This is a genomic window from Methanothermobacter sp. KEPCO 2, assembly GCF_041228365.1.
Lineage (GTDB): Archaea > Methanobacteriota > Methanobacteria > Methanobacteriales > Methanothermobacteraceae > Methanothermobacter > Methanothermobacter marburgensis.
The window spans coordinates 1111062-1336380 of the sequence record NZ_CP166185.1 but is presented as its reverse complement, the minus strand read 5'-3'; the positions used below and the strand labels follow the sequence as shown (position 1 = coordinate 1336380).

245 protein-coding genes, 10 tRNA genes, 1 other RNA gene, 3 pseudogenes and 1 CRISPR repeat array (2 of these 260 only partly in view) are annotated in these 225319 nt (G+C 47.3%); of the genes and pseudogenes, 157 read left to right on the top strand and 102 right to left on the bottom strand.

The genetic code is table 11. The annotated features are described in order from the left end of the window. Both lysA and dapF read left to right on the top strand, forming a co-directional pair. On the top strand, positions 1 to 467 hold the 3' end of the coding sequence (lysA, locus tag AB9H23_RS07170; RefSeq protein WP_370004627.1) for a diaminopimelate decarboxylase. The gene continues 820 nt to the left of window position 1, outside the view; 467 of the gene's 1287 nt are visible here — the last part of the coding sequence; the start codon falls outside the window, past its left edge; its stop codon occupies positions 465 to 467. Positions 468 to 472: 5 nt separating this feature from the next. Further along, positions 473 to 1345, top strand: a complete 873-nt coding sequence (gene dapF / locus AB9H23_RS07165) for a diaminopimelate epimerase (protein ID WP_370004626.1) — start codon at positions 473 to 475, stop codon at positions 1343 to 1345. On the opposite strand, the gene AB9H23_RS07160 is transcribed toward dapF, so the two are convergent. The 9 genes and pseudogenes from AB9H23_RS07160 to AB9H23_RS07120 form a co-directional block, all read right to left on the bottom strand. Then, positions 1342 to 1935, bottom strand: a complete 594-nt coding sequence (locus AB9H23_RS07160) for a HemK2/MTQ2 family protein methyltransferase (protein ID WP_370004625.1) — start codon at positions 1933 to 1935, stop codon at positions 1342 to 1344. The genes dapF and AB9H23_RS07160 overlap by 4 nt on opposite strands. Before the next feature lies 1 nt (position 1936). Next, positions 1937 to 2139: pseudogene (locus tag AB9H23_RS07155) on the bottom strand (helix-turn-helix transcriptional regulator). After that, positions 2136 to 2573 carry a hypothetical protein gene (locus AB9H23_RS07150; RefSeq protein ID WP_370005979.1) on the bottom strand — a complete coding sequence of 146 codons (438 nt, stop codon included), beginning with the start codon at positions 2571 to 2573 and terminating at the stop codon, positions 2136 to 2138. Before AB9H23_RS07150 ends, AB9H23_RS07155 begins: the two are co-directional and overlap by 4 nt. 72 nt (positions 2574 to 2645) lie before the next feature. Then, a complete protein-coding gene (gene rsmA / locus AB9H23_RS07145) occupies positions 2646 to 3467 on the bottom strand; it encodes a 16S rRNA (adenine(1518)-N(6)/adenine(1519)-N(6))-dimethyltransferase RsmA (RefSeq protein WP_370004624.1) in 822 nt (273 codons plus the stop codon). A gap of 26 nt (positions 3468 to 3493) precedes the next feature. Then, complete coding sequence (locus AB9H23_RS07140) at positions 3494 to 4075, bottom strand: DUF655 domain-containing protein (RefSeq protein ID WP_147671364.1); 582 nt, start codon at positions 4073 to 4075, stop codon at positions 3494 to 3496. A 39-nt stretch (positions 4076 to 4114) separates the two neighbouring features. Beyond that, the gene (locus AB9H23_RS07135) at positions 4115 to 4456 is read right to left on the bottom strand and encodes an RNA polymerase Rpb4 family protein (RefSeq protein ID WP_300477675.1); all 342 of its coding nucleotides are present in this window, start codon (positions 4454 to 4456) and stop codon (positions 4115 to 4117) included. 5 nt (positions 4457 to 4461) lie between these two features. After that, positions 4462 to 4752, bottom strand: a complete 291-nt coding sequence (locus tag AB9H23_RS07130; RefSeq protein ID WP_013296488.1) for a 50S ribosomal protein L21e — start codon at positions 4750 to 4752, stop codon at positions 4462 to 4464. A gap of 188 nt (positions 4753 to 4940) precedes the next feature. Next, positions 4941 to 6149: a tRNA pseudouridine(54/55) synthase Pus10 gene (locus AB9H23_RS07125; RefSeq protein WP_370004623.1), complete on the bottom strand. Its 1209-nt coding sequence runs from the start codon at positions 6147 to 6149 to the stop codon at positions 4941 to 4943. 26 nt (positions 6150 to 6175) lie between these two features. Then, a complete protein-coding gene (locus tag AB9H23_RS07120; RefSeq protein WP_370004622.1) occupies positions 6176 to 7504 on the bottom strand; it encodes a signal recognition particle protein Srp54 in 1329 nt (442 codons plus the stop codon). Positions 7505 to 7656: 152 nt separating this feature from the next. Between AB9H23_RS07120 and hpt the strand changes: the two genes are divergently transcribed. The 16 genes from hpt (at position 7657) to AB9H23_RS07040 (ending at position 17261) form a co-directional block, all read left to right on the top strand. Next, positions 7657 to 8238, top strand: a complete 582-nt coding sequence (gene hpt / locus AB9H23_RS07115; protein ID WP_370004621.1) for a hypoxanthine/guanine phosphoribosyltransferase — start codon at positions 7657 to 7659, stop codon at positions 8236 to 8238. A gap of 8 nt (positions 8239 to 8246) precedes the next feature. Further along, the gene (dph2, locus tag AB9H23_RS07110) at positions 8247 to 9239 is read left to right on the top strand and encodes a diphthamide biosynthesis enzyme Dph2 (RefSeq protein ID WP_370004620.1); all 993 of its coding nucleotides are present in this window, start codon (positions 8247 to 8249) and stop codon (positions 9237 to 9239) included. A gap of 243 nt (positions 9240 to 9482) precedes the next feature. Beyond that, positions 9483 to 10052 (top strand): exosome complex RNA-binding protein Csl4, encoded by a 570-nt coding sequence (locus AB9H23_RS07105; protein WP_013296483.1) that lies wholly within the window; start codon positions 9483 to 9485, stop codon positions 10050 to 10052. 13 nt (positions 10053 to 10065) lie between these two features. Continuing rightward, positions 10066 to 10323, top strand: a complete 258-nt coding sequence (locus AB9H23_RS07100) for a DNA-directed RNA polymerase subunit L (RefSeq protein WP_370004619.1) — start codon at positions 10066 to 10068, stop codon at positions 10321 to 10323. A gap of 9 nt (positions 10324 to 10332) precedes the next feature. Beyond that, positions 10333 to 10932: a DUF99 family protein gene (locus AB9H23_RS07095; protein WP_370004618.1), complete on the top strand. Its 600-nt coding sequence runs from the start codon at positions 10333 to 10335 to the stop codon at positions 10930 to 10932. Between the two features lie 9 nt (positions 10933 to 10941). Next, the gene (locus AB9H23_RS07090) at positions 10942 to 11361 is read left to right on the top strand and encodes an NUDIX domain-containing protein (protein ID WP_370004617.1); all 420 of its coding nucleotides are present in this window, start codon (positions 10942 to 10944) and stop codon (positions 11359 to 11361) included. Between the two features lie 78 nt (positions 11362 to 11439). Further along, positions 11440 to 11754 carry a transcription factor S gene (locus tag AB9H23_RS07085; protein ID WP_013296479.1) on the top strand — a complete coding sequence of 105 codons (315 nt, stop codon included), beginning with the start codon at positions 11440 to 11442 and terminating at the stop codon, positions 11752 to 11754. Between the two features lie 54 nt (positions 11755 to 11808). Continuing rightward, positions 11809 to 12237 (top strand): hypothetical protein, encoded by a 429-nt coding sequence (locus AB9H23_RS07080; RefSeq protein WP_370004615.1) that lies wholly within the window; start codon positions 11809 to 11811, stop codon positions 12235 to 12237. A gap of 51 nt (positions 12238 to 12288) precedes the next feature. Continuing rightward, positions 12289 to 13023: a proliferating cell nuclear antigen (pcna) gene (gene pcn, locus AB9H23_RS07075; protein ID WP_147671369.1), complete on the top strand. Its 735-nt coding sequence runs from the start codon at positions 12289 to 12291 to the stop codon at positions 13021 to 13023. Between the two features lie 19 nt (positions 13024 to 13042). Then, positions 13043 to 13717: a hypothetical protein gene (locus AB9H23_RS07070; RefSeq protein WP_370004614.1), complete on the top strand. Its 675-nt coding sequence runs from the start codon at positions 13043 to 13045 to the stop codon at positions 13715 to 13717. A gap of 142 nt (positions 13718 to 13859) precedes the next feature. Beyond that, entirely contained in the window at positions 13860 to 14138 is a 279-nt protein-coding gene (locus AB9H23_RS07065; protein WP_013296475.1) for a 50S ribosomal protein L44e, read from the top strand. Positions 14139 to 14152: 14 nt separating this feature from the next. After that, on the top strand, positions 14153 to 14332 hold the full coding sequence (locus AB9H23_RS07060; protein ID WP_013296474.1) for a 30S ribosomal protein S27e: 180 nt from the start codon (positions 14153 to 14155) through the stop codon (positions 14330 to 14332). A 14-nt stretch (positions 14333 to 14346) separates the two neighbouring features. Further along, positions 14347 to 15126 carry a translation initiation factor IF-2 subunit alpha gene (locus AB9H23_RS07055; RefSeq protein WP_300477693.1) on the top strand — a complete coding sequence of 260 codons (780 nt, stop codon included), beginning with the start codon at positions 14347 to 14349 and terminating at the stop codon, positions 15124 to 15126. Then, a complete protein-coding gene (locus tag AB9H23_RS07050) occupies positions 15123 to 15287 on the top strand; it encodes an RNA-protein complex protein Nop10 (protein WP_147671371.1) in 165 nt (54 codons plus the stop codon). Before AB9H23_RS07055 ends, AB9H23_RS07050 begins: the two co-directional genes overlap by 4 nt. Positions 15288 to 15298: 11 nt before the next feature. Then, entirely contained in the window at positions 15299 to 16072 is a 774-nt protein-coding gene (locus AB9H23_RS07045; RefSeq protein ID WP_147671372.1) for a proteasome assembly chaperone family protein, read from the top strand. 28 nt (positions 16073 to 16100) lie between these two features. Further along, positions 16101 to 17261, top strand: a complete 1161-nt coding sequence (locus AB9H23_RS07040; protein WP_370004613.1) for a TIGR00375 family protein — start codon at positions 16101 to 16103, stop codon at positions 17259 to 17261. 85 nt (positions 17262 to 17346) lie between these two features. Here AB9H23_RS07040 and AB9H23_RS07035 read toward each other — a convergent pair. The 4 genes from AB9H23_RS07035 to AB9H23_RS07020 form a co-directional block, all read right to left on the bottom strand. Continuing rightward, positions 17347 to 17421 (bottom strand) — tRNA-Arg (locus AB9H23_RS07035). A gap of 22 nt (positions 17422 to 17443) precedes the next feature. Next, positions 17444 to 17518 (bottom strand) — tRNA-Arg (locus AB9H23_RS07030). A gap of 45 nt (positions 17519 to 17563) precedes the next feature. Further along, positions 17564 to 18277, bottom strand: a complete 714-nt coding sequence (locus AB9H23_RS07025; protein WP_321211220.1) for a proteasome assembly chaperone family protein — start codon at positions 18275 to 18277, stop codon at positions 17564 to 17566. Further along, entirely contained in the window at positions 18274 to 18714 is a 441-nt protein-coding gene (locus AB9H23_RS07020; protein ID WP_300477699.1) for a PepSY domain-containing protein, read from the bottom strand. Before AB9H23_RS07020 ends, AB9H23_RS07025 begins: the two co-directional genes overlap by 4 nt. A gap of 240 nt (positions 18715 to 18954) precedes the next feature. Between AB9H23_RS07020 and frhA the strand changes: the two genes are divergently transcribed. Genes frhA through frhB form a run of 4 tightly spaced genes read left to right on the top strand, consistent with a single transcriptional unit; the run spans position 18955 to position 22339 of the window. Continuing rightward, entirely contained in the window at positions 18955 to 20172 is a 1218-nt protein-coding gene (gene frhA / locus AB9H23_RS07015; protein ID WP_321211219.1) for a coenzyme F420 hydrogenase subunit alpha, read from the top strand. Between the two features lie 8 nt (positions 20173 to 20180). Beyond that, positions 20181 to 20657 carry a coenzyme F420-reducing hydrogenase, FrhD protein gene (gene frhD / locus AB9H23_RS07010; RefSeq protein WP_147671377.1) on the top strand — a complete coding sequence of 159 codons (477 nt, stop codon included), beginning with the start codon at positions 20181 to 20183 and terminating at the stop codon, positions 20655 to 20657. Continuing rightward, entirely contained in the window at positions 20654 to 21481 is an 828-nt protein-coding gene (gene frhG, locus AB9H23_RS07005) for a coenzyme F420 hydrogenase subunit gamma (protein ID WP_370004612.1), read from the top strand. Before frhD ends, frhG begins: the two co-directional genes overlap by 4 nt. Positions 21482 to 21493: 12 nt before the next feature. Then, positions 21494 to 22339 (top strand): coenzyme F420 hydrogenase subunit beta, encoded by an 846-nt coding sequence (gene frhB, locus AB9H23_RS07000; RefSeq protein ID WP_013296464.1) that lies wholly within the window; start codon positions 21494 to 21496, stop codon positions 22337 to 22339. 82 nt (positions 22340 to 22421) lie between these two features. Here the strand turns inward: frhB and map are convergent, their stop codons facing one another. Then, positions 22422 to 23312: a type II methionyl aminopeptidase gene (map, locus tag AB9H23_RS06995; protein WP_370004611.1), complete on the bottom strand. Its 891-nt coding sequence runs from the start codon at positions 23310 to 23312 to the stop codon at positions 22422 to 22424. 86 nt (positions 23313 to 23398) lie between these two features. Between map and AB9H23_RS06990 the strand changes: the two genes are divergently transcribed. The 4 genes from AB9H23_RS06990 (at position 23399) to rnpB (ending at position 24792) form a co-directional block, all read left to right on the top strand. Continuing rightward, positions 23399 to 23812, top strand: coding sequence for a membrane protein (locus AB9H23_RS06990; protein WP_013296462.1), 414 nt, complete (start codon positions 23399 to 23401; stop codon positions 23810 to 23812). A 15-nt stretch (positions 23813 to 23827) separates the two neighbouring features. Continuing rightward, positions 23828 to 24292, top strand: coding sequence for a hypothetical protein (locus tag AB9H23_RS06985; RefSeq protein ID WP_321211215.1), 465 nt, complete (start codon positions 23828 to 23830; stop codon positions 24290 to 24292). 94 nt (positions 24293 to 24386) lie between these two features. Next, positions 24387 to 24461: transfer RNA gene (locus AB9H23_RS06980), tRNA-Met, on the top strand. Positions 24462 to 24491: 30 nt separating this feature from the next. Continuing rightward, positions 24492 to 24792, top strand: an RNA gene (gene rnpB / locus AB9H23_RS06975) — RNase P RNA component. 102 nt (positions 24793 to 24894) lie between these two features. Here rnpB and AB9H23_RS06970 read toward each other — a convergent pair. The 4 genes from AB9H23_RS06970 to AB9H23_RS06955 all read right to left on the bottom strand — a co-directional run bounded on the left by AB9H23_RS06970 (position 24895) and on the right by AB9H23_RS06955 (position 29231). Continuing rightward, complete coding sequence (locus tag AB9H23_RS06970) at positions 24895 to 25383, bottom strand: hypothetical protein (protein ID WP_370004610.1); 489 nt, start codon at positions 25381 to 25383, stop codon at positions 24895 to 24897. Between the two features lie 256 nt (positions 25384 to 25639). Then, positions 25640 to 26770, bottom strand: a complete 1131-nt coding sequence (gene dnaJ / locus AB9H23_RS06965) for a molecular chaperone DnaJ (RefSeq protein ID WP_300477712.1) — start codon at positions 26768 to 26770, stop codon at positions 25640 to 25642. 80 nt (positions 26771 to 26850) lie between these two features. After that, entirely contained in the window at positions 26851 to 28692 is a 1842-nt protein-coding gene (dnaK, locus tag AB9H23_RS06960; RefSeq protein WP_370004609.1) for a molecular chaperone DnaK, read from the bottom strand. A gap of 14 nt (positions 28693 to 28706) precedes the next feature. Beyond that, positions 28707 to 29231 carry a nucleotide exchange factor GrpE gene (locus AB9H23_RS06955; RefSeq protein WP_321211210.1) on the bottom strand — a complete coding sequence of 175 codons (525 nt, stop codon included), beginning with the start codon at positions 29229 to 29231 and terminating at the stop codon, positions 28707 to 28709. A gap of 108 nt (positions 29232 to 29339) precedes the next feature. Between AB9H23_RS06955 and AB9H23_RS06950 the strand changes: the two genes are divergently transcribed. Then, on the top strand, positions 29340 to 29843 hold the full coding sequence (locus AB9H23_RS06950; RefSeq protein WP_321211209.1) for an ArsR family transcriptional regulator: 504 nt from the start codon (positions 29340 to 29342) through the stop codon (positions 29841 to 29843). Between the two features lie 93 nt (positions 29844 to 29936). Here AB9H23_RS06950 and hypF read toward each other — a convergent pair whose 3' ends face one another. Next, complete coding sequence (hypF, locus tag AB9H23_RS06945; protein ID WP_321211208.1) at positions 29937 to 32237, bottom strand: carbamoyltransferase HypF; 2301 nt, start codon at positions 32235 to 32237, stop codon at positions 29937 to 29939. 138 nt (positions 32238 to 32375) lie between these two features. On the opposite strand from hypF, the gene larB reads away from it, so the two are divergent. Beyond that, entirely contained in the window at positions 32376 to 33125 is a 750-nt protein-coding gene (gene larB / locus AB9H23_RS06940) for a nickel pincer cofactor biosynthesis protein LarB (protein ID WP_321212178.1), read from the top strand. On the opposite strand, the gene AB9H23_RS06935 is transcribed toward larB, so the two are convergent. Further along, complete coding sequence (locus tag AB9H23_RS06935; RefSeq protein ID WP_370004608.1) at positions 33126 to 33446, bottom strand: winged helix-turn-helix transcriptional regulator; 321 nt, start codon at positions 33444 to 33446, stop codon at positions 33126 to 33128. 323 nt (positions 33447 to 33769) lie between these two features. On the opposite strand from AB9H23_RS06935, the gene AB9H23_RS06930 reads away from it, so the two are divergent. Next, positions 33770 to 34339, top strand: coding sequence for a GNAT family N-acetyltransferase (locus AB9H23_RS06930; RefSeq protein WP_321211206.1), 570 nt, complete (start codon positions 33770 to 33772; stop codon positions 34337 to 34339). 68 nt (positions 34340 to 34407) lie between these two features. Here the strand turns inward: AB9H23_RS06930 and hisE are convergent, their stop codons facing one another. The 5 genes from hisE to AB9H23_RS06905 form a co-directional block, all read right to left on the bottom strand. Next, the gene (gene hisE, locus AB9H23_RS06925) at positions 34408 to 34698 is read right to left on the bottom strand and encodes a phosphoribosyl-ATP diphosphatase (protein ID WP_321211205.1); all 291 of its coding nucleotides are present in this window, start codon (positions 34696 to 34698) and stop codon (positions 34408 to 34410) included. Further along, positions 34688 to 35497 carry a CBS domain-containing protein gene (locus tag AB9H23_RS06920; protein ID WP_321211204.1) on the bottom strand — a complete coding sequence of 270 codons (810 nt, stop codon included), beginning with the start codon at positions 35495 to 35497 and terminating at the stop codon, positions 34688 to 34690. The genes hisE and AB9H23_RS06920 overlap by 11 nt, the downstream gene beginning before the upstream one ends. A gap of 1 nt (position 35498) precedes the next feature. Continuing rightward, complete coding sequence (locus AB9H23_RS06915) at positions 35499 to 35738, bottom strand: DUF504 domain-containing protein (protein ID WP_321211203.1); 240 nt, start codon at positions 35736 to 35738, stop codon at positions 35499 to 35501. A 5-nt stretch (positions 35739 to 35743) separates the two neighbouring features. Continuing rightward, positions 35744 to 37093 carry an Asp-tRNA(Asn)/Glu-tRNA(Gln) amidotransferase subunit GatB gene (gene gatB, locus AB9H23_RS06910; protein WP_321211202.1) on the bottom strand — a complete coding sequence of 450 codons (1350 nt, stop codon included), beginning with the start codon at positions 37091 to 37093 and terminating at the stop codon, positions 35744 to 35746. An 81-nt stretch (positions 37094 to 37174) separates the two neighbouring features. Beyond that, positions 37175 to 38176 carry a radical SAM protein gene (locus AB9H23_RS06905; protein ID WP_370004607.1) on the bottom strand — a complete coding sequence of 334 codons (1002 nt, stop codon included), beginning with the start codon at positions 38174 to 38176 and terminating at the stop codon, positions 37175 to 37177. Between the two features lie 78 nt (positions 38177 to 38254). Between AB9H23_RS06905 and AB9H23_RS06900 the strand changes: the two genes are divergently transcribed. The 11 genes from AB9H23_RS06900 (at position 38255) to AB9H23_RS06850 (ending at position 41290) form a co-directional block, all read left to right on the top strand. Next, a complete protein-coding gene (locus tag AB9H23_RS06900; RefSeq protein WP_370005977.1) occupies positions 38255 to 38653 on the top strand; it encodes a zinc-ribbon domain-containing protein in 399 nt (132 codons plus the stop codon). 141 nt (positions 38654 to 38794) lie between these two features. Further along, positions 38795 to 38867 (top strand) — tRNA-Asn (locus AB9H23_RS06895). A gap of 4 nt (positions 38868 to 38871) precedes the next feature. After that, positions 38872 to 38945 (top strand) — tRNA-Ile (locus tag AB9H23_RS06890). Positions 38946 to 38963: 18 nt separating this feature from the next. Next, positions 38964 to 39038, top strand: a tRNA-Glu gene (locus AB9H23_RS06885). A 44-nt stretch (positions 39039 to 39082) separates the two neighbouring features. Further along, positions 39083 to 39166: transfer RNA gene (locus AB9H23_RS06880), tRNA-Leu, on the top strand. 18 nt (positions 39167 to 39184) lie between these two features. Next, positions 39185 to 39260, top strand: a tRNA-His gene (locus AB9H23_RS06875). Positions 39261 to 39503: 243 nt separating this feature from the next. After that, a complete protein-coding gene (locus AB9H23_RS06870; protein WP_013296445.1) occupies positions 39504 to 39800 on the top strand; it encodes a hypothetical protein in 297 nt (98 codons plus the stop codon). Positions 39801 to 39954: 154 nt separating this feature from the next. Continuing rightward, positions 39955 to 40365 (top strand): Holliday junction resolvase Hjc, encoded by a 411-nt coding sequence (gene hjc, locus AB9H23_RS06865; protein ID WP_370004606.1) that lies wholly within the window; start codon positions 39955 to 39957, stop codon positions 40363 to 40365. A 46-nt stretch (positions 40366 to 40411) separates the two neighbouring features. Beyond that, positions 40412 to 40483, top strand: a tRNA-Cys gene (locus AB9H23_RS06860). Positions 40484 to 40501: 18 nt separating this feature from the next. Further along, positions 40502 to 40643: transfer RNA gene (locus AB9H23_RS06855), tRNA-Trp, on the top strand. Between the two features lie 26 nt (positions 40644 to 40669). Beyond that, positions 40670 to 41290 (top strand): MBL fold metallo-hydrolase, encoded by a 621-nt coding sequence (locus AB9H23_RS06850; protein ID WP_321211198.1) that lies wholly within the window; start codon positions 40670 to 40672, stop codon positions 41288 to 41290. Positions 41291 to 41307: 17 nt separating this feature from the next. Here AB9H23_RS06850 and AB9H23_RS06845 read toward each other — a convergent pair whose 3' ends face one another. The 4 genes from AB9H23_RS06845 to AB9H23_RS06830 form a co-directional block, all read right to left on the bottom strand. Further along, positions 41308 to 41790, bottom strand: coding sequence for a hypothetical protein (locus AB9H23_RS06845; RefSeq protein WP_370004605.1), 483 nt, complete (start codon positions 41788 to 41790; stop codon positions 41308 to 41310). A gap of 127 nt (positions 41791 to 41917) precedes the next feature. Then, positions 41918 to 42568 (bottom strand): TrkA family potassium uptake protein, encoded by a 651-nt coding sequence (locus tag AB9H23_RS06840; RefSeq protein WP_013296441.1) that lies wholly within the window; start codon positions 42566 to 42568, stop codon positions 41918 to 41920. Positions 42569 to 42689: 121 nt separating this feature from the next. Further along, positions 42690 to 44120, bottom strand: coding sequence for a TrkH family potassium uptake protein (locus AB9H23_RS06835; RefSeq protein WP_321211196.1), 1431 nt, complete (start codon positions 44118 to 44120; stop codon positions 42690 to 42692). A 215-nt stretch (positions 44121 to 44335) separates the two neighbouring features. Then, positions 44336 to 44557, bottom strand: a complete 222-nt coding sequence (locus AB9H23_RS06830; protein WP_013296439.1) for a TRAM domain-containing protein — start codon at positions 44555 to 44557, stop codon at positions 44336 to 44338. Between the two features lie 151 nt (positions 44558 to 44708). Between AB9H23_RS06830 and AB9H23_RS06825 the strand changes: the two genes are divergently transcribed. From AB9H23_RS06825 to fhcD, 4 genes are all read left to right on the top strand, one after another. After that, complete coding sequence (locus tag AB9H23_RS06825) at positions 44709 to 45200, top strand: metallophosphoesterase (RefSeq protein WP_370005975.1); 492 nt, start codon at positions 44709 to 44711, stop codon at positions 45198 to 45200. A 67-nt stretch (positions 45201 to 45267) separates the two neighbouring features. Further along, positions 45268 to 46284, top strand: a complete 1017-nt coding sequence (locus AB9H23_RS06820; RefSeq protein ID WP_321211194.1) for a UPF0104 family protein — start codon at positions 45268 to 45270, stop codon at positions 46282 to 46284. A 161-nt stretch (positions 46285 to 46445) separates the two neighbouring features. Next, complete coding sequence (locus AB9H23_RS06815) at positions 46446 to 47522, top strand: PAS domain S-box protein (RefSeq protein ID WP_321211193.1); 1077 nt, start codon at positions 46446 to 46448, stop codon at positions 47520 to 47522. A 283-nt stretch (positions 47523 to 47805) separates the two neighbouring features. Next, entirely contained in the window at positions 47806 to 48699 is an 894-nt protein-coding gene (gene fhcD, locus AB9H23_RS06810) for a formylmethanofuran--tetrahydromethanopterin N-formyltransferase (protein WP_370004604.1), read from the top strand. Between the two features lie 32 nt (positions 48700 to 48731). Here the strand turns inward: fhcD and AB9H23_RS06805 are convergent, their stop codons facing one another. Further along, the gene (locus tag AB9H23_RS06805; RefSeq protein WP_370004603.1) at positions 48732 to 50660 is read right to left on the bottom strand and encodes a 3H domain-containing protein; all 1929 of its coding nucleotides are present in this window, start codon (positions 50658 to 50660) and stop codon (positions 48732 to 48734) included. Between the two features lie 111 nt (positions 50661 to 50771). Here AB9H23_RS06805 and AB9H23_RS06800 point away from each other — a divergent pair, with 111 nt between their 5' ends. Further along, positions 50772 to 52274, top strand: a complete 1503-nt coding sequence (locus tag AB9H23_RS06800) for an NAD(P)H-hydrate dehydratase (RefSeq protein WP_370004602.1) — start codon at positions 50772 to 50774, stop codon at positions 52272 to 52274. 104 nt (positions 52275 to 52378) lie between these two features. Here the strand turns inward: AB9H23_RS06800 and AB9H23_RS06795 are convergent, their stop codons facing one another. Further along, positions 52379 to 52648 carry a pro-sigmaK processing inhibitor BofA family protein gene (locus tag AB9H23_RS06795; protein ID WP_370004601.1) on the bottom strand — a complete coding sequence of 90 codons (270 nt, stop codon included), beginning with the start codon at positions 52646 to 52648 and terminating at the stop codon, positions 52379 to 52381. Next, positions 52648 to 53832: an argininosuccinate synthase gene (locus AB9H23_RS06790; RefSeq protein WP_370004600.1), complete on the bottom strand. Its 1185-nt coding sequence runs from the start codon at positions 53830 to 53832 to the stop codon at positions 52648 to 52650. The genes AB9H23_RS06795 and AB9H23_RS06790 overlap by 1 nt, the downstream gene beginning before the upstream one ends. A gap of 208 nt (positions 53833 to 54040) precedes the next feature. Between AB9H23_RS06790 and AB9H23_RS06785 the strand changes: the two genes are divergently transcribed. The 19 genes from AB9H23_RS06785 to AB9H23_RS06695 all read left to right on the top strand — a co-directional run bounded on the left by AB9H23_RS06785 (position 54041) and on the right by AB9H23_RS06695 (position 65315). After that, entirely contained in the window at positions 54041 to 54772 is a 732-nt protein-coding gene (locus AB9H23_RS06785) for a succinylglutamate desuccinylase/aspartoacylase family protein (protein WP_370004599.1), read from the top strand. A 40-nt stretch (positions 54773 to 54812) separates the two neighbouring features. Further along, entirely contained in the window at positions 54813 to 55478 is a 666-nt protein-coding gene (locus AB9H23_RS06780; RefSeq protein ID WP_370004598.1) for a metal-dependent hydrolase, read from the top strand. 103 nt (positions 55479 to 55581) lie between these two features. Further along, positions 55582 to 55893: a monovalent cation/H+ antiporter subunit E gene (locus tag AB9H23_RS06775; protein ID WP_321211185.1), complete on the top strand. Its 312-nt coding sequence runs from the start codon at positions 55582 to 55584 to the stop codon at positions 55891 to 55893. A 10-nt stretch (positions 55894 to 55903) separates the two neighbouring features. After that, on the top strand, positions 55904 to 56161 hold the full coding sequence (locus AB9H23_RS06770; protein WP_370004596.1) for a monovalent cation/H+ antiporter complex subunit F: 258 nt from the start codon (positions 55904 to 55906) through the stop codon (positions 56159 to 56161). 14 nt (positions 56162 to 56175) lie between these two features. Further along, complete coding sequence (locus AB9H23_RS06765) at positions 56176 to 56430, top strand: DUF2109 family protein (protein WP_160323501.1); 255 nt, start codon at positions 56176 to 56178, stop codon at positions 56428 to 56430. After that, positions 56431 to 56667, top strand: coding sequence for a DUF4040 domain-containing protein (locus tag AB9H23_RS06760; RefSeq protein WP_013296425.1), 237 nt, complete (start codon positions 56431 to 56433; stop codon positions 56665 to 56667). Continuing rightward, a complete protein-coding gene (locus AB9H23_RS06755; protein WP_171770416.1) occupies positions 56667 to 57026 on the top strand; it encodes a cation:proton antiporter subunit C in 360 nt (119 codons plus the stop codon). The genes AB9H23_RS06760 and AB9H23_RS06755 overlap by 1 nt, the downstream gene beginning before the upstream one ends. Before the next feature lie 29 nt (positions 57027 to 57055). Then, entirely contained in the window at positions 57056 to 58552 is a 1497-nt protein-coding gene (gene ehbF / locus AB9H23_RS06750; RefSeq protein WP_370004594.1) for an energy conserving hydrogenase EhbF, read from the top strand. An 11-nt stretch (positions 58553 to 58563) separates the two neighbouring features. Further along, positions 58564 to 58899, top strand: coding sequence for a hypothetical protein (locus AB9H23_RS06745; RefSeq protein WP_013296422.1), 336 nt, complete (start codon positions 58564 to 58566; stop codon positions 58897 to 58899). Continuing rightward, the gene (locus tag AB9H23_RS06740) at positions 58892 to 59188 is read left to right on the top strand and encodes an energy-converting hydrogenase B, subunit H (protein ID WP_013296421.1); all 297 of its coding nucleotides are present in this window, start codon (positions 58892 to 58894) and stop codon (positions 59186 to 59188) included. Before AB9H23_RS06745 ends, AB9H23_RS06740 begins: the two co-directional genes overlap by 8 nt. Next, complete coding sequence (locus AB9H23_RS06735) at positions 59185 to 59646, top strand: MnhB domain-containing protein (protein WP_013296420.1); 462 nt, start codon at positions 59185 to 59187, stop codon at positions 59644 to 59646. Before AB9H23_RS06740 ends, AB9H23_RS06735 begins: the two co-directional genes overlap by 4 nt. A 13-nt stretch (positions 59647 to 59659) precedes the next feature. Continuing rightward, on the top strand, positions 59660 to 59887 hold the full coding sequence (locus AB9H23_RS06730) for an energy-converting hydrogenase B subunit J (RefSeq protein ID WP_321211178.1): 228 nt from the start codon (positions 59660 to 59662) through the stop codon (positions 59885 to 59887). Between the two features lie 21 nt (positions 59888 to 59908). Beyond that, positions 59909 to 61252, top strand: a complete 1344-nt coding sequence (locus AB9H23_RS06725) for a 4Fe-4S binding protein (protein ID WP_370004593.1) — start codon at positions 59909 to 59911, stop codon at positions 61250 to 61252. 15 nt (positions 61253 to 61267) lie between these two features. Beyond that, positions 61268 to 61777, top strand: a complete 510-nt coding sequence (locus tag AB9H23_RS06720) for a 4Fe-4S dicluster domain-containing protein (RefSeq protein WP_370004592.1) — start codon at positions 61268 to 61270, stop codon at positions 61775 to 61777. 10 nt (positions 61778 to 61787) lie between these two features. After that, positions 61788 to 62234, top strand: coding sequence for an NADH-quinone oxidoreductase subunit B family protein (locus tag AB9H23_RS06715; RefSeq protein WP_013296416.1), 447 nt, complete (start codon positions 61788 to 61790; stop codon positions 62232 to 62234). A gap of 18 nt (positions 62235 to 62252) precedes the next feature. Further along, positions 62253 to 63383 (top strand): nickel-dependent hydrogenase large subunit, encoded by a 1131-nt coding sequence (locus tag AB9H23_RS06710; protein WP_370004591.1) that lies wholly within the window; start codon positions 62253 to 62255, stop codon positions 63381 to 63383. A 5-nt stretch (positions 63384 to 63388) separates the two neighbouring features. Continuing rightward, on the top strand, positions 63389 to 64378 hold the full coding sequence (locus AB9H23_RS06705) for a respiratory chain complex I subunit 1 family protein (RefSeq protein ID WP_370004590.1): 990 nt from the start codon (positions 63389 to 63391) through the stop codon (positions 64376 to 64378). A 10-nt stretch (positions 64379 to 64388) separates the two neighbouring features. Further along, the gene (locus AB9H23_RS06700; protein ID WP_370004589.1) at positions 64389 to 64640 is read left to right on the top strand and encodes an energy-converting hydrogenase B subunit P; all 252 of its coding nucleotides are present in this window, start codon (positions 64389 to 64391) and stop codon (positions 64638 to 64640) included. Positions 64641 to 64658: 18 nt separating this feature from the next. Continuing rightward, entirely contained in the window at positions 64659 to 65315 is a 657-nt protein-coding gene (locus AB9H23_RS06695) for a DUF5612 domain-containing protein (RefSeq protein ID WP_370004588.1), read from the top strand. A 34-nt stretch (positions 65316 to 65349) separates the two neighbouring features. On the opposite strand, the gene AB9H23_RS06690 is transcribed toward AB9H23_RS06695, so the two are convergent. From AB9H23_RS06690 to AB9H23_RS06680, 3 genes are all read right to left on the bottom strand, one after another. Further along, positions 65350 to 65619: a hypothetical protein gene (locus AB9H23_RS06690; protein WP_013296411.1), complete on the bottom strand. Its 270-nt coding sequence runs from the start codon at positions 65617 to 65619 to the stop codon at positions 65350 to 65352. Between the two features lie 155 nt (positions 65620 to 65774). Continuing rightward, entirely contained in the window at positions 65775 to 66545 is a 771-nt protein-coding gene (locus tag AB9H23_RS06685; RefSeq protein WP_370004587.1) for a Dna2/Cas4 domain-containing protein, read from the bottom strand. Positions 66546 to 66684: 139 nt separating this feature from the next. Continuing rightward, a complete protein-coding gene (locus AB9H23_RS06680; protein ID WP_370004586.1) occupies positions 66685 to 67956 on the bottom strand; it encodes a homoserine dehydrogenase in 1272 nt (423 codons plus the stop codon). Between the two features lie 304 nt (positions 67957 to 68260). On the opposite strand from AB9H23_RS06680, the gene AB9H23_RS06675 reads away from it, so the two are divergent. Both AB9H23_RS06675 and AB9H23_RS06670 read left to right on the top strand, forming a co-directional pair. Then, positions 68261 to 68782, top strand: a complete 522-nt coding sequence (locus AB9H23_RS06675) for a nitrous oxide reductase family maturation protein NosD (protein WP_013296408.1) — start codon at positions 68261 to 68263, stop codon at positions 68780 to 68782. After that, positions 68779 to 70389 (top strand): Ig-like domain-containing protein, encoded by a 1611-nt coding sequence (locus AB9H23_RS06670; RefSeq protein ID WP_370005973.1) that lies wholly within the window; start codon positions 68779 to 68781, stop codon positions 70387 to 70389. Before AB9H23_RS06675 ends, AB9H23_RS06670 begins: the two co-directional genes overlap by 4 nt. 53 nt (positions 70390 to 70442) lie before the next feature. On the opposite strand, the gene AB9H23_RS06665 is transcribed toward AB9H23_RS06670, so the two are convergent. Beyond that, on the bottom strand, positions 70443 to 71462 hold the full coding sequence (locus AB9H23_RS06665) for a DNA polymerase subunit beta (protein WP_370004585.1): 1020 nt from the start codon (positions 71460 to 71462) through the stop codon (positions 70443 to 70445). 132 nt (positions 71463 to 71594) lie between these two features. Here AB9H23_RS06665 and AB9H23_RS06660 point away from each other — a divergent pair, with 132 nt between their 5' ends. From AB9H23_RS06660 to coaBC, 15 genes are all read left to right on the top strand, one after another. Continuing rightward, a complete protein-coding gene (locus tag AB9H23_RS06660; protein WP_160322918.1) occupies positions 71595 to 71960 on the top strand; it encodes a PPC domain-containing DNA-binding protein in 366 nt (121 codons plus the stop codon). Positions 71961 to 72081: 121 nt separating this feature from the next. Further along, entirely contained in the window at positions 72082 to 72648 is a 567-nt protein-coding gene (locus AB9H23_RS06655) for a DUF366 family protein (RefSeq protein WP_160322919.1), read from the top strand. Between the two features lie 37 nt (positions 72649 to 72685). Further along, a complete protein-coding gene (locus AB9H23_RS06650) occupies positions 72686 to 73162 on the top strand; it encodes a 6-carboxytetrahydropterin synthase (RefSeq protein ID WP_160322920.1) in 477 nt (158 codons plus the stop codon). Positions 73163 to 73167: 5 nt separating this feature from the next. After that, the gene (locus tag AB9H23_RS06645) at positions 73168 to 73902 is read left to right on the top strand and encodes a 7-carboxy-7-deazaguanine synthase QueE (RefSeq protein ID WP_160322921.1); all 735 of its coding nucleotides are present in this window, start codon (positions 73168 to 73170) and stop codon (positions 73900 to 73902) included. 11 nt (positions 73903 to 73913) lie between these two features. Further along, positions 73914 to 74477: a CBS domain-containing protein gene (locus tag AB9H23_RS06640; RefSeq protein ID WP_370004584.1), complete on the top strand. Its 564-nt coding sequence runs from the start codon at positions 73914 to 73916 to the stop codon at positions 74475 to 74477. Further along, positions 74470 to 75288: a CBS domain-containing protein gene (locus AB9H23_RS06635; RefSeq protein ID WP_370004583.1), complete on the top strand. Its 819-nt coding sequence runs from the start codon at positions 74470 to 74472 to the stop codon at positions 75286 to 75288. Before AB9H23_RS06640 ends, AB9H23_RS06635 begins: the two co-directional genes overlap by 8 nt. 121 nt (positions 75289 to 75409) lie before the next feature. Further along, entirely contained in the window at positions 75410 to 76351 is a 942-nt protein-coding gene (locus AB9H23_RS06630; protein WP_370004582.1) for a CBS domain-containing protein, read from the top strand. 8 nt (positions 76352 to 76359) lie between these two features. Then, entirely contained in the window at positions 76360 to 77196 is an 837-nt protein-coding gene (locus tag AB9H23_RS06625) for a CBS domain-containing protein (protein ID WP_370004581.1), read from the top strand. Positions 77197 to 77205: 9 nt separating this feature from the next. Beyond that, positions 77206 to 78024, top strand: coding sequence for a CBS domain-containing protein (locus AB9H23_RS06620; RefSeq protein WP_321211158.1), 819 nt, complete (start codon positions 77206 to 77208; stop codon positions 78022 to 78024). Between the two features lie 63 nt (positions 78025 to 78087). Then, complete coding sequence (locus tag AB9H23_RS06615; RefSeq protein WP_321211157.1) at positions 78088 to 79224, top strand: RNA ligase; 1137 nt, start codon at positions 78088 to 78090, stop codon at positions 79222 to 79224. Beyond that, positions 79224 to 80045: a prephenate dehydratase gene (gene pheA / locus AB9H23_RS06610; protein ID WP_321211156.1), complete on the top strand. Its 822-nt coding sequence runs from the start codon at positions 79224 to 79226 to the stop codon at positions 80043 to 80045. Before AB9H23_RS06615 ends, pheA begins: the two co-directional genes overlap by 1 nt. 170 nt (positions 80046 to 80215) lie before the next feature. Further along, on the top strand, positions 80216 to 80818 hold the full coding sequence (locus AB9H23_RS06605) for a hypothetical protein (protein WP_321211155.1): 603 nt from the start codon (positions 80216 to 80218) through the stop codon (positions 80816 to 80818). Positions 80819 to 80833: 15 nt separating this feature from the next. Continuing rightward, entirely contained in the window at positions 80834 to 81358 is a 525-nt protein-coding gene (locus AB9H23_RS06600; protein ID WP_321211154.1) for a PsbP-related protein, read from the top strand. Between the two features lie 218 nt (positions 81359 to 81576). Then, the gene (locus AB9H23_RS06595; protein WP_321212177.1) at positions 81577 to 82074 is read left to right on the top strand and encodes a transcription elongation factor NusA; all 498 of its coding nucleotides are present in this window, start codon (positions 81577 to 81579) and stop codon (positions 82072 to 82074) included. A gap of 10 nt (positions 82075 to 82084) precedes the next feature. After that, positions 82085 to 83242 carry a bifunctional phosphopantothenoylcysteine decarboxylase/phosphopantothenate--cysteine ligase CoaBC gene (coaBC, locus tag AB9H23_RS06590; RefSeq protein WP_321211153.1) on the top strand — a complete coding sequence of 386 codons (1158 nt, stop codon included), beginning with the start codon at positions 82085 to 82087 and terminating at the stop codon, positions 83240 to 83242. A gap of 199 nt (positions 83243 to 83441) precedes the next feature. On the opposite strand, the gene AB9H23_RS06585 is transcribed toward coaBC, so the two are convergent. Then, a complete protein-coding gene (locus AB9H23_RS06585; RefSeq protein WP_321211152.1) occupies positions 83442 to 84068 on the bottom strand; it encodes a phosphotransferase in 627 nt (208 codons plus the stop codon). Positions 84069 to 84238: 170 nt separating this feature from the next. Between AB9H23_RS06585 and AB9H23_RS06580 the strand changes: the two genes are divergently transcribed. From AB9H23_RS06580 to AB9H23_RS06565, 4 genes and pseudogenes are all read left to right on the top strand, one after another. Further along, complete coding sequence (locus AB9H23_RS06580) at positions 84239 to 86824, top strand: chitobiase/beta-hexosaminidase C-terminal domain-containing protein (protein WP_370004580.1); 2586 nt, start codon at positions 84239 to 84241, stop codon at positions 86822 to 86824. Between the two features lie 1639 nt (positions 86825 to 88463). Next, positions 88464 to 89107 (top strand): annotated as a pseudogene (gene xth, locus AB9H23_RS06575) (exodeoxyribonuclease III). Then, positions 89002 to 89235, top strand: a complete 234-nt coding sequence (locus tag AB9H23_RS06570) for an exodeoxyribonuclease III (protein WP_321212176.1) — start codon at positions 89002 to 89004, stop codon at positions 89233 to 89235. The pseudogene xth and the gene AB9H23_RS06570 overlap by 106 nt, the downstream one beginning before the upstream one ends. 48 nt (positions 89236 to 89283) lie before the next feature. Further along, a complete protein-coding gene (locus AB9H23_RS06565; RefSeq protein WP_321211148.1) occupies positions 89284 to 90015 on the top strand; it encodes a ZIP family zinc transporter in 732 nt (243 codons plus the stop codon). A gap of 154 nt (positions 90016 to 90169) precedes the next feature. On the opposite strand, the gene AB9H23_RS06560 is transcribed toward AB9H23_RS06565, so the two are convergent. Genes AB9H23_RS06560 through AB9H23_RS06550 form a run of 3 tightly spaced genes read right to left on the bottom strand, consistent with a single transcriptional unit; the run spans position 90170 to position 92898 of the window. Then, positions 90170 to 91177, bottom strand: coding sequence for an AI-2E family transporter (locus AB9H23_RS06560; RefSeq protein ID WP_370004579.1), 1008 nt, complete (start codon positions 91175 to 91177; stop codon positions 90170 to 90172). 12 nt (positions 91178 to 91189) lie between these two features. Beyond that, complete coding sequence (locus AB9H23_RS06555) at positions 91190 to 91984, bottom strand: dihydroorotate dehydrogenase electron transfer subunit (RefSeq protein WP_370004578.1); 795 nt, start codon at positions 91982 to 91984, stop codon at positions 91190 to 91192. Positions 91985 to 91989: 5 nt separating this feature from the next. After that, a complete protein-coding gene (locus AB9H23_RS06550; RefSeq protein WP_370004577.1) occupies positions 91990 to 92898 on the bottom strand; it encodes a dihydroorotate dehydrogenase in 909 nt (302 codons plus the stop codon). A gap of 51 nt (positions 92899 to 92949) precedes the next feature. Here AB9H23_RS06550 and AB9H23_RS06545 point away from each other — a divergent pair, with 51 nt between their 5' ends. Both AB9H23_RS06545 and AB9H23_RS06540 read left to right on the top strand, forming a co-directional pair. Further along, positions 92950 to 94059, top strand: coding sequence for an NOP5/NOP56 family protein (locus AB9H23_RS06545; RefSeq protein ID WP_321211144.1), 1110 nt, complete (start codon positions 92950 to 92952; stop codon positions 94057 to 94059). A gap of 54 nt (positions 94060 to 94113) precedes the next feature. Next, positions 94114 to 94743 carry a fibrillarin-like rRNA/tRNA 2'-O-methyltransferase gene (locus tag AB9H23_RS06540; RefSeq protein ID WP_321211143.1) on the top strand — a complete coding sequence of 210 codons (630 nt, stop codon included), beginning with the start codon at positions 94114 to 94116 and terminating at the stop codon, positions 94741 to 94743. A 482-nt stretch (positions 94744 to 95225) separates the two neighbouring features. Here AB9H23_RS06540 and AB9H23_RS06535 read toward each other — a convergent pair whose 3' ends face one another. Then, positions 95226 to 95465, bottom strand: coding sequence for an MTH865 family protein (locus tag AB9H23_RS06535; RefSeq protein ID WP_048060916.1), 240 nt, complete (start codon positions 95463 to 95465; stop codon positions 95226 to 95228). Positions 95466 to 95676: 211 nt separating this feature from the next. Here AB9H23_RS06535 and AB9H23_RS06530 point away from each other — a divergent pair, with 211 nt between their 5' ends. Then, complete coding sequence (locus AB9H23_RS06530; protein ID WP_370004576.1) at positions 95677 to 96381, top strand: winged helix-turn-helix domain-containing protein; 705 nt, start codon at positions 95677 to 95679, stop codon at positions 96379 to 96381. A gap of 339 nt (positions 96382 to 96720) precedes the next feature. Here AB9H23_RS06530 and AB9H23_RS06525 read toward each other — a convergent pair whose 3' ends face one another. Next, on the bottom strand, positions 96721 to 96960 hold the full coding sequence (locus AB9H23_RS06525) for an MTH865 family protein (protein ID WP_048060916.1): 240 nt from the start codon (positions 96958 to 96960) through the stop codon (positions 96721 to 96723). Positions 96961 to 97171: 211 nt separating this feature from the next. Here AB9H23_RS06525 and AB9H23_RS06520 point away from each other — a divergent pair, with 211 nt between their 5' ends. Continuing rightward, a complete protein-coding gene (locus AB9H23_RS06520; RefSeq protein WP_370004576.1) occupies positions 97172 to 97876 on the top strand; it encodes a winged helix-turn-helix domain-containing protein in 705 nt (234 codons plus the stop codon). A 339-nt stretch (positions 97877 to 98215) separates the two neighbouring features. Here AB9H23_RS06520 and AB9H23_RS06515 read toward each other — a convergent pair whose 3' ends face one another. Continuing rightward, complete coding sequence (locus AB9H23_RS06515) at positions 98216 to 98455, bottom strand: MTH865 family protein (RefSeq protein ID WP_048060916.1); 240 nt, start codon at positions 98453 to 98455, stop codon at positions 98216 to 98218. 211 nt (positions 98456 to 98666) lie between these two features. On the opposite strand from AB9H23_RS06515, the gene AB9H23_RS06510 reads away from it, so the two are divergent. Continuing rightward, complete coding sequence (locus AB9H23_RS06510) at positions 98667 to 99302, top strand: ArsR family transcriptional regulator (RefSeq protein ID WP_370004575.1); 636 nt, start codon at positions 98667 to 98669, stop codon at positions 99300 to 99302. Between the two features lie 1289 nt (positions 99303 to 100591). On the opposite strand, the gene AB9H23_RS06505 is transcribed toward AB9H23_RS06510, so the two are convergent. Together AB9H23_RS06505 and AB9H23_RS06500 are read right to left on the bottom strand one after the other, a co-directional pair. Next, positions 100592 to 100786, bottom strand: a complete 195-nt coding sequence (locus AB9H23_RS06505; RefSeq protein WP_321211142.1) for a HepT-like ribonuclease domain-containing protein — start codon at positions 100784 to 100786, stop codon at positions 100592 to 100594. Further along, positions 100783 to 100944: a hypothetical protein gene (locus tag AB9H23_RS06500; RefSeq protein WP_321211141.1), complete on the bottom strand. Its 162-nt coding sequence runs from the start codon at positions 100942 to 100944 to the stop codon at positions 100783 to 100785. The genes AB9H23_RS06505 and AB9H23_RS06500 overlap by 4 nt, the downstream gene beginning before the upstream one ends. 677 nt (positions 100945 to 101621) lie before the next feature. Here AB9H23_RS06500 and polB1 point away from each other — a divergent pair. Next, positions 101622 to 103391: a DNA polymerase PolB subunit 1 gene (gene polB1, locus AB9H23_RS06495; RefSeq protein WP_370004574.1), complete on the top strand. Its 1770-nt coding sequence runs from the start codon at positions 101622 to 101624 to the stop codon at positions 103389 to 103391. Here polB1 and comE read toward each other — a convergent pair. The 7 genes from comE to AB9H23_RS06460 form a co-directional block, all read right to left on the bottom strand. Then, positions 103388 to 103930: a sulfopyruvate decarboxylase subunit beta gene (gene comE, locus AB9H23_RS06490; protein ID WP_370004573.1), complete on the bottom strand. Its 543-nt coding sequence runs from the start codon at positions 103928 to 103930 to the stop codon at positions 103388 to 103390. The genes polB1 and comE overlap by 4 nt on opposite strands. A gap of 4 nt (positions 103931 to 103934) precedes the next feature. Next, the gene (gene comD, locus AB9H23_RS06485; protein ID WP_370004572.1) at positions 103935 to 104432 is read right to left on the bottom strand and encodes a sulfopyruvate decarboxylase subunit alpha; all 498 of its coding nucleotides are present in this window, start codon (positions 104430 to 104432) and stop codon (positions 103935 to 103937) included. After that, positions 104429 to 105454, bottom strand: coding sequence for an L-sulfolactate dehydrogenase (gene comC, locus AB9H23_RS06480; RefSeq protein WP_370004571.1), 1026 nt, complete (start codon positions 105452 to 105454; stop codon positions 104429 to 104431). The genes comD and comC overlap by 4 nt, the downstream gene beginning before the upstream one ends. A 10-nt stretch (positions 105455 to 105464) precedes the next feature. Continuing rightward, positions 105465 to 106481 (bottom strand): phosphoribosylformylglycinamidine cyclo-ligase, encoded by a 1017-nt coding sequence (gene purM, locus AB9H23_RS06475; protein ID WP_370004570.1) that lies wholly within the window; start codon positions 106479 to 106481, stop codon positions 105465 to 105467. 46 nt (positions 106482 to 106527) lie between these two features. Further along, positions 106528 to 108438 carry a beta-CASP ribonuclease aCPSF1 gene (locus tag AB9H23_RS06470; protein WP_013296370.1) on the bottom strand — a complete coding sequence of 637 codons (1911 nt, stop codon included), beginning with the start codon at positions 108436 to 108438 and terminating at the stop codon, positions 106528 to 106530. Between the two features lie 73 nt (positions 108439 to 108511). Continuing rightward, the gene (psmB, locus tag AB9H23_RS06465) at positions 108512 to 109144 is read right to left on the bottom strand and encodes an archaeal proteasome endopeptidase complex subunit beta (RefSeq protein ID WP_147671422.1); all 633 of its coding nucleotides are present in this window, start codon (positions 109142 to 109144) and stop codon (positions 108512 to 108514) included. A gap of 207 nt (positions 109145 to 109351) precedes the next feature. Then, positions 109352 to 110443: a formate--phosphoribosylaminoimidazolecarboxamide ligase gene (locus tag AB9H23_RS06460; RefSeq protein ID WP_370004569.1), complete on the bottom strand. Its 1092-nt coding sequence runs from the start codon at positions 110441 to 110443 to the stop codon at positions 109352 to 109354. Positions 110444 to 110586: 143 nt separating this feature from the next. Between AB9H23_RS06460 and AB9H23_RS06455 the strand changes: the two genes are divergently transcribed. Both AB9H23_RS06455 and AB9H23_RS06450 read left to right on the top strand, forming a co-directional pair. Further along, entirely contained in the window at positions 110587 to 111312 is a 726-nt protein-coding gene (locus AB9H23_RS06455) for a class I SAM-dependent methyltransferase family protein (RefSeq protein WP_321211134.1), read from the top strand. Between the two features lie 9 nt (positions 111313 to 111321). Continuing rightward, a complete protein-coding gene (locus tag AB9H23_RS06450; RefSeq protein ID WP_321211133.1) occupies positions 111322 to 111876 on the top strand; it encodes a DUF429 domain-containing protein in 555 nt (184 codons plus the stop codon). A 60-nt stretch (positions 111877 to 111936) separates the two neighbouring features. Here the strand turns inward: AB9H23_RS06450 and cofG are convergent, their stop codons facing one another. The 7 genes from cofG to AB9H23_RS06415 all read right to left on the bottom strand — a co-directional run bounded on the left by cofG (position 111937) and on the right by AB9H23_RS06415 (position 117775). Further along, a complete protein-coding gene (cofG, locus tag AB9H23_RS06445) occupies positions 111937 to 113010 on the bottom strand; it encodes a 7,8-didemethyl-8-hydroxy-5-deazariboflavin synthase subunit CofG (protein WP_370004568.1) in 1074 nt (357 codons plus the stop codon). A gap of 21 nt (positions 113011 to 113031) precedes the next feature. Then, the gene (locus AB9H23_RS06440) at positions 113032 to 113469 is read right to left on the bottom strand and encodes a DUF2120 family protein (RefSeq protein WP_370005971.1); all 438 of its coding nucleotides are present in this window, start codon (positions 113467 to 113469) and stop codon (positions 113032 to 113034) included. 8 nt (positions 113470 to 113477) lie between these two features. After that, positions 113478 to 114434, bottom strand: coding sequence for a GTP cyclohydrolase MptA (mptA, locus tag AB9H23_RS06435; RefSeq protein ID WP_370004567.1), 957 nt, complete (start codon positions 114432 to 114434; stop codon positions 113478 to 113480). A gap of 263 nt (positions 114435 to 114697) precedes the next feature. Continuing rightward, positions 114698 to 115366, bottom strand: a complete 669-nt coding sequence (locus AB9H23_RS06430) for a DUF2100 domain-containing protein (protein ID WP_370004566.1) — start codon at positions 115364 to 115366, stop codon at positions 114698 to 114700. A 12-nt stretch (positions 115367 to 115378) separates the two neighbouring features. Continuing rightward, complete coding sequence (locus tag AB9H23_RS06425) at positions 115379 to 116374, bottom strand: histone deacetylase family protein (RefSeq protein ID WP_370004565.1); 996 nt, start codon at positions 116372 to 116374, stop codon at positions 115379 to 115381. Positions 116375 to 116406: 32 nt separating this feature from the next. Further along, positions 116407 to 116880: an Lrp/AsnC family transcriptional regulator gene (locus AB9H23_RS06420; RefSeq protein WP_370004564.1), complete on the bottom strand. Its 474-nt coding sequence runs from the start codon at positions 116878 to 116880 to the stop codon at positions 116407 to 116409. A 220-nt stretch (positions 116881 to 117100) separates the two neighbouring features. Continuing rightward, positions 117101 to 117775 carry a DUF4013 domain-containing protein gene (locus AB9H23_RS06415; protein WP_370004563.1) on the bottom strand — a complete coding sequence of 225 codons (675 nt, stop codon included), beginning with the start codon at positions 117773 to 117775 and terminating at the stop codon, positions 117101 to 117103. 125 nt (positions 117776 to 117900) lie between these two features. Here AB9H23_RS06415 and AB9H23_RS06410 point away from each other — a divergent pair, with 125 nt between their 5' ends. Then, positions 117901 to 118587, top strand: coding sequence for a hypothetical protein (locus tag AB9H23_RS06410; RefSeq protein ID WP_013296357.1), 687 nt, complete (start codon positions 117901 to 117903; stop codon positions 118585 to 118587). Between the two features lie 38 nt (positions 118588 to 118625). Here the strand turns inward: AB9H23_RS06410 and AB9H23_RS06405 are convergent, their stop codons facing one another. After that, positions 118626 to 119771 (bottom strand): tRNA (guanine(10)-N(2))-dimethyltransferase, encoded by a 1146-nt coding sequence (locus AB9H23_RS06405; RefSeq protein ID WP_147671431.1) that lies wholly within the window; start codon positions 119769 to 119771, stop codon positions 118626 to 118628. A gap of 291 nt (positions 119772 to 120062) precedes the next feature. Here AB9H23_RS06405 and AB9H23_RS06400 point away from each other — a divergent pair, with 291 nt between their 5' ends. Beyond that, the gene (locus AB9H23_RS06400; protein WP_013296355.1) at positions 120063 to 120962 is read left to right on the top strand and encodes a CPBP family intramembrane glutamic endopeptidase; all 900 of its coding nucleotides are present in this window, start codon (positions 120063 to 120065) and stop codon (positions 120960 to 120962) included. Positions 120963 to 121093: 131 nt separating this feature from the next. Next, complete coding sequence (locus AB9H23_RS06395) at positions 121094 to 122182, top strand: DegT/DnrJ/EryC1/StrS family aminotransferase (protein WP_370004562.1); 1089 nt, start codon at positions 121094 to 121096, stop codon at positions 122180 to 122182. A 158-nt stretch (positions 122183 to 122340) separates the two neighbouring features. On the opposite strand, the gene AB9H23_RS06390 is transcribed toward AB9H23_RS06395, so the two are convergent. Then, positions 122341 to 122643, bottom strand: a complete 303-nt coding sequence (locus AB9H23_RS06390; protein ID WP_013296353.1) for an MTH1187 family thiamine-binding protein — start codon at positions 122641 to 122643, stop codon at positions 122341 to 122343. An 11-nt stretch (positions 122644 to 122654) separates the two neighbouring features. On the opposite strand from AB9H23_RS06390, the gene AB9H23_RS06385 reads away from it, so the two are divergent. Further along, on the top strand, positions 122655 to 123527 hold the full coding sequence (locus AB9H23_RS06385; protein WP_147671435.1) for a TIGR00269 family protein: 873 nt from the start codon (positions 122655 to 122657) through the stop codon (positions 123525 to 123527). 26 nt (positions 123528 to 123553) lie between these two features. Here AB9H23_RS06385 and AB9H23_RS06380 read toward each other — a convergent pair whose 3' ends face one another. The 5 genes and pseudogenes from AB9H23_RS06380 to comB form a co-directional block, all read right to left on the bottom strand. Beyond that, a complete protein-coding gene (locus tag AB9H23_RS06380) occupies positions 123554 to 125143 on the bottom strand; it encodes a GTPBP1 family GTP-binding protein (protein ID WP_370004561.1) in 1590 nt (529 codons plus the stop codon). Positions 125144 to 125151: 8 nt separating this feature from the next. Next, the gene (locus AB9H23_RS06375; protein WP_370004560.1) at positions 125152 to 125367 is read right to left on the bottom strand and encodes a DUF1922 domain-containing protein; all 216 of its coding nucleotides are present in this window, start codon (positions 125365 to 125367) and stop codon (positions 125152 to 125154) included. Positions 125368 to 125529: 162 nt separating this feature from the next. Continuing rightward, positions 125530 to 125724 (bottom strand): TraB/GumN family protein, encoded by a 195-nt coding sequence (locus AB9H23_RS06370; protein ID WP_370004558.1) that lies wholly within the window; start codon positions 125722 to 125724, stop codon positions 125530 to 125532. 128 nt (positions 125725 to 125852) lie between these two features. Further along, positions 125853 to 126221, bottom strand: a pseudogene (locus tag AB9H23_RS06365) (TraB/GumN family protein); the annotation flags it as partial. A gap of 15 nt (positions 126222 to 126236) precedes the next feature. Continuing rightward, on the bottom strand, positions 126237 to 126890 hold the full coding sequence (comB, locus tag AB9H23_RS06360; protein ID WP_370004557.1) for a 2-phosphosulfolactate phosphatase: 654 nt from the start codon (positions 126888 to 126890) through the stop codon (positions 126237 to 126239). Between the two features lie 69 nt (positions 126891 to 126959). Here comB and AB9H23_RS06355 point away from each other — a divergent pair, with 69 nt between their 5' ends. The 4 genes from AB9H23_RS06355 to AB9H23_RS06340 all read left to right on the top strand — a co-directional run bounded on the left by AB9H23_RS06355 (position 126960) and on the right by AB9H23_RS06340 (position 130139). Then, entirely contained in the window at positions 126960 to 127490 is a 531-nt protein-coding gene (locus tag AB9H23_RS06355; protein WP_370004556.1) for a hypothetical protein, read from the top strand. Continuing rightward, on the top strand, positions 127475 to 128389 hold the full coding sequence (locus AB9H23_RS06350) for a methanogenesis marker 7 protein (RefSeq protein ID WP_370004555.1): 915 nt from the start codon (positions 127475 to 127477) through the stop codon (positions 128387 to 128389). Before AB9H23_RS06355 ends, AB9H23_RS06350 begins: the two co-directional genes overlap by 16 nt. Before the next feature lie 4 nt (positions 128390 to 128393). Next, positions 128394 to 129440 carry a metallophosphoesterase gene (locus AB9H23_RS06345; protein WP_370004554.1) on the top strand — a complete coding sequence of 349 codons (1047 nt, stop codon included), beginning with the start codon at positions 128394 to 128396 and terminating at the stop codon, positions 129438 to 129440. Positions 129441 to 129569: 129 nt separating this feature from the next. Then, complete coding sequence (locus AB9H23_RS06340) at positions 129570 to 130139, top strand: DUF134 domain-containing protein (protein ID WP_370004553.1); 570 nt, start codon at positions 129570 to 129572, stop codon at positions 130137 to 130139. Between the two features lie 381 nt (positions 130140 to 130520). Here AB9H23_RS06340 and AB9H23_RS06335 read toward each other — a convergent pair whose 3' ends face one another. Continuing rightward, complete coding sequence (locus AB9H23_RS06335; RefSeq protein WP_370004552.1) at positions 130521 to 131813, bottom strand: methyl-coenzyme M reductase glutamine C-methyltransferase; 1293 nt, start codon at positions 131811 to 131813, stop codon at positions 130521 to 130523. Continuing rightward, positions 131810 to 133057: a methyl coenzyme M reductase-arginine methyltransferase Mmp10 gene (gene mmp10, locus AB9H23_RS06330; RefSeq protein WP_370004551.1), complete on the bottom strand. Its 1248-nt coding sequence runs from the start codon at positions 133055 to 133057 to the stop codon at positions 131810 to 131812. The genes AB9H23_RS06335 and mmp10 overlap by 4 nt, the downstream gene beginning before the upstream one ends. Positions 133058 to 133362: 305 nt before the next feature. On the opposite strand from mmp10, the gene mcrB (AB9H23_RS06325) reads away from it, so the two are divergent. The 18 genes from mcrB (AB9H23_RS06325) to AB9H23_RS06240 all read left to right on the top strand — a co-directional run bounded on the left by mcrB (AB9H23_RS06325) (position 133363) and on the right by AB9H23_RS06240 (position 147148). Then, complete coding sequence (gene mcrB, locus AB9H23_RS06325) at positions 133363 to 134694, top strand: coenzyme-B sulfoethylthiotransferase subunit beta (protein WP_370004550.1); 1332 nt, start codon at positions 133363 to 133365, stop codon at positions 134692 to 134694. Positions 134695 to 134725: 31 nt separating this feature from the next. After that, the gene (gene mcrD, locus AB9H23_RS06320) at positions 134726 to 135163 is read left to right on the top strand and encodes a methyl-coenzyme M reductase operon protein D (protein ID WP_370004548.1); all 438 of its coding nucleotides are present in this window, start codon (positions 134726 to 134728) and stop codon (positions 135161 to 135163) included. Then, on the top strand, positions 135164 to 135760 hold the full coding sequence (mcrC, locus tag AB9H23_RS06315) for a methyl-coenzyme M reductase I operon protein C (protein WP_370004547.1): 597 nt from the start codon (positions 135164 to 135166) through the stop codon (positions 135758 to 135760). Between the two features lies 1 nt (position 135761). After that, complete coding sequence (gene mcrG / locus AB9H23_RS06310; RefSeq protein ID WP_370004546.1) at positions 135762 to 136511, top strand: coenzyme-B sulfoethylthiotransferase subunit gamma; 750 nt, start codon at positions 135762 to 135764, stop codon at positions 136509 to 136511. A gap of 19 nt (positions 136512 to 136530) precedes the next feature. After that, a complete protein-coding gene (mcrA, locus tag AB9H23_RS06305; protein WP_370004545.1) occupies positions 136531 to 138183 on the top strand; it encodes a coenzyme-B sulfoethylthiotransferase subunit alpha in 1653 nt (550 codons plus the stop codon). 83 nt (positions 138184 to 138266) lie between these two features. Then, positions 138267 to 139154 carry a tetrahydromethanopterin S-methyltransferase subunit E gene (gene mtrE / locus AB9H23_RS06300; RefSeq protein ID WP_370004544.1) on the top strand — a complete coding sequence of 296 codons (888 nt, stop codon included), beginning with the start codon at positions 138267 to 138269 and terminating at the stop codon, positions 139152 to 139154. After that, entirely contained in the window at positions 139155 to 139856 is a 702-nt protein-coding gene (gene mtrD / locus AB9H23_RS06295; RefSeq protein ID WP_370004543.1) for a tetrahydromethanopterin S-methyltransferase subunit D, read from the top strand. After that, positions 139856 to 140659 carry a tetrahydromethanopterin S-methyltransferase subunit MtrC gene (gene mtrC / locus AB9H23_RS06290; protein ID WP_370004542.1) on the top strand — a complete coding sequence of 268 codons (804 nt, stop codon included), beginning with the start codon at positions 139856 to 139858 and terminating at the stop codon, positions 140657 to 140659. The genes mtrD and mtrC overlap by 1 nt, the downstream gene beginning before the upstream one ends. A 12-nt stretch (positions 140660 to 140671) precedes the next feature. Further along, the gene (locus AB9H23_RS06285) at positions 140672 to 140974 is read left to right on the top strand and encodes a tetrahydromethanopterin S-methyltransferase subunit B (RefSeq protein WP_147671450.1); all 303 of its coding nucleotides are present in this window, start codon (positions 140672 to 140674) and stop codon (positions 140972 to 140974) included. 12 nt (positions 140975 to 140986) lie between these two features. Continuing rightward, a complete protein-coding gene (gene mtrA / locus AB9H23_RS06280; protein WP_013296332.1) occupies positions 140987 to 141703 on the top strand; it encodes a tetrahydromethanopterin S-methyltransferase subunit A in 717 nt (238 codons plus the stop codon). Positions 141704 to 141715: 12 nt separating this feature from the next. Continuing rightward, entirely contained in the window at positions 141716 to 141922 is a 207-nt protein-coding gene (gene mtrF / locus AB9H23_RS06275; RefSeq protein ID WP_013296331.1) for a tetrahydromethanopterin S-methyltransferase subunit F, read from the top strand. Next, positions 141922 to 142182, top strand: coding sequence for a tetrahydromethanopterin S-methyltransferase subunit MtrG (gene mtrG / locus AB9H23_RS06270; RefSeq protein WP_370004541.1), 261 nt, complete (start codon positions 141922 to 141924; stop codon positions 142180 to 142182). The genes mtrF and mtrG overlap by 1 nt, the downstream gene beginning before the upstream one ends. A 15-nt stretch (positions 142183 to 142197) precedes the next feature. Next, entirely contained in the window at positions 142198 to 143130 is a 933-nt protein-coding gene (gene mtrH / locus AB9H23_RS06265) for a tetrahydromethanopterin S-methyltransferase subunit H (RefSeq protein WP_370004540.1), read from the top strand. 167 nt (positions 143131 to 143297) lie between these two features. After that, entirely contained in the window at positions 143298 to 144254 is a 957-nt protein-coding gene (locus AB9H23_RS06260; RefSeq protein ID WP_370004539.1) for a calcium/sodium antiporter, read from the top strand. A gap of 5 nt (positions 144255 to 144259) precedes the next feature. Continuing rightward, positions 144260 to 144691 (top strand): universal stress protein, encoded by a 432-nt coding sequence (locus AB9H23_RS06255; RefSeq protein WP_237779312.1) that lies wholly within the window; start codon positions 144260 to 144262, stop codon positions 144689 to 144691. A 124-nt stretch (positions 144692 to 144815) separates the two neighbouring features. Continuing rightward, positions 144816 to 146300 carry a methanogenesis marker 14 protein gene (locus AB9H23_RS06250; protein ID WP_370004538.1) on the top strand — a complete coding sequence of 495 codons (1485 nt, stop codon included), beginning with the start codon at positions 144816 to 144818 and terminating at the stop codon, positions 146298 to 146300. A 1-nt stretch (position 146301) separates the two neighbouring features. Then, a complete protein-coding gene (locus AB9H23_RS06245) occupies positions 146302 to 146928 on the top strand; it encodes a TIGR00454 family protein (protein WP_370004537.1) in 627 nt (208 codons plus the stop codon). After that, positions 146882 to 147148 carry a PRC-barrel domain-containing protein gene (locus AB9H23_RS06240; RefSeq protein WP_010876775.1) on the top strand — a complete coding sequence of 89 codons (267 nt, stop codon included), beginning with the start codon at positions 146882 to 146884 and terminating at the stop codon, positions 147146 to 147148. Before AB9H23_RS06245 ends, AB9H23_RS06240 begins: the two co-directional genes overlap by 47 nt. Before the next feature lie 128 nt (positions 147149 to 147276). Here the strand turns inward: AB9H23_RS06240 and AB9H23_RS06235 are convergent, their stop codons facing one another. The 9 genes from AB9H23_RS06235 to hmd all read right to left on the bottom strand — a co-directional run bounded on the left by AB9H23_RS06235 (position 147277) and on the right by hmd (position 154829). Then, on the bottom strand, positions 147277 to 148509 hold the full coding sequence (locus tag AB9H23_RS06235) for a SufD family Fe-S cluster assembly protein (protein ID WP_370004536.1): 1233 nt from the start codon (positions 148507 to 148509) through the stop codon (positions 147277 to 147279). Next, complete coding sequence (gene sufC / locus AB9H23_RS06230; RefSeq protein ID WP_370005970.1) at positions 148491 to 149246, bottom strand: Fe-S cluster assembly ATPase SufC; 756 nt, start codon at positions 149244 to 149246, stop codon at positions 148491 to 148493. Before sufC ends, AB9H23_RS06235 begins: the two co-directional genes overlap by 19 nt. A 66-nt stretch (positions 149247 to 149312) precedes the next feature. Next, on the bottom strand, positions 149313 to 149792 hold the full coding sequence (locus AB9H23_RS06225; RefSeq protein WP_370004535.1) for a FeGP cofactor biosynthesis protein HcgF family protein: 480 nt from the start codon (positions 149790 to 149792) through the stop codon (positions 149313 to 149315). Further along, positions 149789 to 150427, bottom strand: a complete 639-nt coding sequence (locus AB9H23_RS06220) for a ThiF family adenylyltransferase (protein WP_370004534.1) — start codon at positions 150425 to 150427, stop codon at positions 149789 to 149791. The genes AB9H23_RS06225 and AB9H23_RS06220 overlap by 4 nt, the downstream gene beginning before the upstream one ends. A 23-nt stretch (positions 150428 to 150450) precedes the next feature. Further along, positions 150451 to 151140, bottom strand: coding sequence for a Nif3-like dinuclear metal center hexameric protein (locus tag AB9H23_RS06215; RefSeq protein ID WP_370005968.1), 690 nt, complete (start codon positions 151138 to 151140; stop codon positions 150451 to 150453). 169 nt (positions 151141 to 151309) lie between these two features. Then, entirely contained in the window at positions 151310 to 152071 is a 762-nt protein-coding gene (locus AB9H23_RS06210; protein ID WP_370004533.1) for an SAM-dependent methyltransferase HcgC family protein, read from the bottom strand. 2 nt (positions 152072 to 152073) lie between these two features. Then, on the bottom strand, positions 152074 to 152547 hold the full coding sequence (locus tag AB9H23_RS06205; protein WP_370004532.1) for a DUF3236 domain-containing protein: 474 nt from the start codon (positions 152545 to 152547) through the stop codon (positions 152074 to 152076). Between the two features lie 118 nt (positions 152548 to 152665). Continuing rightward, entirely contained in the window at positions 152666 to 153694 is a 1029-nt protein-coding gene (gene hmdB, locus AB9H23_RS06200) for a 5,10-methenyltetrahydromethanopterin hydrogenase cofactor biosynthesis protein HmdB (RefSeq protein WP_370004531.1), read from the bottom strand. A 100-nt stretch (positions 153695 to 153794) separates the two neighbouring features. Then, positions 153795 to 154829 carry a 5,10-methenyltetrahydromethanopterin hydrogenase gene (gene hmd, locus AB9H23_RS06195; protein ID WP_370004530.1) on the bottom strand — a complete coding sequence of 345 codons (1035 nt, stop codon included), beginning with the start codon at positions 154827 to 154829 and terminating at the stop codon, positions 153795 to 153797. Between the two features lie 775 nt (positions 154830 to 155604). On the opposite strand from hmd, the gene AB9H23_RS06190 reads away from it, so the two are divergent. From AB9H23_RS06190 to mcrA (AB9H23_RS06130), 13 genes are all read left to right on the top strand, one after another. Next, entirely contained in the window at positions 155605 to 155964 is a 360-nt protein-coding gene (locus tag AB9H23_RS06190; RefSeq protein WP_370004529.1) for a hypothetical protein, read from the top strand. 4 nt (positions 155965 to 155968) lie between these two features. Then, positions 155969 to 157006: a formate dehydrogenase gene (locus AB9H23_RS06185; protein WP_370004528.1), complete on the top strand. Its 1038-nt coding sequence runs from the start codon at positions 155969 to 155971 to the stop codon at positions 157004 to 157006. Between the two features lie 2 nt (positions 157007 to 157008). Further along, the gene (locus AB9H23_RS06180; protein WP_370004527.1) at positions 157009 to 158151 is read left to right on the top strand and encodes a Coenzyme F420 hydrogenase/dehydrogenase, beta subunit C-terminal domain; all 1143 of its coding nucleotides are present in this window, start codon (positions 157009 to 157011) and stop codon (positions 158149 to 158151) included. A gap of 10 nt (positions 158152 to 158161) precedes the next feature. Continuing rightward, complete coding sequence (locus AB9H23_RS06175; RefSeq protein WP_370004526.1) at positions 158162 to 158572, top strand: hydrogenase iron-sulfur subunit; 411 nt, start codon at positions 158162 to 158164, stop codon at positions 158570 to 158572. Between the two features lie 117 nt (positions 158573 to 158689). After that, positions 158690 to 160207: a 5,10-methenyltetrahydromethanopterin hydrogenase cofactor biosynthesis protein HmdC gene (hmdC, locus tag AB9H23_RS06170; protein WP_370004525.1), complete on the top strand. Its 1518-nt coding sequence runs from the start codon at positions 158690 to 158692 to the stop codon at positions 160205 to 160207. A gap of 169 nt (positions 160208 to 160376) precedes the next feature. Beyond that, positions 160377 to 160802, top strand: coding sequence for a hydrogenase iron-sulfur subunit (locus AB9H23_RS06165; RefSeq protein WP_013296309.1), 426 nt, complete (start codon positions 160377 to 160379; stop codon positions 160800 to 160802). 12 nt (positions 160803 to 160814) lie between these two features. Continuing rightward, positions 160815 to 161741, top strand: coding sequence for a F420-non-reducing hydrogenase subunit MvhG (gene mvhG, locus AB9H23_RS06160; RefSeq protein WP_321211098.1), 927 nt, complete (start codon positions 160815 to 160817; stop codon positions 161739 to 161741). Further along, a complete protein-coding gene (gene mvhA, locus AB9H23_RS06155) occupies positions 161742 to 163160 on the top strand; it encodes a F420-non-reducing hydrogenase subunit MvhA (protein WP_370004524.1) in 1419 nt (472 codons plus the stop codon). Positions 163161 to 163184: 24 nt separating this feature from the next. Then, positions 163185 to 164423, top strand: coding sequence for a polyferredoxin protein MvhB (gene mvhB / locus AB9H23_RS06150; RefSeq protein ID WP_370004523.1), 1239 nt, complete (start codon positions 163185 to 163187; stop codon positions 164421 to 164423). Positions 164424 to 164875: 452 nt separating this feature from the next. After that, positions 164876 to 166207 carry a coenzyme-B sulfoethylthiotransferase subunit beta gene (mcrB, locus tag AB9H23_RS06145; RefSeq protein WP_370004522.1) on the top strand — a complete coding sequence of 444 codons (1332 nt, stop codon included), beginning with the start codon at positions 164876 to 164878 and terminating at the stop codon, positions 166205 to 166207. Positions 166208 to 166227: 20 nt separating this feature from the next. Continuing rightward, the gene (gene mcrD / locus AB9H23_RS06140) at positions 166228 to 166713 is read left to right on the top strand and encodes a methyl-coenzyme M reductase operon protein D (RefSeq protein WP_370004521.1); all 486 of its coding nucleotides are present in this window, start codon (positions 166228 to 166230) and stop codon (positions 166711 to 166713) included. Between the two features lie 15 nt (positions 166714 to 166728). Beyond that, complete coding sequence (mcrG, locus tag AB9H23_RS06135; protein WP_370004520.1) at positions 166729 to 167526, top strand: coenzyme-B sulfoethylthiotransferase subunit gamma; 798 nt, start codon at positions 166729 to 166731, stop codon at positions 167524 to 167526. Beyond that, complete coding sequence (gene mcrA / locus AB9H23_RS06130) at positions 167526 to 169187, top strand: coenzyme-B sulfoethylthiotransferase subunit alpha (RefSeq protein WP_370004519.1); 1662 nt, start codon at positions 167526 to 167528, stop codon at positions 169185 to 169187. The genes mcrG (AB9H23_RS06135) and mcrA (AB9H23_RS06130) overlap by 1 nt, the downstream gene beginning before the upstream one ends. Positions 169188 to 169326: 139 nt before the next feature. Here the strand turns inward: mcrA (AB9H23_RS06130) and AB9H23_RS06125 are convergent, their stop codons facing one another. Then, complete coding sequence (locus AB9H23_RS06125) at positions 169327 to 169506, bottom strand: CooT family nickel-binding protein (protein ID WP_370004518.1); 180 nt, start codon at positions 169504 to 169506, stop codon at positions 169327 to 169329. A gap of 66 nt (positions 169507 to 169572) precedes the next feature. Beyond that, on the bottom strand, positions 169573 to 170862 hold the full coding sequence (gene pyrC, locus AB9H23_RS06120; protein WP_370004517.1) for a dihydroorotase: 1290 nt from the start codon (positions 170860 to 170862) through the stop codon (positions 169573 to 169575). A 46-nt stretch (positions 170863 to 170908) separates the two neighbouring features. On the opposite strand from pyrC, the gene AB9H23_RS06115 reads away from it, so the two are divergent. From AB9H23_RS06115 to AB9H23_RS06100, 4 genes are all read left to right on the top strand, one after another. Further along, on the top strand, positions 170909 to 172006 hold the full coding sequence (locus AB9H23_RS06115) for a nucleotidyltransferase family protein (protein WP_370004516.1): 1098 nt from the start codon (positions 170909 to 170911) through the stop codon (positions 172004 to 172006). Then, complete coding sequence (locus AB9H23_RS06110; RefSeq protein ID WP_160322977.1) at positions 171997 to 172728, top strand: peptidylprolyl isomerase; 732 nt, start codon at positions 171997 to 171999, stop codon at positions 172726 to 172728. Before AB9H23_RS06115 ends, AB9H23_RS06110 begins: the two co-directional genes overlap by 10 nt. A 152-nt stretch (positions 172729 to 172880) precedes the next feature. Beyond that, positions 172881 to 173246 carry a hypothetical protein gene (locus tag AB9H23_RS06105; RefSeq protein ID WP_370004515.1) on the top strand — a complete coding sequence of 122 codons (366 nt, stop codon included), beginning with the start codon at positions 172881 to 172883 and terminating at the stop codon, positions 173244 to 173246. Positions 173247 to 173296: 50 nt separating this feature from the next. After that, positions 173297 to 174025, top strand: a complete 729-nt coding sequence (locus AB9H23_RS06100; RefSeq protein ID WP_370004514.1) for a sensor histidine kinase — start codon at positions 173297 to 173299, stop codon at positions 174023 to 174025. On the opposite strand, the gene AB9H23_RS06095 is transcribed toward AB9H23_RS06100, so the two are convergent. From AB9H23_RS06095 to AB9H23_RS06080, 4 genes are read right to left on the bottom strand one after another with little or no spacing between them, the layout of a single operon-like run. Then, positions 174022 to 174378, bottom strand: coding sequence for a hypothetical protein (locus AB9H23_RS06095; protein WP_160322980.1), 357 nt, complete (start codon positions 174376 to 174378; stop codon positions 174022 to 174024). The two genes, AB9H23_RS06100 and AB9H23_RS06095, sit on opposite strands and share 4 nt — an antisense overlap. Positions 174379 to 174392: 14 nt before the next feature. After that, entirely contained in the window at positions 174393 to 175934 is a 1542-nt protein-coding gene (serS, locus tag AB9H23_RS06090) for a serine--tRNA ligase (protein WP_370004513.1), read from the bottom strand. A 38-nt stretch (positions 175935 to 175972) separates the two neighbouring features. After that, positions 175973 to 176218, bottom strand: coding sequence for a KEOPS complex subunit Pcc1 (locus tag AB9H23_RS06085; RefSeq protein ID WP_160322982.1), 246 nt, complete (start codon positions 176216 to 176218; stop codon positions 175973 to 175975). Continuing rightward, positions 176215 to 177033: an AAA family ATPase gene (locus AB9H23_RS06080; protein ID WP_370004512.1), complete on the bottom strand. Its 819-nt coding sequence runs from the start codon at positions 177031 to 177033 to the stop codon at positions 176215 to 176217. The genes AB9H23_RS06085 and AB9H23_RS06080 overlap by 4 nt, the downstream gene beginning before the upstream one ends. A gap of 169 nt (positions 177034 to 177202) precedes the next feature. Here AB9H23_RS06080 and rplJ point away from each other — a divergent pair, with 169 nt between their 5' ends. From rplJ to AB9H23_RS06060, 4 genes are all read left to right on the top strand, one after another. Next, on the top strand, positions 177203 to 177685 hold the full coding sequence (gene rplJ, locus AB9H23_RS06075; protein ID WP_013296292.1) for a 50S ribosomal protein L16: 483 nt from the start codon (positions 177203 to 177205) through the stop codon (positions 177683 to 177685). Positions 177686 to 177740: 55 nt separating this feature from the next. Then, positions 177741 to 180011 (top strand): phosphoenolpyruvate synthase, encoded by a 2271-nt coding sequence (gene ppsA / locus AB9H23_RS06070; protein WP_370004511.1) that lies wholly within the window; start codon positions 177741 to 177743, stop codon positions 180009 to 180011. Positions 180012 to 180051: 40 nt separating this feature from the next. Continuing rightward, the gene (gene mfnA, locus AB9H23_RS06065) at positions 180052 to 181197 is read left to right on the top strand and encodes a tyrosine decarboxylase MfnA (RefSeq protein ID WP_370004510.1); all 1146 of its coding nucleotides are present in this window, start codon (positions 180052 to 180054) and stop codon (positions 181195 to 181197) included. Between the two features lie 107 nt (positions 181198 to 181304). Further along, complete coding sequence (locus tag AB9H23_RS06060) at positions 181305 to 181802, top strand: fumarate hydratase C-terminal domain-containing protein (RefSeq protein ID WP_370005966.1); 498 nt, start codon at positions 181305 to 181307, stop codon at positions 181800 to 181802. 86 nt (positions 181803 to 181888) lie between these two features. Here the strand turns inward: AB9H23_RS06060 and upp are convergent, their stop codons facing one another. Genes upp through cobZ form a run of 4 tightly spaced genes read right to left on the bottom strand, consistent with a single transcriptional unit; the run spans position 181889 to position 184684 of the window. Continuing rightward, positions 181889 to 182524, bottom strand: coding sequence for a uracil phosphoribosyltransferase (gene upp / locus AB9H23_RS06055; RefSeq protein ID WP_370004509.1), 636 nt, complete (start codon positions 182522 to 182524; stop codon positions 181889 to 181891). Then, positions 182499 to 183059, bottom strand: a complete 561-nt coding sequence (locus tag AB9H23_RS06050) for a tRNA (cytidine(56)-2'-O)-methyltransferase (RefSeq protein ID WP_321212169.1) — start codon at positions 183057 to 183059, stop codon at positions 182499 to 182501. Before AB9H23_RS06050 ends, upp begins: the two co-directional genes overlap by 26 nt. A gap of 26 nt (positions 183060 to 183085) precedes the next feature. Further along, entirely contained in the window at positions 183086 to 183829 is a 744-nt protein-coding gene (cobS, locus tag AB9H23_RS06045) for an adenosylcobinamide-GDP ribazoletransferase (RefSeq protein WP_321211086.1), read from the bottom strand. A 12-nt stretch (positions 183830 to 183841) separates the two neighbouring features. After that, on the bottom strand, positions 183842 to 184684 hold the full coding sequence (gene cobZ, locus AB9H23_RS06040) for an alpha-ribazole phosphatase CobZ (protein WP_370004508.1): 843 nt from the start codon (positions 184682 to 184684) through the stop codon (positions 183842 to 183844). A 117-nt stretch (positions 184685 to 184801) separates the two neighbouring features. Between cobZ and AB9H23_RS06035 the strand changes: the two genes are divergently transcribed. The 4 genes from AB9H23_RS06035 (at position 184802) to AB9H23_RS06020 (ending at position 187993) form a co-directional block, all read left to right on the top strand. After that, positions 184802 to 185134: an MJ1244 family protein gene (locus AB9H23_RS06035; RefSeq protein ID WP_321211084.1), complete on the top strand. Its 333-nt coding sequence runs from the start codon at positions 184802 to 184804 to the stop codon at positions 185132 to 185134. 16 nt (positions 185135 to 185150) lie between these two features. Continuing rightward, a complete protein-coding gene (gene larC, locus AB9H23_RS06030; protein WP_370004507.1) occupies positions 185151 to 186362 on the top strand; it encodes a nickel pincer cofactor biosynthesis protein LarC in 1212 nt (403 codons plus the stop codon). A gap of 121 nt (positions 186363 to 186483) precedes the next feature. Continuing rightward, on the top strand, positions 186484 to 187155 hold the full coding sequence (gene queC / locus AB9H23_RS06025) for a 7-cyano-7-deazaguanine synthase QueC (protein ID WP_321211082.1): 672 nt from the start codon (positions 186484 to 186486) through the stop codon (positions 187153 to 187155). 175 nt (positions 187156 to 187330) lie between these two features. Beyond that, positions 187331 to 187993, top strand: a complete 663-nt coding sequence (locus AB9H23_RS06020; RefSeq protein ID WP_321211081.1) for an energy-coupling factor ABC transporter permease — start codon at positions 187331 to 187333, stop codon at positions 187991 to 187993. Between the two features lie 184 nt (positions 187994 to 188177). On the opposite strand, the gene oadA is transcribed toward AB9H23_RS06020, so the two are convergent. Beyond that, the gene (oadA, locus tag AB9H23_RS06015) at positions 188178 to 189884 is read right to left on the bottom strand and encodes a sodium-extruding oxaloacetate decarboxylase subunit alpha (protein ID WP_370004506.1); all 1707 of its coding nucleotides are present in this window, start codon (positions 189882 to 189884) and stop codon (positions 188178 to 188180) included. Positions 189885 to 190057: 173 nt separating this feature from the next. Between oadA and AB9H23_RS06010 the strand changes: the two genes are divergently transcribed. Then, a complete protein-coding gene (locus AB9H23_RS06010) occupies positions 190058 to 190243 on the top strand; it encodes an ATP-binding protein (protein WP_013296279.1) in 186 nt (61 codons plus the stop codon). 92 nt (positions 190244 to 190335) lie between these two features. Here AB9H23_RS06010 and AB9H23_RS06005 read toward each other — a convergent pair whose 3' ends face one another. The 5 genes from AB9H23_RS06005 to AB9H23_RS05985 all read right to left on the bottom strand — a co-directional run bounded on the left by AB9H23_RS06005 (position 190336) and on the right by AB9H23_RS05985 (position 194429). Continuing rightward, positions 190336 to 191433 carry an inositol-3-phosphate synthase gene (locus tag AB9H23_RS06005; protein WP_370004505.1) on the bottom strand — a complete coding sequence of 366 codons (1098 nt, stop codon included), beginning with the start codon at positions 191431 to 191433 and terminating at the stop codon, positions 190336 to 190338. A 257-nt stretch (positions 191434 to 191690) separates the two neighbouring features. Then, a complete protein-coding gene (locus tag AB9H23_RS06000; RefSeq protein ID WP_370004504.1) occupies positions 191691 to 192413 on the bottom strand; it encodes a hypothetical protein in 723 nt (240 codons plus the stop codon). 36 nt (positions 192414 to 192449) lie between these two features. Further along, a complete protein-coding gene (locus AB9H23_RS05995; RefSeq protein ID WP_370004503.1) occupies positions 192450 to 193229 on the bottom strand; it encodes an MBL fold metallo-hydrolase in 780 nt (259 codons plus the stop codon). Beyond that, positions 193201 to 193851, bottom strand: a complete 651-nt coding sequence (locus AB9H23_RS05990) for a thymidylate kinase (RefSeq protein ID WP_370004502.1) — start codon at positions 193849 to 193851, stop codon at positions 193201 to 193203. Before AB9H23_RS05990 ends, AB9H23_RS05995 begins: the two co-directional genes overlap by 29 nt. Then, on the bottom strand, positions 193800 to 194429 hold the full coding sequence (locus tag AB9H23_RS05985; protein ID WP_370004501.1) for a diacylglycerol/polyprenol kinase family protein: 630 nt from the start codon (positions 194427 to 194429) through the stop codon (positions 193800 to 193802). Before AB9H23_RS05985 ends, AB9H23_RS05990 begins: the two co-directional genes overlap by 52 nt. 121 nt (positions 194430 to 194550) lie before the next feature. On the opposite strand from AB9H23_RS05985, the gene AB9H23_RS05980 reads away from it, so the two are divergent. Then, positions 194551 to 195429 (top strand): UbiA family prenyltransferase, encoded by an 879-nt coding sequence (locus AB9H23_RS05980; protein WP_370004500.1) that lies wholly within the window; start codon positions 194551 to 194553, stop codon positions 195427 to 195429. Between the two features lie 264 nt (positions 195430 to 195693). On the opposite strand, the gene AB9H23_RS05975 is transcribed toward AB9H23_RS05980, so the two are convergent. The 7 genes from AB9H23_RS05975 to AB9H23_RS05945 all read right to left on the bottom strand — a co-directional run bounded on the left by AB9H23_RS05975 (position 195694) and on the right by AB9H23_RS05945 (position 201735). After that, a complete protein-coding gene (locus AB9H23_RS05975; protein ID WP_147671484.1) occupies positions 195694 to 196170 on the bottom strand; it encodes a pyridoxamine 5'-phosphate oxidase family protein in 477 nt (158 codons plus the stop codon). A 3-nt stretch (positions 196171 to 196173) separates the two neighbouring features. Further along, entirely contained in the window at positions 196174 to 197520 is a 1347-nt protein-coding gene (locus AB9H23_RS05970; RefSeq protein WP_370004499.1) for a rhodanese-like domain-containing protein, read from the bottom strand. A gap of 149 nt (positions 197521 to 197669) precedes the next feature. Then, a complete protein-coding gene (locus AB9H23_RS05965) occupies positions 197670 to 198017 on the bottom strand; it encodes a hypothetical protein (RefSeq protein ID WP_370004498.1) in 348 nt (115 codons plus the stop codon). A gap of 31 nt (positions 198018 to 198048) precedes the next feature. Then, entirely contained in the window at positions 198049 to 200076 is a 2028-nt protein-coding gene (locus tag AB9H23_RS05960; protein ID WP_370004497.1) for an MEDS domain-containing protein, read from the bottom strand. Beyond that, entirely contained in the window at positions 200073 to 200330 is a 258-nt protein-coding gene (locus AB9H23_RS05955; RefSeq protein WP_370004496.1) for a circadian clock KaiB family protein, read from the bottom strand. Before AB9H23_RS05955 ends, AB9H23_RS05960 begins: the two co-directional genes overlap by 4 nt. After that, complete coding sequence (locus tag AB9H23_RS05950; protein ID WP_370005963.1) at positions 200327 to 200932, bottom strand: ATPase domain-containing protein; 606 nt, start codon at positions 200930 to 200932, stop codon at positions 200327 to 200329. Before AB9H23_RS05950 ends, AB9H23_RS05955 begins: the two co-directional genes overlap by 4 nt. After that, positions 200932 to 201735: an ATPase domain-containing protein gene (locus AB9H23_RS05945; protein WP_370004495.1), complete on the bottom strand. Its 804-nt coding sequence runs from the start codon at positions 201733 to 201735 to the stop codon at positions 200932 to 200934. The genes AB9H23_RS05950 and AB9H23_RS05945 overlap by 1 nt, the downstream gene beginning before the upstream one ends. A 138-nt stretch (positions 201736 to 201873) precedes the next feature. Here AB9H23_RS05945 and AB9H23_RS05940 point away from each other — a divergent pair, with 138 nt between their 5' ends. The 10 genes from AB9H23_RS05940 (at position 201874) to cas2 (ending at position 212066) form a co-directional block, all read left to right on the top strand. Beyond that, positions 201874 to 202812, top strand: coding sequence for an ATP-binding cassette domain-containing protein (locus tag AB9H23_RS05940; protein ID WP_370004494.1), 939 nt, complete (start codon positions 201874 to 201876; stop codon positions 202810 to 202812). Positions 202813 to 202851: 39 nt separating this feature from the next. After that, positions 202852 to 203616 (top strand): ABC transporter permease, encoded by a 765-nt coding sequence (locus tag AB9H23_RS05935; RefSeq protein WP_370005961.1) that lies wholly within the window; start codon positions 202852 to 202854, stop codon positions 203614 to 203616. 185 nt (positions 203617 to 203801) lie between these two features. Next, entirely contained in the window at positions 203802 to 204521 is a 720-nt protein-coding gene (cas6, locus tag AB9H23_RS05930; protein ID WP_370004492.1) for a CRISPR-associated endoribonuclease Cas6, read from the top strand. Then, positions 204514 to 206193, top strand: a complete 1680-nt coding sequence (locus AB9H23_RS05925; RefSeq protein ID WP_370004491.1) for a hypothetical protein — start codon at positions 204514 to 204516, stop codon at positions 206191 to 206193. Before cas6 ends, AB9H23_RS05925 begins: the two co-directional genes overlap by 8 nt. A gap of 1 nt (position 206194) precedes the next feature. Next, entirely contained in the window at positions 206195 to 207103 is a 909-nt protein-coding gene (gene cas7i, locus AB9H23_RS05920; RefSeq protein WP_160323505.1) for a type I-B CRISPR-associated protein Cas7/Cst2/DevR, read from the top strand. Between the two features lie 10 nt (positions 207104 to 207113). Further along, on the top strand, positions 207114 to 207809 hold the full coding sequence (gene cas5, locus AB9H23_RS05915; RefSeq protein ID WP_160323004.1) for a CRISPR-associated protein Cas5: 696 nt from the start codon (positions 207114 to 207116) through the stop codon (positions 207807 to 207809). A 28-nt stretch (positions 207810 to 207837) separates the two neighbouring features. Next, positions 207838 to 210240, top strand: coding sequence for a CRISPR-associated helicase Cas3' (gene cas3, locus AB9H23_RS05910; protein WP_160323005.1), 2403 nt, complete (start codon positions 207838 to 207840; stop codon positions 210238 to 210240). Positions 210241 to 210251: 11 nt separating this feature from the next. Next, the gene (gene cas4, locus AB9H23_RS05905; protein ID WP_160323006.1) at positions 210252 to 210740 is read left to right on the top strand and encodes a CRISPR-associated protein Cas4; all 489 of its coding nucleotides are present in this window, start codon (positions 210252 to 210254) and stop codon (positions 210738 to 210740) included. Positions 210741 to 210752: 12 nt separating this feature from the next. Next, positions 210753 to 211724 carry a type I-B CRISPR-associated endonuclease Cas1b gene (gene cas1b, locus AB9H23_RS05900; protein WP_160323007.1) on the top strand — a complete coding sequence of 324 codons (972 nt, stop codon included), beginning with the start codon at positions 210753 to 210755 and terminating at the stop codon, positions 211722 to 211724. Between the two features lie 78 nt (positions 211725 to 211802). Then, positions 211803 to 212066, top strand: a complete 264-nt coding sequence (gene cas2, locus AB9H23_RS05895) for a CRISPR-associated endonuclease Cas2 (RefSeq protein WP_160323008.1) — start codon at positions 211803 to 211805, stop codon at positions 212064 to 212066. A 105-nt stretch (positions 212067 to 212171) separates the two neighbouring features. Continuing rightward, a CRISPR array of direct repeats spans positions 212172 to 221949; the repeat unit is 30 nt; unit sequence GCTTTAAACTAGACGAAATCGTATGGAAAT. Between the two features lie 240 nt (positions 221950 to 222189). Here cas2 and AB9H23_RS05890 read toward each other — a convergent pair. Then, the gene (locus AB9H23_RS05890; protein ID WP_370004490.1) at positions 222190 to 222543 is read right to left on the bottom strand and encodes a hypothetical protein; all 354 of its coding nucleotides are present in this window, start codon (positions 222541 to 222543) and stop codon (positions 222190 to 222192) included. A gap of 33 nt (positions 222544 to 222576) precedes the next feature. Beyond that, complete coding sequence (locus tag AB9H23_RS05885; RefSeq protein WP_370004489.1) at positions 222577 to 223236, bottom strand: hypothetical protein; 660 nt, start codon at positions 223234 to 223236, stop codon at positions 222577 to 222579. Between the two features lie 229 nt (positions 223237 to 223465). On the opposite strand from AB9H23_RS05885, the gene AB9H23_RS05880 reads away from it, so the two are divergent. Further along, positions 223466 to 225319: the start of a DUF11 domain-containing protein gene (locus AB9H23_RS05880; RefSeq protein WP_370004488.1), read on the top strand. 4032 nt of this gene lie beyond the right edge of the window; 1854 of the gene's 5886 nt are visible here — the first part of the coding sequence; it begins with the start codon at positions 223466 to 223468; its stop codon lies off the right edge, out of view.

Genomic DNA, 225319 nt, shown 5'->3' with positions numbered 1-225319 from the left:
GAAAGCCTGTGATGTGCCTTGAGCCTGGAAGGTACATAGTTGGGGATGCATCATATCTCCTAACACGCGTTAACACAGTAAAGGAGAGCTACAGGAAATTCGCAGGGGTTGACGCAGGCTTCAACACACTGCTGAGGCCTGCCATGTATGGCTCCTACCACCACATCCTGGTTGCAGACAGGCCCCTTGCTGGGCCCTCAGGAAAGATAGACATAGCAGGGAATGTGTGTGAATCAGGGGACCTATTTGCAAGGGACAGGCCCATGCCTGAGGTCAATGAGGGTGACATCCTTGCCATCATGAATGCAGGTGCCTACTCCTTCTCAATGGCCTCCCAGTACAACTCCCGCCCACGACCAGCCGAGGTGCTTGTAAGGGATGGTGACGCCGAGGTTGTAAGGAGGAGGGAAACATTCGCTGATCTACTGGCAGGGCAGATTGTACCTGCAAGGCTCCTTAAGAGGTAGATAGAATGACGAGGATGGTAATGTTCTCCAAGATGCATGGACTTGGAAATGACTATGTGGTTATAGATGAGAGCACACAGGAATGCATACCAGAGGATAAAAAACCTGAATTCGTCAGGGAAGTCTGCACCAGGGGATTCTCTGTTGGGGCTGATGGCGCCATATTTGTCCAGCCAGCAGCTGGTGATGGGGATATAAGGTTCAGGATATTCAACGCCGATGGAAGCGAGGCAGAGATGTGCGGTAACGGGATAAGGTGCTTCTCAAAGTTTGTATACGACAATGCCATTGTGAGAAAGAGAAAACTTGATGTTGAAACCCTTGCAGGCATCAAAACCGTGGAGCTTGAGATTGGGGATGATGGTTCAGTGGTCTCCTCAAGGGTTGATATGGGCACAGCAACATTCAAGACAGACCAGATACCCATGGATGTGGGGGAATGCGAGTTCATAGACCGTTTCCTCCCGGTTGAGGGTGAGGATATCAAACTCACAGCCCTGAGCGTCGGGAACCCCCATGCGGTGATATTCGTGGATGATGCCGAATCGGTGGACCTGGAGCGGCTTGGCCCCGCAATAGAAAACCACCCCCTCTTTCCTGAGAGGATAAACGTGCACTTTGTTGAGGTGGTTGACCCATCTGAGATCATCATGGTGACATGGGAGAGGGGCGCCGGTCCAACCATGGCCTGTGGAACAGGGGCCACAGCCAGTGTGATTGCAGGGGTTAAACTTGAAAAACTGGATGACAGCGTCCTGGTGCATCTACCTGGAGGTGAACTTAAAATAGACGTCTATCAGGAGGGTACAGAGCTGGGGGCCTACATGGAGGGCGATTCTGTACTTGTCTTCGATGGGATACTGGTGAGGGATCCCTAGCCCCCACTCATAACAGCCCTTATGAGGACTATCTCCTCAAAGAAGTACCTCTCACTTGCAGTAACCTCAGCATCAAAACCCAGATTCCTGAGCCTTTCAAGCGTCCTCTCGGTGTCTGAGAGTGAGGATTGAACGATCTGGATTCTTCCACCGGGCTTGAGGTGTTCGGCCACATCATCCAGGAAGCGGTCTATAACCCTCCTCCCGTCGGGCCCCCCATTCCAGGCAAGGTCTATGGGGCCCTCTGTGATATCCTCCTCCCCCACAGGGAGGTAGGGGGTGTTGAAGAGTATAACATCGAATTTCTCACCCCTCACAGGATCAAAGAGGTCACCCTGGAGTAACCTTAACCTAGAGCCATTCAGGGCAGCGTTTTTCCTGGCACATTCAACTGCAGCGGGGTTTATATCTGTTGCAGTCACATCAGCCTTCTCTGAGGCCTTTATGGCAACCAGCCCAGTACCGGTGCCTATTTCAAGGACCATTTCGCCCTCTCCAACCTCAAGGTTATCTGCAAGAAGGAAGGTGTCCTCTGCAGGCTCATATACGTCCCTGCATGTTTCTATTTTCAGATCACCGTACCTTATCATTTCAACCATCCTCATCAAGGAGGAATATATCCTCGATGTGCTCCCCCCGAGGGCCCTTGTGATCCTGTGGGCGAGGATGAGGGAGGGGTTGTAGCGCCCCCTCTCAAGGGCTATTATGGTCTGCCTTGTAACCCCCACCATCTCTGCCAGTTCCTCCTGGGTCAATCCAAGTTTATTTCTGTATTCCCTTATCAGGGTTTTCAATTTTCCCTCTCCAGGCGATAGTTTGTCACTGATTTGGCGATAACCCCTGCAACCAGTGCAATCACCGGGACCGGATCCACGTAGGGGTCACCCTTAAGGGAACTTGAGATGAGCTGGATGAATATTCCCACAACAAGGACCGGCATCATGGCCCAGGCCGCGTTTCTCTCGGCTACTGCCTCGTGGATGTATTCCCTTTCATCCCTCCTGACCTTCCACATAACATCAAACATGTCAAGGAAGAGGAATACCAGCCATGCGGCCGTCACATATATTCTTGCCATGGTGCTGAGGGGCAGGAGCTGGACCGCTACAAGGATTAGAAGCACAGATGCCAGGTATGCAGCGCCCTGCCAGGTTTTAACTGAAACTCCCCAGCCACCATACTTTCTTCTGCCAAACCATTCGGGTCTTGCTATTATCAAAACAACCACCATGTAAAAAATAGTTTACATAATATTTATATTTTTCTATAGTGGACTGCACTTCAGAGGGGTCCCTGGTGCTCATGAGGACGCTGAGAGTTCCTCCATGCGTTCTGCTATTTCAAGTATCTCCTCTGGCTTCAGCTGAAAGACCCTCTTCTCAAGTATCTCAGATGGAAGAACATCCAGGACATCATTGAAGTCCAGATCGGCCTTTATCTCGTGGAACGACTCCCTGAGTGACTTGGAGGTTTTTTTCTTTCTGTGCTGAAAGAGGGCACGGCACACATCCTCAAAAGGGGCAGGGAGACTGAACCCCGTGGGCCTTACGGTCACGACTGCAGAGTCAACACGGGGCCTCGGGAAAAAACAGCCCGGTTTGAGGTGATCAACTATCTGGACCTCTGCAAGGAAGTGCAGCATTACAGAGAGCCTTGAGTAATCCCGTGTACCCGGCTCTGCAACCATCCTTGCAGCAAACTCCTTCTGGTACATGAGGACCCCTAACTCGAATTCATGCCTCAGAAGCCTGAAGGTTACAGGGGACGATATCTGGTAGGGTAGGTTGGATACCACCTTGTTGAATGCGGGAAAATCAACCTTAAGGGCGTCGCCAACAATGATATCCACATTGTCCCCTTTTATTCTATCGGCAAGGATCCCTGCGATGAAGGGGTCACTCTCGATTGCGGTGACATGACCTGCAAGTTCTGCCATGGGGAGTGTCAGTGTACCTATGCCGGCCCCTATCTCCAGGACATGATCATCGGGTCCCAGATTGGCATATCCCAGTATGCGCTGCCTCTTGCCGTCATCAACAAGGTAATTCTGCCCCAGACTCCTTCTGAGCCTGACACCGTACTTCCTCAGAACGTCCCTTGTCTCTCTGTAGAGTCCCGTCATAAAATAAATTGGTTATTGGGTTAAAATCAGTCCCTCTTCTTCTGGGGAGGTCTTGTGAATATTGTGTACTTCCTTTTTCCCCGCTTGGCGCCCTCAACATCCAGTTCCATGAGGACCCTCCTGACGATGAGTTTAACAGGGTCTGATAGCATCGGGACCCTGTTCTTTATGTCCTCAAAACTCTCAAAGGGCTTTTCCTCACGGGCCTTCAGGATATCCCACATATGCTTTTTACCGATTCCTGGAAGAAGTTCAAGCTGGTGAAGCCTGGTGCTTATGGGGCCCGCCTCATTGAAGAAACGCACGAACCTGTCCTCGTTGGACTTTATTATTTCCTCAATGACGTAGGGCAGTTCAACCCTGGCTGTGGCCGTGAGTTCATTGTGCCGGAGTCTCCTGTTGATCCTGGCTATCTTATCCCTTTTACCCTTACCTATGTAGACCTCCTCATGAATCTCAAGGTCAACATCTGGCCTGGGTGTTAACTCAAGGAGGGTGAACTCATCCTTTCCCAGAGCCTGGGCAACAGGCCTCTTCTTGAATGTACCGAAACCTTCACTCACGTAGCCAAGTGGAAGGTAATCCAGTATGATAGCGTACTCTTCCATGAAATCACATACTCTAATTTTTCAGGTCAGATATTATTTTTATTCGACCCGGTATTTATCTATTACCTCGAGTATGCCTGGCAGGTCCTCTGCCTTTATGGGGACCCTTTCCTTGGCAAAGATTAAACGGAGGTCAGATAGGTCCACAGGCATGATATCTGCGATCTTGACAGCATGCCTCCTCTTTATGTTGGGGATACCCATCAGTTCCTCAATGAGACTCCTGCTGGTTTCGGGGTCAAGCCTTGAAAAGCGGGTTACATGGTCAAGGACAAGGTTCTGCTCGTAGGTGAGCTCATGTTCTTCCCCGAATTTTTCGAGTATCTCCTTAACCTCTGCCATTGAAACAGGTTCACTTTCCAGAACCTTTTTCCCTATCATGGGAATCACTCTTGCATCTGAAGGTGCTCTGGCCTCACCACAAGCTGTTTCTCCTTGTTACCATCCCTTATGGACACCACATATGATCTGCCCATCATACCGGCAACACGGCCTGTTTTACCATGGAAGCGGGGGTGGGGCTGGCCCCGGTGGATGCTTGGATCTATTATTATGTGTACAAGGTCACCCTCACTGAAGCTCTGGATCTTCCTTGTTATCGGGTTTGATCTTCCAGGTCTTTTAACCTTCTGAAGCTTGTGTCTTGTTTTACTTCTGAAACCTCTTGATCTTCTCATTTTTTAACCTCCATAAAAAGCCTGTGATGGCTTGTAACAGTCATTAAAACCTTACAAGAATCAGACATCTAAACTTATAAGTTCTGTATTTAACATTTCCATAGATATATATTTTTCCTCAGGTCAGGGGATCTCTCAAGTTGAAGGGGAGACCATCATCAGGCTTGTCTTCCGGGTCAGATGAATCTTCATGTGGCCTCCCCTACCTCAAGGACATCAAGGCTGGCGCACCTTGCAGGGACACCCAGGATACTGCTCACACTGGGTTCTGTACGGCCCGAGTCCCCTGAGATCAGTTCCTTTATGTACAGTCCACCCTCAGCCTTTATTATGAGTTCCAGGTGATCGTCAAGGCGTTTCCAGGATATGTCAAGGACCCTGCGTTCCCTGATCCTGTCAGCCCTTCTGTGTGAAACCCTCAACGGGGTCCGCTGCCTTATCAGGTCAAGTTTCTCAAGTTTTACCAGGTCCTCATCAGACACGGCACCTTCGAGTTCAACAATGGCACGGTAGACCTTGTACTTTTTCCTTGATGACTCCTTGAGTTCCACCTTCCGGTTCCTTGAGGAGAACCTCAGATCAGCCACCTCAACCATGCCCCTGGCTCTTCTGTTTATCTCATCCTCCAGTGCCCCCAGATCTGGTGTGCGGATTGCCGGCTCCTTTATCTCCAGCACAAAGGGTCTTCCGGTTCCAAGCATCCGCACATCCACATCCTCCCTGCCGGAGCCATGGAACTTACTGTCACTTCCCCCTGTCGCCTCGAGGACAGGTTCTGATATGAGTTCCTCCACGGATGTGGGGTACATTTTACCGGTATAATCGCATCTGCTGCACCCCCTCCCACGGCAGCTCCTGCAGGGCCATTTTGTCTGGGGTATACCGCGGATAAGTTTACGGTATCGTCCCTCAATGAAGATGGGGTTTATCTGAACCTGGACCCTTATCTGCCCCCTCAGATCAACAGTTATTACAAGGTCAGGTGATTCAAAGTCCGCAGGGCATCGGAGGATGGAGGTGACCCTCTTGCCAAGTTCACGGTTCACCTCCCTTTTGATACCCTCCACCTGGATTCCAAGGCGTCTGTTTATCTCTTCATCAATTCTGAGCACATCATCAGGGAGCCTTGTACCCACAAGTACCGATGAGTACTCCAGGTTGGGGTCATCCACCTTCTCCCTGACCCTCAGGGCAGCCTCATCGAGCCTCTCAAACACATCGCCACATACCAGGCAGGGGCCTTCCAGATGGAGTGAAAATTCTTCAACAAGCCTTTCACCCCTCAGGCGGTTTCCAGGACCCTCCATGACGTCAGAAAAGCGTCTTCCAAGGCAGTGGGGACATATTTTAGAGTCTGTGATATCCAAGATGGCATCAAGTCTTTCCTGAACGTCCATTTTAATTCTCCTGGTTTAAATCAGATCTACCTCATGAACTGCCTCATCAGCTGACCCATTGGGCCACCCATCTTCCTTCTGCCAAGGCCCTTCATGGCCTTCCTGGTGACCCTGTAGTACTTTAAAAGTTCCTTGACGTCCTCGTTCCGGGTACCTGACCCCCTTGATATTCTTCGGATCCTGGATTGCTTGATTATGTCGGGTTTTTCCAGTTCCTCCTCTGTCATGGAGTCCATTATGATAAGGTACTTCCTTATGGTCTCCTCGGTCATCTTTGTGGCGTCCTTGGGGAGTTTCCCGACACCCGGGAGCATATTCATGACCTGCTGCAGGGGCCCCATCTTGCCCATCATCTCAAACTGGACCCTCATATCCTTCAGTGTGAACTTCCCGGATAGTATGGCGTCGAGGGATTCCTCAGCAAGTTCCTCATCTGAGACCTCCTCAACCTTTTCAAGGAGGCTCTTGAGGTCCCCCATTCCAAGAAGCCTTGATATGAACCTTTCAGGGTCGAATACCTCCAGGTCATCTATCCGCTCCCCGGTACCTATGAACCTGATGGGGGCACCAATCTCTGCAACCGCTGAAAGTGCACCTCCACCCTTGGCTGACCCATCAAGCTTTGTAACGATTATTGACCCGATATCTGTGGCCTCCCTGAATGCAAGGGCCTGTTCCCTTGCCTGCTGGCCAATTGTCCCATCGATTACGAGTATGGCCTCATGGGGTTTAATGACTGCCGAGAGTTCCTCCATCTCCCTGAGGAGGTCCTTCTCCTCCTTGTGCCTTCCTGCGGTGTCGAATATGATAACATCCTTTTTCTGAAACCTTTCAAGCCCCTTCTCTGCAATGTCAAGGGCGTCTTTGTTTTCAGGGTCCCCGTAGACACTGATATCCTGGCCCTCTGTGTACTGTTTCAGCTGTTCAAAGGCCGCGGGTCTCCAGGTGTCTGTACAGACCACACCCACGGTGAAACCCTTCTTACGAAGGTACCTTGCAAGTTTACCGATGGTTGTTGTTTTACCACTTCCCTGAAGCCCCAGAAAGAGTATCCTGTAGGGTTTCTCCTCTATCTTTAATTCATGGGACCTTTCACCAAGGAGCTTAACCATCTCCTCGTAGACTATGCTTATGATGTGCTCCTTGGGTGTTATCCCCTTTGGAGGCTCCTCGTTAAGAGCACGCTCCTCTATTGATTTTGAAAGGTTGAATACAAGTTTTATGTTAACATCAGACTGGATCAGGGCCCTCTGTATATCCTTAATGACTTCCTTCACGACCTCCTCATCAACTATGGTCATCCCCGCCAGTTTTTTCATAGTTTTACTGAGACTCCTGCCCAGATTTCCAAGCATAATTTCACCTGCAGTGATCAGTAATCATTAACTATTGTTGGGGCCAACTTATATATTAAGATCCTTTATAAAGCGTATCCTGTGACGCTTTTGATACGCTGAAACAGTCAGGTCATGATCACTGTTCACAGACCATAACGGGTGATTGAAAAATGCTTGATAAACTAAAGGAAAGCCTCAGAAATTCCCCTGTAATAAAGAAGGGGGAGTACGACTACTTTGTTAACCCTGTAACTGATGGGATACCACTCACAGAGCCTGAACTCCTTGAGGAAATTGCAGATGAAATAGTGAGAAGATTCAACCCAGATCCGGCCAGTGTGGATAAGATAGTGTGCATTGAGGCCATGGGCATACACCATGCCACGGTGCTCTCACTCAAAACCCGCATACCCTTTGTTGTCGTGAGAAAAAGGATGTACGGCCTCCCTGGGGAGGTTGCGGTCCACCAGATGACAGGTTACAGTGAGGGAGAACTTTACATAAACGGTGTTGATGGGGACGACCGTGTAATGGTAATAGATGACGTCGTGAGTACCGGCGGAACACTGCTGGCTGTCCTCGAGGCCCTCAGGGAGATGGAAGTGGAGGTTGTGGACGTTGTAACCGTCATAGATAAGGGTGAGGGCTCAAGGGTGGTGAAGGAGAGGACAGGGTTCACTGTAAGGAGCCTTGTGAAGGTGGATGTTGTTGACGGGCGGGTCACCGTTGAGGACATCCCTCATGGGGGCTGAATGATTAAATGTCACTCTATGATCTTGAAACAGAAAGGGTTATCAGGGAAATAAAACGCATCAAAGCAGATGTTGTTGGACTTCAATTTCCTGAGGGACTTAAAACAAGGGCTGTTGAACTTGCAGAGATTATAGAATCAGAAACTGATGCGACAACTGTTATATCTGCAGATCCATGCTTCGGAGCATGTGATGTTTCAGACAGGAAGATGAAGGGCATGGCTGATCTCATAATCCACTACGGGCACACACCGTTTCCCATTGACTATGAGGTGCCCGTCATATTCATCGAGGCCCGTTCAGGGGTTGATGTAAGGGGGGTCCTTGAGGATGCCTCCCGTCTCCTGGATGGTCACGAAAGGGTGGGCCTTGCAACAACCGCACAGCACCTCCACCTCCTTGATGAGGCAGCGTCTTTCCTTGAGGAGAGGGGCTTTGAGGTTGTTAAGGGCCCAGGGGTAAACACCGCCGAGGGCCAGGTACTCGGGTGTAACTTTTCAGCCATCAGAAATACCGATGCAGATGCATACCTCTTCATCGGAAGCGGAAACTTCCATCCACTGGGCATAAAACTTTTAACAGGAATGGATGTTGTGGTGGCTGACCCCTACCATGGTGAAGTAAGGAGACTGGATGAATTCGCAGATAGGGTCCTCAGGATCAGATTCGCAAGGATAAACAGGGCCTCCTCCGCCAGTAGGTGGGGGATAATAGTCTCATCAAAGGAGGGGCAGAGGAGATTCAAACTGGCCCTTGAGATAAAAAGGAAGCTGGAGTCTGCTGGAAGGGATGCATTCATCTTCCTGCTTGAAAACGTATCACCGGAGGCACTGCTGCCATTCAGGGAGATCGAGGCGTTCGTGGTTACAGCTTGCCCAAGGATTGCCATTGACGATTCGCAGATCTATGATAGGCCACTCCTTAACCCATCGGAACTTGATATCGCCCTTGGTGAAAGGGAATGGGAGGATTACGTCCTCGATGAGATAATATTCTCCTGAATATCTTCACTGATGGTTTAACTGGATCCTGCAGAAACCATGTTAACGATCTTACCTGGGATCGGTGGTTCACTGAGAAGCAGACGGATAATCCTGCAGAAACCATGTTAACATCTTACAGCCATACGCTGTGAGTAACGATCGATCCTCAACTTATCATACAAAAAGCATATATATAATCAGAAAGTAATCATAACCCACTGTAACTATGAGGTATTGTTTTTACCTTCAAGAGGTGAATGGATGAAAGTTAAATCTGGGGACATAGTTTTTCCCGGAGACTTTTTAGCTGTAAGTGAAGAGGTGCTCCCCTCAGAGGGGACCTACGACGACGATGGAGAAATAAAGTCCCTTGTTGTTGGAGAGGTTGCAAGGGATGATAGGAATAAGAGCATAAAGGTAATCTCAAAGTTCAGCACACCACCCGTCCTCAGGACAGGCTCAAGGGTTATTGGAGAGGTAATAGATGTGAGGGGCCAGAGGGCCCTTGTGAGGATACACAGCATCAAGGGTAACAGGAGGGCCCTTGCAACCTACTTTGTTGGGGGCGTCCATGTTTCACAGGCAAAGAAGGGCTACCTCTCGAAACTTACAGAGGCCTTCAGGATAGGGGATATAGTGGAGGCAAGGGTTACAAAGGTTATGGGCCTTGATGGTATAGACCTCCAGACATCATCCCGTGACCTGGGTGTCATAAAGGCCATGTGCACAAGGTGCAGGCACTTCATGGAGATGAACGGCAGGGACGAGGTTAGGTGTCCCAACTGTGAAAACAGGGAAAAAAGGAAATTATCAGCTAATTATGAAGGTTAAGGGGTAATGAAAAATGGAAGTCATTCTTAACAAGAGATATGAAATGGAGATAGTATTCGAGGGCGAAACACACACCCTCTGCAATGTACTGAGGAGCATACTGATGGAGGATGAAACCGTTAAGGCAGCGTCCTACTCCATCGACCACCCAATAGTGGGGGAACCACAGCTTTACATAAGGGCAAGGAGCCCCAAAAAGTCACTCATTAAGGCTGCCGGGACTCTCATTGAGAGATGCGATGAGTTCAGGTCACTCATAGAGTCAGCCTAACTATTTTTTATGGAGAACCGTAATTTCAGGCAGATAAAATCCGAGATAAGGATTCTCGGGATAGATGACGCCCCATTCACACCCAGAAGTGACGAGGACGTGCTTCTCGTGGGCACAGTCTTCAGGGGAGGGCACTGGCTTGACGGGGTCCTCACAACGAAGATAAGGGTGGATGGGGATGATGCCACTGAAAAGATAGTTGAAATGGTGAATGGCTCAAGGCACCTCAACCAGCTGAGGGTTATAATGCTGGACGGCCTCACCTTCGGCGGCTTCAACGTGGCGGATATAAATGGGATATCCTCAAGAACCGGACTCCCCGTCATAGTGGTTGTACGCAAATACCCCGACCTTGAGAGGATAAGGAGAGCCCTGAAGCACAGATTCCCTGACTGGAAGAAGAGGTGGCAGATGATAGAGGACGCAGGGGAGATCCACCGGGTAGAATCCACCGAGGCGGTCTACATACAGACTGCCGGTATAGACCCGGAGGATGCAGCTGAGATTGTGAGGCTCTCAACGACCAGAAGTTCCATTCCCGAGCCCCTCCGGGCGGCACATCTCATCGCATCAGGGGTTAAACTGGGCGAGTCAAGGGGCAGCGCATGAGGTATTGATATGAGGGCACCACTACTCACAGTGGATGTGATAATAAGGTTATCAGAGGACACCCTGGTACTTGTAAGAAGGGGAAAACCCCCATATGAGGGCTCATGGGCCATTCCAGGAGGATTCGTTGAATACGGGGAAACAGTGGAAGAAGCTGCAAGGAGGGAGGCCTTCGAGGAGACCGGACTTGAGGTGGAACTGGAGGGACTTCTTGGCGTATACTCGGACCCCTCAAGGGATCCCAGGGGGCACACCGTGAGCATATGCTTCATTGCAGCTGCTTCAGGAAGACCCGTTGGAGGATCCGATGCTGCCGAAGCCAGGGTGTTCCATATTGATGATATACCCTATGATAACCTTGCATTTGACCATTCACGGATACTTGATGACTTCATAAAATCCATTAGAAACCAGAATAGAGTAAATTAAATCAAAAAAATTATAAGTGTCATTGCAGAAAAATTTTAAAAATCAAAAAATTTAGTTTCTCTTATCAGGAGGAAGAAAATGGAGTTCTGTCCCAAGTGCGGAGCTGTAATGTTTCCTGCGAAGGGAAAATTCAGCTGTCAGTGTGGCTATGAAAAGGATATCACAGATAAACTCAAGGACAAATACAACTTTTCAGAGGAAGTTGAATCAAAGGACAACGTCATATTCACAGGAGATGATGTGAGCACACTACCAACAACAAGGGTGGAATGCCCAAAATGCGGTAACATGGAGGCCTTCTGGTGGCTGCAGCAGACAAGAAGGGCTGATGAATCTGAAACAAGGTTCTTCAGGTGCACCCGCTGCAAGTACACCTGGAGGGAATACGATTGAGGCATGAAGTGCTCGGCTCCAGAATTCCTGAAGATGGATTGAGGACGGTTCACGATGAGCACCGAAAAAACTGGAACCAAAGATTCCGGAACTGAAAGCAAAGAGAAATCAGAGGAACCCAGTTTTCTGAAGGGTTTCATATCAAGGATAAGGGAAGAAATCCAGAATGATGAATCTGATCATGGATTCCCGGTGACACTGATAATAAGGTACCGGGATGACATAGTCAGGTACTCAGCCATGGTCCTTGGAGCGGTCCTTATAATCGCAGGAATAATCGCAATTATTGGATCCTCAGAGAGGGTTGTGGATAACGTTGTCTCAGGTGAGAACACAGTCATTGCAGCATTCCTCATACTCACTGGTCTCCTGCTGCTTGGAGCCTCGATGGTACAGAGCATCGTAGGCAGGACCCCCCTTGAAAGGTTCTATAAACAGGTTAAGAGTGCTGAAACAGGGGAAGAGGAAAAAGAGGAGAAATAGTATATAAAGAATGACCCCAATATCTAGCTATATAGGATAAGGAGGACGAAAATGTTCAAGGCAGAATTGAATGATCCTAACATTTTAAGGACGAGTTTCGATGCCATATCATCCATCGTTGATGAGGTTCAGATACAGATCAGTGCCGAAGGCCTGCGTCTCGACGCCCTTGACAGGTCCCACATCACATACGTGCACCTTGAACTGAAATCTGAACTCTTCGATGAATATGTCTGCGATGAACCAGAGAAGATAAACGTGGATACAGAGGAACTCATGAAGGTCCTCAAGAGGGCCAAGGCAAACGACAGGGTTATACTCTCAACCGATGAGGGGAACCTTATAGTCCAGTTTGAGGGAGAGGCAGTAAGGACCTTCAAGATAAGGCTGATTGACATTGAATACGAAACCCCAAGTCCTCCTGAAATCCAGTATGAGAACGAATTTGAGGTGCCATTCCAGCTCCTCAAGGACTCAATAGCAGATATAGACATATTCTCAGATAAGATAACATTCCGTGTTGATGAGGATCGCTTCATGGCATCTGCTGAGGGAGAATTCGGAGACGCCGAGATAGAATATCTCCATGGTGAAAAGATAAGTAAACCTGCAAGGAGTGTTTACTCACTTGACAAGATAAAGGAGATGCTCAAGGCCGATAAGTTCAGTGAGACAGCAATCATCAACCTGGGAGATGACATGCCCCTTAAATTAACACTGAAGATGGCCAGCAATGAGGGAGAGCTGAGTTTCCTCCTTGCTCCAAGAATCGAGGCAGAGGAATAACTGCTGGTGAGGAATGGGGTTGGACGAATTCTTTCAGAAACTGAGGAGGATTCAGAAAAAGGAGAGAACTGAAAGCGGTCTTGCAAGGGTTGGTGATGACTTCTATGAGAGGGTCCACAGCTACCTGGAGGATCTCCTCGAGGCGGTTGGAAATGACCCCTTTGCAAAGGAACACTACCTTATAAGGGACACCCAGAGGATAGCCACCGAGATATGTGAGAGAAGGGAGCACAAGATAACAGACAGTGCAGTGATGAACGTCCAGAGGTCATACCACCTGTTCAACGGGAAACCCCAGTTTGACCTCCAGGATACAACTCCCCTCAACATGACCCCCGAGGAGGAGGAACTCTACTTTTCACTTATAGAGACCCTGAGGGAATTCAGGGAGAAAATAATTCCTTCGATAGAACTTGATAAGGAGAAAGAGAAACCACGTGCAGAACCTGAAGTTATCCAGAAGCCGAAGAAAAAAGATTCCCTATCCTCTGAAAATGAAATCAGGGGCAATGCACTGGATGATAGGGGAGGCATTGAGACGGTGCTGATATTTGAGGAGGTGCCTGCAAGGATAATGGGGGTCGATGAAAAAATTTACGGCCCATTCAGGCCACAGGACATTGTTACACTCCCATCTCTCAATGCAGATGTGTTTATAAATGCAAGGAAGGGAAGGAGGATAAGGTACTCATAAATACCATTCTCCCGGCACATTTCTGTCTGTCTGAAAGGTTCCATACAAAGGTATAAATAGAGATTTGAGATATACTAACCCAGTATAAAAAAAGTTCCAGTTATTTTAAAGGCTTACTTTTTCACTTAAGAGGTGATTAGATATGAAGATTCCCAAGGAAAGAAGAACTTACTGTCCAAACTGTAGAAAACACACAGTTCACGAGGTACTTGAATCAAAAAGAAGAAAGGCAAGTGAACTCAAATGGGGTCAGAGGCAGTTCAGACGTGTAACAGCCGGTTACAGGGGTTACCCACGTCCACTCCCCTCAGGTAACAAACCCGTCAAGAAGCTTGACCTCAGGCTCAAATGCAAGGAATGTGGAAAATCACACATCAAGAAAAGGTCCTTCAGGGCTGGAAGAGTTGAATTTGTAGCCTAGGGGTGATATGTGTGATGTTCTACAATACGAAAGGTAATTTTCTCCGGGTTAAATGTATGGACTGCGGTAACCAGCAGGTGGTCTTTGACAGGGCAGCATCATACGTCCAGTGCATAATCTGCGGTAAAACACTTGTTGAGCCAACAGGAGGAAAATCAAAGATCAAAGCCCAGATTCTAGAGGTCCTGGATTAATCTAGGTGTTTTTCATGGTAAGAAGAAAAAATGAATGGCCTGAAGAGGGTGAACTGGTGGTTGGGACCGTTCACAAGGTCCTCAACTACGGCGCCTTCGCAACCCTGGAGGAATATCCAGGGAAGGAGGCTTTCATTCACATATCCGAGGTATCCTCTGGATGGGTTAAGAATATAAGGGACTTCGTAAGGGAGAACCAGAAGATAGTTGCCAGGGTCCTCCGTGTGAACCCAAGGAAGGGGCACGTGGATGTTTCCATGAAAAGGATAAGGGAGGACCAGCGTACAAAGAAGATCCAGGCCTGGAAAATAGAACAGAAGGCTGAAAAGTTCCTTGAACTGGCAGCAAAGGATCTGGGAAAGGACCTTGACACGGCCTACGAGGAGGTCGGATACGAACTCATGGACATATTCGGCGACCTCTACGGCGCGTTTGAAACCGCTGCAGAGGAGGGTGAAAAGGCACTTCTGGAGGAGGGCGTCCCAGAGGACTGGGCCGCTGCCATAACAGAGGTGGCCAAACGTAACATAACACCCCCCGAGGTTCAGATCACTGGATATGTTGATATAAAGTCCTATGCACCCAACGGTGTTGAAATAATCAGGAAGGCCCTTAAATCTGCCCAGGATGAGGGCATAACCGTCCAGGCCGTCGGGGCCCCCAGGTACAGGCTTATAGTGAAATCAACAGATTACCTCAAGGCCGAGAAACAGCTCAAGGAAGCGGCCCAGAGGTGCATAGATATAGTGGAAAAAGAGGGTGGAGAGGGAGAATTCCTCCGTGAACTGACATGAAGATGAGAAGATGCCGTTCATGCATGGAGTACACCCTTAGGGATGTATGCCCCCGCTGCGGCGGATCAACAGGGGTTGTTTATCCCCCAAAATTTTCCCCTGAGGACAGGTATGGCGAATACCGGAGAAGACTCAAAAGAGAGGTTTTACTTGAGGAGTAGTGGTGAATAAAATGAGGGAAACAACCATAAATATTCTGGAGGATGTTGAACTTTCCAGCCCGGTTTTCATTGAGGCGCTTCCAGGGATAGGGCATGTCGGGAAACTCGCAGCTGACCATATAATAGATGAACTCCAGGCTGTCAGGTTCGCTGAACTCTACTCTCCATCATTCCCACCACAGGTTCTGGTAGATGAGAATGGCATAGTTGAACCCATGAAGAACGAGTTCTACTACCTCAGGGAGGCTGGTGAGGATAAAAGGGATTATATAATACTTGTTGGGAACACCCAGGGCCTTTCACCTGAGGGCCAGTATGAGATCTGCGGCATGATACTAGACTTTGTTGAGGGCTACGGGGTTGAGAGGATATACACCCTTGGAGGACTTGCAACCGGTCAGCCTGTTGATAAGGCAAGGGTTTACGGTGCAGCCACAGATATGGAGCTTGCTGAGAGCCTTAAAGAGCACGATGTTATCCTTCGCTCTGCAGATGGGGGTATAATAGGTGCCTCAGGACTCCTCCTTGGAATGGGAAGGATGAGGGGTATGCGTGGAGTTTGCCTCATGGGTGAAACACCAGGCTACTTCATAGATGCGGAGGCTGCCAGGGCGCTTCTGGAGGTGCTCCTTGAGATGACAAAACTACAGGTGGACCTTGAGAAACTCGAGGAGCGTGCAGAGGAGACACGGAAGATGATCTCCAGGGCCCAGCAGATGGAGCAGGAGATGATTGACAGGATGAATCTCAAGCCCGGCGAGGAGGACCTCCGTTACATAGGTTAACTCTCAATTATTTTTTCTGGCTGATTAAATGATTTTAAATGCCGATCTACATATACACAGCTGTTTTTCAAGGGCAACATCCCGCAACATGGTCATTGAGGCAATAGCGCCCCAGGCAAAACTCAAGGGCCTCCATATCGTGGGAACAGGGGACGCATTTCACCCTGGGTGGAGGAAAATCATTGAGGAATCCACGGAATACGCAGGGGATGGTGTGTATGTGCGGGATGAGTGCAGCTTCATAATAACCGCGGAGGTTGAGGACTCAAGGAGGATTCACCACCTCATAATACTCCCATCCCTGGAGGCTGCAGAGGAAATGGGGGAGAGGATGCCCTCAACCACCACCTCAGATGGAAGACCCAGAGTGCGGATGAACGGGGCCCAGATACTTGAAATGGTACATGAATACGATGGTATCGCGGGTCCGGCACATGCCTTCACCCCCTGGACCAGCATGTACAAATCATATGACAGCTACATGGACTGCTACGGGAAGCGACCGGATTTCCTTGAACTGGGACTCTCTGCAGACACTGAAATGGCCGATAAGATATCTGAACTTGCAGATATACCATTCCTAACAAATTCAGATGCCCACTCACCGTGGCCCCACAGGCTCGGGAGGGAGTTCAACCAGCTTGAAATGGATGACATATCCTTCACATCCCTCAAAAGGTCAATCAGGAAGTGCAGGATCAGGGCAAACTATGGCCTGGACCCCCGCCTTGGAAAGTACCATATGACCGCATGTACAAGGTGCTACAGGATTTACAGCCCTGAAGAGGCACTTCAGATGAAGATGAAATGCCCATGCGGAGGCAGGATCAAGAAGGGTGTTGACTACAGGATATATGAACTTTCAACCTGGGAGGAGCCACACCATCCCCCCCACAGGCCGCCGTATGTCCACATCATGCCCCTTGCAGAGATAATAGGGATGAAGTATGGTAAGGGTGTCACAACAAAGTTCGTGCAGGGCATCTGGGGGGGCCTTGTGGGGGAGTTCGGGACAGAGATCGATGTCCTTCTCAGCGCCCCCATTGAGGATATTGGAAGGATCGATGCAGGTGTTGCTGTTGCAGTTGAGGCCTTTCGGAAGGGCTCACTTACAGTGATACCTGGCGGCGGGGGTAAATACGGTGAGATAAGGTTCCCTGCCGAGACACTTGACGCATACTTCAGGTAGATTTATAATCAACGGAAAAAATGACTTTTTATTTAAAAGCTACCTTTATAAGTCAACCCTTAAAATCAGAATAGAAAAATGTGAGCGGACCCGCCGGGATTTGAACCCGGGACCTTCAGATTAGGAGTCTGATGCCCTATCCTGGCTAGGCTACGGGCCCCTCAGTACTCACCTGTTTTTAGCGGACCCGCCGGGATTTGAACCCGGGACCTTCGGATTAGAAGTCCGACGCCCTATCCTGGCTAGGCTACGGGCCCTACCAAAAGAGTAAAAAGATATTGGATCTCTTCATATATAAACTTTTACATGTAGATGGGTGTTTCTGCCTCCCCCTGAACGGTCTCTGCGAGCTTCTTGAGGCGTGACTCGATGGCCTGGGCCTCCTGTAGGAGTGGCTCGGGGTTAACATTTGTACCCAGCATCTCATTTAGAACCTCAACAACACTTGCAGCGGCCCTGGGATCTGGGTAGGGGTTTAGTATCTCTGCAAAGAGGCATGAGGCCGGTATATCCTTAACAGCGCACCTTGTAAGCAGTGTTCCTGAAATACCGTTGAGGTTACCGAAGGGGACTATGGGTATTCCGAGATCTGCGAGTCTCTGGATGACCTCCTGGCTGTTACCTGCACCTGCAACCGGCTGTGACTTTTCACGGACAACCATGCTGTTGAAGGTTATGAGTTCCCTGCTGCTGTTGCGGGTCATCCAGTCCACAATTGCATTTGTCATGTCATAGACCACCGCAGGTGGAAGGATGAAATCCGATAGGAAGAGCACTATCCCATCCCCCTCATATATCCTGAAGGGATGTATTGCGACCCCCTTGTAGAGAACCGCAAGTGGAGGGAAGTACTTGGAGTCAATGTACCCTATCTCCTTCATTTTGAGGTCCTCAACAAGGAGCCACCCCAGGATGTTGCCTATGAGCCCCACACCAGGGGAGCCCTCAAGGACAACGGCATCCTCAACATCCTCCGCATAAATTGTACAGCATTCGGTTTCTGTTTTGATCATCATGGCGCACCACCAGCCCCTCCAAGGTTTTCGCCTGTGATGGGGTCAATGTAGATCTCCCCAACGGCCTGGCCGTTAATCTCCACGGGCACAATGTAAACCCTTTTACCGTTTAACGTAACAAGCCTTGGGGTCCCTGCAGTGGCACCCTCCTGTTTTATGTACTTCTGCGCGATGCTCTTTGCCTCTGAAGATGAGATCTTCACATTCATATCTGAAGCCCCACCTGAACCTGAACCACTGCCACCCTGAGATGATGTGGTTGAGGGGGATTCACTGTGGACGCTTGACTCACCCTGCTGTGGCCCCTGGCTCTGACCGCCCTGGGGGTTGGTGAACTTCCACAGTGTTTCGGAATTCTGACTCACCTGATAACCTGCTGCAACAGCTCCAATTATCAGGACTATTGCCACTGATGCTAGGATCTTTGAGTTTATCATCAACTCACCTTCTCGCGTGTTTGACAACACATATGGACTATGTGGGTACATATATAAATAAATATTCAGTATTACTGAATAAAAAATTAATATTATAAAGTAGATTTTCTACTAATAATAATTCACTTACAACATAATATAAATAGTTTTCACTTTTTTTATAATTGAAAAACTTATAACATTTAAAAATAGTTATAATATTGAAGGTTTTTTGAACTTTAAAAACAAGAGGTGATACATTTGAGCGAAAGGATTGTTATATCGCCGACATCACGACAAGAAGGACATGCAGAACTTGTCATGGAAGTCGATGATGAAGGAATCGTGACAAAGGGGCGATACTTCAGTATTACTCCTGTCAGGGGCCTTGAGAAAATAGTGACAGGTAAAGCACCTGAAACAGCTCCAGTCATTGTCCAGAGGATATGCGGAGTGTGTCCCATACCCCACACACTGGCTTCCGTTGAGGCAATAGACGACTCCCTTGACATTGAGGTTCCAAAGGCCGGAAGACTCCTCAGGGAACTGACACTGGCCGCACACCACGTAAACAGCCATGCAATCCACCACTTCCTCATAGCACCTGACTTCGTGCCTGAAAACCTGATGGCCGATGCCATAAACTCAGTCTCTGAGATAAGGAAAAATGCACAGTACGTAGTTGACATGGTGGCAGGTGAGGGTATCCACCCATCAGACGTGAGGATAGGTGGAATGGCCGACAACATAACAGAACTTGCAAGAAAAAGGCTCTACGCAAGGCTCAAACAGCTCAAACCAAAGGTTGATGAACACGTTGAACTCATGATTGGCCTCATCGAGGACAAGGGCCTTCCAGAAGGTCTCGGTGTCCACAACCAGCCCACACTCGCAAGCCACCAGATATACGGTGACAGGACAAAATTCGACCTTGACAGGTTCACCGAGGTAATGCCAGAAAGCTGGTACGATGACCCTGAAATAGCCAAAAGGGCCTGCTCAACAATACCACTCTACGATGGAAGAAACGTGGAGGTCGGCCCAAGGGCAAGGATGGTTGAATTCCAGGGCTTCAAGGAAAGAGGTGTTGTGGCACAGCACGTTGCAAGGGCACTTGAGATGAAAACCGCACTCTCAAGGGCAATAGAAATACTGGATGAACTCGACACATCAGCACCTGTAAGGGCAGAATTCGATGAGAGAGGTACAGGTAAACTGGGTATAGGTGCAATAGAAGGTCCAAGGGGACTTGACGTGCACATGGCCAAGGTTGAGAACGGCAAGATCCAGTTCTACAGCGCACTTGTCCCAACAACCTGGAACATCCCAACAATGGGTCCAGCAACCGAAGGATTCCACCATGAATACGGACCACACGTTATACGTGCATACGACCCATGTCTCTCATGCGCAACACACGTGATGGTTGTTGATGATGAGGACAAATCAGTGATTAAAAACGAAATGGTCAGAATCTAGGGAATAACATGCCATACGACGCTGAGATTCTAGTGGTGGGCTGTGGAAACATCCTTTTCAAGGACGATGGATTCGGCCCAGAGGTTATCAAGGCCCTTGAAGAATATTTCAAGGATAAGGAAAAACCAGAAAATGTAATGTTCATAGACGCTGGAACTGGCGGTCCACACTTTGTCTTCTCACTGCCACATGAACAGTGGAAGAAGATGATAGTTGTGGACGTTGTTGAATTCAATGCAGAACCTGGAACCCTCAGAAAATTCGAGGTAACTGAGATTCCAAAGGGATCCTATGAGAATATGCACACATGGCCAGTGAGCCAGCCCCTCCATGAACTCAGTGAAAAAATTGACGTTGTGGTAATTGGGTGTAAACCCGAGGAGATATCAGCTCCCAATGTGGAAATGGGCCTCACACCCCCGGTAAAGAAGGCTATTCCCAGGGCCATTCAGATGATCTTAGAGGAGATTGGGGTTTCTAAATGAGTTTAATCGCCCGAATCAAAAGATTTTTAGGATTGGAGGCTGAAGCTAAGAGGGAAGAACCCGAAAAGGAAAAATCGGAACCTGTTGGAGCTTCAAAAGAGGAGGTTGAAAAAGTGGCTGAAGAAAATGCAAAACCAAGAATAGGTTACATTCACCTGAGTGGATGTACCGGAGACGCCATGTCGTTAACCGAAAATTACGACATTCTCGCAGAACTGCTCACCAGTATGGTGGACATAGTATATGGACAGACCCTGGTGGATCTCTGGGAGATGCCAGAGATGGACCTGGCCCTTGTGGAGGGTTCCGTCTGTCTGCAGGACGAACACAGCCTGCACGAACTCAAGGAACTCAGGGAGAAGGCTAAACTGGTCTGTGCATTCGGTTCATGCGCAGCAACAGGCTGCTTCACAAGGTACTCAAGGGGTGGCCAGCAGGCACAGCCATCACACGAGTCCTTTGTACCGATAGCAGACCTCATAGATGTGGACCTTGCACTGCCAGGGTGCCCACCATCACCTGAAATAATAGCAAAGACCGTTGTTGCACTTCTCAACAATGATATGGATTACCTGCAGCCAATGCTGGACCTTGCAGGCTACACCGAAGCATGCGGATGCGACCTTCAGACAAAGGTCGTGAACCAGGGTCTCTGCATTGGATGTGGAACATGTGCAATGGCCTGCCAGACAAGGGCCCTTGATATGACCAACGGAAGGCCAGAACTGAACAGTGACCGCTGCGTGAAATGTGGAATCTGCTACGTGCAGTGCCCAAGAAGCTGGTGGCCAGAAGAACAGATCAAAAAGGAGTTAGGGCTATAGGAGGCTGGAAAAATGGTTTTAGGTACTTACAAGGAAATTGTTTCCGCCAGATCAACTGACAGGGAGATTCAGAAACTAGCCCAGGACGGGGGAATAGTCACAGGTCTTCTAGCTTACGCCCTTGATGAGGGTATCATTGAGGGTGCAGTTGTTGCAGGTCCAGGTGAGGAGTTCTGGAAACCACAGCCAATGGTTGCCATGAGCTCAGATGAACTCAAGGCAGCAGCCGGTACCAAGTACACATTCTCACCCAACGTGATGATGCTCAAGAAGGCCGTCAGACAGTACGGTATAGAGAAACTCGGTACAGTTGCCATACCCTGCCAGACAATGGGTATAAGGAAAATGCAGACCTACCCATTCGGTGTCAGGTTCCTTGCAGATAAAATAAAGCTGCTGGTGGGTATATACTGCATGGAAAACTTCCCATACACATCACTCCAGACCTTCATCTGCGAGAAACTCGGAGTAAGCATGGAACTCGTTGAGAAGATGGATATAGGTAAAGGAAAGTTCTGGGTATACACCCAGGATGATGTCCTCACCCTCCCACTCAAGGAGACCCATGGATACGAGCAGGCAGGATGCAAGATCTGTAAGGACTACGTGGCTGAACTTGCAGACGTCTCAACCGGTTCAGTGGGTTCACCCGACGGATGGTCAACAGTCATAACCAGGACAGACGCAGGAGACTCAATATTCAAGCAGGCAGTTGAAGCAGGCCTATTTGAGACAAAACCAATAGAGGAAGTTAAACCTGGCCTGGGACTGCTTGAAAAACTTGCCGCACAGAAAAAGGAAAAAGCAGAGAAGAACATCGCCGCAAGGAAGGAGATGGGATTACCAACACCATTCTAATCCCATCAACTGTTTTTCTTTCATTTTGAGGAAGGAGATGGTTACCAGCACCATTCTGATCCCATCAAACTATTTATTATTTCTATTCTGTTATCACGGTGCACCCATCACTTTCCACGATGACCGTATGCTCCCACTGTGCCACGGTGGCACCGCTCTTCTCCCGAAGCACATGGTAGGGGTAGATGGCCCTTGACTGTATAAGGAGCCTCATGGAGGCGCTGAGCCTTTTTGGTTCAAAGTACTCCTCAAGCCATCTCTCTGCAAATGGAAGGGAATGGTACTCCTCCCTTATCTTACCGAGGACCCTCCTTGCATGGACAAGCCGGAGGGGTCTTTCACGGAGGAACCTGAATATGTGGGTCTGGGGCATGTCTGTAACAAGCCCCACACCATCGGTTGCGAAGGGCTCAATTGCAAGCACATCCCCCTCCTCGAGTTCATGGGGATTGTTTTCACTTATGTTTGGTATTGAAAGCCCTGAGTGGAGTATCCACCTGTCCATGCTGTGACCTGTAAGGTTTGACACTGGCTTCATATCATGGGACTCTATCGTCTCCTGGATAACACGGCCAACCTCACCAACCTCCACACCGGCCCTTATGGTGGAGATGGCATTCTCAAGGGCCTCCCTTGCAGCATCCATCATCCTGTAGCAAGTATCATCCACATCACCCACAGGGACTGTGATGGCTGTGTCGGCTATGAACCCATCCACATGGGCCCCGAGGTCAAGCTTAACAAGGTCGCCCTCGGATAATGTGCTCTCATCACCGGGAGGGGAGGTGTAGTGTGCGGTGACCTCATTGATGGAGACATTGCAGGGAAATGCCGGTTCACCACCCCTGCTTCTGATACCATCCTCAACGTAATTCACGAGTTCTATTACCGGTAAACCATCCCTTATGATCTTTGACGCCTCTTTTCGAACCTTTGATACAATTTTACCTGCCTTTAAGTATGATTCGATCATCGTTACCACTTAACTGAGTTCTGATACTTATTTAAATAAGGAGTTATATATTATTTCCAGCAGATAATACTTCAAGGGGGAGCTATATGGCGAGCACCGCAACAATACCTCAGAACATCCTGTGGCTTATAATATCCATCCTGGCTTTTGTGACAGTTATCATTGTGGCTATACAGTGGAGGAGGGTTAGGGAATCCCAGAACGACATCCAGCTTCTTGAAAAGCAGATCGAACTTAAAAAGATATCCCTCGTTGAGAACGACCTGCAGGCAAAGCGCCTGATGGAGACAACCATACCTCTCCCCAAGGACAAGCAGGAGAAACTGGCTGCCATAAGGAAGAACACATCTGAGATAATGCATGAGGTGGGTTATCTTCAGAGTGAGATAAGTGAGAGACTTGCACTCCTTGAGGCAAGAACAGAGTTCAGGAAACTGGAGAGGATGCTGAAGGATATTGAGAAGAAGGAAGCAGAACTCAATGCAAAACTTAAAAAATGATCTGGAGGTTTTAATGTGGGACCGGTGGAGCTTCTTGCAATCCTGATACTTGCAGGGGCCATAATTGTCCTGATATATTACTACCTGATGGAATCAGGGAACATGGCGCCGGTAACGAGGGTTTACGGTGCCTTTGAAAAACCAGGTGAAGGGAGGGAAGGTTATATGGCAGGTGTTGGAGAGAAGGTTTCAGATGTCAGTGACAGGATCATGGGCAAGGTAAGGGAGGTTCCCATAAGCACCGATGTCATCTCAAACAAGATAGACGCATTCCTTAATGAGAAGAGCGATGAACTCATAGAGGACTGGTCACTGGCCACCAAGGATGATATATCTGACCTTGAGAAGAGACTTGAACTGGTATCAAGGAACATAGATGAACTGGAGCACCGCTTCAACGAGTACAGGGGTTACACCAACAAGAAGCTTGAGTCCCTTGACAGGAGACTCAGGAAGCTTGAGGAGAAGGAGGAGGAATAACCAATCTCAAAACCATCATTATTTTAAAAGTTTGATGGAGTAAAACCAGACCTCACCACAACCTTTATATATTAAAATAACAAATCTAATGTTTAGCGGGGTGGGGTAGTCTGGTGATCCCGCGGGGCTCATAACCCCGAGATCCCTAGTTCAAATCTAGGCCCCGCTATCAGTTTTTATTCTCATGTTCATCTATCGGGCAAGCCGGAGGGCAGCTGACGGTCCATTTTCTGGGCTGAGGAAACTCCACCCATCATACAGAACCGCGGTGCCGTGAGGCATCAGCTGAGAGGCTGGACCCTGGAGCAGAAACGACACGTCTTCTGGTGGATGATAATGAAGCTTCACCCTTAAAGGAGCAGACTGACACCAGGAGGACCGGTGAAACGGCCATTCCGCGGGATGCAAGGACAAATACTGCCTGTGATTACTGTAGGAGGCAGAGGTAGTCCGCCGAGATGAATGCTGCCGAAACAGAAGGTGGGTTACTCCCGGCATGCCCTTTATCAACATTCAGCCCGGCAGGATAACCCGCAAGTGCGGTACCTGTTCTGCATTCACTGGAGCTACTGTGCGCAGAAGTTCGGTGAGTTTCACATCTTTTAGGGACCTTTAACTCTTATTCTCTCAATGTAGACGACCTTTATCATGGGAAGTTCTTTATTTTTGAGTTCAGGTGTGGTTGTGTCCTCTGCAGGGTAGAAGTATTCGCCGTAGGCCCTTATTCGGTCTCCAATTTTTATTGGGGTTGTTCCGGCGTAGCTTAGGAGTAGGTACTCTGGTGTGGTGTTGATCTTGAGGGCAATGAAGGTTTCCTGCGGCCTGATGCCGTATGATTCACCCTTTTTATACACCGTTCCCTCAACCCAGACCCTATGACCGTTGAGGGCATATGGATCCTCCCCTGAAGTGGAAAGGTCAAGTGCACTGCACTCCTCCTTATATTTCGTGGCTTCAGCGCCTTTTAGGGGTTGAGGGAGATCATCCCCACCGGATAGGAGGGGGACACCCTCTGTAAGAAGTTCACTCACACAGTAACCCACAACGAAACCAGCAAGAATGCCGAGAATTAGAAAATAACTCTTTTTCATTTGATCATCCCCTGAAATCTGCTGCTATTTTCCTTAAAATTAGAATACCTGCAGGATTTTTCATGCTTCACCTCAAAGTTTATAGTAACTTTAAGGAAAAAGATAATATAAATATTACGGTTAGTTCTTAATGTATTAAAAGGGGTATTCCATCGGCTGAGGTTCACCTGTGATCAGTAAAAGCTAAAAATATTGTAAAACAGGGGGTAGTGGATTATTGCATCTTTAACCTTTAGAATGAGGTGGGGGATGTAGGTTAGTGGATTATGGCATCCTTGACCTTGTCAAAGAATCCCTTATCCTCGTGGATCTCATCCCCACTGATACTTGCAAATTCCCTGAGGAGTTCCTTCTGCCTTGGACTCAGCTTTCTTGGTGTTACAACCTTGACCTTCACGTAGAGGTTTCCGTAGCCATTCCACTTCAGGTGGGGCATCCCGTGTCCCTTGACGCGGAAGGTTGTGCCACTCTGGGTTCCTGCAGGTATCTTCAACTGCACTGGCCTGTCAAGGGTTGGAACCTCCACGGTGTCACCCAGGGCGGCCTGCACGAAACTTATTGGTTTCTCTGTGTAGAGGTTTGCCCCCTCCCTCCTGAAGATGCTGTGGGGTTTGACCTTAATGACCACGTAGAGGTCCCCTGGTTCCCCTCCACGAAGACCCATCTCTCCTTCACCGGGGATCCTGAGTCTGGATCCGGTCTCAACACCTGGAGGAACCTTCACATGTATTGTGCTGGTTTTCCTGACAACTCCCTTACCGTTACAGTTGCTGCAGGGCTTTTCAACAATGGTTCCCTCCCCCTGACAGTCAGGACATGTCGTTATGTTCATCATCTGCCCGAGGAGGGTGTTACGCACCTGCCGAACCTGCCCGCTACCCCCACAGGTGGAGCAGGTCCTTGTACCGGTACCTGGCTCGGCCCTGCTCCCATGACATACGGGACACTTCTTTGTGTGTGGGACCCTTATATCTGTTTCAAGGCCACTGTAGGCATCCTCAAGGCTTATCTCAAGGGTGTAGGTGAGGTCAGCACCTCTCTGGGGGCCATGTCTCCTTCCCCCACCGAAACCGAACATGTCGAAGATGTTCCCTATATCAAATCCCAGGCCGCTGAATATGTCCTCAAAGTTTATGTTGTTGAATATATCCTCCTGACTGAAGCCCTCCATACCTGCATGGCCGAACTGGTCGTACCTTCTCCTCTTCTCATCATCAGAGAGGACCGCGTAGGCCTCACTTATCTCCTTGAACTTTTCGGCAGCATCAGGATCATCGCTGACGTCGGGGTGGTACTTCCTTGCAAGCCTCCGGTAGGCCTTCTTTATCTCCTTCTTATCGGCACCCCTATCCACACCGAGAACCTCATAGTAGTCACGCTTAGCCATCGATTTTCACCTGGTATAGAATCTGGAAGTGATCAGCTAAAAATAGTTGCACATCAGAGAATAAAAAGGTGGGGGAGGCCTCAGTTCTTGACCTCGAAGTCAGCATCTATGGTGTCGTCGCCCTGGTTTTCACCCTGTGATGCTGTGTTCTCTGCCTGCTGCTGGGCAGCCTGCTGGTATATAACCGCCCCGATTTCCTGCACAATCTTTGTGAGTTCCTCGGTCTTTGATTTGATGGCCTGGACATCGTCACCTGCTATGAGTTCCCTCAGTTCACTGACCTGTTTTTCAACCGCATCCTTCTTATCTGCTGGCACCTTATCTCCAAGTTCCTCGAGGGTCTTCTCGGCGGTGTAGATCATTGAATCGGCGTTGTTCCTTATCTCGATTTCCTCCTGTTTTCTCCTGTCCTCTTCGGCGTGTTTTCTGGCTTCCTCTATCTTCTGTTTTATCTCCTCCTCTGAGAGTTTGTTGGGTGCTGTTATTGTTATGGCCTGTTCCTTACCTGTTCCAAGGTCCTTTGCTGATACGTTCAGTATACCGTTTGCGTCTATATCGAAGGTCACCTCTATCTGGGGCACTCCACGTGGCGCGGGGGGTATTCCCACCAGCTGGAACCTTCCAAGGCTTGTGTTGTCTGCGGCCATGGGCCTCTCACCCTGAAGGACGTGTATGTCCACGGAGGTCTGGTTGTCTGCCGCTGTTGAGAATATCTGGCTCTTCTTGGTGGGTATAGTGGTGTTCCTCTCTATGAGCTTGGTGAAGACCCCTCCGAGGGTTTCTATACCCAGGGACAGTGGTGTCACGTCAAGCAGTACAAGGTCCTTTATCTCCCCTGCAAGGACACCGCCCTGTATGGCTGCACCCATGGCAACACACTCCATGGGGTCTATTCCCCTCTCCACGGGTTTTCCTATGAAGTCCTCAACGAATTTCTGGACTATGGGCATCCTTGTGGGTCCACCGACCAGTATTATTTTATCCACATCCTCCCGGGTCATCTTGGCGTCCTTCAGCGCCTGTTCCATTGGTCCCGCACATCTCTGAACGATAGGATCAACCAGTTCCTCCAGTTTTGCCCTTGTGATGGTCTTTATGAGGTGTTTTGGTCCGTCCTGGGCCACGGTGATGTAGGGGAGGTTCACCTCGGTTGTGAGGGTTGTTGAAAGTTCTATCTTGGCCTTCTCAGCAGCCTCCCTCAGTCTCTGAACTGCCTGGTCGTCCTCCATGAGGTCTATGCCGGTCTCCTTCTTGAATTCATCGGCGAGGTAGTTCATTATCGCGTTGTCCATGTCGGTTCCACCCAGCTGGGTGTCACCGCTGGTTGATCTAACCTCGAATACGCCCCCACCGAATTCCATGATTGTAACGTCCAGTGTACCTCCGCCCAGGTCGAAGACCATGATGACCATGTCCTCGTCTTCCTTGTCAAGGCCGTAGGCGAGGCTTGCTGCTGTTGGCTCGTTGACGAGTCTTACAACGTCGAGTCCTGCTATGGTACCTGCGTCCTTGGTGGCTGTCCTCTGGTTGTCGTCGAAGTAGGCGGGTACTGTGATGACTGCCTTCTTTATCTCCTCACCCAGGAAGGCCTCTGCGTCCTTCTTGATCTTCTGAAGGATGAATGCGGATATCTCCTGTGGTGTGTACTCCTTACCCTGGACCTTCACCTTTCTGTCTGTACCCATACTCCTTTTTATGGCTGTTATGGTGTTCTCAGGGTTTGTGACTGCCTGGCGCCTTGCAGGTTCACCCACAAGCATCTGGCCGTCCTCTGTGAATGCAACGCAGCTTGGGAAGGATTTACCGTACTGTGAAGCCCCCTCTGCACTGGGTATGATGGTTGGTTTTCCACCTATAAGTACTGCGGCTGCAGAGTTACTTGTTCCAAGGTCAATACCGAGAATTTTTTCTTTTTTTGCCACATGATCACCTCAAATCAGCTTTTCTTACATACCTTGACTATTGAATGTTTTATTATCCTGTCGTTGAGTCTGTAACCCCTTGATAACTCCTCTATTATGATTCCATCATCGTATTCATCATGGTTCTCAACCATAACTGCCTCGTGGAGGAATGGATCGAATTTCTCACCCTCGGCGGGTATCTCACTCAGACCCTCCTTCCTGAGGGTGTCCCTAAATTTCCTGTAGATGACCTCCAGGCCGTCACCATCATTCTCCCGGTTTTCAAGGGCCCTTTCAAGGTCCTCGTATACGTCTAGGAGGTTCAGTATGAGCTTCTCATTTGCATTTTTTATGAGTTCCAGCTCCTGTTTTTCCTTCTGTTTCTTGTAGTTTTCAAAGTCGGCCTGGAGTCTCTGGAGGTGTGATACGTATTCGCTGATTTCCTCTTCCTTAACCGCGAGTTCACTTTCAAGTTCTTTCAGTCGCTTTTTAAGTTCCTTTAATTCATCCTCACAGTTATTGGATGGCTTAGAATCAGTTTTTTTCTCTTCGCACATTGCTTCACCTTTCATTTTTTACAGAAATTAAAGTTACCAGAGGTTACCTATAACCTTATAGCTATTATACTTACAAAAGGTTATATAAACCTTTCGACATACCATACCATGATGAGAGAAAAATCCACCGAAGAGCGGAACATGGAAGTTATACTTGATGTTATGGGCTGCAAGACCCGGAGGGAGATCATAAACCTCCTCCGTGAGGAGCCCAGATTTGTCAGTGAAATATCAAAGGAACTGGATATCGGTCAGAAGGCCATAATAGAGCACCTCAGGGCGATGGAGGAGGCAGGGATTTTAAGCTCCTTCTTCAGGAAGATAGAGAGGGGAAGGCCCCGCAAATATTATGATATATCAAGGGACATCCACATCAGCATAACCATAAACAGGAACAACTTCAGGGTGGATGTGGTGGATGACCTCCTCCAGAGGAAACAGCTCCCCCCAGGTGACGAGTGGTCCAGACTGCTTAACCTTGAAAATAAGATAATGAACGGTCAGTGGGAGGCCATTGAGGAGTTAAAGAACCTCATAAGGCTCTACGACCACCTCAAGAAACGGGCTGAGGACCTCCTCCGCGAGGCAGAGATGAGAAGAAAGATGGATTAGTTTTCACCAAACCGGCTTTTTGCATTTATTGAGACCCGTAGAGCAGTTCCTGAGACACCAGATTCCATTTCCTGAGGACATCAGAGGACCTAGTTATTTCCTGTATTCAAGTGCAGCCGCAACCGCCTGCCCAAGGGAAACTGAACCATCACCTGCACATGAATTTCTGTGCTGAATGAAACTGTAACCCCTCTCTTTAACGTAATCCCTCACCGCAAGGCTTATGGCCTCATTGTAGAAAACACCGCCGGTTCCCCCTATAACCTCAACTCCCAGATCCTCAGCTGCAAGGACAGCCATCTCTGCAAGTCCCTCTGCAACGGCTCGCTGGGCTGCATGGGCTATCTCCACCCTCTTCTCACCGGATTCCAGAAGATCCATGACATCCATGAGTATGCCTGATGTATCAAGGATGTACCTACCATCCCTCTTCATGATTCTGAAGGGTATTTTGAGTTCTCCTTTAGCCCTGAAGGCAGTTGATTCAAGTTTCATGGCACATTCGCCCTCGTAAGTTCTCCTTCCGCATATTCTGAGGGCTGCTGAAATTGCGTCAAGGACTCTACCTGTGCTGCTACTCACGCCTGTGTTGAGCCCAGTTTCAATCTGCTTTAATATAACATCAATCTCCCTTTCACCGTGGGGGAAGTAATCCAGGTACCTTTCAATGAAGAGTTCACGGATGTCCCCATCGTAGCTGTCCAGGAGCATTGAGAGCAGCATCCTTGCAGGGTACCTTGTTGCAAGGTCACCCCCAGGCATCTTCTGTGGCATGAGACTCCCAACCCTTGAATATTCGGGGCCGTGGCAGTGGAGGATCTCACCACCCCATGACGTGCCATCTGCACCGTAGCCAACACCATCTGCGGCTATACACACGCACTCACCGACACCATTATCGAGCATGAGTGCCAGGGCATGGGCATGGTGGTGCTGGACCCTCAGGATGTCCGCAGAGAACCTTTCAGAGAGCTCCTCTGCATAGGATGTTGTCAGGAACTGGGGGTGTAGGTCACAGGCTATGACATCCACGGATTCTGTGCCTGTTATACCCATGAGGTAATTCACAGCGTCCTTGAGGAAGAGGAGGGTGTCATACCGTGATGTGTTGCCTATGTGCTGTGATACATAGCACTGGCCACCCTTGAGCACAGAGAAGGTCACATCAAGTTCCGGCCCAAGGCAGAGGGCTGACAGATTCTCTGATAGATGGGTGAGGTCATAGGGTTCAGGCGCGTACCCCCTGGACCTCCTTATGAAGGCCATCTCTCCACCCCTGAAGCGGACAACAGAGTCATCGCAGCGGTTTATGATTTTACGGTCATGGAGAAGGAAGTAATCGGCTATACCCTCAAGGCCCCTGGTTATCTCACTGTTCCTGATGAACATAGGATCACCGGGTTTATTGGCTGAGGTCATAACATAGGCTGGGGCCGCGGTGTACTTGAATAGGACATGGTGCATTCCAGAGTAGGGTAACATGACCCCTATGTTGTGGAGGCCCGGTGCAACTGATGGGGCCAGGGGGTAGTCACTGTTTTTATTCAGGACCACTATTGGCCTTCGCCTGGAGGTTAAGGCCTTCTCCTCTGCTTCAGATATGCATGCATAGACCTCCACTGAGGGAACATCAGGGGACATGCAGGCGAATGGCTGGCTGGGCCTTCCAAGCCTTGAGCGGAGTTTCATAACGGCATCCTCATCGTCAGCCCGGCAGACCAGGTGTGTGCCCCCTATACCCTTAACCGCGAGTATTTCACCCTCATCAAGAAACTCTGCAGCCATTTTCAGGGGGTTATCTGTTTCAATAACATCTCCACGCCACAGGAATGGCCTGGGACCGCATACCGGGCAGCATGTTGCCTCTGCATGATACCTCCTGTCAAGGGGGTTGAGGTATTCCTCCATGCAGGAGCTGCAGAGGGGGAATTCACGCATGCTGGTCCTCTCACGGTCATAGGGAATGGATTCAATCACTGTGAACCTGGGCCCGCAGTCTGTGCATGCGGTGAAGGGGTAGAGGTATCGTCTGTTATTCTCATCCATTATCTCCTCAAGGCACCTGCTGCAGGTTGCAACGTCTGCAGGTATCACGGATGTCCCTGATGACTCTGAGGAGCTCTCCTTTATACTGAAATCGCTGAATGATGGGCTGTCGATGGCGGTCATCTCATTATTTATCCTGGTTATCCTGGAAATGGGGGGTTTTTCTGCCTTGAGCCTCTCAATGAACTTTCTGATTGTATCCTCACTCCCCTCAAGGACAATTTCAACCAGGTTTCCCATGTTCCTGACGTATCCTGTAAGTCCAAGTTCATGTGCAAGCCTGTAGACGGCTGGCCTGAAGCCAACACCCTGCACTATTCCCTCAACAGTGAGCTGGGCACGGTACATTCTATCTCCTTTAAGGATTTTCACAGATGACAGTTTGGTACATCATTCTAGGATTAATTCATGAACTTATACAGATGACAGTTCAGTGCATCATGCTAAGATTATATTCATGAACTTATAAATTAGGTAGTGATGTCAGTGAGATCGATTTTGAGGGAACTCCTTAGGGGTGAAATCTCGGTTGAAGAGGCAGAAAGGGCGATTGAATCGGCCCAGCTTAAACTGGGCGATAGGGTCAGGTTTGATATACTGCGTGAGACAAGAACAGGTTTCCCTGAGGCGGTATTTGCACCTGGAAAGAGTGATGAGGATATAATTAACATTATAAGAACTGTTGGTGACGTTATTGTAACAAGGCTCCCGCCTGAAAGGGCTGAGATGATCATGGATGGCCTGGATCTTGGAGAAGATTACACCGCCGATTACCATGAAACGGCCAGGTTGCTTGCTGTGAGGTCATGGAAACCTGCAAAGCTGGGTAGGATCGGGGTACTTTCTGCGGGAACCTCAGATATACCCGTTGCAGAGGAGGCAAGGGTTGTCGCAGAGGAGGCGGGCTGTGAGGTCATCACGGCATATGATGTTGGTGTTGCCGGCATCCACCGGCTCCTGGAACCACTGCAGAACATGCTTGAATCAGATGTTAAGGTGCTCATCGTGGTGGCTGGCATGGAGGGGGCGCTTCCCTCTGTGGTGGCGGGCCTTGTTGATGTGCCGGTTATAGCGGTACCAACATCAGTTGGTTATGGAGTCGGTGAGGGCGGTTTTGTGGCACTCAACTCCATGCTACAGTCGTGCTCCCCTGGCATAGGGGTTGTAAATATAGATAACGGTTTTGGGGCCGCTGTACTTGCGGTTAAAATACTGAGGGCCTTTGCAGGTGATTGATCATTTTTCGTGTGTACCGTACCTCCTGCCCCATTCACAGAGCTCGTCAAGGATGGGGATGACTGATTTCCCCTTTTCAGTTAGGCAGTATTCAACCCTTGGGGGCACCTCAGGGTATACCACCCGGTTTACGAGGCCGTTTGCCTCAAGCTCACGGAGGGTCTTGGTGAGCATCCTCTGGGTTATTCGGGGTATTTTTCTGTTTATCTCACTGAAGCGGAGCTTACCATCCTTGAGGGAACAGAGGACAAGTGACTTCCATTTACCCCCTATTTCGTTAATGGCGGCCTCAACAGAGCATATGTACTCTTCATCACTCATGGTATCAACCATGTAATCCAGTATACTTTATGTGTGTATATGCAGTTTATGTAAGTACATCATTTAAATACTTTAAGTTACTTTATTATAGTAAAGAAGGTTGAGAGGTGAAATCATGCTTGTGAACTTTGATCTGCAGCACTTCTGCTGTGGCCCCAAGGGCTGCCAGATAGAGATTGAATACGGCGAAATGCTCGACGCAGAGCAGTAATTATTTTTTTAACTACCCCCCATTTTTTCACAGCACCCCCATCTTTTTATTATTTCTAATTATAAAGTACTCATGTCCAGGAAATCAATAACTATTCAATGAAGATGGTACTATGGATATTGTCCAGTTCGAACCCCGTTTCTCAGAGATTGTGGGTAGGCTCATCTATGAGACTGACCGGCAACTCTTTGACCTATTTTTCAAAAATCCTGAGGACATACTGGAAAAACTTCTAAGGAATGGTGTCTGCTGGGACCCTGAGAGAATAATCCTAGCGGCCAGTGAAGGAGATGTCCTCGGAGTACTGGCATATGACCTTGAAGGCAGTGAATCTGGGGTTCTTGATTTATTCAGAAAGCTGGGACCCATGGATGCCCTGAGGGTCATGATGATGGACCTCATTGACTCCCTGAGTACCCAGAAGGTTGAGGATGGTGACCTCTACATAGCATCCCTTGCAGTTGCGCCTGAGGCGAGGGGTCAGGGTGTTGGCTTCAGGCTCCTCCAGGAGGCCCAGATGATTGCAGAGGAGAGCGGTCTTGATAGGCTCACGCTGGATGTATCACCCACAAACACCCCTGCCCTGAACCTTTACAGTAAGTTTGGATTCAGATTCACAGGTAAAAAGGAGATAAGACTTTTAAAAAGAAGATTCCATCAGATGGAACTACCACTTCACTGAATTATCCTGCAGTTGTAATCAGTTATTAGATTAGAAGCACCACTTCACTGAGGTAACTGCATTGTTATTTATTTTCTTCTTGCAGCGAACTCCTCAAGCAGGCTCTCAAAGGGGATCTCCTTGTATACAAGGAGTAGAAGTGTGTGGAATATCAGGTCAGCAGACTCCTCTACGAGGCGCTCATTATTCTTTGAGGCTATGATCACCTCTGCTGCCTCCTCACCGATCTTCTCAAGTATCTTATCCTCAGCCCTTTTCTCATCATCTGTCATGAGTCTGGAGGTGTAGGAGTCCACCGGGTTATCGCGACGGTCCTCAAGTACAGCGTAGATTTCCCTTAAAATTCCCTCATCCACCATTCTTCTTACCTGCCATAGCCTTTCTCATGCTGGTTGTTATCGCAATCAGGGGGTGCTGGGCGTCGTCTATAACCTCAATGTCGTCCAGAGTATAAACGCCGTTGAGGTCCGCTGTCTTCTCCATACCCAGCTTCATGTCCTTCTTGATATCGATGACATATGAGTCTATCTCCTTGCAGCCCAGCCTGTAGGATGCCAGTGTCCTGTGGTGACCGTCGACAAGTACATACCTGTCACCTGTCTTCACAACTATCGTGGGCTCTGCAAGGCCCCTTTTAATTTCATAGGTTCTACCCTGGAGTTCATCGGCGTATACCTTGCTCTGGGTGGGCCGCAGCTTTTCGATGGGGACCTTCATCCGCTTGACCTCCGGCTTGACACCATAGAGCTGTTCCAGCGTCTTCTTGAAGTAGTTAACCTTCATGGGGGTGGAACGTTCAATATGGGATCTCACGATGTCGGTGTTTGTTATTATACCCACAAGTTTACCTTCCTTATCTATAACTGGCAGTCTTGAGATCCCCATCCTGAACATGACCCTCGCAGCGTCATTGAGGGACATATCCTGGTCTGCAACAACCACGTCCTTTGACATGATCTCTGATACTGTTTTGACCCATGGCTTTATGAGGAGGTCAAAGGCAGTCACCATCCCGATCACGGTACCGTTATCCTTGACCGGAAATCCATCGTGACCTGTTTCCTTCATGAGCTTGATGATCTCCGCGGTTGATGTGTCTGAGGAGACCGTTATAACGTCCCGGGTCATGTAATCCTTCACAAGTGCCTTATTGCTCATCCTATCCCTTCTTCTGTTTTTTCCAGATGAAACTGTTATCGCAGACTATTTTAACCACACGATGGTAGGGTATCGATGCACCGTTACTCAGCACAATGAAGCCCCTTTCGAGCCTTTCAATATCTGACCCCTGAACTGTTTTGAGGTTCCTCTGAGCCCCCCTGTGGATGTAACTTATCCTGCACCTTTTAATATCCCATTTAGGATGCCACATAAGAAGATCCAGGACGTTCTTGGCCATGCACCTCAGATCCTTTCCTTTATCAGTTCAACTGTCCGTTCAGGCTCTGCCTTTCCACGGGTAATTCTCATCACCTGCCCCACCAGGAAGTTTATGGCAGCCTCCTTGCCATCATGGTAATCCTGGACTGCCTGGGGGTTTTCCCTTATGGCCTGTTCAACCGCCTCTATAACCTGGGATTCATCTATGATTCCTATGAGCCCCATTTCGGCAGCTATCTCCCGGGGGCTCCTGGTGTTAAACGGCATCTCCTCTATGATCTTTTTGGCGGCCTTGGTGGTTACCTCCTTCTTCTGTATCATCTCAAGGAGTTCCACAATATTCTGGGGGGTTATACCGCTTTCTGCAAAGCTCACCTTGTTGTAGTAGAGCACCCTTTTGAGTTCGTCCCTCATCCAGAGAGCCGCGAACTCAGGGTCTATGGATGCCGCAACCTCCTCAAAGGCATCTGCAAGTTCCAGTTCTGAGGTCAGCACCCTTGCATCCTCCTCCCTTAAACCGTATTCCTCCATGAATCGTTTAACCTTGAGGTGGGGCGCCTCTGGTATTCCTTCCCTGACGCCATCCACCACTTCACTTCCAAAGTGCATTGGGGGGAGGTCGGGATCAGGTATGTATCTGTAGTCCTCTGCCTCCTCCTTGAGCCTCATGGAAACGGTTATCATCTGGGATTCAAGAAATGCACGTGTTTCCTGTTTGACCTCAACACCCCTCTTGAGGAGGTTCTTCTGCCTGACCATCTCAAACTTAAGGGCCTTGTAGGCACCCTTTATTGAGTTTATGTTCTTTATCTCAACCCTGCGGCCCCCCTCAAGGGATATGTTGACATCGGCCCTCATTGTGCCCTCACCACGGGCACAGCCACTGTATTCCAGCACCCTTATGAGTTCCCTGAGGAAGTTTCTGGCCTCCTCAGGTGACCTCATGTCTGGCTCTGTAACAATTTCAATGAGGGGGATGCCTGACCTGTTGAAGTCAACCACACCGTGGTCCGGTTTATACTGACCGGGGTCCTCCTCTATGTGCACCTCCCTGATCCTGACGCCGTTGAGCTCCCCCTCAAGTCCAACGGGTATGGATGTCCTCTGGTATCCTGATGGGAGGTCCGGGTAGTTGTAGTGCTTACGCATGAAGTATGTGATCTCAGGGTTTATTCTGCAGTCAAGCATGAGGGCGATTTTCAGAGCCCCCTCGAGGGCTCTTCTGTTTGGTGGATGTGGTTTGGCCCCTGGCTGGTTGAGGCACACCGGGCATATGTTTGTATTTGGGGGGGCGTCCTGGTAATCTGTCGGGCATCTGCAGAATAGCTTTGATCTGGTGTCAAGCTGAACATGAATTTCAAGACCACATTTCATCTTAATGGTTATTCCTCCTTTTCATGGTAACATGGTTCAACGTGATGGAAAGCATATCAGATTATATTTATTATCATCAACTTAAAGCAATTTAAGATTTTTCAGACATCCGTTAACATACCTCTCTATGAAGGGGTCAATTTCAGGGTAGGACCTCCCCCTTCTGAGCCTCTCCACATCTGTGAATGTACCCCTAAGCCTCCTCCCGGCCCACCTAACCTCCTCCTCAACACGCTTCCCATAGGAGGTCCCGAACATCTTGAAAAGGGGGAATTTGGTTATTCCGTTGGCCCCGCTGAGGGCTAGTGGACCTATGCTTCCCAGGTTATCCATCCAGGTCCCTGTGATGATCTCCAGTTCAGGGAACTCTATCCTTGTGGCGGCAACTGTTCCTGCATAATAGAGGGTGGCGGGCTGGGGTTGATTCTCAAATACCGTTCCCTCATGGGGGTTGAGGGCATAGAAGGTTACGCGGTCTATTTCAAGATCCCCTATAAATTCGAAGAGGTATCTGAGGTCATCTGGTGTCTCACCGAGTCCCAGTATTATGGTGATGCCCCTCCTGAATCCCAGGTCCCTGGCTGCCTCAAGCATCTCAGCTATGTCCTCTCTGGGTTTGCTGGGGCACAGTTTCCTCTGAAGGTCAGGGTTTGCAACCTCCAGCGCCCCTGTTATACCTGCCACCTCATCACCGTATATTTCAAGATCGGTGGTTATACCTGTGTTCAGCCAGACAGGGGATCCTGTGATATCCCTTATCCTCTCTGCGATCTCCTTTATCTCCTCAGGGGAGAATGAACCATAGCCTCCTGATAGGAACTCTATGTTCCACCCAAGTCTCCTGCATATTTCTGCCTCTGCCAGTATGGCGTTCACGTTTCTTCTGGCCTTTGATGGTTCCCTTATACGTGGCTTCTGTGTGCTCATATAGCAGAAGGCACAGTCCCCCCTTTCACACCACCATGAGAGAAAAACTGCCCTTTCCAGTGTTATGATATCCCCATGATGTTTGAGGGTGATTTCACTGGCCCTGTTCATCAATTTGAGTATATCCATTTCCTTCAGTGATTCTATAACATTCATATCTGACACTCTCTGCTCTGCAGAATACCTTTATAAACTTTCGTTGAGATAAGCTTTGATGTTGATACATTGAGGCTGATGGATATGGTTTACTGCCCCAGCTGTGGCGAAAGGAACAGGGAGGGCTCAAGGTTCTGCAGGAACTGCGGAACCCTCCTTGAGGAAAAACCACTCAAATCCAGGTTCATGTCTGGAGATTTCAGGGAAACCCCTGTTAAAAGGGAGCTCCAGAGGAAAGAGTTCAGTGATGCCAGAAAGGAGGGTTTCGAGTGGGATACCGCCCTGCGCGGCGCACTGGTGCTTGTGATCCTCATGGTGATCCTTGGCAGAATATTTGGATTCATGGGTGCTATAGCGGCCCTCATGGTATCTGTAATCTATGTGCTCTCCTCCTCCAGGAGAAAGTCCCAGTCACTGATGATTGCGTTTGTGGCCCTTGTCATGGCGGCTGCGGCGTCAGCATTATTCAGCATATGACCATCATCCTCCTGGGGTGTCTGCAGAACCACCGCTAAACCGAAAACTTTATATATGATGGGTATAAATCTAATTGTACGCCTTGGGATGTGCACCACAAACCACTGGTTTGTTGCAAGCAAGGACTTGTACTTGGCAGGTGCCGCCGTAGCTCAGTAGGTAGAGCGTTCGGCTGTTAACCGATTGGTCACAGGTTCGAGCCCTGTCGGCGGCGTCATGGGCCCATAGCTTAGCCAGGTAGAGCGCCCGGCTCATAACCGGGCGGCCATGGGTTCGAATCCCATTGGGCCCACTTAATCGGTAATCAGAGGCTCCGGTAGTGTAGTCCGGCCAATCATTTCGGCCTTTCGAGCCGAAGACTCGGGTTCAAATCCCGGCCGGAGCATTTCTTACCTTTTATGATTATTCTTCATATTGAGCATCATTGCTGCGGGGGTGCCCGAGCTGGCCAAAGGGGACAGGCTTAGGACCTGTTGGCGTAGGCCTACCAGGGTTCGAATCCCTGCCCCCGCACTGTGATAGAATTCAACTGCCGGGGTGGGGTAGGTGGTTATCCTTCGGGACTGTGGATCCCGCGACTCGGGTTCAAATCTCGGCCCCGGCCCCATTCTCATCAATCATTTTTTCATTGTCCTCAATCATCAAGTGCTGGAATAATATAAAATTCGGCACCCGGGGCACGGTTTATTGTCATCCATCTGATTATCCTTGATCCCAGGTGAAATCACTGATCTTTAGGAGGTTTTATTAATCATCCATGGAAAATTATTTATTGTGTCATGATGAAGATTTTCAGTACCGGCTACGGATTTCGTAGATCAGATTATCTCAGAACACCACGGCTGATTATATGATACGTATTGAAAGGACCTGCGCCTCCTTCAGGGCTACCGTGATCCAGGAGGGCGAGGAGATAGGAATCATGGAGGGCATATACCTGACACAGTGGTTCCTTAAAACAAGGTACCACTTTACAGGGACATTTATACGTTTCATACCCTCTGATGAGAGGTTCAACAGGTCCGGTTTGACAGTTGACATCCATCTCCATGACCAGAATGTCATTGTAAAGGATGCGCTCATTGACTGGCTCAGTGACAGTGGAAGGGGGACCTTCAGGGCGAGGAGAATAGAGAGTGTTGTTTAGTGTGTCCAGGTTGTTGTTTAATGTGTCTGGGGAGAGGAGAATAGAGAGTGTTGTTTAGTGTGTCCAGGTTGTTGTTTAATGTGTCTGGAGAGAGGATAGAGAGTGTTATTTCGTGTATCTGGGAAGGAAGAATTGAGGGTTTCAGGGTGTTTTCATGGTTAGGGATGGATCGCGGGGAGAGAGGGACCTTGTGAAACTCCTCTGGGAAAAGGATTTTGCGGCCATGAGGGCACCGGCCTCTGGTGGGGCCACAAAGAAGCCCCTACCTGACATCATTGCAGGGAACGGAGAGATATACCTTGCAATCGAGGTTAAGATGACATCCGGTGAGCGCATATACATTGATTCAGGAAAGATAAAGGGGCTTCTGGAGTTTTCAGAGATGTTCGGTGCAGAACCCTATATCGGGGTAAAATTCAGGTACAGGGACTGGATCTTCCTTTCACCGGCTGACCTTGAGATGACACCATCGGAAAATTACAGGCTTGACCTTGATATTGCCCTTGAGAGGGGCAGGGATATACATGAGATCACCGGTTGCGAAAGGCAGACCCGCCTCAGATGAGGGGACCGCAAACTTTAAATACTAATTCTGATATTAGTTACTCTATGCCAAGGTAGCTTAGTGGCGAAGCGGTGGACTGCAGATCCATTACACGTGAGTTCAAATCTCACCCTTGGCTTCAACATTTCTATCAAATGGGGTCATGGTGTAACCAGGCTATCATCTGGGACTCCAGTTGTCTTTGAAGAAAATGTGCGCTCTGACTACAGTATGATGACCGATTGGAGTACTGAGACAAGAGAAATCCTAGGATCTGGGTTCAAATCCCAGTGACCCCATCACTCCCTTTTTCTGAGGCGCTTTCATGATACAGAAATTTGATAATATAATAGCGATTGAAGGAACACTCTTTGATTCTAACATATACATCCTTGGAGACACGGTGGTTGATACAGGGACCGGAATGAACCCTGATAACCTCATGAGGAAGATAAGGGGGGCCGGTGTTGAGCCGGGCAGCATAAAACATATAGTGAACACCCACTGCCACTTTGACCATACCGGGGGAAACAGGCTCTTCGATGCAGATATAGCAATTCACAGTCTTGATGCAGAAGCACTCAGGGAGGGTGACGACGCGAAGACGGTTGCCTACATGTTCTCGGCATCCATGGAGCCAATGGAAGTGGCTGTTGAAATCGGGGATGGGGACTTCATAGGCGACTTTGAGGTTATCCACACACCCGGCCATACACCAGGATGCATATGTCTGTATGATGGTAGATCCCTCATCTCAGGGGACACGGTTTTTGCTGATGGGGGATTCGGTCGGGTTGATGTTGGCGGAGACATAAATGAACTTGCAGAGTCCATTAAAAAACTCATGAAACTCGACATCGAGTACCTGTTCCCTGGCCACGGCCCATGGGTTGATAACGGTTCAATGCATGTGGAACTGGCTGCGGCCTTCCTTGGAATAGGGTAAATGGTTGGTTCCGGGATTCAGGGTGATGTTATTTCCATTTTCTGCATGTAAACGGCCTTTATCCCCGGCAATTTTCTGTTCCTGAGTTCAGGTGTGATTTTATCCACCGCTGGATAGAAATACTCCCCGTAGACCCTCACATGGTCCCCGCTTTTCAGGGGACTTGCTGAACCATATTTAACAAGCACGTAACCGGGCCCTGGGGATACGCTGAGTACCATAAGGGTCACTGTTCTGTTGATACTTTCAAATTCATATTTCCTGAATATTATTCCATCAACCCACACCCTTTGCTTCTTTAGAAAGAATGGGTTCTCATCAACGTCTGATAGGTTGAGCTGAGAGCAGGTGTTTTTGTATGATATAATGGCCGTCCCATTTAACGGCTCAGGGTAATCTACACCTTCATCAAGGGGTGTCTGGGTGTCATCTGAAATCCAGCTCTCAAGGTAGGTACCAATCAGAATACCTGTGACCAGTCCAGTGATGAGGCCAGCCATGAAGTACCATTTAACCATAGTTTACCACGTATAATCACAACTATCCTTCTGGTTATGGCTTATACGGATCAGTTGATCTTTGAGGTTGATTCAGTAAAAGCAATCAAATTAAAAAGACTGGGGGTATTTAGCCTGTGAATTTCTTTGTAACCTCATTCACCGCCTCTGTCTTTACAAGTACGGATATCTTGGCTCCCCTCTCAAGGACCATGTCTGGCTGGGGTATGATGAGGTCACCGTTACTGTATATTGCCACGATGATGTACTTTTCAGTGGGGGATACATCCTTGACCTTCTTTCCAACAATTTTACTGCTCTTTATCTCCATATCAAGGATCTCGGCATCCCCATGCCCGAGGACGATGAGGTCAGCCACCTTTGGCCTTGTTATCAGTTTCTCAAGGTAACCTGCAGCGGTCCTCTCCGGGCTTATAACGTGATCTATGCCAACCTTCTTGAAGGCGTCCTCGTGGTCTGGGTTGCTGACCCTTGCTATGATCTTGGGTATGTTGTACTCCCTCACAAGTATGCAGCTTAGGAGGTTGGCCTCATCATTTCCTGTGGCCGCAACAAAGACATCTGCATTGTTTATGTTGGCTTCCTCAAGGGTTTTTATGTCTGTACCGTTACCGCAGATCACAAGGGCGTCCAGTTCAACTGCAGCATTTGCACAGAGTGTTTCATCATTTTCTATGAGAGTTACATCATTTCCATCTGATATAAGGAGGTTTGCGAGTGTTAAACCAACTCTTCCTCCACCCATTATAACAACATACATATCCACACCTTTCAGACTTCAGGCAGAATAAAGATAATCATTACTCGTGTTTACTTGTGTTAAACGTCATCATTAATAAGGTTTTTCAGTGAAGATAATGACCACGCGCTTATCTCGAGGTTCAGCTAACCTTGAAGGCCTCCACGAAACCACGTATTAATACAAGCACAGGGATTATCTCGAGTCTTCCAAGCCACATGCTAATTATGAGGGCCATTTTCGGTATCAGGGGGAGATTGAAACTGGTTATCCCCATACTGAGCCCAACATTTCCCTGGGCAGAGGCCGCCTCAAAGAGGGAGTTGAGGGGGTCATATCCATAGGTTACAAGAACCGACCACGTGAAAAACAGGAGGACAAAATAAAGGCTTATGTATGACCCGGCCTCCCTTATCTCAGCGTCACTCACAGACTTGCATGATATCTTTCTCGGTATAACCGAACCCTCAGGTGCCAGGATCCTCATGATGTCCCAGTAGACACCCTTAAGTACAGTTATGACACGGATTATCTTCACAGCCCCTGTGGTTGAACCTGCAGCCATACCTGTGAGCATGCATATTATTAGAACTATCTTGAAGTACCCTGACCAGGCAACCATCTGACTGGTTGAACTTATACTTGAACCGGTGCAGCTGAGGGCTGATATCACATGGTAGACGGATTCAAGGGGGGCCACGCCCCCAATGTAGATCGAAAGGACCGTGAAAAGGATTATAAAGGCAAAGGTTGCCTGCAGCTGTATATCCCTCAGAACATTTGAGAATCTACCCTTTATTGCCTGGTAGTGCACAAGGAAGCTTGTCCCCCCAAGTATCATGAGAAACATGGTTACAAGGTAGACGGCATCGCTACGGTAGTAGCCGATGTTGAGGTTCTTTATGGACATTCCCCCGGTTGAGAGGTTCGTGAGGGTGTTGTTGATGGCATCAAAGAGCGGCATCCCTGTCAGCCCATAGAGCACGATCCCGAGGACCGTGTAGGTGAGGTAGATCCACCAGATAGTCCTGACGGTGTTTGCTATGCTGGGTTTTATCCTTTCCTCCCTTGCTTCGGACTTGTATAAACGTGCAGCAGCTGTACCTGGCCTTATGAGGACACCTATAACAACTATAACAACTCCAAGCCCACCGATCCACTGTTCAAGGCTTCTTAAGAATAGAATTGATTTTGGGAGTGCTTCAACATTGGAGAAAACTGTGAGTCCACTGCCGGTCCAGGCAGACATGTTCTCAAAGAAGGCATTTGCAAAATCGATGTTAAGGGCTGACATCATTATGAGGCTACCTATGAATCCAGCCCAGAGCCAGGCAAGACATGCGACCATCATACCATGTTTCAGGCGTATGGAGCATTCCTCAGGGGAATATCTTTTGAGCACAGTTCCAATGCTGAGCGAGATAATTGAGGGCACAATAAAACTTAAAAAATTGCCTTCACCGTAGATCAGTGCAACAATGAGGGGTAATGCAACAACGAAGCCTATCCCCTGCATTATATTGCCAAGATACTTTCCAACGGTAAAAAGGTCCCTCTTTCCAACATATCTCATGTTACCATATAAAGAATGGGATTGTTCCAATATAAATTTTTAGAATAATGGATAAAGAGATGGTAATACTTCAATGGGGGAGTAGGCAAAAAATAGAAGTTCTAAATTTTTAGAATAATGGATAAAGAAGGGGGTAATACTTCAAGGGGGAAATGAGCAAAAAATAAAGTTCTTTGGGTAGAATAATCTACTCCGTATATAAAATTCAATCCAGCTTATTCTACAACTTCAGCGAAAGCAAACTTGCGCCTGGTTGCACTTATCCTTATTTTAACTTCGTCTCCGACACCTGCACCAGGTACAAAAACAACAAAACCTTCAACACGGGCTATTCCATCGCCATCTCTGCCGAGGTCTTCAATTTTAACTTCATACTCCTCACCAACATTTACTGGTGTGGAGTAGGTTTCCTTCCTGTAGTAGCTATCTCCAAACAATTCATCACATCCTTAAGTAGGGACGCACAAAATCATATAATTACTTCCAACCAGAAACAGTAAGAAATAATATAATGACCTCACCGCATCCCATACATAAACTTAAACATCATAGTATATAAATGTATGTAGATCACTGTATCTTTTGCGGGTGGTTTGTTTGATAGGACTGGTGGCTGATTCGCATGATAACCTTGATTCAATAAGGAAGGCGGTCAATTTATTCAACAGGGAATCTGTGGATCTTGTTATACATGCAGGGGATTTAATATCCCCATTCACTGCACAGGAATTTGGAAGGCTTGAGATGAGATTTGAGGCCATATTTGGAAACAATGATGGTGAAAGGGATGGGCTGCGTGCCGCGTACTCTGAACTCACAGAGCTATCTGACTTTAAGGAACTGGAATTTGATGGCCTGAAAATAGCGGTTATACATGGCCATAACAGGCAGATCCTTGACTGTGTTGCTGGATGTGGTAGATATGACCTTGTGGTAACCGGCCACACCCATGAGAAGAGCATTGTGAGCGCAGAAACCATAACGGTTAATCCTGGTGAACTCTGCGGTTACCTTTCAGGGGAGAGCACACTGGCGCTTTTTGACACAGACAGGCTTTCCTGTGAATTTGTAAGGCTTTGATTTACTCTCTGAAACAGAGAGGTCTTAATCATGATATAATATCTGAGAAAGGATCTCGATGGTTTAAATGAAACACAAAGGCGCAATTCTTATTGCAATAGGGGTACTGGCCCTTGCGGTTATGATATCTGTCATAGGGCCTGGAGAGATTGAGGAGGCCCTAAGGAAGGCGGACCCACTTTATGTGATCATGGCGGTTGCCCTGGAATTCATAATTCTTGGCCTCTTCACCGTGAGGTGGGCCATTACCACGGGGGCTGTTTCAATAAACATAAGAAAAAGGCACCTCTTTCCAATGCTACTTGTGGGAATGGCAATAAATAACCTCACACCGAGCGCAAGGGGTGGGGGTGAACCTGTAAGGGCATATATACTTGGAAAATACTCCAGGGCTTCAATGGAGGCTGCTTTTGCAACCGTGATAGCAGACAGGGGTCTTGACACATTCCCCTTTATTTTCCTCGCCATACTCACCATAGTCGCAATAGTCCTCTACTTTGAACTTTCACCATGGATAGTGGCCGCACTTATAGTTTCGGTTATAATAATAACCGCGGCCTTCTTCCTGGTCCTTTACATATCCATTGACAGGGAGTCCGGTGAGAGGATACTTGGCTGGATACTTGGCATTGTAAGGAGGTTCTACAGAAAGAACTATGAAAAACTTGAAAAAAGGTTAAGAAATGCGCTCAGAGAATTTCAGAGTACCATGAGGATAATGCTGGCTGATAGGAGAGTGCTGCTGTATGGAATACCACTTTCATTTCTCCTCTGGATCCTTGAGATCATAAGGGTATACCTTGTATTTGAGGCATTTGGCACAAGCGTCTCACTTATTGTGATAGCCGAGGTCTTCATTCTGGCAACACTCATTGGCATGATACCGCTCCTTCCAGGAGGCCTTGGTGCCGTTGATGGGGTTATGATAGTCTTCTATTCGGCAGCAGGCGTATCGCCGTCTGTCAGCGCAGCCGTAACTGTGGTTGAGAGACTCATATCTTTCTGGATGATCTCAGCAATGGGTGTGGCATCTCTACCCTACTTTGGGGCTTCTGTATCTGAGAAACTGATGGAGAAACTTTAGGGAGGTCAGCATAGTACTCATTTGACTACTCTGGTGAGTATCCGGGAAACTGATGTAAAACTTCAGGGTTATTGTGAAATCTGACACAACACTGGAAAAAGATTTATGGGTCAATAATCAGATCTATAGATTGACCGCTGCAGCAGGTTAGGGGGATAATCATGCTTGAAAGGGTTTTCTTAACCGATAAGTTACACGACGAAAAAATGTATGAGAACCTCGTGGAGGAAATACGTTCATCACCTGATTACCTCAACCTCCTCCTGGAATCTTCTGAACCCTGGATATTACAGGATATAAATGGTTTCATACTTGACCTGAGCAATTCCTTCGCTGATAAGCTGGGGTATGATCCTGATAATCTGCGGGGAAGGTACCTTCCAACATTGAGGGCGATTCCCCTCATTCAGAAGTCCAGGCTGAGGATAATACTCGACCGTCTGGCCGAGGAACCCCGCCCATGCACAACCATCATGGAGTTCATGGACTCAGATGGCCGGGATGTGCCCCTTGAACTGAGCTTCAGACCCCTGGAACTATCAGGCCAGGATTTTATCCTTGTAACTGCAAGAGACGCTTCAGAAAAGATTCATGAGGTGGCCGAGCTCCGTAAAACGATCTCTGAACTGAGGAATACAATAAATGGCCTCTACAGGCAGATCGACAGGAACCTTCAGCTTATCACAAGCATAGTTAATCTCCAGTTCCCATATATAAAGGATGGGGATGATTATGAGCTCCTCAGAGATACCCAGAATCGTCTAAGGTCAATAAGGAAAGCTTATGAGAAGTTTATCCATGAGGGATCCTTTGAGTCAATAAACTTTGCAGGGTATGCCAGGAGCATTGTTTCAGGGATTTTAAGCACATACTCCCCTGAACCGGGAAATGTGAGACTTGAGATGTACTTTGAGGATGCTGAAATGGGCCTTGACCTGGCGGTGCCCCTTGGGATGATACTCTCAGAGCTACTATCCAACAGCTTCCGACACGCCTTTGCCGAGGGACAGGATGGAAAGATAAGGGCTGTTTTCAGGAATAAGGATGATCACTACATGCTTGAGGTCAGGGACAATGGTCGTGGCTTCCCTGAGGACGTGGACTTTGAGAATGCAGATTCACTGGGTCTGCAGCTTGTAAGAAGCCTTCTGAATCAGATAGAGGCAAAGGTTGATTACAGGCTCTCCCCTGGAACCTGTTTCAGGATAAAGGTACTGAAACCCGCTGACGGTGAATGAAGCACATCTTGGATTAAACCTCCATGAGGATAATTCATGCAATTTCTTTACTCTGGTTTACTGATAGTTTTTCTCAAAGTCACTTTTAATTCTGTAAAACATCCTGTAGATTCATTTAAGGCAGTGGTTTAGTACTTTTAATTCTCCAGAAGATCATTTAGATTCATTTAAAGTGCTCTTGGGGTGCTGAGAAGATAACTGATTTTTGAAAGGGCCTTAATACCTAAACAAAATTAGAAAAATATATTAGCAGTTCTTCCACTAAATCAACTAGGTGATAATTATGGAGATAAATGGTGTTGAAATAGAGGATACATTTGCGGAGGCCTTCGGTATCAAGGTTTCAAGGGTTCTTGTAACTGCGGCAACCAAAAAACTTGCAAAGATAGCTGCAACCGAGGCAACAGGTTACGGTACATCTGTTATAGGGTGCCCTGCAGAGGCAGGTATAGACTGCTACGTTCCACCAGAGGAGACACCCGATGGAAGGCCTGGATACATAATAATGATCTGCAACCCATCAAAGAAGAACCTGGACCATGAACTCCTTGAAAGGATAGGGATGGGTATACTTACAGCACCAACAACAGCAGTGTTCGATGCTCTCGATGACGAGGACGAGAAGCTCAACGTGGGATTCAAACTCAAGTTCTTTGGGGATGGCTACGAGAAGGAACTTGAAATTGATGGAAGGAAAATCCACTCAATCCCGATAATGTCAGGCGACTTCCTCATTGAAAGCGAATTTGGAATAAAGGACGGAGTTGCAGGCGGAAACTTCTTCATCATGGGTGACAGTCAGGCATCAGCCCTCCTTGCGGCCCAGGCTGCAGTGGATGCAATAGCTGCGGTTGAAGGCACCATAACCCCATTCCCTGGTGGTGTGGTGGCTTCAGGCTCAAAGGTTGGATCAAACAAGTACAAGTTCCTCAATGCCTCAACCAACGAGAAGATGTGCGTGACCCTCAAGGATGAGGTTGAGGGCAGCGAGATACCTGAAAACGTCAACGGGGTATATGAGATAGTTATAGACGGTGTCAACGAAGAGGCTGTAAGGGAGGCAATGAAGGAGGGTATAAAGGCCGCATGTACCGTCCCAGGCATAATTAAGATAAGTGCAGGGAACTACGGTGGCAACCTTGGAGCATACCAGATCAAACTCCATGACCTCTTCTAAATTCTATTTTTTATTCTTAATTAGAACATTTTTTATTCTATGCAGAACTTCTCCATCATTTCACTTTCAACTATATCCCATATCTCATCTTCAGAGAGGTTAACACCAAGGAGCACACCACTCTTTTCAAGGTCCCTCTCAATCTTCTTTATAACCTTAACGTCACTTGCAGCGACGGTGTGTGAGTGTATATTCCTTGATATGCTGTACAGCGCCTTCAGGGATCTCCTGGCGTCTGGTTTTTCAAGTTCCTCCTGGCACCTCCGGAGGTCATCCATGTTCCTTATGTTGAGGTTCCTTGTGACCACCTGCCTCACCCCTGGAAGGTAGTGCTTTGAGTCAAGGATTCGGCCGCCCCTCTTTATAATTGTCTCCTTGTCGTCCATGTTACCCAGATCATGCTTCAGGAGCATCTCAACAACCCTTCCTGATTCCTGTATTATGGATTTGATCTCAGCGAGGTCCAGATTAACCCCTATAAGGAAACCCTCCTTCCTGAGTTCCGCCTCCACCCTATCAAGGCTCTTTGAGTCTGGGCCCGATATCCTGTGTGTATGTATACCCCCACCTGAGAGGGTGTAGAGTCTGTCAAGGGATTCCAGTTTACGGGAGTCACTCTGGAGGGTCTTTATGAAACGGTCGACGTCCTCCATTGAATCAACACCTACATTTCTTCTGAGGGGCTCTGAGAAACCTGGAAGGTAGTACTCTATGTCCTCGATTGTACAGCCATTCTTTATTATGATCTCTGCTTCCCTTCTTATGTCATCCACGCCGTGGTTTTCAACAATGCTCATCTCAGGTTTAATTATTATCTCAACAAGCCGCCCATGCTTCCTTGCAACTTCCTTTATCTCATTGTCATCGAGGTTAACGCCGAGAAGGATACCCTCCTCTCTGAGTTCATCTATGACCTTATCTATACTCTCCCGGTCTGGCCCGGATATCCAGTGGGAGTGTATTCCGCTCACAGACTCATAGATCCTTGTAAGGGAGCTCTTTCTGGCAGGGTCACCCTCGAGGGCATTCAAAAACCGTTCAAGTTCCTTTTTCTCGGATACTCCGATCTTCCTCACCAGGGGCTCCTTGAACTCAGGGAGGTGGTACTCTATATCCTCCAGTGTGCAGCCATATTTGAGTATTATCTCCGCCTCCCTTCCAATATCCTCAACGTCATGCTTAACTGTTATCTTCACCATGGTGGGCTCCATGGCTGCAAAGTAGATGTCCTCCCCCCCGCTGATCTCAGGGGAGATCACACGGTTGGCCCCTGCACGGTAGAGCCTCTTTATGTTTTCCCTCTTACTGGACCTTGTCACGATCCATATGTCTGGATTCAGCTCCCTGCAGGTGAGGGTTATGAAGAGGTTGTCAACATCATCCCCGGTTGTTATTATAACCCCACGGGCCCTCTTTATGCCGGCAGCCCTGAGTGTGTCCTCATCTGTGGCGCTTTCAGGTATTGCAAGTACGTTGGGATCCTCCCAGAGTTCCTTCTCCACTATTTCCCGGTCCTTCTCAATTATTATGGTCTTCTGATTCCTTTTCTGGAGTTCCTTAAAAACGGCGGATCCAACACGGCCAAAACCACAGAGAATGAAGTGGTTGTTCATTGACTGCATTAACCTCCGTATCCGGGCACCTGATATGGTCTCCTGCAGTGTCATCGTGATCACCGAAACGGTTAAGCTTAGAACATAGGCTATGAGTCCCACACCACCAAGGGCAAGGGTAACAGAGAATATCTTCTGGGATACCGTGACGGGTGTTATGTCCCCGTAACCCACAGTGGCGATGGTGATCACTGTGAAGTAGATGGCATTGTAGAGGTCAAGACCCATTATGTACATTGAGCCAAGTATACCATAAATTATGAGAGCCGCCAGAGCCGCGAGGGCATAGTATATGACTGATAGGGGAACGTATGGGATATTCTCCACCAGATTCCTTTTGGGTGGCATGGGAAACCTCACCTGTATGTTAAATATCTGTCAGTCAATAATATAAATTCAGACTATCTGGAGTGGGGGCTCTAGAATTAACCCTGAAATTCTAAGGATGGTGAAACAGTCATGAAGCCGATTGATGTGGCAGCAGCCGATATTAATGCGGAGTACCTTGGTATTCCAAGACTTTCCCTTATGGAGACTGCTGGAAGGGCAGTTGCAGAGGAGATAGGGAATTATGCGGATGGAGGAAGGGTCGTATTATTTTGCGGATCGGGGGGAAATGGTGGTGATGGGTTTGTTGCCGCACGGCATCTCCTTAACATGGGATTCGAGGTTGAGGTTCTCCTACTCACGCACCCCGAAAGGATACGGTCAGCGGAGGCACGGCGTAACTGGGATGTTCTCAGGGCCATGCAGCCGGAGCCAGGCATACTCGGTGTAAGGGCAGTCAGTGATTCATCTGAGCTTTTCCCTGTGGATGCAGATGTGGTTGTTGATGCAGTACTTGGCACGGGTGTCAGGGGGGTTATAAGGGAACCATCAAGGTCAGCAATTGAACTCATAAACCGTTCAGACGCATTTAAGGTTTCTGTGGATATACCGAGTGGACTCAACCCAGAGACTGGCACCGTGGATGATGTGGCTGTATCTGCAGATCTCACAGTGACTTTTCACAGGATGAAGGATGGACTTGAAAAGGCGGACCCTGCAATCACAGGGGAAATCGTGGTGAGGGAAATAGGGATACCAAGGGCAGCCGAGGTATTTGTGGGTCCGGGAGATCTTCTAAGGATACCCTCAAGGAGCCCTGAGAGTCATAAGGGGGAAAACGGGAGGGTCCTGGTTATCGGTGGAAGCCATCACTACTCAGGGGCCCCTGCACTCGCAGCCATCTCCGCACTGAGGGCAGGTGCAGACGTTGTAACCGTTGCAGCACCGGGCAGCGCAGCCAGCGCCATCAAATCCATCGCACCTGATCTAATAGTCAGGAAACTTGAGGGTAAATATATAGGGCCAGGGTCCCTGGGGGAGCTTCTGGAACTTGCAGAAAATGCCGATTCTGTTCTTGTGGGCTGTGGGGCTGGTAGACACCAATCAACATCAGAAACTTTCAGAGAACTTATTGGAGCACTCCAGGAGATGGGAAAACCTCTGGTACTCGATGCCGATGCACTCAGGCTGATTGATTACTCCCATGTCAATGACTACAGGGATCTAACTGTCACTCCACATATGGGTGAATTCAGGGAGTTCTTTAAACTCAGATCCGAGATATACGCCGATTTCAGTGAACGGGTGGCTGCCTTCAGCTCTGTTTCCTCAAGGATAAGGGGAACGGTACTTCTGAAGGGCCATGTGGACATGATATTCCAGGGTGACAGATTCCGCCTCAACAGGACGGGCTGCCCGGGGATGACTGTGGGCGGTACAGGGGATTGCCTTGCTGGTTTAACTGCGGGTCTACGTGCAATGGGGCTTTCATCATTTGATTCCGCCTCACTTGCAGCATTCATAAATGGTAAGGCAGGGGAACTGGCAATGGAGAAATATGGAACAGGATTTTTAGCATCAGATATCCATGATTTTATTCCAGAGGCAATGGATATGCGGACCTATGGCTTCTGAGCCATCAAAAAGTAATAGTTGAATTAATAGCTTAAGGGGAGGCTGAAAGGGGCCTCCTTTACACTGCGCCGTCAAAATAATAATTCGAATATAGGGGGGCATTCTCAGACCAGCCCTAGGATGTTTCCAATGAGGAGTATCCCGACTCCTGTCACCCCACCAAAACCAGCCACAAGGACTGTGAGAAGGTTGATGGGGATGTTTACGAATGGCAGCATATTAATACTAAAAAGAAGAAAAATACCAAGCACTATGTTTCCTGCAAGTGCCAGTATCTTCCTTCCAACACCAAAAAGTATTCTGAGGGACGCAAGACCCCCTGCAATTATGAATGTGGCAACCACAATGAGAACAAGGAATGAGAACCCTTCCATCAGTTCTCCTTCCTGCACACCCTGTTGTATATCCCTGCCTGGAGGGCGTAGTTCTTGACCATTCCTGCCATCTCCCTCTGGTCAAGGGTCTTGTCCTCAAAGGATACTATCTCCTCACTGTAGAGGCTGTAGGGTGACTTTCTGCCTATGACCCGCATACTGCCCCGGTGTAGCTTGACCCTCACCATTCCGGTTACACGCCTCTGCATGTGGTTTATTGCCATGTCAAGGTCCTCACGGAGGGGGTCATGCCAGAGTCCACTGTAGACGAGTTCAGCATAGGTGCTGCTGATTATATCCGCAAATCTAAGTTCGCTCCTTGTAAGTGTTAGCTGTTCAAGGGCCCGGTGGGCCTCCAGGAGGAGGAAGGCTGCGGGTGTTTCATAGACCTCCCGGCTCTTCATACCTATGATACGGTCCTCCATGATGTCAACCCTTCCAATTCCATGTTTACCAGCGATTTCATTTGCAAGGCCTATTAGTTCAAGGGGCTTTATCTCATCACCATTCAGTGCAACGGGTACCCCCTTTCTGAATTCAATCTCGACCACCTCTGGTTCTTCAGGGGTTTTATCGATGGGCCTTGTCCACTGGAATGCGTCCTCAGGTGGTTCCACCATGGGGTCCTCCAGGATGTCGCCCTCTATTGCACGCCCCCACAGGTTTTCGTCTATACTGTAGAGCTTATCGGAGGGCAGGGGTATGCCGCAGGATCTGGCGTATTCCATTTCCTCTGTCCTTGTGAGGTTCAGGTCCCTTATGGGTGCGATGACCTCAAGGTCCGTCCTTGACCTTATAACCGCCTCAAAACGGAACTGGTCGTTCCCCTTACCTGTGCATCCATGGGCTATTGCAGATGCGCCCTCGGATTCGGCCACCTCAACTATCTTTTCTGCTATTAGGGGTCTTGCAAGGGCCGTGCTGAGGGGGTAGCCCTCGTATACTGCATTTGCCTTTATGGCGGGGAATATGTAGTTCTCTGCAAACTCCTCCCTTGCATCCACTGTGTGGTGTTTATAGTTTCCGAGTTCCTCTGCAACCCTTGCTGGTCTTTCAACCTCCTCCCGCGGCTGACCAACATCCACACAGGCTGTTATGACTTCCATACCATATTTTTCCTCAAGGAGCTTGATACATACAGATGTGTCAAGACCTCCACTGAAAGCAAGAACCACCTTATCCATAACAATCACCTTATAAGAATCAAATGCTCATGTTTTTATTACCGGCATTATAGATATAATGGCTAGGTGTTATTAAGTCTGTCCCCGGTGTAGCCGGAGACCATATGGATGGGTCAAGGTGCTATCACCACTTCGGGTTAACTGAGAGATCTGCACTGGGGATCCCTGATACTCTATTAGGTTTATGGTTCTGTGCGTGGTGACCTTGATGTTTGTGAGGGAGGATTCGATCAAAATTTCAACTGTACATGAGGGCTCGGGGGGTGATGTTACTCTCAATGATGCTCTACGGCCACATTTAAGCTCAGAACTTTCCCTTGAACTGGCAGAGCACTCCAGGAAGGGTACAGTGATGCTCACCCTTGGAGGGGGGAGGCCAGTGGTGATGATAGTGGCTGGGGTCCATGGCAATGAGATACCCCCACAGGTAGCGGCTGTAAGGATTTCAGAACAGCTTTTATCCATGGATATCAGGGGTACCGTTCATGTGATACCATTTGCAGCCCCATGGGCAACGATGAAGAACAGCAGGTGGTTCAGGGGCCATGATCTGAACCGCTCAGCCAGCGTTGAGGGGTCTGTTACAAATTCCATATTCAGGAGGGCATGTGTGATGGGGGTGGATGCCCTTGCAGATTTCCACTCCACGGCACCTGGAAGCAAACCTGGTGTTGAGGGTGTTTTCTGTTCAGAGGAACCTGAACATGAAAGCATGGAGATAGCCCGTTACATAACTTCAAGGACTTCATCAAAACTTCTATGCTATGAGAGGGCGTCTTCCCATTACAGGGGGGCCCTTGAGGATGAATGCAATCTTGCTGGCATTCCCTCTGTAACCTGTGAGGTTTTATCTGAGAATGGAGTTGTCAGGGATGGCAGTGACGGGAGGTCGCTCCTGCAGATGAGGCTTTTCCTCAAGTACATGGGTATTCTATCATGAGGTGTTTGGATGTGTTCCTTCAGTAGAGCGGGGTGGGTCAGTGTCTTCATATAAGAAACATGCCGCCTTTTCAATCATAATGGCGTCCCCAATTTTCCAGGCGGTTTTCCCGGTTGCACTGGCACTTCTGGGGGCTATGATTCCTGATATGGACCATGAGGTTAAATCAGAGAATGTGTCAACGGTGTTTCTTTTTGGACTTGTGATATTCCTTGTATTTTATATCCTGGGTCTTCCCTACCTTGCGGGGATTGCCCTTATGGATCTTGCCCTCATATTCTACCTTTCAAGGCACAGGGGATTCACACATTCAATTCTGGGGGCTCTCATAATCTCTGCCTGCCTGACGGTATTTGTTCTATCTATGTTCTTCCTTCTGTGGTCACTGGGCCTTGATAGGAAGGCATCAATAGTGGTCATACTCATGGTTCTGGGGTTCATGTTCCTTAACAGGGTGATGATATTACCATTCGTACTTCTGACTCTTCTTGGGGTTTTCCTCACGGATTTTCCCACCATGAATCTCTACACAATAATGGGGCCCCTCCTCATTGGCTTCATCAGCCATGATGTCCTTGATTCCTTCACACCATCAGGGGTCAGGTTCATGAGGCCCTTCTCAGGGAGAACCTTCAGAAGGGGCTTTGGGATCATTATGCTGATTTTCTGGGCCCTTGTGGTACTCTACGTGCTCCTCCTGCCGTAATCAACGACTATCACATTTTTATTACGATTTATATAGAAAACTTTATATTATCATAAATAATCATGTTAATTAGAACTGGTACTAAAGAGAAGGGAGCTATAAGATGTTTATCACAAGGATTCTGTACGGTATCGCCTATTTCCTGGTCCTGATATATGAGATACTTAAGGCAACAGCTGACGTGGCAGTAAGAACACTGAATGGAAACATTGAGCCTGTAATAGTGGAAATAGAGACTGAACTCACAAGGCCGGTGTCCCAGACGATACTTGCAAACAGCATAACCCTTACACCAGGAACACTTTCGGTTGACCTTGATTCTGAGAACAGAATCCTGAAGGTCGCTGCAATATATCCCCGCAGCAGGGAGGACATAATACCATTCGAGCCCTACATAAGGGGGATGCTTGAATAGGGGGTTTTTCATGGATCTGCTGATAATATCAGAATATATTCTCCTGGCTTCACTGGCAGTATTCTCCATTGCAGCGGTGAGGATCGCAACAAGAAAGAGCATAGGGATGGGCCTTGTTGGTATATCGGCGCTCAGCCTGGCCACCGCAACGATACTCATACTTATAAACAGGATCTATGGGGTTGGCTTCTGCCGTGATATAGCCTACGCCCTTGTTCTTCTGGGGCCAGTTGGCACCATAGCATTTGCGAGGGTTCTGAGGGGTTGATAGAAGTGTACATCATGATTTTAAGGTCCGCTATCCTGATCATTTCATCCATACTCGTGATACTGGCAGCCATAGGTATACTCAGATTCAGGGACGATATAGAGAGGGTCCTGTATGCAAGGATCCACGTCCTCGGCATTGCCGATGTTGCATGCATACTGGCACTCCTTGCCCTTGGAGAACCACTCCTGGCCGCAACATACTTCATACTGGCACCATTCGTCTCACATGCAATAGCAAACGCCCACTACCATGGGGAGGGGGATTAGATGATAGAATACGTGATAATGATCATAGCCATACTTGGAGCGGTGCTTGCACTGGTCCAGAGGGACCTCCTGAAGGCAGCAATACTCACAGGGGTCCCCGGGGCTGCGATAGCCGCCCTTTACCAGCTGCTACTTGCACCTGATGTTGCACTTACACAGGCGATAGTTGGATCCGCAATTATACCTGTCTTCTTTGCACTTGCTGCTTACAGGACAATGAGAATGGAGGAAGAATGATGATCTCTTTACAGCTGGCATCCCTACTGACAGCAGGAAGTCTCATGGTCATAGGCGCTGTGGCCGTGATATTCATAGACAACCTCATAAAGAAGGTTATAGCCCTTTCATTCATAGCCGACGGCGTTAACCTCTTCCTTGTGACACTGGGCTACAGGCCGGGGGGCATAGTCTACATTTACCTCCCAGGAATGTCAGGGACATGGTTTGCACAGAACGCATCCTACCCGCTGCCCTTTGCACTTGTACTCACAAGCATAGTTATAGGGGCCAGCACCCTTGCTGTGATGCTAGGCATAATAATAATCCTTTACCATAAGCACGGCACCATAAGCGCGTCCAAGGTGCTGGAAGAGTGAAAAATCAGGAGTTTAACAGGTGAGAAATTATGAATCCACTTATACCGGTCATGGTGGTTTTACCGATTCTGTGTGCACTTCTACTTAACCTCCTTCATGGAAGGGACAGAACCGTGAAGGCACTGGCTGTTGCAGTGGCAATCGTGCTTCCAATCATACCCCTCCTTGCAGGGTACGGTGCACATTACTTTGGGGGCTACGCCCCACTATCAGAGAATCCTGCCATTGCATCGGGACTGCCCGACTCCGTAAAGTCATCGTACCTCTACTCGTTTCACCCAGGGATAACATACCTCTTTGGAAGTGCCCAGAGGATATTCCTGCTCATACTATCAATCGTGGCGTTTCTGGCGGTTTTAACATCCCTCAATGAGGTCAGGAAACCTTCAGGCGTCTACGCATTCCTCATGTTTATGGGGACAGCAGCTGTTACAGCCATAGTCCTCACAGATGACATATTCAACCTCTATGTCTTCTTTGAGATAGCGGCACTTGCACAGGTTGGTGTGATACTCTGCTCGGGGGTGGAGCGCAGCTATGAAACCGCACTCAAATACATGATGATAGGTGGAGTGGCAGCCCCAATGCTCCTCCTGGGGGTGGCCATACTCCTTGCACTGACAGGTAACGTTAACATATCAGATATAGTGTTTTCAATGAGAAACGGCCTTGTTAACCCTGGCAGCCCCCTGTTCCTGCTTGCATCATCACTCATACTCTTCGGGTGGCTCTATGGAACTGGGCTCCCACCATTCCACACCATCAAATCAGCGGTCTACAGCAGGGCATTGCCCCATGGGGCGGCACTTCTTCAGGCCTTCTCTGTCTTCACCTTCACAGCCCTTGCACTGGTCATACTGAGAATGTTCTACCATATGCCGCTTGTGAGATGGGCCATGGTGTTCTTCTCACTGGCAGGGATGGTTCTTGGTATAATCATGGCCCTCATGCAGACAGATCTAAGGAGGATGATAGGTTTCCTTGCGGTGGGTGAACTGGGGTACATTGGAATAGGCCTTGGCCTTGGAACCGCAGCCAGCATATCGGCAGGTCTCTTTCAGGCTGTCAACGAGGCCCTCATAACAGCATGCATATTCCTGGGCTTCGGGACAATCTTCTACATGACTGGAAGATCTGACCCTGAGAGGATAGGGGGCCTCATAGCATATAAACCCGGCCTTGCAGGTCTCGTGATGCTTTCAGGATTCATAATGGCGGGTGTACCACCATTCAATGTATTCCAGAGTAAACTGATGCTCATACAGGCATCCATCCAGGCGGGATTCCCTGAGCTGGGTGTTGTGATGATACTCCTCAGCATAGTCACCTTCATGACCTTCCTCAGGGCATTCTATTCGGTTTACCTCAGACCCGAACCTGAGGGAATGGAACTGGAATCAGAATCGGTCCCCAGGTCAACGGTATTCTCACTTGTGGTGCTGATTCTCATATGCACGGCACTGGGACTGGCGCCCTGGATTGCAACATCCCAGTTCACATCACTGATACAGGGTCTTATAATATGAGAGGGGATGAGATGAGCTTCTATGATACGGTAATAGACAGGATAAGGGAATTAACAGAAAAAGATGGTGAGAAGGGAGTAAGCAACATTTCGGCCTCAGCAGCACTCACAGCAGAGATAACCGTAACTGCAGCTGTCCTGATAGCTGCGGTGATGCTGAGGAAGATAAATTTCATCCTCATGGTGTTCACGGTTCTCCTGCTGGCAGTATTCCTCCTGACCTCGTTCCCGCTCTCTGTGAGACTCAGAAGGGAACAGGGGGATGAGTTCAGCAGAATGATATTCTATGCGCTCATGACTCTCGGAATACTGGTTTCAATATTCTACTGGGGTGGTTCAGGTGTCTGAATCCATCAGGGGGCTCATGGCAACGGTGGCCCTTGGACTCTTCGGGGTAACACTCTTTGATGCCATCATTGACCTTAGCAAGGTTATAAACCCCGGGATAAGCATTATCTACAATTACCTCGGAACAAAGATAGCCCCCAACATGGTGACGGTTGTCGTGTTTGACTGGAGGGCCTACGATACACTTGGAGAGGCCCTTATACTTGTCACGGCTGTACTTGTAACCCTTCTGGTATTTGGAAGGGGTAAGGTCCAGATAGGGAGAGATGATGGAGGGAAAGAGAGATGAGTACAATACTTAAGATATTCGCATTCCCAGCAGCAATATTCATAATGTGCCTGGGGATCCTGACAGTGCTCGGGGGCCACATAACCCCTGGAGGAGGCTTTCAGGGGGGTGCGATGGTTGCAGCCGGGTTCATATTCTGTGCAGTCGTATACGGAATCGAAAAGAGCCCCTTCCAGTTTTCACATGAATTCATGTCTGCAATGGAAAGCATAGGGGCGCTTGGATACGTTGCACTGGGACTCTGCGGCCTGTTATTCTCAGGTTTCTTCCTTTACAACCTGGGAGTTGACCTTTATGGCATATCACAGAGTGTCAGCGGCTTCTTCAACTACCCGGACCCGACGCATGCAGGTATAATACCCTACCTAAACATAGTTGTGGGCCTCAAGGTCCTCGTGGGGCTCAGTGCAATTGTAATAACCTTCATGGAGTTCAGGGGTGAAGAGGTCACAGAATAGTGGGGAATCAGGAATGTTTACAGGTCCAATAATCTTCGGGTTTCTACTTGGATTCATACTTGGAAGCAGAATAAGGGATGATGAGTTTCCTGCATCCACCTACATTGTGCTGCTCCTGGTCCTCATCCTGGTGGCATGGAACATCGGCCCATTCCCGTACTACACCGATATCCCCATCGCCACAGGGTTTGCAGCGGCAGCAGCAGGTATAGTGGCGGGTAAACTCTTACTTGGGCGCTGATAATATCATGGGGTTAGTATCATGTTCATATCAACAGGAAAATGTGAGGGACTTGGAGAATGCATCAGGGCATGCCCAACTGAAGCAATAAGGATGATTGATGGGAGGGCCTTCAGCTGCATAACCTGCGGTGCATGCATGGAGGCCTGTCCAAACAAGGCAATACGCAGGAACAGATACGGGGGATACGTGGTTGACAGGGCAAAATGCAACGCCTGCGGTGTCTGTGAGATGACGTGCCCCGTAAACAGCATAAGGATAGAGGACGGTGTCGTTAAGGGCATATGTGCAAGGTGTGGTCTATGTGCGGATAAATGCCCGCTGGGTGCCAGGGTGGATGCATTTGACCTCATAGAGGACAGACAGCTTCGCTTCCTGGAATCGCTAAACCTGGCGGTGAAACCACCGGTGAGAAGAACACCACAGAGCCATGAGGCCACCAGGATAAATGTGATCACAGACCCTGAGAAATGCACCCTCTGCAGGAGATGCCAGTACTACTGTCCAACAGGGGCGATAATCGTTGATACAGATGAGGGAGTATGCACAGAGTGCCGTGTCTGCGAGGATGTCTGTCCTGTGGGGGCAATAGAGGACCTTGAGATAGACCCTGAGAAGTGCACACTCTGCCTCAAATGCCTCAGGGAATGCCCGAGCAGAGCAATATACGTGGATGACTTTGAGGTGAAGATAAGGAGGCCAGAAACAGAGCGCGAGGGCAGCATAGTATCCTGCCTCAACTGCGGGCTCTGCGCCGGAGCCTGTGAAAGGGGCGCCCTGAAAATGGTTGACGGCAAGCTGAGATACGACCCATCCCTCTGCAGGGACTGCGATGAAACCCCCTGCATAGACGCATGTCCTGTCGGAACCCTGAGGATGGTTGACGGGGAACTGAGGGGCTACTGCGTATCCTGTGGCCGCTGCGTCAGGGCGTGTGATGTGAGCAGGGCCCGTGACTTCAAGACGGTGAGATGGGACGGCTCGGTTTCAGAGGACTGCATATCCTGTGGTGTTTGCTCAGAGATATGTCCTGTTGATGCCATAACCCTTAAGAGGGGCTCCATAGAGGTGGACACCGATAAATGCATACTCTGTGAGAAGTGCGGAATCCACTGCCCCGCAGACGCCATACCAAAAACTACCATGAAGAAGAGAAGGATAACAGGCGGTTTCACACTCATAGACCCCCGCCTATGCATCGGATGCGGCCTCTGCCTGGATATATGCCCCGAGGATGCAATATCAAGGGATGAAAGCGGTCTCATGATGGTGAATGAGGATAAATGCATACACTGCGGCGCATGTTCAAACATATGCCCTGCAAGGGCGGTTCTCTTTGAGAGGGAGTTCGGTTTATCAGATTAATGGATGGTGGCTCAGGTGAAGAACATATTAAGGATAATGCTGGAGGGTTCCTACACAAACCTCAAGAGGATACTCTTTGCAGCAGACAGGGTAACGGACATGGAACTGAGAAAAAGGATCCTTGAGGGCACAGTGGAACCAGAACCAAAGGTTGCGGAGGTATCATGTATAGGATGTGCTGGATGCTCAAATGCATGCCCAACAGGGGCCATTGAGATGAAGGACCTTGATGAACCGGTTGAGATAATAGAGGGCCTCATAAAGAAACAGATACCGGTCCTCAACAGTGAAAAGTGTGTTCACTGCTATTACTGCCATGACTTCTGCCCACTCTACGCCCTCTTCGGGGAACCAGGGACCATCCACCCCAATGATGTGGGTGAGGCGGAATTTGACGCCGGAGCCGTACTTCAGAAACCCATCAAGATAAGTGAGGACAAACTGAAGTTCATATCACAGTTCCTGGCGGATAAAAGCGTTATAAAGAGGACCGACACCCTTGCAGAGGCTGCAAGGAAGATGTAGGTGATGGATTATGGGTCTCAAATCATTTTCAAGGGCAAGAGCTGTACATGCAATGCTCGTATACACCGGGGGATGCAACGGCTGCGACATAGAGATAGTGAACGCAGTTCTCTCACCAAAATATGACGCCGAACAGTACAAGATCTTCCTGACATGGAACCCCAGGGAGGCTGATGTACTAATAGTAACCGGTCCGGTCACAAAACAGAACGAGGGGCCACTTAAGGAGATATACAATGCAATACCAGAACCCAAGGCTGTTATAGCTGCAGGGGCCTGCGCTCTGATGGGCGGGGTCTACAAGAATATACATGGGGACATCCCCTCAGAGGAGATCTGCGGCCCAGTGGATAAGGTCATACCTGTGGATGCAAAGGTCCCTGGATGCGCGGTAAGACCTGAAGATGTCCTTGCAGGGGCAGTTGCGGCACTGCCAAAACTTCTGGAGGCAGATTGATAAATCAGGGTGCTTACAATGGATGGAAAAAGGGAGATAATTGAGACAGAAATAACAATGGGTACCGTGCACTCGGCAGCCATAGAACCCTACCGTGTGAGGCTGTTTGTTGAGGATGAAATAGTCAGAGATGCGGAGATAACCGTCGGGGTCAACCACCGGGGAATTGAAAGGATAATGGAGGGTCTTCCTGTGGAGAAGGCCAACAGCCTGACAGAGAAGGTATGCGGGATCTGCTCAGGCGTCCACCTCTGGAATTCAGTCCTGGTGGCTGAGAAGGGCCTCGGCGTGGAGATACCCGAAAGGGCATCCTACATAAGGATAATAGTTGGGGAACTTGAAAGAATCCACAGCCACCTTCTCTATCTGGCCCATGGAAATGAGGTCCTTGGCCATGAAACATTCTCCATGAGGCTATTCTACATAAGGGAGACTGTCATGGAACTTCTGAGGCTCATAGGGGGTAACAGGGTACAGTACGGTGTACCCATCATTGGTGGTATAAGACCGAGGGCAGACCTTGATGAGATGAAGATCCAGAGGATAAGTGAGGGAATGGACTTCATAGAGGAGAAGGTTGAGGCCTTTGCAGAGAGGTTCACCGCCGATCCAATGGTGATGTCCCGTATAACAGGGGTCTGCCCCATAAGCAGGAAGGAAGCACTCAGATTACATGTAACAGGCCCAACACTCAGGGCAACAGGTGTTGAATTAGACATAAGGACTGAAATGCCATGCTATGACCCATTCGAATTTGAGGTCATAACCCGGGATGGTGGAGATGTCAGGGCAAACCTCCTCATGAGGGTCCTCGAGATATTTGAATCCATAAAGATAATAAGACAGGCCCTGAGGGACCTCCCGGATGGAAGGGTTGTTGACAGGAACTGGGAGATGCAGGATACAGGGATAGTGAAGAGTTATGTTGAGGCCCCAAGGGGGAGACTCTACCACTCCTATGCAATAGAGGATGGGAGGGTGAGGGGTTCAATAATAAGGACACCCTCAATGTCAAACATTGGTGCCATGCAGTATGCCTGCATAGGCCATCACATCACCGATGCACAGCTCGGTATAGTGCAGTGCGACCCCTGCTTCACATGCACAGACAGGGCAATTGAAATAATAGACCTCAATGCTGAAAGGTGATCAAAGTGGACGCATCGTATTCAATCATATCTGTCACTGGAACAGTCCTACTCGGATTGATTGTAAGCCTCTGGCTGCCAGGTATTGAGAGGAAATTTGTCCATGCAAGGATACAGCAGCGCATAGGCCCCCCTGTTTCAAGCCCGGGACTCATGGCTGCACTTAAGTTCTTCTACAAGAAGACCATTGAGCCATGCTCACCACTCCCACGCCTCTACAACTCGCTCCCCATTGTAGGGTTCATATCAGCACTCCTCATACTTCTCTTCCTCATACCCCCCATGTACACCTTCGGGGCCCTCGCAAGCCTCGTGGCGGTTGTAGGATTCCTCAAGATAGAGGAGGTGATCTACGTCTTCATGGGTTCACTCTCAAGGTCAGTAATGTCCCTCAGAATGCCATTCCCTGACCTTGCAAAGGGGGCCAAACACCCCAATGTCCAGAGGTACTTCCTTGAGGATCTAAGTGCAATGAGGGCTTTCAGGCTGATTGCATTCGGCTCATTCCCCATATACATCGCACTCTTCGTACCTGCGGTTATGGCTGGAAGCATATCCATTAGGGACATCGTGGCATACCAGGCAGCCAATGGCCCGGTACTCTTCACCCTTGCAGGGGTTATAGGTACCGTGGCATTCTTCATCGGCTACATGATACTCCTCAACGAGTACCCCTTCGCCATACTCAAGACCAAGGCCGATGTTATAGAGGGGCCATACATGGAGTACGCTTCAAAGTACAGGGCATTCGTCTACATAACCAGGGGATTCCTCATGTTCACACTGGGGTGTCTGTTCTCCGTACTTTTCATCGGGGTACCCCCAAACATACTCAGCTGGGGCATACTCGTCAACCTGGCAGCTGCAGTCATATTCCCCATAATCATGGCAGTCTTCAGTGCATTTGCACCGGTATTCACTTTCAAGCAGTTCTACCCGGTAACAGCAGCGGCATCGGTGATAGGGGTCCTGGCACTGGTGGTGGCATTTGTATGAAGGTGATAGCATGAAGATGGTTATAAGACCGCATCACATGATAAGCCTCGGTGGATACATAGTGGAACTGGAGTTCCCCTACAGGAACATCATAGTCGTGAATCCAACCGACGAGCACATCAAGATAGAGGTCCCTGTGTTTGATGAGGACTGGATAGAAGAACACAGGGAACTGGGCCTCAGAATAATACCTGTAAGGGATGAGGATAACTACCTGAGCCTCTGGAGGAGGGAGAAGGCTCTCCTGGAGGCTTCAGATTAAATTTTTTTCGTGGTTTAAATGAGTTCAGCGGCTCTCAGTATAAAGACGGTTGAGAGGCCAGGGGTTCTCAGTGAGATAACCGGCATGATAGCCTCAAGGAACATAAACATCACCTACGCCCACCTTTACGTTGAAAGGGATGGCCATGGCTCCATATACATGGAACTTGAGGATGTGGAGGACATGGAGTCCCTCCTGGATGAAATCAGAGCCTCGGAAACCGTGGTTGATGTCAGGGTGCACAGGTCACTCGAGGAGATCTATGGTAAGAGGATAATCATAATAGGGGGCGGGGCCCAGGTATCCCAGGTTGCCATGGGTGCCATCAGCGAGGCCGACAGGCACAACATAAGGGGCGAGCGCATAAGCATCGACACCATACCTCTCGTGGGTGAGGCTGAACTTGCAGAGGCTGTCAGCGCCGTTGGGAGGCTCCCAAGGGTGGCCGCCCTGGTACTTGCCGGTTCACTAATGGGTGGGGAGATCACAAGGGCCGTTGAGAGGGTTAAAGGTGAACATGACATTATCGTTATAAGCCTCAACATGCCAGGGAGCGTCACAGATGTTGCGGATCTTGTGGTGACAGACCCCATACAGGCGGGGGTTATGAGTGTAATGGCGGTTGCAGACACAGCAGTTTTTAACATCGAAAAGGTAAGGGGTGAAAAATTCTAGCCACCCGAATAAAGGGTAAAAAAGAGTTAGGGCTTCAGCTCATCTCGATAGCCCTTATAAGTTTACTGGCCGCGTTTTTGAGTTCAGGATCCTTTATATCACCACTTTCCCTTATTTTAAGGGCCAGTTCAAGGACCTTTGATACATCTGATGGCTTGAGGTTCTCTGCCATTTCAAGGTATGTCTGGTCCTCTTCGGGTATTTCATCCTTCTTCTTGGCAGCCAGTTCCAGGAGAACACGGCAACTGCTCATCACATCCGGGCTGTCAATATCCTCACACTTTTTAAGAAGCTCCTCCTTCATATCATCACCTTGAATTATTATGTTTTAACGGTTATTTAATTCTAATCATTTTAGGGGCAGTAATGTCGGGGTCTTTTTTACATTCTGATGATTATTGTACAGCGGATTGTGATCTCATGTGGATTTATTGGTGTGCGGGTGACGCTATAATACAGTCATTTTAGCGGAACCTCCCGTGAGCAGGTCTCTGCAAGACCGCAGCTGGCACATTTAGAGGGTTTCACCTGAACTTCAGGCACCTCACCGTCATCCTTTATCCTCCTTATATCATCCAGGATATCGAAGAGGTACTCCCTTCTCCTGTAATCTGCCAGGACGGGTCTTCTCTCACCGGGAAGTATGTATTCTATGAATGAAACCATGGTCTCTGTCTCAAATTCCCTCTCAACCAGGATCGCATGTGCTGTGAGTTCAAGGCTGTCGGCTGGCCAGACACCCCTGAAGGGAGGTTTGGAGGTCTTGATCTTCAGGGGGTAGTAGGAGCCATCAACCAGCTCCATGGTTACACGTCCATGGATCTCAAGGGAGGGATCGTTTATCGGGTAATCCCTGATCAATGGGGGAAACAGCACATGGGCCACCATGTCCCCTGAAAGCCCAAGGGTGCTCATAGCCCTGATTATCCTGTTTGCAATGGCTTCAACCTCAAAGAGCATGAGGTCCATTGTCTTATCCCTTTCAGTTTCATCAAGGCCCCTTATTATCCCCTCGAGGTCCTCCCTGAGGATGGATTCCAGTTCATCCATCCTGATATCCTCGTCAATCTTTCGGGCTCTGCTCTCAGCAGCTGCCCTGAAATCGAGGTAAGTATCCCTTAACCTTATTGCAAACCTGTTACCCGGCTCACTGATCCCCAGGAGTTCACGGAGATATACCTTCATGGGACAGAACATGAATTCAGATATCATGGAAACCGCAATGGACATAGGATTCACCACCATATTATTATTAATTTATTAATAAGTATTAAGTATGGTGGTGGAAACCCCATGGATGAAGGAACTCATGGCATGGGGTTTACGTGATATATAAGCCTGAAAAATAAAAAGAGGAGATTTAAAATAATTAGAGTATTTTAAGGCGGACAGGTTCACCTGTAACCCACTGGATTTCAGATATCTCCCTGATGGCGCTCTGAATGTCACCCTCTGCCGCCTCATGGGTTACTATGTATATGGGTACAGATTTGCCCTCAAGTGCACCCTTCTGTGTAACCGATTCAATGCTTATTTCATGCCTGCTGAAGGCCCCGGCTATCTCATGGAGGACCCCTGGCCTGTCAACTGCATCGAGCCTGATATAGTACCTTGATCTGGTTTCTCGGAACTCCCTTATGGATTCAACCATCCTGACACCGGGTCCTGGCTGCAGCGGACTTTCAGGGTTCAGGGCGATGTCCATACAGTCTGCAACAACTGCACTTGCAGTGGCCCTCCTCCCGGCCCCCTTACCATAGAACATCACAGGGCCGGTGAAGTCACCTGTGATGTATATGCCGTTGAACACGCCATTTACAGATGAAAGCAGGTGTTCATGGGGTACAAGGAAGGGCATGACACCCATTTCCAGCTCACCATCATCCAGAGAGGCCGTTGCAAGAAGTTTAACACTGCACCCAAGCTCATTATTCGCGTATTCAATGTCATCACGCCTTATTTTGCTTATACCCTCCACGTGGAGGTCCTCTTCAGGCACATAAACACCAAAACCCAGTAGAGCCAGTATTATTAGCTTCTGGGCGGTGTCATGACCCTCAATATCGAATGTGGGATCTCTCTCAGCATAACCGAGCCTCTGGGCCTCCCTGAGGGCATCATCAAATTCCATGCCCTCAGAGGCCATCCTTGTGAGGATATAGTTGGCTGTGCCGTTTATTATACCATAAATGGATTTTATCCGGTTGGCTGCAAGGGACTCGTTGAGGGCCCTCAGCACGGGTATGCCCCCACCCACACTGGCCTCGAATGCGATCCTCACACCATTCTCCCTTGCAGCGGCCATTATCTCATCCCAGTACCTGGCTAGGAGTGCCTTGTTGGCTGTTACAACGTGCTTACCATTTTCCAGCGCCCTCAGTATGAAGCTCCTGGCTGGTTCATAGCCCCCTATGAGCTCTATCACGATATCGATTTCCGGGTCATTGAGGATATCATCAGCGTCTGTTGAGAGTATCTCAGGGTCTATTTCAACGCCACGGTCAGTTTCTATGTCAAGGTCCACCACCCTCTTGAGTTTCAGGTCCTTTCCAGTTTTTTCTCTTATGAGGTCATGGTTGGTGTTGAATATCTCCACAACCCCGGCCCCGATTGTTCCAAATCCTATGAGTCCAACATTCACATGAAAACCTCCAATTTAATGAACAGTATAACTTCATCTACTGGTGTTCCTCCACCATCCACCTTTGATGATTTATCGCATTTCAGTTTAATAATAGTTCAGCTTCCCAATAAAATCAGGACTTTTCATAGGTTTTTCTGTTCCTGATGAAAGGGCTAGATGTGGCACCATTCGAAAAGGCTAGATGTGGCACCATTCGAAAAACATGCTCATTTAACCAATATTTTAGGTTTATTTAATAAGGCGGAAAATTATATATTGTTTTTTGTTCAAAATATATCTGAATAAAGTTGGGGGGAGGTGTATGTATAGAAAGGTATTTATTTTGTTATTGGCTGCTTTTTTTGTGGCTGCCCTTTCCGGCACAGCCTCGGGGGCTGTTTACAATGAGAGGAAGGGAGAGGTTTATGACACAATTCAGGGGGCACTGGATGATTGCGGACCTGGCGATAGTATAAGGGTGGATGATGGAACCTACACCGAAAATATCCAGATAGACAAGGAAAATGTGTTTCTCACATCAATAAATAGGGGAGCTGTTGTTATAAATCCAGTTGATCCCAATCGGCCCGTAATCAGCGTAAAGGCAGCAGGTGTTGGTATACGTGGATTCAATATAACCGGTGGCAATGACTATGGAATAGTTGTGAATGCCAGCAACTGCACAGTATCAAGAAACTACATCACCACAGCTGGAGGTATTAAACTTAACGGTTCCTCCAACAGTACAATCATATACAACACTATAACCAGTGGCGGAGACGCAATAGATCTCATAAATTCTTCAGGTAACCTGATCTCACGAAACATTATAACTCTCAGATAGGAGTATACCTTCAGGATTCCTCATACAACACCATATCCCAGAATACATTTGAAGATAACACGTATTCAATTTCCATGAACGGGGCCGCCTTCAACAGCATAATTGATAATAACATGACCGACAATAATTTCGGAATCTACAATTACGGTGTTAACAACACCATAACAGCTAACAGGATAGCTAATTCGATCTGCTCCAATATTTATCTAACCGGTAGCGATAATAGCATCTACGGAAACTATCTCATAAACGGTTTGTATTCCTTCGTAGCAGGTAACCGCCTTAACAACACAGAGATAGGTAACTACTGGTCATATTACTCAGGGAATGACACCAATGGGGATGGACTGGGTGATGTACCAACAACCCATGGAGACCAGAGGCCCCTCATTGTTGACCTTGCGGTGATTGATGCCACAGTAACACCCACAAACATTCAGGTGATTCTAAGGAACAACGGCAGGGCCAACCTCACACGCATAGACCCCACAGGACAGTTCATGGTTAAGATAAACTGTGATGGCAATGAAACGGTGCACTACATAAACGCACTCAATTACGGCGAGACACAGACCATAACAAGGCCAGTGGGCCTTGGGCCAGGTATCCATGTTGTCAACATAACAATCCCCTACAATGGCACAACCCAGCTTCTGGAGGGCAAAAATATAAGGGATGCCTGTATAAGCAACAACAATCGCACAGTGAACAGGGAGCTGATACAAGCCACTATAACCTACGGTAACCTCGCTGTAACACCTTTGAAGGGAATTGAACCATTAAATGTTACTGTAACGGTTGAGATCACAAATATCGGTGATTTTTCAAAGGATGAGATTGTATTGCTGGTTGTGGATGGCGCTATAGTTGATCAGGAGACTGTTGAGGTTGCTGGACAGTCAACGGTTACGGTGACATTTAGTGTCCTTCTTCAGAATGGAACCCACAGTGTGACTGTAAATAACATGACACCGCTTAATGTTACAGTCTTCAAACCATTACGTGTCCTCTCAGTTGACCCGGCCAACGGCACCCTTTCAGTTTCACCAACCAAGAAGATTGTTATAACCTTCAGTGAGAATATCCTCAACGGTACTGCCTATGATAAAATAACTGTCAAAACATCCAGCGGTGTCTCCAAGAAGATTTACAAGACCATAACTGGTAACAGGCTCTACATTACCCCTGTTGGGGGATGGAGCGCCGGTGTCAGGTACATAATTACGGTGCCCAGGAACTCAGTTAAAACTGTCAATGGGGTTACCCTCACCTCGGATTTCAGTTCTTCCTTCACATCCGCAATTGCTGTGACCTACATTGACCCGAAATATGGTGCGACAAGGGTTTCAAGGACCAAGATTATTGTTATAACCTTCAGTAACAGTATAATTGCGGGGCCGGCCTACAGTAGGATAGCGGTTAGAACATCCACTGGAGGGATGAAGTCCATCAGTAAGAGAATAAGCGGTAACAGGCTCTACATAAAACCTGTTGGCAGCTGGCGTGCACGTACAAAATACATCATTACTGTTCCAAGGACTGCAGTTAAGACCAGCACAGGTAACATGATGGCAGCGGACTTCAGATCAGCATTCACCACGGTTTAATAAACCCACTTTCTTTTTTACTTTAAGTATATTGGGTCTTTCACATGTTTATTTTATAATCGGAGTTCCTTTAGCTTTATGAACTCGTTCTCGGCCTCCCTTGTTGTCCCCACAACAACCCGGTACCCGTTTTCCCTTCCACTGAACCTTTCAAGCTTACCCCTTGCGATTATCCTTTCACCCTCCCTGGCCTGCCCCGCGTAGGTATGGGTGAAGGACACAACCTCAGTGATTTCAGCTTCAGACCCCTCAAGTACACTGACATCCTCCACAAGGTACCTTGCAGGATTGTCAAAGGCCTCGATGGCATCAGATACTGTGCACTCGACGGTCACCCTGCCGCAGTCCTCATAGGTTGTATCGGCCCATGAGCCCTGGATTTCACTCCAGTCCCTTGCAGCGAGGATATCGAATAGGGTTCCATCGATTATTCCCCTGTTGTTCTTTCTCATCTCATACCAGCAGAACTCCCTGAATGAGAGCGTGTCATCGGTGATCCTTTTCCTGTAGACCTTCATGAGCTGTTCCTCATCCAGTCCATTCAGAGGACTCTCAGGGTCCCCCTTTAGTTCACCGAAGGCTTCCATGGCCCTCCGGTGGTTCCTCAACCCGTAAACCACAAAGTCGATATCAGAGTTCAGGGGGTCATACAATCCGGGAAGCACTGAACCTGAGACCCCCATGGAACTGTAGGGAATCCCTGCGGCATCATGCAACGCTTCGGCAACCATCACAACCCTGGTGAGCAGCTGATCGGTGGGGGATTCCATTATATCCAGAAGGCGCTCCTCTGGCCTCAGTATACTATCCACCCTTTCAGGGGGAACACCCATCATGAGTACACCGAGTTCCTCATAGTGGTGGAGGTAGATGGGGTGGTTCTCCTCAAGGAAGGCGTATGCCAGCTCAGAATTCACCTTTGAATATCTTGCAGAATTCAGGGACCTTTCACCTTCACTGTCGGGTATGTAGCGTAAAAAGGATAGTATCCTGTCTTCTGGATGAACGTATGATGTAACAGCAAAGAATAGATCATCAGAGGTGTATATGAAGTCACGGATTCGGGCTTTCATAGGTAAATTAAATGCATGATGAAACTATAAACCTTTTCATATTCTGCTGGAGGTATCATGGGAGGCCGTATCTTTGGTTATCTGGATTCCCATGCATAATTTAAATGAGGGCGGATCTGCAAATCATTTAATATGATTCTCCTAAGACTTGAGCCTGGAATGGATCTCATGGCTGAGATGGAGGCACTTGAAGTTGAGGGTGCCGTTGTATCGGGTATAGGTAGCCTCAATGGCGTGATGATAAGGACCGCGAATGAGAGCATCCTTACGGTTGAGGGCCCCCTTGAGATAATATCCCTTCAGGGGACAATTACAGGCGATGGTGTCCACATCCACATTGCAGTGGCTGATTCCTCTGGAAGGGTGCTTGGCGGACACCTCAAGGGCTATTGCAGGGTAAGGACAACCGTCGAACTTGCCGTGATACCCTATCATGGTAAACTGAGAAGGGTGATGGATGATAGAACCGGTTACAGGGAGCTACTGGTTCTTGACTGATTTCAAGCACATGGGGAGCTCAAACATGGAATCACTTCCCCAGCGGGGTCTCTGTTATGGCTTTTCACGTGACTCAAATCCTACTTATAGGACCACCTCCAAATATTTAGATGGTGATTGAATGATATATGAGCACCTTGAGGACCCTATCCTTTATGATGGAAGCCAGATAGAACCTGCATGGGCCCTCAGTGAACTTGGAATAAAGGGTTCGAGCATAATAACCTGGATAGGCCCAATGGATGTGAAGAACATCGTGGATTACGAGGATGTTGACCTTGAGATAAAGTCTGAGAATGTCCTCCACTTCATTGTTGAACACTTTGATGAACAGCCATCAAGTCTGCGTTTATCCTATCACAGGCAGAGGATTCTGGTCATGCTCCTCATGGAGGAACTTCGGGGTCATGGGTTTGAGATCCGGAGGGAGGGTGATGACCTCTACGTAGGTTCATCCAAGTTAACTGTTTCCATAGCAACTGCCTCGGTATCCAGCATGAAGATACACCTCGGTGTGAACATCCATGAGAAGGGCACACCAGATGATGTGGATACCGTGGGGCTCCTGGATGAGAGGCCTGAACTTGGAATGGAGGGCGTTGTCCAGATAGCAGAGAACGTTGCCATGGCATACATACATGAGATTGACTCCATCGAGGAGGACATATGCAAGACCAGGATCTTCTGAAGAGGCAGGGACACTTCTGATAGTAGATGTGGTTAAAATGAAAATAGTTATCAACGGGATACATGCCAATTTGAGGTTTTCAGCGGCACACATGATACCTGAACACGAGTCATGTGGATGCATACATGGACATTCATACATAGTTGACGTTAAGGTGGAGGGAAAAAGGAGTGGCAGGCACGGATTCGTGGCTGACTTCAAGGACGTTAAGGCAGTGGTGAGAGAACTATGCAGCAGATTTGATCATAAACTCCTCATACCCCTCAGAAGCCCCCTCATAAATTTCTCATCAACAAGTGGAAACATCAAATTTGAGATCGGTGGTAAGGAGTACAGCATACCCGAGGAGGACTGCTGCCTCCTTGACCTGGAATCCAGTTCTGCAGAGGAACTTTCACGTTACTTTGCATCCACCCTCTTTAAGGAGCTTGGCAGAAGGTACGACATATCCTCGGTTGAGGTCTGTGTAAATGAGGGAATAGGACAGGGGGCCATCTACACCATATCCCGGTGATCCATATGAGGGCACCCATTATGGAGGTTTTCAGCAGCATTCAGGGTGAGGGCCTACTTGTAGGGAAAAGGCAGATTTTCATACGGTTCGCCGGCTGCAACCTTAACTGCAGCTACTGCGACACCCCAGAGAGCAGGGACACATCATGTGGAGAGGAACTCTCAGCAGACCAGCTTCAGGGGATGGTTGAAAATCTCGTGACCCCTGATTTTCATTCACTGAGCATCACGGGGGGTGAACCGCTTCTTTACCCTGATTTTATCAGGGAATTCCTTGAGGATTCCCCCTGGAGTGCTCTTCTTGAAACCAACGGCTCTCTCCCGGCCAGTGCCCGGAGGATATCCCACCTCTTTGATTACGCATCGGTGGATATTAAAACATCTGAACATTTTTCAGGGGATTTCAACCAGAATATTACAGAATCCGATATATCCGGGCCGGATGACCTCATTGATCGGGAGGTTCAAGTCATAAACATATTAATATCAAAAGGTGTAAATACATATTGTAAGGTGGTTGTGATGCCCACAACGGGGGCTGAATACATCGGGGCCCTGGCCATGCGGCTCCGTGAAGGCGTTGATGACCCTGAAAAACTTTCAATGGTTATACAGCCCTGCAGTCCCCCTGAACAGTGGGCTCTGTACACTCCTCGCCTGCTGGAAATGTCTCAGGAAGCCGGAAAGTATATGGATGTTTACGTTATACCACAGATGCATAGGGCCCTTGGCCTTAGGTAGGAGGTTGTCAGATGGAAATGGAAACAAAGGTTACAGTCCATGATGCCATGACATCGAATGTTATAACAGCAGACCCTGGCATCAGCGTTGCAGAAGCAGCATCGATAATGACAGAAAAGAAGGTCGGAAGCATCATTGTGAAGAGCAACTCCGAACCTGAAGGACTCATCACAGAGAGTGACATCATAAGGAAGGTGGTTTCCAAGGACCTGACTGCCAGCAAGGTTACAATTGGCGAGGTAATGAGCCGCAACCTCATAAGCATAGAACCTGAAAGGGAACTCAGTGACGCCGCAAGGCTGATGGCAAAGAACAGTATAAGGAGACTCCCTGTGGTTAAGGACGGTGCACTGGTGGGGATACTTACATCCTCTGATGTCATGATGGTCGCCCCTGAACTCACCGAAATCCTTGTTGAGAATGCAAGGATTGAGGAGAACAGGGCACTGACACCTGAGAATGAGCGCTCTGTCCCAGGGGTGTGCGAGGTCTGCGGTAACTATGAGGAGTACCTTGAGGAGTATGATGGTAGATACATATGCGAGGAGTGTAAAGAGGACCTAGAGGGTGAATGATTTGTTTGTAAGAGACGTAATGACCTTAAATCCCGTCTCAGTCTCACTTGAAACTGCCGCCACGAGAGTAAGATCCATTCTAAGGGATGAGGATTTCAGATGCGTCCCTGTGGTTGAGGGAGAGAAACTGAGGGGTCTTATAACAAGGGGTGATGTGCTCAACATCACAGCAACCAAGTCAAATCTTGAGGCAAGGGGAATAATGGAGAAACCAAAGGTTATCCTGACCCCTGAGATGGATGTGATGAGGGCAGCGTCTGACCTTTTAAAGGCCGGTGAGATACAGGCCCCTGTTGTTGAGTCAACCGACAGCATGAAACTTGTGGGGATACTGAGCGTCATAGACCTCATATCAGGCTTCCTTGAAAACGGCTATGAGCCTGTCAGAAGCCCTGTAAGTGAGATAATGTCCCCAGTGCCTGTTACATGTGAACACAGCGACCAGCTTTCAGCTGTATGGGATCTTATGGATGAATCAGGGTTTTCAGGTCTTCCTGTGATGAAGAATGGTAAAATGATAGGTATCATAACCAGGAAGGACCTTCTGAGGTACGGCCATGCAAGGATACACAGGGAATCAGGTGAAGTGAAATCCGTGGCGGTTGAGAAGATAATGAAGACACCCCCTGTTGCCATAACACCGGATACTCCTTCTGAAAAGGCTGCCTCTCTCATGCTGGAGAAGGATATTGGAAGGATCCCCGTGGTTGAGAACCCGGTATTTGTGAAGAGGGACCCCAGCATGGTGAAGGAGGCAGATCTTCTGGGTATAGTGTCCAGGGAGGACGTCCTGGAAGCATATATCAAGTGAAATGGTGGCTTGATGAAACCTGAAAGTCCCATCAACGAGAAATTAATTTTTATTAAAAATATTAGTTTGGGTAATAACGATACTTACTTCATGTAAGTATATCTCCCAGAGAGGTGTGTAAATGAGAAAAAAAGACACCATAAACCTGGTAAAGTCTAGGGACCGTGGTCCCATTGAATTCGAGAGCAGAAACTTCGACCATGAAGGCGATGTCATGACAATCGCCGGGAAGGACGTAATTTCCATACCACAGACAGCCACCATCAAGGAAGCAGCGGAGATAATGGTTAAGAACAAATTCAGGAGGCTTCCCATAACAAACCCCGGAACAGGGAAGCTCCAGGGGATAGTAACGGCCATGGACATCCTGGACTTTTTAGGAGGGGGAGATAAATTCAAGATCCTGGATAAAAAGTATGATGATAACTTCCTCGCAGCAGTCAACGAACCGGTTAAAAGTATAATGACACGCGATGTCATTCACATAACCACCAGGGACTCCATATCAGATGCGGTTACCATGATGCTGGAAAACAGTGTCGGCGCCCTGCCGGTTGTGGATGATGAGGGGAGAATAGCAGGTATAGTATCCGAGAGGGACTTCGTGCTCCTCATGGCAGGTGTATTCATCGATGAGGTCACGGAGGATCACATGACGGTCGATGTCATAACGACAACACCTGGAACACCGATAGAGGGGGCCTCCAAGATAATGGTAAGAAACAGGCTCAGGAGGATACCTGTTGTTGGTGAGGAGCGAAGAACACCCCACCCAGAGGATGAAAAACTTGTTGGAATTGTTACCTCCACCGATATACTCGAGTTCCTTGGAAGGAACCAGGCATTCAACTCAATGAAGACCAACAGTGCCGAGGAGGTTCTCGCCACACCTGTAACTGAAATCATGGAAAGGGAGGTCTGCACCGTCACATCATCAACCACCCTTGGAGAGGTCTGTGAGATCATGGAGAAACATGGAATTGGCGGTCTGCCAGTGGTGGACTATGGAAACCTCAGGGGAATCATAACAGAGAGCGACCTTCTGAGGGCAATAACAGGTTAGGTGGTCCCATGAACGTTGGTAGTATAATGACAGATGAAGTCTTTGTCATGGAAGACACACAGCAGGTTGCATACGCCAGGAACCTCATGTTAAGGCATGGGATAAGCAGGGTAGTCGTAGTGGACTCCGAGGGGAAACCAGTAGGCATTGTCACAGAGACAGACATAACAAGGAAGCTGAGAATTGATGGACCAGCATGGAAGAGGAGGCCCATAGATAAGATATCAATAAGAAGGGTCATGAACGAGAACCCCATCAGCGTGGATATCAACGCCACTCCAAGGGAAGCCGCCGACCTGATGCTCAAGAAGAAAATAGGCTCACTCCTTGTGATGGATGGAGAGGAACTTGCGGGCATCATAACCAAGAGGGATCTTCTCAGATTCTTCAAGGACAGGTGCGCCGGCAGATGGAGGGTTGAGGATTTAATGACCCGGGACGTTAAAACTGTGACAGCCAACCACACACTGGCCCATGTTATAGATGTCATGGAGGAGAACGACATATCAAGGGTTGTTGTAACCGGGAACGGGGCTGTTGAGGGAATAATAACCTCCGAGAACCTCTCATTTGCAACGTTCGAGGACCCTGAGAGGGGCATACCTGTTGAAAGGGTCTACTTCATAAGCCGCGCATCCGAGGAGAAGAGGAGGGCCAGGACAATCGCAATGTTAACTGCCGGCGATATAATGACTGAGGACGTCATAACAGTCGAACCCTCAGCCGACGCATCAGAGGCGGCTTCAGTGATGCTTGATAATGGAATAAGCGGACTGCCCGTTGTTGAGGATGAGGAACTGGTGGGAATAATAACCAAAACAGATATAATAAGCGGGATACAGTAGGTGAAGAGTATGATAATTAAAAATATCATGTCAGAGGATCCTGTCTGCATCGATAAGGACCAGAACGTCTGCGACGCCCTTCGATTAATGGGAAAGAAAAACGTATCAAGGCTCCTTGTGATCAACACAAACAGCGAACATGAGAGGGAACTTGTGGGGATAGTCACCGAGAAGGATATAGCCATAAAACTGGGATCATCAAGGTACGGGAACATGGCACCATCCCACTTCCATGTCTCAACGGTCATGACATCTGAACTCATAACTGCAGATCCAGACATGGATGCAGGAAACGCAGCAAGTCTCATGCTTGAGAACAACATAGGAAGTCTGCCTGTTATCCTTGATGATGAGATACTGGGAATCGTGACCAAATCAGACCTCCTTGATATATGCAGGGGAAGGGCCTATGAGAGTTACACAGCGGCCGATGTCATGAGCACAGAGATGATAACAGTATCCCCCCAGGAGAGGGCTGTCCATGCAAGGAGGATGATGATTGATGCAGGCATAGGACGGCTTCTGATCATGGATGGAGGGGAACTTGCCGGTATCCTCACCGCAAAGGACATGACACGTGCAGTTATAAACTTCAGGAAGGTGGTCCCGGATAAGCACAAATCATCAAGGATAAGAAACCTTCTGGTTGAGGATATAATGAAACAGAATGTCAGGACCGTTGAGGCAGACACGCCGGTAACTGATCTTGCATCAATGATGATGGAGACAGGTTACGGCGGGTTCCCTGTTGTGGACGGCGAACTTGAGGGTATAGTGACAAAGACGGACATCCTTGATCTCATAGTTGAGATAGAGGGTGTCTTCTAATCCTTTATTTTTTTGAATAAGCTGAATACACATGTTTATAATTGAATGATCAGCGTGAATCTGATGAATACAGACATTCCTTTCCATGAGATCACAGAGAAAACAGGGATTCCATCTAAAAGACTGGAGGCGGGGCTGGCCAGGGGTGCCATCAGGGTCACTGAAGAGGGTGGCATGAATGCACTAATTTTCAAAAAGTCCCTCATGGACCTTGAGGCAGGCACGGTGATCTACACTGGAGATGAGGTTGAGGTTATCCGGGGATTTCCGAAGATCAGAAGAACACTTCTACTAGCCCCCACCCTGATGGAACACTTCAGGGACAGCGTTGCAGTAGAGGAGAAGATGAACGGTTACAATGTCCGCATAACACGCCTTTCATCTGGTGATACGGTTGCACTCACACGAGGAGGCCATGTATGCCCCTTCACAACCCGGAAGGCGCTGGAACTCATGGACCTTGACGGGTTCTTCTCTGACCACGGGGACCTTGTTGTATGCGGTGAGATGGTTGGAAGGGACAATCCCTATGTTTCACAGGACTACCCTGAGGTGGGGTCCCTGGGTTTCAGGGTCTTTGACCTGAGGGAGAAGAACACCAACAAGCCCCTCCCAATAAAAGAGAAGAGGGACCTTCTTGAGTCCTATGATCTTCCACCCGTCCGTTTATTCGGGATTTACCCTGTTGAAGATGCTGCAGAGGAGGTTGCAGATATAATAAGGGCCCTGGGGAAGGAGGGAAGAGAGGGGGTTGTCATGAAGGACCCCTCAATGGATTTACCACCCCTGAAGTACACATCATCCCAGGCACATGCACGGGAACTTGCATATGCCTTCAGCTACCCCTTTGACTTTGGGAGACCCTTCTTCTTCAGCAGGGTTATAAGGGAGGGTTTCCAGGCCTATGAACTGGATGAGTCAGATGAGGAAACCCTTGAGAGGGCTCACCGCCTGGGAGAGGCAATAATATACCCCATGCTTGAGAGGATAAAGGCCATAGCAGATGGTGAGGCCGCCTACGAGGACACTATCATCGATGTGGAGGACAGGGAGACCGCCGAGGAGTTCATAAGGCACCTTGTACATCTCGGTGTCTCAGCGACCCTCGCAGACTACAGGGACGGTAAGGCCACGGTGAGGCGATTCTACCAGGCAACAACAGACAGGATAAACAACTACCTGGAGGGGGGCCTCTACTGATGGCAGAAGAATCCATAGCCTACCTCGGGCCTGAGGGGACATTCACCGAGGAGGCTGCGCTCCATATTGGTGATGAACTTCTGGCATTTGACTCCATACTTGAGGTTCTGGGGGCTGTGGCATCAGGTAAGGCTTCAAAGGGGGTTGTTCCCATTGAGAACTCAATTGAAGGGCCGGTTGGGGTAACACTCGACCTTCTGGCATGGGAATATGATCTTTGCATAGAGAGGGAGATAATACTTAGGGTAAGGCACAACCTCCTTGTCAACAGGGGGGTCTCCCTGGGGGAGGTGAGGGAGGTTTACTCACACCCCCAGTCCCTTGCCCAGTGCCGGAGGTTCCTGGAGGAGCTGGGTGTCACAACACATTCAGCACCCAGCACAGCAGCAGCGGCCAGGACGATAGTGGGGAGACAGGAACTTGCGGCGATAGGGACCCTGAGAGCCGCGGATATCTATGGCCTTGAGGTGATCGCAGAGGACATACAGGACTTTGACCCCAACTTCACAAGGTTCATAGTCCTCTCGGAAAAGGATCATGAGCCAACAGGAAGGGACAAGACCTCCATAGTCTTTTCACTGGCAGAGGACAGACCAGGGGGGCTTTATGAGGTTCTGGGATTCTTTGCAGAGCATGGAGTGAACCTCACAAAGATAGAATCCAGACCCTCAAAGAGGGGGCTTGGCAAGTACATATTCTTCATAGATTTTGAGGGACACCGGAAGGACGCCGTCATAATGGGTGTGCTTGATTGTATAGCTGATAGAACACCTTTCTTTAAAATTCTGGGATCCTATCCAGAGGAAACTGTTTATGAATAGCCCTTTTGATTTTTCAGGAACTCACCTGAGCACCCGGGTACCTAGGTATAAAGCTACTTTGCCTGTTAACGGAGCATCAGGGGTTTAGGTGTTCCATCCCATATAAATTATATATACCCGGCTGTTCAATATAGATCCAGTTGATATCATCGATTTATCAGGAGATGATTATGATTGGTCAGGATAAGAAAATCATCCTGAGACAGCTCAAGAAACTTGAAAGGGACCTGGAAGAGGGTAATATTTCAAGGAAGGAATACAGTGAACTGAAGGAACAGTACACGAAGGAACTTGAAACAATTGAGGCAGTTGAAAATATAAGGCGCCTTCAGGGGCAGAAAACCCCGGAAAAAACCCTCGACCACTGGGTGGAGGAATCACGGAAAAAGAAGGATGAAAAGGAGAAGGAGGAACTTGTCAGGAAGTACGTCAGGACAGATGAGGTTAAGGGAAAGAGGGGTCCGAATCTGTCGCTCATAGGTGCCATAATAATTGTGGCGGCATTCTTCTTTGGAACGGGTTTTGGACTGTACTTCATGAACGTGAAGGATGAAACCCCCGTTACAGGGACAGTTACCGTGAATGAAACAGCATTCCCATCCTTCAACAACACCGTTAAGAATGTGACAGTAACCCACCCCACAAACAGGAACCCCACCAACACAACACCCACGGCACCCACCACTCCAGAAAAGCCTTCAACACCCACCACTCCAACAGCACCCGATAATCAGGGGACCGGTGGCGGTCAGAATCCACCATCATCACCATGAGAGTGAGGAAATTGCATGAGGAAGCACTGGTTCATCCTTTTCATAATAATGGTCGTTGCGGTGTCAGGATGCACCTCACCTGACAGCAACTCAGAGAACCAGACCAAAAGGTTCTCCGGAAACAACATTTCATTTGAGTACCCATCCAACTGGGTGACGGCCAATTCACTGGCAAACGAAACCATTGCAGCAGTTGGGGACCCGACATCAGTTGATTCATCTGGACTTGCACAGGTATCGGTTGTTATCCAGTCAAGGGAGCTTAAGGGTAACATCTATGATATGTACAGGGACAACTATGATGCACTGTTCACTAACTCCAGTTACAGGAGGGTCTCAGAGACAAACACAACCATAGGTGGTTACCAGGCAATAGAAAATGTCTATATTGTCCTTGATGGAGTCCAGAAGAAGCATAGGGCCATCTGGATACAGAACAACAGAAGGGTCTATGTGATACTCTGCACAGCCCCGGCTGACAGGTTCGATGCTGAAGGAAAGAACTTCGACCTCATCGTAAACAGCTTCAGGTTTATTTAACTCCACCTTCCTTTCTTTAGGGATAGGCCAAAACTATAAATTTATATTTATCAAAATATTATTAAATTATAAGGGTCACTGCAGTGATAACTAAATGGGCTCTTTTTATTTTATCTCCAGAGGTTTAAAGACTGTACTGGGTTTTTAAACCGGGATTTATAGGTGTGGCCTTGTTTGCGATAACCACGGTAACCACTAAAGAAAAGGAGGAAGAAGGAATGGTATTGCCAATATGCGATGTCTGTCTTAAAAGCGGAATTTTATGTCAGGGCTGTGAAAATAAACTTAAAACAGGGGAGGTAACCGAGACTGAACTGGAGATATCAAAGGTTCTATACAGGATTGGAGAGGGAAAACTAGGATTTAAAAGGGCCATAGACCTTGATGGAATAGTTATAATCATAACGGAGTCTGATGAGGTCGGAAAACTGATAGGTAAGGGCGGTAAAATCGTAAGGGCAATATCAAGGGCCCTGGGTAAAAAGGTGAGGGTGGTTGGTGAGAACTCTGACCTCAAATCAGTTGCAGAGGATGTCCTTGCACCTGCAAGGATTTCAGGGATCAACATAGTATTCGGGAAGGACGGTGAGGAACGCTTCAAGATCAGGGTTATGCGGGAGGATGCAAGGAGAGTGCCAGGCAAACTTGAAACCCTCAACGAGATAATAGAAATGCTGACAGGAGAGAAAACGGTTGTTGTTATAGATGACACATGATGGGGATGGAATGGAGATTGTACTTTGCGTTACAGGAAGCGTTGCCGCCATTGAGGCAGTTAAACTCGCGAGGGAACTGGGAAGGCAGGGTGCCAGCGTCAGATGTTTCATGAGTGAGGACGCCTGCAGAATAATACACCCCCATGCAATGGAGTTTGCCACAGGAAGTAAACCCATCCTTGAACTTACAGGGGAGATCGAGCACGTTAAGTACGCCGACGCAGACCTCATCCTGGTGGCCCCTGCAACGGCTAACATCATAGGTAAGCTTGCCTTTAAGCTGGCCGACAACCCCATATCATCCCTTCTCCTCACGGCATCCGGGATGGGGACACCCATAGTTATGGTTCCATCAATGCATGAGGCCATGTATGCCGCCGCAGAGGGGAACATAAGGAGGCTGAGGGAGGAGGGCGTTGTCTTTGTTGAACCCCGCATGGATGAGGGTAAGGCCAAGTTCCCGGACATCAACACCATAGTACTTGAGGCCATGAGGCAGACCTCAAAGCAGAGGTTGAGGGGTAAAAGGGTTCTCATAAGCCTCGGCGGAACATATGAGCCAATCGATCCAGTGAGGGGCATTACAAATAGAAGTTCAGGTAAGATGGGTCTTGCGGTTGCACGAAGGGCATACATTGAGGGTGCAGATGTTACACTCCTGGCGGGTATCGTCTCAGTGGATATTCCCCAGCAGTTCACTGTTAAAGAGGCTGAGACAGCGGATTCCATGGCAGCCGCAGTCAGGGAACTTATAGGGGAACATGATGTATTCGTATCGGCTGCAGCCGTCGCTGACTTCAAACCCACCTGCACTGAGAGGAAGATATCCTCAGATGGAGAGCTCACACTCACACTGAAACCAAACCCCAAGATCATAAAAATTGCAAGAGAACTTAACCCTGATGCACTTATTGTTGGATTCAAGGCTGAGTACGATGTCCCCAGGGAGGAACTTATCGGATCTGCAGAGAAGCAGATGCGGGAGGCTGGTGTGGATATCGTTGTTGCAAATGATGTTTCAGTTGAGGGTTTCGGCTCAGACAGTAACATGGCCATCATGGTCTCAGATAGGACCCTGGAACTTCCTGTAATGAGCAAGGATGACCTTGCATCCCTCATAGTTGATGAAATTGCAGCAAAACTTGAAGAAAAGGAACGAAGTTCTTGATGAAGTTTAATGGAAAATAATGGCTTTTTATTTTTATTTCATCAGGAATCAGAAAAATGGAGTTATTCACTCCAGGTTATTGTGTTGCAACAATAACCCGGAGGTGAAATTATGGCCTTCAGTTGGGATTAAAATTATGTAACTAACCCAATATATACCTTTTTTACTAAAAATCTGATTAAAAAAATAAAAGGATATTTTATGATCCAATATAGGGTCTATCTTTTTTTGATCTTCTTTTTTGTGCTTTTTCTTTTGCTATTTTCATAGCCTTTTTTAGTTTTTTGGTATCTATACTTTTTTTGGAGTGTTTTTGGTAGTTTTGGATGAATTTTTTAATTATTTTTTCCTTGGTTTTTCTTTTTAGGGTTGAAGTGCTGTCGATTATGAAGAAGCATATCTCTCCCAGGTCATGGATGGGGTCTCCATAAAATGTATTTTCGAAGTCGATCCCGTATACTCCCTTTTTTGTGAATATGAAATTTTTCAGGTTGCAATCTCCTTTTAAGATAGTGGTTTCATCGTGTTTTATGTTATGGAGCTTTGCTAGCCATTTTGCAAGGTCTTCAACCCAATCTGCACTTGTATGGATTGCTTCTCCTATTGTTTTGCCGTCTATAAATTCTGTTATTAAGATGTTCTTATGGGAGTTGACTACTTTGGGCACGTTTAATCCGTGTTTGTTTAATCTTTTAAGAGTTTTTTCTTCCATGACTCTGGAGTCTTTATTCTTGTATATTTTCACTATGAACTGCTTATTTTTGTATTTTATAGCGTAGACGTCATTTCTTTTGCTTTCAAGCTTTTTTAAAACGGGGCGTATCAAAGTATTTTTTCTCCTTCAAGGTTTTTTGTGTCAATGTTAAGTTTTTAGAGACCGCCATCCTTTATATATAAATTTTTCGTTTGAGGGTTGTTTCGTTAATTTTATTAGTTGCTTCACTTCATATATACGAAGTGCATTTTGTTGCATTTCGACTAAGGACGACTAAGGAGGTGAAAGAAATTAAAGAAAAAATAATACACTTTCTAATAATATCAGTAATAGTCATCGTACTCAGTGGACATGCCTCAGCATCCGACCTTACAAACATTACAAAAAATATGGCAACAGACGCACAAAACACACTAAACTTACAAAATCCACACAACACATTATTAATAACCACGGCAGGACCCGCGAAATATGAAAATTCAACAACAGAAGACGCTCTACAAACCGTAAAAGACGAAATCCCCTTACAATATTCAAACATACTCCAACTAAACAAACCCAACGATCCAGTGACATTCACATTCGTCAAAAAAGAAAACAACAACGCTTATGCAATAAAATACACAATCCTCGAATCAGGATGGGAAAAAACACAAAAAATTAACATAGGACCGCAGATGACAGGAACACAATTCACAACCGCCAGCAAAGAACTAGGATATGACATTTTAGCTATTGCAAGCGCTTGGACAGCAGGAGCACCATTAGACATGCTAAAGATAGCAGCATGGACTGGAACAATCAACGACGGCCTTATAACCGCCTATGCAGCATCTAAACAATTCATACAAAATTATCCTCTCGAATCAAATACAAACTCATACCATGTAATAACATCTGTAGGCGGCGGTGACGACGATGTCCCCATGTTCTTCATGGATTCCACACCACTCAAATGGAACGGCAACTACTACAACTTCAGATCAACATATGCAAAGGATCCGAACGAAAACATCTACATATGGTGGGACGCAAACTCAAAAACGGGTAAACTGCTTTATTGGACAATAAACGATAATGTAAAATACAGTGGTCCTACAGGAACGCTCACAGAACTAAAACATGACCTAGAATTGCTCACACTACTTTCAACAAACCCAGCATCTCTCTACAAAACCCTGAAACTAGCCACAATCAATGATGAACAATTCTCACACCTATGGGCCACAGGAATAGACAAAGAATATATAAACAGTTTGCCACAACCCCAAGAAACTATGAACACAGACATTCCAGTTTTACCAATAAACAATTACAATAGCCTTTACGAAAACGGTAAAAAAGCAGTGGATGCAGCAAACCAAGCATTCAAAGAAGCTGGACTACCAACACTTACCAAGGAAGATCTTCTCATAACATCAGCCGGCTACTCACAAACCCTCGGACTAACCTATGCAGCCATCGATGGTGTGATAGATTCCACAGGGATGCTGTTAAAGAACATTTATTCCCTTAAAAGAGGCACCCAAACACCACTCTGGTACGTCTTCGTGAAAAAACCGACGATTGCAGACGGACCTTTATATGCAGTTTTCATCGATTCTGAAGGGAAAATAAAACCAGTACTCTACAATGGTGTAAGCTATAATGTCTTCGATATCAGCGCAAAAAACCTTGAAGGAAACAAGGGGACAGAAGGTTATACAAAATCTCTCGCAGTCTATGGAACATACACGTATGATATACCAGCATATGCTCAGCAAGATTATTATATAGTTAGCCTTGCAAACCAATGGGCAGTCGGAATGCCATACGACTTCATGTTAGCGGCCATTGGAGGCGGCTGTCCAGGTTCAGGACTGACACAGGGATATGTAATAGCAGATCTCATAAAATCATGGCTACCATTAACAGGAACACAATATTATGTATACATTGGAGTACCAGCCCATTGTAAAGAACAAGTTATAATGCAAGTTCTCGGACTTTCAGCTTCTAAAGGAACATACTACACCACAGGGGTTAGAAATACACAAGCCTTATCCTCATCACAGGGTATAGCGATAAGATGGGATCCGTCAAAAAATACAGGTAAAGCAATCCTCATAGACTATGACAAGAAAATTCTAACTAGTATACAACCTGATAACAACAATTACTACAGGACAATGTACTGGGCCCTCTGGTACATTACAAGCGCATTCCCAGGAAAAGAGCTTTATAGCCAATTACAGGAAGCATACAGCATCAAAAAGGAAGTTACACTCACAAAAACGGAATATTATCAGCTATTGGCGGCTGGAGACCCTGTTGAATACCTATTAAACTTCCAGGATGTCACGCCACCAGAAATTACGGCAACAGTAAAAGATTCAACAGTTTACATGGACATCAACGAAGAAGGTACCATATATTATTCAACAGACGGTTCAACATGGCAACAATACACAAATCCAATAAAACTTGAAAAAACAGCTACAATATACTATTATGGCGTTGATGCCAATGGAAACAAAGCAGAAGCTCAAGAGATAACAGTACCAGTTAAAACTGAGGAAACTCAACCAACAACTCCAGTCACTCCAACGCCGGGAGCGCAGTCAAATGTGATAGTATTGCCTAGAATTTCAAGCATTTCAATGGCAGAGGGGCAGGCAAGTGTAAGTCATTATGCAATGCCAGCTCCTACAACGCCTCAACCAGTCAAGAAGGCTTCATATCTAAGCCCACATAAAACCGTCGCAGGAACTTCATACCCAGCTTTAGCTTTGATCGCAATACTCATAATAGCAGCGCTAGGTTACATCAAAAGAGGCAGCATTCTCCATACAATCAACAATGTTAAAAGCACGCCAAAAGGCAAATAATTTTTTCCTTTTTAACTTTTTTTGAAAACTGATTTTTTGAGACACCTAAATTTTCATCGAGATCTATAAACTCAATTTAGTCTTCATTTTAGATGAGAATTTACTTAAAAGTGGGATGGTACTAGAAAATCATTTATGGTATTACAAATAGGGTAAGGTGATATTATGGTAAGTGTTACAAGAAAGTATCAAGTAACAATCCCTAGGGAAAGTGCGTGAAGACCTTAAAATCCAAGCAAAAGACAAAGTAGTCTTCATAAAAGACAAAGAAGGGGGGAATGGAAGCTCATGAAACTTGAACAACTAGCAGAGAAGATAATAGAATCATAAGATATAAAGGAAACAGTAAAAGAATCAAGAGAAGGTTTTAAGAGGTATAAGGAACCTCAAATCCCTAAGATAGTATAGGTGATCATGGTAATCTTAGATACTAATGTTTTTAACGATAAAATATTTTTGTAAGTGGGCTTTTGAACTCAAAACAAAAATATTTGCCATCAATTGCTTACATGGAATTTCTATACCATCAAATGAACAAAGGAATACGGAGTCCATGGTAAACACCTTCCTAAAAGAAGCAAATATTAAATTGTGCCATTCAGAGAAAAAGAAGCAAAAAAGCCGTTGCAAGCGCCTCGACAATTGGGATTTCAGCGAAAATGCTAGAGATTATGCCATAGGCGGCACAGCACTCTCATTAAATGCAAAATTAATCACAAACAACAAAAAACATTTTAAATGGATGAATGCTATAACACCCAAAGAATCCCTCAACCAACAAAATAAAGGTCTCAAAATTTGGTTAACAGACAAACCCATCTCCTCTAATTGTTCCCCCATGATCATGGGTTCTAAAGTTTGTAAAGAGTAGAGGGGTTAGACACCCAAAAAAACTTCACAATACACCGAACAAAAAAACAGAGAGGAAAGAAAACCCAACCTACTATATATCCAAAGAATAATAACTTTCCTAGTGAAAAAAATTCCCCTTTACCATAATCCTTGGCAAACTTCTGAAAAACAATAAGCTTCCCACGCTAAAATTAAACCTCCTAGCAGAATGTTAATGAGATCCAAACTCCAACATAATGTGCTATGATTATAACCACCAACGCTATAACCACATGCTCCACACTATCCTCCAAGGATCCCTCTTCTGTTCCCGGGCGATCTGAAAACTGAAAATTCCCAAAAGAAACAAACCCCAAAAGATATTCACCACAATTGCAATTGATAAACTCAACAATAAAAGTGGGATGACAAAAGTTAAAGCAAAAACAAACTTAGACAAGAAAGTGGCCAAGTCGCCTACCATATCTCCCTTGTAGTATGCCCATCCTCAGCTTCTTCAGAAACATGGATACCCAGCGCATCAGAAAGAGCGTCAGCAACCGCTATCGTTAATATACCACCAATAACCACAAACTTCGAATGTGTCCCGGAATTCAAACCCACCATCAAACCTAGGGTTGTGATTACCGCGGAAGTCAAACCAAAACTAAACCCGGTCTTAAATGAATGCCTCATCATAACAAAGAAAACATATCTCAGTCCAAGTTTATAAAACATTTGACTACAAAAATCTCAAGATAAATGGATACTAACTATTATTTTATCCAGAGAATTATTAGGTGTTGGTATGTCCACTGTTAAGATAATTTCATGGAATGTTAATGGCCTGAGGGCTGTTTATCGTAAAGGTTTCCTGGACTGGTTCCTCACAGAAAAACCTGACATATTATGTCTACAGGAGATAAAAGCAAACCACAGACAAATCCCAAGAAAATTAAGGCACGTTGAAGGTTACAGCACATTCTTCACACCAGCCCAGAGAAAAGGCTACAGTGGAGTTGCCATGTACACCAAAATCAAACCAAAAAGCCTGAGAGAAGGATTCGGAATAAAAAAATTCGACATCGAAGGCCGAATCCAATAGCAGATTTCAATGATTTCCTACTCTACAACATATACTTTCCCAATGGTAAAATGTCCGAAGAACGCCCCAAATACAAACTAGACTTCTATGATGCATTCCTCAAGGATGTGAACCGCGAAAGAGATTCAGGACATAACATAATAGTCTGCGGCGATTTCAACACCGCCCATAAAGAAATAGACCTCGCAAGGCCAAGGGAAAACAGTAACATCTCAGGGTTCTTCCGGTTGAGAGGACATGGATTGACACTTTCATCGAAAACGGTTACATCGACACATTCAGGGCATTCAACAAGGAACCAGGACAATACACATGGTGGAGTTACAGGACAAGAGCCCGTGAAATGAATGTTGGATGGAGACTAGATTACTTCTTCGTTAACAAGGAATTTATGGGTAATGTTAAAAAATCATGGATATTATCAGATGTTATGGGATCAGACCACTGCCCCATAGGACTCGAAATCAAAATATAAACTTTACAATCTAGAGAAACATATTTTAAGGTTTACAAAATATTAGTTATGTTGGTGTTGTTAGCGGGACTTTGGGGATTCTTCGCTGGTTCAGCCCTTCTAATCGGCGCCATAATCGGATACTTTTTCAGGATGCCCAAGCGTCTTGTTGCTTCTATCATGGCATTCGGGGCTGGTGTGCTCATATCAGCCATAGCATTCGAACTAATGGATGAAGCCTATAAACTTGGAGGCTTTCTACATGCTACCATTGGCTTTATAAGTGGAGCTGTCATCTTCACTGGAGTGAATGTTTATTTGGCGCGTAAAGGGGGTAAGCATCGTAAACGTTCCGGTGACTATATGCTGGAATGTGATAGTCTAGCCATTGCAGTAGGCTCGATCTTGGATGGTATACCAGAATCTGTTGCGATAGGCCTTACTATGATAAAAGGTGGTGTTGTGAGCATGGCTACTGTAATCGCCATATTTTTGTCCAATATACCAGAGGGTCTTTCAAGTTCTGTGGGGATGAAAAAATCGGGCTGGAAGGCTATTTCAATTTTTGGTTTATGGCTTTTCGTAGCATTTTGCACTGCAATGGCATCACTTGCAGGTTACACGCTCTTCAATAATCTACCTAATGGTTTGATCGCGACTAACATGGCCCTTGCAGCTGGCGCCATCCTGGCCATGCTCGTCGATACGATGATACCAGAAGCTTTCTCAGAGACTCATGAGCTCGCGGGGCTTATAACAGTTCTAGGTTTTATAGTTTCATTCATTTTATCAAAAATTTAACATTGGACTAAGAACCTTTATAGTGCAATTTTAGGGCCTATTAGTTTGTTTGTTACGATGCCCTTCTTCCAGTTTTATTAGTTTTTTGCTGTTTTTGGATTGTCTATCATCCACGTACTTTAGTATTATGAAATAACCATATGACACTCCAGGTTCACTGGTTCTCCCCAGTATCTGGTTCTCCAGTCCGGTAGGCCTCAAGGGCTGCGTAGGCAAGCCCCAGGACCAGCGGCCCCACTATGAACCCTGCCACACCCCATACAACCGGGCCCCCAAGGAAGCCCACAAGGAATATCATGGGGTGTATATCAGCATACTTACCTGAAAGCTTTGGCCGAATGTATATGTCGATTGTGCTGAGGAATATCCCGAAGATCAGGACCAGAGCCCCCCTGAGGATATTCCCGGTCACGAAGTCATAGATGGCAAGGGGGGTGTAGGCCGCCCATGGACCTATAACCGGTATGAGCTGAAATATCCCTGTTATTATACCGAGTAGTATCGCGTAGGGGTAGCCCAGGAGGTGAAAGCCGGCGCCCGCCATGATGCCTATGAGGAGCGCTGTGAGGAAGTGGCCATAGAATATGCTCATGAGTACACGTTCTGTCTCAGAGGCCATCCTCCTCATGAAGGGCCTGGCTTCAGAGGGTATGAGACTCCTTATATATGAAATGAGCCTTTCACCATCCCTTGCAAAGTAGAATGTTGATGAGAAGAATATAAAGAGCTGCAGGGCTATCATGGGGACTGACTGTATCACATCGATCACATAGTTCAGGGATCCGCTAAGTATGTCGGTTAGAATACCCCTAAAGGTCCCCAGGGTGCTCCCGGAATTCTGGAGCTGTCCCGGAAGGTGGGGGATATCAAAGCCCTTTGCAAGGTTTATGAGTGAAGGGGTGGAGTTTATGAGGGAATCAACGGTGAAAACCACTATACCAACAAGGGGCATTATAACAAAGACCATTGCGATGATTATGGAGACCGAGAGGTATGGTATCCTCTCATTTATCCTTAAAGCCACTGGCCTTACAATGTAGGCGAATACCGCCCCCAGGAAGAGCATGGTCCAGAGGGGATATATTACAATGGCCGATAGAAGTATCAGTGAAAGTACAAGGAATGAAGTGGATGTGATGGTGCCTCTGAGCCTCTCTATCATGAAACCACCACATTACCAGCTGATTCTCCGGCCGGCAGCGTCCCTTCTGTACCTGCCAAATTCACCCACACACCTTAATTCATGGTCCCAGAAAACAGGGCCCTCGGCACAGACCCTCCACCCTGTCCCATCAACGCAGCACTGGCCGCAGATACCCACGGCACACTTCATGTACCTCTCAAGGGAAAACTGGGCCGGTATTCCCCTCTCATCAAGCACCTCCTTCACATGGAACATCATGGGTTCCGGACCGCACACAGCAGCCATGTCATATTCTCCATCCACCTCAGAAAGGCGTTCATGTGCAAATCCCTGAAACCCGCAGGTTCCATCATCTGTACATGTATGGATATTAACACCTGCGCCCTCAAGTCTCTCGGTGAAGAGAAGCTCATCTGATGTCCTTGCAGCCACAACCGCATCCACATTCATGCCCCGTGCCACAGCCTCCTCTGCAAGGGCTGTGAGGGGGGCCATGCCTATCCCTCCACCCACAAGGATCAGATTTCTTCCTATGAGTTCAAAACCCCTTCCGTAGGGTCCCCTGACTCCCAGGAGATCTCCCTCGCCCAGTTCATGGACCGCTGACGTGAATTCACCAACCCTCCTTATGGATATGCCGATCTCAGACCTTTTATGATCAATGAGCGAGACTGACATGGGTTTCTCGTCGCTGAAATTCCAGACCATGACGAACTGTCCGGGCAATATTTCGCTCGTGAAGTCCCAGTCAAATATGAAGGTCTTCACGGTCTCAGATTCCTCAACTATCCCCTTAATTTCAAGAATCTCCGGAACATTTCCCATGGAACTCACACCCCCTCATGGGCCAGTCCAACCATCTCATCAACCGATGAGAAGCCCTCCTCAATCATGAACCTCTCAAGGCCCCTGCATATCCTCATGAAGATCCCGGGACCATCATACATTATGGCTGTACCAACCTGAACGGCCCCTGCACCTGCAAACAGGAATTCAACCGCATCCCTGAAGTCCCTGACACCACCAGCACCAATTAGGGGGATCTCAACACTGCGGTAAACATCATAGACGCACCTTACAGCCACCGGTTTTATGGCGGGACCGGACATTCCCCCAAAGGCATTGGAGAGTACAGGTTTTGCTGTTTTTATATCGATCTTCATCCCGGGGCCAAGGGAGTTTATGAGGGTCAGTGCATCTGAACCCGCTTCCTCCGCACTTTTTGCTATCTCAACAATATCTGTAACGTTTGGTGTGAGCTTGGTGGATACCGGCACCCCAACGGCGTCCTTTACAGCTGACACCACCCTGAATGTCAGCCCGGCATCCTGCCCTATGGAAGCCCCGCAGCCCGCCATGGCATGGGGACAGGACACATTGAGTTCAATCATGTCAACATATTCCTCCACAGAAGCAGCGGCCCTGGCAAATTCCTCCGGTGAAGACCCATAGATGGATGCTATGAGGGACACATCATCATCCACCCCCCTGAGCTCCTCTTTAAATGCCTCAACCCCTGGATTTGATAGGCCTATGGCATTTATGATCCCGCCGGTAACCTCGACTGTGGTGGGATTTTTATAGCCCTCATTGGGTTCCAGTGAAAATGATTTGGTTACAACGGCCCCTGCACCCGCACGGTAGACCCTGTTGAGGGATGATGCCATGCTCCCCATAACTCCCGCGGCAAGCATGGTCGGATTCCTGAGCTCAATATTACATATCCTGGTCCTCAGCATGAAAAACACCTTCTAAATATATTTATAGTCACCACCTATAGATGTACCCCTATGAAGTGTTATCTTACAGGCTGCGTTGCTGGTTTTGTTGCCTTCAGTGAAGATCTGAAAGTCATAGATTATGAAACTTTCCCGCTGGATGAGGTGGCCGGCAGGCTCAAAGAATCACAGATGGGAGGAATCACACCTGAGGAGAGGAGTATACTTGAAAGGCTAATTGCTGAATACGATGAAGTTATTGTTGAGGCCGAACCCTCACCTGCATACTCTGAATTCGGTAAAATCAGGTTCGAAATGCCATCAGGCGCCGGAGTCCATCTGAGGGAAAACCTCGATGAGATACTGGAATCCATCACTGATATACCCCCCTCCAGATTAATACACGACGCCCTCATCTCGGCAGCCCGGGAAAAACTGAGGGAGTCCCTCAGAGAATCCGACAGGTTCCTCATACAGGCCATAAATGCCCTTGATGAACTGGACGAGGAGATCGGGAAACTGATAGAAAGGCTGAGGGAGTGGTATTCCCTTCACTTCCCGGAACTGGATGGTGTGAGGAGCCATGAGCAGTACGTTGAGCTGGTTGCCAGGTACGGTGACAGGGAGAGGATACTTGAAAATTTCAGGATGGATGTTGAGGAAAGTATAGGCTCAGATATCAGCAGCGAGGACCTTCATATCTTCATGGACCTTGCAGAGAATATCAGGAGACTTCAGAGGCTGAGGCAGGACACCGAGAGGTATATTGACCTCAAAATGGAGAAACTCGCCCCCAACCTCAGGGCACTTGCAGGTGCTAATGTTGGGGCAAGGCTTATTGCACATGCAGGTGGCCTGAGAGAACTTGCCATGCTCCCCTCATCCACTGTACAGGTCCTTGGGGCTGAAAAGGCCCTGTTCAGGCACCTCAAATCAAATGCCAGACCACCAAAGCATGGTGTGATCTTTCAGCACCCATCCATACGGTCATCGCCCTGGTGGATAAGGGGCAAGGTTGCAAGGCTTCTTGCTGGCAAAACAGTGATTGCGGTGAGAAAGGATGTTTTCAGCGGTGAATTCGATCCAGAGATCATTGAAAGTTTCAATGAGAGATTAGAATTGATTAAAAAGAAAAATAAAAAACCTCCCGTCAAAAAGAAGAGGTTCAATAGGAAAAGATAATCGGAGTGGAGGGTGTGTCCAGTGAAACGTGTTAAGGGTCTTGATGGTGTTTTTATGATGAATGACTCTCTCCTCACAGTAAACCTCAACCCCGGTGTCAGGGTCTACGGGGAGAAGCTCATGGAGTGGGGTGGCCGGGAGTACCGGGTCTGGGATCCCAGGCGATCCAAACTTGCCGCTGCCATTCACAACGGCCTCAGAGGCTTCAGCCTCAAATCCGGTTGCCATGTGCTGTATCTTGGGGCTTCGGCCGGAACAACAGCCTCGCACATCTCGGACATCGTGACAGACGGCAGGGTATACTGCGTTGAATTTTCACCCAGAATGATGAGGGAGCTTCTGGAGGTGTGCAGTGCCCGTATGAACATGTTGCCGCTTCTCGAGGACGCCTCAAGACCCAGAGATTACCTTAGGATGGTTGAGGCCGCTGACCTTGTCTACTGTGACATTGCACAGCCAGATCAGACCCGGCTGTTCACCGAGAATATGGAATATTTTCTGAGGGATGATGGCTACGGTCTCATAATGATAAAGGCCAGGAGCATAGATGTTACAAGGAGCCCCCGTAAGATCTTCCGTGAGGAGGTCAGGAAACTCAGGGACTCAGATTTCCAGGTGATCGATCAGGTGGGTCTCAATCCCTACGAGAAGGACCATATGGCTGTCCTTGTTAAAAATGATTGAAGTTCATGTGATTTTTTTAACAAAAATTACTTGAAAGTGACTTGATATTGCAGCGTCATGAACGTGGAGATTATATGATTACTGAAAAAGGATATAATCTACTCATAATGCTCAGTAATTTTAAAAAATATTTGAAAAAATAATCGTTTCAGAACTATTATCCCCTCCGGTTGAACTATTGAAAACTGGAGGGGGGGCATTCTTAAAATCAATTGAAAATTATTGATTGTTTAATATTTAATCTGTAGTGAAAGCAGTAGGACTTAATATTACTGCAAATTATTCTATTTTTCCAGCAAAATAATCTAACCAAACGCACATACATTCATTATATGACGGACATTCAGTACAACGGGACTTATGCTTATTTTCTTTACTATTGGGCTTATCCATTTTAATTTCTCCATTAAAACCTATTATAAGATAATAATTAATTATCCTTAAAAAAGAAAAGAAAGAAAAAGTAGGAAGTCGATTTTGGCTTATAATCCTGCTTTGTTCACTATAGTATCTGCAACTTCTTCAGCACTTTTAAATGGAAAATCATCAGCAGTAAGTACTTGTCCAGCATCAGATGCTTTTAATTCTACATCTCCAGATTTACAAGTAGTATCTGGACCGTTTGGAAGCGCTGCCATTAGTTCTTCTGGTGAATTTATTGGGAAATCGGCTCCTGCTAATGCTCCTATAATTTGTCCACGAATATCTTCTTTAACTCCCATTTTCACATCTCCATTAAGTTTTTAATTTCAAATATAACTATTGTTTATTAGAAATATATACTAAACCGTCATTAAAATGTACTAAGTACAGTTTTATACACAAATATGACTTAAAAGGTCAAGAAAGAAACCTTTAATACTATCTAAATCAATAAAATAATTTATGGAAAATCTAAATAAAATGGATAATCCTGAATTCTATGATGCCCGAATGAAATTAGAAGCTATACATCAGGATATCAAGCGTTTGATGGAAAAATCTAATCAAGAATACCTTGATTTAATGCTAAGCAACTTAAAAAAGGATATTTTGAATTCAGTATCTGTTTATATTTCTGATGATATTGAAAATGATTTAGAACAAAATATGGTTAATCCCTGTAAGATGCGGGAAACCTGTAAAGAGAAATTTAACGGATTTCTACAAAATAATTCTAAACTTATAAAACAGGAACATGTTTCCAAAGAAATTATAGAAGAGAAAAGAGAGGAATTAGATGAAATAAGGAAAAGTGCTCCTTTTGATAAATGTGATATTTGTTTTAAGGAAGTAGACTCACTATTTGATAAGCAAATAAATCTAATTGGCTCTCTACAAATATATGACAATAATAAAGAGGATAAAACTGAGATATCTTCTATTCCTGAAGAAATTATGGTTAAGAGTGTTCTTGAACCTATTTCTAATAAACAGAGACTTCAAATTCTTAAATCTATGGCCTCTGAAACCATGACATTCACTGCTCTTTCAGAACTTACAGGGCTTCGTGGTGGTAATTTACTTTTCCACATACAAAAATTACTTGAAAGTGACTTGATATTGCAGCGTCATGAACGTGGAGATTATATGATTACTGAAAAAGGATATAATCTACTCATAATGCTCAGTAATTTTAAAAAATATTTGAAAAAATAATCGTTTCAGAACTATTATCCCCTCCGGTTGAACTATTGAAAACTGGAGGGGGGGCATTCTTAAAATCAATTGAAAATTATTGATTGTTTAATATTTAATCTGTAGTGAAAGCAGTAGGACTTAATATTACTGCAAATTATTCTATTTTTCCAGCAAAATAATCTAACCAAACGCACATACATTCATTATATGACGGACATTCAGTACAACGGGACTTATGCTTATTTTCTTTACTATTGGGCTTATCCATTTTAATTTCTCCATTAAAACCTATTATAAGATAATAATTAATTATCCTTAAAAAAGAAAAGAAAGAAAAAGTAGGAAGTCGATTTTGGCTTATAATCCTGCTTTGTTCACTATAGTATCTGCAACTTCTTCAGCACTTTTAAATGGAAAATCATCAGCAGTAAGTACTTGTCCAGCATCAGATGCTTTTAATTCTACATCTCCAGATTTACAAGTAGTATCTGGACCGTTTGGAAGCGCTGCCATTAGTTCTTCTGGTGAATTTATTGGGAAATCGGCTCCTGCTAATGCTCCTATAATTTGTCCACGAATATCTTCTTTAACTCCCATTTTCACATCTCCATTAAGTTTTTAATTTCAAATATAACTATTGTTTATTAGAAATATATACTAAACCGTCATTAAAATGTACTAAGTACAGTTTTATACACAAATATGACTTAAAAGGTCAAGAAAGAAACCTTTAATACTATCTAAATCAATAAAATAATTTATGGAAAATCTAAATAAAATGGATAATCCTGAATTCTATGATGCCCGAATGAAATTAGAAGCTATACATCAGGATATCAAGCGTTTGATGGAAAAATCTAATCAAGAATACCTTGATTTAATGCTAAGCAACTTAAAAAAGGATATTTTGAATTCAGTATCTGTTTATATTTCTGATGATATTGAAAATGATTTAGAACAAAATATGGTTAATCCCTGTAAGATGCGGGAAACCTGTAAAGAGAAATTTAACGGATTTCTACAAAATAATTCTAAACTTATAAAACAGGAACATGTTTCCAAAGAAATTATAGAAGAGAAAAGAGAGGAATTAGATGAAATAAGGAAAAGTGCTCCTTTTGATAAATGTGATATTTGTTTTAAGGAAGTAGACTCACTATTTGATAAGCAAATAAATCTAATTGGCTCTCTACAAATATATGACAATAATAAAGAGGATAAAACTGAGATATCTTCTATTCCTGAAGAAATTATGGTTAAGAGTGTTCTTGAACCTATTTCTAATAAACAGAGACTTCAAATTCTTAAATCTATGGCCTCTGAAACCATGACATTCACTGCTCTTTCAGAACTTACAGGGCTTCGTGGTGGTAATTTACTTTTCCACATACAAAAATTACTTGAAAGTGACTTGATATTGCAGCGTCATGAACGTGGAGATTATATGATTACTGAAAAAGGATATAATCTACTCATAATGCTCAGTAATTTTAAAAAATATTTGAAAAAATAATCGTTTCAGAACTATTATCCCCTCCGGTTGAACTATTGAAAACTGGAGGGGGGGCATTCTTAAAATCAATTGAAAATTATTGATTGTTTAATATTTAATCTGTAGTGAAAGCAGTAGGACTTAATATTACTGCAAATTATTCTATTTTTCCAGCAAAATAATCTAACCAAACGCACATACATTCATTATATGACGGACATTCAGTACAACGGGACTTATGCTTATTTTCTTTACTATTGGGCTTATCCATTTTAATTTCTCCATTAAAACCTATTATAAGATAATAATTAATTATCCTTAAAAAAGAAAAGAAAGAAAAAGTAGGAAGTCGATTTTGGCTTATAATCCTGCTTTGTTCACTATAGTATCTGCAACTTCTTCAGCACTTTTAAATGGAAAATCATCAGCAGTAAGTACTTGTCCAGCATCAGATGCTTTTAATTCTACATCTCCAGATTTACAAGTAGTATCTGGACCGTTTGGAAGCGCTGCCATTAGTTCTTCTGGTGAATTTATTGGGAAATCGGCTCCTGCTAATGCTCCTATAATTTGTCCACGAATATCTTCTTTAACTCCCATTTTCACATCTCCATTAAGTTTTTAATTTCAAATATAACTATTGTTTATTAGAAATATATACTAAACCGTCATTAAAATGTACTAAGTACAGTTTTATACACAAATATGACTTAAAAGGTCAAGAAAGAAACCTTTAATACTATCTAAATCAATAAAATAATTTATGGAAAATCTAAATAAAATGGATAATCCTGAATTCTATGATGCCCGAATGAAATTAGAAGCTATACATCAGGATATCAAGCGTTTGATGGAAAAATCTAATCAAGAATACCTTGATTTAATGCTAAGCAACTTAAAAAAGGATATTTTGAATTCAGTATCTGTTTATATTTCTGATGATATTGAAAATGATTTAGAACAAAATATGGTTAATCCCTGTAAGATGCGGGAAACCTGTAAAGAGAAATTTAACGGATTTCTACAAAATAATTCTAAACTTATAAAACAGGAACATGTTTCCAAAGAAATTATAGAAGAGAAAAGAGAGGAATTAGATGAAATAAGGAAAAGTGCTCCTTTTGATAAATGTGATATTTGTTTTAAGGAAGTAGACTCACTATTTGATAAGCAAATAAATCTAATTGGCTCTCTACAAATATATGACAATAATAAAGAGGATAAAACTGAGATATCTTCTATTCCTGAAGAAATTATGGTTAAGAGTGTTCTTGAACCTATTTCTAATAAACAGAGACTTCAAATTCTTAAATCTATGGCCTCTGAAACCATGACATTCACTGCTCTTTCAGAACTTACAGGGCTTCGTGGTGGTAATTTACTTTTCCACATACAGGTTTTTACAGAAATTATGGGCCTTTTCATCATCTCTAACAATACAATTTAGTATCACCAAATATTTCTCTAAGCACATCAACCATTTTCTGAACCTCACCTTCTGTAATTAGATTTACAATAATATTCTCATTCTATGACAGACATAAAATTTACCTAGATTTCAAAATATTCTGTATCCATTAAATTACGTTGATTTATAATAAGTTTATGGATGAAATCATCTAAAAAAGACTTATTAGCTTTGCACCTTGTTTTGATCTTCATGTTAAGCATAACGGCTAGTTAAAATGCAAAGGTTAAAGCAACAAGCCCCGTAAAAGTGTTGCTGAGATGAAAGTGCCCCCTAAAATAGGCATTACTAAATAGGTTAAAGTGTGTAGGAAACAAAAAAAGCTTAACTAAAAGAGGAAATTACAATGGGGGGGTGAAAATCCAAATTTTTAAGATCGAGGTGAACCACCCCACCGACAGACGAAACTTCTCCCGTTCTGCCTTGATATGTCAAAGAGCTTCATTTTGGGAGTTCCGGGAGACGGCTCCCTCATCCCAAACAACAAAGATAAAATCTTTCATTTCCCTAGAACCATTCCATATTACCACAAAAAACCAGATACAATGACCCTCTCCAAATATGGAGACTACAAACTATGTTAAATGTAACCTTCACAGATTATATGAGAGCCATATTCTCCTCTAACCTCTTGTTTTATCATGAAGAGTTTTTAAATGCTAGAAAGGTTTTCAAGAATTGGTTAAAGGCCATACTATTCAGATTTGGCGTCTCGAACAGATTCCTAGGGGAGCTCAGCAATGGAGAAAAAGTAGAAATAGAAAATCTATGGGACTATTATCGTATCTTATTCTCACATGCTACAGGATGCTAAGATTTGGGGTTCCATCATAAAATTCAAATTCAAAAACCGAAACCTTAGATTCTATTCAAGTAAAAGAGTGCTACTAGACGCCCTCAAAGTGTTAAACGAGATCTTTGGCATGGAAGTCTACAAACAATTAAACGTTAAAGGGAAAATTGTGGTTGATATAGGCTCATATCGGAGATTCACCAATATACTTCATACTAAAGGGGGCGGGGCAAGTATATGCCTTCGAACCCTATCCAAGCTCATATTCATTGCTCCTAAAAAACATTAAAGTTAATAGCTTAGACAAGAAAACAATAGCATTCAACGAGGGGGCCTCAGCAAGAACATGGAAAAAATAAGGATAAAAGAAGATTATGAAGGCCTGGCCACTTCACAATTAAAGGATTTCCACCAGGAAAGCAAGTAAAATTAACAACCTTAGAAGGGATTGTGAAAAGATTCAATTTAAAGGAAGCTATCCTGAAAATGTATTGAAGGCTATTTTATCATCGATTTTTCCATAACGATGAGCCAAGATGTTCCTAAAGGCTTTCATGGCCCTGAGTTTTTCACCCATCTTCTCGTTTATGATGTTCTCCCGCATCAGGTTTTCGAACACGTCTTCATCTTCACCTGGAACTCCAAGTTTTAGATCAGAAGCATATGTCAAATATTCTCCATGGAAAATCCCAATCTTTTATAGATCCCGTCCTTTACAAGTCCTAGCCTGGAAAATTCCTTGAAGGTCGTGGGAGTATTCTCTTTCACCGACTTTATGCTTTCTTCTATTTCCCTAAGTTTCGTTCTTATAGTAGTCTTCCTTACCATCCTCACTCCCTTATCCTATTGACTTTTCTCCAATATAATCATAGAACCTATGTTTAAAGGTGTCGAATTCTTTTATAGTTTCCCATGCAACATCATGCAAGAATGTTTCATCCTCACAGTAGATTAATTTTCCCTTCAACCTCTATTCTAATGTACAATGGGAGAAGTGGAAAATCTCAACATCAAATATTTCCGGAAGCTTTGATAAGAGCCTGAATCTGAAATCCCCAGCCTCTTCCTTGTCCCCATCATAATAGATCCAAAGGTCTATATCGGAGCTACTGTGCTCTACCATGGGCTGCTGATCCATACAATATTATGAACTTCACCCTCTCAAAGCCTTTAGTTGCCTTTATCTATTAAGAGCATTACTTATCATTTCCATAAGATTCATGATACCATATTTTATCTTCTCCACGATTAATTAAACCAGTACGTTAACAATTTGTGTGATGGATATTCAAGAACTTTTTTCTTTCTTTTTTGCGCTGATAGGCTAGGGCCCTCTAGGAAGACAACTCTCGTAAATATTCTCATTTGCTAGTTTAAGAAGAGTTATATATTATATGATTGTGAAGAGGAGCTGATATGAAATTTTCTGCATTCCAGGTAAAACGAATGACCCCTTCATTTTTCACTGGAACATTTTATTAGTCCCCCAAAACAGAGTAAATTTTATGGACAGATACAGTATGGTGCTCCTTGACATCGACTACCTAACTGTCGATGAGATGCCGGTCATCAGACTATTTGGTAAGGACAGGTCAGGGAATGAGCCAATCATCGCATATGACAGTTCATTCAGGCCCTACATCTATGCAATCCCCACTGATACAGATAGGTGCATGGATGACCTCGCTGAACTTGGACTGGAAAAGCTTGAGGTCACAGAGCGAAGGGACCTTGGAAGACCAGTGGAGGTTATAAGGATAGAATTCAGGCACCCCCAGGAGGTTCCGAAGTTAAGGGAGAGGATAAGGAACCTTGAATCCGTGGCGGATATAAGGGAACATGACATCCCATTCTACAGGAGGTACCTCATTGACAGGTCAATCGTGCCAATGTCAGGGATAGAATTCAGTGGGGTGGAGGTGGACTCGGCACCATCCGTCAAATCAGATGATGTGAGAATCATTGAGATAAGAGATGAAATAGAAACATCTGATTCTGGCTTCCCTCAACTGGACATCCTCAGCTTTGACATTGAGGTTAGAAACCCCCATGGGATGCCTGACCCTGAGAATGATGAGATAGTGATGGTTGGTATTGCCGGCAACATGGGTGTTGAATCGGTGATATCAACAAGGGGCGAGCACCTGGAATTCGTTGAAATGGTTGAGGATGAGGCTGAAATCCTTGATAGGTTCGCTGAAATCGTCAGGGAGAAAAAACCCGACATCCTCGTGGGCTACAACTCCGACAACTTCGACTTCCCCTACCTATCAAGGAGGGCCGAGATTCTTGGAGTGGAACTTGACCTTGGATGGGATGGCTCAAGGATAAAGACCATGAGGAGGGGATTTGCAAACGCAACAGCCATAAAGGGAACGGTGCACGTGGACCTCTACCCTGTGATGAGGAGGTACATGAACCTTGACCGCTACACACTTGAGAGGGTCTACCAGGAACTCTTCGGGGAGGAGAAGCTGGACCTTCCCGGCGATAAGCTCTGGGAGTACTGGGACCGGGAGGAGCTGAGGGATGAACTCTTCAGGTACTCCCTTGATGACGTCGTTGCAACCTACCGGATCGCAGAGAAGATCCTCCCCCTCAACATGGAGCTCACCCGTATAGTTGGCCAGCCCCTCTTTGACATATCCCGCATGGCAACAGGACAGCAGGCCGAATGGTTCCTTGTAAGGAAGGCATACCAGTACGGCGAACTCGTACCAAACAAACCATCACACTCAGAGTTCTCAAAGAGAAGGGGTCGCAGGGCCGTTGGAGGGTATGTTAAGGAACCTGAGAGGGGCCTCCATGAGAACATAGTCCAGTTCGACTTCCGCAGCCTATACCCCAGCATAATAATCTCAAAGAACATATCCCCGGACACACTCACCGATGAGAAAGATTGTGACTGCCACGTTGCACCAGAATACGGTTACAGGTTCCGTAAGGAGCCAGCAGGTTTTGTACCCTCGGTTATAGGTGAGATACTCTCTGAGAGGGTCAGAATCAAGGGGGAGATGAAGCGCTCAGATGACCCCATGGAGCGAAAGATACTCAATGTACAGCAGGAGGCCCTCAAGAGGCTTGCAAACACCATGTACGGGGTCTACGGTTACTCAAGGTTCAGGTGGTATTCAATGGAGTGTGCAGAGGCCATAACCGCATGGGGAAGGGACTACATAAAGAGGACAATAAAAATAGCCGAGGAATTCGGTTTCCATACGGTTTACGCAGACACAGATGGTTTCTATGCCACATACACAGGGAGGATGTCCTAGGACCTCACCTCATCCATGAACCTCTCTATTATCTCCTCAGGGCTTAAATCTATGACAGGGACATCCGCGTTACCAGGTTTTACAGGCACATGGGCAAAAACTGGCCCATCCTCCTCAAGGGCCCTTTTAAAGTCAGGTTCCTCGTGGAATCTGATAACATTGAATCCCATTGACCCGGCAACATCCCCCAGGTCTATGAGATCTGCGTAGGTGCACTGGGAACCAGTGCTTCCGTAGCACCGGTTGTCCAGGAGGACTATGACGAGGTTTCCGGGTGCCTGGGCAGCGGCTGTTACCAGTCCCCCCAGGTTCATGAGGATGGATCCATCACCATCAAGTACCACAACCCTCCTATCCTGTGAGAGGGCAAGGCCAAGTCCAATGGAGGATGCCATACCCATGGATCCAAGCATGTAGAAATGTCTTGACGAATCCTTGATACTGTAGAGCTCCCTCGATGGGAAACCTAGGTTGCATACCACGATTTCATCATCAAGGACCTCCACGATCCTTTCTATGGCTTCAATTCTTGTGAGCATGTTATCACCAGTAGGCAACCTCAAGGAGCACAGCCACAGGGTGCCTCTTTTTGAGTGAGAGCGCTGTGAGTTCCACTATGGATTCCCTTGCCTCTGAGGGCGTTTCAGGGGTACTGTAGGGTATTTTGAGGACATCCAGTATCTCGGTCGTGGCCCGCCCCATGGGGACCTGGGCCTCCATGAACTCACCCCTTGTCCCCCTGTGGCTTACAATCATTGTTATGGGGATATGGTAGAGGCTGTAGAGTGATGCGAGGACATTCACGGAGTTACCGAGACCTGAGTTCTGCATCAGCATGGATGTGGTCTTCCCGGCCATGTAGGCGCCGGCTGCAACACCGAAGCCCTCCTCCTCACGTGTAACAGGCACGTGTCTGATTCCGGGGTCAGTGTCCACCATTTCAAGGACGAACCTGAGGTTCACACAGGGGACGCTGACTGCGAAGTCTATCCCCGCCTCCTTCATACCCTCGTAAACAGCCCTGCTGCTATCCAACTTCATAACCCCTTAATTTTGAGGTTCAGGCCGAGTTCATCTGATATTTGATTCAGCCTTTCAAGGAGCTTTTCATCCACATCTATTCCCTCTTCACGCCCCCTCTTTATATTCATGGCCTCAATGTCACCTGGTATGAGGACGTCACCGGATGATTTAACCTCCTCGATGAATTCATCCACTCTGGATTTGAATTCCTGGGGGTCGACCATCTTTGAGGGGTCTATGGCCATCATGAGGTCACCCTTGGTGCACATCTCCCGGGGGTTTGCGGTTCCCTTCACCGCAGCCCCAAAGGCAGCCCCCACAAGGGGACCTGCCATGATCTCTATCATGAACGAAAGCGCATAACCCTTATGCCCACCGAAGGGGAGTATGGACCCCTTAAGGGCAAGTTCAGGGTCGGTTGTGGGGTTTCCATCGGCGTCCAGTGCTATGTTTTCAGGTATCCTCTCACCCTTCCTGGCTGCCTCCAGGAGTTTGCCCCTGGCGGATGCTGAGGTTGCCATGTCAACCGAGACATAGTGCCTGTTTGATGGTATCCCTATGGCCACGGGGTTTGTTCCCAGGATGGGTGTTTTGCCACCTATGGGTGCCACGGCAGGCTCTGTATTTGCTATCACAACTCCTATCATGTCGTTCATGACCGCCATGTCCGAGTAGTATCCGGCAACACCAAAGTGGTTTGAGTCATGGACACCAACAAGCCCGACGCCGGTATCCCTGGCCTTTTCAATTGCAAGTTCCATGGCCCTGCAGGCAACAAAGTGTCCGAACATGTGGTTACCGTTTATGAGGGCCGTTGAGGGGGTTTCCCTTTCAATGGTTATATCACCGTGGGGCTTTATTGTTCCACAGCGCAGCCCCTCAACGTACTGGGGGAAACGGCCTATTCCATGTGAACTGAAACCCTTCAGGTCAGCGTCCAGGGTAACATCAGCCACTATCTCTGAAACCTCCTCTGGAACCTCCATGGCGGTGAGTATTTCCTTTATGATTCTAACTTCCTCTTCAGCACTTATCCTCATAAGAGTCCTCCTAAAGTTTTATTGATTCACCAGTGTAAGTTTTAAGGGCAACCTCCGCTTTCCTGGGTGTTACGTTACCGATATGGTGGGCGCCGTCACCAAGGACATCAAGGGCGTCGTCAAGGTCATCCTGGCTGACGACAGCACAGAAGCCAACACCCATATTGAAAACCCTGTACATCTCTGTTATATCGACCCCTGATTCGTGGATGGTCCTGAATATCTCCTGTGGTTCTGGCAGGGAATCAAGATGGTATCCGGCGTCCCTGTTGAGTCTCTTGAGGTTCCCGAAGCCCCCTCCTGTTATGTGGGCAAGGCCATGGACACTCACCCCTGACTCAAGGAGTCTCATTACGGGATCCACGTAGATCCTTGTGGGTTCAAGGAGTTCCTCGCCCACTGTTTTAGTGGAGCCTGGCATTTCATCGTCCACTGAGAGTTTCAGCTCATCAAAGAACACCTTACGGGCAAGGCTCAGGCCGTTACTGTGTATGCCGCTGCTTTCAAGGCCTATAACAGCGTCACCCTCCCCAACATTCTCACCGGTTATTATGCGGTCCACATCCACAAAACCGATCCCGGTGGCTGCAAGGTCAAGGTTTCTGATTATACCTGGTAGTGAGGCTGTCTCACCACCTATTATGGCCACCTGTGCGATTTCAGCACCCCTTGCAAGGCCCTTACCTATCTCATCAGCAACATCAGGGTCTGGTTCTTCAACGGCGAGGTAGTCAACGAGTGCCGCCGGCCTTGCGCCCACACAGAGTATATCGTTTACCACCATTGCGATGCAGTCAATCCCCACGGTGTCGTACCGGTTCATCATCTCAGCGACCAGTATCTTGCTACCGACACCGTCGGTGCTCATGGCTATGGCCACATCACCCATCCTGACCAGGGCTGCGAAGTGGCCGGCCCCGCTTATAACGTCGCAGTATCTGAGTGTGTCCTTAAGCCGGGAGGTTAAGCGTGATACGGTCAGCTCCTCCAGGTCTATATCCACGCCGGATTCTGAATAGGTTACCATTCAATCACCACTAAAGAATAGTTTAAGGTCATCTAAATAGTTAGCCTCACTGTATACGTACTGTTTCAAGGTTCAGCGGTGTTTTTGTTTCGATGCGGTACGTCCTGTAGATGCTGGATGCAAGGTCAAGGGTCTTGTAGTTATCACCGTGACAGAGCAGTATCTTCTCAGGTTTGGGTGAGATTCTCTTCACGTATTCCATGAGCTGTCTTCTATCTGAGTGACCGCTGAAACCCTCAATGGTCTTTATGTTCATCTTCACATTGTAGACCCGCATCTTGTCCTCCTCATCCTTGAGGGGGATCTCCTTCCACCCCTTCTGGATCCTCCTACCAAGGGAGCCCTCGGCCTGGTAACCCACAAATACCAGTGAATTCTTGGGGTCCTCGCAGAGCCACTTGAAGTACTCCAGGGAGTTTCCGCCTGTCAGCATACCCGATGTTGACAGGATTATTGAGGGTTCTCCCTCAACGATCTCCCTGCGCTCATCCATACCATTGACCTTATGGAAGATCTCTGAGATGAAGGGGTTGTGGCCCATGTGGAATATCTGGTCCCTGAGGTCCTTGCTGAGGTACTCGGGTCTTGCCGTGTGGATGGCGTTGGCTTCCCAGATCATACCGTCTATGTATACCGGGACCTCATCGATTATACCTGTCCTTATGTACTCCTCAAGGACTATCATGAGTTCCTGGGCCCTTCCAACCGCGAATACCGGTATGAGTATCTTACCGCCCCTTTTAAGGGTGGAGTAGATTGTTTTCACAAGTTCCTTCTCTGCCCGTGTCCTTGGTGGCTGCACGTCCTCGTGTCCACCGTAGGTACTCTCCATCACCAGGGTTTCAATTCGCGGGAACCTGCTGGCTGCTGGTTCAAGGAGCCGGCTCTGCTCATACTTGAAGTCCCCTGTGTAGACCATGTTGTGCTGGCCGTCGCCTATGTGGAGGTGGGCCATTGCCGATCCCAGGATGTGGCCTGCATTGTGGAGTGTCAGCCGTATATCCGGTGCTATGTCGGTCACCTCGCCGTAATCCAGGGTTATGGTGTGTTTGACGCTCTTCTTCACGTGTTTAACGTTGAATGGAAGTGGTTCGTCCTCCCTGTGGGCTATGTCTATGTGGTCAAGCTGCAGGAGCGTCATGAGGTCCCTGGTTGGGGCTGTGCAGTAGACGGGCCCATCGTATCCGTAGTGGTAGAGGTAGGGCAGGAAACCTGAATGGTCAAGGTGGGCGTGGGTTATTATTACCGCGTCCAGGCTGTCCAGTGTGAATTCAGGGACATTGAGGTAGGGGTAGGAGTTCCTGTCATCCCCACCGGCAACGTTCACCCCACAGTCAAGGAGGACCCTGCTGTTGGGGGTCTGGAGGTAGAGGCAGGATCTCCCCACTTCCCTGAAGCCACCCATGGCTGTAAGCCGTGCCCAGTCATTCTCATATTTTGGTTTCTGGTGTATTCTATTTCCAAGCTGCTGCAGAATCTTCTTCCTTTCCTTACTGTTCTTCCTGAGGGTTCTGCGTATCCTCTCTATTATTTCAGAGGATATTGGAGGTGTTCTCAGTATCTTGGGGGCCCATCCAGTGTTCTTGACTATCTCCCTGGATGTTGAGCCGTACTTACCTATTACGAGCCCTGGTTTTCTTGCCTCGATGATGACCTCGCAGGTGACATCGTCAAAGGATATGTTGGTTATCTTCGCCTCCTCAGGTACTATCTCATGGATCCTCCTTATGGTCTCCTCAGGGTCCATGAGTACCGAACGGTCGGACCTTATTATTATCCTCTTGCGTATGTCCTTTGCAATGTCCCTTATGAGGTTACCGTTCTCGGTTATTATCTCGGGGTTCTTGGTGTAAATGACGACCTCGGGTCCCTCAAATTCCACCTTTGCAACCTGGACCCTCTCAGGAAGTCTCTGCATTATTGTCCTTTTGATTTCTTCAAGCATCTCTGAAACCATAAGATCACTTCTAAAAAACAGGGGATCAACAGTAAACGGGACGTTTACTGCAGATTAAAAAAACAGGAAAAAATCAGTTGAGGTCTTCAAGCCTTTTCTGGATTTCTTCTGGGCTGAGCATCCTGAAGCCTTCCTCCTCTGTGACAGTCGCCACAAGGATGCCGTTGCCTGAATAGGTGTCCCTCTCCATGGCTGACTTTATGGCCCTTATGGCGATGTCAATCGCATCATCAACATAAAGTTCATCGGTGTACCTGTCCTCAAGCACACCGTAGGCCACAGGCGAACCTGAACCTGTGGATACAAACCTGTCAGGTATCATACCCCCTGATGGGTCAAGGGAGTATATCTTTGCACCTGTTTCATCAACACCACCGAGGAGTGTCTGTACAATGAATGGGTAGAAACGTGATGAGTGAAGTATGTTGGCTGCAAGTGCAGCTGCAGCTTCTATGCTTATCCTTTCTGAGTTTCTCATGCGGTAAAGGGCAGCCTCTGCCTTGAGGTATTTCATGAGGCTCTGGGCATCTGCAACTGAGCCCGCTATTGTGGCTGCTATGTGTTCATCTATTTTAAAGATCTTGTCTGTGGCCTTGTGGGCTATGAGGTTGCCCATGCTGGCCCTTCTCTCTGTGGCAAAAACAACTCCATCCTTGCATGTTATGCCAACAGTTGTGGTGCCTTTCAGCGTTTTTTCATCTTTCATAAATACACCTCAATAAAAATAATAAAAAACCAGCTCCAGTTCTTAATTGTGTTTTATGATGTAAGTGGCTGTCCATGAGGACATAAAAGTTCTGTACCTTATATAAATTGGAGGTCCTTATTAAACTTTGCGATTTTTTTATAATAAAATAAGGTTAAGGGGGTTATCATTTCAGGATTTTCCGGATCCAGAATGAAAGTGGGGGTGCTATGTTATGATTTCAGGCAGGCGGTCTGTCTCTGAGGCCACCTTTATCTCCCTTGCAACACGCCGCCCCATGCTCATCCCCTCCCCATGGAGGAGGTAACTGTAGGTGGATCCATGCATGAAGGTATTTGTTCCCCCATCTGTACGGGCACTCATCTCGAATGTAACGATCTCGAGGTTATCTGTGCACATGGTCTGAAGGCAGAATGGGCCGTTCATACCGGGGGGCACGATTTTACTGGCTGCCTCAACCATACGGTCGCCCATGTCAAATGCCTGGGGAAGCAGTGATTCCCTCATTGCAACAGGGTGGTTACCTGTTATAACATATGATGGGTCCAGGTTTATCTCAAGCTGGTCCCTTGCAGGGATCCTCACAAGGCCGTCGATGTTTGACTCAAAGCGGCTGTCCATACCCATGAGCTCCACTTCATCGTTCATTATTGAGTAGAAGTAGTGGATACAGAAGTTCGTACCGGATACATACTCTTCAATGTGGGCATCATCAACATCGTCCTCGGTTATCCAGCCCCTCTCAATCATTGAATCGATTTTATCGTTGAATTCCTCTGTACTGGAAGCCACAAAGTATCCCCGGCCACCCCTGGCCCCCGGGAACTTGACCATCACTGGTCTGTCTATTTCTTCGGGGTCAGTGTACTTGAGGGGTATCCTTATACCAGCCTCCTTCATGAGTTTCCTCTCAAGGTCGCGTTCGGATTCCCATCTCAGTATGTCCCTGTTACCGAACATGGGGACATAGAAGTCGTTTTCGATATGGTCAAGGCCTGCGTAGGCCACAAATGATCCGTGGGGAACTATTATACTGTTCATGGACCTTAATTTGTCCTGAACATCATCATTTACAATGTCACTGAACTTATCAACAATTATGAATTCATCTGCAACCCTGAACCGCTGGTATGGTACCTCCCGGCCCTTTTCACATACCACAGCGGTTCTGAAGCCCTCCTGTTTTGCACCATTGAGTATGTGAAGTGATGTGTGGCTGCCAAGGGTTGCAACTGTTATGTCTTCCCTGCTGTATCCATCAAGGATGCTGAGTATCTCATCACGGTTTACCTTACTCATAAAAAAACCCCTCAAATTTATATATAAAGGGTTGGATTTCATGCTAGTTATCTTTTTTGCCTTCAACAGAAGCCATTAAATACTTTGATGAAGAAGAACATTTATGGATTTATTTTTCAGAAAGCCCTCCTAGCAGTGAAAACATGAAATGGGTGAGGATAGGGGACATTATAGTTCTAAACAGGGATGTTGAGGACCCTGAAAGATTCCTTGAAATGCCCGGTGTGAGGGGTGTTCTCCTTGTTGAGGGGATACGTGGACCCCTGAGGAAGCCCAGGGTCAGGGTCCTTGCAGGTGAATGCACCGGGACAATCCACAGGGAAAACGGCTGCCTTTTCAGGATAGACCTTTCCAGGGTAATGTGGTCAAGGGGCAACATAAATGAGAGGGCCAGAATACCCGGACTTGTGGAGGACGGCGAAACCGTTGTTGACATGTTTGCGGGTATAGGCTACTTTTCGATACCGGTGGCGGTCCACTCAAATCCTAGGAGGGTTCACTCCATAGAGATAAACCCTGACTCATTTGAATTCCTTAAATCCAATATAGAACTCAACAGGGTTGAGGGGGTCGTGAAACCACACCTGGGCGACTGCCGTTCCATCGCCCCTGAACTGGACGCTGACCGGGTTATAATGGGTTATGTTGGAACCACCCACCACTTCCTTGAAGCTGCGCTGGAATGCGTCAATGAGGGGGGCGTTTTACACTACCATGAAACTGTCCCTGAGAGTATAATGTTCTCAAGGCCCCTTAAGAGGATTGAAAGGGCAGCACACCCAAGGAGGGTGTCTGTTCTTGACAGGCATGTTATAAAGAAGTACTCGCCGGGTGTCTGGCATGTTGTCCTGGATGTAAGGGTCCACTGAGGGGTAGCGGTGTCTGTTGCAGGCGTTGATCTGGCTGCATCTCATGAAAACGAGACAGGCGTGGCCATAATAGATGGTGGGAAGGTGAAGGTGTTCAGTGTCTTCTCATTTGATGAGATAATCCATTCAGTGAAATCCGCAGATACAGTGGCGGTTGACGCGCCACTCTCACTTCCCAGAGGGCGCTGCTGCCTCAGGAGTGACTGCAGCTGCAGCAGGCATGGCCACTTCAGAAGGGCTGACCTTGAGATCAGAAGGTATGGCAGTGTTCTACCATTGACCTGGAGGGGGATGAGGGAGCTCACCATGAGGGGTATCAGGATAAGGGAGGCACTTGAATCCCGTGGGGTGGAGGTTATTGAGACACACCCCAGGACAGCAGAGGGGATGCTGGAAAATGCAGGGCTGCAGCTGGAACTCTGTGATACCTCCACCATGAGCATACACCAGAGGGACGCCCTCACGGCTGCACTGGTCGCCCTCCTCTATTCAGAGGGAAATTTCATGGAATTAGGGGATCCCTCCGAGGGAACCATAATACTCCCAAAGGTTGAGGAATCATAATCTAAAAAACAGTTGGATAAACCAACCCCTTAGGGACCCATAAATTCTCAAAGAAGGGTTTCATACAAGGAATTCAGGGTAAAGCTTTTCTATTGTCTCCATGACCTTTGGACTTAAAAAATCACGGTTGATGAACTTCCTGTAAACCGGTAACCTCTCCTTTAACGTGAAACCAGCAGACTCTGTGAGCCTTCGAAGTTCATCTATCTCTGGCCAGGGGGCCTCCGGGTTCACGTAGTCCCTGCTCAGCGGTGAAACACCACCCCAGTCATCTGCACCTGCAAGCAGGAAGACCTCACCTGTTTCCCTGTTGAGGTTTGGGGGCACCTGTATGCTCACATCGGGAAAGAGGAGCTTGGCCACAGCAACCATCCTCACCATTTCAAGGAGTGAGGGCTCTGGGTGGCGCTCCATGGGTATCCCTGGCTTTGCCCGGAAGTTCTGGATTATTATCTCCTGCAGGTGACCGTACCTGTCCTGGATACGCCTGAGTTCAAGGAGTGATTCAGCCCGCTCCTCCACTGTCTCACCTATACCCACGAGTATCCCTGTGGTGAATGGTATTTTAAGGCGCCCAGCGTCTTCTATCATCTTTATCCTTAAGGCAGGATCTTTACCCGGGCTTTCACGGTGTGCCTCTTCCTTCATCAGCCGGGGACTTGCAGACTCAAGCATGAGGCCCATGGACGCGTTCACCTCCCTGAGCCTCCTGAGATCCCTGTAGCCAAGGACACCCATATTTGTGTGTGGCAGAAGACCATGATCCAGTGTGGCGCTGCAGAGGTGATAGGCATAGTCAACCATATCACGGAATCCGAGTTCTTCGAGTTTCTCCATCACGTCAGGGAACTCATGTGCATTCTCACCGAAGGTGAAGAGGGCCTCTGTGCACCCCATATCCCTGGCCATCCTGACATCCCTGAGGACGTCCCCTGGGGGAATGAGCGGGGGGTCAGGGGAGTCTGACCTGAAGGTGCAGTAGCCGCAGCGGTTGCGGCAGGCCCTTGTGAGGGGTATGAAGACATTCCTTGAGTAGGTCACCTCGCCTGGCTCACAGACACGCTTCATGAGGTCCAGTAGTTCAGGGCCGTCAACAAAGAGAAGTTCCAGGATTTCTTCCTTTCCAAGAACCATGGAAGCACCGCTAAAATAAGTTTAATCTGAAATATCAGAGACAACAACCTCAACAAAGCAGGGTCCCACACCACTCCTGTCCCTGTAGAGAACAACAAAGAGCCCTGTATCCTCTGTCATGCAGAGCCTGTAATTCACGCTGAAGTTCATATCCTCAAGGGCCTCCTTGAGCCTGTGGATACCCCCGATATCGGTTTCTGTCCCTACCTCAACACAGGACCTTATCTGCTCATCCATCACACCAATGAGGGCTGTGCCCTCCTCGGATATGAGCTCCAGTTCCTCTGCACCCAGTTTCTCTATAAGGCCATCAAGTTCCCTGCCCATGTCCTCAATGTTCATCCTCTTTCTTGACATTCCCCTTACTATGAGTATCTCCTTTGAGTCAAGGGCAGGTCTTGAGCCCTCAAACGCTTCAAAGTAACCCATGATCTCCCCGGCTATCCTGTGCAGTTTCATCAAGGTTATCACTCCTCTGATCCGTTAAGTTCCTCTATCTCGTATCTAAGTTCCCCCATCGTTGCAACCTTCTCAGCAAAGGCATTGTGTCTGTGTATGCTCTCCTCGTTTATCTGCCTTACGGTGACTATTGTATCGTCGGGGAGGTGGGGATACTCGCTGACTATCCTGTGAACCATGTTACGGACGCAGTCCTCAACGAACATGGGGTTCTCATGGGCACTCACAACAACGGCATTTTCGTCAGGCCTCTTGAGGAGTTCATAGACAGGTGAACTCATGGAGCTTTCTATGATGTTTATGAGGTTCTCGGCCCTTATCGTCTGGTCCTCAGGGACCTCTATCATTATCATGCCGCGCCCCCTCTGGTTGTGGGAGGCGAAGGATACACAGTCAAGAACCCTTTCAACTGTTTCAGGGTCAAGGAATTCCAGGAGATTCTGACGGGATGTTTCCTTAACCGATTCCTGTGCACAGGGGCACACGGTCATCCCCACCACCTCTGCCCCTATCATCTTGCGTATCACTATACCGTCATCGTCCCTGTACCCGATGGCGTCTGCCATGATTTTTGTCATCTCCTGGCTCTTCTTAGCGGTGACAGGGGATTTCTTCATGAACATGAAGTCGCTCTTCATGCTCACCTCTGCTCTGCGGGCGTACCTGTGCTTTTTGAGGAGTTCATTGACTATCTCCGCGCAGAGGGATTCCAGTTCAAGGGCACTGTTTTCAACAACCTCCTCGAGGACGTCACTTATGGCCTCGGGGTTCCTTGACATGTGGATCCCCCTCTGCCTGCTCGGGAGGTCCACGAATGCATCGAATGTTGGAAGAAGTATTATGGGTCTTCTACCATCCCTTTCTATCTTCAGAAGCTTCTTAACACCTGTAACACCCACCCTTGTAAGGTGAACGGGGATGCTAGGAATCTTGTCCTGTGTATCTGGAAAACAAACTAAACCCAAATTTTACACCCCATAACAGTAATGGTTACCTAGGTTTTAAGTATAGTATGAAAACTTTGCTTATATACTTGTCCGGTGATTATGAGTTCTCTGTGAAAGGATATTACACCGATGCTGGTTTATTCGCCGGGCTTCAGTCTGGCCTTCTGAATGGATACAATCACGGAGGGTAGGCTACATGGACCCGATCATGTATGGAACTGCAGGTATCATTGCCACCAGAACCAACCATGGGAGATATCCTCAGACACGGTCTTCCGGTTCTATGAGAGGAGCTTCAGTATCTCCTCAGGGCTGAGGTCCCTGATATTCTCATCCAGCCTCACACCGGCACCATACAGTTCCTCCGCCCTTGATGCAAGGAGGCTTGTGCTTTTATCGGGCTCCCCAATAACAAGGATTTCCCCAAGGTCTTCAAGCTTCCTTTCAATGTCATTCTTAAGGTGCTCTATCTTCTTCTCTATGCCCTTAAGGGCAGCATCAGGGATTCTGGGGTTTATCTTCTTCATGTCATCCACTGAGAGAGGTGCACCTGCAACCAGGATATTTCCAGGTTCAACGCCGACCTTAACAAGGAGCTTTTTAACTGAGGAATTGTTCACAATTATAAGTTTACCCTTCGAAGCTTTCTTTATCCTTTCAGATGGGTCTTCACGTTCAATGACACCGAAATCTGCAAGCATGCCGTCAATGGCCTCCCTCGCAGCCATGAGCCTCCTGCAGAAATCGTATACATCTTCCCCGGTGAGCTCATGTGATGGAAGGCTGGCGTATATATGGTCCTCGGCTTCAATGAGTTCCATCAGGGCCTCCTGAAATTTTCTGGTGTCTATGACGCCATCATGGGGGTCCCTGAACCTGGATTCCCTCCGGATATTCGCGCATGATTTTCTTATAAGCTCCTCTGCCTGTTTAACTCTGATTTTTTCCATCTTCTGACCCTCTCAGAAATTGAAGAATGGTGAAAACACATCGCTAATCTCATTGAAGATTTCAGCCACCGCCGGTGACCTCTCATATTCCACCTTAACACTGGAACCCTCAAGGCCCCCCATGAATGAGACATTCGAGTTTCCAAGGGCCTGCAGGTCATAGCCCCCCTCAAGCACAGCTGCGCATGGCATCCCTGTTTCATGGATGAACCATCCCATCCATGAGAAGAACTCCTCATCCACCCTTATATCTGCCAGTGGATCCATCCTGTGGGCATCGAACCCTGCAGATACGAATAACATATCTGCTCTGAATTCACTGAGTACCTGTGGGAGCACCTCTGAGAGTATCCAGATATAGTCGCTGTTCCCTGAACCCCGGGGCATGGGGATGTTGAGGTTGAAGCCCTCACCCTCCCTGTCTCCTATCTCCCCAATGAAGCCGGTCCCGGGGAAGAGTGTCCTGGGGTCCTGATGGACCGAGACATACATGACTTCCGGGTCGGTGTAGAATATGCTGGATGTTCCGTTCCCGTGGTGAACGTCAAAGTCAATCACAGCCGCCCTTGAAATCCCGAGGTTCCTGCGGCTGTGCTCAATGGCTATGGCGATGTTGTTGAATATGCAGAAACCCATGGACCTGTCATAGGTGGCATGGTGACCAGGGGGCCTCGCAACGGAGTATCCCCATCCACCCTTCAGCGCCTCCTCAGCCGCGACCATGGCACCACCTGCGGCGAGCCTCGCCACACTGAAGCTCTCGGGTGTCATGTAGGTGTCATAGTCCAGCCATCCACCGCCCCTCCCTGAGAACACCTCCAGGTACTCCACATGGACGCTGCTGTGGACCATGAGGATATCATGGATCCCCGCCATCCTTGGTTCCATGAACTTCAGCTGAAGCCCCGAAGACTTCAGGGCATCAATGATTGCACCTGTCCTTTCCTTGTTCTCAACATGGCCCTCATTGTTGTGGAGGTCATAGGTGCTGGAGTGTATAATGGCCATGGTTGAATTTTTTGGTGCAAGGGAATAAATAATTAATCGCCTATCATCCTGGTGGAGGTCATGTCCTCCTTCACTATGTTGAGGACTGTCTGGGTGTAGGTCCTCTGAACGTCACCCTCACTCAGCAAACCCTTGATGAAGCCATCCAGTTCCCCGGTATCCTTGAATTTCCCTATGAGTATGGCATCGAATTCTCCTGTGACGTCGTAGACTGCAAGGACGTTTTTGTGGTAGGCTGTCCGTGTCTCCCAGTTCCTCAGGACCCCACCCTTGACCTTCACACCTATTATGGCTGTGAGTTTGTATCCAAGTTTTGAGTGGTCTATTACTGGCACGAATTTCTTTATAACACCCTTCTTGACCAGCTTCTCAACACGGTTGTGCACAGTACCCACCGAGACATCGAGTATCCTTGAGATGTTCCTGTAGGACATGCGTCCGTCCTCATTCAGGAGGTCTATTATTTTCCTGTCAATATCATCGATTTTGACTAGATCATCATCCATTGGAATCACCACTAAACAATGTATACCTATGGAAGTTATATTATAAACTATTTTAAATTACAGTGCTTTAGAAGAAGTTATTAACTTTTATAGATAGGAGGTATTCCCTTATAAATGTTTAGCTGAAACCCATCTGCCTGCAAATAAACTTGTGCCTGATATGAATGGTATTCCCTTATAAATGTTTAGCTGAAACAGGAAAAAGTAAAAAAGGGTTAATCTATTCGTAGGCGTACCTGAGTGCAAGTGCCCTGTTCCAGAAGAGCTGGATGTAGGGGTATATTATGAGCACTGCTATTATGGTACCGATGATGGGTATTGCGTTCAGAAGGCCCGCAACGAATGCAATAACAGCTGCGATGAGACCGACAACGATGTACCAGATGATGTAGTCGAGCCATCCGATCTGGGAGATCACATCCAGTATTTCACTGAACCTGAATGCCGCTCCAAGTTCACTGTCATTGTAGGCCATGTGTGCTATTGCGATGGCCTCTATGAGTCCAAGGATTATTGCAAGTATCACACCGATTATCACGGTACCCCCAAGACCTGTGAAGGCTGTGGGGTTTGTAATAACACCGGTATCCGGTGAAACCATTGTTAGGGATCCGAAAGTACCTGCAAATATTATTATCAGTGGAACTATCATGTATGCTATCTGGACAACGAAGACCTTTAATCCATCAACGAACATTTCACCCCATTCATCAAATTCAGGAAGCTCATCAAAACCCGCTATTGAGGCCTTGAGGGCCCTGAAGCCGTATCCCATGACAAGGAAGATGGGTAGTATGACAACACTGGCTATCATAAGGACACCCAGTATTATGACCTTCTTCCAGTCACTGGAGGGATACCTTATGGCGTCGTTTACGATTTCACCTATATCCAATTTTCACACCTCCGCGGATTCCCGCAGCTAAAACTATATAAATGATTATATATAAAACTGCCTAATCTGTTTAGAGGAAGATATAAATCGCTGCACAGTTAATATACAACGGAGCGGGTGAATGGATGAAGAAGGGGATACTAATCGTTGCTTTGCTGGTGATCGTCGGGGGCTACTTCTACTTTACATCCACTTCAGGAGATTTTGAACCACTGGGGAGGCTCGGATTCGTTAAAATCGCAAACCCCGACATGTACCCTGGTCACATACACTCAAAGTTGCTTGCAGATTATGCCCGGGAAAGGGGATCAAGGTGCATCCTTGTTGTCCACTATGGGGGAAGCTCCAATTACCGCTGCTACATGGAGGGGGATGTCTACATCCTTGAACTTGCATACGTCGAGAAAAAGCAGTACAATCCTGGCATAGACTGGAATGAGGTCTGGCAGGAGGGAATATATGGTGTCCCTGACGACAAGTGGACCTACCGTTCAGATGGTAAGGAATTTGATACACTGGATGAGGCACTGGCTTATATAAAGGAGAGGGCCGCGGAGCACGGGCAGGTGGGCCCCATACCAATGGTGTACCACGGGACTGTTAGGGAGGGGGACATTTTCATAAACCAGGGGTGCGGTTTCCCCCTGTACTACAAAATTGCAAGGGAAGAGTACGGGCCCATCGCAGCATACTACTATGTTATAAGGGGAATAATCTTCCCTTACCTCAACAACCCCTACCGGAACTTTGAAATCAAGAATGCAAGGGCCCTTCAGTACTACTACACCCACAACATGCTGAACTATGAATGAGCACAGTTTTTGGTTGAATAGGGATTTGAATTGTAGGACTACGAACGGGAACCGTGGAGGTCCATTATGATCTCCTCAATCTCCCTGACCCCTGCATCTGTTTTTATGCCGGTTGGCCTTATATGGGTCCTTGAAACCCTGAACCCTGCCTCCCCAAGACCACCCATAACATCCATAAGAGGGGGGGCACTCACACCCAGCTTGCTGCAGATCTCATGGACGTCATAGAATCCGGGCGGCATTCCCACCTCCCCAATACAGGTCTTGAGCAGTTTCAGGACATCCTCTGATTTATTGAGGGCTTTATTTTTAGCTTCAGCCATCATGGATCCGATGAATTTTTCATCATGCAGGTCCCCGAGCCAGAGGGGTCCGGCAGCATCCATTTTAGCCCCGCAGAGGGGGCATTTTCTGTCTTCAGGCACGCCCCTCACATCTTCATGGTGAAGGCAGCTGAAGCAGTGGAGCATGTGGCCAATGTTTTTGAGGGTTTCATCGGCCCTCCTGGCACCCCTCCTCACATGGGCATAGATCCTCATGTAGTGCTGGCTGCTGTGTGATAGAAGGAATGATGCACCCTTACTGTACCTGGCAAGGTTCATTGCAGTGAAACCTGCAAGTATCCTCAGCCCTGTCTCATGACAGTACTCTGTTTTGAGGGGCCTTGCCGAGTACTTCCTGAGGCAGGGTTTTATATAGGTTCCGCAGAGACCCGAGGTGTCCGTGGCGGTAACAGCAAGGAGTGACCTGTTCCTGGCGGATGCCGCCGCAGAGTCCATGAATGGCGCCGGAGTCCCGAAGGGGTCCACATCGATAACATCAAAGCGGCCGGGGTTCCCTCTGAGGAAGATAGCAGCATCCTCCCTGCTGACCAGGGGGGATACAGAATTCAGCTCTGAATTATGCTCTATGCATTCAACTGCAAGGGGGTTTATATCATTTGCAGCGGCCTCAGAGACACCATCAACCTCCACCAGGTACCTTATGGCCCTTATGCCGCTCCCTGAGAATGTATCCGCTACACTTATCTCCCTATCAAGTATCCGCTGAAAGGCCTGAACCGCGAGCACCGACACATCCCTGTTGAACTCCATCACAGGGTTATAGAAGACAGGGGCCCTGGATGATACCTTACTGAAATCCGGAACCTCAATTGTGACTGAACCCTCATTTATGGTTATCATATTCAACACTTCCCTACCTAAACACGATAATAATCCACAGTTATAGTTCGGGACTTACATCCAATAAATGAAACTCGATTAACATTCACATTCTTATACTCTGGGAGCAACCCTAATGAAACGCAGTCACATACCAGGGATCAGCATCCAACATTGAGACTCACATCAATCTCAGTTACATACCAGGGATCAGCATCCAACCCGACTAACATCAATATGTTTATTAGTGCCGGATGATTTAGTGATTACTGTGATACTCAGACAGGATTTAGTAGGAGGGCCGGTGAATCAATGAGGGATTTTCTGGACAGAGTCTACACTGGAAGAAATGAGCCATGGCGTTATATGCTGACGGTGCTCCTTAGCTTCGTGGTGTCCAATGTGGGCGCCGGTTTTATGGTGGGGTTATTCCTGGTGGCCATCCTCATAATCACAGGGAGAATGGATGCATTTGGGGACATCCCGGGCTTCAGCTGGCCAGCTTTACTCATCATGGTGGCAGTGGCCTTTTCTACCTCAATGTTCTTTCTCTACGTTGGGTTGAAGTTCATCCACAGGCGTGATTTCATATCAGCCGTGAACTCAAGGGGTAGTGTCGACTGGAGGCGGATACTCAGTGGAGGGGTGGCCTGGTTTATTATTGTCGGGATCCTTGACCTGATCTCGATTGTGATGGATCCGTCTTCCGTCAGACTTAAGTTCACACCAGCATTCTGGTGGCTTCTGATACTTGCATTACTTGCATTTCCTGTGCAGGCTTCCTTTGAGGAGATATTCTTCAGGGGATACCTCATGCAGGGGATGTGGATGATCATTAAGAGGCCCATCCCACTGATGATCATGAATTCACTTATATTCTCAATCCTTCACTGGTGGAATGGCACGAACCTTACAATGAGCCTTTCAATAACAGCAAGCACATTCATCATTGGGCTGGTACTTGCACTCATAACACTCGCAGATGATGGTGTGGAACTCGCCATGGGGGTGCATATTGCAAACAACCTCTATGTCAGTGTTATACACAGCTCCCCGGAGGCCGGTCTTGGAAACCTTCCATCCCTGATGGTAAGCCCATCGGATCCCTACGCCTCCCCACTGGCACTGATCCTTGCATCGGCTCTTCTTGTGGCCATACTATTCAGGGGACGCTATGGGGATGTGCTGGATGTTCTGAGGTACCGTGGATGAGGATTGATAACCCACTGAATCGGAGTAACCTGGTTGGGTTATCACATTTTAACTGATTGCAGGGTTAGGGTATCACTTTTTAAGTTCCAGTGAGAAACTAATAACTCAGTAACTCTTACTCAGGTGTTCACATGATACCGGTTGCTACTCCCATAATCGATGAAGAGGAAATAGAGGAAGTCGTGAAGGTACTTAAATCGGGATTCATTGCCCAGGGACCACGGGTGGCGGAATTTGAGGAGAAGTTTGCATCCTGCGTGGGTACGGAACACGCTGTTGCAACAAGTTCAGGGACAACAGCCCTCCACCTCGCCCTCCTGGCCGCAGGGATTGGAAAAGGGGACCAGGTTATAACAACACCATTCAGCTTCGCTGCAACGGCAAACGCAGCCCTATACGTTGGTGCTGAGCCTGTATTTGCAGATATAGATCCCGAAACCTACAACATAGATCCTGAGGGGATCGAGGAACTCATAACACCCAGCACAAGGGCAATAATACCCGTACACCTCTACGGACAGCCCGCCGACATGGACCCCATCCTGGACCTGGCTGCTGATCATGACCTCCTGGTGATTGAGGATGCTGCCCAGGCCCATGGTGCAGAGTATCATGGGAGGATGGTGGGTTCAATGGGGGATGCCGCATGCTTCAGTTTCTACCCAACAAAGAACATCACAACAGGCGAGGGCGGGATGATAACAACTGATAATGAGGAAATTGCAGAAATGGCACGGATTCTGAGGGCCCACGGGGAGACAGAGCGCTACAATCACGCTTACCTTGGCTACAACTTCAGGATGACCGATATTGCCGCGGCCATTGGCATAGCCCAGCTAGGAAAACTTGAAGACTTCAACAGAAGGCGAATCAAAAATGCAGAGTACCTCACAGATAGCCTCAGGGACCTTGAGGGAGTATCAACACCCCACGTTGCAGCGGGGGTTAAACACGTCTTCCACCAGTACACCCTGAGGGTTCCGGGTTCAAGGGACAGGCTCATGGAATTCCTCAACAAGGGGGGCATAGGTACCGGGATTCACTACCCGAAACCCATCTACAGGCAGGAACTCTACCGGAGGATGGGCTTCAATGCCAGCTGTCCGGTCAGTGAAAAGGCTGCGGAGGAGGTCCTATCGCTACCGGTACACCCTGCCCTTACTGATGAGGACCTTGAAAGGATTGTGGATTCTGTCAGGGATTTCTTCGGGCAGAACTAACATTCTTATTATCTCAGGTGCAGTGTGGTGTTGAGAACCTGGCATAATTCTATTTTTTATATGTAACGCCCCATGAGGATGTACATTTAAAAATTAAACTACTGAATAACACTTAAGGGAGTTTCAGAGACTCAGCCGTTATTAAGGAACATTTTTCCTTACTGGAGCTTTTTCTTTACAGATTCAACCTTGTCACTGAGGCCCCTGTCGGTGTCCCTTCTATCATCGATTTTGATTGTTGTGTAGACCCTCTCTGAGCCCGCCTCCAGGACGGCCTCATGGGCCGCCTTAACAGCCTCAAGGAGTTCATCCAGGTCACCGGCCTCAACAAGAGTCCCCATACCTGAGATCTCATACCTCACGTTCATTTTCTCGAGGGCACTGACTGCAGCGGCCACGTAACCGCTGAGGGAAGTGCTGCCTGTACCGAGAGGTATTATGGTGAGCTCTGCGGTTATCATGGTGAATATATATGTCGGCTGTTTTATATATAGGTTCCATGGATGTTCAGGAATTCAACCGGAGAATCATGGCCAGAATAAGAGGTCTCATGGAATCACATAAACTCGTAGAGAGGGGAGAACACGTTGCAGTGGCACTTTCAGGCGGCAAGGACAGTGTGCTGACACTCCATGTGCTCTCAGATTTAAGGGAGGAACTGGATTTTGAACTCACAGCCATCACGGTTGATGAGGGTATAGAGGGCTACAGGGGGGAGGGGGTTCTCGCAGCAAGGGAAAACGCCCGTATAAGGCGGGTTGAACTCATAGAGAAATCATTCAGGGATGAATTCAACTTTGAACTTGACGATGTTCTGGAAGGGTTCAGAAGCCCCTGCATCCCCTGCGGTGTCTTCAGGAGGTGGATACTCAACAGGACAGCCAGGGAAATAGGAGCATCAAAGATTGCAACGGGCCACAACATGGACGACGAGGTTCAGTCATTCATCATGAGCCTTGCAAGGGGGGATGTGAGGAAGTTCTCCAAGTTCGGCCCGAAACTTCAGAGGATACACCCCCGGATGGTACCGAGGATAAAACCCCTCTGGAGCACACCTGAGGAGGATGTCAGGCTCTGGGCTGAGCTCAATGATGTGAAATTTCACAGTGCCCCCTGTCCCTACTCCAGCAGATCAATGAGGGCAGGGATAAGGGATTTCCTTAACCGGATAGAATCAGATAGTCCCGGTGTAAAGGAGATGATCATGAAATCATTAAAGGTCACATTCCAGCCTCTGGCGGAGGATTATGGGATTGGAGAGTGTTCAATCTGCGGAGAACCAGCGTCAGGGATTAAATGTAAGGCCTGTGAGTTCCTTGAAATTATAGGAGAAGCGGATCGTTAGGCAGAGGCTTTTGTTTGATAAACTGTTTATTCCAGGATTCTGGTAACTGAGCCGATACCCTTGCTCCTTCCCTCACGGAAGATTATCTTCTGACCCTCCTTCACATGGTGGGGCCTGTACTTGAACCTCATCCTCACCCTGCCCCTGTCACCGGCTGACATGAACTCTGCATCAAGGGGTTCCAGTATGGTGGTCTCGGCTATTGTTTCAATGTGGGTTACGCTCTCATAGCCCGCCTTTATGGTTGTGGGATGCACCAGTATGGCCACGTCGGCCTCAAATTCCCTGACCGCCTCTGGTTCATAGTCAGGGTGGGCCAGTATCATACCCCTCTCTATTTCATCGGCGGATGCCCCTGAGATGGATATTCCAACTATATGTCCTGGCTCTGCACAGCCTATACGGTAGTGGTGCATCTCGATGGATTTAACGGTGACTTCCCTGAATTTCCCGGTATTCATGGGGCCAAGGAGCAGGGTATCACCCTTCCTGACAAGGCCCTGCTGGATGGTTCCACTGACAACGGTTCCAACACCCCTGATGGTGTATACCTTGTCTATGTACATGAGGAACGGCTTCTCGTCCCCGTTGACGTCACGCTTAACCTGGAGGTTGAGGAAGAGTTCATCCAGGACTTCAAGGCCCTCCCCTGTGACAGAGGATGTCTCTATTATGGGTACTATATGCTGGTTCATCTTGCCGGCTATTTCCCGTGCAGAGTCCCTTCCGGTCACATGGAAGGGTATCCTCCCAACCAGTTTAAGGAGTTCAGATATCTTCGCCCGCACACCCCTCCTCTGGGAGGGGGTTGCCATGTCGGTTTTTGTGAGCACAACGATCACGGGGAGCTCCATTGCAATCATTATACCCAGGTGCTCCCTTGTTATATGTGTTGGGCCCTCATCAGCGGCAACGGTCAGGAGGCCATAGTCCAGGTTCTGCCCCACAATCCCCCTTATTGTTGTCCTCAGCCATGGCTCATGTCCAACGGTATCAACGAAGGATATTACCCTGTCGGCCTTATCCATGAGCCCTGATTTCTCCTTCCGGTCCAGGGGATTTTTGAGTCTTATGACCCTTCCATCCCTGAATCCATATATGGCGAAGGATAGATCCGCTGATAGGCCCCTTTCTATCTCGTGTTTCTGGACATCAAGGAATATCCTTGTCTTACCGCTTCCATCGTCGGGGGTTCCCGTTGTGAGTGTACCTAGGAGTGTGCTCTTTCCATGGTCAACATGGCCGGCGACACCTATGAGGAGGTGTTCCCTTTCTGTTTTCTGTTTCCTTGAGATTATCACCTCGGCAACCCTGCCGTGGGTTCCCTCATGGAGGTTAACCTCCTCCACAATGGCATCTATCTCCTGACTCAATTTTTTGAGGACCTCAACTGACTCCTTCAGTTCCTCATCAGGGAGGCCAACCGGTTCACCGCTGTCCTCCACGCCAAGGAGGTATACGGCCCTTCCACCGCCCCTCTCCATACGGTACTTCATCTGGGAGATGAGGCTCTTCTTCCGGTCCATCTTCAGATGATACCCGGGTGAGAGTGCCTTCTTGAATTCTATGTTTCTCCTCTCACCGGGTGATGTGAATGATCGGATATCTTCTATCATATCTCGTTCTATTCCCTTTTCACTGGATTTGTGAAATGGCAGGTACCATACCTTTCTTCCTGGAGTTTTCTCACGATTTCTGCTGCTTCCTCGAAGCTACCGGCCTTTCCAAATATGCGCCTTTTTTTAACCTTCAGGGTTCTTCCACAGACGCACTTCCTGGTATCTGAACCCTCCTTTGAGTAGAGGGCCCTTCCACAGTCACATCTGAATATGACGTACATTGCATATCACACTGCTCTTTCCACAGTAAATATTTATTGGACCGGTATTTAATGAATATTTTTCCCTGTCATGGCATTACTCTGAATGATGTCTTGTAATATTATTCGGGGCCTTGTGGGGTGTGCCCTGGACATTAGTCTGAATGATGTATCACCGGATATTCACATGAGTTCTTCAAGTGGGGGGAGTTCATGCGGGTTTCTGAGGTAATGCTCTATCCCCCTCCTGTGGCCTGCGCCCACAACGACAACAACCCGGTCCTCCTCAATGGAGAGGAGCCTGTGGGCCATGAAGGCATCCCTCTCCTCAACAAGCACACGGTATGCTGAGGGTGATATTTCGCGGAATTCCCCCATAACCTCCAGAAGGGTGTCGTCACTTTTGAGGCTCTCAATATCCTGCACATCCTCCCCCCAATGAAGGATCTCATGATTGCAAGGAAGAACCTCAGCTTTTCCCTCCGGCTCATGGACTCGATCGCCCGCTGCATGGTCACCCCTATGTCACGGTCAATGAGGGCCACCCCAGCACCAACCTCATGGGCGGCATCTATCGCCTCAAGCATCTCACTGCCCGGCTTGACACCCATATCCTCACCGATCTTCCTCTGGAAATAGGTTAAAAACCAGCCTGCAAGGATGACACCGATGTTTCCACTTCTGAGGGCGTCCCTAAGGGAAGGTTCATCCCTTTTGATCCCCATTTTTTCGTCCATGAGCCTCCTGTACCTCCCGGGGTCAAGTTCCACTGCAACGACGTCCGGTTTCATCTCGAGTATGGTTCTTCTCACCTCATCCACACTTTCTCCAGATACGTGTGCGGTACCTATTATCTTCAGCTCCTCCAGATTCATGTCCACTGCAGCCTCCTAGATCAGCGATATCCTGCCGTCCATGTATACGGGTACGTTTTCTGTTATATTCCTTCTGAGGCAGTATTCAATATCACCGGCAAAGCCAAGTTCCCTAAGCCTCCTGGCTGACCTGGATTTTCTTATGGCATCATCAACCATGAACCTGTCCTGAACTGCAAGTACCGAGGCCTCAGCGTACTCCTCAAACTCACCACCAATGGCACGTATTATTTCACCGGCGCAGAGGAAATCCTCTATTGCAAAGCGGCCATTAACACCGGCCATGACCACCTCAACCTCATCCGAAAGCTTTTTCGCAGCTGAGGCTACCGCATCCAGATTGTTGAGGCAGCCCACAAGGGCCTGTGATTCAACTGACTCAAGGATCCTTGTACCGTTACTTGTGGTTAGCACAAGGGCATCACCTGAATGTTCCCTCACCTCAAGGGGAGAGTTGGCCAGGAATCCCGGCAGGGTCTCACCACCACGCTCCCCTGACACCACATAGCCCATCCTGGAGTATTCCATTGCCTCCTCAACGTCCCTGACAGGGATGACCTCCCTGAAACTGTCCAGGGCAGCGGTTATGGTTGCACTTGCCCTCAGGAGATCCACCATTATGCAGAGTCCACTGCCCTCTGGTTTTTCAAAGCTGAGACTCACCCTCATCAGCACACCTTATAAATGATTATAGAGAGATTTATTCACAAGGTATTTATAGACTTCACCGGTGACTCAATGAGGATTCTTACAACACCAATGTGTGAGGGCATACTAAGGATTGCAGGTGTCAGGGGGTACGATGTGACCCGCAAACCTGAGGATGAGGATGCAGACCTTTTATTTGTGCTATCTGAGACACCAGTCAGTGGGGCGGTTAGACTTAAACTCAACACATTCCCCCAGATAAGGGAGGCCATAGGAACTGTTTTCAGGGCTGTTCAGGACATGGATCCTGGAAGCCTCAGGTACTCCTCGGTTGATGAGATAGACTTTGAGGTCTGCTCCCCCTGGTGGCATGACCCTGCGGGGTTGCGGGAGATGAACAGCAAAATAAAAGTAAGGGTTTATTCAGATTTCTTAAGGGAGATCGTGGAGGACATGGGCTTCACCATTGTTGATTTGAATGAAGATTTCACTGTATGCCCTGATTACATGGAACTTGACTGCATCAGGGTTCCCTCACATAGAAGCCTTCCAGTTGACCCTGTTAAGAGGGCTTTATTCAGGTACACGTATCTGGAGAGGAAATTATGTATGAAACTTTAACCTATCAGGGCGGTGTGCACCGCCATGAGGAAATGAAGGAACTGATTGAGGACCTCGGCGGCTTTGTGCTCCAGGAGAATATGCTTCAGATGGACCTCATACTCACACTGGCCGTCCCAATTGAGGACGTGGATAAGGTGAGGGAGAAGGCCAGGGAGCTCCTGGGGAAGGTTAAGGTTGCCCCGATGGCCGGTACCGAGATAGCCATCGTCTCCCCGACCCTTGCACGGCACCATCTCCCCCATTCTGCCTGTGATATATCCGAGTACCTCAGAAGATACGGTGCCAAGGATAACATGATAGGACTTGCCCGTGGGGCGGGTAAGGGGATCTCCAGGATATCAGAGGATGAAAAGAGGCTCATAGAGGAACATGACCTTGCAGTTTTTGCTCTCGGAAGCTTTGAGCAGTGTATAAAGGATAAGACCCACCTTTTCAGCGATATAAACATCCCGGTGGTCGTTACAGGGTCCCCTGAGAAGATTGACCTCAGCGAGCTTCCAGGTGCCGACGCCTATGTTGGGGGCCTCGGGAGGATACCCCGGAGGCTGAAGAGGGGTGAGGATATAAGGGCCCTCAGAAAACTTGTTGAGGTGGTCGAGGATATACTTGACAGGAGGAGGCGTGAAATGGCGGCGGACCCACCTCTGGTTCCATCAATACTTGTTAAGACCGAGATTGAAAATCAGGTGCCTGCCCTTAAGGAGGTCTACTCCCCCACACCTGTAACAAGCCAGCTTGATGGGGTCCGTGTGAAGCTCAACTATGACCGCTACCATGACGAGATAGCAGATGTGAGGGTTTCTGATTACCGGCTTGGCGACATATCTGAGATAAGGAAGTCAATGATGTACGACTACATCCTCGTTAAGTTACTACCTGAAAGCTCCATACTGTGATCCCATGAGGAGGGAGTTCCAGGTCCTGATATTTATTCTGATCTTCTCCTCAGGATACTATCTTCTTAATTTTACTGTCCTGGAATCTCTTGGTATGGGAATTCTGAGCCTCCCGCTTACATTTCTTTTACCGGCAGCCATAATCTCCGAGAGGGTATACCCATCCTTTATCTCAAGGGCTGCCTATGTGGTCTCCATGGTATGGGTGGGAATGGCTGTTTACATCCTCATTGGCCTTGGGTTAACCTTTGCAGCATCACTTGTTCCAGGCATTCCGTTCTCCCCTATCCCTGCGGCGGCCTTCTCCATCATAATGGTTTCCTATGGGCTGGTGAGGGCCCGGGATATTGAGGTCAGGACTGTTAGGATCCCGTTTCCCTGCAGCGATGAACTGAGGCTGGTGCAGCTTTCAGATCTTCATGTGGGGACTGTGAGGTCCGGCGGTTTCCTCAGGAGGGTTTCATCTCTTATCTCTGAAATTGAACCTGATGCCGTCCTCATAACGGGTGACCTACTGGATGGTTCAAGGCCCGTTGAAGCGTCAACACTCTCCGAGCTTAAGGTGGAAGTTCCCGTATTTTTTGTTTCTGGCAACCATGACACCTATTCAGGGGACTTCAGGTCTGCGGTGGAAGGGGCGGGTATCATGTGTATTGATCAGCGTGTTGTTGATTTCAGGGGTGTGCAGGTTGCAGGTGTGGGTTATTCGATGGGGAGGCATGCGCTTTCTGCGATTCTTGATATAATGGAATTTGACCCGAAGAGGCCCCTCATACTTCTTCATCATCTTCCTGTTAACTGGGATGACGCCAGGAGGAGGGGTGTTGACATCCAGTTATCTGGCCATACGCATGGTGGTCAGTTCTATCCCTTCAACCTCCTTGTTGGCATGATGTTCCCCTTTATCAGGGGACTTTATGAGGATTCAGGACGTTTTCTATATGTTTCACAGGGTACAGGCACATGGGGTCCCCCTATCCGTATAGGATCATCCTGTGAGGTCACTGTTATTGAGCTTATCCCCTCTGATCCTGGTTTCAATGGTGATTAAGGGGGAATTGGATATTTATATTTCTCTGGTTTTTTGGTGATTGCTGGTCTGGTCAGGGGGCTGGCTTCCCATGGTTTCCGGCCCCTGATGAAAAGCTTTAAATACAAGTTTTGAATATATATTCAAAACATGCCTAGACCAAGAAGATACAGAAGAATCCTGGGAGAACCCCGTGTGGTTGCATTTTCGCCTGAAGTCAGTGAGGAAGGAGTTGAGGTTGAGATAACCCTGGATGAATTTGAGGCTGTCCGTTTAAGGGACTACCACAATATAAAACAGAAAAAAGCCGCTGAAATCATGGGTATATCACAGCCAACATTTCACAGGACACTGACATCCGCACGGGCCAAGATAGCAGAGGCACTGGTCGAGGGCAGACCAATAATACTGAAAGGAGGTGATTACATCACAGACAGGAGAAGATACAAGTGCATGGACTGCCAGTTTGAGTGGATCTCACCTGAAAAGGAATACAAAAAGTGCCCCGACTGTGATTCAGAAAACATAACGCTGGTATCAGCAGATACACTACCAAGGATGGGAAGGGGCGGCTTCGGAAGAGGTTTTGGCGCTGGACGTGGAGCACCACGTGTCTGCAAATGCATTGAATGCGGATACGAGGCACCAAAAACACCTGGAGTTCCATGCAGAATGGAGAAATGTCCAGAGTGCGGCGCACCAATGTGTGGATCCGACTGAAACTTTAACGTGAAGACCTGTATTCAGCGATTATCAGATTACGCTGAATACCACCCATATCTAGATGAGAAATACATAACAGCTTGTTTTATATGTGATTTGACGCTGTACCACCTCCATCTATTTTGGTGAAGAGTGGGGTGGTAATCGTAATTTAGTGATTGTATCGGAAGAGGGTTAGTTCTCAATTAGGAGCATATATTGCAGTTATGTGTATTTACCAGATGATTTAACTCTTATTCTGGAAAAACAGATCATGTCATGTCTGCAAAATTAATAATAGAAAACCGGCATTTCGAATGAAGCTGATTTAGCACCAGAATTTTCAATTAAATGATGCAGATTATTCTTCTCAAGGAATTAAACTACATGGTTAATGACCTAGAGTTTCCTCTTCAACATACGTGTAACAGTTTCTATATGCTCCTGCTGATCCCTGGCCTCCTTCTTAAGTGACCTCAGGAGTTCATCGGTTACCGGGATGGGCATGCTCCTGAATACGTATGAATCAAGCATGAAACCGAATGTCCTCTCCTCAGCCAGACTCCTGAACTTCCTGTCTGATGGCTCCATGAATACAGGATTATCTTCATCTTCAAGGCCCTTAACCTCGTCACCAAGATCCGTGCCGGGTATCGGTTCAGCGATGCTCACAAAGTAGTCGTCGAGCATGAGTTCATCTGCAAGTTCCAGGGTCTCCTCATAGTCCCTTTCATCTTCACAGGGGTACCCCACTATGAATGACCCTGCAACCTTCAGATTGTGCTCCCTGGCAAGTTCAACAGCCTCAATAGCATCCTCGGGTTTGATGCCCTTCTTCATCTTTCTGAGGATCCTTCTGCTCCCTGACTCTATACCATAGAACACCCAGCCATTGGTGTACTCTGATATGGCATCAAGGATCTCAGGGGTCACCATATCAACCCTTATATCAGGTACCGTCAGATTCCTGGGCCCTGTGATTTCACTTATGTCCCTGAGGAGTTCAGTGAATGCATCCTCATCAATACTCCTGAACCTGCTGCTCCCGTAGAGTGTTCCGGTTCCCCCACTTATTGCAAACCTCCGGGCACCGGATTTCCTCAGTTCCCTGACCTCCCTTATGATATCCTCCAGGGGCCTGCTGCGGACCTCACGGCCGAAGAATTCCGGGACTTGGCAGAATGTGCAGTTACCGGGGCAGCCCCTGTGGGTTTCAATGTAGACACTGGCACCCCTTATGTTCTCCTTTGAGATATCTGCAGGCACAAGTGGGAGGGCCCTTTTCATGGAGCAGCGGGTTGGTTCATTGGTGATGATCCCTGCAGGTGATTTGAAGGCCGCTCCAGGAATCTCAGATGCATCACAAATTCCTTCCGCAACCTCCATGGCCATCCCCACCTTATCCTCACCCTCGCCTTGAATTACAAGGTCAACGTCCAGGTAGCGGAGTACAAGTTCAGGGTCCATGCTCACGGGACCCCCCACCACCCTGAAGCCCCTTATATTATTAATAACATCCCTGTACCTCAGGAGGTGGATGGTCGACTGGAGGCTTATGAACACCACATCTGCGCCGGCACCCTCAAGGCCCTTCCTGAGTTCAACGCTGTGACCAAGGTCCCTCAAGACACCGGCAATGAGCATTGAACCGTAGGTGTAGTGCTCTGGTGTTAAAACAACCACACGGGTCATTCAGAAGCACCGAAGAAATTTATGGCCTGTATAAGTTCATAGAATGCTTCCATCTCCCTCTCTATAACATCATACTGGGACAGCGTACCGCTCATCTCCCCATCAACGGTGAGCCTTTCAGGACCCCTTATGACTATCCGGTCGGTACCGTCGCGGCTTAGAACCTCCTTTGCCTGCATTTCATGTACGAATGCCCTGCCAGGGATTATCACTGTTTCCTTAAGTTCGCTGAGGTCCACACCCTCCAGGTCCTTCCTGGTGATGAGGCATGCTATGTCCTTTTCAACACCAACAACGTTCACCATGTCATCTGCCCCAAGATTCCTTATTATCCTCCTTATGTAGGGGGCTGCAATGGATCCTGTGATTATGGTTGCCTCGCCCCTGATTTCAGGGAGTATCTCAAGGTACTCCCTGCTTGAGTCATCTGCAAGGACAAATGGTGTCCCGTTTTCAGGGTCACAGACAGGTGTCCCTGTAACCCGGAGATTGAAGTCCCGGTCAACCATCCTCACAAGGTCCTCAAATTCTTGGACTGTGTGAGGCTCTATACCCTCAATTATTGGCTCATTTCCGAGTATCAGTCCCTGGTGCTCATAGTTTGCAAAGCGCATCATTATGAATCCTGTGGCTCCCCATTCCTCAAGTCTGGAGCAGGTTTCAAGGAGGTCATCACCATCATTCACACCGGGTATGATCACTGCTGCAGCGTGGACCTCACAGGATTCACAGAATATCCTGAGGGCTTCCAGTGCATTTTCAGCGTTCCTATCACGCATCCACTCCCTCCTCAGGAGGGGGTTCGCTGAGAACACAGTGAAGGTTACCTCATCCACACCATTTCCAATGAGCCTGGATGCCAGTTCAGGGTCATCCATGCCCTTACCGCTCGTGTATCCAAGGTGTATGGGTATCCCAAATTCACTAAGCCCAGCTGTCAGCTCCTCAAGGTGGGGGTAGCAGCTCACATCACCCCCGCCGCTGATGTTTATCTTCAGGTCCTTATCCTGAAGGTTCCGCATCATCAGTGTTGTCTGCACATTACCCATGACAAGGAATGGGGGTAAAAATTCCCTCCCCCTCTCTGCAACATCACTTCCACAGGTTTCACAGCCCACCCTCCCCGGGGAGCAGTTCCTGCATCCGAAGGGTTCAAATTCCCCCACCTTTCTGAAGTAACAGTACCTGCAGAATCCCCTGCAGTCCTTACCAGGTATACCACCCAAATCCGCTATTATCTGCATGTCCCTCTTTCTGTGCCGCGCCTTAAATATAATTTATTACCCTGCGGCCATCATACCTGCGGCGTGCATGATCATAAAAATCAACGCAGCCGTACAAAAAATCCATAAAACCCGAAGAAAACGTGTTGATACATATAAATCTTTCGACTTGATTCAGAAAGAAATCTTAATTAATTATGATCAAGTTAAATATGCACCGTATACTAAAACGGGTGTTTTAACACCCTCCAAGGGCCTTCTTGCCTTTCCTGAAAAGGGGGGTCTTGGATGTTTAGTATACGGAACTGATTGTTAGGAGGGAAAAAATGGCGAAGTTTGAGGATAAGGTCGACTTGTACGACGACAGAGGCAACCTCGTCGAAGAACAGGTGCCATTAGAAGCTCTAAGTCCATTAAGGAACCCCGCCATTAAAAGCATAGTGCAGGGGATTAAAAGGACAGTGGCTGTGAACCTTGAAGGTATAGAAAACGCCCTGAAGACAGCGAAGGTCGGCGGACCTGCCTGTAAGATAATGGGCCGTGAACTCGACCTCGACATTGTCGGGAACGCCGAGTCAATAGCAGCCGCTGCAAAGGAAATGATACAGGTGACTGAGGACGACGACACCAACGTCGAACTCCTTGGCGGAGGTAAAAGGGCACTCGTACAGGTCCCAAGTGCAAGGTTCGATGTTGCAGCAGAATACTCTGCAGCACCACTCGTAACCGCCACAGCATTTGTCCAGGCCATAATCAACGAGTTTGATGTTAGCATGTACGATGCTAACATGGTTAAAGCAGCCGTTCTGGGAAGATATCCACAGTCTGTGGAGTACATGGGGGCAAACATAGCAACAATGCTGGACATTCCACAGAAACTGGAAGGCCCAGGATACGCACTAAGGAACATCATGGTGAACCATGTTGTTGCAGCCACACTCAAAAACACACTCCAGGCAGCAGCACTATCAACCATACTTGAACAGACAGCAATGTTCGAGATGGGTGATGCTGTAGGAGCATTTGAGAGGATGCACCTCCTTGGACTTGCATACCAGGGAATGAACGCAGACAACCTGGTCTTTGACCTTGTTAAGGCCAACGGTAAGGAGGGTACAGTTGGATCAGTCATAGCAGACCTGGTTGAAAGGGCCCTGGAAGACGGTGTCATAACAGTTGAGAAGGAACTCACAGACTACAAGGTCTACGGCACAGACGACCTTGCAATGTGGAACGCCTACGCAGCAGCCGGGCTCATGGCAGCCACAATGGTTAACCAGGGTGCAGCAAGGGCAGCTCAGGGTGTATCATCAACTCTGCTCTACTACAACGACCTGATAGAATTCGAAACAGGACTCCCGGGCGTGGACTTCGGTAAAGTGGAAGGTACAGCTGTAGGATTTTCATTCTTCAGCCACTCCATCTACGGTGGAGGTGGACCAGGTATCTTCAACGGAAACCACATCGTTACAAGGCACAGTAAGGGATTCGCTATACCCTGCGTGGCAGCCGCAATGGCACTGGATGCAGGAACCCAGATGTTCTCACCAGAAGCAACCTCTGGACTCATAAAAGAAGTATTCAGCCAGGTTGACGAGTTCCGAGAACCACTCAAATATGTTGTGGAGGCAGCAGCTGAGATTAAAAACGAAATCTAAATAATCTCTCAGAACTGGGGGCAAAAAACCAATGGACGTTCAGATATTTCCTCACAGGTTGCTAGGGGCTGACACCACAGAGAAACTCCTTAACCGCCTTGAGGACATCCACGGCGTTAAGCGAATGGTGATCCATGGACAGAGACTACCACCAGAGGACCACCCTGACAGGCGCATAATCAACGTGAAAGGCCAGGAATTTGAACTTCAGGTTAAAACTGGCCGTGTGCTGCTTGAAGTGGAGGACGAGGAGACAATAACAGATATCAAGAGGGTTTGTGAGGATCTCCTGCCCTTTGGATATGATGTTACTCCCGGCAAGTACATAAGAACACAGAAAACCGTCACAGACGAGATAAAGTACGGCGAGGATCTTGATGAGATTCCTGATGAACTCATCGGCCTCACGGATCAGAACGCCAGGCTCAGTGAAAGGGCCACAATAATAAAAAGGAAGAAGGAGCATTAGATGATCGGAAAGTGCACTCACGTGGTTGACTGTAGAGAGACAATGGGCATGGGTGAAGGAGGAGGAATAGCCCAGAGGGGCACCTTTGCCCAGTGCGGAAGTGAAGTTCTGGCAGTGGCAATGTCACCTGGCAGGCGCCACATAACCAAGCCTGTCTGCGAGATAACATTTGCCCTGAGGGAAGCAAACATAATGACCAGTACCCTGGTACTCAACGCAGGCGCAGGGGTTCCACAGGACGCTCCAAGTGCCGGTGCAGGAAGCCTCTTTGGACTGACACCTGCTGAAATCGAGCAGATGAAGCGGCACAGACTCCTTGTGGTGCACCTTGGCGGAGTAAAGAACCACATCACCTACAAGGCACGCCTCATACTCAGAAACGTTGACCGCCCATGCATAGTCATATGCGAATACCCGGTTGACTTTGAGGATTTTGCGAAGATAGGTGTCAAAACCAGGGCCGTAATGCCGGATGAACCGAAAACCAAGGGAACAATCGTTGACATCGTGAGTGGAGTTATTAGAGGAGAAACCTGTCCCCAGGAGAAGCTGGATGAGATTATAAGAAAGGTTAAGTTAGCTTTAGGAGGTGCATGATATGGCACAATACTATCCCGGAACAACTAAGGTTGCTCAGAACAGAAGGAATTTCTGTAACCCTGAATACGAACTTGAAAAACTGAGAGAAATCTCAGATGAGGATGTAGTAAAGATTCTGGGTCACAGGGCCCCAGGGGAAGAATACCCAAGTGTTCACCCACCACTTGAAGAGATGGATGAACCAGAGGACGCAATAAGAGAAATGGTCGAACCAATAGACGGTGCAAAGGCCGGTGACAGGGTCAGATACATACAGTTCACAGACTCAATGTACTTCGCCCCAGCCCAGCCATATGTGAGGTCAAGGGCATACCTCTGCAGGTACAGGGGTGCAGACGCAGGTACACTCTCAGGTCGTCAGATCATAGAGACCAGGGAGAGGGACCTTGAAAAGATATCCAAGGAACTCCTTGAAACAGAGTTCTTTGACCCTGCAAGGTCAGGTGTCAGGGGTAAATCTGTCCACGGACACTCACTGCGTCTCGATGAGGACGGTATGATGTTCGACATGCTAAGAAGGCAGATCTACAACAAGGACACCGGCAGAGTCGAAATGGTCAAAAACCAGATCGGTGACGAACTCGACGAACCCGTGGATCTTGGTGAACCACTGGATGAAGAAACCCTGATGGAAAAAACCACCATCTACCGCGTGGATGGTGAAGCCTACCGTGATGATACAGAAGCCGTGGAGATCATGCAGAGAATCCACGTTTTAAGATCACAAGGAGGGTACAACCCAGAATAATCCGGGGGAGGTGTAGATTATGGCTGACAAATTGTTCATAAATGCTTTAAAGAAAAAATTTGAAGAATCCCCTGAAGAGAAGAAAACCACATTCTACACACTTGGTGGCTGGAAACAGTCCGAGAGAAAAACCGAGTTTGTGAACGCTGGTAAAGAAGTGGCAGCAAAGAGGGGCATACCCCAGTACAACCCTGACATAGGTACCCCACTTGGTCAGAGGGTGCTCATGCCCTACCAGGTTTCAACAACCGATACCTATGTTGAAGGGGACGACCTGCACTTCGTAAACAACGCTGCCATGCAGCAGATGTGGGACGACATAAGGAGAACCGTTATCGTCGGTCTGAACCATGCCCACGCTGTTATAGAAAAGAGGCTGGGTAAGGAGGTCACACCTGAGACCATAACCCACTACCTTGAAACAGTGAACCACGCAATGCCGGGTGCAGCTGTCGTCCAGGAGCACATGGTGGAAACCCACCCCGCACTTGTGGCAGACAGTTACGTCAAGGTATTCACAGGTAACGACGAAATAGCAGACGAAATCGACCCTGCATTCGTCATAGACATCAACAAACAGTTCCCAGATGACCAGGCAGAAGCCCTCAAGGCAGAGGTTGGAGACGGAATCTGGCAGGTTGTCAGGATCCCAACCATAGTCTCAAGGACCTGTGACGGTGCAACAACCTCACGATGGTCCGCCATGCAGATCGGTATGTCCATGATTTCAGCCTACAAACAGGCAGCAGGTGAAGCCGCAACAGGTGACTTCGCATACGCTGCAAAACACGCTGAAGTCATACACATGGGTACATACCTGCCTGTGAGACGTGCAAGGGGTGAAAACGAGCCCGGTGGTGTACCATTCGGTTACCTTGCCGATATCTGTCAGAGCTCAAGGGTCAACTATGATGACCCGGTCAGGGTGACACTGGACGTTGTGGCAACAGGTGCAATGCTCTACGACCAGATCTGGCTCGGATCATACATGTCAGGTGGTGTCGGATTCACACAGTACGCAACAGCAGCCTACACAGACAACATACTTGACGACTTCACCTACTTCGGTAAGGAGTATGTGGAAGACAAGTATGGACTCTGTGAGGCACCAAACACCATGGACACAGTCCTGGACGTTGCAAGTGAAGTTACATTCTACGGCCTTGAACAGTACGAGGAATACCCGGCACTCCTCGAGGACCAGTTCGGAGGATCCCAGAGGGCAGCAGTCGTTGCAGCTGCAGCTGGATGTTCCACAGCATTTGCAACAGCAAACGCCCAGACAGGTCTCAGCGGATGGTACCTCTCAATGTACCTCCACAAGGAACAGCACTCCAGGCTCGGATTCTACGGTTACGACCTCCAGGACCAGTGTGGTGCATCCAACGTCTTCTCAATAAGGGGCGACGAGGGGCTGCCACTGGAGCTCCGTGGACCTAACTATCCAAACTACGCCATGAACGTGGGACACCAGGGTGAATACGCAGGTATATCACAGGCACCACATGCTGCCCGTGGAGACGCCTTCGTGTTCAACCCGCTGGTGAAAATAGCCTTTGCAGACGACAACCTCGTCTTCGACTTCACCAACGTCCGTGGTGAATTCGCCAAAGGTGCTCTGCGAGAGTTCGAACCAGCCGGTGAAAGGGCACTCATAACACCCGCAAAATAGATTAACGAAGGTGCATTACACAAACTTTTTAAGTGTAATGCACCTAATTTTTTTTATTCAAAAAAATAAAAGGAGGAAGAAATATGGACCCTATGATAACAGGTTTAGGTGTTGTAGCTCTCATGGGTGCAGCTGCAACCATAGCAGGAGCCGCAGAGGACTTAGAGTCTGACGTAGGATCCCAGAGTAACCCCAACTCACAGGTTCAGCTGGCACCACAGATGGGACATCTGCACCGAATAATCAACAAGGCCGTTTCAGGGGAACCCGTTGCCTACGGGACCTGGTGCGGAATTGCTGGTTCAGTTGCATTTGTCCTCATGAATTCAATGCAGCTGCCTGTGATAATGGCCATTGCAATCGGTGCTGTAATTGCCGCAATGGTACACACAACCTACGCTGTAACATCCCACATGGGACGAATTGTCAGCCAGTCCCAGTTCAACCAGCCACTCTTCATGGACATACTGGTTGAGCATTTAGGCCCGATTGCAGGGCATGGATTTATTGTGACATTCTGTGTTGTAGGATTATCATATCTCATGACGTTACCGATCCCTGGATTCGCACACCCCTTCCCGCTGCCACTTCTTGCAGTGCTCTGGGGTATAACCATAGGTGCAATCGGTTCATCAACAGGGGACGTCCACTACGGTGCTGAAAGGGAGTACCAGCAGTACCCATTCGGTGGAGGTATACCTGTTGCGATTCACGGTGACATAACAACAAAGGCAGAGCTTGGAGCAAGGAACTCAATGGACGTCGTTCACTTCTGTGCAAAGTATGGCGGCCCATTAACAGGTTTCGCATTCGGTACAATAGTATTCCTCAGCTTCTGGAACACAATAGTCTTCGGCATAACCGGTGGAATAATATCCGGTCTCATAATAGTCTTGTTACTGATAATCCTCAACAACAGGCTTGAAGTGTCTGCAAGGAACAGATATGGACCATACAAGGAGGAGGAATAAATGGATCCATTATTACTGATAGGAGCTATAACCGCTGGAGGAGTACTCATAGGTGGAGGTGTCCACTTCGTACCCGTGGGTGGTGCACCAGCAGCTATGGCAACAGCAACAGGTGTGGGTACCGGTACAGCGATGCTGGCTGCCGGGGCAGGTCTTACAGGACTCATAACTGCCGCAGCTATGACCGGACAGTCACCCCTCATGATAATGGCTGCCGGTGCAGTTGGTTCAATGCTCATGATAGGTATCACCATGCTGGTGGGTAACCTGATCTATGTGTATGGTGTTGGTACCGTCCCGGTATCTGCAAAGGTCAGCGTGGACCCAATAACCGGCATGGAACAGGAAAAATACGTCACCCCAGGTACCGAGGGCCATGGTCTTCCAACGGTCTGTTTTGTCAGCGGTATAATTGGAGGGGCCCTTGGTGGAATTGGTGGTGGACTCATATACTGGGCACTCAACGAAGCCCTCAAGACCCTGTCATATGGTGCAATGGGTGCTGCAGGTGTTGCAGCGATCTTTGCCGTGGGTATATTCTTCATAAACGCGGTTATTGCATCATATAACATTGGAGGTACAATAGAAGGTTTCCACGATCCTAAATTCAAGAGGATCGGCAGGGGAATAGTCGCATGTCTCATAGCCTCCATTGTTGCAGGGGCCCTTTCAACATTACTCGTATACGGAGGTGTCTTCTAATGTCAGTAGCAGCTGGAGGACCGGCTGGCGCAGCCATACCTGAAAGCAGGCTCATGGCACTTGGAATAATCGGCGGACTTGCAGGCATATACGCATCCGCAGTTAACCCGGTCATAGGGCCAGTTCTGGCATCCCTTGGGGCCGTCTGTGCAATAGTATGGGGTGCGGACGCCATAAGGAGGGTTGCAAGTTACGGTCTCGGTACCGGTGTGCCATCAATCGGTTACATGTCAGTTTCAATAGGTATAGTTGGCGTGGTCGCTGGACTGGCATCAGTCTTTGCGGTACCTGCCCTTGCAGTACCCGTTGTTGCACTGATACTTGCAATGATACTCGGTGTGGTTGTGGCTGTGCTGGGTAAGAAGATAGTCAAGATGAAAATCCCAATCCTCGAGAAGTGCACCGCGGAGATCTCAGGTGCAGCAGCACTTTCAGTCCTTGGATTCTCAGCAGCCATTGCAGGTAGCTACACAATGCAGGCAATGCTCACATCAGTTATAACAACAGGATTCATAGGGCTGCTATTCATACTCAACACAATGGCGATCCAGCACCCATTCAACGCATGTCTGGGTCCAAACGAGAACCAGACAAGGACACTGAAACTCGCAGCATCAACAGGGTTCATATCAATGGCCGTTGTTGGTCTGCTTGGAATAGGGCTCAACCCTGCCTGGTGGGTTGTTTCACTTATCGGCGCACTCTGCTGGATACTGGCATTCAGGGCATTCGTGAGCGCATCCTTCGAGGAAGCAGCATCCGTGAAATGGTCAGGTCTCTGGCCTAAGGAGGAAGAGCACTAGGAGGCTTTAAAAATGGAAATGTTACCACTTGTTAAGATCGCTCCGGAATACAACCTGACCCTTGATCCTTCCACCGGTATGATAGGGGCTGCCCTTGGAAGGGAAGTCATAATATTATCCATGGACGAAATAAACGAACAGATAGCTGCATTAGAGGCTACAGCAGATGATCTGATTAACTCACTGGACCCAACAACCATCCCTGAGGGTTCCTACCCTGGAAGGGAGGGAGTGTACCTGACGGCAGGTAAACTCACCAACATGGTTTACGGGTTCATACTTGGTCTGATCATCCTGTTTGCCCTGCTCTTATAGGAGGTGTTATAAGTGGTTGAGAAGAAATCACCTGCTGAAGGATGGCCTGTGGTCAACGGTGACTACATCGTGGGCGACCCTGAAAGTCCTGTGGCTGCCACCACCCTCGCCTCACACATTGAGGACATACCTGTTGAGGCAGGAGCTGCCATCGCAGGGCCATGCAAGACAGAGAACCTTGGAATCGAAAAGATGATCGCAAACCTCATATCCAACCCCAACATCAGGTTCCTCATACTCTGCGGTTCAGAGGTACAGGGACACATCACAGGTCAGAGTATAGAGGCCCTCCACCAGAACGGTGTGGACCCTGATAAGAGGAACATCATCGGTGCAACCGGTGCCATTCCATACATTGAAAACATACCTGATGAGGGTATTGAGAGGTTCCAGAAACAGCTGGAGATCGTCAACCTCATAGACGTTGAGGACGCCGACGCCATCAAGGCCAAGGTCAAGGAATGCATCGAGAAGGACCCCGGCGCATTCGAAGAAGAGGCCATGATCATAAAGGTCGAGGAAGGCGGAGAAGAAGAGGAAGGCGAAGAGGTTAAACCTGTGGCACCGGAAACAGCCCTTATTGAGGCCAGGATGAGGAACATCCAGACACAGGTTAAAATGATAGGTTCCACCAACAGAATGTTCGCCGGTATGTACTCAGGTAAGGTTCAGGGTATAATGATAGGTCTTGCCTTCACCCTGACACTGGGTATACTTCTACTGGTCTAGGGAGGTTTCCAGATGATTATACTATCCAACAAACCCAATATACGTGGCATTAAAAATGTTGTAGAGGACATAAAATACCGAAACCAGCTCATCGGTAGAGATGGCAGGTTATTTGCGGGTCTCATAGCCACAAGGATTTCGGGTATAGCCATAGGGTTCCTCCTGGCTGTCCTCCTTGTTGGTGTACCTGCAATGATGAGCATATTAGGGGTGATCTGATGTCAGAGGAAGAAAAAACCACAATACCCCGCGTACTTGTCTCTGCTGATGAATTCAACAAGGCCAACGAAAGGCTTGATGAAATCGAGGAGAAGGTGGAGTTCACTGTCGGTGAATACTCACAGCGCATAGGACAGCAGATCGGTAGAGATATTGGTATTTTATATGGTATTGTGATAGGTCTGATTATCCTTGCAGTAACCAACATACTGTTTGCAGGATTGTTAAAAGGACTTTTAAAATCCCTATTCGGACTATAGCTTGGAGGTTTACATATGTTTAGGTTTGATAAGGAACAGATCGTACTGGACATAGCTGGAACCAAAATTGGTGGTCAGCCAGGAGAGTACCCAACCGTATTAGCAGGAACAATATTTTATGGTGGACACAGCATCATTGAGGATGAAAAGGCCGGTGTCTTTGACAAGGACAAGGCAGAGGCCCTCATAAAGACTCAGGAAGAGATGTCAGATGTCACAGGTAACCCGCACATCGTACAGACCTTCGGTCAGACACCTGAGGCAATCGTAAAGTACCTGGAGTTTGTGGGCGACATCACCGACGCACCATTCTTCATAGACTCAACCTCCGGTGAGGCAAGGATCGCAGGTGCACAGTACGCCAGTGAAGTTGGCCTTGAGGAGAGGGCCATTTACAACTCAGTCAACATGGCTGCCGACGAGTCAGAACTCGAGGCACTCAAGGACACGAAACTGTCAGCTTCAATTGTTCTCGGCTTTAACCCAATGGACCCAACAGTTGAGGGTAAAATTGGAATCTGGGAAGACGGTGCAGGCACAATAGATAAGGGGCTCCTTGAAATGGCTGCCGAGTGCGGTATCGACAAGTACCTCATGGACGTTGCAGTTACACCACTAGGTCAGGGTGCAGGTGTTGCTGTGAGGACATCCTTTGCAGTTAAGAGCAAATGGGGATACCCTGTTGGTAGCGGTATTCACAACGTGCCATCCGCATGGGACTGGCTCCGTGGGTACAAGAAGGACCACAAGGAGGCCTGGCCTGTCTGTGACGTCGGATCCAACCTGATCCAGCAGATGGCTGGTGGTGACTTCGTACTCTACGGTCCAATAGAAAACGCCAGGATGGCATTTCCTGCCTGTGCGATGGCTGACATATTCATAAGCGAAGCAGCCAAGGATATAGGCACGGAACCTGTGGAAGACCACCCATTCTTCAAGCTGCTCTAGGAGCAGCCAGAAATTTCATTTTTTTGACTGCTGTTATTATTAAACTGTTAATTTTTATTATACAAATGATTTAAATAGAAGAAAGCGGCAACATATTTCCGACACAACTTTTATGTGTCAATATGCAATTAATATGCTGGTCTTGAGGGAATGGAACTGGTGATAATTTGCTTGAGAGAGTATTGATTCTTATAGCGGCACTGGTGGTCTCACTGATTCTGGTTATAAAATCTGCAGATATCTTTGTGGACAACCTTGTGGATCTTGGATCCTCGCTGGGCATATCTGAAGTCATACTGGGCGTTACAGCATCTGCAATCGGAACCTCCCTTCCTGAATTTGGTTCGGCTCTTATAGCGTCACTCTCAGGTAGCACCGACATAGGGGTCGGGTGTGTAATAGGTTCAAACATATGGAACATAGCAGGTATACTTGGGATATCGGCACTGGTCGCGGGGGTCATAGAGACAAATGCAGATGGCCTGAAAAGGGACTTCAGCGCGACCCTCATAACCGGGTTGATTCTCCTGTTTTTCATGTTCATGGGGGACATAGGGAGACTGGCAGCGGTTTCAATGGTTCTACTTTACTCTGTTTACCTTTGGAGACTCATAAAGGCCCAGAAATCATATTCTGATGAAAATTCAGATGACACCCGGAGGGAACCACTTGACCTTAAAAAACTTGCCCTGACTGTTGCAGGCTTCACAGGTCTTGTTATAGGCTGCCGGATTCTGGTATACAGTGGTGTTGAGCTTGCAGACATTGCAGGGATACCTGCCATGATAATGGGTCTCTTCACACTGGCCATAGGCACAAGCATACCTGAACTTGTGGTCACACTATCATCCGCGGTGAAGGGGCTTCATGAGCTATCAATAGGCACGGTACTTGGAAGCAACACCTTCAACATACTCATAGGCATAGGTGTCCCTGCACTCATAACCCCTGTGCCGGTTGAACCACTCTCACTCAGTTTTGACGCACCGGTCATGATACTTGTGACGGTACTCCTGGTCCTCCTTATAAGGCAGGGGAACATGAAACTTAAAAGGAGTGGGGGCGTAATTTTACTTGCAGTATACATATCATACGTTGTTATGAGACTCTTTGTACTGGCGTGATTGAAATGTACAGGAAAATTCTGGTTCCAACAATGGGAGAATACATGGATGAACTCATAGAGCACACCCTGGACCTCCTCCATGGGAGGGAGGCGGAGGTTATATGCCTTTATGTGGTGGATACCTCTGTACCCTTTCTCACACCAAAGAAGGTTAAGGAGATGATGGTTAAGGAGTTAACGGAAAGGGGTAAGGAGATCCTAAGGGATATGGAGAAGGGACTCACAGGTCCAGAAAACCCCAACGTGAAGTTCAGGGGGGTCATGCTCGAGGGGGACCCTGCAGATGAAATAGTTAAACTTGCAGAGGAGGAGGACGTGGACGTCATAATAATGGGTACAGGTAAGAGCCTTGTTGACAAGCACCTCCTTGGCAGTGTGTCAGAGAAGGTTGTGCACTACGCACCCTGCACGATACACCTTGTGAGAACGGTTTAGCATCTAGACTAAGGGCCACTGAAAGCCCAGAGGAACACCTTTTATTCTTTTTCATCTGGATTTATTCATAAAATTTATATTATCCCCCCGGATACAATATTACATTAAATGAGGGGGTAAGCAGTTGTCATTTTTGAGCAGAATATTTGGTCCAAAGCCAATTATTGCAAGGAGCAGATTTATAACCATAGAGGATACAAAAACAGCGCCATTCACAAAGAAAACCGTGGGGTCTGGTTACTCGATGCGCCCCGACGTCTACTACATAGTGGCATCGGTTGAACTGGGTAACACAACAACAAAGTGCATACTGACAGCCACCAACCTCAACACAAGCAGAACATACCTCCTTGATAAGACCGTGAAGATGACCCGTGACATAAGACCCCCAAAGGAGGGTGAGGAGGTATTCGGTAAGACGGTCTGGGGTGTTGAACTCACAAAGGAATCTGTCTCTGAACTCGTACGGGACACCATACACGAATCCCTAAGAAGGGCGAAGGTTGACATAGAAAGGGACCTCGACTTTGTTGTGAGATCAACTGGTGTTACGGCAGGCTTCGGATCACCTGAGGAGGTGGGTAAACTCATAATAGCCCTTGCAGACGGCTGTCTAGCTGCAGGGATACCCCCAAGGAAAATGGCCCCAGCACTCTCCATAGAGAACATTCCCGAACGCCTCAGGGACTTCTCATACCTTGACAGGGTCATATTCGATGGTGCGGTTGCAAGTGTAATACCCCCAACAGGAAGGGAGGTTGTTGCAAATGAGATGGAGGGTGAACTTGTAACTGCAGGTATAAAGGTAGGCTCAAAGTGGACAACAGTTGATTACAGGAACCCCTGTGTCTCCCTGGACTTCGGGACAACACTTGCAGGTCGAATAGTCAATTCCGATGAACCATATGCAAGGACCGTGGGGAACTTCTGTGGACTTGCCGGAGCAATATCCGATGCCATAATCAGGGGTACTGAAATGGTTGACTGCAGGGGTGGAGCCGCACTTGATCTCTACAAGAAATCCGTGCTGAAGGGTGCAAACTGGAAGAAGGCCAGGAAACACGCCGAGATGATACATGATGAAATAATAGATATACGTAAGGTACCCGTAAACAGGAAAAGATTCGGGACAGTCCCTGTGGACACAGGGGCAGCATACAGCGCAGGGACAACACTCATAGGGTGCGACGCCGGTAAGAATGGGGATAAACTTCAGGAACTAACAGAGGTTGGCCATAATATCTACCAGGAGGACGGCATACACACCCTCTTTGCTACACTGGACCATGTGAGTGCACTGATAGTCAAGAGGCTCATAGATGAGGCCTTTGATGAGGGGGTCATCGAGGAAGGTTCAGTTCTGGGGGTTACGGGAAGGGCAGGTATAACAGGCACAAAACCCAGGCTCATACTGGAATACGTGAATGACCGCTTCAGGGACTGCATATTTGTATCCGATGCCCTTGCACTCGGGGCGGCTGTCATGGCCAGGTGCATGAACTCCATGGGAACACCCCACACCCCCCTGGGCGGAAGGCAGAATGGTCCATGCATACTCGGAATGAGAAGAAAGCTCCAGTCAAAGAAAGAGGATAAATGGATTGAATGATATGCTTGCCCTGGTAATGGCCGGTGGGAGGGGGATGCGTCTCGGCCTTGAATGTGAAAAACCCCTTCTTGAGGTATATGGAAGACCAATGATAGACCATGTACTTGAAAGCCTTGAGGCTGCAGCGGGTGTTCATGAAATAATGGTTGTAACAAGCCCAAACACACCCCTCACCGAGGAACATGTAAAGGGGCACAGGATCTTCAGGACCTCAGGGAGAGGTTACGTTGAGGACCTCCAGGAGATCCTCTCCCACCTTGAGAAATCCCTGGATGAACCGGTCATGGTCATAAATGCAGATCTCCCACTTATCTCCCCATCAACCATCGACTGGATAATAGGGGAGTACCTGTCAGGTGATGAGGAGGCCCTCTGCGTCGCTGTACCTGAAAAACTCTGCAGAGTGTATGGACTCGATTTTTCGGATTCAATGGATGGGTTAGTACCCTGCGGGGTAAATATATTAATGAGTAAAAACAGAGTACAAGATCAGAGGATCCTTGAGGCTTCCATGCTGGAGCTGGCAGTGAACATAAATAGCTGCAGTGATCTGCATGTCCTGGAAAAATTAGGTGAGAATGATGGAAGAGAAGAAACTCATAAAAGGGGAAGAGAAGTACTGGAGTGAAATAAAGGGCTACCAGGTTGCAACCAACAATGCACGTATCCTTGGGGAGCTTGAGGAGCTCATAATCAACGATAAAACAGGAAAAATAACAGACGTTGTCATTAAGGTTGACAGCGGGAGAAACGTTACGGTCAAGGGCGCCAAGAAGAAGGGTGACTACCTCCTTGTCCCATTCGGAAAGGTTGAGAAGGTTGGCGAGTTCATAATAATCGCAGAATAGATTGATATTATCTGATTCGTTAGCCCCGCCTCTTAACTTATTCTTTAATGGACGATTTAATATCCTTTTCGTCTCTTAATCCACTCTTTAAAAAATGAGTTATATTGCTGGACACAGATCCAGCAATATCACATGCCCTTGAGGCTCATATCAAGCATTCTCTTTGTTTCAGCCGCCAGTTCAGGTGGGAGACCGGTTATATCCATACTCAGGAATCCTCTTACAATCATTGAGGCGGCCTCCTCCTCTGTAAGACCCCTTGAGGTCAGGTACATGACCTCCTCCTCTGCTATCTTACCCACTGCGGCCTCATGTGACATCTCAAGTTCAGTGGCGCTACCCTCAAGTTCAGGGACAGCGTATATCATGGAGTCATCTGAGAGTACAAGGCCATGGCATTCAAGGTGCCCCTTGACCTCTGGCACACGACCAGCAAGGTGCCCCCTGGAGTATATCTGGGATGAATCCTTTGAGACTGCACGTGAAACCATCTCTGCGCTTGAGCCCCTACCCTCAAGGATGACCCTTGATCCCATATCAAGGACAGAATCCTTCTGCCCACCAAGTATGGACTGGAACACAACCCTTGAGTTCTCACCGCTACAGTAGGCCGTTGGGTAGGACTGGATGCTCTTCACAGGGCTTGTTAGTATGTAGTTGCTTATGTAGGTTGCATTATCACCCACCATTATACCGGTACGTGGGCGCACCTCAACCTGCTCGGCCCAGTTGTGGACCATGGTGAATGTTATCTTGGAGCCCGGCTTCAGGTAGAACTCGGATACACCAACGTGCAGTGCTGAGCTAACATCCTCACCCGTTGCGCACCCTGTTATTATATGGAGCTCGGAATTTTCCTCGGCGATTATGATATTGTGGGCTGTCTGCATGACCCTCTCATCACCTATGAACATGCATGCCTGAAGGGGGAAGACTTCCCTTGCACCGGGCTTTGACCTTATGAAGTAGCCACCCATTTCCCCCTCAGCTTCCCTGAGGGCCGTTGTGGCTGTGTACTTGTCTGTGTCAACTGCGACCGCCTTCCACATGTAGTCCCTGAGCCAGCTGTACTTATCGAGGGCGACATTCATCCCCATGATTTCGATTGACTCTGATGCGCATGTTGTGCAGATGCCTGACTGGTCAACCTGTATGAATGTACCTGCACGTTCCCTCTCCTCAGGGTCCACACCAACCTTGAGGAGAGTCTCCTGGACCTCCTTTGGAACCTCCCTGGCCCTTGTCACCTCCTCGTGTTCACCGGCCTCCTCCTTTATGAACCTTTCAAGGTCGATGTCCTCGCCGTAGAGTGCCTTCTTCTCCTTTGCCTTCTCAGCCTTCTTCAGTGTATCCCGCAGCATTCAACACACCCCTTGAATCCATCCTTCCTTATATCCTCAATTATCTCCTGGGGGTTACCTGAACATGCGATGCGACCGTCCATGAGAACATGGGCTGTGTCGGCACTCACAAAGTTCAGTATGTAGCCCAGGTGGGTTATAAGGAGTCCCGCCTTCTGTCTCATACCAGGCTTCTTGTCCTTGTCCAGCAGTACGTTAATCTCCTCTGCAAGGAGCTCAACGTTCTCTATATCCACACCTGAGTCGGGTTCGTCAAACATTATGAAGTCGGGTTTCTGTGCAAGGAGCTGGAGGATCTCGGACCTCTTCACCTCCCCACCTGAGAATCCAAGGTTAACATCCCTCTCAAGGAAGCCCTCATCGAATTTCATCTTCGCTGCGAGTTCCCTGAGTTCGGGTGTGAGTTCATCATCTGTGCTGAGTCCGCTTTCCACCTTGAGGAGGTCCATGAGCTTCACACCCCTTATGGAGGGGGGGTTCTGGAAGCTCACACCTATACCCATTTTCACCCGCTCAGTTGTACTCATATCAGTTATATCCTCTCCCTTGAAGAGTATCTGGCCATCTGTGACCCTGTACTTTGGAAATCCGAGGATTGTCATAAAGAGCGTGCTCTTACCTGAGCCGTTGGGTCCCAGGAGGACATGTGTTTCACCCCTGTCGATGTAGAGGTCTATGTCCTTGAGGACCTGTTTTCCGCTAACCTCAACCGCAAGGTCGGTTATTTCAAGAAGCAGTTAAACCACCACCTATTTTTTCCTTGTAGATTAATATAATGTGAATACAATAAATAACTTCTGATATTATGGGGGGCTGATAAAGGATTCAAATAACTCCAGCGCCCTCCTGATTCCTGATTTCTGTCTTGCAAGGATCTCATCCGGATCCGAAAATCGGAGGTCCGCCTCCACATCAGAGTTTATAACATCCTCCCTCTCATCTGATACAACGGCAATACCGCCCCTGCCTGTACCCGCGGTTGTACCTATACCTATATCCGCGCCTGTTAGCCTTCTAACAGAGCGGGCCATCATGAGGGCCACCCTTTCATCCTCCCTTTCAGTGTAGACCTTTATGTCGTTGAGGGTGGCAGAGGGCTCGGGGGGCTCAAATCTGAGGATGCTACGGACACCTGAAAGTGTGGGTATGAAGAGGCCCGCCACAAGGGAGACCTCAGCATCAACACTCCACCGGTAGTTCATGGGGTAACCCATCGAGTAGGCGTGTATCTCCCTTGCAACGATGCCATGGGTGAAGCACTCTGCTGTGGCAACCCTTATCATCTCTGGACCCCCTGGAGGAGTTTGAGTATCTCTGCCGTCATGACCTCTGAGACCCTGTCCAGGACGTGGGGTGTTACAGGTTCCCAGTCCCTTATGAGTTTACCTGTACCCACAAGTACGTGCTCATGGATACCCTCGGCCTGCAGATAGGCTGCAATGGGGTTTTCAGGGTCCGCCTCTTCTATATCCACCACTGAGACGTCCTCTTCACCTATCCCGAATACCCCCATGGTGCTGATGGTGGCTGCCCCCCGCTCCTGGGCATACCGGATTATCTCTGCGGTGATGGGCAGGGTATCACCCCCTGCGATCTCCACACAGACCACATCCCCGCCTATGAGGCTAAGGTTGTCCACTGTGATGTACTCGGGTATGCCCTGAACGGTTCTTGAAAAGCCATCACAGGCGAGAGATTCAATGAACTTCACCTTGTATTCACCTATATTCGCCCCCATGAGGCGGAATATCAGGTCATCTGCAGATACCCTCTGACCATCGATGACCTTTATCCTTTCAGGGCCCCCACGGTGGATCTGCATGAGGTTGAGGGCGGTGCGGAAGCCCAGTCTCCCGGCACCGACAAGCGTGACCTCTCCACGTGGCACCTTCTTACCTTCAAGTTCAGAGATCTCCAATCATATCACCCGCTTGTGCACTGCTAGAATGTTTCATAGCGGTACTCTGTCCAGGGAGTACCTGTATCAATAAGGTCCACCATCAGCCCGAGGTCCTCTATCATATCGCGGAGCCTCAGGAGTCCCGGCATTTCCGTTGCATGGTGACCTGCATCAATGAGTGTCATGTTGAGGTTTCTTGCAAGAACCGCTGAGGCATGGGTGAGGTCACCTGATAGGTAAACATGGACCTCCTCAGAGAAGGCCCTTTTTATGAGGGCCCTGTCGGAGAGACCGAAACCTGATACAACCGCCACCCTGTCCAGGTATTCTCTCGGATTCACGACCCTCAATGTCCCCGGCCTCAGAATGGAGATTCTCTCCATGAGCTCCTCAAGTGGAATGTCTCCACTACATATGCGTCCCAGCCCGGTTTCAGGGTCAAGGAAGGATTCAACGTCCAGTCCAAGGGCATCTGCGAGGGCATCACAGGCACCGCCATCGGCAACGTCCCAGTTGGAATGTGCAACATAGTATGGAAGTGGAGGCTCAAGCTGGGGTGGGTGGTGGAGGACCAGGATGTCATATCCATCCACAGGCACATCATCCAGGTAGTCCATGAGCACCAGGACAGATTCAACCTCAACTTCAGGGCCATGGTATCCTATCCTGTCACCTGGAAGTGCAAGTTCAGGCGGTGCCAGGCTCTCCATGAACTCTATAAATGATTCTATTCTGATATTATCACCTTCGGACCTTTTTGGGTGCTTAAGGATGCACCGAGGAGCTCGTTGACTTTATTCTGATATTAATCACCTTTGAACATGATGGGATGAGGAAGTATGTGGTCTTGGATAGGGGTTAGTCTGTATCACCTTCAAGAGGCTAAAGAGGTATCATCTGTTATTCAGGAATTATCCTTGATTTTATCATCTCAAGGTTCCCTTCTATGATCCCATCGCAGTCCAGATCTTCAAGTGATGAAACCACGAGGGCAGGCGATTCAAGACGCCTCAGGAATCTCTCAGGGTCCCTGTCCTTAAAGAGTATCCTCTCAAAGAATTCAAGGGTTGCTGTTGCATAGAGTACGCCTTCAAATTCAAGTGCATCGGCCATAGACCTCCGCATGACCTCCACTGTGAGTGTCATTGTACCTGAGGTCTTTGCTCCGATGCCATAGGTGTGGAGGGATCCTGAAATTTCAGATTCAACCATTCGGAGTCTTTCGCATGTCCTGTTGAATTTCCTTATCTTATCATCGCTGCCATCTGATGTGGGGTCCTCAACTATGAATATGTCTGCGGTGATGCCCCCCAGTTCATCCTCTGTGACACCCCCAAGACCAGTTGTATCAACCAGGAGGTCCCAGTGACCCCTGAGGTCCATAACGCCTTCCTGGAAATTCACATCATCGCCAAGCATAAAACGTGTCTGGGGGTTTATATCTGCAACGGTCACATCACAGTCAAGTGAACCTGCAATCGCTGCACCCGTGAAGTATGAGCCAATTATAAGGGCGCTTTCAGGGTTCATATCGATTTCAGTGAGCCATTCGATAACAGCGGCCGATTTGACTGCGGATATGTGCTTGATTATGTCGTGTACCCTGTATGTGGAGAAGAATGTTTTAACTGTCCTTGTTATGCCTGTTTCATGGTGTTTCATTCTTATCCTCTGCTGAAGCCTATACGCTCAAGGGCATGGATCATCTCGGATCTCACGGCATCCTGAACGCCCATTTTGTGTATAACGTGTGGAGGTGACATGGCCGCTGAAAGGATCCTTCCCCTGGAGTCCATGATCACAAGGAGAGATCCAGAACCCGGAACCCCAAGCCGTCCGCGGGCAATAACAAGGTCTGCCCCTGATATGTCAAGTGCCATGAGGGCCTTTGTAATGGCCGGCATCCTTGTGAGGTCCGCCCAGTTGGTGTTGAACTGAAGGTGCTCTGCCTCAGTTAGGTTGAAGGACCTGAGGACCTCGTTTATCACATCAACCTTTTCACGGTTCCAGTTTGGAACAACAGTCCTTCGAGCGCCTCTTATATAGTCCCTTACTGCTTTAACTTCATCCTCACGGTCTCCTCTGCGACGATCCTCTGCAGATTCAATGTATGCGCTGGCTATTATATCCTCCAACATGACCACACCACTGTATATGATAAGACTCAAGGGTATTCAAGGGCTATTAAAGACCAGACCACTGTATTGATAAGATTAAGGATATGCACAGGCTATCTGACTAAACCCCTTCTATTAATCAGATCGCAAACCCGTCAGCCGCGGGGTTTGCTGATAGCTGGGGCTTCAGTCCCAGTTCATCCACAACCCTCAGCACATCGTTGAGGTTTCCATATCTTGGGGACCCGACCCCCTTAACATCATGGGGGTAACCGTCGGGTATGACCGTTGCAAGGTTATCCGCCCCTGCCATGAGGGAGAAGCGGACATTTTCAGGACCTATGGTGGGTGTTGGGACTGTTATCCTTATATCCGGGTACATTATACGTGTGATGGCTATTGTCTTCATCTGTTCCTCAAGCGGGCAGGGTGGATGGTTCTCCATGGGAGTGCCGGGGTAGGGGTTGAATCCCATGATGGGTATCTCTCCAAGTGTTTCAAATTCACCAAGGAACCTTAGGTGGGCAAGGCGGTCAGTGTAACTCTCACCAAGACCTATAAGCAGACCACTTGATAATTCTATTCCACTTTCACATACAAGTTCACAGACTCTTATCCTGTCTTCTATCTTCTCACCTGGCTTAACCCGCCTGAAAAGTTCCCTGTTGACGGTTTCAAGGTTACAGCATACCGTATCAGTGCCATAATCCGCAAGTTTCTCCACTGAAGCCCTGTTAAGGTCGGATCCAACGTTTATGAGCAGTTCAAGGGAGGTGTTCTCCTTCACTATTTTCGCCGCCTTAACGGCGTGTTCACCGTTGAATCCATGGGCTCCTGAGCAGCTGACCCTGGGTATTCCAGATTTCTCTATTATCCTGGCAGCTTCAAGGATCTCGTCATCGGTTTTGAAGAATGAAGTGTAGTATCCATTACGTGATGTTCCAGCGGCAAAGCCACAGTAGCCACATCTTGGCCGCACCTGGCAGATATTTGTTATGTGGACGGTGGATGTGAGTTTGATAACCCCTCTGTGCTCCTTCATGATGCTGAATGCTGTTTCCATGAGAAGGGCAAAATCTTTCGGGTCATCTATCTGGAATAACTGTATGATCTCGTTATCATCGAGGGGGTATCCCTCAGCCGCCTTTTTGAGTATTTTATCCATCAATTTAACACCAGTTTCAGCTGCTTGGGAACATAAAAGTCAGTTGGATCAGTATAAATCAGTTGGTTAAAAAAATAAATAAATTTTTGGGCTGGTGCCCAAGTTATTTCTTCCTCTTCTCGAGGATTTCAAAGACGGTTGGGAGTATGTCTGCTGATGCTCCGAAGTTCATGGAGTCAGCTGTACCCAGGAGTGCACCAGGGTCGAGGTGCTCCTCCATCTTGTCTATTCCAACCTTTTCCATGAGGGCTGTTATCTGATCGAGGGACTCCTTGGCCATCATCTGTGCGAAACCTGCTGGTGCGCCGAGTACCTGTGTAACTGAGTCCCTGTAGGAGAGTATACCTGCGTAGGTTATCGCTGTGAGCGCTGAGCACATGTCGCAGACAGGTCCGAGGAGTTCTGCTGGTAGCCTGTATGCGTTACCCCTTGCCTTCTGTCCAAGTTCAAATAGTGTGTTTATGGCTTCCTCTGAGGCGTAGCCCTCTGCAATGTACACCTGTCCCTTCATTTCAGGAACGGCACCTGGGTGGTAGGATGTTACGTTGAGTGTTTCAGGTTTGGTTACGAGGTCGCCGTGTTTTTCTTCAAATATCTTGTAGAACTTTGTGGTTGGAATGGTGCATGCATGGGTGACTATGGCGCCTGGTTTCAGGTCATCTATGAACTTGTTGATTATGTCTGGCTGCATGTCACCCTTTGGGAACCAGGTCATCACGAAGTCTGCGTCTGCGATGGCCTCTTTGTCATCTGTTGTTATTTCGAATCCAAGGTCTTCAGGGTGTGTGAAGTGTATTGCACCTTCTGGTGGTTTTGGGAGCTCCTTTGCAACTTCGTTGACCTTTTCCCTTATCTGTGGCATTATCTTTTCAGGGTCCTCTTTGTGGGCCTCTATGACGTCCTCGTAGGCGAAGTCGTCTATTACTGTGAACTGGTTGTCGAAGACGGGGTCTGCAACCACGACTTCATCCACACCTGCAAGTTCTTTTAGCTCTGCACCCATTGTTATTGTGGAATGGGTCATGGCTATTTCTGGTTTTCCAACCATTTCAGCGACTTCACAGGCCCTGGAAAAGTTTGTTATTCCACTGGCCGCGTGGGTCCTGTAACATCCTGCACCTAGTATTGCAAGTTTCATATCTATCACTCCATTTCTGTAATACTACTCATGTATTTAGTAGTACAAATTAATCGGTTTCCGCTATAAATATATTTTTTGATAATTCTCAAACCAAAAAGCTTATAAATTGAATTACATCTGCCTGTGACCACTGCATCTTGCAAATCTAATACCATGCCCCCTTTGCAGAGTGTCAGCAGGGACATGGATTACCATGGATTACCATGGGGGCACCATGAAGATATTCCGGCATCCAGTATTGCATGTCACAGTTACACCGGCCGGTGCCTGCTTCACTCTGAGGTTATATGCCTCATATAGGGTTTAAGTCATCAGCAATGTTCAGCCCCCTATTCCTGAGACCAGGTGGTACCTCCCATTATATATGAAGATAATTAAAATTATTAAGATATTAATATCAAAATCTGGATTTTGCGTGGCTTCAATCCATGGGGCAGCAGTAGAATGTTGCCCTTAACCCGTGAATGTGGTGTTGCTCACTCCTATGAAGAATTGAGGTACACATTAACTATAATATTAAAAAATACTTGTTTATTATGAATTGAATTTCCTGACGTAAATATTAACTGCGGATTTACAGACATCTGGATACAATTTTTTTGGTTTTTAAGGATTTAATATTGCATTTAAATTAAAATAACTAATTTTGAGCTGTTATAATTCTTTTAAATGGCCTCAGAGAGCCTTTACATTTTAGAAACATTTATATATGTAATACTTGTTAGCTCATTATTATGATAATCGCGATAAAACCGGAGGTTGTGGTGAAATCATGGAGATCCAGATTCAGAAAATTGGACTTTTTCGTCCTGAAAAAAACCCAAGATCATGTACCCTGAGCCTTGACATGGACTGGAAAATTGACTACACACATTTTAGCAGGGATTCAGTTGAATACACATTCTATGTGGAATCCCTCAAAGGACTACCCCTAAATTTTAAAATAGAGGGGAAAGTTGTACCGGAGGATTCTGAAAAACTACCTGGAAATCTTTCAGAAATCCTCCTTGACTTTGGACTTAAAATCATGGTTGAATTATTCAACATAACCCGTGACAGGACCCTCAGCGTCCAGAATGAACTTGTAAGCATTGATGAATTCCAGAAAAAAGTGAAAAATTTAGAGGTGTAGAAAAATGATGGTGAAACACACGGTATGCCCGTCCTGCAGTGCAGGTTGTGGTGTGAACATTATAGAGATGGAAGGTTCCCCTGTGGGGACCTATCCCTACAAGAGGCACCCTGTGAATGAGGGGAAAACCTGCAGAATTGGCAGGGAATGCTATGAAATCCCTGTGAGCGGAAGGTTAACAGCACCAGCTCTTAAAAAATCAGGGAGGCTCAGTGGGGTGAACTGGGATGAGGCCCTTCAGAAATTGGCAGAAATGCTCTCATCCATGCCATCATCCATTATAACAACGGGGACACTCACAAATGAGGAAGCCTTCAGACTGAGCAAACTGGTTGAGAGGGTTGAACCGGATAAATCTGGTGTAATAACGGTTTTCCCGAAATTTGATTACCCTGAGATCGACATAAGAACAATAAAGGATAGGGATAACATTGCGGTCATAGGTGATGTTATAGATTGCGCCCCCCTCATCGGGAGGCGACTATTCCATGCGATGGCATCCGGCGCTGATGTCAGATCCTATGATACCAGGGAGATCACAAGGACATCCCTGAACACACCATCCCACACAACGTTTTCACAGGCATCAGACCTGGTGGACAGTCTCAGAGAACTTCCAGAGGGATCCCTTGTAATCATCACCCATGAAACACCCTGGATCATAGGAGAGGTCATCCAGCTCTCATCTGAAATGGGATTTGAGATCCTCCCCATCTTTGAGGACTTCAACACCAGGGGTGTTATGCAGCACATGGCACCCATCAGTGACATACCTGAAACAGATTTTCTATGGTTAATTGATCCAGGCGCGGTTTTTTCTGGAAATACAGAGACATCAGGTTTCCTGGCTCTCCAGTCAATAGGGACAGGGGACCTGGATCCTGACATGTTCCTTGCAACTGCAGCATGGTGTGAAAAATCGGGTTCATACACCAGTGCAACGGGCTACACTGTGAACCTTGAACCTGCATTAAAGGAACCAGAAGGGGTTCTCACTGATGGAGAAATCTTTGACAGAATACTGGCTAATCTGGGTGATTAAAAATGAAATACCTTCTTGCAAGAGCTAAGGATGAGGAAATCCGGGAAAGGGGAGAATGTGGCGGAGCAGCTACAGCCATCTTCAAGTACCTCCTTGATAGTGACATTGTCGATGGAGTGCTCACACTCGAAAGGGGCGAGGATATCTATGACGGTATACCCGTACTCCTTGAAGACTCAGATGGAATAGTATCCACATGCGGGTCGCTTCACTGCGCGCCAACCATGTTCGGGGACCTCATATCCACATATCTCAGTGATATGAGGCTGGCTGTGGCAGTAAAACCCTGTGATGCAATGGCCATAAGGGAACTCGAAAAGAGGCACCAGATAGATCCTGATAGAATATATAAGATAGGCCTGAACTGTGGCGGCACACTGTCCCCTGTCTCTGCAAGGGAAATGATAGAGGCCTTCTATGAAATAGACCCCGACGAGGTTGTGAAGGAGGAGATCGACAAGGGTAAATTCATAGTTGAACTCAAAGATGGAACTCACAGGGAGATATCCATAGATTACCTCGAGGAGGAGGGGTTCGGAAGACGTGAAAACTGTCAGCGCTGCGAAATGATGGTGCCCAGGAACGCTGACATAGCCTGCGGAAACTGGGGCGCAGAGGAAGGATGGACCTTCATAGAGGTCAATACTGAGAGGGGTGAGGATATAATCGAAGGAGCCCGCAGCAGTGGATACATTGAGGTTAAAACACCACCTGAAAAGATGATAAAAATCAGGGAAAAGATTGAGAATGCAATGATCAGCATGGCCAGGAAGTTTCAGGATAAATACCTTGAGGAGGAATACCCCTCACTGGATGAATGGGATGAGTACTGGAAGCGATGCATCAACTGCTTTGCATGCAGGGACGCCTGTCCAGTATGCTTCTGCAGGGAATGTGAACTTGAGAAGGACTACCTCAAGGAGTCAGATGAAAAGGCACCGGACCCCCTCACATTCCAGGGGGTGAGGCTCTCGCACATGGGCTTCAGCTGCATAAACTGCGGCCAGTGTGAGGATGTCTGCCCCATGGACATACCCATTGCAAGGATCTACCACAGGATACAGAAAAAATACCGTGACAGAACAGGCTTCATGGCAGGAGTGAGCGAAGAACTGCCCCCAATGTACAGTGGGGAGAAGGATTAGAGGTGATATGATGAGTTTCGAGCCGAAGATAGTCGGGTTCTGCTGCAACTGGTGCTCCTATGGCGGAGCAGACACTGCGGGAACAGCAAGGATGCAGTACCCTCCCAACGTCCGTATCATAAGGGTGATGTGCTCTGGCCGTGTCAATGCCTCAATGATACTCAAGGCCTTCCGTGAGGGTGCAGATGGTGTCTTTGTTGGGGGATGCCACATAGGTGACTGCCACTATGATTCAGGAAACTACAAATGGAAACGAAGAGCCCGGTTCATTGAGGACATACTCCCTGAATTTGGCATAGAGAAGGAGAGATTCCGGTGGGAGTGGATATCGGCATCGGAGGGTGAAAAGTTTCAGAAAACTATGCAGGAATTCTATGAAACAATAAAATCCCTTGGACCACTGAAGAGGGCAGGAAAATAGCAGGTATTAAAATTATGGGTTAAGGTCGCATGTTTTTATTAACCCATAATTTTTGTCAAAATTTATAACATCAGCCGCTTCATAGTGAATCACAGTGACCTATAAAGGTGAAACAATATGCACGATATCATCAGGGAAGCAGTGGATAATCCTGAAACTGCATGGGAAATCATGAAAATGGACAGGGATGTCACGGCTGTGGTGGATGCAATTTCTGACCTTTCAATGGAGGATAAGATTAAACTGGGGGCCACCTTCAAGAGGTTCCCCCTGGGCTGTGACCTCACAGAGGTCATTGTTGGCACCTGCGCATCTGACCTTGAGAGGACGGATCTTATTGGAAACTGCATCCTTTCAGACACGATAGGTGCAACAATACACGTCTGTGCCTATGCATTTGCAGATATAGCCGAGAACTATGGCATGAGGCCTGTGGACCTCATGAGGGAGGTGCGGGAGACCACTGAGGTCCCCCTGGACCTTGACCACTTTGGAAGATACGGCCCAATGAGGTTTCCCCGGTCAATAACCGGATGCGGAGGACAGTGTTACCTTGAGGGGCCCCCATTTGAGGGCTGTCCACGCAAAAGAATACATTCAAGACTCCTTGAAAATGAAAGGGAGGGCTTGCCTGACAGGGATGAATGGGTTGAACTCGCATCCTCTGTGGCGGTTAACCTGACACCGGTTCAGGGGGCTGAAACCCACGCAGCACCCCTGGATGAGGCACAGGAGGTTCTTGAACTTGCAAGGAAACATGGTAAGGGTGTTGAGGCCATAATGTTCGTTGGAGACGGATACGATGACCTCATATCCGGCTTTGAGGCAGGACTTGATATGGGCGTCGATGTATTCGTACTTGAGGGCGGCCCCTTCAACCTTGCGTCTGACAGACTTGACGCCTTTGCAGGGGCTGTTGCCGCAGCAAGGATCCTTACACCAGGTAGAATAGTTGCAACCAACGGCGCATATGAGGACGAGTGCCGTATAGGACTCAGGTCAGGGCTTAATGCCATAATAACAGGATTTCCAAAGAACCATCATGGTTACATGTGTGGTTACAGTCCCGGCACAGCAAGAAGGGGTAACTTTGGTCTTCCCAGGATTATCAAGATAATGAGGGATGAGGTTAAGGCCGGTCTCACACCAGTGCCGGTACAGAAGCCCCAGCTTGAGGCCCTTGCAGCTGCAGTGAAGGTATCTGGAACAGAGAATGTCTATCCAGAAACCATCGGGCATACATATGTGGGTGACGCCCACTGGGCTTGCCTCCCATCAACTCCACTCTATGAACGGGTGAAGATAAAGAGGGACGTGGATACGCTTGCTGAGATGACCAGAAACGGCGACATACATGGAACAGTGGCAATCTTCGGCGCAAGATTCGTATCCTGGGTGATTGCAAAGAAACTTGATGGAATGGTGGATGAATTCGTACTTGTGGACAGTGACCCGTGGGTTGAATGGGTCAGCGTGGACAATCTCAGATCAGAAATTAAAACCGAGGTTCGCTGTGGCGGTTCCAGTGACGCCGATGCATACAGGGATTCTGATTCAGCCATAGTGTCCACAACCATCCCGGAGATCGCTGCAAAAATTTCCGGGAAATTCAGAGACGCAGTGACCCTTGTATGAACGTCATATTAACGGTTTAATGGGGAGATGGCAGTATTAAAAATAATAAAAATTTTAACCACATATATAAAATTTTCGAAATTGTTTCATAAGTAACCTTTATACTTGCCACTCCTAAACCATATACCAAGTACAATTATAAGTACAACCCAAGCAAGGAGGAAACTCTATGGCTGAAGATGACATAAAAATTGTGATGTTCTGTTGTAACTGGTGTTCCTACGGTGGAGCGGACACTGCGGGAACAGCAAGGATGCAGTACCCTACAAACATTAGGGTTATCCGTGTGATGTGCTCAGGAAGGATAGAGCCACAGTTTGTTTTCAAGGCATTCAGGGAAGGCGCTGACGGTGTTCTCGTAACAGGATGCCACCACGGTGACTGCCACTACGACGCAGGAAACTACAAGCTCGACAGGAGAATGAGACTGATCTACAAACTGGCAGATGAACTCGGAATTGGCAGGGAAAGGATCCACCACGACTGGATATCCGCATCAGAGGGTGAAAAATTCGCCGAAACCGTCAAGATGATGGTTGACAGGATAAGGGCCCTTGGTCCATCACCAATCAAAAAACAGCTAGCTGAAGCATAAGGAGGATGTTAAATGGCTGAAAAGGCAAAAATAGGAACAATGTGGCTTGGAGGATGCTCCGGGTGCCACCTGTCCATTGCAGACTTACACGAAGCACTTCTGGATGTCATGGAACTTGCTGACTTTGAATTCAGCCCTGTTTTAATGGACACAAAATACGATGAAATCCCTGAACTCGATGTTGTTATCATCGAGGGCGGAATCGTAAACGATGAGAACAGGGAATTTGCAGAGGAGCTCAGGGAAAAGGCCAAATTTGTCATAAGTTACGGTACATGTGCTGTATACGGCGGCATACCAGGCCTCAGGAACCTCTGGGACAAGGATGAGGTCATAGAGGAAGCCTACATCAACTCCATAACAACACCAAACGAAGAGGGCGTCATCCCATCCGAAGAGGTACCACACCTTGAGGGAAGGGTTAAGCCACTGGGTGAAGTCATAGATGTTGACTTCGAAGTTCCAGGATGCCCACCAAGATCAGATGTTGTCGCCGAGGTTGTTCTCGCACTCCTCAAGGGCGAAGAAATAGAACTGCCAAGCACAAACCTCTGTGAGGTCTGCCCAAGGGAAAAACCACCAGAAGGCCTTGCAATGGACTTCATAAAGAGGCAGTTCGAGGTTGGTAAACCAGAGGATGACCTCTGTCTCATACCACAGGGACTCATCTGCATGGGCCCAGCAACCATATCAATCTGCGGTGCAGAGTGCCCGAGCATAGCCATACCATGCCGTGGCTGCTACGGTCCAACAGCACGTGTCGAGGACCAGGGTGCCAAGATGATAAGTGCCATAGCCTCTGACTACAAGGTCGAGGAGGACAAAACCGTCGACCCAGAGGAAGTGGCTGAACAGCTGGATGACATTGTTGGAACATTCTACACATTCACACTTCCAGCAGCACTCATACCAATGAAAATAAAGAAGGAGGGTAAATAGATGGTTAAACTCACAATGGAACCTGTGACCCGTATTGAAGGTCACGCCAAGATTACCGTACACCTCGATGATGCAGGTAATGTTGAGGACACAAGGCTCCATGTTATGGAATTCCGTGGATTCGAAAAATTCCTCCAGGGAAGACCCATAGAGGAAGCCCCAAGGATAGTTCCAAGGATCTGCGGTATCTGTGACGTGCAGCACCACCTGGCAGCCGCAAAGGCTGTTGACGCCTGCTTTGGTTTTGAACCAGATGATGTCCTTCCTGCAGCCTACAGGATGAGGGAGCTCATGAACTGGGGCTCATACATGCACTCCCATGGCCTGCACTTCTACTTCCTTGCAGCCCCTGACTTCATAGCAGGTAAGGACAGAAAGACAAGGAACGTCTTCCAGATAATAAAGGACGCACCTGATGTTGCTCTTCAGGCCATAGAGTTACGTAAAAATGCTCTGGAAATCGTCAGGGCCACAGGCGGAAGGCCAATTCACCCAACCTCCTCAACACCAGGAGGTATATCAACAGAACTGGACGATGAAACACAGAAGGACCTCCTCAAGAAGGCCCAGAGGAACGTTGAACTGGCAGAGGCCACCCTGGAACTTGCAGTTCCAATATTCGAGGAAAACATTGACCTCGTGAACTCACTGGGCAACATCGAGACCTACCACACAGGTCTTGTCAAGGACGGTGTATGGGATGTCTACGATGGTATAGTACGGATAAAGGACAAGGAAGGAAACATGTTCAGGGAGTTCAAACCAGCAGACTACGCTGACACCATCGCTGAACACGTTAAACCATACTCCTGGCTCAAATTCCCATACATAAAGGACCTCGGCTACCCTGACGGTGTATACAGGGTATCACCACTCTCAAGGCTCAACGTCGCAGACAAGATGCCTGATGCAGCTCCAAAGGCACAGGAACACTTCAAGGAGTTCCAGGACAACTTTGGGTACGCACAGCAGACACTACTATACCACTGGGCAAGGCTCATAGAACTCCTCGCATGTGCTGAATGTGCAGCCGATGCACTTGAAGGAGACCTATCAGGAGAGAAGTTCCCTGATTCACTTGAAAGGCAGGCAGGCGACGGTGTGGGCATAGTTGAGGCACCCAGGGGAACACTCACACACCACTACACCTGTGATGAGAACGGCCTCATAACCAAGGCAAACATCGTGGTTGCAACAATCCAGAACAACCCTGCCATGGAGATGGGTATCCAGAAGGTTGCCCAGGACTACATCAAACCTGGTGTTGAAGTGGATGATAAGATATTCAACCTCATGGAGATGGTCATAAGGGCATACGACCCATGTCTCTCCTGCGCAACACACACCATTGACAGTCAGATGAGACTTGCCACCTTAGAAGTATACGACAGTGAAGGCGACCTTGTAAAAAGGATCTAATTTCACCCGGGTAAAGGTGGTAAAATGATAGTTGTCAACAAAGAGGACTGCATAAGGTGTGGTGCCTGCCAGGGGACCTGCCCTACCGCAGCCATTGAGGTAACACCGGAGGATGTTATCTACTGTGACATCTGTGGTGGAGAACCAAAGTGTGTTGATATCTGCCCAACAGGCGCCCTCAAACTTGAGGACCTGGTGGTTGATGAGGCAGGTAACACACAGGGCAGGATAGTCTTCAACCCTGATAAATGTAACGAGTGCGGGGACTGTGTGGAGGTCTGCCCTCCACAGATCCTCAAACTCGACGGGGGGAAGGTCAAGAAGATTCCGCTTCAGGGCTTCTGTGTCATGTGCCAGAAGTGCGTTGACATCTGCCCTGTGGGTGTCATAGGCGTTGAGGGCATCAAGGAACCAGCGAAGGTTGAACTGGAAATCGAAGGACCCATATTCATCGCCGACTGTGTCGGCTGTGGAATGTGTGTCCCTGAATGCCCGGTGGATGCCATAACCCTTGAAAATGTGGGTGGAGTCATAGAGATCGATGAGGACACCTGCATAAAGTGTGGTGTCTGTGCACAGACCTGCCCATGGAACGCCGTCTACATCTCAGGCAAAAAACCAGAGAAGAGGGCCAAGGAAATCAAGAAATTCGAGCTGGACGAGGAGGCATGTATAGGCTGCAACACCTGTGTGGAAGCATGCCCCGGTGACTTCATAGTTCCAAAGTCATCAAACCTTACAGTTGAACTTCCAGCCATCTGTACAGCGTGCGGACTATGTGAACAGCTCTGTCCAGTGGATGCCATAGACCTTGAGGTGGAACTCGGACCCGCCAAACCTGCAAGTGAGGAGGGTCTTGTCTGGGATGAAGGAAAATGTGAGTTCATCGGTGCATGTGCCAACATCTGCCCCAACGATGCAATAAGGGTTGTAACGAAGGAGGGCATGAAGCTCCCTGACAATGAGAAGGTGGATGAGGAACCGTCCTTCGCCATGTGTACACGCTGCGGTGCATGTACCATGGCCTGTCCAAAGGGTGCCCTCAGCCTTGTGGATATGGACAAGGTCATTGATGGTGAGGTTGTCAAGAGGAAGAGGATCCAGTACAACCCTGCCCTCTGTGACCAGTGCGGTGACTGCATCGAGGCATGCCCATACGACATGCTGAAACTCACCGATGAGAAGGTTCCACTCAAAGGGTTCTGTATACTATGTGACCAGTGCATACCCGCCTGTCCAAATGGTGCGCTGTCACTGAAATAAACCCACTTCTTTTTTTGTTTTCAGGATTATCCCTGACTTTACATGCCACATATTATTATTCAGAATAATATTTTTATGAAAAATTATTTTTCATATTTAAAATTTTTCTTTTTTTTCTTTTGAAAACATTTATATTATCCTTCTTTCTTATTCAATAGAGTCATAGATGTCCAGAAAATGAAGCATAAGCGGTTATATCTGGATTAATACAGATTAATACCGATATGTGCAGTATGGCTTGTTCTATAATGAGCTATGCTCTGGAGGTTGGAGGATGAACTTCGGTATAACCTGAAGGCCCATTTCGAGACATCGAATCTGAGATGAACACTGTTAAGACCATGGAACCCTCTTAAATCACTTAAAACCCTGATTCCATAACCCCCTCACATTCAATAATAAATTAATAAATTTTATTAATAAACAAATAAAAACCAAGAGGTGTGAATACCATGCCAATGTATGAAGACAGAATAGATCTCTATGGGGCAGATGGTAAGCTCCTTGAGGAGAATGTTCCTCTTGAAGCCATAAGCCCCCTTAAAAACCCGACAATAGCAAACCTGGTAAGCGACGTGAAAAGGTCAGTTGCAGTGAACCTCGCCGGAATTGAGGGAAGCCTCAAAAAGGCAGCCCTTGGAGGAAAGTCCAACTTCATCCCTGGAAGGGAAGTTGAACTGCCAATCGTTGAAAACGCAGAGGCAATCGCTGAGAAGGTCAAAAAACTCGTCCAGACCTCAGAGGACGACGACACAAACATACGCCTCATAAACAACGGCCAGCAGATCCTGGTGCAGGTCCCAACAACAAGGATGGGTGTAGCAGCAGACTACACTGTCTCAGCACTTGTAACAGGTGCAGCCGTTGTACAGGCAATCATCGACGAATTCGACGTGGACATGTTCGATGCAAATGCAGTTAAAACAGCTGTAATGGGAAGGTACCCACAGACAGTGGACTTCACAGGGGCCAACCTCTCAACACTGCTCGGACCACCTGTGCTCCTCGAGGGACTCGGATACGGTCTCAGGAACATAATGGCAAACCACGTCGTTGCCATCACAAGAAAGAACACACTCAACGCATCAGCACTATCATCCATACTCGAACAGACAGCAATGTTCGAAACAGGTGACGCTGTCGGAGCATTCGAAAGGATGCACCTCCTTGGACTTGCATACCAGGGACTCAACGCCAACAACCTTCTCTTTGACCTGGTTAAGGAGAACGGTAAGGGCACAGTCGGTACAGTGATAGCTTCACTGGTGGAGAGGGCAGTTGAGGACGGAGTCGTTAAAGTGGCCAGGGAGATGAACTCAGGCTACAAGGTCTACGAACCAGCCGACTGGGCACTCTGGAATGCATACGCAGCAACAGGACTCCTTGCAGCAACAATAGTCAACGTGGGAGCAGCAAGGGCAGCCCAGGGCGTTGCATCAACAGTACTCTACTACAACGACATACTTGAATACGAGACAGGACTTCCAGGCGTGGACTTCGGAAGGGCCATGGGTACAGCAGTAGGATTCTCATTCTTCAGCCACTCCATCTACGGTGGAGGAGGTCCAGGTATATTCCACGGAAACCACGTCGTAACAAGGCACAGTAAGGGATTCGCCCTGCCATGTGTGGCTGCAGCCATGTGTCTTGACGCAGGAACACAGATGTTCTCAGTTGAGAAGACATCAGGACTCATAGGATCCGTTTACAGCGAAATAGACTACTTCAGAGAACCAATAGTCAACGTCGCAAAAGGTGCTGCAGAGATAAAGGACCAGTTATAGGCTGAAACGGGGAGTTTAAAATGCCCGGAACAGGATTCGTCGATGTTAAGATATTCCCCCAGAGGCTCCTGAAACCCGAAACCGTTGAAAAACTGCTGAACAGCATATACGATCTTGAAGGTATAGTCAGGGTACTGGTTCATGGACCATCCATACCCGACAGGGTGTACTATGGACCGGCCAGGGGCACAGAGGTTAAACACAGCGACCGGAGAAGGATAAGGGTACGTGGAGAGGAGGTTGAACTCCGCGTTAAGGTCGGTGAGGTCATAGTGGGGATACTCCCGGAGGCCCTGGAGGAGAACATGGATAAAATCGATGAAATCCTGAAGGAAGTGCTCCCCTGCCCCTATAAGGTATTCATAGGTGCCTTCACAAAGAAGGACATCACCATATCCGATTACCTCAAATACGGTCTCAACTTTGAGGACAAAATCGATCCCAGGATAATAGGTATGGCTGATCCAAGTTCAAGGGTGAAGGACACTGTTGTTAACATAAAATGATTGTGAGGTTATGATATGTCTTACAAAGCCCAGTACACTCCTGGAGAAACCCAGATAGCTGAAAACAGAAGAAAACACATGGACCCTGATTACGAATTCCGTAAATTAAGGGAAGTATCAGACGAGGACCTGGTCAAGGTCCTGGGACACAGAAACCCTGGTGAAAGTTACAAGTCAGTGCACCCACCACTGGATGAGATGGACTTTGAGGAGGACATCGTCAGGGACATGGTTGAACCCATACAGGGTGCAAAGGAAGGTGTGAGGGTCAGGTACATCCAGTTCGCAGACTCCATGTACAATGCGCCTGCCCAGCCCTATGACAGGGCAAGGACCTACATGTGGAGGTACCGTGGTGTTGACACAGGTACACTCTCAGGAAGGCAGGTCATTGAAATGAGGGAACTGGACCTTGAGGGAGTCTCAAAGGAACTGGTTGAAACAGAACTCTTTGATCCCGCAACAACAGGTATAAGGGGTGCAACAGTTCACGGACACTCCCTCAGACTCGATGAAAACGGTCTCATGTTCGACGCCCTCCAGAGGTACGTCTTTGATGAGGAGAAGGGCCACGTGGTCTACGTCAAGGACCAGGTTGGAAGGCCCCTTGACGAGCCAGTGGACATGGGCCAGCCCCTCGGTGAGGATGAACTCAAGAATATCACCACAATCTACAGAAAGGATAACATCGCTATGAGGGATGATAAAGAGGCAATTGAAGTTGTTGAAAACATACACACCGGCCGTACCCTTGGCGGATTCGGTATGGACGTATTCAAGGATGACCTAAGAAAAAGGCTAGGTGATGATTAATGGATGAAAAGAAACTATTCCTTAAGGCTTTAAAGAAGAAGTTTGAGGGGGAGGACCCTGACGAAAAATACACAAACTTCTACTGCTTCGGCGGATGGGAACAGTCCGCACGTAAAAAAGAATTCACAGAGTACGCCAAGAAGGCTGCTGAAAGGAGGGGCGGAATACCATTCTACAACCCTGACATAGGTGTCCCGCTGGGTCAGAGGAAACTCATGGCATACCGCGTCTCAGGAACAGACGCCTACGTTGAAGGTGACGACCTCCACTTCGTGAACAACGCAGCCATCCAGCAGATGGTGGACGACATAAAGAGGACAGTCATAGTGGGTATGGACACAGCACACGCGGTCCTTGAGAAGAGGCTGGGTGTGGAGGTAACCCCCGAGACCATCAACGAGTACATGGAGGCAATCAACCACGCCCTCCCGGGCGGTGCAGTGGTCCAGGAGCACATGGTGGAGGTCCACCCAGGACTCGTGGAGGACTGCTACGCCAAGATATTCACTGGTGATGACAACCTGGCAGATGAACTGGACAAGAGGATACTCATAGACATAAACAAGGAGTTCCCTGAAGAACAGGCCGAGCAGCTCAAAAGCTACATTGGAAACAGGACCTACCAGGTTAACAGGGTCCCAACAATAGTCGTGAGGACCTGTGACGGTGGTACAGTTTCAAGATGGTCTGCAATGCAGATAGGTATGAGTTTCATATCCGCCTACAAACTCTGCGCAGGTGAAGCAGCAATCGCTGACTTCTCATACGCTGCAAAACACGCAGACGTTATAGAGATGGGTACAATAATGCCTGCAAGGAGGGCAAGGGGACCAAACGAGCCAGGTGGAGTGGCATTTGGAACATTTGCTGACATAGTCCAGACCTCAAGGGTTTCAGATGACCCTGCAAACGTTTCACTTGAGGTCATAGCCGGCGCAGCAGCACTCTACGACCAGGTATGGCTCGGATCCTACATGTCAGGTGGTGTTGGATTCACACAGTACGCAACAGCAGCCTACACCGACGACATCCTGGACGACTTTGTCTACTACGGTATGGAGTACGTGGATGACAAGTACGGCATCTGCGGAACAAAACCAACAATGGACGTGGTCCGGGACATCTCAACAGAGGTCACACTCTACAGCCTCGAACAGTACGAGGAATACCCAACACTCCTCGAGGACCACTTTGGAGGATCACAGAGGGCAGCTGTTGCAGCCGCAGCAGCAGGATGTTCCACAGCCTTCGCAACCGGAAACTCAAACGCAGGTATCAACGGATGGTACCTCAGCCAGATACTCCACAAGGAGGCCCACAGCAGGCTCGGATTCTACGGTTACGACCTGCAGGACCAGTGCGGAGCATCCAATTCACTCTCAATCAGGAGCGACGAGGGACTCATACACGAACTCCGTGGACCTAACTATCCAAACTACGCAATGAACGTGGGACACCAGCCAGAGTACGCCGGTATAGCCCAGGCACCACACGCTGCAAGGGGAGACGCCTTCTGTACAAACCCACTCATAAAGGTTGCATTTGCAGATAAGGACCTCTCCTTTGACTTCACATCACCAAGGAAGTCAATCGCAGCAGGTGCCCTCAGGGAGTTCATGCCAGAGGGTGAAAGGGACCTCATCATACCAGCTGGAAAATAATTCCAGCATAAAACCCCTTTATTTTTTAAAATAAGTTTCAGAAATTACGATAGGGACCTCTGTATTTAGAAAGTTTAAAAATTAAGCTGGTTCTGATCTTTATTGCGGTTATGGACCTATTGAATAAATAGGAAAACTGTTATTTCTGTTTTATGTAAATTCTGTGCTTATCGAGGTCCAGCCTTGTGAGTTTTCCTTCAAACTTCCTTGTTGAGTTGAGGACATCCGTTGCTTTGATTCCATCTTCAAGGACCTCAATTAGTATAACGTCCTCCATGAGGAGTTCACCGTCTTCTGAGTACAGGTTTGATTCACACATTGTTTCACCATCCATATGTATTGAGGTTTGGGGTATCTTTATTATCAGATATAAATTTTTTCATTATTAATCATGTTCTTTCTGGTTGTGGCATGCCATATACCTTCCCCTTCCCTCAAGGACCTCACCATCATCCATAACAACCTCCCCACGGACAATGGTCATCACAGCATCCCCCAGGTACCTGAAACCCTCAAAGGGTGTGTAATGGGCCCTGCTGTAGAATTCATCGGCACGTATCTCTCCTTCTCTCCTCAGATCCACAACAGTGAAATCAGCGTCCATCCCCTCCCTTATGAATCCCTTGGAACCCAGTCCAAAGATCCTTGCCGGCCCCTCAGCAAGCATCCTCCTTATGGTTGAAATGTTCATCCTGCCCTCTGAAACCAGTGTAAGGAGCACTCTGAGGACGACCTCAAGGTTTGGTATGCCTGGAGGCGCCTCCCAGACACCCATCTCCTTTTCAGGGAGTGTATGGGGGGCATGATCGGTTCCAATTATATCTATATCAGGAAGATCCCCTGGGGATAATCCGCTTTCAGCTGACCTCAGTGGGGGATTGGTCTTTGCAAGATTACCGAACCTCCTCAGATACCCTGAGTCCAGGAGGAGGTGGTGTGGTGTAACCTCGCAGGTCACATACTCCCTGAAGGGTTCAATGAACCGCAGGGCCCTCCTGGTGCTGAGGTGACATATGTGGACAGGGTGCCGGTAATGACATGCGAGTGCCGTCGCCTCTGCAACCGAAACCTCCTCTGCAAGGGGTGGCCTTGCCAGTGAGTAGGCGTAGGGGTCCCCCACTCCCCCAAGATTTTCACAGGAATGCATTATTATTTCACGGTTTTCACAGTGCAGGGTGATGGGCACCATTGATCCAAGTTCCCTGAGTCTTCTGAAGAGGACATTAACATTACCCATGGTAATGGAGTCCATGAAGACCTTGAATGAGGCCGGACCAAATTGGAGTATCTCCTCAACCTCTGAGGGGTCAGAGTAGCCGGCGTGGAGTCCAAAATCAACCATACTCTTACGCTCACCTATCCCTATCTTCCTCTTAAACTCGGATGCATTATCTGTGGGCGGCAACGTGTTTGGCATGTCAATGACCGTGGTGAAGCCCCCACGGGCAGCGGCCATCGAACCGGTCCTGAAGTCCTCCTTGTACTCCAGTCCAGGGTCCCTGAAGTGCACGTGGGCATCTATGAGCCCGGGGAGCACATGATAACCACTGAGGTCAATCCTCTCAGAGGCATCCATACTCCCACGGGTTATATTCACTATCCGTCCATCATCAACACCTATATTGAAGGTTCCCCTCTCGGTTCTGCAATTTTCAAGGAAGAGGTCAACTGGCATGGTATCATCCATTAAATTATTTACCCATGGCTTTATATTAATTAACATGCCTTCAGAGGAATTTCTCAGGAGTATAATTGAGGGGGACCTTGAACTCATCAGGGCGGATGCCATTGATAAACCGGAATACGGGGACCATGCATCTGAACCAGGGATCATGGCAGACTTCACAGAGTACTCCCCCTTTCACAGGGGCCACAGACACTGCATGATGGAGGCAAAAAGGCTCAGACCTGGCGCCCTCTTTGTGGCTATAATACCGGGACCCCTTGAGAGGAGCGGGAGGGGCGTCCCCTACATAATGACCCGCCAGGCAAGGGCAGAGATAGCCATCAGGGCAGGGGCTGATATAGTGGTTGAGGGCCCCCCAATGGGTGTTATGGGTTCTGGCCAGTATTCTCTCTGCCTTGCAAGGATGTTCAGGGCCCTCGATGCTGACTGGATACCCCGCGGCTACAGGCCGGTTGATGGGTTTGATGAGGTCCTTGAAAGGATCAGAAGGGGCCACAGGGTTGTGCCAAGGCCCTACAGGATAGTGGACCTTGACACCTCTGAGACCGTACTTGAGGGTAAACTTGAGGAGGACAACTATGTCATAGCATCCCTTGCAGGGGCCCTCGGCAAGATCGGATTCAACTTCAGAAACAGGTTCATATTCATAAAAAGACTTGAGGGTGTGAGCGGAACCAGAATACGGGATGCGGTATCCCGGGGCGAAATTGGGGAAGTCGCACATATGCTTCCCGCCGAGACGGTTGAGGTCCTTGAAGGGGAAATCTCAGAGGGGAGGGCACCCCTGCATGATCTGAGGCTCTCAACCGAGATACTCACAGCTGCAAACAGCCTTGAAATTGGGGAACTTAAGGATCTCAACCTCTTCGATGAGGTAACAGCATCTGCAATCGTAAGGAAAAGACCATACAGTTCACTTGCCGATGTTGAGGCCGCCATACCCCCATCATTCAGCAGGCACCACAGGCAGCGCATAATCTCGGTCCTTGAGGCAAAGGTTCATAAGGGACTGGTCCATAAATATATAGAAAATTATCCATCTGTAATTCGAATTCTTGCATTTAAGGATAAAGAGATCCTTGAAGAATTTAAGGATAGAATACCACACAGGAGGCTAGAGATATGGCAGTGAATAAAGGAGACTTTATAAAAATCGAATTCACAGGTAAGGTCAAGGAGACCGGTGAGGTCTTTGACACAACAGACGAGGAAGTGGCTAAGGAGGCAGGACTTCAGATAAAGAAGACCTTCGGCCCCATACCAGTCGTTGTTGGAGGAGGACACCTCATAAAGGGTCTTGACGAGGCCGTTATCGGAATGGAGGAAGGCGAGGAAAAACACGTTGAGATTGAACCAGAGGACGCCTTCGGTAACAGGGACCCAAAACTTGTCCAGCTCATACCCATGGGCGAATTCAAGAGGCAGGGAATAAAGCCCTACCCTGGGATGCCCCTGACTGTTGAGGGACATGAGGGCAGGGTCCTCAATGTCTCAGGTGGACGCGTGAGGGTGGACTTCAACCATGAACTTGCAGGCAAAACCCTCGAATACGATTTAAGGGTTAAGGAGATAATCACCGATGATGTTGAGAAGGTAAAGAGCATGATACAGCTCCACTACCCATCCCAGAACATGGACATCGACAAAACAGAGGTTGAAATAGATGATGGGCGCGTGAGGATCTGCATGGATGAGATGACACGCTTTGATAACAGGCCCTACATGGATGTTACCCTCACAAGGTTCAGGATAGCGAAGGACATCTGGGAGAACATTGAGGGTGTCACCAAGGTTGAATTTGCCGATGTATTTGAGAAAAGGGAAGAGGAGAAAGATGAGGATTCAGAGGAATAACTTCCTCAGAATCCACAAATACTTGATTGATTCTTGTACAGAACTTAAATTCATCAAACTGAATTGCTGATTCTATTTTTATTCCACTGATGGGTTCACGATAACTCACTTTTTCCAAAAATTATTAGGACCCCTGAAGAGAACAATATAATATGGATCCCCAGAGAGACGCACTCAGGATATCACTCTATTATGCAATCTTCAGCATTCTCTGGATACTCTCATCAGACTACATCCTCTCTCTCATAGCGCAGCCCCAGGCTCTTGTTCGGCTTTCAATCATCAAGGGGTCCCTCTTCATAATCCTGACCTCACTTTTTCTTTTCGCGGTTCTGCGCCTCTACCTGTGGGCACTGAGCGATAAGGAGGAGTCCCTGAGGATCAGTGAGAAGAAGTTCAGGTCCCTCTTCATGGAACTCCCTGTGGGTGTTGTCCTCATGGATGCCGATGGAAGGATACTTGAGTCTAACCCCACCATCCGGGAGATTTTCAGGCAACCAGCAGATAACAGATTATAGGTGAACTCCACGGGGACCTTGCAGCTGTCAGAAAAACTCAGGGGGAGTTCATGATAAGGCAGGGGGATAGATGGATACGGGTACTTATAAGAAGGATTGATGGGGGTTCTCTGGGAATCTTTGAGGATCTCACAGATATAAAGAGGTCCGAGGAGAAAGCAAGAAGGTCCCTTGAGGCCAACAGAACACTCCTATCAGAACTCCACCACCGTGTCAAGAACAACCTTCAGATCATCTCAAGCCTCATAAACCTACAGGCAAGGGGAATGGATTATGATTCCTGTAAACTCATGAGGGCTCTGCAGCTTCGGATAAGGGCCATGGCACTGGTCCATGAGTTACTCCTTTCCAATCCAGAGGCCAGCACAGTGAACTTTGCATCGTACACAGAGAGGCTCCTGTCCTACCTGCGCGACATGTACAGGTCCAGTGTCCAGATTGAGGCGGACATTTGTGAGGCTGAATTCAAAATTGAGACGGCAGTTCCACTGGGACTCATTCTAAATGAACTTGTATCAAACAGCCTGAGACACGCATTCGATGATGGGGGAACCATCAGGGTATCCCTTGAGGATACCTCTAATGGTTTCCTTCTCAGGGTCAGTGATAATGGGAGGGGCCTTCCAGAGGGCTTCAGCCTGGAGGAAAACGCAGGTCTTGGCCTGAATCTTGTGGCGGGCCTTGTGAGGCAGCTTGACGGGACACTCAAATTTGAGTCGGGGGAGGGCACATCATTTCTGATAGAGTTCAGGGAGCCCAGCTACCCCTGGAGGGTTTAAGTGGAGATCCTTGTTCCCAGGAATCTGATTATCCTTTCAGGGTCATTCATGAGTATCCCTAGCACGTTTTCAGGGCTGCCATAGTATGGTGCAAGGTACACACTGTAAATCAGGTATGATAGAACAGCAAGGATACCCAGTATTATGAGGATGGCAATGAGTATCTTAACCCCGAGACCCATTCCCTTCCTTTCCCCTTCAGCGGACTCAACCCGCTCCCTGAAGAGCTTATCAGCACACCTCTCACAGTAATTCTTCCCTCCAAGCTTCAGACGGCACTCCTCGCAGAGTATCCTCCCGCATATTATGCATGATGCCACACCTTCACGTTCAGGGTGCCTGTCACAGTTCAAATGACCACCTCAGATCAGTCCTTGCCGGGCCAGGTAATTATACGGGGAGCCTCAACACCCTCAACCCGCTCCCTTATGAACTCTGGCCATTTCTCAGTATCAAAGCCCTTCTGGGCCAGGAAACCGTATATCCACCTTGAAAGACCTATACCCGTGCATCCAGTCCATATGTTCATGTTACGGGCCTCCCTGATTGAGAATCCCTCAATGAAATGTGTTCCGTGGACATTGGCAGATACAACTGCCACTCCCTTCTCCTGCCCTGGCAGTGAGAGCCTCATCTCATATTTGGGGACATCGGGAAACTCTATTCCCCTCTCCTCAACCCTTCTGCCCTCAAGGTAGAATGGGTCATCCCCCACCTCGGTGTACCATTCAAGTTCCAGTTCATCGGCGGCGTCATATGAGAGTTCAACGGTGCGGTCGCGTATCTCCTCGGTGTCCCGTGGTGCTGCCAGCCATACAAGTTCTATCCTCTGGAACTCATGGACCCTGTCGAGGCCCTTGGCTCCCCCTGCCTCCCACCTGTAGGTCCAGCCGCTCCTGTCAAAGAACTTTATGGGGAGGTCATCCACATTCACCACCTCATGTGAGAGGAACTGGTAGAATGGTTCGCACTGGGCCGGCGCAATAACGTACCCGGGATCCTTCAGACCCCTCTTGAGGAGGTCCATGGGCACCTCCCTGTTTATGATGAGTTCATTCTTGAACTCCTCAAAGGTTTCAGGGTCCCTGCTTGGGGCGCTGCAGTAGTACATCCCCTCAGGCAGGCCCTCAAGGTACCTCATCTTGTTCATAACATCGAGGGGTATGAGCTTCGGGAAGAGGCACTCAACGAATCCCAGGGGCTTCACTATCCTTTCAATGAGGAACTCCTCCAGGGCACGGTGCAGGGCGGTTATCTGGGGCCCGTAGAACCACTGTCCACGTCCAGGAAACTTCTTAACCCACCCGAGCCTCATGGCCTCCTCTGTGGGGTCTCCGTCAAAGAAGAACTCCCTTTTTTCGCTTCTTGCAACTATCTCACCGGGGGTTGCTCTTGTGACCCTGGTTGTGAGGTCCTGTGAGGATTCAACGAGGCTGAGGGCGTGCTTCACAACCCTGTCCACGACGTGTTTCCTGAGCTCTGACTCATCAAGGGGCTGGAATCTCACCCTTATGGTGCCCTCTGAGATATCTGCATCCTCCACAAATGGCAGCTCCCTGAGGCCGGGGATTTCTGATACTCCCCGGGCATCCATTTCAAGTGTGTAGTCCTCCACATTAACACCCCTGACACCGACCCTGTAACGGGGCCCAAGGAGCTGTCCCAGGGGCTTTTTGAGTCTCAGAAGACCATCATGGGCCCTTACACGTCTCCCTGATTCCATTTCAAGTTTCAGGGTGTCCCCCATGAGCTTCCATGATTTTATATGTGAAGCCTCCCTCTCCTGGCCGTCAGGGACTCCCCTCCTGAGAATGTCTTTTTCAGCCTCTTTCAGGAACTCTTCAATGTCCTTCTCTGCCTCTGGAACCTCTTTACTGAGTTTTATTATTCCCTTAAGTTTGAACTTCATCCAATCACCATATGCTATAAGCTTGATTAAATCTGAGTTCATTTATCCTCTGAATTTTCTGACCCGACACCCATCATATTTTCAACTACCATGACCGAGAATATGAGGTCATCTGCGGTGTTCAGGGCTGTTCCAATGGAATCTGATTCCATGGTGAACCTTACTGTTGATCCGTCAATTTCAGATTCAACGTATGATCTGTTTTCGGGTTCAAGCGCCTTCATAACTATCCCCGCTTCATCCTCTGATTCGTATTCTGCTTCTATGGTTACTGATATCCTCATTTATTATCCCTCAGTCGGGCATCTTCATTTAAGTTATCTCCCATGGAGACTATCCTCCCGGAGATTTCCATTATGGCCCTGAAGGCAGCTGATTCTGGGTGCATGGCAAGGGGCTCGCCCCCCATATCAGCCACAACGACGGTCTTATCTGCAGGTACACAGCCAAGCACGTCAATTCCAGCTGCCTCCAGCCGTTCACGCATGAATTCCTCATCCTCTTTGCCTGATACCTTGTTGATTATGGCCATTATTCTCTTAACCCCGATATCGGCCGCTAGCTTCTTTATCCTGGATGCTGTTTCAAGTGATTTGAGGCCGGGTTCGACGACCACCACCATCAGATCAACGGATTCTGCGGTCCTCCTCCCGAGGTGCTCTATTCCAGCCTCCATGTCAAGGATCACCATCTCATCCTTTCTGAGTATCAGGTGGCGGAGCAGGGCCTTGAGGAGCACCGAGGCAGGGCAGACACAGCCGTCGCCACCATGCTCCACGGTGCCCATCACCATCACCCTGAGGTTGGGTCTCCTGGGGTGCTGGATGGAGAGTGAATCTGGAAGGTCACTTATCCTGGGGTTGAGCTTGAATACCTCACCGAAGGATGACCCTGGCTCCGCTCCGGTGCGCTCCCTTATAATATCCCTCATACGGGATATGGGTGTTATCTCCTCTTTTATGCCTATACTGGATGCAAGGTTCATGTCGGGGTCGGCGTCAATGGCAAAGACCCTGAATTTTCTGGAGAATATGCAGGCCAGGGTGCCGGCTATGGTTGTCTTGCCCACCCCACCCTTACCGGTTATGGCTATCTTCATGATGACACCATGGAAACTTTTAAAAACCATCCCTGCTAATTATATGTATCCTTATATTTTTCAGGTTGGATCTATTAACTGTTTGGCTTCCAAGACAATATTTATTAATGGTTACCGAGATACTCATTTCATAGTTATTCTCATGGACATGATTACAGGAGGATTATTTATGGTTCGTGCATACACAAGAAGAGAGTACATCAAGAAGATTCCAGGTTCAAAGATAGTTCAATATGATATGGGTAACCTCTCAGCTGAATTCCCGATTTCACTGAGCGTTGCTGTTAAGGCACCAACCCAGATAACCCACAATGCCCTGGAGGCAGCCAGGATAGCCTCAAACCGTTACATGCAGAGGAAGGCCGGTAGGATGGGTTACCACCTTAAGATAAGGGTCTACCCCCACCACATAGTCCGTGAAAACCCCATGGCGACAGGGGCAGGGGCTGACCGTGTCCAGGACGGTATGAGGAAGGCATTCGGGAAACCAGTGAGTACAGTGGCCCTTGTTAAGAAGAACCAGAAGATAATCACAATCGAGACAAACAAGAAGAATTTCAAGGATGCCAAGGAGGCCCTCAGAAGGGCTGCAATGAAGTTCCCTGTTCCATGCAGGATTGTGATTGACAGGGGCGAGGAACTGGTAAAATAATTCTATTTTTTTCACATTCACATTTTTAATGACACCAACTAGTTCAGGGGATAAAATGGTTAAGTATGTGGCGTTTTTTGAGGAACTCGGTAAGGATGATGTGGGAATCGCTGGCGGAAAGGGTGCAAACCTGGGTGAACTTACACAGGCAGGCATACCTGTTCCCCCGGGGTTCGTGGTGACAGCGGCAACCTATGACAAGTTCATGACAGACACGGGACTTCAGCCCATTGTAATGGACATGCTTGAAAACCTTGACGTCAATGATACAAAGGAACTGCAGAGGGTTTCTAAGGAGATAAAGGACATAATAACATCCACAGAGATACCCGAGGATATACAGACACTCATAATAGAGTCATACAATGCACTCTGCCAGAGGATAGGAAAGGATGATGTTTACGTCGCCATACGTTCCTCAGCCACAGCAGAGGACCTCCCTGAGGCATCATTCGCTGGTCAGCAGGACACCTTCCTTAACATAAGGGGTGCCGAGGATGTCATGGAGTATGTCAGGAAGTGCTGGGCGTCCCTGTTTGAGGCCAGGGCCATCTTCTACAGGGAGGAGAACAACTTCGACCACTCCAGGGTCTACATAGCGGTTGTTGTCCAGGAGATGGTTGACGCTGAAAAGGCAGGGGTCATGTTCACCGTCCACCCATCAACCGGGGAGGATAAGATCCTCATTGAGGGTTCATGGGGTCTCGGTGAGGCTGTGGTTTCAGGTTCAGTGACCCCTGACACCTACTGGGTTGATAAGAGCACAGGCAAACTCCTTGAGTTCACCGTCGGTGAGAAGAACGTCATGTTCACAAGGGAGGATGGCAGGACAGTAAAAAAGGAGGTCCCCCCTGAACTTCGAAATAAGAGGGTCCTCTCTGATGAGGAGATAGCCGCCCTCTCGGAGATGGGCAGAAGGATACAGGAACACTATGGCTCACCACAGGATACTGAGTGGGCCATAATGGATGGGGAGGTTTACATGCTACAGTCAAGGCCCATAACAACCCTCGGAGAAGCCGTGGAGGAAGGAGAGGTTAAATCGAAGGATGTGATACTCAAGGGCCTCGGGGCAAGCCCCGGCCTTGCATCAGGTAAGGTCAAGATAATAAGGGAGATCCATGAACTGGATAAGATACAGCTCGGTGACATCCTCGTCACGGTCATGACCACCCCTGACATGGTTCCTGCAATGAAGAGGGCCAGCGGTATAATAACCGATGAGGGTGGTGTCACCTGTCATGCCGCGATTGTATCAAGGGAACTTGGAATACCCTGTGTTGTGGGTACAGGCAATGCAACCGAGGTTCTCAGTGAAAACCAGGTTGTCAGCATCGACGGTAACAAGGGACTCGTCTACGAGGGCCGCGTCGTAGAGGAGGAGAAGAAGGAGTCTGCCCAGGAGGCTGTCACCGTCGAGTCACCCATACTCACAGTTACTGAGGTCAAGGTTAACGTGAGCATGCCTGAGGCTGCAAGGAAGGCCGCGGCAACAGGTGCAGATGGTGTTGGACTTCTGAGGACCGAGCACATGATGCTCACAACAGGCGTCCACCCGAGGAAATTCATTGAGGACGGACGTGAGGATGAACTTGTGAGGATCCTCGCAGAGAACATCCTCAAGGTTGCAGATGAGTTCTACCCACGCCCTGTATGGTACAGGACCCTTGACGCGCCCACAGATGAATTCAAAACCCTTGAGGGTGGTGAGAATGAACCCTACGAACACAACCCAATGCTGGGCTGGAGGGGTATACGCAGGGAACTGGATGAGCCAGAGATCCTCAGGGCAGAGTTCAGGGCCATAAAGAAACTCCATGAGCAGGGCTACACCAACATAGGCATAATGATACCCCTCGTACAGCACCCTGATGAACTCAGGAAGGCCAAGAGGATAGCAGAGGAGGCGGGCCTTAAGCCCCACAGGGACGTTGAATTCGGTATCATGGTGGAGACACCTGCAGCCGCACTTATAATCGAGGACTTCATTGCAGAGGGTGTCGACTTTGTGAGCTTCGGTACAAATGACCTCACCCAGTACACCCTTGCAATAGACAGGAACAATGAACACGTGGCAGACCTCTACACAGAGGGCCACCCGGCGGTCCTCAAACTCATTGAGAGGGTTATAAAGAAATGCAATGAGGCAGGGGTCAAAACCAGTATCTGTGGCCAGGCAGGAAGCATACCACGTATAGTTGAGAAACTGGTGGAGCTCGGGATAAGCAGTGTATCCGCCAACACAGATGCCGTTGCCGAGGTGAGGAAGACCGTTGCAAGGGCAGAACAGAGACTCCTCCTTAAGGCGGCAAGAAAACTTCTTTAAAACCTTTTTTCACATATAAATTAATTTTCTGGGCGTAAAAATGGATGAAAAGGGCCTCCCCGAGGAAAGGGTCCTCGAACTTCTTGAGGAATTCAGGTCAAGGGACATGACCTACACCTCAGGCAGAATACTTGGATCCATGTGCACATCATCCCACCCCCTCGCAAGGAGGGTTTACTGTGACTTCCTGGAGTCCAATCTTGGCGACCCCGGTCTTTTCAGAGGAACCAGGGACCTTGAATCCCGCGTTATAGGGATGCTTGGGGAACTCCTATCGGAACCCGCTGCAGCGGGCCACATAATAACAGGGGGCACCGAGGCCAACCTCATGGCCATGAGGGCTGCCAGGAACATGGCCGGAGCGGATAAGCCCGAGATAATAGTCCCTAAATCCGCCCATTTCTCCTTCAGAAAGGCCTCGGATATAATGGGTCTTGAACTCAGGGAGGCGGAGCTGGATAGGGACTACCGTGTCGATGTGGGGTCTGTCAGGGAGATGATATCAGATAATACCGTGGCCATAGTTGGGGTTGCAGGGACAACTGAACTTGGGAGGATAGACCCCATAGCTGAGCTCTCAGATATCTGCATTGAGGAGGGCATTCACCTCCATGTGGACGCAGCATTCGGGGGATTCATAATACCCTTCCTACGGGATGCTGGTTTTGAACTCCCTGAATTTGACTTTAAACTCCCTGGTGTCTCATCCATCACCATAGACCCCCATAAGATGGGCCTTGCCCCGATACCCAGTGGCTGCATACTCTTCAGGGACGAAACCTATCTGGACGCCATGAGCATAGAGACTCCCTACCTCACAGAGAAGCAGCAGTCAACGATAGTTGGCACAAGGACTGGGGCCTCTGCAGCTGCAACATGGGCGGTCCTCAGGCACATGGGCCGCAGCGGGTACCGTGAACTCGCCCTGAGGGTGATGGAGGTGACCTCCAGGTTGAATGAGGGCCTTAGGGATCTGGGCTATGAACCGGTAATTGAACCGGAACTCAACATAGTCGCATTCAATCACCCATCCATGAGTCCAGAGAAACTTGCCTCCAGACTCGAGGAGATGGGATGGGCAGTCTCTGTATCAGCATGCCCACCAGCCATAAGGGTTGTTGTCATGCCCCACATCAAGGCGGAGCACATTGAACTATTCCTCGAGGACCTTAAAACCCTTATTTAGAAGATTAAAGTTGATATTTCTATGGATATTAAAGATCTGGAACTCATGTGTTCTTGATGGTGATTATGAGGATATCTGCAGCTGTTAAATGACTCTGGATGGTAGTAATTATGAGGATATCTACACCAACAACGAGAAGGGAACTTGAGGGGCTCAGTCCCGGGGACCGTGTTATCATAGATGGTATCATATACACTGGAAGGGACGCGGCGCTCCCCAAACTTGTGGCTGCCCTTAAGAGGGGTGAGGAGCCGTTTGATGTGGGGGGTGCTGCGATAATGCACACAGCAGTAAGCCCCGCTGGAATAGCCCCCACAAGCAGCAACAAGGAGGACATAGAGGAGAGCATGCCCTACCTGGCATCGAGGGGGGTGCTGGTACACATAGGTAAGGGAAAACTTAGGGATGAAACCGTGAGGGCACTCGGTGATGCCGGGGCGGTTTTCATTGTAACACCACCCGTTGCAGCACTCCTCACAAGCCGTATTAAATCAAGAAGAGTTGCGGCATTTGAGGAAGAGGGCATGGAGGCCATCTTTGAGCTCAAGGTGGAGGGGATACCCGGCATAGTGGCGGCAGCCGGCGGAAGGTCAGTCTACGATTGATGATCAGTCACTAAACCCATTATTTTTTTGTCTGGGATCAGTTCTGGTGGTTGGGATGTTAGGATCACCACCCATTTTATTGTTATCTATTCTGATGGCCTTCCAAATGCAAGGTCCCCTGCATCCCCCAGCCCCGGGACTATGTAGCCCCTGTCGTTGAGTTCCTCCTCAACACTGCAGGTGTAGACCTCCATATCCATTTCAAGAACCCTCTCAAGGCCCGGCCTTGAGGATATGACATTGAAGAGGACGGTCCTCTCAGGTGTTCCGTATGCCTCAAGGGACTCGAGGATCCCCATAATCGTGTTACCTGTTGCAAGCATTGGGTCTGCTATCACCATTATCTTACCATCCAGTTCAGGGACCCTCAGGTAGTCGACTGAAACATTGAAGGGAGGATCATCTGATCTGCAGGCCCCGACTATTCCCTGTTCTGCCTCAGGGAAAACCCTCATAACTCCCTCTGTGAATGGAAGTGATGCCCTGAGGATGCTCAGCACAACGATCCTGTTTCTATCTGTGATCTCAACACCTGAGGCAACCCCCAGTGGCGTTTCAACATCAACCTCACGCCAACTGAGGGTATCTGCGAATTCATAGGCCATGTAGAGGCCTATATTAGATATGCCCTTCCTGAAACTGGCGGGGTCAATCCCCTTCCTCCTTATACCTGTTAGAATCTCCCTTACAACAAGGTTATCTATCACCCTGAGCATCAGCATCACCTCCCCTCTCAATCAATTTCTTTCCGTGGGCCTGGGGCACAACCTCTATCATGGGGTTCTCAAATTTGAGGTCGAATTCGCCTCCATCAAGGAGCATGTGGAGGAAGACTGCAAGGGATGAGACCTCGGAGTGGGGCTGATTCGTCACCCCAACATTGTAATCTGCAAGCCTGTAGACCTTCCCGGGGACCCTGGCGCCCCCGACAACCACGAGTTTACCTGCTGGGCTTTCCCTTAGGTCGGGTATAACGTCCCTTGCAGGGAGACCGTACATTGTGAGGTGCACCACCTCCCCTCCCACCTGCTTCCAGGACTCAATGACTCCCTGCCAGTTTCTCCTGTAACTCACCCTGAAGGGTCCTCCCCACCTCTTAACAACATCATCAACGCCCTCCATGAGTTTCGGGTCCTCCTCACCACTCAGTATGACCTCAGATGCCCCGAAGGCCCTTGCGGTGAGGCACACGTGTGTTGTGATCCTTGCATCCCGTGACTTCCTGTGACCTAACCTTAAAACCCTGATATCCATTATAATGACCTCCATAAATCAGTATAAAATCATGTTAACTGGATGGCTGCAGCAATCCCCAGGAGACCCATCATCCTCCCAATCTCATTTGAGGCCCCGAGAACATCACCCGTGCTCCAGTAGAAGTTTCTCCTCGCGGTAAATCCGATGAATACTCCCGAGGCAGCGGCCACGGCAACACCAAGAGCCCCCGGGATCCCGAGTAACAGGTAGGCTGCAGCTGACCAGAGGAACCACACGGGAACTATGAGGGGGCTCCTGGCCGCAATTATGAAGTGCCTCCCTGTGCCACTGTCAAGGGGCCTTGAGACCAGTGCACACCCTGTAAGGCATATCTTTGCAGAGACCTCTGAAATTAAAAGGCCCTGGAATATGATATCTGATGGAAGGGAATATACTGATGCCACTGTCAGTGAGGAGACCATAATGAGGAGTCCCAGTCCACCGGTACCGATACGGGGGTCCCTCATTATCTCTATCTTCCTCTCGAAGCTCCCATGGGACATGAGGGCGTCACCCATGTCTATGAGGCCATCAAGGTGGTGGAAGCCGGTGAACCATATGGCAAGGGCATATGCGGCACAGGCAACCACCGGGTAGGGGAGTATGAGGGATGCTAAAAGACCTCCTGAACCCACAATGACACCTATGAGGGCCCCCACAAGTGGCCAGTGGAGTGTGAGGGAGGCTATCTCCTCAACGGTCGCCTCTGAACCCACCGGGAATATGGTTGAAAATGATATGAGACCAGCGAATTTCCTCAGAAAATCCATGAAAAACCACCATCACTCAAAAAGCCTTGACATGCAGCCTGCTATGAGTCCAGCGACTGCATCATCCACCATGGGTCCGAGTTCCCCTATCACACCTGGTTTCTCCTCATCGTAGCGCTTGAAGTTGAATATTGCCTTGGTGCCCGCCACCTGATTGGCAACCGCCATGCCTATCACCTCATCACTGTAGAGGTAGGCCGGGTCATCTGTGAGGTCAACTCCAAGCAGCCTCCTTCTTCTGATGTCATCCTCCATATGCAGTGCCGCGGCAAGCAGCACACAAACGTTCAGGTCCCCCAGCGCACGGCTTATCTCGGAACGCAGCCTCTCCCTCAGTTCATCTGTGACCTCAACTCCAACCACGAGCTCCATACCCGCATCGACCATGGCCTCAGCTGTCACACCGTGCAGCTCCAGGAGTTCCTCAACCCCTGGGCCCTCAAGGAGTAACCTCTGAGATGAAAGCCTCAGGGACTTTTCCAGGTCAGGGGCACTGAACCCTCCATCACCAGGCATGGAGACCACGGTTACCCTGGGCTCCAGGATTTCTGCGAGTAACCCCAGGGCCGATGTTACCTCCCTTACAGCAAGCTGCAGGATTTCCAGTATGCGGTCACCGCACTGCTCCCCACACACCACGAGGACGTGGAGGAAATCTCCGGCAGAGAATACCGAGAGCACGTTACCTGCACATGCAAGTTCGGGGGGCCCTGAAAGTTCAAGGGTAACCTCAGTGGATGTGCTGATGGTTCTGGAGGCAGCCACAAGCCCGGATTCTGCCCTTACCCTCACAAGATCAGATTCGATTACAACCTCTGCACCGTTAAGATTTAACTTTTCATTCAAGGGTTTCACCTTCAGATATAAGCACCATTCTTCTTAGTGAGATTATCTAGACACCAGTATCGGCATCATTTTATTCCTCATCAGATTTATTATCTACACACCACATATCTATATAGGGTGATATTAATGAAGGTGCATCTACGGGTATTCGTGGAGGTTGAGAACCTGGGCCGCGTCATGAACATACTGGCAGATGAGGGCGTCACAGGTTTCTACATAGTTGAATACAAGGGCGTCTCCCCAACGGAGTGGAGGGGATTCTCAATCAAGGAGGACCCCAAGTCAGCAATCTCACTCATACACGACTATGCAAGGGACGCGGTCCTGGTATGCTCGGTGGTTGACGAGGAGCTCGTTGACCCCATTGTGGCGAGGTTCAGCAGGGAACTTGCTGATGAGAAGTACACCATAATAGAGATACCCATAAGGAGAATAATAGTCAATTCACCACCAGAGTGATCAGAACGGTGCTTGAATGGTAACGGTCATAGACCCCCAGCTTGCAGGGGTATCAGGTAACATGATGGTGGGTGCCCTCATGGACTTGGGGGCCCACCCTGAGCGTACAGCGGAGGTCATGGAGGAGGCAGCATCCCACTTCGGCGGGGCCAGCGTGGAGGTGTCAGAGGTTAAGAGGTCAGGCCTCCGGGCAACCCACGTGGATGTGAGGGCAGACGACTCCCTCAGCATAGGTTACATGGAATTTTTAAAGCGCCTTGAGAGGATCAGCCATCCTGGCATTGACGATGAGATGCTGTCAATGGCAAGGGCGGTCTTCCATACCATGGCACAGGCAGAGGCCACGGTGCATGGCGTGAAACTGGATGAGGTCCACTTCCATGAGGTTGGGGCTGCCGATGCAGTTGCAGATGTCCTGGGGTCTGTATTCGCCTACTTTGACCTCAACCTCCACAGGGATACGGTCTACACGCTACCTGTGGCGGTTGGGGGAGGTACAGTGAATGGCGCCCATGGAAGGATACCTGTTCCTGCACCGGCCACCGTTGAGATACTCAGGGGGTTTCCTGTGACTGGAGGCCCGGTTGAAATGGAACTTGCAACCCCCACAGGGGCCGCGCTCCTTGTTAACATGGTGAGGGGATACAGGAGGTTCTACCCTCCAATGGAGATCCAGGCCACAGGTTACGGGGCAGGGGACATGGACCCTGACTTCCCGAATGTCCTGAGGGTGGTGAGGGGCTCAGAGGCTGTGCACCATGACACGGTAACGCTACTTGAGACCAACGTGGATCACCTCAGCGGGGAGGTCCTGGGCAACCTCTTCGAGAGCCTCATGGATGCAGGGGCCCTTGACGTTACACTCACACCGGTTATAATGAAGAAAAACCGTCCAGGACAGTTAATAAGGGTTATATGCAGGGAAAATGACCATGAAATGATACTCAAACGCCTATTCTCTGAGACAGGAACCCTTGGTGTGAGGATATTTCCCCAGGTTCACAGGGGCGTCCTTGAGAGGAGAGTCATGGAGGTCGAGGTTGATATAAAGGGGAGAAGAATGGCCAGGTTCAAGGTGGGCCTCCTGGGCTCAAGGGTTGTGAATGCAAGGATAGAATACGAGGATGCAAGGAGGATATCACTCGAGACAGGAATACCCCTAAGGGATGTCATGGAAATGGCCGAGAAACAGTTCAGAAACTTCATGGAGGATAAGAATGGAAAATAAAGTAATGGTGGGGAGGCCTGAGGTGATAATCTCAATCAGCATACTGGTAGAACACAGGGAGGCTTCTGATGATTAGGTTGATCAGCATACTGGTAAAACATAAGGGATGGGGAGGTCTGAAATGAGCAGGGCTATCAGCATACTATCAGCTGGCATGGACTCTGCAGTTGCAACAGCACTGCTAGCATCTGAATATGAGATCCACGCTTTAACATTCGATTACGGCCAGAGAAGTGCCTCAATGGAGATTGAACACGCCAGGAAACTTGCAAAGCACCTTGGCATTGAGCACACAACCATTGAACTCCCCTGGCTTGGAAGGCTTGGTGGTTCCGCCCTCACAGCGGGGGGTGAAATACCCTCACCAGCGGATCTTGATGACAGGGAGGAGTGCCTTGAGACGGCAAGGAGGGTCTGGGTACCCGGGAGGAACATAGTCTTTACAGCTATTGGTGTTTCCTTTGCAGAGGCCCTGGATGCAGATGCAGTTATAGTGGGGTGGGACCTTGAGGAGGCCGATACCTTTCCTGATAACTCTGCAGAGTTTCTTGATGCATTCAACAGGCTGTTGGGTATAGGTACGCTCCGGGGTGTTGAGGTGAGGGCTCCACTTATAGGAATGACCAAGAGGGAGATCGTTGAGGTTGGCTCTGATCTGGCTCTGCCCTTCGAGTTGACCTACTCATGTTACAGTGGAGGTGAGGTCCACTGTGGTGTCTGTGAGTCCTGTATGAGGAGGAGGAGGGCCTTCAAACTTGCAGGTGTTGAGGATCCCACAGAATACCTTGAATAGAGGGTTGCCCCTCACACTGGAGGCTTATTATAGTTTTTTTCTGAACACAGACCTTTTTAACTGAGGGAAGGTGGGGGAGCATATGTTTCTCCTTAACCTCAGACTTCTTAGATGAGAGAATCAAGGAATACTTTTTTATGTATTCATATTATATTATCACCTGAGGTGATGGTAAATGCACATACCTGATGGTTTTATCCCTGCCTGGCAGCTGGTATTCTACAATGTAATTGCAACTGTGGTACTTTTCCTGAGCATTGCATGGGTTATAAGGGGTCTTCTGTCCATGAAGAGGGATGAGGGAACACATGTAGACTTTACAGGTTACCTCCTGATCATGTTAACTGCACCACCTTTAATCTTCTTAATCCAGGCTTTCTGCATACCTGTACCCTACGGCGTACCGCTTACCCTTAACGGGGCCGCACTGCTTTCAGTAATCCTTAAAAGTCCCTTCCTGGCATTTATCCTCATGTCTGCCGTCATGCTTGTACAGTCCATCTTCTTTGGCTTTGGTGGAGTAACATCACTTGGCGCAAACATGATCGGTATGGGGGTTCCTGGGTGTTTCCTTGGATTCTACATCTACAGCAGGGCAACTTGGGGTTTGGGGGGAAGGAGGGTTCTTTCAGGTTTCATCGCCGGTTTTGCATCATATGTGCTGGCAGGTATCCTCACAGGCATCCAGCTTGGGGTTGCAGGTGTATTCCCCCTCATAAGGGCAGTGGTGAGTATGGGGATCTATTCAGCAACATGGGGCATCCTTGAGGGTTTACTCACGGCCGCTGGCTGCATCATCATGTCATCATGGATTGAGCGGATCTGGGATCTTCACTGATCAGCTGTTTCATGGATTTACCTAATAGAAGAAGGGTCCTGAGAAATAGATGATTGCAATCCCATAGGAGTTAAAGGGATGCAGAGGAATATCCTGGACATAAAACTAGGTATGGGCCCCCATATTGAAGCAGAACCCGCAGGTGTCTGCTATGGCCACGGTGTAATTAAAAAATATAAAAATTTTATTTTATGACCATGAGGATATCACCGGCTTCAACCCTTTCACCCTCACCTGCGTATATTCTCTCAACAACGCCGCCGTGGGGTGTCTGGATGTCGTTCTCCATCTTCATGGCCTCAATAACAGCCACAACATCCCCTGCATTCACATGGTCACCCTCACTGACCTTCAGCTTCACAACCATCCCCTGCATCGTTGACCTGACCGCACCCTCAACGTCCACGGGTTCAGGTTCAGCCTCCTCGATGGTCATGTATCCTGTGGGCACGACCTTGACATTGAATTCGTCACCGTCCACCTCAACATGGAAGACCGTTGGCACATCACCGGATGGTGCCCTTTCCTCCACCGGGGGCTCTAGTGGTTCCTCCTCCACCTCTCCCTTCAGGAATTTGGGTGCTATGGCAGGGTAGAGTGCAAGGGTCAGTATGTCCTCCTCCTTCTCTATTATGCCCATCTCCTCACCCCTCTTCCTGCACTCCTTGTACTGGGGCTTGAGGATGTCTGCGGGTCTGCAGTCGATGGGCTCCTCATCGCCGATTACCTTCCTTGCAACCTCCTCATTTACAGGTGCGGGCGGCCTACCGTAGAGTCCCCTGAAGTAGTCCTTCACCTCATTGGTGACCATACTGTACCTTTCACCACTCAGGACATTCATAACAGCCTGTATACCCACTATCTGGCTCGTTGGGGTTACAAGTGGCGGGTAACCCATGTCCTTCCTGACACGGGGCATCTCCTCAAGTACCTCCTCGTACCTGTCAAGGGCGTTCTGTTCCTTGAGCTGTGCAACAAGGTTTGATAGCATACCTCCGGGTATCTGGTAGATAAGGACGTCTGTGTCGATCTGCTCGGCGATGGGGTCCAGTATGCTGCTGTACTTCTTCCTGATCTCCTCGAAGTACTTCTTGATGTTCTTCAGGATCTTGAGGTCGAGTCCGGTATCATAGGGGGTGTCCCTGAGGGCGGCAACGAGGCTCTCGGTTGGAGGCTGTGAGGCACCCCATGATAGGGGGGATATTGCGGTGTCAAGGATATCAACCCCCGCCTCACAGGCCGCATAGTAACTCATGGGTGTCATACCACTTGTACAGTGGCAGTGAAGATTTACCATGAGGTCTGTTTCCTCTTTAAGGGCACTTACAAGTTCGTAGGCAGCGTGGGGTGAGATTAAACCTGCCATATCCTTAATGGCAACTGAGTCACATTCAAGGGCCTCAAGTTCCCTTGCAAAGTCCACGTAACTTTCAAGTGTATGGTAGGGACTTATGGTGTAGCAGATAACCCCCTGGACATGGGCGCCCTGTTCCCTGGCAACCTTTATGGCATATTCCATGTTGCGGAGGTCATTGAGGGCGTCGAATATCCTGAACACATCAACGCCGTTTTCATATGACTTCTCAATGAACTTCCTTACGATGTCATCGGGGTAGTGCTTGTAACCCACCAGGTTCTGACCACGGAGGAGCATCTGTATGGGAGTCCTCTTTATGTGCTCCTTGAGTTCCCGCAGCCTCTCCCATGGATCCTCGTTCAGGTAACGTATGCAGGTATCGAAGGTTGCGCCTCCCCATGCCTCCAGTGAGAAGAAACCAACCCTGTCCATCTCCTCTGCGATGGGTATCATGTCCCTTGTCCGGAGGCGAGTTGCAAGAAGTGACTGGTGCGCATCCCTGAATGCTGTTTCAACGACCTTTATCCCTTTCATCGTGACCCTCTCATGAGATCAGTTAATCCTTTATATACATAGTAGGAACTTCCTTAAATACACACCAGATGTATTAATTATCCATAAATTTATCCCAAGCCTGAAATGGTTATAAGGAATGAGATACTAATCCTAACCATTAAATTTACAACGAATTTTAAGGGAGAATCAAAATGGCAAAGATAATCATAGATTATGATGAATGTGATGCATGCGGAGAATGTGTCGATGTATGCCCGATGGAGGTACTCATAATAGTTGACGGTAAACTCAAGGTCCAGCACCCTGAGGAGTGCAATGAATGTGAGGTATGTATGGACGTATGTCCGAATGAGTGCATAGAGGTTGAGGAGGACTGACCCTCAACATATAATTTCTTTTATAAAATAGTTTTGATTGGAGATTTTTTTATTTCTCTTTGGATTCATCCGCAAAATTAAAGATTACAGGTTTATCTCTCTCTTTTACCCTCAATGAACTCGTCCACCATGCTGGCAGCCACATCATCGGTGTACTGCACCGGCGGATGCTTCATTGTGTAGGCTGATATTGATGTGAGGGGTCCTCCCACTCCACGTTCAATGGCAAGTTTGCAGCACCTTATGGCGTCGATGACGCATCCAGCAGAGTTGGGTGAGTCCTCAACACTAAGCCTCAGCTCAAGGTTCATTGGGACATCCCCGAAGAGCCGGCCCTCCATCCTGAGGAAGCAGATCTTATTGTCCTTCTGCCAGGGTATGTAGTCGCTGGGGCCTATGTGGATGTTCTCCTCATCCAGCCGTTCCTCACCCAGTATTGACTGAACTGCTTCAGTCTTGGATTCCTTCTTTGAGTCAAGCCTGTCACGGTTGAGCATGTTGAGGAAGTCCGTATTCCCGCCGGTGTTTATCTGGTAGGTCCGATCAAGCCTGACACCCCTCTTTTTGAAGAGATTTGCGAGGGTTCTGTGGGTTATGGTGGCTCCAAGCTGGGCCTTTATATCATCACCAACAATTGGTATCCCCATGTCCTCAAATCTGGCGGCCCATTCAGGGTCACTGGCTATGAAGACAGGCATGTTGTTTATGTAGGCAACCCCGGCTTCGAGGGCGCACTCAGCATAGAACCTTGCGGCCTCCTCTGATCCCACGGGTAGATAGTTGAGCAGTATCTCAGCCCCGCTCTCCCTGAGGACCTCAACAACATCAACGGGTTCGGCGTCTGCTACAACGAATGTCTGGTCTTCAGGGTAATCCTTCATGTGGGGCGCCACACCATCAAGGACGTGCCCCATGGATACCTCAACACCCATCCGGGGTATATCATCACAGAATACCGTCGTGCAGTTGGGGGGTGCGAATATGGCCTCACTCACGTCTTTCCCGACCTTTCTCTTATCCACATCGAAGGCCGCCACAACCTCAATGTCCCCTGGCCTGTAACCCCCAATATCCCAGTGCATGAGTCCTATTGAATCACGGGCATCCTTGTTACGGTAATAGTATAACCCCTGAATCAGGGAGCTGGCACAGTTTCCCACACCGACTATTGCAATCTTTATCTTATCCAATTGAAACACCTTTCAGAGATTTGTGATAATCATAAAATCAAGGCTATAAATTGATCAACTTACTTTTTAAGATTTGCATATTAAACTATTAAATGTTTCGCCCCTTTTCTGGTGGGAATCACCAATTCACGATTGAGGCCCTTAGAATTAGTAGAATTATCCATGAGGCAAGTAGGATACCTTCCCTGAACTTACTGTGTTCTGGAAGCCCCCTATCAAACCTCCAGGTAAGTATAACGATTAAAATTAGTGAAAGGTTAATGAGGTTTCCCATTATATTTAGTGGGTTTCTGAGGTGGGTGGGTATCCATCCTGTAACGATTAAAAGGACTCCTGCCCAGAGAATCCATCTGATGTCCCTGTGTTCGTTCTCTGAAAGGTAACCGCGCCATGAGAGGAGGAGAAGCACAAGGAATGACCCCATCCCCATGGCCATGCCCAGAAAACTGGAGGAGATTGGGGAGTACGGGAACACCGAAAACCTCTGACTTCAGGATGGGGAGAATGAAAATGGCGTTCAGGGCCTCATCCGGCGGGAAGGATTCCTCTTCCCCCACAGCAAGGACGTAGCTCCCCCTGTTATTCTGATTACTCACCCTGAGGTAGTATGTGCCTGCCCCAACGGTCCTGTTGAATTCAGGGCCATTAAAGTAACTGTCACCACCAAACTCCTCGAAGTAGGGGCTCCAGGAACTCAGGTTACCATCAAGTGTCCCTATAACCTTACCATCCCTTATTATATCCACAGAGACAGCCTCTGCATCAGGGGAGAGAGGAACCAGAATATTAACATACAGTTTAAAGGGGCTCCCTGAATCAACCCTGAAGTAGACGGGTTTCCCCGCAAGTTTACCATAGAATGCCTGTGACACCTCTGGGTTCTTGACTGTAACCTCATCATCACTCACAAGGCGGGGCTGGTGTGCATATGCTCCCTGAATTAGTATTAATATTAGTATGAGGATGATGGCCCGCTTCATGGTATTATATCTGCACGTCCCATTTAATAAGATCTCTCATGTGATGATCACCGTGCCTGTCTGGAGTGGATTGACATTAACTGGACCCTCAGCAAGACTGAGTCGTGCCTCCTCTGATGTGCAGTGACCAGTGTAGACTGGGCCTCTAACAAAATCTCCAAGCCTGGATGCAACCCCCTCTGAGGACCCCTCAAGGTGGAAACCACCCACAAGAAGATCCAGGGGTTTATGAAAGATATCAGAGGCCTTACTGACAATGTTGAGTATGCCGTTGTGGGAGCAACCCGTTATTAGGTTAAGATGAACCTCTTCTTCAATTACAAGGGCCAGTTCATCGGAAAACCTGTCAGGAACAGGTTCGCCATTTAAACATGCAAAGAGAGTCCTGTTGCCACTGGGCCTCTCGAAAAGATCTCCAAAGTCCCGGATCACCGTGAAACCCGGAAAGCTCTCAGTTTTAGAGATGAACTTTATCCTGTCGTCGTGGATTTCCTCAATGCCTATGAACCTCCAGTCACCATTAACGGCATAGCGTGGGGTGAATGCCCCCTCCCCCATGAGGACATCTGCAGAGTCATTGATTTCGAGGAAATACCTTAGTCCACCCCCATGGTCATAGTGGCCGTGTGATATAACTGCCACATCCACATCCCTGAGGTCAACGCCCAGTTTTCTGGCATTCTCTGCAAAGAGTCTGCTCTGCCCCATATCAAAGAGTATCCTGATGTCAGACTCGATGTACAGTGAGAGGCCATGTTCACCCATCAGAGGATCTTTTGCGGTGTCCTCAACAAGGCAGATAATTTTCAGAGGCATCACCATCCAGGATGTCAAGTATCTCGTCTATTCTTCGCTGCACATCAGCTATGGGGTCCTCTGTGTTTATTATGTACCAGCCACTGGCAAGTTTGAGTGCCTTCTCCCTTGTTTTTGTTAGGTCCTCCATGTTCTCGAACATTTCATGTTCATCCCTCTCCCTTAACCTTCTCAGGGACTCCTCCGGGGATACGTCAAGGAAGAACATGTACTCCGTGGTGGGAAGGACCCTTGAGAGGAGGCGGTACAGTATTGATGCCAGGGGCCCCGGGAGGTAGGCCACACCCATGAGGTACCTTGAGAATATCAGGGTGTCGGGGCCGGGATTGGAGCGCCAGTGGTACTTCCAGAGGGACCTTATGACGTCCAGGGCATAGAAAACTGCGGCTTTTATATGGTTAACCTTTCCGCCCATGAGGAGGGCCTTCCTGGCTCTTCTACCGTAGGGGTTATCCTCCTCAGGGTGGGACCTGAATATTACGCGTTCACCACGCTCAAGGTACCTTTTTCTTATGAGTTCGGCGTGGGTGTCCTTTCCTGCCCCGTCAAGGCCATCAATGACTATGAACCTCAAACAGCCACCCCCCCGAGGATTAGGTAGGCTGCAACTGCCCCAAAACATGCTGTAAGGTTGTCAAGGCCCCTGGGGGTGAGGGCCTCCAGTACCGTTGATACCAGGGCAACCCCCACTATGACCAGTGGGGCTATGTTCTGTGAGTAGTAGAGGAGGACGACGGGCAGCGTCACAATGAGTGTCAGGAACATCCCCAGGGAGCCCTCCAGGCTCTTCCTATCTCCCAGTACACTGAAGGTTGTCCTGCCGAACCTCTCACCTATCAGGCTTGCAAGGCCGTCGCCATAGGACATGGCTGCTATCCCTATACCTGTGACCCAGGGGGTGTTAAAGAATAGGTAGGCCAGCACGGTCCAGGATATGGAGTAGTAGACGAGGCCAAGGCCGTGGCCATAGGAGGAGGCCCTGTGTTTTATCTTCAGTGGGGAGTAGGGGCTTATGAGGAATGTGAGGGGTATGAATGGCGCCGCCGCCAGGAATGTTATAACCATGCGGCTATCAAAGAGGGGTAATATAAATAGGATGTTACCAACCATTATATGTACAAATTTCCGGCTCAGGTTTGGTCTATCACCAAGGAGCCTCTCAGATACAATCAGTAAAACCGCAACATACAGATATACCATCAGAAGTCCAAGAATGTCACTGCCGCTCATAGGAATTATGGAGTAGTTCAAGGTATAAGTGGCTTTTGATTTATCATGATTGATACATGTAAAAGCTGGGAGTAATTCAAGTAGTGGCCTTTTGTATGAAGAGATGATGGAGGTTTTCTGCATGAACCCTTACATTGAAATACTGAGACCCGTAAACGCTGTCATGGCTGTAATAACCGTTATACTCATGGCCCTCATTGCCGGCAGATTTGATGTTGATGTTCTCCTCGCATGCATAGTTGTTTTCACCGCCACAGGCGCAGGTAATGTGATAAATGACTACTTTGATCATGAAATTGACAGAGTTAACAGGCCATCACGCCCCATACCCTCAGGGAGGATCACAAGAGGGGCCGCTGGCATCTATTCTGTCTTACTTTTTGTTTTGGCCTCAGCACTGGGGTTCTACCTGGGCCCTCTACCGGGCCTTGTGGTTGCTTCAAGTTCCCTGCTCATGGTATACTATGCCTGGAGCCTCAAGAAGAGGTGCCTTGTTGGTAACATAACCATATCCTTCCTCACAGGGATGAGCTTCGTCTTTGGCGGCATAGTTGTCGGTGAGATCTCTGCGTCCATCTACCTTGGAATCTACGCCTTCCTCATGACCATGGCAAGGGAGATAGTCAAGGACATGGAGGACGTGGAGGGGGATCTGGTTGAGGGTGCAACCACACTACCCATAACACATGGTATGAGGGTTTCAGGGATCCTTGCAGCCGCATTCATGTTATCCGCAAGCCTCACAAGTCCAAGCCTTTACATTATAGGGATATTCTCAATCCTCTACATCCCGGTCCTTGCAGTTGCAGTGCTTTTCTTCCTGAGGGCAGCCTTCATGATACTCAGAGCACAGGATAGGGAAACAGCATCACGTGTTTCAGGACTCATAAAGGTGGGGATGGCGGTGACTTTCCTGGCATTTGCTGCCGGAAGCGGCACCGTAACAGGTATGGTCGGTATGATACTTTAGATGTCACAAAAAAGATGCGAATGGGTGAAATTATTCACAAAAAACCTTTAGTGTATGTGAATGGTAGGAAACAATAGGGTAGGTGAAGGAGTAGATGTTCATCCCCCCAACCTTCATTTAACTCCTTCAACACCCTAAACTTTTTCTACATTTAACCCCCCTAACCTGTTCCGGGTGGCCAGCCACCTGGAACCACTTATTCTATGAGATCTCTAAGGAGACTTAAAACTGCGATTATGACATAGAACCACTCATTCTTGAGGCCTACTCACCGCTTTTTATGCCCACAATGTCAACCACATCAACCAGCTTCCATACATAGGAACGGTCCATCTCCACAAGGCATGTCAGGGGATCCTCAGGTGAATGACCAAGGGCCTTCAGGATGTTCCTTGATAGGCCGTGCTTCTCTATGAGGTCAGCGAACATCCCCTTAACCCTCTTCCTGGTTGATGGGTCCTTCTCCTCGACTATCTGGCCCTGCAGTGTAACGAAGCGATAATCTGATAGGTCTTCCTCATAGTGTTCTATCTCCACTGCGACATAGGGGTTTTTCTTGAGGAGCTCTATCTTTCTGCCATACCTTGTTGAGAGAAAGTAGATGTGCTCCCCATCGAATACATAGAGGAAGGGTGCTATGTATGGATAGTCACCGTTGAAGGCTATCCTGCTCATGAAGTTATCCCTTATGAACTCATCATACTCCTCCCTGCTCATGAGGGGGATCTTAACGATACCCATCACTCACACCTCCACTACGGGGTAACCAGCCCTCAGCCAGGCCCCAATACCCCCAAGTACAGTTGTGGCATTGAATCCATGCCTTTCGAGTATGCTGGCGGCTATCGTTGACTTGTAACCTGAATCGCAGTATATAACCACGTCCTTCTCGGGGATCATGTCGATGTTATCAGGGAGATCCCCCACCCAGATGTGCTCTGAGCCCTCAATGTAGAACCTCTCCCTGTCTGTGATCTTACGCACATCAAGCAGGAAGAGGTCACCCCTGAGTTCTCTGAGCTCATGGACGCTTATGGCACTTATGGCATTGAATTCGAGTCCGGCCATGTACCATGAGGGAAATCCCCCTGCAAGGTAACCTGCCATGTTATCATAGCCGAGCCTTATGAGGGACCTTCTAACAGATTCAACGCCACGCCCATCATCCACCACCAGTACAGGGTCGTCGTAGTTGAGGAAGTAGCCTGCAAAGGCCGCGAAGCCGTCCTGCCAGATGTTCAGGCTTCCGGGTATGTGGCCAGAGGAGAAGCTTGTGGGGTTCCGGACATCAACCACCTGGGCCCCATCATTCATGAGTTCCCTGAAGTCAGAGAGAAGCAGGGCTTCAAGGTTCGGGTTCTCCACAGGAGCACCCCTCAGGTTGTTCTCCTCCATCCTCCTGAAGTATGGTGGTGTGTAGAGCCTCTCGGACATCTTGTGCTCAATGAACTCATCCCTCCCCATCTGGAGGTAGGGGTTTGTGAGCCTCTCATACCCCACAGTTGTAGTGTCCATGTCCCTTATGTCAGCCCCGCAGACTGAACCCGCCCCATGGGCCGGGCAGACCACAACATGGTCCCCCAGGGGCAGTATCTTCTCATGTATACTATCATAGAGTAACCCGGCGGTTTCAGGGATTTTTTCAGGTCCAAAGAAATCAACACGCCCTGTTTCACCTGCGAATAGCACATCACCAACGAATACCATCAGATAATCATCTGAAACGCTACGGTCCTTCACCGCCACAGAGATGCTCTCATAGGTGTGGCCCGGTGTCTCCAGGACCTCAAGTTCAAGGTTTCCCAGCCTGAAGGTGTCACCCTCCACCACAGAGGTACCATACCTGAAATCCAGATTCGCCCCGTGGAGTATCTCGGCATCCACATACCGCGCCAGTTCCATGGATCCGATGGTGTAGTCCTCGTTCCTGTGGGTCTCAAATATGTACCTGATATTCACGCTGTTTTTCTCTGCAAGTTCAAGGTACACATCCACATCCCTTCTTGGATCCACAACAGCAGCCTCACCACCAGATGCAAGAAAATAGGAATTATGGGATAGCCCCTCAGACTTTATTATCTCAAATATCATGCACCTCACCGGATAATAATATGTAAACCGGCTTATTTATCATTTTCCAGAAAAAGCGGATAGCTCATTGAAGTGGTCTGCGGCGTTTTAATGGGGGTTTATGGGCCCGGTTTTTCATTCAAGGACAGGAGGGGTTTATGGTACACAGATCACCCCTTCCATGAAAGGTAAGCCCATGATAGGAGCATAGTGATAACCATAAGGGATGCAGTAAGACCGAGTACCTCAGCAGCACCGAGGGTTCTTCCAGTGTAATTAATGGAGAAGGTCAGGAAACAGATGAAAACAAGGCTTACATACCACCCATAAGCCGCCCCCATCACAGCCGTCCCATTTTTAATTGACCTCTGGGGCATGAAGCCACCTGCTACAAGAAGTCCTCCGACAAGGAACAGTATTGCAGAGACATCATGGATCCCGGCCACCGCACTGAAGGCCGCCAGGAGGATCACTGCGAGGCCACAGGCCATGGTTGCAGTGTAAGCATCAACGTCCATCTTCAAACTACCAGCTCCCTTAATTCAGTTTCTAAAGGGGGAAAACAAGGCTCACAAGCACGCCGTCATCCCCACTGATTCTGAGTTCACCATCAAGCTGCCCTGCAAGGTTTCTCATAAGATCCATACCAAGGCTACCGCCGGTATCCGTATCAAAGTCGGCTGGAAGACCGGGTCCGTCATCCTCAACCTCCACATGGACCATCTCCTCCCTCAAAAAGAGGCGTATGATGAGTTTGCCCTCTGATTTGAAAGCATGCTTCATGGCGTTGGTGACGGCCTCGTTGACTATTAAACCCGCAGGTATGGCCCTGTTTATATCCAGGTGAACGTCCTCCATATCGTAACTCACAGATATTCTTTTTTCAGGATAATTTGACCTGATCTCAGATACCAGGTCAACTATGTAATCGGAGAATGGTAGATCAGCCAGGCTCTCTGACTGGTATAGCTTCTCATGTATCATGGCCATGGACTTGACACGGTTAACACTATCGGTGAATACTTCAGCAGCCCTCTCATCTTCAATGCAGTATTTCTGGAGGTTAAGGAGGCTGGATATTATCTGGAGGTTGTTTTTGACCCTGTGATGTATCTCCCTGAGCATCACCTCCTTCTCCTTAAGTGATTCCCTGAGGGACCTCTCATATTCCCTTAGGCGGGTGATATCGTGGATTCTTATGAGGAGGGCCTCTTCACCCTCCCAGGTAACAGGGTTTACACTCATCTCGGCGGTCTTCAGGGATCCATCCTTGGATAAAACCTGTATCTCCTGCATGGAATTTTCGAGTGGAACCCCGAGGGACATGCCAATATTTCCTGGTGTCAGTGAGAGGTATTCCTCTGCCGCGGGGTTCAGGTAGAGGATCTCCCCATTCCTGTTAACTATTACTATGGGGCCAGGGCTACCCTCAACTACACCCATGAAGTTGTTCCTTGACATTTCAAGTTCTCGCTCATAGAGCCTCTTGGATGTTACATTCACCGCATATCCACCCACGCCCCTGGTTCCATCAGGGAGGTCAACCGCAAATTTATGTACATCATATACTCTTCCATGAACCACTTCCTCTGTCTGTGAAACGCCATTCCTGAGGGCATTCCGGTCAGAATCGTGGCATGTCCTCGCCACCTCTTCATCGAGTATATCGTAATCTGTTTTACCAATGATCTCCTCGGGTTCCATTCCGACAAAGTCGCAGAACTTTCGGTTAACAACGATGTACCGCAGTCTGGAGTCCTTAAGGAACACTATGTTGGGGTTGTGGTTTATGAAGCTCTCATATATGTATTCAAGGTTTTCCAGGGTTCTTATGAGTCTGTTTTCCCGGTCCATGTTTTTGAGCCAGTTTTCAACTTCCACATCATCGCCACCACCACTGAGGAGGGTGTCGGGGTCTATGTAGTAGGGGTTGATGTATACGCTGTGGTTCCATAGAACCAGTGGATGGGTGAGCAGCACACCCTTCATGATATCTGCCTTGAATCGTGGCCTGTGATACTGGCAGATGGCGATGCACTCGTTTTCACTGAAGAAATCGTTCAGGAGGGCCTCATACTCTATTATCCTCTCGCTCCCGGGGGCACCCTTGAGTATCCATGTCATCTCACCGGTGGCCCTAAGGCCACTGAAACCAGCAGCGAGGGCATTCCTTACCTCATATTCAAGGAAACTGATCATGGATTGGGGATCAAAGACACCTCCAGCGGTGTAAACTTCACTTGCAGATACCATGATAAACTGGCCGGACTTCTCTGCCTCAGAAAGGGATGGGATATCATCGGAGAGGACAGACCTTACGTGCGGGGCATCATGTTCTGATGTTATGTACATGCATCTCTCCCCAGCCTCAAGACCGGCCCTGATGAAGGGGACCATAACTCCAAGCCACTCATCCTCATCCTCATAGATGAGGCAGAGGTGATCCCCCTGCTTCATGTCAAGTATTAGTGACTTGAGGTCGCGGTGATTTAACCAGGAAAGCCACTCAGCCCGGTAGCCAGTCGACTCAAGATTAAAGGCTTTATAAACATTGTCCCCTGAATTCAGGCGTCTCATTGCCCGCACCCGAGGAATTTTTTGAGGGCCTCTCTGTCTGATAGGTCACCTATAACCCTCTTTCTGGGTTCAGGTCTCACCCTCTCAAGGGTTGGGATGGCCACAACACCATGCTCCCTTGCAAGCTGGGGAGACCTTGCAACATCAACCACCTCAATGTCAGCTTCATCCCCCAGAAGCTTCCTGACATTGTTCAGGGCCGTGTCTGAGAGGTAATCCCCACCCACAACATAGAGCCTTAGCTGAAGCCTCACCAGGATCCCCCCTTGAGGAGAATCCCCCTTTCACTGAATCTAAGCTCCGCGACGCTGCTTGAGTGGTTCATCCCCCTGCTCTTGAGTATGCGGAGGAGCCTCTTGTAGTCACCGTTGGCCCTCACATGCTCCAGGACGATCCACGTATCAATCAGTGATGAGATCTCAAGTTCGGTCTGGGTTGCTGTGACCGGTGACCTTATAAGGTACGTGAAGAGTGAGGTCACACCCCGTGACTTCAAAAAATCGGTGAACCTTATGAAGAGGTTCTTTGCATTGCTGGCCCTGTTTGAGGGGCCACCTGCAGCTGCAAGGCCGGTAACAGGGTCCACAAGTACAGTATCAGGTTTGAAGTCCATTACAAGGTCCTGCATCTCGGTGAGGTGGGATTCAAGTCCCAGTGATGTGGGCCTGTCAGCGTGTATCATGAGTTTATCATCGATGTGGTCCTTCAGGTGGATCCCCACCGATTCCATGTTACGAATAACCTGATCTGCTGGCTCCTCATTGGCAAAGTAGAGGCAGCGTTCACCGCGGCGGCAGGCCTCATAGGCAAACTTTGAAAGAAGGGTGGTCTTACCGGCCCCTGTTGTACCGGATATCAGACACTGGAACCCCTGTATACACCCCCACCCAGCATATCATCCAGGTCAGGTATCCCGGTGGAGACAAGTTCCCGGCTGACACTGTAATCCAGTTTGAGGGAGGTTATCGGAAAGATTGAGATTCCCCTCTCATTGATGAGGAAGGGGTACCTGTTGAGGCCGTGGCCGGAGCCGCGGTACTTGACTATTCGCATGTGTCTTGTTCCAACCTCCCCATCGAAGGTGTGGGTGAGGTGTATGACACAGTCAGAGATGTAGTCCTCAAGTCCATGTGTTGGCTTGCCCCCGGAGTCCCCGGCGGTGAATACGCTTGTGACCCCCATCCCATTCAGCCAGGATATGAGGTGGCGCAGTTCCATGTGGAGGGGCCCCCTGTCTGATACCCCATCAAAGAGGCTGTCCACCTTATCAAGGACAACCCTGCTGGCCCTGGTGGTTTTAACAGCATCCCCGATCCTTATCTTAAGGGCATCCAGACTGTAGGATCCTATACTGGGGTCAGGTGCCCCTGAAACGTCTTCAATAAATATTTTATCATCTTTAATCAGTTTTTCAAGGATCCTGTCATCGGACTGGAAGTTCTCAACAATATTATCTGCCGGTTCATCAAAGCTCACAAGGACACCAGGCTCCCCATAGTAGGATGCCCCATTCAGGAGAAACTCAACTGCAATGAATGTCTTCCCGGTACCGGGGCCACCATAGATGAGGGTGTTCCTCCCCTGGGGGAAACCACCCCCTGTTACCATATCAAGGCCCTTTATACCGGTAGGTGACTTTTCAATGGACCTGAACCTCAATCAACCACCCCACACAGGAAGAATACTGGGAAACCCTGATGTGATCCCCTACTGGATTTTCACTTAATACTATATTAATCACTGGAGGCATAAAATACTTGTGACGACCAGATGTGAGCATCAGCTGAAGGGGTTCCTATGGGTAACATAATTGAAACAGAGGGTATAAGCAAGAGATATGATGATTTCCTGGCTGTTAACTCCGTGGATCTGGAGGTCCCTGAAAACTCCATTTACGGTGTCCTGGGACCTAACGGTGCAGGTAAAACCACGCTGATATCAATGCTCTGCACCATACTACACCCCACATCAGGGAGGGGCATGGTAAACGGCTACGATATTGTGAGGGAGGCCAGGAAGGTGAGGGAGTCCATAGGCATAGTCTTCCAGTCAAGGGCCCTCGACGACATACTCACAGGGAGGGAGCACCTTGAAATGCACGCCGCCCTCTACGGGGTCCCCAGGAATATAAGGGAGAGGAGGATAGACGAGGTCCTTGAACTCATAGCCCTGGGTGATAAGGCCGATGAGTATGTGAAGACATACTCTGGGGGTATGAAGCGGCGCCTAGAGATAGGCCGCGGCCTGATACACCACCCCAGGGTACTATTCCTTGACGAGCCAACCCTTGGACTCGACCCCCAGACAAGGGAGAGCATCTGGAGGTACATAGAGAGGCTCAACAGGGAGGAGGACGTTACCGTGCTCCTGACCACCCACTACATGGAGGAGGCAGATAAACTCTGCGATGAGGTGGCCATAATGAGCCGTGGGGAGATAATAAAGGCTGACAGCCCCTCAAACCTCAAGAGGGAGCTTGGAGCAGATACCATAACGGTCAGGGTTGACAGGGCAGACGAGTTCCATGAACTCCTGGTCAAACAGGAGTACGTTAAGAAGGCCTACCTGGTGGATGACGAGGTCAAGGTGCTGGTTGAGAGGGGCGAAAACCTCGTACCAGAGATAGTTAACCTTGCAGCGAGGACTGGATTCTACGTGAGGTCAGTGGAACTGGAACACCCCACCCTTGAGGACGTCTTCATAAGGTACACCGGTAGAGGTATAAGTGAGGCATGATATGCTAGAAATTGGGGGTAGTAGGTGAGGTTTGATACCATGGCGGAACTTGAGGGCATATACACAATATGGCTGCGTGAGATGAAGCGTTTCTTCCGTTACCGTTCAAGGATAGTCACATCTGTGGTAACCCCCCTACTATGGCTCATAATATTCGGCACAGGTCTGGGGGCTGCTGTGAGGTTCGGCGCAGTGGCAGGGGGCTACAGGGCCTTCATCTATCCGGGTATAATAGGTCAGACAATACTCTTCACCAGCATATTCTCGGGGGTCTCTGTGATAATAGACCGCCAGTATGGGTTCCTGAAGGAGATTCTGGTTGCACCCATATCAAGGCCCTCCATAGTGATCGGAAAGGCACTGGGGATAAGCACTGCCTCGATGATACAGGCTGCCATACTCCTTGTCCTATCCTTCATAGTGGGAGTTACAATGTCCCCCATCTGCTTCGCTGTTAGCATGGTGATAGCCCTCATAATATCCATGGGACTCGGTGGCCTGGGCCTCATGATAGCGGCCTTCACAGACAGCATGGAGGGGTTCAACCTTATAATGAGCTTCATAGTGCTCCCCATATTCCTCCTGAGCGGGGCACTCTTCCCAATAACAGGACTCCCCGCCTGGCTTCAGGGCGCGGTCTATATAAACCCACTGACCTATGCAGTAGACGCCCTCAGGTTCACAATACTGAGAAATTCGGTGCTTCCACTTGAGGTTAACGTTGCAGTGATATCGGTTTTTGCAGTTATAGCCGTCCTTGCAGCGGCCTTCCTCTTCAACAGGAAGGAGCAGAGTTTAATGTGATGAAATAGTTAGGTGCTAAATATTATAACAATAACTGTTAATGTGCTAACCATTAACATACATTAAAACTTTGTTATTTTTATTTAATAGATAATTATATATAACTCTCTTTATAGTAGTATATATGATAGTCACTACAATGATAATTCAATTCAAATACAGTGAAATTGAGGTATTGTGAATTTATGAGACTACTTATCAAATTTAAAAGTGATGAAGGATTCGAATACTCTTCAATTAACAACTACACTATTCAAGGATTTATCTATTCTTTTTTAAAGAGAAGTAATTCATTTCATGATTACCATGACATGGAGGGCTTTAAGTATTTTTGTTTCTCTAATATTTTCCCAGTATCTGATTTTAAAAAAGGAGAATTAAAAAATCTAATAATATCTTCTCCTAATTTTAAGCTCATAAAGGTGCTTGAAAAGGAATTGAAAAAGAGAGAATCAGCATATCTTGGTAATTATCCAGTTAAAATAGAATCTGTAAGTCTATTCAAACCCAGACTTGAAAGACAGTTCATAACCAGCACCCCCATTGTTCTTTATAAGGATGGTAGAAAGAATTACTATTTCTCAATGAAAAAGACTCACGACTTTCAGTTTTTCATGGATCGCTTGAAAGAAAACGCCCTCAAGAAATATAATTCATTTTATGATGAGGAGTACTACTTTGAGGGGAACATTTTTGATAGGCTTGAATATGGTCGTGAAGTTGCAGTCAGACTCAAAAAGGCGGATAAACTTTTTATAGTAATAGGTACTCTCTGGAAAAACCTTGAGAAGTTTAACATGGATAATAAGAAGTTTTACTATTTTTTACTGAACTGCGGCCTTGGAGAAAAGAATTCACTTGGATTTGGAATGTTAAATACGATGGGGAGTCTTAAAAATGCTTGAAATAAAATTTGACAAACACGACTTTCTCTATGACAATGGGATTGTGAATATATTTTCAGAGTTAAGATCAGATAAAAGATTTGAAAATGTTGACGAATACAAAGTGAAGTACAAAAATTCAGATTTTATACTTAAAGATACGTGTCTTGAGTTCAAGGGAACATTTGAGGATTTAAAAGAATCATATTATATTTTAAGGAGTATTTATTATTCAAGAGTATTTGAAGAAACCCAAAACTACAAACCTTATTATGATCAGAAGACTGATGATGTCTTAATACGACCAAAACTAAATGTTAAACCATTCCTTCAGAGATCAGAAAGGACAAAGGATCTTTTACCAAGAATTACCGTTTCCAAAGAAAAATTGCAGCTTTTAAAAGAAAGAGAAATCGAAGTGAAAAAAAATTTTGACAAGAAGATAGGTAAAAATGAGAGTCTTCAGTACGGCAAAAAGAGTGAGGTCATGATTTACCTTGAACCTGAGGAACTTGGTAAAAAGATAGCATCGCGAATAAAGGAGATTTTTGAAGGTGATGAATGTTTTCTTTGCGGACTTAAATATTCCAAATACCTTGACGATGAAAGTAAAGAGAAGAAATTCAAAATATTATCTTCGAATCTGATATTTGATTTTGGAACAGGTGATTCAAAGCCCTCTTTCAGAGACTTAAGATCGGGAAAAGACATAACAGCTTGTTTTATATGTGATTTGATATACAGGTATGGCCTTGTTAATAATTATTTCCAGCAAAACAACGTTTTTATAGTCGCAGCACCTTCTTTAAGGTTTCTTTATCATGTCAAGAAGAATTTGAAAATCCCTATGGATTATATTGAGGAATCAAATAATGGTTCTAATTTCATTGTTGCAGGGGATTTTGCCGCAACTGATGTTTATTCAAAATTACTATTGTTACTTTATAAAATCAAATCTAAAATCATTAGCATGGATGATCTATCATATCTCTCCGTTTTTTGCTTCATGGTAACTGGAAGAGGAGTAGATGATTTAAGGGCATATAACAAACTCTCATATATATCAGAATTCTTTGATAGAACTAAGACCATAAAGAACAGTTCAGAGAATTTATTTCTAAAAACTATAATAAATTATGCCTATTATAAGAATATAAATAAGTCTGAAGGCAAGAATTTGCCAAGGAAGGAACTTTCAAGGAGAATACTGTTTGGTCTTCCTTTGGACCCTGTCATTATGGATCTATCTTTTTACAATCTTTCTTTGGATAAACCCTCGGTTCTGAACCCCTCATTACTCTATCAATTTCTTACGGAATACTTGGAGGTAAGTGGAATGACAGAATTAAAAGAATTACATAGAATATGTAGACTTGTGGGGGATAGAATAGGATATTTTGCAGCCCAATATGGGAATAAAGATATACTGTACCCTTTGAGAGAAATAGGGAATCTTGAAGGACTTACAGAGTTTTTTAAGAACCTTGAATATGAAATAATGAAAGAAAACGCTGGAGCTCTATGGAATTCTAAAGCAAATGAAACAGATAAAAAATACAGCGAACTGATAAATGACCTCCTTGAAGAAGCAGATAATAACAGAAAAATTCTTCTGATAAGGAATTACCTTGCTATTTATGCTATACAGAAATATCTATCGGCCATATATGCTAAAAACAAAGGAGGATCTTAAAATGAGTCGGAAATTTGTGAATATTGGATACATTACCAAGGTTAACATAGACAACCTAAACAGCAGTGAAAACCCAGGTAACATGGTAGTTTTGAAGAAAGTTCAGGATAGCAGAGGAAATTATTTCCCATATGTCTCAGGACAGGCAATGAGGTACTACCTGAAGGAAACAATGAATCAGCTGGGAATGAAGATTACAAAGTTAGATAAGAATGGTGAATATATAATTGAGGCCAAAAGTGAGGGAGATGAGAGATATACAGAGATACTGAACAACCATCCCGATCTTGATCTATTTGGATTTATGGAAGCAGCTAAGGGCTCAAAAAAAATGGCCCTAAGGCGCTGGTCTCCTGTAAAGGTATCGCCCCTCATAAGTATATTTCCTTGGAAGGGGGAGACAGATTTTCTTACAAGAAAGAAAGAGGGGCAAGAAGGTGGAGATCTAGTTAAAGTTGAGATAAACACCTTTAATTTCATGAGAGGAAATATTGTAATGGACTTTGACGCTATAGGGGCCAGTGTTGATGAAATGAGCTATGAGATTAAGGATGTCATAGATTCTGAAGAAAAGAGATCACGGATAGGCTACCTTGTTGACGCAATAAAAAACATCGATGGGGGAGCAAAAAAGGCGAGGCTTCTTGATGATTTAACTCCCAAACTAGTGGTCGTAACCCTACAGAAAGCAGGAACCCCAATTTTCCTCAACTCACTTGACGTTGATGAAAATGGAAATGTTAAAATAGAGTACATAAGGGAAGCAATAGACGAGTTCAGCGAAATAATCGAGGATTACTGCATAGGTATACGTTCAGGAATATTTTCCAATGAGGAAGAGATAAAATCATCATTTGATGATGTAACCTCGGTTAACAGAGCTCTTGACCGTGTGAAGGAATGGGCTTAACGGTGTTAAAATGGAAGCAGTGAGGTTCATTGCAGAGGGACTCATAAATTCCTTTAGAATGCCCCAGACATCAGTTTTTCAGTTGACATACCTTGCACCGACTAAAACACAGATAGTGGGGCTCCTGGCAAATATTATGGGCAAAAACGAGGAAGGATACTACAAGCTTCTTAATGATATCAAGGTCGGTATAGTACCCTTGTACATAGAATCAATTTTCAATGATGCATGGACCTTCAAAAAATGGAAATCCGCTGGAGCTGGTAGGGACATATTACAACGTGAAAAGATTTACAAAGGCAAATTCTTGATATACCTATCTGCCGAGGAGCATGTTCTTGAGGATATCTTTAAATTTTTGAGGTATCCCTCAAGGATACCTTCTCTTGGCATGGACGATGAAATGGTTCTCATAAGAGATATAAAAAAGATTGAAATGGACTACAAAAATGATTCGGTTGTACATAGCATCTTTAGTTACAATGAGGGAATGAAATACACTTATCACCCTAGAGATAATGGTCTTCCAGTATTATTTCCACCAAGGATAATTACCACTAATCTTAACTTCAACAGAGAAGTAACCCCCCGAAAACCAGCAGACCTTGTTCAGATCGTGGAGTTCCTCGGGTTCGAATTTATGCTCAATGAAACCAAGAAAGTTTATTTTGACAGAGAATATTCATATAATATAGAAATGATCTGAGCCACGACTAAAATCATGAGTGCATGCCATGATCGGACTAAGGGATTTTGTGGTTAAACATAAGGATGAATTTGTTAAAATTTACGGTATAGACCCATCCTTTTTTGAAAGGAATATCATAGCAAAGACTGCTACGGACGGCCCCTTTACTCTGAAAGAACACACTGAAAGCGCTTTGAATTCTCTCAAGGATTTTTTAGATGAAAACAGTGAATCTATTGATTCATTTGCAAAGAGAAATGATATTGACAAACAACCTCTTCTGGATTCGCTCTTTTTTTCGGTTTTTTTCCATGATCTGGGAAAGGGGACCATGGAATTTTATAATGATAAGATTTTAAACAAGGGGAAATCATACCATCCTCTTTACTCAATCTATTTTACACACGACCTGGGTCTGACCATAAATGGCATTGATTATGTTACACTGGCAGTCCTAACACATCACACGGTTTTACATGAGGATATTTACTCTGATGAAAAATTTAAGGACATGGAACCCCCCATTTACTTCAAAGAAACAATTGAATTCGCTTTTAGGTATCCTGAGTATTATAAAAAATTTTTTAAGAAGGAATGTCCTTACAAATTTAAGTTTAAAATACCCTCTAAAAATCCTCATGACCTATTAAGGGCTAAATTTTCTTGGAATTTCGATGAAAAGGGGATTTTGGATATTCTGAATAATTTTCTCAGCGAAGCCAGTATTCTGGAGAAGAAAAAGGTAAAAGAGATCTATGGATTTATAACAGGTAATTTAATAAGAGCAGACTGGTCTGCAAGTGGTTCATACAACATAAGTCAGGAATTTATTTCAAAGGATGAATTCTTGGAAAAAATTAAACTTAGAGCCTCTAAGAAGGGAAGAAACTTTGTTAAAAAAGCGTTCCAGGAAAAAGCTTCTCAGAGCCATGAAAACCTTGTCATAAAAATACCTACGGGGGAAGGGAAAACAGAGGCGGCACTTCTATGGGCCCTAAACAATGTGAGAAATAAACATACCAAAATAATATACACAATGCCGACCCAGGTCACGAGTAATTCAATGTACAAACGCCTGAAAGATTACTTCGGGAACGAAAACGTAGGCATACTGCATGGATCCTCATCGATTATACTTAGAGATGAATATAATGATAATGAAACGATATGGAGGGAAAGTATACTTAATAAGACATTTTCAAAACCTGTAACTGTATCAACATTGGATTCATTCATTCTTAGTTTTTTTAACGTGAAAAAATGGCCCCTTTCACAATTGAATATTGAAAACTCACTTCTAATAATTGACGAAATACACTCCTATGATTGGCAGATGCTGGGGGCCCTTAAAAGGATATTGCATGAACTTAAAGGCAGAGGGTGTAAATTTACAATAATGAGCGCTACCTTTCCCAAAAACATTGAAAAAACTCTTTTAAAAGGCTTAGAATACAGAATAATAACTGAAAAGGAGCTTTTTGATTACAGGCCATTCATTTTAAAAACAGAGAACTCTCAGATAACAGATGTAATAGATCATATAATCCATGCGTTCAATGAAAAAAAGAAGGTCTTAGTAGTTACTAATACTGTAAACAGATCTAAAGAACTTTATAAATACCTAAAGAACTCAGGATTTTTTAATACAAGAAAATCACCTAATGAAGCTACAGATCTTATACTTTACAATTCACAATTCACCAAAAAGGATAGGAAGGATAAAGAGAATGAAATTGAACTTAAAGAGAAATGGAAAGATAGAGGTCTAGTCTTGGTTGCGACTCAGGTAGTTGAAATTTCCTTAGATATAGATTTCGATATATTGTTTACTGAAATAGCGCCACTGGACTCTATAACACAGAGGGCTGGAAGAATAAACAGAAATAAAGATCCTGGAAAAATTGGGAAAATTTACATATCAATGGACATTGAGGCTGAAAATGAGAGAGGGCAGTGGATTTATCCTTATGGAAGAAACGTGATAGAATGCTCAAAAACTATAGTTAAAGAAGGAACCCCTTCCCTTGGTGAAATGGCTGAAATGGTATCAAATCTTTATGACTCCCTCTTTGAACTTGAAGATATCTACTTTGAATTTAAAAATAAGTTTAAAAGGGGTTATGATAAATACGACGTTGTTATAGGAAAAAAAGGTCCCTACACTATCAGGTTTAGAACGGAGGATTTAGAGGAGATTTCTGGATTACTGGCTCTTAGGGACATTGATGAGCGCTTTGCAAAAATTGATGTTGTTCCAGCGGTTCTTTTTGATGGAGAGGATATTGACCGATTTGAAAATACGGTTGGCATACCAAAGTGGCTTTTTATTAAAATGTTAAAGGAGGGTAAAATAGACGAAATGGAGAGATTTTATCTTGCCCATGGATTCAATTACGATTATGAAATTGGAGTTGATTTGCAAGAAGAGGATGATTGGAACTTTATTTGAATGTGATTTCCATGAGAGTAACGGGTGTGATGATACAGTACTATATAGCTTGTAAAAGAGAGCTATGGTTATTCTCAAAGCAGATAAACATGAACTACGATAATGAGGATATTCTTATTGGAAGACTAATCCATGAGAAGAGCTATTCTCGGAAGAATAAGAGTATAAATTTTGGGGAGATTGCTATAGATTTTATAAATAACAAAAACTTGACTGTTTTTGAGATAAAAAAATCAAGCAAACTTGAAGAACCCGTCAGATATCAGCTTTATTATTACTTATGGTATATCAAGAAATTTACAGGACGGGATGTTAAGGGAGTAATCCTTTACCCCACAGAGAAAAAACGGGAAGAAGTTAAATTGACAAGAAAAATTGAAGAGGAGATAGAGGAAATAGTGGAGAACATAAAGAAAATCCTAAAAAAAGAAAACCCACCACCTGTTATTTTTAGGCCCTACTGTCGTAGATGCAGTTATTATGAGTTTTGCATGGCATAAAGGAGAGATTATATGAAGGATCCTTTGTATATAACTTCCCATGGTACATTGTCTCGTCGAGGAAACACTTTATATTTTATTAATAAAGATACTAAAAAACCATTACCAGTTAACCGTATAAATGAAATAAATTGCTATGGGAAGGTTACCCTGAAATCAGGAGCATCATCTATGCTAATGAAAATGGGCATACCTGTTAATTTTTTTAATAAATATGGTTATTATGAAGGATCTTTATATCCTAGATTGCAGCTCAATTCTGGACTGGTGGTGGTGAAACAATCTGAACATTACATAGATCCTGATAAAAGATCTCAGATTGCTAAAGAGATGGTTTTAGGTATCAGACACAACTTACTTAAGTCTTTGAAATACTATAGAAAGAAAGGTAAAGATGTTGATTCATACATAGATACCATAAAAAAGGAGAAGGTGGAAGGAGATATCCCACAACTGATGAGTAGTGAGGGACGCATGTGGAATGCGTATTATCAGAGCTTCAATTGTATTCTAAAAAAATTTAAAATGGTAAAGAGGGAGATAAGACCCCCAACGACTGAACTCAATGCCTTGATCTCATTTGGTAATTCTCTGCTTTACGTGAGTGCATTATCAGAGATTTATCATACGTACCTTCATCCTTCTATCAGTTTTCTACATGAACCTGCTGAAAGGAGGTTTTCACTTTCTCTTGATATTGCGGATATCTTTAAGCCATTGATAGTCGGTAGAGTCATATTCAAGTTAGTGAATAATAATATGATTTCTGAAAAGGATTTTGAGAGAGATGTTGGGGTTATGCTTAATGATAGAGGAAAGCAACTTTTTTTGAAGGAATATCAAAATAAGCTTGATACAACCATAAAACATCCGAAAATCAAAAGAAAAGTTTCATATAAATATTTGATGCGATTAGAGGCGTATAAGCTAATCAAACATGTTCTAGGCGATCAGGAGTATGAAAGTTTTAAAGCATGGTGGTAATGGGTTAGTTGCTTGTATCTTACTTGTAGTTTATTATGGGATCTCGCGGTGTAGTTGAGTATCTGGTTGTGTGGTCGCATGTATTTACTTGTAGTTTATGATGTAGATGTTAACAGAGTTAATAAAGTGCACAAGTTTTTGAAAACATATCTCCACTGGAGACAGAATTCTGTATTTGAAGGTGAGATCAGCAGAGCACAATTTAATGAAATAAAAAGAGGTCTTAAAGAGTTGATTGATGAAACTTCTGATTCTGTCCTGATCTATAGGTTGCCTAATAAGAATTATTTATACATAGATGTTATAGGAATTGAGAAAAACCCCATTGAATTTATTATCTAGGTCTACCTTTATAAGTAAATTGCATTATTGCAGGTAGACTTATATGTATATTGAAACAAAGGATTCTCAGTAAGTATTTCATTAAAATATCAAAATATCGGCTCGGCTTTAAACTAGACGAAATCGTATGGAAATAATTTTATAAAGATTGGGATGAATTCCTTAACTTTTATGCTTTAAACTAGACGAAATCGTATGGAAATTAAAATTTATCTCCAGGAATTGATCAGCGATATAATTGCTTTAAACTAGACGAAATCGTATGGAAATATAATACAACAATAACCAACTACATAAATACAGTATACGCTTTAAACTAGACGAAATCGTATGGAAATGATGTCGGCATAATAACTAAGGAAGAATACGATAAGGGCTTTAAACTAGACGAAATCGTATGGAAATATAATTATATTGAGGGATATGGAGGGGTGAGTAATGGCTTTAAACTAGACGAAATCGTATGGAAATACTCCTTCTCATACTCCATATGACCAAACTGGAGGATAGGCTTTAAACTAGACGAAATCGTATGGAAATACCCTCACCATCTCAATCACCTCTTTGTTTTGTAGTAGCTTTAAACTAGACGAAATCGTATGGAAATTCGATCCAATCCACGAGCCGGAGGGTGGCCCATAACTGCTTTAAACTAGACGAAATCGTATGGAAATCTATAAAATATTGGAGGATTGATATGGTATGGCTGAGCTTTAAACTAGACGAAATCGTATGGAAATATATAGTGTTTTTATTTGGGTGTTCATGGGGGAGGGTGCTTTAAACTAGACGAAATCGTATGGAAATTCACCTCTTTTTTTTGTTCTGCAACCCTTTCCGGCTGGCTTTAAACTAGACGAAATCGTATGGAAATTCAGGGTGAGGATCTCGCGTGGATCACCACCCCCCTCGCTTTAAACTAGACGAAATCGTATGGAAATCATATGCAAACACATCCTCGCAGCCATCAAAAAAATGCTTTAAACTAGACGAAATCGTATGGAAATTCTGAGGAATCTGAGGAAATATTTGATTATCAGGAATTGCTTTAAACTAGACGAAATCGTATGGAAATCTATATTGCCCAGTATCATTTTTATTACGTAATCTAAGTGCTTTAAACTAGACGAAATCGTATGGAAATACCACCCCACAAATACCGACTCAACCTCCGTGAGGATAGCTTTAAACTAGACGAAATCGTATGGAAATTTCTGATAATCGCCTGAGAATATCCTTATTCTCATCTAGCTTTAAACTAGACGAAATCGTATGGAAATATTGACAGGGAATATTATATGAGGGCTGGCGAGACCCGCTTTAAACTAGACGAAATCGTATGGAAATTTGCTCGCATATGAAAGGGGGGTTGTGTTTGATGAGAGCTTTAAACTAGACGAAATCGTATGGAAATACCTGCCAGTGTATATGAGTGCGGGGGCAGTGTATGGGCTTTAAACTAGACGAAATCGTATGGAAATTGCATTTCTTGGGGAGTATCATCCTGCGAGGCCATATGCTTTAAACTAGACGAAATCGTATGGAAATGGTTTAGTATTGCGAGGGCTGGGTTGCTTGAAGCCCGCTTTAAACTAGACGAAATCGTATGGAAATCCACATATACCTACCGACCCGACCCGGGCACCGACCGCTTTAAACTAGACGAAATCGTATGGAAATGAGGTTAACTATGATGTGACCGGTGAGGCGGCCCTCTAGCTTTAAACTAGACGAAATCGTATGGAAATTAACTTATCATTTTTTAGAGTAGGATTGCGATGATGAGGCTTTAAACTAGACGAAATCGTATGGAAATAAAAATACGGGTTATATGGGCTTAAAAAAATAAGCGAGCTTTAAACTAGACGAAATCGTATGGAAATACGGGATATTCCACCCTGAAATGAGGAATGAAACACCAGCTTTAAACTAGACGAAATCGTATGGAAATAAGAATACGATATATTTGTAGATAACTGTAGCATAAGCTTTAAACTAGACGAAATCGTATGGAAATTTGAATCAGATAACCTTCACCGCTGAGGATGTTAGCGCTTTAAACTAGACGAAATCGTATGGAAATAAGCTCCTCGAAGACTCACCCCCTCCTCCCTTGAAAGCTTTAAACTAGACGAAATCGTATGGAAATTGGGTTAAACGACTGGCAAGTTCTTGCTTGCTTATTAAGCTTTAAACTAGACGAAATCGTATGGAAATCCGCATATCCTGCATGCTTTAACCCACACTATTCCTGCTTTAAACTAGACGAAATCGTATGGAAATCTATTCAAAATTCCATGAATACTACATTAAAACACAGCTTTAAACTAGACGAAATCGTATGGAAATTGACATTGAGAGGTTCTTCCTACTCTCCGATACATCATACACTGGCTTTAAACTAGACGAAATCGTATGGAAATAATTCACTAACGACCACTACGATACGTTCTATTTTCAGCTTTAAACTAGACGAAATCGTATGGAAATTCTCCTTCACCTGCCGATCCGACCCCATAATGAAGGCTTTAAACTAGACGAAATCGTATGGAAATATTTTGGCGTTTTTTGGTACTAAATCACCCACTACATATAGCTTTAAACTAGACGAAATCGTATGGAAATCTCGTATAGAACCCAATATTCAGTTTCTTTAGATCGCTTTAAACTAGACGAAATCGTATGGAAATCATTGAAATTGCGGAAAGTGTTCATGAGGCCGAGGGTGGCTTTAAACTAGACGAAATCGTATGGAAATAAGATGACCGGATCCACCACCTATGGATACCTGTTCAGGCTTTAAACTAGACGAAATCGTATGGAAATCATTGTGACATTATCGTATCTTTTTTTATCTTCAGTGCTTTAAACTAGACGAAATCGTATGGAAATTATCACCCTTCTGTTGCTACAGTATTTGCTGTAGCATAGCTTTAAACTAGACGAAATCGTATGGAAATCTTCATATTCACCGTTGTAGCCAACTTCATTTATATAGCTTTAAACTAGACGAAATCGTATGGAAATCATGGTACGGTTTGAGCAGGAGGGCGGGGCCTCCTCTAAGTATGGCTTTAAACTAGACGAAATCGTATGGAAATATCGTGATTTCAACCTCCCCTGGGAGTTCCTCCACCATCGCTTTAAACTAGACGAAATCGTATGGAAATTATGAACAAAAAAGGAGGTGATTGATGTATGGATAAGTTCAGGGCTTTAAACTAGACGAAATCGTATGGAAATACGCGATTAGCACGATGAAAAGGGCTGCTGAGGATTGGCTTTAAACTAGACGAAATCGTATGGAAATAGTAAACAATTGGTTGAAGTTGGGATAATAACACAAGCTTTAAACTAGACGAAATCGTATGGAAATAAGGGTTTGCAGGCGCGAGACAATAACCTCATGTGCTTTAAACTAGACGAAATCGTATGGAAATTGATGGACAGTAATGAATATCTCAAGAAGTTCAGTAAGCTTTAAACTAGACGAAATCGTATGGAAATCAGATGAAACTGTAATCCGCATTCACCGAACGGTACTGGGCTTTAAACTAGACGAAATCGTATGGAAATGATTAAAAAAAGAGATAGAGGGTGATATAGATGGATAGCTTTAAACTAGACGAAATCGTATGGAAATAAGGGTTTGCAGGCGCGAGACAATAACCTCATGTGCTTTAAACTAGACGAAATCGTATGGAAATTGATGGACAGTAATGAATATCTCAAGAAGTTCAGTAAGCTTTAAACTAGACGAAATCGTATGGAAATCAGATGAAACTGTAATCCGCATTCACCGAACGGTACTGGGCTTTAAACTAGACGAAATCGTATGGAAATGATTAAAAAAAGAGATAGAGGGTGATATAGATGGATAGCTTTAAACTAGACGAAATCGTATGGAAATGACACATGCAACCAGTTAACCTGAAGAGTGCCAAGGGCTTTAAACTAGACGAAATCGTATGGAAATTAAGTAATCTTCAAGTTTAATTAGTGTGTATTTTATTGCTTTAAACTAGACGAAATCGTATGGAAATTTTTTTATTTTGACTTCAGGATATGGACTTCAGGATAGCTTTAAACTAGACGAAATCGTATGGAAATTTTCGATTAATCTCTCATCTGTGTTGATGAGAGATTTCAGGCTTTAAACTAGACGAAATCGTATGGAAATTGGAATACGGCTATGGAATACAGGTTATGGAATACAGCTTTAAACTAGACGAAATCGTATGGAAATACGCTACAGGCGCCGATGAAGATGGGAGGCGTGCAAGGCTTTAAACTAGACGAAATCGTATGGAAATAAAAAAAGAATTTATATTTTATGTAAAAAGTTTATTTTGCTTTAAACTAGACGAAATCGTATGGAAATTCATCAACCCCGACTCTTGATTGTGGGGGATCCATCGCTTTAAACTAGACGAAATCGTATGGAAATTTTTTTGTTTATTATTTGTTTAGCATAATATATGTTGGCTTTAAACTAGACGAAATCGTATGGAAATTAATGTGTAAATATTGCATATTTGTTGTGTTCATATGCTTTAAACTAGACGAAATCGTATGGAAATTTTGAAGTATTGTATGAAGACTGTTGAGGAGGATTCGCTTTAAACTAGACGAAATCGTATGGAAATTAAGGTTCTACTTTAATCCTAAAACAGAAAGTGAGCGCTTTAAACTAGACGAAATCGTATGGAAATAGCGACAATACTTGGTACTTTTAACTATAGGATTGGTGGCTTTAAACTAGACGAAATCGTATGGAAATTAGATGAATTAATCGATAATATATTGGTATTGTTCGCTTTAAACTAGACGAAATCGTATGGAAATTCTTTTTTAGTCTTCCTCTTAGTTGTTCTCTTGACAGGCTTTAAACTAGACGAAATCGTATGGAAATGCGTTGAATATAATATGTTTACTGATTTTAAAAATTTATGCTTTAAACTAGACGAAATCGTATGGAAATTTTTTCTCCTATCTTCATCTGGAATATCAGATGAGCTTTAAACTAGACGAAATCGTATGGAAATATCGGCGTAGGAGGTCGCTGTTTTCGATGAGTGCTTTGGCTTTAAACTAGACGAAATCGTATGGAAATTGAGGAGGAACATGTTTTCGTTGAGATACCACTTGCTTGCTTTAAACTAGACGAAATCGTATGGAAATGCATCTAAACGACTGGCAAGTTCTTGCTTGGTTATCAGCTTTAAACTAGACGAAATCGTATGGAAATCAGTACGACTATTCGCCCCTGCAGTGAGGATGATCAGGCTTTAAACTAGACGAAATCGTATGGAAATTTCCCCTTGTATTTCTTTATGGGCGCGGTGTCGACGGCTTTAAACTAGACGAAATCGTATGGAAATTAGACGACCTGATGGGTCCTCAGAGTCTTTTGTTGTGCTTTAAACTAGACGAAATCGTATGGAAATGGTGAAATGTTCTGCAAGGCCACAGGCACCCAACCAATGCTTTAAACTAGACGAAATCGTATGGAAATGTGTTGATAGAGGGCACAGAAAGATAGAAATACATTCTGGCTTTAAACTAGACGAAATCGTATGGAAATTATCATTCTTTTTATTCTTATCAATCTCTCATTATTGGCTTTAAACTAGACGAAATCGTATGGAAATGTATGAATGTGGGTCTGGCTTTCCTCTGCTCGAAGAGCTTTAAACTAGACGAAATCGTATGGAAATAGAAAATTCAATATTTAGATAATATTGAAGAAGAAAGCTTTAAACTAGACGAAATCGTATGGAAATGCCGAGGCCGCGGCTTCATCCTGCCTATCCTTAAATTGCTTTAAACTAGACGAAATCGTATGGAAATACAGTGGAACACCACATGAGGGGATGCTGAAAGCAGTGCTTTAAACTAGACGAAATCGTATGGAAATCACGCGAATGCAACATATGAGCAGATACTCCTCTGCGCTTTAAACTAGACGAAATCGTATGGAAATACAGTGGAACACCACATGAGGGGATGCTGAAAGCAGTGCTTTAAACTAGACGAAATCGTATGGAAATTGGAGTCTTTTATCTCAATGAGGGCATCACTAGCGTGCTTTAAACTAGACGAAATCGTATGGAAATATGGGCCACACACCATTGGTGAGCATGAGAGGACATGCTTTAAACTAGACGAAATCGTATGGAAATAAATAAGTAATCTTCAAGTTTAATTAATGCGTATTGTGCTTTAAACTAGACGAAATCGTATGGAAATCTCAACTATCAATTATCGATTAAATCATTAAAAAAATGCTTTAAACTAGACGAAATCGTATGGAAATTCAGGGCAAGCCGAGAAAGTGGAGGATGACGGGGAAGCTTTAAACTAGACGAAATCGTATGGAAATTCACCGCCGTGAACAAGTGGCTCCGCAGATTCAAACAGCTTTAAACTAGACGAAATCGTATGGAAATAGTAATGCCCCTGGTTGATGACTGGTGTGTCAAAGTTAAAGAGCTTTAAACTAGACGAAATCGTATGGAAATATATTGGGTATACAGTTATATGTTCATTATTTTCATTAGCTTTAAACTAGACGAAATCGTATGGAAATCCCGGATTTCATCTATATGTGACGGGTGATTTAGTGCCAAGCTTTAAACTAGACGAAATCGTATGGAAATATATTGGGTATACAGTTATATGTTCATTATTTTCATTAGCTTTAAACTAGACGAAATCGTATGGAAATCCCGGATTTCATCTATATGTGACGGGTGATTTAGTGCCAAGCTTTAAACTAGACGAAATCGTATGGAAATATGTTAGGGTGGCCTGGTATGTCTTTTTGGCCCATGTGCTTTAAACTAGACGAAATCGTATGGAAATCGTGTCACCGTGGAGTCCGTCTCTGGGACTATGCAGGGCTTTAAACTAGACGAAATCGTATGGAAATGGGTCTACGGTATGGCCTCCTACTCGGATTGGGACCGGGCTTTAAACTAGACGAAATCGTATGGAAATCCATCAGGGCTAATCAGATTCTATGATTACCCTGACATGCTTTAAACTAGACGAAATCGTATGGAAATTTCCCTTATCTCTATAGGTTTCCTACCTAATTCTTCGCTTTAAACTAGACGAAATCGTATGGAAATCTTCCAGATTGTAGGTTTCTCCATCCAGTTCATCCAGCTTTAAACTAGACGAAATCGTATGGAAATCCCTGCAACATCTGATTCCCCAACGCCGAGCCTAATAGCTTTAAACTAGACGAAATCGTATGGAAATTTATGCTCCTGAAATCGGAGCGTATCCCCTTCCACGGGCTTTAAACTAGACGAAATCGTATGGAAATCAGACGGGGGTGGGTGTTGATGATGCGACGACATTCCGCTTTAAACTAGACGAAATCGTATGGAAATCCCTGCAACATCTGATTCCCCAACGCCGAGCCTAATAGCTTTAAACTAGACGAAATCGTATGGAAATTCACCTCAATCATCTATTTCATGTACTGGATGAACAGCTTTAAACTAGACGAAATCGTATGGAAATGTGACAAAATAAGGAAAAGGGTGGAAAAAATCCTTCCTGCTTTAAACTAGACGAAATCGTATGGAAATATGTATCTTATTAGGTCATTAAACACCGGTGATAATGGCTTTAAACTAGACGAAATCGTATGGAAATGAAACTAGTCTATCCAGGAATGTGGATGGTAGGCTCGCTTTAAACTAGACGAAATCGTATGGAAATTCCACATAGGCGTTAATATAGGTAATATTCTTTAATGCTTTAAACTAGACGAAATCGTATGGAAATTTCTCATCGACGTACTTCTGGAGGGCCTCGCAGAGGGGCTTTAAACTAGACGAAATCGTATGGAAATAGTTCAACCATCTACCCACATCATGTACGATGTGGTGGCTTTAAACTAGACGAAATCGTATGGAAATAGGATATGGACTTTAGGATATGGACTTGAGGATATGGAGCTTTAAACTAGACGAAATCGTATGGAAATTCAATATATAACGAATATCCAGGAGAATAAGCAATGCTTTAAACTAGACGAAATCGTATGGAAATGGTATATTGAAGACATTGAAGAAGAAATACACAACATGCTTTAAACTAGACGAAATCGTATGGAAATCGTAATGCTAATGCTGCCCTTGAGGCCATCAGAATGGGCTTTAAACTAGACGAAATCGTATGGAAATAAAAGTTTGCGGATGCGTGGTGATAGAGATGAACATCGCTTTAAACTAGACGAAATCGTATGGAAATCTTTTTTTGCTTGAAAAGATTAAAAGGAGGCATAGTGCTTTAAACTAGACGAAATCGTATGGAAATTGGGTGACGCTGAAAGACTCCATGGGGGGTATGGGTTTTCGAGCTTTAAACTAGACGAAATCGTATGGAAATCCATATTTTCCCTGGGAGGGGCTTTGAACCTAAACTGCTTTAAACTAGACGAAATCGTATGGAAATTGAGGGGACTCTTCGGTGAGGGGGGGCGGTTGGCGAGCTTTAAACTAGACGAAATCGTATGGAAATTTCCACCTCCTCGGGGATGTTGTGGAGGAGTATGTTTGCTTTAAACTAGACGAAATCGTATGGAAATGGGGTTCTCCGGCCGCGTAGGGATAGGTTCCGGTTAAAAGCTTTAAACTAGACGAAATCGTATGGAAATTCAGAGAACATCTTCACCTCACAGTGAAAAATATGCGGGCTTTAAACTAGACGAAATCGTATGGAAATTATACTCTTTTGCATATATATGCTCCGATGCAAAAGCGCTTTAAACTAGACGAAATCGTATGGAAATTATACTCTTTTGCATATATATGCTCCGATGCAAAAGCGCTTTAAACTAGACGAAATCGTATGGAAATTAAGTCGTCTAGATGGTGGTGCCGTAGGGGTATATTAGCTTTAAACTAGACGAAATCGTATGGAAATACATCCTCCGCACCGCCGCCCAGGACGCCTACACAAGCTTTAAACTAGACGAAATCGTATGGAAATACCTTGAAGTGCTTGGTGCTCCTGCAGGGCCACCAGCGCTTTAAACTAGACGAAATCGTATGGAAATAGGCGATATTCGTCTCCGGGTGGAGGAGTCACTGGACTTGCTTTAAACTAGACGAAATCGTATGGAAATAAGATGAGAAATATGATGATATAAAAATAATTAAATCAGCTTTAAACTAGACGAAATCGTATGGAAATAACCATCTATAATGTGTGCACCGACACCACATTGGGATAGGGCTTTAAACTAGACGAAATCGTATGGAAATACCCCAAAATCTGTCGGTTCACCTCCAAGATAGGTTAGCTTTAAACTAGACGAAATCGTATGGAAATCCGATATCTACCCCGTAATCCTCAAGTGTCTGTTTCAGCTTTAAACTAGACGAAATCGTATGGAAATCTATCAAAGTCTTTTCCTCCAGAAATTCAGGATTATAGCTTTAAACTAGACGAAATCGTATGGAAATTCCTCATCATTAACAAAGAATGAGGTTTCAGCATAATGCTTTAAACTAGACGAAATCGTATGGAAATTTATCCTCCTTCAGGTGGTGGTAGGGTAGTGGTAGGGGCTTTAAACTAGACGAAATCGTATGGAAATTGGAATGTAACGGGACTATGGAATGTAACAGGGCTTTAAACTAGACGAAATCGTATGGAAATAGAGGAAACTAGAGGCCGCCCTCGAATTATCAGGGCAAGGCTTTAAACTAGACGAAATCGTATGGAAATGAAAAACAGGAGATGATAAATATGGATAAATATACAGCTTTAAACTAGACGAAATCGTATGGAAATTCCACTTCAGATACGCCTCCACAGGGCCTATTGGCCCGCTTTAAACTAGACGAAATCGTATGGAAATATCAACTATTAGTTGACAATTAGTTCAATAGATAAATTATGTAAATAAATATTTGGTATTGTGTGTGGTTAAGTTCTTGAATTGGAAATATCTTAAAATCAGACCAAATTGGGATATGCGGGACATTCACGGATTCCTCTTTCACTGCAGCAAAATATCTTAAAATCAGACCAAATTGGGATTGAAATTGACATGACTTGACTTCGTAATATATAGCTATAACGAATAAAAAATGAGGGCTCATCCGGCCCCACAGAGAAACCTTCCACTTACAGCGTCAACCCATGCCTCACCAATCACCATTTTGTAGGAGGGACTGGAGGGATTCCAGTCATACACCAGGACATGGTAGACGGGCCTCTTAACTCTAAGACGGACAATCTTCCCCCTCGTATTAAAACCTGAGATGTGCCTTGGGGGCTTCTTTATCAGTTTCGCCTTCAACTTTAACTTACTGTAATCCCCTGGAACGGATTTTTTAACAACCTTAATGGCCTTTGATGGGGATATAAGGCCATAGGAAGATTCGCTGAAGACTATGAACCCCACAAAAACAATCGATACAATTAAAGCAGCGATGGTAACTCTTCTCACAGAAACACCTCCCATAAATGATGAATCAGATCATCAACTCTCAATTGATTTTATAATTAACATTTCATTACACCCGGTCTCCTCATGGTATGGGACGCGCTGGATAAGTATTTCATGATCAGCAAATTCATCCATTATCCCCTGAAGGTATATGGACCTCCTTCTTCTGTGAATGTTGGTAACCGGAAATATCCTCACCTCTCGTCCCACCCTCAGCATCTCACGCACAGCCTCAACATGGAACCTGTAACTCAGTTTTTCCTCATAGAGGAAGAGGAGATTTGCAGATAGGACAAGATCAAACTGCAGGTCACTGAATGGTAGATGTGGCAGTTCCCCGGCAATGTAACCTGCAGGGTCTTCTCGGTAGTCACTCAGGAACTTCCTGAACACGGCCCTCCTGTAATCTTCAAGTGGCACGCCCTTAACCTTAATTCCACTGAGGAAATCACCATGGAATATTCTGTGCCTCTTAAAACTCTCTTCTGCCAGGGCTTCGAGTTCATCTGGTTTTCTACTGTAGATGGGGTCAACTGCAGTTACATCAAAACCCTTTCTATTCATTTCGCTCCTGAAGGAACTCACACCTGCGGCACAGTCAAGTATCCTCTTCCCTGCAAGTTCATCATCTTTAAGGTTGAACATGTCGGTGTACTCTGAGAGCCCCCTTCCAAGGAGAAGTACAGATTTCATAAATATGTGTTCACTTTTATTATATAAGTATTCATTCAAAATCGTCGGATTTTGACGTGGCCATATATATCATGAAATCAAAATACGAGCTTTTCGTCAATTTTTCTTCAGTTACGCCCTGATGCCATACTTTAAGGATTTTCATGTAATACTGGAATCATTTAGAACATTATAAATACAATGGCTTACATAAAAGAGTTTGTGTAAAAAAATAAAGGGGGGGTGAAAAATGAGAAAATTTACACTGACACTATCAATTCTTCTTCTAATGGTTGCAGTTGGAACTGCGAGCGCTGCAGACACTGACAACCAGACCGACTCTGATTCGATTATCACTGGTACGGTAACATACTGTAACAGTACAGAACCATTTGAGGGTGCAGTTATAAATGTGGCGTCCATGAACGGTTCTAATCTTGCTTCAGGTTTAACAGGTCCTGATGGGAGATACTCTGTCAGTCTTCAGTCACCTGATAGGACATTCGTGGTATCAGCGGTTGCTCCCGGGCATGTGATACCATCAAAGACCGTGACCCTTGATGAATCAGGTAGGGCCACAGCTGACTTCAGACTCGGTACACTGCAGCTGACCAAGGGTTCATGGGATACCCTCGGACTTGACCACAACAATGTGAATGTTGGGCCAAACCAGTACCTGATCCAGATCAGGGTTAAGAATAATGCACTAACAACGGCAAACAATGTAACAGCAAATTTGACCTTCGTTGCACCAACCAGTCCATACATCTACCTTGCGACAAATGAGACCCCAAACAAATATCTTGGGGACATAGCTCCAGGTGCCACTGTGGACGTATTCTACCTCGTGGAGGTTTCAAGAAATACCGCCGCGTATCTACAATCAAGAGGCTACACAGTAACGGTTGGGGGCACCAACACTGGAACACCGGACACAATAACTGGCACACTATACGTTGAGAAACTTGTATCACAGAACCGTAACGATGTGGTCTCCATAACTGTGAGCAATCCCACACCAGCCATAGGGGATGTGATAGCTGTCACCGTTGTATCAACTACATCGTCAGCCAACTATGATGTTGTTAACCTTCCACTTACAAACTACAACCCGGCTATTCTTCAGCCACTGAATGTAACAGTAACATATGGACCCAACACCAGCAACAATGTGCGCCTTGATTCACCAGGACAGACGAACTTTGTATCAGTCTGGCTCTTCAACGTGACCGGTGCCGGCGTAACAAGGCTCTTTGGTCTTATAACAGACAGAAGCGGTTCAAGTTACCACTACAACTCAGACTTTGGTGAGAACATAACCATAAAGGCCGTTGAGAAGGCAGACCTTGCCATAGCAAAGACTGTTGACAATGCAACACCCAACATGGGGGACACGGTTACTTTCACCTTGACGGTTGTAAATTACGGACCCAACAACGGTACAGGGGTCTATGTTGTTGACAAACTTCCAGCAGGTCTCCAGTTCGCATCAGCAACGGCATCCAAGGGTACCTACAATAACAACACGGGCATCTGGACCATAGGAAACCTCAACTACTTTGAAACTGTGACACTCAACATCACAGCCATGGTTGAAGCAACGGGAACCATAGTTAACAACGCCAACGTGACAGGTGATGTGTTTGACCCCAACATGGCAAACAACTATGCATCAGCAACGCTTAATTCTCCACCAGCATCAGACCTCACCATCGACAAGTCCGTGAGCAATTCTGAACCCTATGTGGGCGATATAATCCAGTACATAATCACAGTGAGCAACAGGGGTCCTGATAATGCACCGGCAGTTGTGGTGGAGGATATTCTACCCGCTGGTCTCATACTGGTAAGTGCAACACCATCCAAGGGCATCTATACCATGGGAACATGGTACGTGGGGACACTCAACTACCTTGAGGTGGCAACACTCACCATACTCGCGAAGGTCAACGCTACAGGCATCTTAACAAACTTTGCAAATGTAACATCACCGAACTTTGACCCGAACCCTGATAACAACAACGTGACACGGGATGTGCGTGGAATCCCTGTGGCGGATCTACGCATCATAAAGAACGTGGATAACCCAAGGCCCAACTTTGGA

What these genes read in the sequence shown, in the direction of transcription:
- mtrC (WP_370004542.1), top strand. Translation starts at nt 139,856, where the DNA reads ATGTCAGTAGCAGCTGGAGGACCGGCTGGCGCAGCCATACCTGAAAGC.
- comB (WP_370004557.1), bottom strand. Translation starts at nt 126,890, where the DNA reads ATGAGGGTGAGTCTCAGCTTTGAAAAACCAGAGGGCAGTGGACTCTGC.
- mtrE (WP_370004544.1), top strand. Translation starts at nt 138,267, where the DNA reads ATGGACCCTATGATAACAGGTTTAGGTGTTGTAGCTCTCATGGGTGCA.
- AB9H23_RS06695 (WP_370004588.1), top strand. Translation starts at nt 64,659, where the DNA reads ATGAGTTCAGCGGCTCTCAGTATAAAGACGGTTGAGAGGCCAGGGGTT.
- AB9H23_RS06715 (WP_013296416.1), top strand. Translation starts at nt 61,788, where the DNA reads ATGGGTCTCAAATCATTTTCAAGGGCAAGAGCTGTACATGCAATGCTC.
- AB9H23_RS06660 (WP_160322918.1), top strand. Translation starts at nt 71,595, where the DNA reads ATGATTCTCCTAAGACTTGAGCCTGGAATGGATCTCATGGCTGAGATG.
- oadA (WP_370004506.1), bottom strand. Translation starts at nt 189,884, where the DNA reads ATGAAAGGGATAAAGGTCGTTGAAACAGCATTCAGGGATGCGCACCAG.
- AB9H23_RS07125 (WP_370004623.1), bottom strand. Translation starts at nt 6,149, where the DNA reads ATGGACGTTCAGGAAAGACTTGATGCCATCTTGGATATCACAGACTCT.
- AB9H23_RS06240 (WP_010876775.1), top strand. Translation starts at nt 146,882, where the DNA reads ATGGAAGAGAAGAAACTCATAAAAGGGGAAGAGAAGTACTGGAGTGAA.
- mtrH (WP_370004540.1), top strand. Translation starts at nt 142,198, where the DNA reads ATGTTTAGGTTTGATAAGGAACAGATCGTACTGGACATAGCTGGAACC.
- AB9H23_RS07045 (WP_147671372.1), top strand. Translation starts at nt 15,299, where the DNA reads ATGAGGGAAACAACCATAAATATTCTGGAGGATGTTGAACTTTCCAGC.
- psmB (WP_147671422.1), bottom strand. Translation starts at nt 109,144, where the DNA reads ATGAAAGATGAAAAAACGCTGAAAGGCACCACAACTGTTGGCATAACA.
- mfnA (WP_370004510.1), top strand. Translation starts at nt 180,052, where the DNA reads ATGGATGAAAAGGGCCTCCCCGAGGAAAGGGTCCTCGAACTTCTTGAG.
- AB9H23_RS05935 (WP_370005961.1), top strand. Translation starts at nt 202,852, where the DNA reads ATGGCGGAACTTGAGGGCATATACACAATATGGCTGCGTGAGATGAAG.
- AB9H23_RS06235 (WP_370004536.1), bottom strand. Translation starts at nt 148,509, where the DNA reads ATGCTGCGGGATACACTGAAGAAGGCTGAGAAGGCAAAGGAGAAGAAG.
- AB9H23_RS06615 (WP_321211157.1), top strand. Translation starts at nt 78,088, where the DNA reads ATGAATACAGACATTCCTTTCCATGAGATCACAGAGAAAACAGGGATT.
- ppsA (WP_370004511.1), top strand. Translation starts at nt 177,741, where the DNA reads ATGGTTAAGTATGTGGCGTTTTTTGAGGAACTCGGTAAGGATGATGTG.
- AB9H23_RS06020 (WP_321211081.1), top strand. Translation starts at nt 187,331, where the DNA reads ATGCACATACCTGATGGTTTTATCCCTGCCTGGCAGCTGGTATTCTAC.
- AB9H23_RS06600 (WP_321211154.1), top strand. Translation starts at nt 80,834, where the DNA reads ATGAGGAAGCACTGGTTCATCCTTTTCATAATAATGGTCGTTGCGGTG.
- AB9H23_RS05985 (WP_370004501.1), bottom strand. Translation starts at nt 194,429, where the DNA reads ATGGTATATCTGTATGTTGCGGTTTTACTGATTGTATCTGAGAGGCTC.
- AB9H23_RS05960 (WP_370004497.1), bottom strand. Translation starts at nt 200,076, where the DNA reads ATGAGACGCCTGAATTCAGGGGACAATGTTTATAAAGCCTTTAATCTT.
- AB9H23_RS06640 (WP_370004584.1), top strand. Translation starts at nt 73,914, where the DNA reads ATGGAAATGGAAACAAAGGTTACAGTCCATGATGCCATGACATCGAAT.
- mvhA (WP_370004524.1), top strand. Translation starts at nt 161,742, where the DNA reads ATGGTTAAACTCACAATGGAACCTGTGACCCGTATTGAAGGTCACGCC.
- comD (WP_370004572.1), bottom strand. Translation starts at nt 104,432, where the DNA reads ATGAAGTTGGATAGCAGCAGGGCTGTTTACGAGGGTATGAAGGAGGCG.
- AB9H23_RS06510 (WP_370004575.1), top strand. Translation starts at nt 98,667, where the DNA reads ATGAAATTAGAAGCTATACATCAGGATATCAAGCGTTTGATGGAAAAA.
- fhcD (WP_370004604.1), top strand. Translation starts at nt 47,806, where the DNA reads ATGGAGATAAATGGTGTTGAAATAGAGGATACATTTGCGGAGGCCTTC.
- AB9H23_RS05995 (WP_370004503.1), bottom strand. Translation starts at nt 193,229, where the DNA reads ATGCCTCTGAAAATTATCTGCCTTGTTGAGGACACCGCAAAAGATCCT.
- AB9H23_RS06460 (WP_370004569.1), bottom strand. Translation starts at nt 110,443, where the DNA reads ATGAGTAAGGTAAACCGTGATGAGATACTCAGCATCCTTGATGGATAC.
- AB9H23_RS06350 (WP_370004555.1), top strand. Translation starts at nt 127,475, where the DNA reads ATGTATGAAACTTTAACCTATCAGGGCGGTGTGCACCGCCATGAGGAA.
- AB9H23_RS07105 (WP_013296483.1), top strand. Translation starts at nt 9,483, where the DNA reads ATGAAAGTTAAATCTGGGGACATAGTTTTTCCCGGAGACTTTTTAGCT.
- AB9H23_RS06760 (WP_013296425.1), top strand. Translation starts at nt 56,431, where the DNA reads ATGATAGAATACGTGATAATGATCATAGCCATACTTGGAGCGGTGCTT.
- AB9H23_RS06690 (WP_013296411.1), bottom strand. Translation starts at nt 65,619, where the DNA reads ATGAAGGAGGAGCTTCTTAAAAAGTGTGAGGATATTGACAGCCCGGAT.
- mcrD (WP_370004548.1), top strand. Translation starts at nt 134,726, where the DNA reads ATGGACGTTCAGATATTTCCTCACAGGTTGCTAGGGGCTGACACCACA.
- AB9H23_RS06375 (WP_370004560.1), bottom strand. Translation starts at nt 125,367, where the DNA reads ATGTACGTCATATTCAGATGTGACTGTGGAAGGGCCCTCTACTCAAAG.
- cofG (WP_370004568.1), bottom strand. Translation starts at nt 113,010, where the DNA reads ATGGTTCTTGGAAAGGAAGAAATCCTGGAACTTCTCTTTGTTGACGGC.
- AB9H23_RS06285 (WP_147671450.1), top strand. Translation starts at nt 140,672, where the DNA reads ATGGAAATGTTACCACTTGTTAAGATCGCTCCGGAATACAACCTGACC.
- AB9H23_RS06795 (WP_370004601.1), bottom strand. Translation starts at nt 52,648, where the DNA reads ATGGAAGGGTTCTCATTCCTTGTTCTCATTGTGGTTGCCACATTCATA.
- AB9H23_RS06440 (WP_370005971.1), bottom strand. Translation starts at nt 113,469, where the DNA reads ATGAAACTGCACAGGATAGCCGGGGAGATCATGGGTTACTTTGAAGCG.
- pheA (WP_321211156.1), top strand. Translation starts at nt 79,224, where the DNA reads ATGGCAGAAGAATCCATAGCCTACCTCGGGCCTGAGGGGACATTCACC.
- AB9H23_RS06790 (WP_370004600.1), bottom strand. Translation starts at nt 53,832, where the DNA reads ATGGATAAGGTGGTTCTTGCTTTCAGTGGAGGTCTTGACACATCTGTA.
- AB9H23_RS06970 (WP_370004610.1), bottom strand. Translation starts at nt 25,383, where the DNA reads ATGAAAAAGAGTTATTTTCTAATTCTCGGCATTCTTGCTGGTTTCGTT.
- cobS (WP_321211086.1), bottom strand. Translation starts at nt 183,829, where the DNA reads ATGGATTTTCTGAGGAAATTCGCTGGTCTCATATCATTTTCAACCATA.
- AB9H23_RS06625 (WP_370004581.1), top strand. Translation starts at nt 76,360, where the DNA reads ATGAACGTTGGTAGTATAATGACAGATGAAGTCTTTGTCATGGAAGAC.
- AB9H23_RS06355 (WP_370004556.1), top strand. Translation starts at nt 126,960, where the DNA reads ATGAGGATTCTTACAACACCAATGTGTGAGGGCATACTAAGGATTGCA.
- AB9H23_RS07085 (WP_013296479.1), top strand. Translation starts at nt 11,440, where the DNA reads ATGGAGTTCTGTCCCAAGTGCGGAGCTGTAATGTTTCCTGCGAAGGGA.
- mcrA (WP_370004519.1), top strand. Translation starts at nt 167,526, where the DNA reads ATGGATGAAAAGAAACTATTCCTTAAGGCTTTAAAGAAGAAGTTTGAG.
- dnaJ (WP_300477712.1), bottom strand. Translation starts at nt 26,770, where the DNA reads ATGGCTAAGCGTGACTACTATGAGGTTCTCGGTGTGGATAGGGGTGCC.
- AB9H23_RS06850 (WP_321211198.1), top strand. Translation starts at nt 40,670, where the DNA reads ATGATACAGAAATTTGATAATATAATAGCGATTGAAGGAACACTCTTT.
- AB9H23_RS06730 (WP_321211178.1), top strand. Translation starts at nt 59,660, where the DNA reads ATGTTTACAGGTCCAATAATCTTCGGGTTTCTACTTGGATTCATACTT.
- larC (WP_370004507.1), top strand. Translation starts at nt 185,151, where the DNA reads ATGGTAACGGTCATAGACCCCCAGCTTGCAGGGGTATCAGGTAACATG.
- AB9H23_RS06180 (WP_370004527.1), top strand. Translation starts at nt 157,009, where the DNA reads ATGAAATACCTTCTTGCAAGAGCTAAGGATGAGGAAATCCGGGAAAGG.
- AB9H23_RS06630 (WP_370004582.1), top strand. Translation starts at nt 75,410, where the DNA reads ATGAGAAAAAAAGACACCATAAACCTGGTAAAGTCTAGGGACCGTGGT.
- mtrD (WP_370004543.1), top strand. Translation starts at nt 139,155, where the DNA reads ATGGATCCATTATTACTGATAGGAGCTATAACCGCTGGAGGAGTACTC.
- AB9H23_RS06835 (WP_321211196.1), bottom strand. Translation starts at nt 44,120, where the DNA reads ATGAGATATGTTGGAAAGAGGGACCTTTTTACCGTTGGAAAGTATCTT.
- AB9H23_RS06800 (WP_370004602.1), top strand. Translation starts at nt 50,772, where the DNA reads ATGAAGCCGATTGATGTGGCAGCAGCCGATATTAATGCGGAGTACCTT.
- AB9H23_RS06685 (WP_370004587.1), bottom strand. Translation starts at nt 66,545, where the DNA reads ATGTCCATTGCGGTTTCCATGATATCTGAATTCATGTTCTGTCCCATG.
- AB9H23_RS06085 (WP_160322982.1), bottom strand. Translation starts at nt 176,218, where the DNA reads ATGAGGATATCAGTAACCATAGAAGCAGAATACGAATCAGAGGATGAA.
- cas7i (WP_160323505.1), top strand. Translation starts at nt 206,195, where the DNA reads ATGAGTCGGAAATTTGTGAATATTGGATACATTACCAAGGTTAACATA.
- cas5 (WP_160323004.1), top strand. Translation starts at nt 207,114, where the DNA reads ATGGAAGCAGTGAGGTTCATTGCAGAGGGACTCATAAATTCCTTTAGA.
- AB9H23_RS06765 (WP_160323501.1), top strand. Translation starts at nt 56,176, where the DNA reads ATGATTTTAAGGTCCGCTATCCTGATCATTTCATCCATACTCGTGATA.
- AB9H23_RS07065 (WP_013296475.1), top strand. Translation starts at nt 13,860, where the DNA reads ATGAAGATTCCCAAGGAAAGAAGAACTTACTGTCCAAACTGTAGAAAA.
- AB9H23_RS06605 (WP_321211155.1), top strand. Translation starts at nt 80,216, where the DNA reads ATGATTGGTCAGGATAAGAAAATCATCCTGAGACAGCTCAAGAAACTT.
- AB9H23_RS06935 (WP_370004608.1), bottom strand. Translation starts at nt 33,446, where the DNA reads ATGAGTGATGAAGAGTACATATGCTCTGTTGAGGCCGCCATTAACGAA.
- hisE (WP_321211205.1), bottom strand. Translation starts at nt 34,698, where the DNA reads ATGGTGGATGAGGGAATTTTAAGGGAAATCTACGCTGTACTTGAGGAC.
- AB9H23_RS07140 (WP_147671364.1), bottom strand. Translation starts at nt 4,075, where the DNA reads ATGGAAGAGTACGCTATCATACTGGATTACCTTCCACTTGGCTACGTG.
- AB9H23_RS07050 (WP_147671371.1), top strand. Translation starts at nt 15,123, where the DNA reads ATGAAGATGAGAAGATGCCGTTCATGCATGGAGTACACCCTTAGGGAT.
- AB9H23_RS06755 (WP_171770416.1), top strand. Translation starts at nt 56,667, where the DNA reads ATGATCTCTTTACAGCTGGCATCCCTACTGACAGCAGGAAGTCTCATG.
- AB9H23_RS06420 (WP_370004564.1), bottom strand. Translation starts at nt 116,880, where the DNA reads ATGGATGATGATCTAGTCAAAATCGATGATATTGACAGGAAAATAATA.
- AB9H23_RS05965 (WP_370004498.1), bottom strand. Translation starts at nt 198,017, where the DNA reads ATGGACGTTGATGCTTACACTGCAACCATGGCCTGTGGCCTCGCAGTG.
- mcrD (WP_370004521.1), top strand. Translation starts at nt 166,228, where the DNA reads ATGCCCGGAACAGGATTCGTCGATGTTAAGATATTCCCCCAGAGGCTC.
- AB9H23_RS06530 (WP_370004576.1), top strand. Translation starts at nt 95,677, where the DNA reads ATGAAATTAGAAGCTATACATCAGGATATCAAGCGTTTGATGGAAAAA.
- AB9H23_RS06035 (WP_321211084.1), top strand. Translation starts at nt 184,802, where the DNA reads ATGAAGGTGCATCTACGGGTATTCGTGGAGGTTGAGAACCTGGGCCGC.
- AB9H23_RS06165 (WP_013296309.1), top strand. Translation starts at nt 160,377, where the DNA reads ATGGCTGAAGATGACATAAAAATTGTGATGTTCTGTTGTAACTGGTGT.
- AB9H23_RS06515 (WP_048060916.1), bottom strand. Translation starts at nt 98,455, where the DNA reads ATGGGAGTTAAAGAAGATATTCGTGGACAAATTATAGGAGCATTAGCA.
- mcrG (WP_370004546.1), top strand. Translation starts at nt 135,762, where the DNA reads ATGGCACAATACTATCCCGGAACAACTAAGGTTGCTCAGAACAGAAGG.
- AB9H23_RS06900 (WP_370005977.1), top strand. Translation starts at nt 38,255, where the DNA reads ATGGATATGGTTTACTGCCCCAGCTGTGGCGAAAGGAACAGGGAGGGC.
- AB9H23_RS06950 (WP_321211209.1), top strand. Translation starts at nt 29,340, where the DNA reads ATGATGAGAGAAAAATCCACCGAAGAGCGGAACATGGAAGTTATACTT.
- AB9H23_RS05940 (WP_370004494.1), top strand. Translation starts at nt 201,874, where the DNA reads ATGGGTAACATAATTGAAACAGAGGGTATAAGCAAGAGATATGATGAT.
- cas2 (WP_160323008.1), top strand. Translation starts at nt 211,803, where the DNA reads ATGTATTTACTTGTAGTTTATGATGTAGATGTTAACAGAGTTAATAAA.
- AB9H23_RS06725 (WP_370004593.1), top strand. Translation starts at nt 59,909, where the DNA reads ATGTTCATATCAACAGGAAAATGTGAGGGACTTGGAGAATGCATCAGG.
- mcrG (WP_370004520.1), top strand. Translation starts at nt 166,729, where the DNA reads ATGTCTTACAAAGCCCAGTACACTCCTGGAGAAACCCAGATAGCTGAA.
- AB9H23_RS06380 (WP_370004561.1), bottom strand. Translation starts at nt 125,143, where the DNA reads ATGATAGAAGATATCCGATCATTCACATCACCCGGTGAGAGGAGAAAC.
- AB9H23_RS06010 (WP_013296279.1), top strand. Translation starts at nt 190,058, where the DNA reads ATGGCAAAGATAATCATAGATTATGATGAATGTGATGCATGCGGAGAA.
- AB9H23_RS06735 (WP_013296420.1), top strand. Translation starts at nt 59,185, where the DNA reads ATGAGTACAATACTTAAGATATTCGCATTCCCAGCAGCAATATTCATA.
- AB9H23_RS06370 (WP_370004558.1), bottom strand. Translation starts at nt 125,724, where the DNA reads ATGGGGGAATTCCGCGAAATATCACCCTCAGCATACCGTGTGCTTGTT.
- frhG (WP_370004612.1), top strand. Translation starts at nt 20,654, where the DNA reads ATGAGTTTAATCGCCCGAATCAAAAGATTTTTAGGATTGGAGGCTGAA.
- cas3 (WP_160323005.1), top strand. Translation starts at nt 207,838, where the DNA reads ATGATCGGACTAAGGGATTTTGTGGTTAAACATAAGGATGAATTTGTT.
- AB9H23_RS06920 (WP_321211204.1), bottom strand. Translation starts at nt 35,497, where the DNA reads ATGAGCAATAAGGCACTTGTGAAGGATTACATGACCCGGGACGTTATA.
- AB9H23_RS06770 (WP_370004596.1), top strand. Translation starts at nt 55,904, where the DNA reads ATGGATCTGCTGATAATATCAGAATATATTCTCCTGGCTTCACTGGCA.
- AB9H23_RS06665 (WP_370004585.1), bottom strand. Translation starts at nt 71,462, where the DNA reads ATGAAAGCCCGAATCCGTGACTTCATATACACCTCTGATGATCTATTC.
- AB9H23_RS06405 (WP_147671431.1), bottom strand. Translation starts at nt 119,771, where the DNA reads ATGATAACCATAAATGAGGGTTCAGTCACAATTGAGGTTCCGGATTTC.
- mcrC (WP_370004547.1), top strand. Translation starts at nt 135,164, where the DNA reads ATGATCGGAAAGTGCACTCACGTGGTTGACTGTAGAGAGACAATGGGC.
- comE (WP_370004573.1), bottom strand. Translation starts at nt 103,930, where the DNA reads ATGCTCACAAGAATTGAAGCCATAGAAAGGATCGTGGAGGTCCTTGAT.
- AB9H23_RS07090 (WP_370004617.1), top strand. Translation starts at nt 10,942, where the DNA reads ATGAGGGCACCACTACTCACAGTGGATGTGATAATAAGGTTATCAGAG.
- AB9H23_RS06190 (WP_370004529.1), top strand. Translation starts at nt 155,605, where the DNA reads ATGGAGATCCAGATTCAGAAAATTGGACTTTTTCGTCCTGAAAAAAAC.
- AB9H23_RS07040 (WP_370004613.1), top strand. Translation starts at nt 16,101, where the DNA reads ATGATTTTAAATGCCGATCTACATATACACAGCTGTTTTTCAAGGGCA.
- AB9H23_RS06110 (WP_160322977.1), top strand. Translation starts at nt 171,997, where the DNA reads ATGGCAGTGAATAAAGGAGACTTTATAAAAATCGAATTCACAGGTAAG.
- hypF (WP_321211208.1), bottom strand. Translation starts at nt 32,237, where the DNA reads ATGTACCGTGCCCAGCTCACTGTTGAGGGAATAGTGCAGGGTGTTGGC.
- AB9H23_RS06100 (WP_370004514.1), top strand. Translation starts at nt 173,297, where the DNA reads ATGATAAGGCAGGGGGATAGATGGATACGGGTACTTATAAGAAGGATT.
- AB9H23_RS07020 (WP_300477699.1), bottom strand. Translation starts at nt 18,714, where the DNA reads ATGATAAACTCAAAGATCCTAGCATCAGTGGCAATAGTCCTGATAATT.
- AB9H23_RS06385 (WP_147671435.1), top strand. Translation starts at nt 122,655, where the DNA reads ATGTCGGCTGTTTTATATATAGGTTCCATGGATGTTCAGGAATTCAAC.
- AB9H23_RS06525 (WP_048060916.1), bottom strand. Translation starts at nt 96,960, where the DNA reads ATGGGAGTTAAAGAAGATATTCGTGGACAAATTATAGGAGCATTAGCA.
- rplJ (WP_013296292.1), top strand. Translation starts at nt 177,203, where the DNA reads ATGGTTCGTGCATACACAAGAAGAGAGTACATCAAGAAGATTCCAGGT.
- AB9H23_RS06785 (WP_370004599.1), top strand. Translation starts at nt 54,041, where the DNA reads ATGTTTGTGAGGGAGGATTCGATCAAAATTTCAACTGTACATGAGGGC.
- AB9H23_RS06535 (WP_048060916.1), bottom strand. Translation starts at nt 95,465, where the DNA reads ATGGGAGTTAAAGAAGATATTCGTGGACAAATTATAGGAGCATTAGCA.
- AB9H23_RS06175 (WP_370004526.1), top strand. Translation starts at nt 158,162, where the DNA reads ATGAGTTTCGAGCCGAAGATAGTCGGGTTCTGCTGCAACTGGTGCTCC.
- AB9H23_RS06745 (WP_013296422.1), top strand. Translation starts at nt 58,564, where the DNA reads ATGAGCTTCTATGATACGGTAATAGACAGGATAAGGGAATTAACAGAA.
- AB9H23_RS05990 (WP_370004502.1), bottom strand. Translation starts at nt 193,851, where the DNA reads ATGTTTTGGGGCAGTTGCAGCCTACCTAATCCTCGGGGGGGTGGCTGT.
- AB9H23_RS06550 (WP_370004577.1), bottom strand. Translation starts at nt 92,898, where the DNA reads ATGCTGAGGACCAGGATATGTAATATTGAGCTCAGGAATCCGACCATG.
- AB9H23_RS05885 (WP_370004489.1), bottom strand. Translation starts at nt 223,236, where the DNA reads ATGAAATCTGTACTTCTCCTTGGAAGGGGGCTCTCAGAGTACACCGAC.
- AB9H23_RS06655 (WP_160322919.1), top strand. Translation starts at nt 72,082, where the DNA reads ATGATATATGAGCACCTTGAGGACCCTATCCTTTATGATGGAAGCCAG.
- hpt (WP_370004621.1), top strand. Translation starts at nt 7,657, where the DNA reads ATGCTTGATAAACTAAAGGAAAGCCTCAGAAATTCCCCTGTAATAAAG.
- polB1 (WP_370004574.1), top strand. Translation starts at nt 101,622, where the DNA reads ATGGACAGATACAGTATGGTGCTCCTTGACATCGACTACCTAACTGTC.
- AB9H23_RS06080 (WP_370004512.1), bottom strand. Translation starts at nt 177,033, where the DNA reads ATGAAGATAGCCATAACCGGTAAGGGTGGGGTGGGCAAGACAACCATA.
- AB9H23_RS06650 (WP_160322920.1), top strand. Translation starts at nt 72,686, where the DNA reads ATGAAAATAGTTATCAACGGGATACATGCCAATTTGAGGTTTTCAGCG.
- AB9H23_RS07100 (WP_370004619.1), top strand. Translation starts at nt 10,066, where the DNA reads ATGGAAGTCATTCTTAACAAGAGATATGAAATGGAGATAGTATTCGAG.
- dapF (WP_370004626.1), top strand. Translation starts at nt 473, where the DNA reads ATGACGAGGATGGTAATGTTCTCCAAGATGCATGGACTTGGAAATGAC.
- mtrF (WP_013296331.1), top strand. Translation starts at nt 141,716, where the DNA reads ATGATTATACTATCCAACAAACCCAATATACGTGGCATTAAAAATGTT.
- AB9H23_RS05975 (WP_147671484.1), bottom strand. Translation starts at nt 196,170, where the DNA reads ATGGGTATCGTTAAGATCCCCCTCATGAGCAGGGAGGAGTATGATGAG.
- AB9H23_RS06000 (WP_370004504.1), bottom strand. Translation starts at nt 192,413, where the DNA reads ATGAAGCGGGCCATCATCCTCATACTAATATTAATACTAATTCAGGGA.
- AB9H23_RS07160 (WP_370004625.1), bottom strand. Translation starts at nt 1,935, where the DNA reads ATGATAAGGTACGGTGATCTGAAAATAGAAACATGCAGGGACGTATAT.
- mvhB (WP_370004523.1), top strand. Translation starts at nt 163,185, where the DNA reads ATGATAGTTGTCAACAAAGAGGACTGCATAAGGTGTGGTGCCTGCCAG.
- AB9H23_RS06345 (WP_370004554.1), top strand. Translation starts at nt 128,394, where the DNA reads ATGAGGAGGGAGTTCCAGGTCCTGATATTTATTCTGATCTTCTCCTCA.
- AB9H23_RS06255 (WP_237779312.1), top strand. Translation starts at nt 144,260, where the DNA reads ATGTACAGGAAAATTCTGGTTCCAACAATGGGAGAATACATGGATGAA.
- AB9H23_RS06225 (WP_370004535.1), bottom strand. Translation starts at nt 149,792, where the DNA reads ATGATAAGGGTTGCCACAGCAGAGTGCTTCACCCATGGCATCGTTGCA.
- mcrB (WP_370004522.1), top strand. Translation starts at nt 164,876, where the DNA reads ATGCCAATGTATGAAGACAGAATAGATCTCTATGGGGCAGATGGTAAG.
- AB9H23_RS05970 (WP_370004499.1), bottom strand. Translation starts at nt 197,520, where the DNA reads ATGATATTTGAGATAATAAAGTCTGAGGGGCTATCCCATAATTCCTAT.
- AB9H23_RS06500 (WP_321211141.1), bottom strand. Translation starts at nt 100,944, where the DNA reads ATGGTAAGGAAGACTACTATAAGAACGAAACTTAGGGAAATAGAAGAA.
- AB9H23_RS06845 (WP_370004605.1), bottom strand. Translation starts at nt 41,790, where the DNA reads ATGGCTGGCCTCATCACTGGACTGGTCACAGGTATTCTGATTGGTACC.
- AB9H23_RS07055 (WP_300477693.1), top strand. Translation starts at nt 14,347, where the DNA reads ATGGTAAGAAGAAAAAATGAATGGCCTGAAGAGGGTGAACTGGTGGTT.
- AB9H23_RS06115 (WP_370004516.1), top strand. Translation starts at nt 170,909, where the DNA reads ATGCCTTCAGAGGAATTTCTCAGGAGTATAATTGAGGGGGACCTTGAA.
- AB9H23_RS06820 (WP_321211194.1), top strand. Translation starts at nt 45,268, where the DNA reads ATGAAACACAAAGGCGCAATTCTTATTGCAATAGGGGTACTGGCCCTT.
- AB9H23_RS06400 (WP_013296355.1), top strand. Translation starts at nt 120,063, where the DNA reads ATGAGGGATTTTCTGGACAGAGTCTACACTGGAAGAAATGAGCCATGG.
- AB9H23_RS06210 (WP_370004533.1), bottom strand. Translation starts at nt 152,071, where the DNA reads ATGAAACACCATGAAACAGGCATAACAAGGACAGTTAAAACATTCTTC.
- AB9H23_RS06185 (WP_370004528.1), top strand. Translation starts at nt 155,969, where the DNA reads ATGATGGTGAAACACACGGTATGCCCGTCCTGCAGTGCAGGTTGTGGT.
- AB9H23_RS07060 (WP_013296474.1), top strand. Translation starts at nt 14,153, where the DNA reads ATGTTCTACAATACGAAAGGTAATTTTCTCCGGGTTAAATGTATGGAC.
- AB9H23_RS06335 (WP_370004552.1), bottom strand. Translation starts at nt 131,813, where the DNA reads ATGACCCGTGTGGTTGTTTTAACACCAGAGCACTACACCTACGGTTCA.
- frhB (WP_013296464.1), top strand. Translation starts at nt 21,494, where the DNA reads ATGGTTTTAGGTACTTACAAGGAAATTGTTTCCGCCAGATCAACTGAC.
- AB9H23_RS06540 (WP_321211143.1), top strand. Translation starts at nt 94,114, where the DNA reads ATGATGAATGACTCTCTCCTCACAGTAAACCTCAACCCCGGTGTCAGG.
- AB9H23_RS06565 (WP_321211148.1), top strand. Translation starts at nt 89,284, where the DNA reads ATGTTGGTGTTGTTAGCGGGACTTTGGGGATTCTTCGCTGGTTCAGCC.
- AB9H23_RS06675 (WP_013296408.1), top strand. Translation starts at nt 68,261, where the DNA reads ATGTATAGAAAGGTATTTATTTTGTTATTGGCTGCTTTTTTTGTGGCT.
- mmp10 (WP_370004551.1), bottom strand. Translation starts at nt 133,057, where the DNA reads ATGCAGATAATAGCGGATTTGGGTGGTATACCTGGTAAGGACTGCAGG.
- AB9H23_RS06775 (WP_321211185.1), top strand. Translation starts at nt 55,582, where the DNA reads ATGTTTATCACAAGGATTCTGTACGGTATCGCCTATTTCCTGGTCCTG.
- AB9H23_RS07135 (WP_300477675.1), bottom strand. Translation starts at nt 4,456, where the DNA reads ATGATAGGGAAAAAGGTTCTGGAAAGTGAACCTGTTTCAATGGCAGAG.
- AB9H23_RS06470 (WP_013296370.1), bottom strand. Translation starts at nt 108,438, where the DNA reads ATGGTTTCAGAGATGCTTGAAGAAATCAAAAGGACAATAATGCAGAGA.
- AB9H23_RS06955 (WP_321211210.1), bottom strand. Translation starts at nt 29,231, where the DNA reads ATGTGCGAAGAGAAAAAAACTGATTCTAAGCCATCCAATAACTGTGAG.
- AB9H23_RS06840 (WP_013296441.1), bottom strand. Translation starts at nt 42,568, where the DNA reads ATGTATGTTGTTATAATGGGTGGAGGAAGAGTTGGTTTAACACTCGCA.
- purM (WP_370004570.1), bottom strand. Translation starts at nt 106,481, where the DNA reads ATGGTAACCTATTCAGAATCCGGCGTGGATATAGACCTGGAGGAGCTG.
- AB9H23_RS06710 (WP_370004591.1), top strand. Translation starts at nt 62,253, where the DNA reads ATGGATGGAAAAAGGGAGATAATTGAGACAGAAATAACAATGGGTACC.
- mcrA (WP_370004545.1), top strand. Translation starts at nt 136,531, where the DNA reads ATGGCTGACAAATTGTTCATAAATGCTTTAAAGAAAAAATTTGAAGAA.
- AB9H23_RS06555 (WP_370004578.1), bottom strand. Translation starts at nt 91,984, where the DNA reads ATGGGAAATGTTCCGGAGATTCTTGAAATTAAGGGGATAGTTGAGGAA.
- AB9H23_RS06815 (WP_321211193.1), top strand. Translation starts at nt 46,446, where the DNA reads ATGCTTGAAAGGGTTTTCTTAACCGATAAGTTACACGACGAAAAAATG.
- frhD (WP_147671377.1), top strand. Translation starts at nt 20,181, where the DNA reads ATGCCATACGACGCTGAGATTCTAGTGGTGGGCTGTGGAAACATCCTT.
- AB9H23_RS06870 (WP_013296445.1), top strand. Translation starts at nt 39,504, where the DNA reads ATGATACGTATTGAAAGGACCTGCGCCTCCTTCAGGGCTACCGTGATC.
- map (WP_370004611.1), bottom strand. Translation starts at nt 23,312, where the DNA reads ATGATCGAATCATACTTAAAGGCAGGTAAAATTGTATCAAAGGTTCGA.
- AB9H23_RS06205 (WP_370004532.1), bottom strand. Translation starts at nt 152,547, where the DNA reads ATGTTGGAGGATATAATAGCCAGCGCATACATTGAATCTGCAGAGGAT.
- AB9H23_RS06595 (WP_321212177.1), top strand. Translation starts at nt 81,577, where the DNA reads ATGGTATTGCCAATATGCGATGTCTGTCTTAAAAGCGGAATTTTATGT.
- AB9H23_RS06340 (WP_370004553.1), top strand. Translation starts at nt 129,570, where the DNA reads ATGCCTAGACCAAGAAGATACAGAAGAATCCTGGGAGAACCCCGTGTG.
- gatB (WP_321211202.1), bottom strand. Translation starts at nt 37,093, where the DNA reads ATGAAATGTGGTCTTGAAATTCATGTTCAGCTTGACACCAGATCAAAG.
- comC (WP_370004571.1), bottom strand. Translation starts at nt 105,454, where the DNA reads ATGAGGATAAGTGCTGAAGAGGAAGTTAGAATCATAAAGGAAATACTC.
- AB9H23_RS06520 (WP_370004576.1), top strand. Translation starts at nt 97,172, where the DNA reads ATGAAATTAGAAGCTATACATCAGGATATCAAGCGTTTGATGGAAAAA.
- upp (WP_370004509.1), bottom strand. Translation starts at nt 182,524, where the DNA reads ATGCTGATGCTCAGGGTGATAGATAACCTTGTTGTAAGGGAGATTCTA.
- pyrC (WP_370004517.1), bottom strand. Translation starts at nt 170,862, where the DNA reads ATGCCAGTTGACCTCTTCCTTGAAAATTGCAGAACCGAGAGGGGAACC.
- AB9H23_RS07080 (WP_370004615.1), top strand. Translation starts at nt 11,809, where the DNA reads ATGAGCACCGAAAAAACTGGAACCAAAGATTCCGGAACTGAAAGCAAA.
- AB9H23_RS06915 (WP_321211203.1), bottom strand. Translation starts at nt 35,738, where the DNA reads ATGGCCAAGAACGTCCTGGATCTTCTTATGTGGCATCCTAAATGGGAT.
- mvhG (WP_321211098.1), top strand. Translation starts at nt 160,815, where the DNA reads ATGGCTGAAAAGGCAAAAATAGGAACAATGTGGCTTGGAGGATGCTCC.
- queC (WP_321211082.1), top strand. Translation starts at nt 186,484, where the DNA reads ATGAGCAGGGCTATCAGCATACTATCAGCTGGCATGGACTCTGCAGTT.
- AB9H23_RS06395 (WP_370004562.1), top strand. Translation starts at nt 121,094, where the DNA reads ATGATACCGGTTGCTACTCCCATAATCGATGAAGAGGAAATAGAGGAA.
- AB9H23_RS06455 (WP_321211134.1), top strand. Translation starts at nt 110,587, where the DNA reads ATGAAATGGGTGAGGATAGGGGACATTATAGTTCTAAACAGGGATGTT.
- cas1b (WP_160323007.1), top strand. Translation starts at nt 210,753, where the DNA reads ATGAAGGATCCTTTGTATATAACTTCCCATGGTACATTGTCTCGTCGA.
- serS (WP_370004513.1), bottom strand. Translation starts at nt 175,934, where the DNA reads ATGAAGTTCAAACTTAAGGGAATAATAAAACTCAGTAAAGAGGTTCCA.
- AB9H23_RS06125 (WP_370004518.1), bottom strand. Translation starts at nt 169,506, where the DNA reads ATGTGTGAATCAAACCTGTACTCAGAAGACGGTGAACTCCTCATGGAG.
- coaBC (WP_321211153.1), top strand. Translation starts at nt 82,085, where the DNA reads ATGGAGATTGTACTTTGCGTTACAGGAAGCGTTGCCGCCATTGAGGCA.
- AB9H23_RS06620 (WP_321211158.1), top strand. Translation starts at nt 77,206, where the DNA reads ATGATAATTAAAAATATCATGTCAGAGGATCCTGTCTGCATCGATAAG.
- AB9H23_RS07120 (WP_370004622.1), bottom strand. Translation starts at nt 7,504, where the DNA reads ATGCTTGGAAATCTGGGCAGGAGTCTCAGTAAAACTATGAAAAAACTG.
- AB9H23_RS06545 (WP_321211144.1), top strand. Translation starts at nt 92,950, where the DNA reads ATGAAGTGTTATCTTACAGGCTGCGTTGCTGGTTTTGTTGCCTTCAGT.
- AB9H23_RS06930 (WP_321211206.1), top strand. Translation starts at nt 33,770, where the DNA reads ATGGATATTGTCCAGTTCGAACCCCGTTTCTCAGAGATTGTGGGTAGG.
- AB9H23_RS06245 (WP_370004537.1), top strand. Translation starts at nt 146,302, where the DNA reads ATGCTTGCCCTGGTAATGGCCGGTGGGAGGGGGATGCGTCTCGGCCTT.
- mcrB (WP_370004550.1), top strand. Translation starts at nt 133,363, where the DNA reads ATGGCGAAGTTTGAGGATAAGGTCGACTTGTACGACGACAGAGGCAAC.
- AB9H23_RS06990 (WP_013296462.1), top strand. Translation starts at nt 23,399, where the DNA reads ATGGCGAGCACCGCAACAATACCTCAGAACATCCTGTGGCTTATAATA.
- AB9H23_RS06805 (WP_370004603.1), bottom strand. Translation starts at nt 50,660, where the DNA reads ATGCCACCCAAAAGGAATCTGGTGGAGAATATCCCATACGTTCCCCTA.
- dph2 (WP_370004620.1), top strand. Translation starts at nt 8,247, where the DNA reads ATGTCACTCTATGATCTTGAAACAGAAAGGGTTATCAGGGAAATAAAA.
- AB9H23_RS06905 (WP_370004607.1), bottom strand. Translation starts at nt 38,176, where the DNA reads ATGAATGTTATAGAATCACTGAAGGAAATGGATATACTCAAATTGATG.
- pcn (WP_147671369.1), top strand. Translation starts at nt 12,289, where the DNA reads ATGTTCAAGGCAGAATTGAATGATCCTAACATTTTAAGGACGAGTTTC.
- ehbF (WP_370004594.1), top strand. Translation starts at nt 57,056, where the DNA reads ATGAATCCACTTATACCGGTCATGGTGGTTTTACCGATTCTGTGTGCA.
- rsmA (WP_370004624.1), bottom strand. Translation starts at nt 3,467, where the DNA reads ATGACGGGACTCTACAGAGAGACAAGGGACGTTCTGAGGAAGTACGGT.
- AB9H23_RS06105 (WP_370004515.1), top strand. Translation starts at nt 172,881, where the DNA reads ATGGATCCCCAGAGAGACGCACTCAGGATATCACTCTATTATGCAATC.
- AB9H23_RS06560 (WP_370004579.1), bottom strand. Translation starts at nt 91,177, where the DNA reads ATGATAGAGAGGCTCAGAGGCACCATCACATCCACTTCATTCCTTGTA.
- hmdC (WP_370004525.1), top strand. Translation starts at nt 158,690, where the DNA reads ATGCACGATATCATCAGGGAAGCAGTGGATAATCCTGAAACTGCATGG.
- AB9H23_RS05925 (WP_370004491.1), top strand. Translation starts at nt 204,514, where the DNA reads ATGCTTGAAATAAAATTTGACAAACACGACTTTCTCTATGACAATGGG.
- AB9H23_RS06390 (WP_013296353.1), bottom strand. Translation starts at nt 122,643, where the DNA reads ATGATAACCGCAGAGCTCACCATAATACCTCTCGGTACAGGCAGCACT.
- AB9H23_RS06425 (WP_370004565.1), bottom strand. Translation starts at nt 116,374, where the DNA reads ATGGCCATTATACACTCCAGCACCTATGACCTCCACAACAATGAGGGC.
- AB9H23_RS06700 (WP_370004589.1), top strand. Translation starts at nt 64,389, where the DNA reads ATGAAGATGGTTATAAGACCGCATCACATGATAAGCCTCGGTGGATAC.
- hmd (WP_370004530.1), bottom strand. Translation starts at nt 154,829, where the DNA reads ATGAAACTTGCAATACTAGGTGCAGGATGTTACAGGACCCACGCGGCC.
- AB9H23_RS06430 (WP_370004566.1), bottom strand. Translation starts at nt 115,366, where the DNA reads ATGGAAAAAATCAGAGTTAAACAGGCAGAGGAGCTTATAAGAAAATCA.
- AB9H23_RS06410 (WP_013296357.1), top strand. Translation starts at nt 117,901, where the DNA reads ATGAAGAAGGGGATACTAATCGTTGCTTTGCTGGTGATCGTCGGGGGC.
- AB9H23_RS06645 (WP_160322921.1), top strand. Translation starts at nt 73,168, where the DNA reads ATGAGGGCACCCATTATGGAGGTTTTCAGCAGCATTCAGGGTGAGGGC.
- mtrG (WP_370004541.1), top strand. Translation starts at nt 141,922, where the DNA reads ATGTCAGAGGAAGAAAAAACCACAATACCCCGCGTACTTGTCTCTGCT.
- hjc (WP_370004606.1), top strand. Translation starts at nt 39,955, where the DNA reads ATGGTTAGGGATGGATCGCGGGGAGAGAGGGACCTTGTGAAACTCCTC.
- cas4 (WP_160323006.1), top strand. Translation starts at nt 210,252, where the DNA reads ATGAGAGTAACGGGTGTGATGATACAGTACTATATAGCTTGTAAAAGA.
- cas6 (WP_370004492.1), top strand. Translation starts at nt 203,802, where the DNA reads ATGAGACTACTTATCAAATTTAAAAGTGATGAAGGATTCGAATACTCT.
- AB9H23_RS07130 (WP_013296488.1), bottom strand. Translation starts at nt 4,752, where the DNA reads ATGAGAAGATCAAGAGGTTTCAGAAGTAAAACAAGACACAAGCTTCAG.
- AB9H23_RS07095 (WP_370004618.1), top strand. Translation starts at nt 10,333, where the DNA reads ATGGAGAACCGTAATTTCAGGCAGATAAAATCCGAGATAAGGATTCTC.
- AB9H23_RS07025 (WP_321211220.1), bottom strand. Translation starts at nt 18,277, where the DNA reads ATGATGATCAAAACAGAAACCGAATGCTGTACAATTTATGCGGAGGAT.